Source organism: Streptomyces griseosporeus (assembly GCF_014656055.1).
GTDB classification, from domain to species: Bacteria; Actinomycetota; Actinomycetes; order Streptomycetales; family Streptomycetaceae; genus Streptomyces; species Streptomyces griseosporeus.
Window position 1 is genome coordinate 285430 of sequence record NZ_BNBR01000001.1, and the last position, 223994, is coordinate 509423.

General features: G+C 72.6%; 220 protein-coding genes and 5 pseudogenes (2 of these 225 only partly in view). 107 read left to right on the forward strand and 118 right to left on the reverse strand.

All coding sequences use genetic code 11. The features are described from left to right. Both IE308_RS01190 and IE308_RS01195 read left to right on the forward strand, forming a co-directional pair. Positions 1 to 241, forward strand: the end of a protein-coding gene (locus IE308_RS01190) for an SAM-dependent methyltransferase (RefSeq protein ID WP_190216193.1). Its footprint begins 503 nt before the window's first position; the window shows 241 of its 744 coding nt (coding positions 504-744); its start codon lies off the left edge, out of view; its stop codon occupies positions 239 to 241. Between the two features lie 190 nt (positions 242 to 431). Further along, positions 432 to 848 carry an ATP-binding protein gene (locus tag IE308_RS01195; protein WP_110635512.1) on the forward strand — a complete coding sequence of 139 codons (417 nt, stop codon included), beginning with the start codon at positions 432 to 434 and terminating at the stop codon, positions 846 to 848. A gap of 91 nt (positions 849 to 939) precedes the next feature. Here the strand turns inward: IE308_RS01195 and IE308_RS01200 are convergent, their stop codons facing one another. Both IE308_RS01200 and IE308_RS01205 read right to left on the reverse strand, forming a co-directional pair. Beyond that, positions 940 to 1320, reverse strand: a complete 381-nt coding sequence (locus IE308_RS01200; protein ID WP_190216194.1) for a hypothetical protein — start codon at positions 1318 to 1320, stop codon at positions 940 to 942. A 204-nt stretch (positions 1321 to 1524) separates the two neighbouring features. Continuing rightward, positions 1525 to 2433 carry an EamA family transporter gene (locus IE308_RS01205; protein WP_190216195.1) on the reverse strand — a complete coding sequence of 303 codons (909 nt, stop codon included), beginning with the start codon at positions 2431 to 2433 and terminating at the stop codon, positions 1525 to 1527. Between the two features lie 19 nt (positions 2434 to 2452). Here IE308_RS01205 and IE308_RS01210 point away from each other — a divergent pair, with 19 nt between their 5' ends. From IE308_RS01210 to IE308_RS01220, 3 genes are all read left to right on the forward strand, one after another. Then, entirely contained in the window at positions 2453 to 3019 is a 567-nt protein-coding gene (locus IE308_RS01210) for a MarR family winged helix-turn-helix transcriptional regulator (protein WP_229908645.1), read from the forward strand. 128 nt (positions 3020 to 3147) lie between these two features. Beyond that, a complete protein-coding gene (locus IE308_RS01215) occupies positions 3148 to 3891 on the forward strand; it encodes an SDR family oxidoreductase (RefSeq protein ID WP_190217311.1) in 744 nt (247 codons plus the stop codon). A gap of 183 nt (positions 3892 to 4074) precedes the next feature. Then, on the forward strand, positions 4075 to 5517 hold the full coding sequence (locus IE308_RS01220; protein WP_190216197.1) for a purine-cytosine permease family protein: 1443 nt from the start codon (positions 4075 to 4077) through the stop codon (positions 5515 to 5517). A 29-nt stretch (positions 5518 to 5546) separates the two neighbouring features. Here IE308_RS01220 and IE308_RS01225 read toward each other — a convergent pair whose 3' ends face one another. Then, the gene (locus IE308_RS01225; RefSeq protein WP_190216198.1) at positions 5547 to 7112 is read right to left on the reverse strand and encodes a PucR family transcriptional regulator; all 1566 of its coding nucleotides are present in this window, start codon (positions 7110 to 7112) and stop codon (positions 5547 to 5549) included. A gap of 209 nt (positions 7113 to 7321) precedes the next feature. Between IE308_RS01225 and IE308_RS01230 the strand changes: the two genes are divergently transcribed. The 4 genes from IE308_RS01230 to IE308_RS01245 all read left to right on the forward strand — a co-directional run bounded on the left by IE308_RS01230 (position 7322) and on the right by IE308_RS01245 (position 11325). Further along, positions 7322 to 7945 carry a DUF1989 domain-containing protein gene (locus IE308_RS01230; protein ID WP_190216199.1) on the forward strand — a complete coding sequence of 208 codons (624 nt, stop codon included), beginning with the start codon at positions 7322 to 7324 and terminating at the stop codon, positions 7943 to 7945. Next, a complete protein-coding gene (locus IE308_RS01235) occupies positions 7942 to 9069 on the forward strand; it encodes an oxidoreductase (RefSeq protein WP_190216200.1) in 1128 nt (375 codons plus the stop codon). The genes IE308_RS01230 and IE308_RS01235 overlap by 4 nt, the downstream gene beginning before the upstream one ends. Before the next feature lie 64 nt (positions 9070 to 9133). Further along, positions 9134 to 9985 (forward strand): polysaccharide deacetylase family protein, encoded by an 852-nt coding sequence (locus tag IE308_RS01240; RefSeq protein ID WP_190216201.1) that lies wholly within the window; start codon positions 9134 to 9136, stop codon positions 9983 to 9985. Between the two features lie 26 nt (positions 9986 to 10011). Further along, entirely contained in the window at positions 10012 to 11325 is a 1314-nt protein-coding gene (locus IE308_RS01245; RefSeq protein WP_190216202.1) for an amidase, read from the forward strand. A gap of 30 nt (positions 11326 to 11355) precedes the next feature. On the opposite strand, the gene IE308_RS01250 is transcribed toward IE308_RS01245, so the two are convergent. After that, positions 11356 to 12144, reverse strand: a complete 789-nt coding sequence (locus IE308_RS01250) for an MBL fold metallo-hydrolase (RefSeq protein ID WP_190216203.1) — start codon at positions 12142 to 12144, stop codon at positions 11356 to 11358. A gap of 84 nt (positions 12145 to 12228) precedes the next feature. Here IE308_RS01250 and IE308_RS01255 point away from each other — a divergent pair, with 84 nt between their 5' ends. After that, a complete protein-coding gene (locus IE308_RS01255) occupies positions 12229 to 12846 on the forward strand; it encodes an ABATE domain-containing protein (protein WP_373314404.1) in 618 nt (205 codons plus the stop codon). 78 nt (positions 12847 to 12924) lie between these two features. On the opposite strand, the gene IE308_RS01260 is transcribed toward IE308_RS01255, so the two are convergent. Further along, on the reverse strand, positions 12925 to 14448 hold the full coding sequence (locus tag IE308_RS01260; RefSeq protein ID WP_190216205.1) for a glycosyl hydrolase family 18 protein: 1524 nt from the start codon (positions 14446 to 14448) through the stop codon (positions 12925 to 12927). A gap of 383 nt (positions 14449 to 14831) precedes the next feature. Here IE308_RS01260 and IE308_RS01265 point away from each other — a divergent pair, with 383 nt between their 5' ends. Both IE308_RS01265 and IE308_RS01270 read left to right on the forward strand, forming a co-directional pair. Next, entirely contained in the window at positions 14832 to 15548 is a 717-nt protein-coding gene (locus IE308_RS01265) for a lytic polysaccharide monooxygenase (protein ID WP_190216206.1), read from the forward strand. Between the two features lie 55 nt (positions 15549 to 15603). Beyond that, positions 15604 to 16155 carry a GNAT family N-acetyltransferase gene (locus IE308_RS01270; RefSeq protein WP_190217312.1) on the forward strand — a complete coding sequence of 184 codons (552 nt, stop codon included), beginning with the start codon at positions 15604 to 15606 and terminating at the stop codon, positions 16153 to 16155. A 32-nt stretch (positions 16156 to 16187) separates the two neighbouring features. Here IE308_RS01270 and IE308_RS01275 read toward each other — a convergent pair whose 3' ends face one another. The 3 genes from IE308_RS01275 to IE308_RS01285 all read right to left on the reverse strand — a co-directional run bounded on the left by IE308_RS01275 (position 16188) and on the right by IE308_RS01285 (position 18717). Continuing rightward, a complete protein-coding gene (locus IE308_RS01275; protein WP_190216207.1) occupies positions 16188 to 16823 on the reverse strand; it encodes a TetR/AcrR family transcriptional regulator in 636 nt (211 codons plus the stop codon). 84 nt (positions 16824 to 16907) lie between these two features. Beyond that, positions 16908 to 17807 carry an SDR family oxidoreductase gene (locus tag IE308_RS01280; protein ID WP_190216208.1) on the reverse strand — a complete coding sequence of 300 codons (900 nt, stop codon included), beginning with the start codon at positions 17805 to 17807 and terminating at the stop codon, positions 16908 to 16910. A 154-nt stretch (positions 17808 to 17961) separates the two neighbouring features. Then, positions 17962 to 18717 carry an SDR family oxidoreductase gene (locus tag IE308_RS01285; protein WP_190216209.1) on the reverse strand — a complete coding sequence of 252 codons (756 nt, stop codon included), beginning with the start codon at positions 18715 to 18717 and terminating at the stop codon, positions 17962 to 17964. Positions 18718 to 18912: 195 nt separating this feature from the next. On the opposite strand from IE308_RS01285, the gene IE308_RS01290 reads away from it, so the two are divergent. From IE308_RS01290 to IE308_RS01310, 5 genes are all read left to right on the forward strand, one after another. Further along, complete coding sequence (locus IE308_RS01290; RefSeq protein WP_190216210.1) at positions 18913 to 26262, forward strand: non-ribosomal peptide synthetase; 7350 nt, start codon at positions 18913 to 18915, stop codon at positions 26260 to 26262. A gap of 1 nt (position 26263) precedes the next feature. Continuing rightward, entirely contained in the window at positions 26264 to 27484 is a 1221-nt protein-coding gene (locus IE308_RS01295) for an FAD-dependent monooxygenase (protein WP_190216211.1), read from the forward strand. After that, positions 27481 to 27894 (forward strand): nuclear transport factor 2 family protein, encoded by a 414-nt coding sequence (locus tag IE308_RS01300; protein WP_190216212.1) that lies wholly within the window; start codon positions 27481 to 27483, stop codon positions 27892 to 27894. The genes IE308_RS01295 and IE308_RS01300 overlap by 4 nt, the downstream gene beginning before the upstream one ends. Continuing rightward, positions 27891 to 28640, forward strand: coding sequence for a methyltransferase domain-containing protein (locus tag IE308_RS01305; protein ID WP_190216213.1), 750 nt, complete (start codon positions 27891 to 27893; stop codon positions 28638 to 28640). The genes IE308_RS01300 and IE308_RS01305 overlap by 4 nt, the downstream gene beginning before the upstream one ends. A gap of 86 nt (positions 28641 to 28726) precedes the next feature. Further along, positions 28727 to 29989: a cytochrome P450 gene (locus tag IE308_RS01310; protein ID WP_190216214.1), complete on the forward strand. Its 1263-nt coding sequence runs from the start codon at positions 28727 to 28729 to the stop codon at positions 29987 to 29989. A gap of 135 nt (positions 29990 to 30124) precedes the next feature. On the opposite strand, the gene IE308_RS01315 is transcribed toward IE308_RS01310, so the two are convergent. Continuing rightward, on the reverse strand, positions 30125 to 30322 hold the full coding sequence (locus IE308_RS01315) for a hypothetical protein (protein ID WP_110637451.1): 198 nt from the start codon (positions 30320 to 30322) through the stop codon (positions 30125 to 30127). A 131-nt stretch (positions 30323 to 30453) separates the two neighbouring features. After that, a pseudogene (locus tag IE308_RS01320) lies at positions 30454 to 31406 on the reverse strand (aldehyde dehydrogenase family protein). Positions 31407 to 31603: 197 nt separating this feature from the next. Here IE308_RS01320 and IE308_RS01325 point away from each other — a divergent pair. The 6 genes and pseudogenes from IE308_RS01325 to IE308_RS01350 all read left to right on the forward strand — a co-directional run bounded on the left by IE308_RS01325 (position 31604) and on the right by IE308_RS01350 (position 36950). Continuing rightward, positions 31604 to 32677, forward strand: coding sequence for an alpha/beta fold hydrolase (locus tag IE308_RS01325; RefSeq protein ID WP_190216215.1), 1074 nt, complete (start codon positions 31604 to 31606; stop codon positions 32675 to 32677). Positions 32678 to 32814: 137 nt separating this feature from the next. Continuing rightward, positions 32815 to 33672, forward strand: a complete 858-nt coding sequence (locus IE308_RS01330) for an alpha/beta fold hydrolase (protein WP_190216216.1) — start codon at positions 32815 to 32817, stop codon at positions 33670 to 33672. Between the two features lie 123 nt (positions 33673 to 33795). Next, a complete protein-coding gene (locus tag IE308_RS01335) occupies positions 33796 to 34665 on the forward strand; it encodes a helix-turn-helix domain-containing protein (RefSeq protein ID WP_190216217.1) in 870 nt (289 codons plus the stop codon). A gap of 13 nt (positions 34666 to 34678) precedes the next feature. Next, positions 34679 to 35035 (forward strand): annotated as a pseudogene (locus tag IE308_RS01340) (TetR family transcriptional regulator); the annotation flags it as partial. 348 nt (positions 35036 to 35383) lie between these two features. Further along, positions 35384 to 36313 (forward strand): alpha/beta hydrolase, encoded by a 930-nt coding sequence (locus IE308_RS01345; RefSeq protein ID WP_190216218.1) that lies wholly within the window; start codon positions 35384 to 35386, stop codon positions 36311 to 36313. Positions 36314 to 36482: 169 nt separating this feature from the next. Beyond that, positions 36483 to 36950 carry an SsgA family sporulation/cell division regulator gene (locus tag IE308_RS01350; protein WP_190216219.1) on the forward strand — a complete coding sequence of 156 codons (468 nt, stop codon included), beginning with the start codon at positions 36483 to 36485 and terminating at the stop codon, positions 36948 to 36950. A gap of 1 nt (position 36951) precedes the next feature. On the opposite strand, the gene IE308_RS01355 is transcribed toward IE308_RS01350, so the two are convergent. Next, positions 36952 to 38565 (reverse strand): DUF6351 family protein, encoded by a 1614-nt coding sequence (locus tag IE308_RS01355; RefSeq protein ID WP_190216220.1) that lies wholly within the window; start codon positions 38563 to 38565, stop codon positions 36952 to 36954. Positions 38566 to 38981: 416 nt separating this feature from the next. On the opposite strand from IE308_RS01355, the gene abc-f reads away from it, so the two are divergent. The 3 genes from abc-f to IE308_RS01370 all read left to right on the forward strand — a co-directional run bounded on the left by abc-f (position 38982) and on the right by IE308_RS01370 (position 43041). After that, positions 38982 to 40616, forward strand: a complete 1635-nt coding sequence (gene abc-f, locus IE308_RS01360; protein WP_190216221.1) for a ribosomal protection-like ABC-F family protein — start codon at positions 38982 to 38984, stop codon at positions 40614 to 40616. Positions 40617 to 40694: 78 nt separating this feature from the next. Then, the gene (locus tag IE308_RS01365) at positions 40695 to 42377 is read left to right on the forward strand and encodes an ABC-F family ATP-binding cassette domain-containing protein (RefSeq protein WP_190216222.1); all 1683 of its coding nucleotides are present in this window, start codon (positions 40695 to 40697) and stop codon (positions 42375 to 42377) included. A gap of 106 nt (positions 42378 to 42483) precedes the next feature. Further along, positions 42484 to 43041: a CGNR zinc finger domain-containing protein gene (locus IE308_RS01370; RefSeq protein WP_190216223.1), complete on the forward strand. Its 558-nt coding sequence runs from the start codon at positions 42484 to 42486 to the stop codon at positions 43039 to 43041. A 90-nt stretch (positions 43042 to 43131) separates the two neighbouring features. Here IE308_RS01370 and IE308_RS01375 read toward each other — a convergent pair whose 3' ends face one another. The 3 genes from IE308_RS01375 to IE308_RS01385 all read right to left on the reverse strand — a co-directional run bounded on the left by IE308_RS01375 (position 43132) and on the right by IE308_RS01385 (position 44596). Further along, positions 43132 to 43734 (reverse strand): GPP34 family phosphoprotein, encoded by a 603-nt coding sequence (locus tag IE308_RS01375; protein ID WP_190216224.1) that lies wholly within the window; start codon positions 43732 to 43734, stop codon positions 43132 to 43134. Positions 43735 to 43798: 64 nt separating this feature from the next. Next, on the reverse strand, positions 43799 to 43978 hold the full coding sequence (locus IE308_RS01380) for a hypothetical protein (protein ID WP_190216225.1): 180 nt from the start codon (positions 43976 to 43978) through the stop codon (positions 43799 to 43801). A 189-nt stretch (positions 43979 to 44167) separates the two neighbouring features. Continuing rightward, the gene (locus IE308_RS01385) at positions 44168 to 44596 is read right to left on the reverse strand and encodes an Ohr family peroxiredoxin (protein WP_110635423.1); all 429 of its coding nucleotides are present in this window, start codon (positions 44594 to 44596) and stop codon (positions 44168 to 44170) included. 318 nt (positions 44597 to 44914) lie between these two features. Between IE308_RS01385 and IE308_RS01390 the strand changes: the two genes are divergently transcribed. Then, positions 44915 to 45721, forward strand: coding sequence for an alpha/beta hydrolase (locus IE308_RS01390; RefSeq protein ID WP_190216226.1), 807 nt, complete (start codon positions 44915 to 44917; stop codon positions 45719 to 45721). Between the two features lie 54 nt (positions 45722 to 45775). Here the strand turns inward: IE308_RS01390 and IE308_RS01395 are convergent, their stop codons facing one another. Both IE308_RS01395 and IE308_RS01400 read right to left on the reverse strand, forming a co-directional pair. Further along, entirely contained in the window at positions 45776 to 48547 is a 2772-nt protein-coding gene (locus tag IE308_RS01395; protein ID WP_190216227.1) for a helix-turn-helix transcriptional regulator, read from the reverse strand. 156 nt (positions 48548 to 48703) lie between these two features. Beyond that, entirely contained in the window at positions 48704 to 49207 is a 504-nt protein-coding gene (locus IE308_RS01400) for an allene oxide cyclase barrel-like domain-containing protein (RefSeq protein WP_190216228.1), read from the reverse strand. 103 nt (positions 49208 to 49310) lie between these two features. Here IE308_RS01400 and IE308_RS01405 point away from each other — a divergent pair, with 103 nt between their 5' ends. From IE308_RS01405 to IE308_RS01430, 6 genes are all read left to right on the forward strand, one after another. Then, positions 49311 to 50213, forward strand: a complete 903-nt coding sequence (locus IE308_RS01405) for a LysR substrate-binding domain-containing protein (RefSeq protein ID WP_229908646.1) — start codon at positions 49311 to 49313, stop codon at positions 50211 to 50213. A gap of 276 nt (positions 50214 to 50489) precedes the next feature. After that, entirely contained in the window at positions 50490 to 51059 is a 570-nt protein-coding gene (locus IE308_RS01410; protein WP_190216229.1) for an EF-hand domain-containing protein, read from the forward strand. A 177-nt stretch (positions 51060 to 51236) separates the two neighbouring features. Beyond that, positions 51237 to 51692 carry an SUKH-3 domain-containing protein gene (locus IE308_RS01415; protein ID WP_190216230.1) on the forward strand — a complete coding sequence of 152 codons (456 nt, stop codon included), beginning with the start codon at positions 51237 to 51239 and terminating at the stop codon, positions 51690 to 51692. Between the two features lie 568 nt (positions 51693 to 52260). After that, on the forward strand, positions 52261 to 53283 hold the full coding sequence (locus IE308_RS36700; protein WP_229908648.1) for a HEAT repeat domain-containing protein: 1023 nt from the start codon (positions 52261 to 52263) through the stop codon (positions 53281 to 53283). A 102-nt stretch (positions 53284 to 53385) separates the two neighbouring features. Then, on the forward strand, positions 53386 to 53748 hold the full coding sequence (locus tag IE308_RS01425; RefSeq protein ID WP_190216231.1) for a hypothetical protein: 363 nt from the start codon (positions 53386 to 53388) through the stop codon (positions 53746 to 53748). A gap of 206 nt (positions 53749 to 53954) precedes the next feature. After that, complete coding sequence (locus IE308_RS01430) at positions 53955 to 54545, forward strand: hypothetical protein (protein ID WP_190216232.1); 591 nt, start codon at positions 53955 to 53957, stop codon at positions 54543 to 54545. On the opposite strand, the gene IE308_RS01435 is transcribed toward IE308_RS01430, so the two are convergent. The 4 genes from IE308_RS01435 to IE308_RS01450 form a co-directional block, all read right to left on the reverse strand. Beyond that, positions 54472 to 55911, reverse strand: a complete 1440-nt coding sequence (locus IE308_RS01435; RefSeq protein WP_190216233.1) for an FG-GAP-like repeat-containing protein — start codon at positions 55909 to 55911, stop codon at positions 54472 to 54474. The genes IE308_RS01430 and IE308_RS01435 overlap by 74 nt on opposite strands. Positions 55912 to 56024: 113 nt before the next feature. Next, positions 56025 to 56609, reverse strand: a complete 585-nt coding sequence (locus tag IE308_RS01440) for a DinB family protein (protein ID WP_190217315.1) — start codon at positions 56607 to 56609, stop codon at positions 56025 to 56027. 210 nt (positions 56610 to 56819) lie between these two features. After that, positions 56820 to 57866, reverse strand: a complete 1047-nt coding sequence (locus IE308_RS01445; protein WP_190216234.1) for a M4 family metallopeptidase — start codon at positions 57864 to 57866, stop codon at positions 56820 to 56822. A 135-nt stretch (positions 57867 to 58001) separates the two neighbouring features. Further along, positions 58002 to 58922 carry a LysR family transcriptional regulator gene (locus IE308_RS01450; protein WP_190216235.1) on the reverse strand — a complete coding sequence of 307 codons (921 nt, stop codon included), beginning with the start codon at positions 58920 to 58922 and terminating at the stop codon, positions 58002 to 58004. A 247-nt stretch (positions 58923 to 59169) separates the two neighbouring features. On the opposite strand from IE308_RS01450, the gene IE308_RS01455 reads away from it, so the two are divergent. Then, the gene (locus tag IE308_RS01455; protein WP_190216236.1) at positions 59170 to 59664 is read left to right on the forward strand and encodes a cupin domain-containing protein; all 495 of its coding nucleotides are present in this window, start codon (positions 59170 to 59172) and stop codon (positions 59662 to 59664) included. Between the two features lie 60 nt (positions 59665 to 59724). Here the strand turns inward: IE308_RS01455 and IE308_RS01460 are convergent, their stop codons facing one another. The 4 genes from IE308_RS01460 to IE308_RS01475 all read right to left on the reverse strand — a co-directional run bounded on the left by IE308_RS01460 (position 59725) and on the right by IE308_RS01475 (position 62842). Next, the gene (locus tag IE308_RS01460; protein ID WP_190216237.1) at positions 59725 to 60741 is read right to left on the reverse strand and encodes an NADPH:quinone oxidoreductase family protein; all 1017 of its coding nucleotides are present in this window, start codon (positions 60739 to 60741) and stop codon (positions 59725 to 59727) included. 35 nt (positions 60742 to 60776) lie between these two features. Then, a complete protein-coding gene (locus IE308_RS01465) occupies positions 60777 to 61163 on the reverse strand; it encodes a MerR family transcriptional regulator (protein ID WP_190216238.1) in 387 nt (128 codons plus the stop codon). Between the two features lie 74 nt (positions 61164 to 61237). Beyond that, positions 61238 to 61807: a dienelactone hydrolase family protein gene (locus IE308_RS01470; RefSeq protein ID WP_190216239.1), complete on the reverse strand. Its 570-nt coding sequence runs from the start codon at positions 61805 to 61807 to the stop codon at positions 61238 to 61240. Positions 61808 to 61975: 168 nt separating this feature from the next. Beyond that, positions 61976 to 62842: an AraC family transcriptional regulator gene (locus IE308_RS01475; RefSeq protein ID WP_190216240.1), complete on the reverse strand. Its 867-nt coding sequence runs from the start codon at positions 62840 to 62842 to the stop codon at positions 61976 to 61978. Between the two features lie 130 nt (positions 62843 to 62972). On the opposite strand from IE308_RS01475, the gene IE308_RS01480 reads away from it, so the two are divergent. After that, complete coding sequence (locus IE308_RS01480; protein ID WP_190216241.1) at positions 62973 to 63770, forward strand: phytanoyl-CoA dioxygenase family protein; 798 nt, start codon at positions 62973 to 62975, stop codon at positions 63768 to 63770. Between the two features lie 49 nt (positions 63771 to 63819). Here IE308_RS01480 and IE308_RS01485 read toward each other — a convergent pair whose 3' ends face one another. Both IE308_RS01485 and IE308_RS01490 read right to left on the reverse strand, forming a co-directional pair. Beyond that, positions 63820 to 64233 (reverse strand): Ntn hydrolase family protein, encoded by a 414-nt coding sequence (locus IE308_RS01485; RefSeq protein WP_190216242.1) that lies wholly within the window; start codon positions 64231 to 64233, stop codon positions 63820 to 63822. 208 nt (positions 64234 to 64441) lie between these two features. Further along, on the reverse strand, positions 64442 to 65722 hold the full coding sequence (locus IE308_RS01490; RefSeq protein WP_190216243.1) for a L,D-transpeptidase: 1281 nt from the start codon (positions 65720 to 65722) through the stop codon (positions 64442 to 64444). 182 nt (positions 65723 to 65904) lie between these two features. On the opposite strand from IE308_RS01490, the gene IE308_RS01495 reads away from it, so the two are divergent. Further along, positions 65905 to 66210: a hypothetical protein gene (locus IE308_RS01495; RefSeq protein ID WP_110635366.1), complete on the forward strand. Its 306-nt coding sequence runs from the start codon at positions 65905 to 65907 to the stop codon at positions 66208 to 66210. Between the two features lie 128 nt (positions 66211 to 66338). Here the strand turns inward: IE308_RS01495 and IE308_RS01500 are convergent, their stop codons facing one another. Further along, entirely contained in the window at positions 66339 to 66812 is a 474-nt protein-coding gene (locus IE308_RS01500; protein WP_229908650.1) for a ubiquitin family protein, read from the reverse strand. Positions 66813 to 66895: 83 nt separating this feature from the next. Between IE308_RS01500 and IE308_RS36705 the strand changes: the two genes are divergently transcribed. Continuing rightward, complete coding sequence (locus tag IE308_RS36705) at positions 66896 to 67297, forward strand: hypothetical protein (protein ID WP_110635360.1); 402 nt, start codon at positions 66896 to 66898, stop codon at positions 67295 to 67297. Positions 67298 to 67526: 229 nt separating this feature from the next. Continuing rightward, positions 67527 to 68267 (forward strand): class I SAM-dependent methyltransferase, encoded by a 741-nt coding sequence (locus IE308_RS01505; RefSeq protein ID WP_190216245.1) that lies wholly within the window; start codon positions 67527 to 67529, stop codon positions 68265 to 68267. 68 nt (positions 68268 to 68335) lie between these two features. Here the strand turns inward: IE308_RS01505 and IE308_RS01510 are convergent, their stop codons facing one another. Continuing rightward, positions 68336 to 68815, reverse strand: coding sequence for an HIT family protein (locus IE308_RS01510; protein ID WP_190216246.1), 480 nt, complete (start codon positions 68813 to 68815; stop codon positions 68336 to 68338). 191 nt (positions 68816 to 69006) lie between these two features. Between IE308_RS01510 and IE308_RS01515 the strand changes: the two genes are divergently transcribed. Continuing rightward, the gene (locus tag IE308_RS01515) at positions 69007 to 69183 is read left to right on the forward strand and encodes a hypothetical protein (protein WP_190216247.1); all 177 of its coding nucleotides are present in this window, start codon (positions 69007 to 69009) and stop codon (positions 69181 to 69183) included. A 51-nt stretch (positions 69184 to 69234) separates the two neighbouring features. Here the strand turns inward: IE308_RS01515 and IE308_RS01520 are convergent, their stop codons facing one another. Further along, positions 69235 to 69960: a hypothetical protein gene (locus tag IE308_RS01520; protein WP_190216248.1), complete on the reverse strand. Its 726-nt coding sequence runs from the start codon at positions 69958 to 69960 to the stop codon at positions 69235 to 69237. A gap of 305 nt (positions 69961 to 70265) precedes the next feature. Here IE308_RS01520 and IE308_RS01525 point away from each other — a divergent pair, with 305 nt between their 5' ends. From IE308_RS01525 to IE308_RS01535, 3 genes are all read left to right on the forward strand, one after another. After that, on the forward strand, positions 70266 to 71474 hold the full coding sequence (locus IE308_RS01525) for a phospholipase D-like domain-containing protein (protein WP_190216249.1): 1209 nt from the start codon (positions 70266 to 70268) through the stop codon (positions 71472 to 71474). A gap of 49 nt (positions 71475 to 71523) precedes the next feature. Then, the gene (locus tag IE308_RS01530; RefSeq protein WP_190216250.1) at positions 71524 to 72189 is read left to right on the forward strand and encodes an MSMEG_1061 family FMN-dependent PPOX-type flavoprotein; all 666 of its coding nucleotides are present in this window, start codon (positions 71524 to 71526) and stop codon (positions 72187 to 72189) included. 218 nt (positions 72190 to 72407) lie between these two features. Further along, positions 72408 to 72971: a dihydrofolate reductase family protein gene (locus tag IE308_RS01535; RefSeq protein ID WP_190216251.1), complete on the forward strand. Its 564-nt coding sequence runs from the start codon at positions 72408 to 72410 to the stop codon at positions 72969 to 72971. Here the strand turns inward: IE308_RS01535 and IE308_RS37155 are convergent. The 6 genes and pseudogenes from IE308_RS37155 to IE308_RS01560 all read right to left on the reverse strand — a co-directional run bounded on the left by IE308_RS37155 (position 72968) and on the right by IE308_RS01560 (position 77144). Next, positions 72968 to 73285: a WhiB family transcriptional regulator gene (locus tag IE308_RS37155; protein ID WP_190216252.1), complete on the reverse strand. Its 318-nt coding sequence runs from the start codon at positions 73283 to 73285 to the stop codon at positions 72968 to 72970. The genes IE308_RS01535 and IE308_RS37155 overlap by 4 nt on opposite strands. Positions 73286 to 73434: 149 nt before the next feature. Beyond that, positions 73435 to 74565, reverse strand: a complete 1131-nt coding sequence (locus tag IE308_RS01545) for a serine hydrolase domain-containing protein (protein ID WP_229908651.1) — start codon at positions 74563 to 74565, stop codon at positions 73435 to 73437. A gap of 132 nt (positions 74566 to 74697) precedes the next feature. After that, positions 74698 to 74790: pseudogene (locus IE308_RS36715) on the reverse strand (DUF4440 domain-containing protein); the annotation flags it as partial. 170 nt (positions 74791 to 74960) lie between these two features. After that, complete coding sequence (locus IE308_RS01550; RefSeq protein WP_110635337.1) at positions 74961 to 75449, reverse strand: universal stress protein; 489 nt, start codon at positions 75447 to 75449, stop codon at positions 74961 to 74963. A gap of 148 nt (positions 75450 to 75597) precedes the next feature. Continuing rightward, positions 75598 to 76500 (reverse strand): PaaX family transcriptional regulator C-terminal domain-containing protein, encoded by a 903-nt coding sequence (locus IE308_RS01555; RefSeq protein WP_190216253.1) that lies wholly within the window; start codon positions 76498 to 76500, stop codon positions 75598 to 75600. Beyond that, on the reverse strand, positions 76497 to 77144 hold the full coding sequence (locus IE308_RS01560; RefSeq protein WP_190216254.1) for a GNAT family N-acetyltransferase: 648 nt from the start codon (positions 77142 to 77144) through the stop codon (positions 76497 to 76499). Before IE308_RS01560 ends, IE308_RS01555 begins: the two co-directional genes overlap by 4 nt. A 112-nt stretch (positions 77145 to 77256) precedes the next feature. Between IE308_RS01560 and IE308_RS01565 the strand changes: the two are divergent. Next, positions 77257 to 78168: pseudogene (locus IE308_RS01565) on the forward strand (alpha/beta hydrolase family protein); the annotation flags it as partial. Positions 78169 to 78324: 156 nt separating this feature from the next. Here the strand turns inward: IE308_RS01565 and IE308_RS36720 are convergent. The 3 genes from IE308_RS36720 to IE308_RS01575 form a co-directional block, all read right to left on the reverse strand. Further along, a complete protein-coding gene (locus IE308_RS36720; RefSeq protein WP_110635330.1) occupies positions 78325 to 78702 on the reverse strand; it encodes a fic family toxin-antitoxin system, toxin component in 378 nt (125 codons plus the stop codon). Between the two features lie 365 nt (positions 78703 to 79067). Further along, complete coding sequence (gene dps / locus IE308_RS01570; RefSeq protein WP_190216255.1) at positions 79068 to 79631, reverse strand: DNA starvation/stationary phase protection protein Dps; 564 nt, start codon at positions 79629 to 79631, stop codon at positions 79068 to 79070. 268 nt (positions 79632 to 79899) lie between these two features. Beyond that, positions 79900 to 80193 carry a hypothetical protein gene (locus IE308_RS01575; RefSeq protein WP_190216256.1) on the reverse strand — a complete coding sequence of 98 codons (294 nt, stop codon included), beginning with the start codon at positions 80191 to 80193 and terminating at the stop codon, positions 79900 to 79902. A gap of 191 nt (positions 80194 to 80384) precedes the next feature. On the opposite strand from IE308_RS01575, the gene IE308_RS01580 reads away from it, so the two are divergent. Next, positions 80385 to 80909 (forward strand): hypothetical protein, encoded by a 525-nt coding sequence (locus IE308_RS01580; protein WP_190216257.1) that lies wholly within the window; start codon positions 80385 to 80387, stop codon positions 80907 to 80909. A 45-nt stretch (positions 80910 to 80954) separates the two neighbouring features. Here IE308_RS01580 and IE308_RS01585 read toward each other — a convergent pair whose 3' ends face one another. Together IE308_RS01585 and IE308_RS01590 are read right to left on the reverse strand one after the other, a co-directional pair. Continuing rightward, positions 80955 to 81593 carry a response regulator gene (locus IE308_RS01585; RefSeq protein ID WP_110635321.1) on the reverse strand — a complete coding sequence of 213 codons (639 nt, stop codon included), beginning with the start codon at positions 81591 to 81593 and terminating at the stop codon, positions 80955 to 80957. Then, entirely contained in the window at positions 81590 to 82810 is a 1221-nt protein-coding gene (locus tag IE308_RS01590; protein WP_190216258.1) for a sensor histidine kinase, read from the reverse strand. Before IE308_RS01590 ends, IE308_RS01585 begins: the two co-directional genes overlap by 4 nt. A gap of 172 nt (positions 82811 to 82982) precedes the next feature. On the opposite strand from IE308_RS01590, the gene IE308_RS01595 reads away from it, so the two are divergent. Then, a complete protein-coding gene (locus IE308_RS01595) occupies positions 82983 to 84071 on the forward strand; it encodes an ABC transporter permease (RefSeq protein WP_190216259.1) in 1089 nt (362 codons plus the stop codon). Beyond that, the gene (locus tag IE308_RS01600) at positions 84068 to 84781 is read left to right on the forward strand and encodes an ABC transporter ATP-binding protein (protein ID WP_190216260.1); all 714 of its coding nucleotides are present in this window, start codon (positions 84068 to 84070) and stop codon (positions 84779 to 84781) included. The genes IE308_RS01595 and IE308_RS01600 overlap by 4 nt, the downstream gene beginning before the upstream one ends. Here IE308_RS01600 and IE308_RS01605 read toward each other — a convergent pair. Beyond that, positions 84763 to 85365 (reverse strand): dihydrofolate reductase family protein, encoded by a 603-nt coding sequence (locus IE308_RS01605; RefSeq protein WP_190216261.1) that lies wholly within the window; start codon positions 85363 to 85365, stop codon positions 84763 to 84765. The genes IE308_RS01600 and IE308_RS01605 overlap by 19 nt on opposite strands. After that, positions 85362 to 86261: a metalloregulator ArsR/SmtB family transcription factor gene (locus IE308_RS01610; protein WP_190216262.1), complete on the reverse strand. Its 900-nt coding sequence runs from the start codon at positions 86259 to 86261 to the stop codon at positions 85362 to 85364. The genes IE308_RS01605 and IE308_RS01610 overlap by 4 nt, the downstream gene beginning before the upstream one ends. A gap of 184 nt (positions 86262 to 86445) precedes the next feature. Here IE308_RS01610 and IE308_RS01615 point away from each other — a divergent pair, with 184 nt between their 5' ends. Beyond that, on the forward strand, positions 86446 to 86793 hold the full coding sequence (locus IE308_RS01615; RefSeq protein WP_190216263.1) for a VOC family protein: 348 nt from the start codon (positions 86446 to 86448) through the stop codon (positions 86791 to 86793). Between the two features lie 63 nt (positions 86794 to 86856). Here the strand turns inward: IE308_RS01615 and IE308_RS01620 are convergent, their stop codons facing one another. Beyond that, positions 86857 to 87264 (reverse strand): hypothetical protein, encoded by a 408-nt coding sequence (locus IE308_RS01620; RefSeq protein WP_229908652.1) that lies wholly within the window; start codon positions 87262 to 87264, stop codon positions 86857 to 86859. A 53-nt stretch (positions 87265 to 87317) separates the two neighbouring features. On the opposite strand from IE308_RS01620, the gene IE308_RS01625 reads away from it, so the two are divergent. Then, positions 87318 to 88256 (forward strand): RNA polymerase subunit sigma-70, encoded by a 939-nt coding sequence (locus IE308_RS01625; protein WP_229908653.1) that lies wholly within the window; start codon positions 87318 to 87320, stop codon positions 88254 to 88256. 57 nt (positions 88257 to 88313) lie between these two features. Further along, on the forward strand, positions 88314 to 88877 hold the full coding sequence (locus tag IE308_RS01630) for a dihydrofolate reductase family protein (RefSeq protein ID WP_190216265.1): 564 nt from the start codon (positions 88314 to 88316) through the stop codon (positions 88875 to 88877). 108 nt (positions 88878 to 88985) lie between these two features. On the opposite strand, the gene IE308_RS01635 is transcribed toward IE308_RS01630, so the two are convergent. The 3 genes from IE308_RS01635 to IE308_RS01645 all read right to left on the reverse strand — a co-directional run bounded on the left by IE308_RS01635 (position 88986) and on the right by IE308_RS01645 (position 92160). Next, positions 88986 to 89207: a helix-turn-helix domain-containing protein gene (locus IE308_RS01635; protein WP_190216266.1), complete on the reverse strand. Its 222-nt coding sequence runs from the start codon at positions 89205 to 89207 to the stop codon at positions 88986 to 88988. Further along, positions 89207 to 89698: a DUF2975 domain-containing protein gene (locus IE308_RS01640; protein ID WP_190216267.1), complete on the reverse strand. Its 492-nt coding sequence runs from the start codon at positions 89696 to 89698 to the stop codon at positions 89207 to 89209. The genes IE308_RS01635 and IE308_RS01640 overlap by 1 nt, the downstream gene beginning before the upstream one ends. Before the next feature lie 80 nt (positions 89699 to 89778). After that, complete coding sequence (locus tag IE308_RS01645) at positions 89779 to 92160, reverse strand: Orn/Lys/Arg family decarboxylase (RefSeq protein ID WP_190216268.1); 2382 nt, start codon at positions 92158 to 92160, stop codon at positions 89779 to 89781. Between the two features lie 225 nt (positions 92161 to 92385). On the opposite strand from IE308_RS01645, the gene IE308_RS01650 reads away from it, so the two are divergent. The 4 genes from IE308_RS01650 (at position 92386) to IE308_RS01665 (ending at position 95064) form a co-directional block, all read left to right on the forward strand. Next, a complete protein-coding gene (locus IE308_RS01650; protein WP_190216269.1) occupies positions 92386 to 93207 on the forward strand; it encodes a bestrophin-like domain in 822 nt (273 codons plus the stop codon). Positions 93208 to 93334: 127 nt separating this feature from the next. Then, positions 93335 to 93940 carry a dihydrofolate reductase family protein gene (locus IE308_RS01655; protein WP_190216270.1) on the forward strand — a complete coding sequence of 202 codons (606 nt, stop codon included), beginning with the start codon at positions 93335 to 93337 and terminating at the stop codon, positions 93938 to 93940. Positions 93941 to 94038: 98 nt separating this feature from the next. Continuing rightward, positions 94039 to 94479, forward strand: a complete 441-nt coding sequence (locus tag IE308_RS01660; RefSeq protein ID WP_190216271.1) for a VOC family protein — start codon at positions 94039 to 94041, stop codon at positions 94477 to 94479. 93 nt (positions 94480 to 94572) lie between these two features. Beyond that, the gene (locus IE308_RS01665) at positions 94573 to 95064 is read left to right on the forward strand and encodes a GNAT family N-acetyltransferase (protein WP_190216272.1); all 492 of its coding nucleotides are present in this window, start codon (positions 94573 to 94575) and stop codon (positions 95062 to 95064) included. Between the two features lie 24 nt (positions 95065 to 95088). Here the strand turns inward: IE308_RS01665 and IE308_RS01670 are convergent, their stop codons facing one another. The 3 genes from IE308_RS01670 to IE308_RS01680 all read right to left on the reverse strand — a co-directional run bounded on the left by IE308_RS01670 (position 95089) and on the right by IE308_RS01680 (position 96654). Then, the gene (locus tag IE308_RS01670; protein ID WP_190216273.1) at positions 95089 to 95493 is read right to left on the reverse strand and encodes a hypothetical protein; all 405 of its coding nucleotides are present in this window, start codon (positions 95491 to 95493) and stop codon (positions 95089 to 95091) included. Between the two features lie 157 nt (positions 95494 to 95650). Next, entirely contained in the window at positions 95651 to 96196 is a 546-nt protein-coding gene (locus IE308_RS01675) for an AAA family ATPase (RefSeq protein ID WP_190216274.1), read from the reverse strand. A 65-nt stretch (positions 96197 to 96261) separates the two neighbouring features. After that, positions 96262 to 96654 carry an Imm7 family immunity protein gene (locus IE308_RS01680; protein ID WP_190216275.1) on the reverse strand — a complete coding sequence of 131 codons (393 nt, stop codon included), beginning with the start codon at positions 96652 to 96654 and terminating at the stop codon, positions 96262 to 96264. A 208-nt stretch (positions 96655 to 96862) separates the two neighbouring features. Here IE308_RS01680 and IE308_RS01685 point away from each other — a divergent pair, with 208 nt between their 5' ends. After that, on the forward strand, positions 96863 to 97090 hold the full coding sequence (locus tag IE308_RS01685) for a hypothetical protein (RefSeq protein WP_190216276.1): 228 nt from the start codon (positions 96863 to 96865) through the stop codon (positions 97088 to 97090). Between the two features lie 48 nt (positions 97091 to 97138). Here the strand turns inward: IE308_RS01685 and IE308_RS01690 are convergent, their stop codons facing one another. The 9 genes from IE308_RS01690 to IE308_RS01730 form a co-directional block, all read right to left on the reverse strand. Then, positions 97139 to 97939, reverse strand: a complete 801-nt coding sequence (locus IE308_RS01690; RefSeq protein ID WP_190216277.1) for a GNAT family N-acetyltransferase — start codon at positions 97937 to 97939, stop codon at positions 97139 to 97141. 104 nt (positions 97940 to 98043) lie between these two features. Then, positions 98044 to 98460 (reverse strand): lasso peptide biosynthesis B2 protein, encoded by a 417-nt coding sequence (locus IE308_RS01695; protein ID WP_110635249.1) that lies wholly within the window; start codon positions 98458 to 98460, stop codon positions 98044 to 98046. A gap of 148 nt (positions 98461 to 98608) precedes the next feature. Further along, complete coding sequence (locus tag IE308_RS01700; RefSeq protein WP_190216278.1) at positions 98609 to 98866, reverse strand: lasso peptide biosynthesis PqqD family chaperone; 258 nt, start codon at positions 98864 to 98866, stop codon at positions 98609 to 98611. Further along, complete coding sequence (locus IE308_RS01705; RefSeq protein WP_190216279.1) at positions 98863 to 100734, reverse strand: asparagine synthase-related protein; 1872 nt, start codon at positions 100732 to 100734, stop codon at positions 98863 to 98865. The genes IE308_RS01700 and IE308_RS01705 overlap by 4 nt, the downstream gene beginning before the upstream one ends. 136 nt (positions 100735 to 100870) lie before the next feature. Further along, positions 100871 to 100978, reverse strand: a complete 108-nt coding sequence (locus tag IE308_RS01710) for a keywimysin-related RiPP (protein WP_110635242.1) — start codon at positions 100976 to 100978, stop codon at positions 100871 to 100873. 500 nt (positions 100979 to 101478) lie between these two features. Continuing rightward, positions 101479 to 102630, reverse strand: a complete 1152-nt coding sequence (locus IE308_RS01715) for a DUF6215 domain-containing protein (protein ID WP_190216280.1) — start codon at positions 102628 to 102630, stop codon at positions 101479 to 101481. A 104-nt stretch (positions 102631 to 102734) separates the two neighbouring features. Further along, positions 102735 to 103319 (reverse strand): NPCBM/NEW2 domain-containing protein, encoded by a 585-nt coding sequence (locus IE308_RS01720; protein WP_190216281.1) that lies wholly within the window; start codon positions 103317 to 103319, stop codon positions 102735 to 102737. Further along, entirely contained in the window at positions 103316 to 103954 is a 639-nt protein-coding gene (locus IE308_RS01725) for a hypothetical protein (protein ID WP_190216282.1), read from the reverse strand. The genes IE308_RS01720 and IE308_RS01725 overlap by 4 nt, the downstream gene beginning before the upstream one ends. A 132-nt stretch (positions 103955 to 104086) precedes the next feature. Then, a complete protein-coding gene (locus IE308_RS01730; RefSeq protein WP_190216283.1) occupies positions 104087 to 105265 on the reverse strand; it encodes a DUF3103 family protein in 1179 nt (392 codons plus the stop codon). A gap of 216 nt (positions 105266 to 105481) precedes the next feature. On the opposite strand from IE308_RS01730, the gene IE308_RS01735 reads away from it, so the two are divergent. The 3 genes from IE308_RS01735 to IE308_RS01745 all read left to right on the forward strand — a co-directional run bounded on the left by IE308_RS01735 (position 105482) and on the right by IE308_RS01745 (position 109341). Then, a complete protein-coding gene (locus IE308_RS01735; protein ID WP_110635227.1) occupies positions 105482 to 105841 on the forward strand; it encodes a gas vesicle structural protein GvpA in 360 nt (119 codons plus the stop codon). A 194-nt stretch (positions 105842 to 106035) separates the two neighbouring features. After that, a complete protein-coding gene (locus tag IE308_RS01740) occupies positions 106036 to 107724 on the forward strand; it encodes a RecQ family ATP-dependent DNA helicase (RefSeq protein WP_190216284.1) in 1689 nt (562 codons plus the stop codon). A 174-nt stretch (positions 107725 to 107898) separates the two neighbouring features. Continuing rightward, positions 107899 to 109341: a serine/threonine-protein kinase gene (locus IE308_RS01745; protein ID WP_229908654.1), complete on the forward strand. Its 1443-nt coding sequence runs from the start codon at positions 107899 to 107901 to the stop codon at positions 109339 to 109341. A gap of 5 nt (positions 109342 to 109346) precedes the next feature. On the opposite strand, the gene IE308_RS01750 is transcribed toward IE308_RS01745, so the two are convergent. Beyond that, positions 109347 to 110141 (reverse strand): SDR family NAD(P)-dependent oxidoreductase, encoded by a 795-nt coding sequence (locus tag IE308_RS01750; RefSeq protein ID WP_190216285.1) that lies wholly within the window; start codon positions 110139 to 110141, stop codon positions 109347 to 109349. Positions 110142 to 110336: 195 nt separating this feature from the next. Between IE308_RS01750 and IE308_RS01755 the strand changes: the two genes are divergently transcribed. Continuing rightward, complete coding sequence (locus IE308_RS01755; RefSeq protein ID WP_190216286.1) at positions 110337 to 111077, forward strand: flavodoxin family protein; 741 nt, start codon at positions 110337 to 110339, stop codon at positions 111075 to 111077. Between the two features lie 88 nt (positions 111078 to 111165). Then, the gene (locus IE308_RS01760; RefSeq protein ID WP_190216287.1) at positions 111166 to 112248 is read left to right on the forward strand and encodes a hypothetical protein; all 1083 of its coding nucleotides are present in this window, start codon (positions 111166 to 111168) and stop codon (positions 112246 to 112248) included. A gap of 32 nt (positions 112249 to 112280) precedes the next feature. Here IE308_RS01760 and IE308_RS01765 read toward each other — a convergent pair whose 3' ends face one another. Continuing rightward, complete coding sequence (locus IE308_RS01765) at positions 112281 to 112922, reverse strand: MBL fold metallo-hydrolase (RefSeq protein ID WP_190216288.1); 642 nt, start codon at positions 112920 to 112922, stop codon at positions 112281 to 112283. Positions 112923 to 113014: 92 nt separating this feature from the next. Here IE308_RS01765 and IE308_RS01770 point away from each other — a divergent pair, with 92 nt between their 5' ends. Then, positions 113015 to 113440 (forward strand): MarR family winged helix-turn-helix transcriptional regulator, encoded by a 426-nt coding sequence (locus IE308_RS01770; RefSeq protein WP_190216289.1) that lies wholly within the window; start codon positions 113015 to 113017, stop codon positions 113438 to 113440. Here the strand turns inward: IE308_RS01770 and IE308_RS01775 are convergent. The 7 genes and pseudogenes from IE308_RS01775 to IE308_RS01805 all read right to left on the reverse strand — a co-directional run bounded on the left by IE308_RS01775 (position 113427) and on the right by IE308_RS01805 (position 119372). Beyond that, positions 113427 to 114122 carry an acetoacetate decarboxylase family protein gene (locus IE308_RS01775; protein WP_229908748.1) on the reverse strand — a complete coding sequence of 232 codons (696 nt, stop codon included), beginning with the start codon at positions 114120 to 114122 and terminating at the stop codon, positions 113427 to 113429. The two genes, IE308_RS01770 and IE308_RS01775, sit on opposite strands and share 14 nt — an antisense overlap. Before the next feature lie 136 nt (positions 114123 to 114258). Further along, the gene (locus IE308_RS01780) at positions 114259 to 115425 is read right to left on the reverse strand and encodes an oxygenase MpaB family protein (protein WP_190216291.1); all 1167 of its coding nucleotides are present in this window, start codon (positions 115423 to 115425) and stop codon (positions 114259 to 114261) included. A gap of 67 nt (positions 115426 to 115492) precedes the next feature. Next, a complete protein-coding gene (locus IE308_RS01785; RefSeq protein ID WP_190216292.1) occupies positions 115493 to 116545 on the reverse strand; it encodes a polyprenyl synthetase family protein in 1053 nt (350 codons plus the stop codon). Continuing rightward, on the reverse strand, positions 116538 to 116855 hold the full coding sequence (locus tag IE308_RS01790) for a polyprenyl synthetase (protein ID WP_229908655.1): 318 nt from the start codon (positions 116853 to 116855) through the stop codon (positions 116538 to 116540). The genes IE308_RS01785 and IE308_RS01790 overlap by 8 nt, the downstream gene beginning before the upstream one ends. A gap of 189 nt (positions 116856 to 117044) precedes the next feature. Further along, on the reverse strand, positions 117045 to 117752 hold the full coding sequence (locus IE308_RS01795) for a B3/B4 domain-containing protein (RefSeq protein ID WP_190216293.1): 708 nt from the start codon (positions 117750 to 117752) through the stop codon (positions 117045 to 117047). Positions 117753 to 117807: 55 nt separating this feature from the next. Further along, a complete protein-coding gene (locus IE308_RS01800) occupies positions 117808 to 118455 on the reverse strand; it encodes an FMN-binding negative transcriptional regulator (RefSeq protein WP_190216294.1) in 648 nt (215 codons plus the stop codon). 82 nt (positions 118456 to 118537) lie between these two features. Next, positions 118538 to 119372, reverse strand: a pseudogene (locus IE308_RS01805) (EamA family transporter). 118 nt (positions 119373 to 119490) lie between these two features. Between IE308_RS01805 and IE308_RS01810 the strand changes: the two are divergent. Continuing rightward, complete coding sequence (locus IE308_RS01810; protein ID WP_190216295.1) at positions 119491 to 120075, forward strand: helix-turn-helix domain-containing protein; 585 nt, start codon at positions 119491 to 119493, stop codon at positions 120073 to 120075. Positions 120076 to 120204: 129 nt separating this feature from the next. On the opposite strand, the gene IE308_RS01815 is transcribed toward IE308_RS01810, so the two are convergent. The 4 genes from IE308_RS01815 to IE308_RS01830 all read right to left on the reverse strand — a co-directional run bounded on the left by IE308_RS01815 (position 120205) and on the right by IE308_RS01830 (position 122477). Further along, complete coding sequence (locus IE308_RS01815; RefSeq protein WP_229908657.1) at positions 120205 to 120720, reverse strand: hypothetical protein; 516 nt, start codon at positions 120718 to 120720, stop codon at positions 120205 to 120207. 183 nt (positions 120721 to 120903) lie between these two features. Continuing rightward, positions 120904 to 121170 (reverse strand): hypothetical protein, encoded by a 267-nt coding sequence (locus IE308_RS01820; protein ID WP_190216296.1) that lies wholly within the window; start codon positions 121168 to 121170, stop codon positions 120904 to 120906. Between the two features lie 111 nt (positions 121171 to 121281). After that, the gene (locus tag IE308_RS01825; RefSeq protein ID WP_190216297.1) at positions 121282 to 121674 is read right to left on the reverse strand and encodes a hypothetical protein; all 393 of its coding nucleotides are present in this window, start codon (positions 121672 to 121674) and stop codon (positions 121282 to 121284) included. 35 nt (positions 121675 to 121709) lie between these two features. Further along, positions 121710 to 122477 carry a class I SAM-dependent methyltransferase gene (locus tag IE308_RS01830; RefSeq protein ID WP_190217321.1) on the reverse strand — a complete coding sequence of 256 codons (768 nt, stop codon included), beginning with the start codon at positions 122475 to 122477 and terminating at the stop codon, positions 121710 to 121712. A gap of 675 nt (positions 122478 to 123152) precedes the next feature. Here IE308_RS01830 and IE308_RS01835 point away from each other — a divergent pair. Beyond that, positions 123153 to 123578 carry a DUF6003 family protein gene (locus tag IE308_RS01835; protein ID WP_110635164.1) on the forward strand — a complete coding sequence of 142 codons (426 nt, stop codon included), beginning with the start codon at positions 123153 to 123155 and terminating at the stop codon, positions 123576 to 123578. A gap of 132 nt (positions 123579 to 123710) precedes the next feature. Further along, the gene (locus IE308_RS01840) at positions 123711 to 123965 is read left to right on the forward strand and encodes a hypothetical protein (RefSeq protein ID WP_110635161.1); all 255 of its coding nucleotides are present in this window, start codon (positions 123711 to 123713) and stop codon (positions 123963 to 123965) included. Positions 123966 to 124115: 150 nt separating this feature from the next. Here the strand turns inward: IE308_RS01840 and IE308_RS01845 are convergent, their stop codons facing one another. The 6 genes from IE308_RS01845 to IE308_RS01870 form a co-directional block, all read right to left on the reverse strand. Further along, entirely contained in the window at positions 124116 to 125087 is a 972-nt protein-coding gene (locus tag IE308_RS01845) for an L-threonylcarbamoyladenylate synthase (RefSeq protein WP_190216298.1), read from the reverse strand. Positions 125088 to 125169: 82 nt separating this feature from the next. Further along, a complete protein-coding gene (locus tag IE308_RS01850; RefSeq protein ID WP_190216299.1) occupies positions 125170 to 126969 on the reverse strand; it encodes a hypothetical protein in 1800 nt (599 codons plus the stop codon). Continuing rightward, positions 126966 to 130748, reverse strand: coding sequence for a vWA domain-containing protein (locus IE308_RS01855; RefSeq protein ID WP_506005315.1), 3783 nt, complete (start codon positions 130746 to 130748; stop codon positions 126966 to 126968). Before IE308_RS01855 ends, IE308_RS01850 begins: the two co-directional genes overlap by 4 nt. A 5-nt stretch (positions 130749 to 130753) precedes the next feature. After that, positions 130754 to 131923: an ATP-binding protein gene (locus tag IE308_RS01860; RefSeq protein ID WP_190217323.1), complete on the reverse strand. Its 1170-nt coding sequence runs from the start codon at positions 131921 to 131923 to the stop codon at positions 130754 to 130756. 233 nt (positions 131924 to 132156) lie between these two features. After that, a complete protein-coding gene (locus tag IE308_RS01865; RefSeq protein WP_190216300.1) occupies positions 132157 to 137199 on the reverse strand; it encodes a hypothetical protein in 5043 nt (1680 codons plus the stop codon). Further along, complete coding sequence (locus IE308_RS01870; RefSeq protein WP_110635144.1) at positions 137196 to 138050, reverse strand: DUF4132 domain-containing protein; 855 nt, start codon at positions 138048 to 138050, stop codon at positions 137196 to 137198. The genes IE308_RS01865 and IE308_RS01870 overlap by 4 nt, the downstream gene beginning before the upstream one ends. A gap of 133 nt (positions 138051 to 138183) precedes the next feature. On the opposite strand from IE308_RS01870, the gene IE308_RS01875 reads away from it, so the two are divergent. Further along, positions 138184 to 138801 carry a hypothetical protein gene (locus tag IE308_RS01875; protein ID WP_190216301.1) on the forward strand — a complete coding sequence of 206 codons (618 nt, stop codon included), beginning with the start codon at positions 138184 to 138186 and terminating at the stop codon, positions 138799 to 138801. A 72-nt stretch (positions 138802 to 138873) separates the two neighbouring features. Continuing rightward, the gene (locus tag IE308_RS01880; RefSeq protein ID WP_190216302.1) at positions 138874 to 139089 is read left to right on the forward strand and encodes a hypothetical protein; all 216 of its coding nucleotides are present in this window, start codon (positions 138874 to 138876) and stop codon (positions 139087 to 139089) included. Here IE308_RS01880 and IE308_RS01885 read toward each other — a convergent pair. Next, complete coding sequence (locus IE308_RS01885; RefSeq protein ID WP_308440070.1) at positions 139046 to 139555, reverse strand: NUDIX domain-containing protein; 510 nt, start codon at positions 139553 to 139555, stop codon at positions 139046 to 139048. The genes IE308_RS01880 and IE308_RS01885 overlap by 44 nt on opposite strands. Before the next feature lie 95 nt (positions 139556 to 139650). Here IE308_RS01885 and IE308_RS01890 point away from each other — a divergent pair, with 95 nt between their 5' ends. Together IE308_RS01890 and gap are read left to right on the forward strand one after the other, a co-directional pair. After that, entirely contained in the window at positions 139651 to 140607 is a 957-nt protein-coding gene (locus IE308_RS01890) for a GlxA family transcriptional regulator (protein WP_190216303.1), read from the forward strand. Positions 140608 to 140718: 111 nt separating this feature from the next. Continuing rightward, on the forward strand, positions 140719 to 141732 hold the full coding sequence (gene gap, locus IE308_RS01895) for a type I glyceraldehyde-3-phosphate dehydrogenase (RefSeq protein WP_190216304.1): 1014 nt from the start codon (positions 140719 to 140721) through the stop codon (positions 141730 to 141732). 54 nt (positions 141733 to 141786) lie between these two features. On the opposite strand, the gene IE308_RS01900 is transcribed toward gap, so the two are convergent. Both IE308_RS01900 and IE308_RS01905 read right to left on the reverse strand, forming a co-directional pair. Beyond that, the gene (locus IE308_RS01900) at positions 141787 to 143328 is read right to left on the reverse strand and encodes a serine hydrolase (protein ID WP_190216305.1); all 1542 of its coding nucleotides are present in this window, start codon (positions 143326 to 143328) and stop codon (positions 141787 to 141789) included. Between the two features lie 65 nt (positions 143329 to 143393). After that, on the reverse strand, positions 143394 to 143918 hold the full coding sequence (locus tag IE308_RS01905) for a hypothetical protein (RefSeq protein WP_229908658.1): 525 nt from the start codon (positions 143916 to 143918) through the stop codon (positions 143394 to 143396). Positions 143919 to 144291: 373 nt separating this feature from the next. Between IE308_RS01905 and IE308_RS01910 the strand changes: the two genes are divergently transcribed. Further along, positions 144292 to 144606 carry an alpha-amylase inhibitor gene (locus IE308_RS01910; RefSeq protein ID WP_190216306.1) on the forward strand — a complete coding sequence of 105 codons (315 nt, stop codon included), beginning with the start codon at positions 144292 to 144294 and terminating at the stop codon, positions 144604 to 144606. 13 nt (positions 144607 to 144619) lie between these two features. Here IE308_RS01910 and IE308_RS01915 read toward each other — a convergent pair whose 3' ends face one another. The 7 genes from IE308_RS01915 to IE308_RS01945 form a co-directional block, all read right to left on the reverse strand. Beyond that, positions 144620 to 144976 (reverse strand): hypothetical protein, encoded by a 357-nt coding sequence (locus IE308_RS01915; protein ID WP_190216307.1) that lies wholly within the window; start codon positions 144974 to 144976, stop codon positions 144620 to 144622. Positions 144977 to 145089: 113 nt separating this feature from the next. Continuing rightward, positions 145090 to 145620, reverse strand: a complete 531-nt coding sequence (locus IE308_RS01920; protein ID WP_190216308.1) for a hypothetical protein — start codon at positions 145618 to 145620, stop codon at positions 145090 to 145092. A gap of 3 nt (positions 145621 to 145623) precedes the next feature. Beyond that, on the reverse strand, positions 145624 to 145893 hold the full coding sequence (locus IE308_RS01925; protein WP_110635116.1) for a hypothetical protein: 270 nt from the start codon (positions 145891 to 145893) through the stop codon (positions 145624 to 145626). Between the two features lie 169 nt (positions 145894 to 146062). Continuing rightward, entirely contained in the window at positions 146063 to 148699 is a 2637-nt protein-coding gene (rph, locus tag IE308_RS01930; protein WP_190216309.1) for a rifamycin-inactivating phosphotransferase, read from the reverse strand. 330 nt (positions 148700 to 149029) lie between these two features. Then, complete coding sequence (metX, locus tag IE308_RS01935; protein WP_190216310.1) at positions 149030 to 150175, reverse strand: homoserine O-acetyltransferase MetX; 1146 nt, start codon at positions 150173 to 150175, stop codon at positions 149030 to 149032. Beyond that, positions 150176 to 151537 (reverse strand): bifunctional o-acetylhomoserine/o-acetylserine sulfhydrylase, encoded by a 1362-nt coding sequence (locus tag IE308_RS01940; protein WP_190216311.1) that lies wholly within the window; start codon positions 151535 to 151537, stop codon positions 150176 to 150178. 175 nt (positions 151538 to 151712) lie between these two features. Beyond that, a complete protein-coding gene (locus tag IE308_RS01945; protein ID WP_190216312.1) occupies positions 151713 to 152156 on the reverse strand; it encodes a DUF7144 family membrane protein in 444 nt (147 codons plus the stop codon). 246 nt (positions 152157 to 152402) lie between these two features. Here IE308_RS01945 and IE308_RS01950 point away from each other — a divergent pair, with 246 nt between their 5' ends. The 3 genes from IE308_RS01950 (at position 152403) to IE308_RS01960 (ending at position 154301) form a co-directional block, all read left to right on the forward strand. Further along, entirely contained in the window at positions 152403 to 152909 is a 507-nt protein-coding gene (locus IE308_RS01950) for an FxLYD domain-containing protein (protein ID WP_229908659.1), read from the forward strand. A gap of 53 nt (positions 152910 to 152962) precedes the next feature. Then, positions 152963 to 153481 (forward strand): potassium channel family protein, encoded by a 519-nt coding sequence (locus IE308_RS01955; protein WP_373314479.1) that lies wholly within the window; start codon positions 152963 to 152965, stop codon positions 153479 to 153481. Positions 153482 to 153560: 79 nt separating this feature from the next. After that, complete coding sequence (locus tag IE308_RS01960) at positions 153561 to 154301, forward strand: VOC family protein (RefSeq protein ID WP_190216313.1); 741 nt, start codon at positions 153561 to 153563, stop codon at positions 154299 to 154301. A gap of 28 nt (positions 154302 to 154329) precedes the next feature. Here the strand turns inward: IE308_RS01960 and IE308_RS01965 are convergent, their stop codons facing one another. Together IE308_RS01965 and IE308_RS01970 are read right to left on the reverse strand one after the other, a co-directional pair. Then, positions 154330 to 155142: an SDR family NAD(P)-dependent oxidoreductase gene (locus IE308_RS01965; protein ID WP_190216314.1), complete on the reverse strand. Its 813-nt coding sequence runs from the start codon at positions 155140 to 155142 to the stop codon at positions 154330 to 154332. 65 nt (positions 155143 to 155207) lie between these two features. Then, the gene (locus IE308_RS01970) at positions 155208 to 155585 is read right to left on the reverse strand and encodes an ArsR/SmtB family transcription factor (protein WP_190216315.1); all 378 of its coding nucleotides are present in this window, start codon (positions 155583 to 155585) and stop codon (positions 155208 to 155210) included. A 112-nt stretch (positions 155586 to 155697) separates the two neighbouring features. Here IE308_RS01970 and IE308_RS01975 point away from each other — a divergent pair, with 112 nt between their 5' ends. Next, the gene (locus IE308_RS01975; protein WP_190216316.1) at positions 155698 to 156963 is read left to right on the forward strand and encodes an MFS transporter; all 1266 of its coding nucleotides are present in this window, start codon (positions 155698 to 155700) and stop codon (positions 156961 to 156963) included. A gap of 35 nt (positions 156964 to 156998) precedes the next feature. On the opposite strand, the gene IE308_RS01980 is transcribed toward IE308_RS01975, so the two are convergent. After that, positions 156999 to 157508, reverse strand: a complete 510-nt coding sequence (locus IE308_RS01980) for a flavodoxin domain-containing protein (RefSeq protein ID WP_190216317.1) — start codon at positions 157506 to 157508, stop codon at positions 156999 to 157001. Positions 157509 to 157551: 43 nt separating this feature from the next. Beyond that, a complete protein-coding gene (locus IE308_RS01985; protein WP_190216318.1) occupies positions 157552 to 158286 on the reverse strand; it encodes a CBS domain-containing protein in 735 nt (244 codons plus the stop codon). Between the two features lie 423 nt (positions 158287 to 158709). Here IE308_RS01985 and IE308_RS01990 point away from each other — a divergent pair, with 423 nt between their 5' ends. The 5 genes from IE308_RS01990 to IE308_RS02010 all read left to right on the forward strand — a co-directional run bounded on the left by IE308_RS01990 (position 158710) and on the right by IE308_RS02010 (position 163091). Continuing rightward, positions 158710 to 159177 (forward strand): Crp/Fnr family transcriptional regulator, encoded by a 468-nt coding sequence (locus IE308_RS01990; protein ID WP_190216319.1) that lies wholly within the window; start codon positions 158710 to 158712, stop codon positions 159175 to 159177. A 97-nt stretch (positions 159178 to 159274) separates the two neighbouring features. Beyond that, entirely contained in the window at positions 159275 to 160183 is a 909-nt protein-coding gene (locus IE308_RS01995) for a pyridoxamine 5'-phosphate oxidase family protein (RefSeq protein WP_190216320.1), read from the forward strand. Between the two features lie 29 nt (positions 160184 to 160212). Further along, complete coding sequence (locus IE308_RS02000) at positions 160213 to 161091, forward strand: potassium channel family protein (protein WP_190216321.1); 879 nt, start codon at positions 160213 to 160215, stop codon at positions 161089 to 161091. A gap of 204 nt (positions 161092 to 161295) precedes the next feature. Beyond that, entirely contained in the window at positions 161296 to 162099 is an 804-nt protein-coding gene (ppk2, locus tag IE308_RS02005; protein ID WP_190216322.1) for a polyphosphate kinase 2, read from the forward strand. Further along, positions 162096 to 163091 carry a hypothetical protein gene (locus tag IE308_RS02010; RefSeq protein WP_229908660.1) on the forward strand — a complete coding sequence of 332 codons (996 nt, stop codon included), beginning with the start codon at positions 162096 to 162098 and terminating at the stop codon, positions 163089 to 163091. The genes ppk2 and IE308_RS02010 overlap by 4 nt, the downstream gene beginning before the upstream one ends. A gap of 180 nt (positions 163092 to 163271) precedes the next feature. Here the strand turns inward: IE308_RS02010 and IE308_RS02015 are convergent, their stop codons facing one another. Further along, positions 163272 to 164486, reverse strand: a complete 1215-nt coding sequence (locus IE308_RS02015) for a beta-ketoacyl-[acyl-carrier-protein] synthase family protein (protein WP_268256450.1) — start codon at positions 164484 to 164486, stop codon at positions 163272 to 163274. Positions 164487 to 164767: 281 nt separating this feature from the next. Between IE308_RS02015 and IE308_RS02020 the strand changes: the two genes are divergently transcribed. The 3 genes from IE308_RS02020 to IE308_RS02030 all read left to right on the forward strand — a co-directional run bounded on the left by IE308_RS02020 (position 164768) and on the right by IE308_RS02030 (position 167376). Then, positions 164768 to 165472 carry a VanZ family protein gene (locus IE308_RS02020; RefSeq protein ID WP_190216324.1) on the forward strand — a complete coding sequence of 235 codons (705 nt, stop codon included), beginning with the start codon at positions 164768 to 164770 and terminating at the stop codon, positions 165470 to 165472. Positions 165473 to 165551: 79 nt separating this feature from the next. Continuing rightward, positions 165552 to 166292, forward strand: a complete 741-nt coding sequence (locus tag IE308_RS02025; protein ID WP_229908661.1) for a response regulator transcription factor — start codon at positions 165552 to 165554, stop codon at positions 166290 to 166292. Continuing rightward, on the forward strand, positions 166285 to 167376 hold the full coding sequence (locus IE308_RS02030; protein ID WP_190216325.1) for a sensor histidine kinase: 1092 nt from the start codon (positions 166285 to 166287) through the stop codon (positions 167374 to 167376). The genes IE308_RS02025 and IE308_RS02030 overlap by 8 nt, the downstream gene beginning before the upstream one ends. 21 nt (positions 167377 to 167397) lie before the next feature. Here the strand turns inward: IE308_RS02030 and IE308_RS02035 are convergent, their stop codons facing one another. Then, a complete protein-coding gene (locus tag IE308_RS02035) occupies positions 167398 to 167946 on the reverse strand; it encodes an SMI1/KNR4 family protein (protein WP_190216326.1) in 549 nt (182 codons plus the stop codon). A 96-nt stretch (positions 167947 to 168042) separates the two neighbouring features. Here IE308_RS02035 and IE308_RS02040 point away from each other — a divergent pair, with 96 nt between their 5' ends. Continuing rightward, a complete protein-coding gene (locus IE308_RS02040) occupies positions 168043 to 168372 on the forward strand; it encodes a DUF6233 domain-containing protein (RefSeq protein WP_110635051.1) in 330 nt (109 codons plus the stop codon). 220 nt (positions 168373 to 168592) lie between these two features. On the opposite strand, the gene IE308_RS02045 is transcribed toward IE308_RS02040, so the two are convergent. Both IE308_RS02045 and IE308_RS37160 read right to left on the reverse strand, forming a co-directional pair. After that, a complete protein-coding gene (locus IE308_RS02045; protein ID WP_110635048.1) occupies positions 168593 to 169456 on the reverse strand; it encodes a LacI family DNA-binding transcriptional regulator in 864 nt (287 codons plus the stop codon). Then, complete coding sequence (locus tag IE308_RS37160; protein WP_190216327.1) at positions 169453 to 171942, reverse strand: glycoside hydrolase family 2 protein; 2490 nt, start codon at positions 171940 to 171942, stop codon at positions 169453 to 169455. The genes IE308_RS02045 and IE308_RS37160 overlap by 4 nt, the downstream gene beginning before the upstream one ends. A 168-nt stretch (positions 171943 to 172110) precedes the next feature. On the opposite strand from IE308_RS37160, the gene IE308_RS02055 reads away from it, so the two are divergent. Then, positions 172111 to 174294, forward strand: a complete 2184-nt coding sequence (locus IE308_RS02055) for an alpha-galactosidase (RefSeq protein WP_229908662.1) — start codon at positions 172111 to 172113, stop codon at positions 174292 to 174294. An 86-nt stretch (positions 174295 to 174380) separates the two neighbouring features. Here the strand turns inward: IE308_RS02055 and IE308_RS02060 are convergent, their stop codons facing one another. Genes IE308_RS02060 through IE308_RS02080 form a run of 5 tightly spaced genes read right to left on the reverse strand, consistent with a single transcriptional unit; the run spans position 174381 to position 179845 of the window. Continuing rightward, positions 174381 to 175283, reverse strand: a complete 903-nt coding sequence (locus IE308_RS02060) for an ABC transporter ATP-binding protein (RefSeq protein ID WP_190216328.1) — start codon at positions 175281 to 175283, stop codon at positions 174381 to 174383. Next, positions 175280 to 176200, reverse strand: coding sequence for an ABC transporter ATP-binding protein (locus tag IE308_RS02065; RefSeq protein WP_190216329.1), 921 nt, complete (start codon positions 176198 to 176200; stop codon positions 175280 to 175282). The genes IE308_RS02060 and IE308_RS02065 overlap by 4 nt, the downstream gene beginning before the upstream one ends. Then, entirely contained in the window at positions 176197 to 177201 is a 1005-nt protein-coding gene (locus tag IE308_RS02070) for an ABC transporter permease (protein WP_229908663.1), read from the reverse strand. The genes IE308_RS02065 and IE308_RS02070 overlap by 4 nt, the downstream gene beginning before the upstream one ends. A gap of 15 nt (positions 177202 to 177216) precedes the next feature. Then, a complete protein-coding gene (locus IE308_RS02075) occupies positions 177217 to 178206 on the reverse strand; it encodes an ABC transporter permease (RefSeq protein WP_190216330.1) in 990 nt (329 codons plus the stop codon). Between the two features lie 7 nt (positions 178207 to 178213). After that, positions 178214 to 179845 (reverse strand): ABC transporter substrate-binding protein, encoded by a 1632-nt coding sequence (locus IE308_RS02080; protein ID WP_229908664.1) that lies wholly within the window; start codon positions 179843 to 179845, stop codon positions 178214 to 178216. 345 nt (positions 179846 to 180190) lie between these two features. Between IE308_RS02080 and IE308_RS02085 the strand changes: the two genes are divergently transcribed. The 4 genes from IE308_RS02085 to IE308_RS02100 all read left to right on the forward strand — a co-directional run bounded on the left by IE308_RS02085 (position 180191) and on the right by IE308_RS02100 (position 185097). Continuing rightward, positions 180191 to 181483 carry an ROK family transcriptional regulator gene (locus tag IE308_RS02085; RefSeq protein WP_204359478.1) on the forward strand — a complete coding sequence of 431 codons (1293 nt, stop codon included), beginning with the start codon at positions 180191 to 180193 and terminating at the stop codon, positions 181481 to 181483. A gap of 161 nt (positions 181484 to 181644) precedes the next feature. Then, entirely contained in the window at positions 181645 to 182625 is a 981-nt protein-coding gene (locus IE308_RS02090) for an ROK family protein (RefSeq protein ID WP_190216332.1), read from the forward strand. Positions 182626 to 182668: 43 nt separating this feature from the next. Further along, a complete protein-coding gene (gene manA, locus IE308_RS02095) occupies positions 182669 to 183862 on the forward strand; it encodes a mannose-6-phosphate isomerase, class I (RefSeq protein ID WP_190216333.1) in 1194 nt (397 codons plus the stop codon). A 155-nt stretch (positions 183863 to 184017) separates the two neighbouring features. Further along, positions 184018 to 185097 (forward strand): fatty acid desaturase family protein, encoded by a 1080-nt coding sequence (locus IE308_RS02100; protein WP_190216334.1) that lies wholly within the window; start codon positions 184018 to 184020, stop codon positions 185095 to 185097. A 54-nt stretch (positions 185098 to 185151) separates the two neighbouring features. Here IE308_RS02100 and IE308_RS02105 read toward each other — a convergent pair whose 3' ends face one another. The 3 genes from IE308_RS02105 to IE308_RS02115 form a co-directional block, all read right to left on the reverse strand. Continuing rightward, positions 185152 to 186147, reverse strand: a complete 996-nt coding sequence (locus tag IE308_RS02105) for an MBL fold metallo-hydrolase (protein ID WP_190216335.1) — start codon at positions 186145 to 186147, stop codon at positions 185152 to 185154. Positions 186148 to 186346: 199 nt separating this feature from the next. Next, positions 186347 to 187741, reverse strand: coding sequence for a phosphatase PAP2 family protein (locus tag IE308_RS02110; protein WP_190217331.1), 1395 nt, complete (start codon positions 187739 to 187741; stop codon positions 186347 to 186349). Positions 187742 to 187878: 137 nt separating this feature from the next. Then, positions 187879 to 188778, reverse strand: coding sequence for an aminoglycoside phosphotransferase family protein (locus IE308_RS02115; protein WP_229908665.1), 900 nt, complete (start codon positions 188776 to 188778; stop codon positions 187879 to 187881). A gap of 170 nt (positions 188779 to 188948) precedes the next feature. On the opposite strand from IE308_RS02115, the gene IE308_RS02120 reads away from it, so the two are divergent. Then, positions 188949 to 190394, forward strand: coding sequence for an MFS transporter (locus tag IE308_RS02120; RefSeq protein ID WP_110635013.1), 1446 nt, complete (start codon positions 188949 to 188951; stop codon positions 190392 to 190394). 221 nt (positions 190395 to 190615) lie between these two features. On the opposite strand, the gene IE308_RS02125 is transcribed toward IE308_RS02120, so the two are convergent. Continuing rightward, entirely contained in the window at positions 190616 to 190831 is a 216-nt protein-coding gene (locus IE308_RS02125) for a hypothetical protein (protein WP_110637423.1), read from the reverse strand. 137 nt (positions 190832 to 190968) lie between these two features. On the opposite strand from IE308_RS02125, the gene IE308_RS02130 reads away from it, so the two are divergent. From IE308_RS02130 to grpE, 4 genes are all read left to right on the forward strand, one after another. Then, positions 190969 to 191619, forward strand: coding sequence for an HAD family hydrolase (locus IE308_RS02130; protein WP_190216337.1), 651 nt, complete (start codon positions 190969 to 190971; stop codon positions 191617 to 191619). Between the two features lie 51 nt (positions 191620 to 191670). Further along, positions 191671 to 192588: an NAD-dependent protein deacetylase gene (locus IE308_RS02135; protein ID WP_190216338.1), complete on the forward strand. Its 918-nt coding sequence runs from the start codon at positions 191671 to 191673 to the stop codon at positions 192586 to 192588. A 56-nt stretch (positions 192589 to 192644) separates the two neighbouring features. Then, positions 192645 to 192995 carry a J domain-containing protein gene (locus tag IE308_RS02140; protein ID WP_190216339.1) on the forward strand — a complete coding sequence of 117 codons (351 nt, stop codon included), beginning with the start codon at positions 192645 to 192647 and terminating at the stop codon, positions 192993 to 192995. An 82-nt stretch (positions 192996 to 193077) separates the two neighbouring features. Then, a complete protein-coding gene (gene grpE / locus IE308_RS02145; protein WP_190216340.1) occupies positions 193078 to 193620 on the forward strand; it encodes a nucleotide exchange factor GrpE in 543 nt (180 codons plus the stop codon). A 273-nt stretch (positions 193621 to 193893) separates the two neighbouring features. Here the strand turns inward: grpE and IE308_RS02150 are convergent, their stop codons facing one another. Beyond that, on the reverse strand, positions 193894 to 195306 hold the full coding sequence (locus IE308_RS02150; protein WP_190216341.1) for an MFS transporter: 1413 nt from the start codon (positions 195304 to 195306) through the stop codon (positions 193894 to 193896). Positions 195307 to 195397: 91 nt separating this feature from the next. Between IE308_RS02150 and IE308_RS02155 the strand changes: the two genes are divergently transcribed. Both IE308_RS02155 and IE308_RS02160 read left to right on the forward strand, forming a co-directional pair. Next, positions 195398 to 195958, forward strand: coding sequence for a TetR/AcrR family transcriptional regulator (locus IE308_RS02155; RefSeq protein WP_190216342.1), 561 nt, complete (start codon positions 195398 to 195400; stop codon positions 195956 to 195958). 81 nt (positions 195959 to 196039) lie between these two features. Continuing rightward, on the forward strand, positions 196040 to 196267 hold the full coding sequence (locus IE308_RS02160; protein WP_110634995.1) for a DUF5133 domain-containing protein: 228 nt from the start codon (positions 196040 to 196042) through the stop codon (positions 196265 to 196267). A gap of 255 nt (positions 196268 to 196522) precedes the next feature. On the opposite strand, the gene IE308_RS02165 is transcribed toward IE308_RS02160, so the two are convergent. Next, entirely contained in the window at positions 196523 to 197029 is a 507-nt protein-coding gene (locus tag IE308_RS02165) for an SPW repeat protein (RefSeq protein WP_110634992.1), read from the reverse strand. Between the two features lie 134 nt (positions 197030 to 197163). Then, positions 197164 to 197811, reverse strand: coding sequence for a hemerythrin domain-containing protein (locus IE308_RS02170; RefSeq protein ID WP_190216343.1), 648 nt, complete (start codon positions 197809 to 197811; stop codon positions 197164 to 197166). A 183-nt stretch (positions 197812 to 197994) separates the two neighbouring features. On the opposite strand from IE308_RS02170, the gene IE308_RS02175 reads away from it, so the two are divergent. From IE308_RS02175 to IE308_RS02185, 3 genes are all read left to right on the forward strand, one after another. Beyond that, complete coding sequence (locus IE308_RS02175) at positions 197995 to 198531, forward strand: hypothetical protein (RefSeq protein ID WP_229908666.1); 537 nt, start codon at positions 197995 to 197997, stop codon at positions 198529 to 198531. A 168-nt stretch (positions 198532 to 198699) separates the two neighbouring features. Beyond that, on the forward strand, positions 198700 to 200439 hold the full coding sequence (gene ctaD, locus IE308_RS02180; protein WP_110634986.1) for an aa3-type cytochrome oxidase subunit I: 1740 nt from the start codon (positions 198700 to 198702) through the stop codon (positions 200437 to 200439). Then, the gene (locus IE308_RS02185) at positions 200436 to 200795 is read left to right on the forward strand and encodes a hypothetical protein (protein WP_110634983.1); all 360 of its coding nucleotides are present in this window, start codon (positions 200436 to 200438) and stop codon (positions 200793 to 200795) included. Before ctaD ends, IE308_RS02185 begins: the two co-directional genes overlap by 4 nt. Before the next feature lie 188 nt (positions 200796 to 200983). On the opposite strand, the gene IE308_RS02190 is transcribed toward IE308_RS02185, so the two are convergent. The 3 genes from IE308_RS02190 to IE308_RS02200 form a co-directional block, all read right to left on the reverse strand. After that, positions 200984 to 202129, reverse strand: coding sequence for an FUSC family protein (locus IE308_RS02190; protein ID WP_190216344.1), 1146 nt, complete (start codon positions 202127 to 202129; stop codon positions 200984 to 200986). A gap of 72 nt (positions 202130 to 202201) precedes the next feature. Next, complete coding sequence (locus IE308_RS02195; RefSeq protein WP_190216345.1) at positions 202202 to 202963, reverse strand: ZIP family metal transporter; 762 nt, start codon at positions 202961 to 202963, stop codon at positions 202202 to 202204. Positions 202964 to 203015: 52 nt separating this feature from the next. Next, positions 203016 to 204545: a ricin-type beta-trefoil lectin domain protein gene (locus IE308_RS02200; RefSeq protein WP_190216346.1), complete on the reverse strand. Its 1530-nt coding sequence runs from the start codon at positions 204543 to 204545 to the stop codon at positions 203016 to 203018. 118 nt (positions 204546 to 204663) lie between these two features. On the opposite strand from IE308_RS02200, the gene IE308_RS02205 reads away from it, so the two are divergent. Next, on the forward strand, positions 204664 to 206085 hold the full coding sequence (locus IE308_RS02205) for a cellulase family glycosylhydrolase (protein ID WP_373314480.1): 1422 nt from the start codon (positions 204664 to 204666) through the stop codon (positions 206083 to 206085). Positions 206086 to 206279: 194 nt separating this feature from the next. After that, entirely contained in the window at positions 206280 to 206732 is a 453-nt protein-coding gene (locus tag IE308_RS02210; protein ID WP_110634973.1) for an iron chaperone, read from the forward strand. Between the two features lie 21 nt (positions 206733 to 206753). Here IE308_RS02210 and IE308_RS02215 read toward each other — a convergent pair whose 3' ends face one another. Next, positions 206754 to 209558, reverse strand: coding sequence for an ATP-binding protein (locus tag IE308_RS02215; RefSeq protein WP_229908668.1), 2805 nt, complete (start codon positions 209556 to 209558; stop codon positions 206754 to 206756). A 151-nt stretch (positions 209559 to 209709) separates the two neighbouring features. Here IE308_RS02215 and IE308_RS02220 point away from each other — a divergent pair, with 151 nt between their 5' ends. After that, on the forward strand, positions 209710 to 210213 hold the full coding sequence (locus IE308_RS02220) for a pyridoxamine 5'-phosphate oxidase family protein (protein ID WP_190216349.1): 504 nt from the start codon (positions 209710 to 209712) through the stop codon (positions 210211 to 210213). Between the two features lie 85 nt (positions 210214 to 210298). On the opposite strand, the gene IE308_RS02225 is transcribed toward IE308_RS02220, so the two are convergent. Further along, positions 210299 to 210862 (reverse strand): hemerythrin domain-containing protein, encoded by a 564-nt coding sequence (locus tag IE308_RS02225; RefSeq protein WP_190216350.1) that lies wholly within the window; start codon positions 210860 to 210862, stop codon positions 210299 to 210301. A 246-nt stretch (positions 210863 to 211108) separates the two neighbouring features. Here IE308_RS02225 and IE308_RS02230 point away from each other — a divergent pair, with 246 nt between their 5' ends. From IE308_RS02230 to IE308_RS02250, 5 genes are all read left to right on the forward strand, one after another. Further along, positions 211109 to 211891, forward strand: a complete 783-nt coding sequence (locus tag IE308_RS02230; RefSeq protein WP_190216351.1) for an MEDS domain-containing protein — start codon at positions 211109 to 211111, stop codon at positions 211889 to 211891. Then, on the forward strand, positions 211888 to 212850 hold the full coding sequence (locus tag IE308_RS02235) for an anti-sigma factor RsbA family regulatory protein (RefSeq protein WP_229908669.1): 963 nt from the start codon (positions 211888 to 211890) through the stop codon (positions 212848 to 212850). Before IE308_RS02230 ends, IE308_RS02235 begins: the two co-directional genes overlap by 4 nt. 101 nt (positions 212851 to 212951) lie before the next feature. Further along, positions 212952 to 213644 (forward strand): helix-turn-helix transcriptional regulator, encoded by a 693-nt coding sequence (locus IE308_RS02240; RefSeq protein ID WP_190216352.1) that lies wholly within the window; start codon positions 212952 to 212954, stop codon positions 213642 to 213644. Between the two features lie 32 nt (positions 213645 to 213676). Continuing rightward, the gene (locus IE308_RS02245; protein WP_190216353.1) at positions 213677 to 214186 is read left to right on the forward strand and encodes a DUF3291 domain-containing protein; all 510 of its coding nucleotides are present in this window, start codon (positions 213677 to 213679) and stop codon (positions 214184 to 214186) included. 425 nt (positions 214187 to 214611) lie between these two features. Then, positions 214612 to 215301: an esterase/lipase family protein gene (locus IE308_RS02250; RefSeq protein WP_229908670.1), complete on the forward strand. Its 690-nt coding sequence runs from the start codon at positions 214612 to 214614 to the stop codon at positions 215299 to 215301. Between the two features lie 59 nt (positions 215302 to 215360). On the opposite strand, the gene IE308_RS02255 is transcribed toward IE308_RS02250, so the two are convergent. The 3 genes from IE308_RS02255 to IE308_RS02265 form a co-directional block, all read right to left on the reverse strand. Further along, positions 215361 to 216635 carry a hypothetical protein gene (locus tag IE308_RS02255; RefSeq protein WP_110634953.1) on the reverse strand — a complete coding sequence of 425 codons (1275 nt, stop codon included), beginning with the start codon at positions 216633 to 216635 and terminating at the stop codon, positions 215361 to 215363. Positions 216636 to 216773: 138 nt separating this feature from the next. Next, complete coding sequence (locus IE308_RS02260; RefSeq protein WP_190216355.1) at positions 216774 to 217499, reverse strand: class I SAM-dependent methyltransferase; 726 nt, start codon at positions 217497 to 217499, stop codon at positions 216774 to 216776. After that, complete coding sequence (locus IE308_RS02265) at positions 217496 to 218482, reverse strand: urea transporter (protein WP_229908671.1); 987 nt, start codon at positions 218480 to 218482, stop codon at positions 217496 to 217498. Before IE308_RS02265 ends, IE308_RS02260 begins: the two co-directional genes overlap by 4 nt. A gap of 152 nt (positions 218483 to 218634) precedes the next feature. On the opposite strand from IE308_RS02265, the gene IE308_RS02270 reads away from it, so the two are divergent. Then, complete coding sequence (locus IE308_RS02270) at positions 218635 to 220113, forward strand: glutamate-cysteine ligase family protein (protein ID WP_110634948.1); 1479 nt, start codon at positions 218635 to 218637, stop codon at positions 220111 to 220113. 61 nt (positions 220114 to 220174) lie between these two features. On the opposite strand, the gene IE308_RS02275 is transcribed toward IE308_RS02270, so the two are convergent. Genes IE308_RS02275 through pgm form a run of 3 tightly spaced genes read right to left on the reverse strand, consistent with a single transcriptional unit; the run spans position 220175 to position 223326 of the window. After that, on the reverse strand, positions 220175 to 220588 hold the full coding sequence (locus IE308_RS02275) for an SRPBCC family protein (protein ID WP_190216356.1): 414 nt from the start codon (positions 220586 to 220588) through the stop codon (positions 220175 to 220177). A gap of 56 nt (positions 220589 to 220644) precedes the next feature. Further along, entirely contained in the window at positions 220645 to 221631 is a 987-nt protein-coding gene (locus IE308_RS02280; protein WP_229908672.1) for a YihY/virulence factor BrkB family protein, read from the reverse strand. Between the two features lie 54 nt (positions 221632 to 221685). Next, positions 221686 to 223326 carry a phosphoglucomutase (alpha-D-glucose-1,6-bisphosphate-dependent) gene (gene pgm / locus IE308_RS02285; protein WP_110634940.1) on the reverse strand — a complete coding sequence of 547 codons (1641 nt, stop codon included), beginning with the start codon at positions 223324 to 223326 and terminating at the stop codon, positions 221686 to 221688. A gap of 152 nt (positions 223327 to 223478) precedes the next feature. Here pgm and IE308_RS02290 point away from each other — a divergent pair, with 152 nt between their 5' ends. Further along, positions 223479 to 223982 (forward strand): molybdenum cofactor biosysynthesis protein, encoded by a 504-nt coding sequence (locus tag IE308_RS02290; protein WP_190216357.1) that lies wholly within the window; start codon positions 223479 to 223481, stop codon positions 223980 to 223982. Then, on the forward strand, positions 223979 to 223994 hold the 5' portion of the coding sequence (locus tag IE308_RS02295; protein WP_190217422.1) for a hypothetical protein. Its footprint extends 311 nt past the window's final position; 16 of the gene's 327 nt are visible here — the first part of the coding sequence; the start codon lies at positions 223979 to 223981; its stop codon lies off the right edge, out of view. The genes IE308_RS02290 and IE308_RS02295 overlap by 4 nt, the downstream gene beginning before the upstream one ends.

Genomic DNA, 223994 nt, shown 5'->3' on the forward strand with positions numbered 1-223994 from the left:
GGTTGTCAACGACGGATGGACCCCGGTCCACGGCCACATCAGCACCCGTCACGAACTCGACGCCTACGAGTGGGCCTGGACGGGCTCACTGTCCGCCTGGGCCCTCGACCACCTCGGCGACCCGGGCAGCGCCGAGGCTCTGGAGGCGGCCGCCGCCCATCGCGACGGGTGGCTGCGCGGCTACCGCGACGCCTTCGGCTTCGTCACCCTGGTACTGCGCCAGACGCCCACGAACGGCTGACCTGCTGGCCGGCCGATCCCCACGACGCGGACTGTTGGCGAACCAGGCAGGGGGGTGATCCCCCAGGTGGGAACACCCTGCCCCCCTCCCCCGTGTCCGGCCGCTGCCGCCCGCTGGGGCGATTGCAACGTACCGGGCCCGTGTCGGGGTAACCGACTGGACACGTGAAGTCTGCGAGGGCAGGGAAGACATGGACGGACGTTCGCTGCGCGCGGTGGGCTGGGCCCGCTCGTTGCCGCTCGACAGCCAGATCAAAACGGCACGTGACTGGGCGCGAGCCCATCTGGACGAGGTGGGATGGACGAGTCACCACCCCGATACGGCCGACGACGTGCTGCTCGTCGTATCGGAACTGGTCACCAACGCGCACGTGCACGGGCACAGCTCCGCGCAGCTGGTGATGTCCTGGGACAGCCAGTGCCTGCACATCGCGGTGCACGACGCCTCGCCGGTGCTGCCGACGCCCCGGGAGCCCGAGGAACTGCGGCCTGGTGGGCGGGGCATCCTCCTCATGGAGGCGCTGGCCGATCGCTGGGAGGCGCGGCGCTGTCCGCACGGCAAGACCGTCATCGCCTGTTTCCAGCCACCGGCCGACCCGGAGCGCTGACGTTTCTCCGTGGACGGAGGGCGGATGCCACGGAGTGGTGAGCGGAGCGGAGTGGGCCGCTCCCGCGGTGGGTGCGGGAGCGGCCGGTGGGTCACCAGCAGTGGGAGCTGACGTTGCCCACCTCGTTGCCCTTGAGCAGGCCGCCCCAGATGTAGTTGCCGTCCGAGAGGTAGACCCACTTGTCGTGGCTGTAGCCGTTGGCGGTGACCATGCCGCCCTCGCGCCAGCACACGCCGATGAGGTTCTGGTTCGCCGCGACGGTGTAGGCGATGCGCCAGCCCGTCGACGGCCCGATCCGCACATTGCCCTGGACCCAGGTGGTGACGGTCTCGTACTCCGCGGCCACGTTCGTCCGGCCGGCGTGCGGGGCTTGCGCCGCCGAGGCCGGAGCCGCCATGCCGGCGGCGGCCATCACACCCACCGCAGCCGTGATCATGATCTTGGTCAGCCGGTGTGAACTCGTCCTGTGCATCGTCTGATTCCCCCTGACGGGTTGTGGCCGGGCCAGGCCCTGGGCCGGGCGGTGTCACTGGTGCGCTCAGCGTCGCCCGCAGCAGGGTGCCGAGCCAGCCTTTCGGGAATCCTCGAAAGGTCCCCGCGGCCGCCCCGCCGGGGGCTCGCACATCCCGTCCGGGCAGAGGCGGTGCAGCAGTCGCACGGCTCCCGTGCCGCCGGCTCAAGAGGGCGCTCGCGCGGGGCACTCGTCGACCACCTGATCGAGGGCCCGCCGGCCCCGGCGTGGACGCTTGGGCCGGCCGAGGACGACTCCGGTGAGGACGAGGACCAGTCCGCACGTCTGCTGCAGAGTCAGCAGCTCCCCGGCGACGGCTGTGCCCAGCAGCACGCCTGTGACGGGGTTGAGCAAGCCGATCAGTCCGACGGTACTGGCCGGCAGGTGCCGTAGGCCGGTGAACCAGGCGGTGAAGGCAAGCGCGGTGGCGACAAGGGCGACGTACGCGAAAGCGAGCAGCACGGGCATGGGGAGTTTCGGCGGCGGGCCCTCGACGGCCGCGGCGACCGGCAGCAGGAACAGCCCTCCGGCGGTGAGTTGCCAGGCGGTCGATGCGAGCAGGTCGGCACCGGTGCTCCACCGTTTGGCGAGGAGGTGGCCCAGGGACGACACCAGCACGGCGGCCAGTGAGGCGAGGACGCCGGGCACGCTGGTGCCCTGCACGCCCGTGAGGAGGGTGAGACAGACCCCGCCGAGCCCGACCACCGCGCCCGCGATGTGCGCGGGTGTGGGCCGCTCCGACAACAGCGGCCACGCGATGAACATCATGGTCAGCGGTGACACCGCCATGACGGTCGAGGCGACGCTCGTCGGGAGGAGTTGCGAGGCGGCGAAGACGAGGACGAAGAAGATGCTCACGTTGAGCAGGCCCAGCACTGCAGAGCGCCCCCACCACGATCCATGCGGACGCCGCCTGCTCAGGGCCAGGAGGACCAGCCCCGCCGGCAGCGCCCGAGCTGCGGCTCCGTAGAGCGGACGGTCGGCCGGCAGGAACTCGTGCGTGACGTAGTAGTTCGTCCCCCAGGCCACCGGCGCGATCGCGGTCACTGCCACCCAACGGAGATTACCTTCCATGGAAGGTAATATAGCTTCCATGGAAGAAAACGTCGTGGGCGGTGCAGGCCGGGGCGCACAGGATCACGTGGCGCGCATCCAGGCCGACTGGCGCCGTGAACGCCCTGCCCTCGATGTCCGGCCGCAAGGGGTGATCGGCCGGCTGCACCGCCTGGCCGACCGGCTGTCCGATGAGCTGCGTCTCGTCTACGGCCGCTACGGCCTCAGCGAGGGAGAGTTCGACGTGCTGTGCGCACTGCGCCGCGCCGGTGAGCCCTTCGAACGGGCGCCCGGCGAACTGGCGGCGCACACCATGGTCACCACCGGCGCGATGACGAAGAGGATCGACCGCCTGGAGCGCGCGGGCCTCGTCACCCGCCGCCGTTCCGCTGACGATCAGCGTGGCCGGATCGTCGCCCTCACCGGCCCCGGGCGCGAACTGATCGACCAGGCATTCACCGAGCACATGCACAACGAACGCCGCCTCGTCGACATGCTGACGCCTGCCGAGGCCGAGTCGCTGGAGACGGTGCTCACCGGGTGGCTCTCCCGTATCGAGCACCGCGCCGACGGACCGGTGACCCGCTCCGGGCCGCCCGAGACCTAGGCAGCCCGAGACATGAGCACCCTGCCCCCTTGATCGGGTCGGCCCCGACGGGTTCAGGCAACCTGTGAGCCCGCTCACGTCCTCGTGGATGCATGTCACAGGCGCGGAGGCTGTCTCGTCTCGGGGGCATGACGAACATGACGAAGACCTCCGTGCTGGTCACCGGCGGCAACAAGGGACTCGGGCTCGAAACGGCCAGGCGGCTCGGCGAGCTCGGCTGGACTGTCTTCCTCGGCTCGCGTGACGAGGGCCGGGGCCGCGCGGCCGCCGACAAGCTGGCCGCCGAGGGTGTGGATGTGGTGATGGTTCCCCTCGACGTGACCTCGGACGTGTCGGTCGCGGCCGCGGTCCGGCTGGTCCGTGCCCACACCGACCGGCTCGACGTGCTGGTCAACAACGCCGGGACCCCGGGGCACATCGTGCCGCCCGCGGACGCGACGGTCGAGGAGATCCACCCCGTCTTCGACACGAACGTGTACGGGCCCATCAGGGTCACGCACGCGTTCCTTCCGCTGCTTCAGGCGGCGGATCACCCGCGCGTGGTGATGGTGTCCAGTGGGGGTGGCTCCTTCAGTGTGGTGACCGACCCCGAGCAGCCCGTCTCGAAGATGCACGAGCTTGCCTACAGCACCTCCAAGGCGGCACTGAACATGATCACAGTCCGCTATGCGCAGGCGCTTCCGGGGATCAAGTTCAACGTCGCCACGCCCGGCGAGGTCGCGAACCGCAAGTTCGCCGCGACCGACATGAACAACCACACCGGCGCCCTCACGGTCACCGAAGGCACCGATTCGATCATTCGGCTGGCGACGCTGGGTCCGGACGGGCCGACCGGGACGTTCGTCGACCGTCTCGGTCCCGTCGGGTGGTAGCCACGGTTATGACGCCGGGCCGATGCGATCAGTGCGACGACCGACCATGAAGGCGCCGGGGGTGAGCACGGTAGAGGTTCCTCCACTTCTGCGCCGCCGTACGACAGTGAATTCTCCTCTGGGACGGTGAGGTGCTGAATGGTTCTCTGAGCTGGCCGGAGAAAAACCTGCCAGGAGGTTCCCATGAACACGGCCCCCCGACCGCTGTTGCCCGACGCTCAGAAAACCGAGCCTGCGCCGATACCGAGCAGCTTCGACGCCCACGGCGTGGAACCCATTCCCGAGAACGGCCGGGATTCCTCGCCGCGGGACCAGTGGTGGATCTGGGTGGGCGCCAATGTGGCGCCGATCAACTGGGTTCTCGGGGCGCTGGGAATTACGTTGGGCCTCAATCTGGTGGAGACGCTGATCGTCATTTCCCTGGGGAACATCGTGGGGTGCGGCGTCTTCGGCCTGTTCAACATGATGGGCCACCGGACCGGCGTCAACCAGATGGTGCTCGGCCGCGCCGCCTTCGGACGCAAGGGTGCCGTCGTCCCCGGGGTGATGCAGGGTCTGCTCACCATGGGATGGGTGGGCGTGAACACCTGGGTGGTCCTCGACCTCGCCGTCGCCCTGCTCGGCAAAATCGGCATTCACGGAGGCGAAGGATTGAAGTACGCGGTCGCCGGCGTGGTGATGGCCGCACAACTCGGCCTGGCCGTGTTCGGCTTCTACGCCATCCGCACGTTCGAGCGGTGGACCGTGCCGGCGACCGTACTCGTGATGGCGGTCATGACGGTTCTGTCCCTCACGCAGTCGGATCTGCACTGGACGGCCGGAACCGCGGAAGGCGGAACCGAGAAGGTCACGGCCGTCACCCAGCTGCTCACCGCGATCGGAATCGGGTGGGGAATCAGCTGGGTGCCCTACTCCGCGGACTACTCGCGATTCGTTCCGGCCCGTTTCTCCGGGCGGAGCGTCTTCTGGGCCACGGCGCTCGGTATGTACGTGCCGACCGTCTGGCTGGCCGCTCTGGGCGCCTGCCTCGCCACCACCGGGCAGGGCGGTGATCCGAGCGAACTCGTCATCAGCGCCTTCGGAGTGATGGCCCTGCCTGTCCTTCTGCTGATCATGCACGGGCCCGTCGCGACCAATATCCTCAACCTCTACTCGTGCGCGCTGGCCGCGCTGTCGGTGGGGGTCCGGGCGGCCCGTTGGAAGGTGACCCTCGTGGCGGGGGCGGTCGCCACCGTGGTCCTGCTGGTGTTCATGCAGTCACACAGCTTCGCCGAGTCCTTCGACCACTGGATGACATCGATCCTGGTCTGGATCAGCCCCTGGGCCGCCGTCATGCTGACGGAGTTCTTCGTCCTGCGCCGCAGCCGGCTCGATGTGGCGGAGTTGTTCGACGACCGTGCTCCGGCATGGCGCTGGCGCGCGCTCCTCGCCCTCGCGGCCGGTATCGCGGCGGCGTGGTCCTGGCAGTACGGACTGGTGCCGCTCATGCAGGGCCCTCTGGCCCGGAGCATGCACCACACCGACTTCTCCTGGCTGTCGGGCGCGGTGGTCGCCGGCGGGCTGCATTACCTCCTCACCCGCTCCGAGAACCGTGCCGCCCGCGACAGGTCCGCCCTTGCCGATTGACGACGGTAGAAGCCGTCAGCAAGGCCCTCTCAGGACCTCACCAACGCGTCGGCCTCAAGAGCCAGGAACAGATCGACCCTGCCTTCGAACTTCATGGGGTCGCGGCCGGTCAGTTCACCGATGCGGGTGAGTCGTTTGCGGAGGGTGTTCACGTGGATGTACAGGGCATCGGCCGTGGCCGCGAACTGCCCTTCATTGGCGAGGAAAGTGCGCAGAGTGAGTTCCAGCTGGGCTCCTCTCTGGGCATCGTGATCGCGTAGCGGCGTGAGGAGCGCATCCGCGAAGCGCTGCACGACTTGCCCGTCCAAGCGCCCCAGCAGCGCACTGTGGGACGGCAGTTCCGCGAAACGGGCCATACGGGCCGCGGAGCTGCCCCGCGCCAGCAGTTGGCACGCCTCTCGCGCTTCCATCAGCGGAACCTTCAGCTTGGTGCTGTCCCCGGCCGGTCCGCCGTAGCCCAACACCACTTTCTGCGCCGGGAGTTGCCTGTCCAGGAGGCCCAAGAGCCGGGTCATCGACGCCTCAAGCTCCCCTTCCGTCAGACGCCATGGAAAGAGGGCCACGGTGTCGCGGCCACCCGGCGCTACGACGGCGGGTACACCCTCGGACACGAAGAAGGCCATCACAGCGTTGGCCGGCACGGGTGAGACCGCCGCCTCTCCCTCCGCAAGGGCAAGGGCACACACGGCAAGCGGATCTCCGGCCTCGATGCCGAACGTCTTCAGCCTGGCTGCGAATTCCCGTGACGCTCCAGCCCCGGCGAAGATCATGTCGATCAGTTCGCCGGCGAAGCGCATTTCGGTGGCTTGCACGGCGTGCAACCGGGCGGTCTCCATGCCGAGGAAATGTGCGGCCTGTTCCAGCGCTCCGCGTTCCGCCTCGTCGAGCGCGGCGGCCGACCGGAGGCACACGAGCGCCGCGTCGGCCTCTCCGAAGACTCCCACGGGGAACAGCGCCGCCGAGTCGTTCGACAGCGTCACCTCGAGCGGAGGCGGACGGCGAGCGACTGCTCGTGCCACCACGACCAGGTCATCGTCGGTGAGGCCGGCTCCGGCGGAGCCCAGAAGGTGCCCCATGCGGTCCACCACCGCGAGCCGCAGATCGTGATCCCGGCGCAGTACCCGCAGCACACCGCCGGCTCCGGTGCCCGAGCTGATCGCGTCGGCCAGTGCGTTGCCGCGCCGGACGGAGGCCATGAGAGCGCTCTGCCGTTGTTCCGCCAGTGTCCGGGCGGCGGCCTGGGACAGCGCGGTGAACGGGACGTCGACCGACAGTTCCAGCAGGGGCATACCCGCCTTGCGGCACGCGTCGATCACGTCGGCCGGAGTCGCCGGCATCTCGCGCCGCAGCCCGAACACGATCCCGGACGCCCCGGCGTCCTGTACCCGATGAACGAAGGATTCGGCCGAGTGTCCGGCGATGTGCCACAAGCCGTTGGTCATCACCAGTTCGCCGCGCCGGAGGTAGGGCGAAGGGTCCGGAAGCTCGGTGTTGTGCGTCCAGGAGACTTCGCAGTCGAGCGCACCCTCGGGGCCCGGCACCAGCACCGTCAGCTCAAGATCGCGACGTTCGCAGAGAGTCCGCAGCGTCAGCACGGTGTCTACTCCACCACCTTCCAAGGGTGCAGCCGGGCATCATCTCCACCGACCGTACACCGCACCCCTGCTGGAGGGTTCCGCACCACGCACAAGCCATCGTGCCGGGCGCCCGCCTCCTGCCGGTTGTAGCTTCAGACACCGGCCGGGCCCCAACAGTGGCGGTTCCCACCTCGCCCTCGTCGCCCGGGCGCTGCTTTCTTGTCTCCATGACGCAAGCAACCCAGGTATGCGCAAGCATCGACATCCCCGCAGGCGAAGGCAGGGCCGTCCACGTCGATGCGGGGCAACGGGTAAAGATCATCGACGTCGAGGGCCGGCAGGTCGGCGACGTCTTCGCCTTCGCGCGCGGCGACATCCGCGAGTACCACTCGGCCTCACACACCCGGGCCCACGTCAACCGTCTGTTCCCCGCGGTCGGGGAACAGTTCGTCACCAGCCTGCGCCGCCCCATCCTCACCCTCGTCGAGGACTCGTCACCCGGGCGCCACGACATGCTCATCGCCGCATGTGACGCAGCCCGCTACGCGGCTCTCGCCGCACCCTCCGACCACGCCTCCTGCGCCCAGAACATGCATGACGCCCTGGCCGCGATAGGGCTGTCCGCCGACCTGGTGCCACAGCCGATCAACGTCTTCATGGACATCCCCGTGAGCAACGACGGTGCTCTCACCTGGGAGACGGCGACGTCCCGGCCAGGGGACAGCATCACCTTCCAGGCGGAGATGGACTGCGTCCTCGTGGTGTCCGCGTGCCCGCAGGACCTCGTGGACATCAACGCCGGCGCGCCTTCACCTCTCAGACTGCAGATAGAGAACGGAGCAACCGCATGAACGCCCTCGCCCCCCACCCTGCCCTGGAGCCCGTGACCCTGGCCGGCGCCAAGCTGGCGAACCGGCTCGCCGTCGCTCCGATGACCCGAGTCTCTGCCCGTGAGGACGGCACGCCCACCGAAGCGATGGCCCGCTACTACTCCGCCTTCGCCTCGGGCGGCTTCGGCCTGGTCATCACCGAGGGCACGTACACCGACGACCGGCACAGCCAGGGCTACTTCTTCCAGCCGGGGATCGTGACCGAGTCACATGTCCGGGCCTGGCGGGCTGTCGCCGAGTCGATCCAGGCAGGCGGCGCCCGTGCGGTCATGCAGCTGATGCACGCGGGCGCGCTCTCCCAGGGCAACCGGTTCCGCACGGACACGGTGGGACCGTCGGCGGTTCCGCCCAAGGGTCGGATGATGCCCGAGTACGGCGGGTCCGGCCGATGGCCCACGCCTCGCGCCATGACCGACGACGACATCGAGACAGCCGTACAGGGTTTCGTTTCCGCTGCCGTGAACGCGCGGGAAGCCGGGTTCGACGGTGTCGAGGTCCACGCGGCCAACGGATACCTGCTCGACCAGTTCCTGACGGACTACACGAACCTGCGCACCGACTCCTACGGGGGCCCGGTGGCCAACCGGATCAGGCTGACGGCACACGTCACCGAGCGCATCCGGGCCCGCATTCCCGACGAGGACTTCTGGATCGGTGTGCGGCTCTCCCAGACCAAGGTCAACGACTTCCACCACCGATGGGCCGGAGCCGCGGACGCCCGCGTCGTGTTCACGTCGCTGGCGAAGGCCGGCGCCAGTTACCTGCACATCGCGAGCGAGGGCCGGGACTGGATCGAGACCGCACGGCTCGACAGCGGCGACACGATCACCGCTCTGGCGAAGAAGGTCACCGGACTTCCCGTGATCGCCAACGGCGGTATGCACGACCTCGACCAGGCGGCCCGGCTCCTCGAAGGAGGTCACGCCGATCTCCTCTCCCTCGGACGAGGAGCCCTGGCCAACCCCGATCTCCCGAACCGGGTGGCCGGCGGACACGACCTGGACGCGTTCGACCATGCCATGCTCCAGCCGCGAGCCTCGCTGGACAATGCCGAACAGTGGCGGCGTCGGAACATGAGCGCCTGAGCAAGCCACCCACCCCACTTCACCGGCCGGCACCGCTGTGCCGGCCGGGCCGAGGAGCCGAAGCATGGACCATTCCTGGCGCGGCCGGGCCGCCGCCGTCGCAACGCTGACCTTCGACGTGGACGCGGAGGCACCGATCCTCGCGCACGGGGCGCACTACGCCACTCATGCGTCGACCATGTCCCACCAGTCCTACGGGCCGGACGTCGGCGTACCGAGAATTCTCGACCTGCTCGACGAGACCGGCGTTCCCGCGACGTTCTTCGTGCCGGGCTGGGTGGCGGAACAGCGCCCGGGGCTCGCCGCTTCCATCGTCGAACGCGGTCACGAGGTCGCGCACCACTCCTACAGTCATCGTCCGCCGACGGAGATGACCGCCGACGAGGAACGTGCGGACTTCGAGCGTGCCATGGAAGTGTTCGCCGCCCAGGACATCCCGATCGCCGGGCACCGCGCCGCCAACTGGTCGTCGACGTGGCTGACCTCGTCCCTGGTGGCGGAGTACGGCTTGCTCTACGACTCCTCCCTCATGGGCGACGACCGCCCCTACGCCCTGCGGACCGAGGCGGGCACGATCGTGGAGCTGCCCGTGCACTGGTCCCTCGACGACTGGGAGCAGTACGCCTTCCTGCCCGCACCGCACATCGGGTCCGTGATCGAGTCCCCGCGCAAGGTGCTGGAGATGTGGACGGACGAGCTGGACGCCATGAGGCACTACGGCTGCTTGTTCAACCTCACCAACCATCCGTTCCTGACCGGCCGTCCCTCACGGGCCGTGGCCCTGCGCAAGCTCATCGAGCACGCGCGGGAACGCGGCGACGTGCACTTCGCTCGCTGCTCGGACGTCGCACGCGCCGCGCGAGCCGATACATCGCTTCCCCTGCGGAGCCCGGTTCCGCCCAAGCCGGCCGATTGATCACCGAGCTCCAGCGAGGCCACACCATGAGTGAGATCGAAGCACTGGCCGCGGCACTGCGCGCCGGCGAGACGACCGCCGAAGCACTCGCCCGGCGCAGCCTTGCTCGCATCGCGGACCGGAACGGCGAACTCGGTGCCTTCGCCTTCGTCGACCACGAGGGGGCGGCAAGTGCCGCGCGCCGTGCGGACGATGAGCTGCGCAACGGCATCGACCGCGGACCGCTGCACGGCATTCCGGTGGCGGTGAAGGACCTCATCGATGTCAAGGGGCTGCCCGCAACGCGGGGTTCCGCTCACTTCGCCGGCCACCGGGCCGCCGACGATGCGACGTGCGTACGGCGTCTGCGGTCGGCCGGAGCGGTGATCATCGGCACCACCGTCACCCACGAATTCGGCTACGGCCCCACCGGCGACCGAGGTCGGCACGGTCCGGCCAGAAATCCCCGCGACCCGCGCCGCATGGCCGGTGGCTCCAGCGGCGGCAGCGCGGCGGCCGTCGCCTCGCACATGGTGCCGGTCGCGCTGGGCACGGACACGGGAGGCTCCGCGCGGATCCCCGCGGCGCTGTGCGGCATCGCCGGTTACAAACCGGCGTTCGGACGGCTGCCGAGCGAGGGGGTGTTCCCTCTCGCGCCCAGCCTTGATCACGTGGGTGTGCTAGGTGTCACCGCCAGGGATTGTCGTCTGGTCGTCGAGGCGTTGGCCCCTGAGCGTCCCGTGCCACGCGGTGCCCTAGCGGCCGTCGCGCGGATCGGCTGGCTCGAAGCGGCCGCCCATGCTCCAGTGACGCCGGCGGTGGCGGACGTGACACGGCGCGCGCTGTCGCACCACGACGTGGCGCAGGTGGCGTGCGACGCGCTGGATGCCGTGTGGGAGACGTTCAGCGCCATCCAGAACAGTGAGGCGTTCGCCACGCACGCCGACCGGGTCCGTGAGCACCCGGAACTCTTCGATGCCGAGGTCCTCGACCGGCTGCGGGAGGCATCCAAGACTCCTGGATGGCGCTATGTCCGGGCACTGCACGCACGTGAGACGGCCCGACGGTCCGTCAACGGCGTGTTCGATCGGTTCGACCTGCTGGCCTCGCCCACCGTCGGCATCACGGCGCCACAGCTCGGCCGGCGGGAGGTCACGGTCAGCGGTTCGTCCCGCTCCGTGCGCAGCGCGCTCCTGGCCCTCACGAGTCCGTGGAACGTTCTGGGTTTTCCCGCGCTCAGTGTTCCCGCCGGCTGCGTGGACGGCCTGCCCGTGGGCCTGCAACTCGTGTGCCCACCGGATCGCGAGGATCTGCTGTTCGCCGTGGCCGACGGCGTTGCGGCGTCGGTCGCCGAGACCTGACAGGAAGGGACGGGCCGCCGGAAGGTCGCCTCAGGCGCGTTGCAACCAGTCGCGGTCCAGGCGGTCGGCCAGACCGGCGGCGGTGAAGGCGGCCTCCAGTTCGTCGCGGCCTTCGGTGAAGTGGGCCCAGCTGTCGTGATGGACGGGTACGACGCGGCGGGCGTCGAGTATCCGGGTGGCTTCGGCGGCCTGGGCGCTGTCCAGGACGAGCGGGTTGTTGTCGAAGAGCATCGGGAAGCGGGGTGCGCCCGCGAACAGGACGGCTGTGTCCACCGGGGCGAAGCGTTCGGCGATCTCCTTTACGGCGTCGAGGGAGGCGTTGTCGCCGCTGACATAGACCGTGGGCAGACCCTCGCCGGTGAGGACGAAGCCGACGACCTGGCCGGTGTACGGCTCGACCGCCTCGCGCGGGCCGGGCCCGTGCACGGCGGGCACACCCATGACGGTGAGGGTGCCGCCCCCGGGGCGCTCCAGTTCGACCGTCTCCCAGTCGGCCAGGCCCTTCGCCTCTTTCCCGAGGCGTTGGGCGCCGCCGGGGGTGGTCAGGGTGAGGGGGATGTCGGCGAGCAGGGCCCGGCCGGAGGTGTCGAGGTTGTCGGCGTGCTCGTCGTGGGAGAGCAGGACGACGTCGACGCGGCCGAGGTCGGCGGGGGTGGCGGTGGAGGGGGCGGTCTTGGTCAGGGTCGGGCCGGCCGAGGGGTAGTCGCCGGGGCCGTCGAACGTCGGGTCGGTCAGGAAGCGCAGGCCGCCGTACTCGAACAGGGCGGTCGGACCGCCGAAGGTGCGGACCGGGAACGAGTCGCCGTTGAGCTGGGACATCACATCTCCGCTTCTCACGAAAAAATGCCGCGTTTAACGTGAGGCCAGGCTAGGCGGGCGTCACGGAAAAACGCAAGGGCTACCATGAGAGGCATGGATGATGTGCCGGCCACCGACGCAGCGCAGGCCGCTCTGCCTCCGGCTCCAGGTGCCGACCGGTACCGTTCCCTGGATTTCGCCGACACCGCCGCGACCCTGCCCGCCGGTCAGAGCTACGACCTGCTCGCCGCCCCGGAATCCGCCATGCGCTGGCTCGCCGCCCACGAGCTGACCGCCCCGGACGTGCGGTTGTACGAGGTGTGCGCCCGGCGGATGCGCACGCTGCGGGCGCATGTACGCGCCTTGTTCGCCGCCCGCGTCGACGGCACCACCCCGCCCGAGGAATCACTGCGCGCGGTGAACGAGGCACTCACGGCCGTACCCACCGCGCCCCTGCTCGCCTGGGACGGCGCCCAAGGACCGCGTCGCATTCACGCACACCCCACCGACCGCGCCGTCAACCACGCGCTGGCGACCCTCGCGGCCGACGCCGCCGACCTGCTCACCGGTCCCGACGCCGGCATCCTCGCCGCCTGCGGCTCCCCGCCCTGCGACCGGTTCCTGTTGCGCACGCACGGCCGGCGCCACTGGTGCTCCACCCGCTGCGGCGACCGCGCCCGCGCCGCCCGCGCCTACGCCCGGCGCAGCGGCACCCCGAGCTGACCCACCACACGTCTCGTGCCGGCCGCGGCCCCTCGTCGAAGGCTGCGGCCGGCACGGTCGCCCTGTGTTCCGGGAGGTTCAGCAGGCGCCGAGGTCCTGCCAGACGCCCCACTCGCCGGTGGTGCCGGGCTCCTCACCCGTCGTCCACCACTTGGCCTTCCAGGCGTGGCCCTTGTGCGAGACCCTCTGGCCGCCGGTGTACACCTTGTCCTTGACCCAGGGGGCGTCGGTGCACTGGTTGCCGGAGCCGCCGGTGACGGTCAGGGAGTACGTGGCCGAGTGGCTGCCCGAGGTGCCCGCCCCGGTCACGGTGACCGTGTAGGTGCCCGACGCCGCGGCCGAGGTGGTGGCCAGGGTGAGAGTCGAGCTACCCCCCGCGGTGACCGACGCCGGGCTGAGCGAGGCGGTGACGCCCGCCGGGGTTCCGCTGACGCTGAGCCGCACACTCTGGGCGTCACCCTTGGTCACGGCCGTCTTGACGGTGGCAGTGACGGACTGGCCGGCCGTGACGGTCGCGGAGGCCGGGGTGAGCGCGACGGAGAAGTCGTTGGACGGGGTGCTGGTGCCGTCGGTGAACGGCGCGAAGATGTGCGTGAAGTCCCACGTGTTCTGCTGGATGCCCGAGCAGTTGTCCGCGGCCGCGCCGCCCGGGCAGCCGCCGTTGTCCCGCTGCAGTGCCCAGAAAGACAGCGTGTTGATGCCCTTGGCGACCGCCCAGTCGTACACGGTCCGGGCGTTGGCCAGGGTGAAGGTCTCCGCCTTGCCGAAGTCGTCGACGCCCGGCATCTCGGTAACGCCGACCATGTTCCACAGCTGGGCCGCCGACTTGCCCGGGTACAGCTCGGCGAGCAGGTCGTACAGGCCCTGGGCGGCGGTCTGGGTGTCCTGCGCCATGTCGTGGGGCTGGTTGTCGTAGTAGTCGAACGTCATGAGGTTGACGACGTCGACCCGTGTGCCGTTGGCGACCGCGTTGCGCAGCAGCGCCTCGCCGTTGTCCGCGAGGCCGTGCGTGGTGGTCGGCAGGGTGTAGGAGATCTCGACCTTGCGCCCGTTGGCCGCCGCCCAGTCCTGGACCAGCTTGATGGCCTTGTTGCGGCGGTCGATGGCGGCGGTGTTGTCGAGCGAGTCGACCTCGATGTCCATGTCGAGCCGCGAGATGTCGTAGGTGGTGATGACCTTCTCGTACGCGGCGGCGATCTGCTGCACGTCCGTGCAGCTGTCGGCGATCTCGGTCCCGGTGGTGTCGGCCGTGTAGCCCCCGAACGAGGGGATGACGTCACCGCCGGCCGCCTGGATCGTCTTGATGTCGGCGCCGAAGGACGAGGCGGCGATCGGCATGCTCGTGTCGCCGTTCCAGTACGGCGTGCAGGAGCCCTTGGTGGCGGTCTGCAGGAACGCCATGGTCAGGTGCTTGGCGCCCGACTGGGCGGAGAGGGCGGCGGGGCTCTCGCCGGTCCATGCTTCGAAGTAGGGGGCGAAGACGTGGTGCGGCAGGGGCGTCGCGGCCTGGGCGGTGCCGGCACCCGTGAGGGCGAGGCCCACGGCGGCGGCCGCGGTGGCGGCTGCGGCGAGGGCAGCGTGGAAGGAACGCACTCGTCTCATGTCAGTCCAGGTGTGGGGAGGGAATGGCGGATGTCCGCGCTGGGACGGGGAGTTGCCGCCTACTGGGATAGCGGCCGCCGCGAGAGCGGGTCAATGGTCTGAACCAAGAATGGACTAGACCCCTTGGGAGTCGCCGGGCCCCCTTTGCCTGTACAGGGCACCCGTCGGCGGACTGGACCACGCTCGAACGTTCAACCAGGGCGCGTCACCAGGGCGTCACCGCCGGCTCGCCGCCGTTCTCGCTGGTGCGCCCGCCGCGGCATGGTGTTTCTGAAGGCATTTCCTGGACTTCCGAACAGTCAACCTTGACCGGGCCGAGCGTGGAGCTATGGTCTAGACCTTGTCGCGGTCAGATGCAGATGCAGACATGAAAGGGACCTGGCATGAACATGAAAAGACGTGCGGCCGTCACGATCGGTGCGCTGGTCGCTCCCGTGCTCGCCGTCAGCCTCCCGGCGAGCACGGCAAGCGCCCACGGCTGGGTGACGCTGCCCACGAGCCGGCAGCAGCAGTGCGCCGACGGCGTCGTCGACTGCGGCCAGATCAAGTACGAACCGCAGAGTGTCGAGGGCCCCAAGGGCCTGCGGAGTTGCAGCGGCGGTCATGCCGAGTACGCCGAGCTGGACGACGAGAGCAAGAGCTGGAAGGTCACCCCGGTCGGCACGACGGCGACCTTCACGTGGCACAACACGGCCCGGCACGCCACCGCGAACTGGCAGTACTTCATCGGTGGCCAGAAGATCGCCGAGTTCGACGGTCACAACCAGCAGCCGGCCGCGGACGTGAGCCAGCAGGTGAACTTCGGCGGCTTCACGGGCCGTCAGAAGGTGCTCGCCGTCTGGAACATCGCCGACACCGCGAACGCGTTCTACTCCTGCGTCGACGTCAACATCGGCGGAGGCAGCGGCGGCGGCACGGGAGGCGGCGACGGAGGCGGCGGCACCTGCACCACACCGACCTGGGACGCCACACGGGTCTACCACGGTGGTGACACCGTGTCGTACGGCGGGCACACCTGGCGCGCCAAGTGGTGGGTGACGGGCGACAAGCCGGGCACCACCGGCGAGTGGGGTGTCTGGGAAGACCTGGGAGCCTGCTAGCCGGCCGGGCGTGCGAGGATCTGGCGGTCGGATCAGCACACTTCGAAGGATGGCTATGTTCGCGATGTCCCTGGGCGACGGGGCCGAGCTGCGGCCTTTGGAGCCCTGGCACGCCGAGGAGTTCCTCGCGCACATGGACCGGGGCCGCGATTTCATCGGTGCCCACATGGAACTGCCCGACCTCGCCACGGACTTGGTCTCCGCCCGCGCCTATCTCCAGCGCTACGCCGAGAAGGCGGCCTCCGACACCGGCCGGCTGTACGGCATCTGGCTCGACGGCACCCTCGTCGGTGGCGTCTCCTTCCCGCAATTCGACGCCGCCGCCGGTATCTGCGAGGTCGGCTGCTGGCTGGAGCCCGCTGCCACAGGCCGGGGCCTGGTCGTACGTGCGGCACGGGTGGTCATCGACTGGGCGTTCCGTGAACGCGGCATCCACCGCGTGCAGTGGTTCGCGTCGCCGAAGAACACGCCCAGCATCAACGTGGCCAAGCGCCTCGGCATGACCCGCGAGGGCGTTCTGCGCGAGACCTACCTCTACCGTGGCGTCCGCCACGACGCGGAGGTCTGGTCGGTGCTGGCACCGGAATGGCAACCCCTGGCCGACTGAGCGGACGCCGGTCCCGGCCTGGCCGGGCCGCGTCAGCGGCTCGGCGGTGTCGGGCTCGGCGGGGTGATCCCGTCGATCAGGTTGGACACCAGCGCGGTCACGAACGCGTCCGTGACGGGCTCGTCCGGGATGAGCAGCCGGTGGTAGACGGCACCCCACAGCTGGTCGACGAGCACCTGGACGTCGACGTCGTCGCGGATCTCGCCCTGCTCCTGGGCGCGCCTGAGCCGCTCGCCGGCCAGGCGCCGCCGTTCGCCGGAGTACAGGGAGCGGAACGCCACGGCCAGGTCCTCGTCTGTCTGGGACTGGCCGATCAGTTCGGTCACCACCCGGCCGGCCGGGGTCGCGGTCATGACCCGCGCGAACGCGCGCAGCTGGCTCAGCAGATCGGCGCGGACGTCCCCGGTGTCCTCGAACGCCAGGGTCTCCTCTACGGCGTGGAAGTAGCCGTCCAGGGCCAGCGCGCCCTTGGACGGCCACCACTTGTACAGCGTCGTCTTGCTGACGCCGGACAGGCGGGCCACCCGTTCGAAGGTGAGGTCGGCGATCCCCTCCCCCAGGAGGATCTCCCCCACCACGCGGAAGACGTCCGCGCGGACCTCGTCGGCGGGCCGGCGGCCGCGCCCACGGGCCGCGCGCCCGGCCACGCCCTCGGCCTGCTTCGTCACGATGTCTCTCCTTCGCTCATGGGAACCGGATCAGTGTAGGAAGCCGCGCGGCGGGGCGGGGACGCCCGTGCGGCGGAGCCGGGCTCAGGACCGGGTCTCCTTGACCCGGAGGAGGTCGCCGAAGCCGAGGCGGGTGACGAAGTCCTCCTGGGCGCGGCGCAGCACCTCGTTGACCTCCTCGACCCCGGCCTGACTGAAGTCGACGACGGTACGGAAGGGCCGGGTACCGTGCGGGAGGGCCAGGACGCGGGCGATCTCCTCGGCGACGGCCCGCGGGTGGGCGTCGACGCCGGGTGGGAACAGCCCTTCCGTCGCCTGTTCGTTGCGGGCCACCAGCGGGTCCAGCTCGGCGTACGCGCGCGTGCGCTCGCCGTCGCCCGCGTGTCCGGCGTTGGGGAAGTGCTCGGTGCCCTGGGTGAAGGGGCCCGGCATCACGATGGTGGTCTCGATGCCGAACTGGCCGACCTCGTAGGCGGTGACCTGGGCCAGTGCGTCGGCGGCGAACTTCGACGCCACGTAGGGGCCCAGGAAGGGCGGGACCACGACGGAGGTGGTGCTGCCGACGTAGACGAGGGTGCCGGAGCGACGTGCCCGCATGTGCGGGAGGGCGGCCCGGTTGACGCGCTGGATGCCGATCGCGTTGATGTCGAGGAGGCGGTGGATGTCGTCCGGGGTGAACGCCTCGACGTATCCGACGTAGAGGTGTCCGGCGTTGTGGACGACCGTGTCGAGCCGTCCGGCCTCGTCGAGGACGGTGGCGACGGCCGCCTCGGCCGAGGAGTCGGACTGCACGTCGAGTTCGACGACGCGGATGTCCTGCCCCTCGCTGCGCCCGAGGTCCAGGAGTTCCCGCGCGCGGCCGGCGTTGCGGCCGTGGAGGTCGCGCATGCTGGCGTAGACGGTGTGGCCGGCGGCGGCGAGCGCGCGGGCCGTGAGGTTGCCGATGCCGGTGGCGGCGCCGGTGATGAGAACGACGGATGGCATGGTCTCTTCCAGTCGGGTGGCGGATGTCGGATCCCGGATCTCGGGTGCCGGACTCTGGGTGGCGGGCTTCGGATACGGGGTGTCGGATGCCGGGATCTGAACAGCCCCCGGCGCTGTCCGTCGCGCGGCGGCGGTGCCGCTACGCCGGTCCGCGTCAGGCGAGGCCGCCGTTGGAGTAGAGGACCTGGCCGTTGACCCAGCGGGCGGGGCCGGCGAGGAAGGCGACCGACTCGGCGATGTCGCGCGGCTCGCCCAGGCGCTCCAGCGGGGCGGCCTTCGCGAAGCGGCCGATCGTCTCCTCGTCCTTGCCCTCCAGGAAGAGCGGGGTGGCGACGGGGCCGGGGGCGACCGTGTTGACGGTGATGTCCCGGCCGCGCAGTTCCCGGGCGAGGATCAGGGTGATGCTCTCGACGGCCGCCTTGCTCGCCACGTAGGCGCCGTAGGTGGGGAGCTGGGTGCGGGTGACGGACGTGGAGACGTTGATGATCGCGCCGCCCCGGCGAACCCGGCGGGCGGCCTGCTGGGAGACGACGAAGGTGCCGCGGATGTTCGTGCGGTGCATGCGGTCCAGGTCGTCCAGGTTCAGCTCGGCGATCGGCGCGAGCACCATGATCCCGGCGGTGTTGACGACGACGTCGATGCCGCCGAAGGCCGTCTCGACGGCGTCGAACGCAGCCTGCATCTGCTGCTCGTCGGCGACGTCACCGCCGACCGCGAGGGCCCGGCCGCCGGACGCGGCGATCTTCTCCACGAGGGCTTCGGCCTTGCCCTTGTTTCCGGCGTAGTGCACGGCGACGGCGAAGCCGTCCGCGACGAGCCGCTCGACGACGGCCTCTCCGATACCGCCGGTGGCACCGGTGACGAGGGCGACGCGTGCGACACGGGGCGAGGTGCTGACAGAGGTGCTCATGGTCTTCCTCCACTGGATGTGAACGCTGAGTCCATATAAACACAATATGAACGTGGCGTCCACATAATCGCGGCGCGGAGTGTGAGCCCGGCCCACGGCCGCTGGGCGATGTCGGGGGCGGAGCCACTTCGGAGGGCCTTTAGTCCGTACTGAAACCGTCTTCGCCGAACCGTCGGCCCGGGGGAAAGGCATGGCATGGGGGACACCAAGCACGTGCAGGGCGAGCGGAGCCTGCTGCGGCTGGACGAGCGTTTCCCGCTCAGCGCCCACCAGCGGGACATCTGGACGGTGTGCCGCTCCGGCGAGGAGTCGGCGCAGTTCACCATCGCCGGTCACCAGCGGTTGCACGGGCCGGTGGACATCGACGTGCTGGCCGGGAGCCTGGACCGCGTGACCCGCCGGCACGACGCACTGCTCACCCGGTTCGGTGAGGCCGACGGCGTCCCCTACCAGTGGGTCGGCCACGAGCCGCTGCCCGTCGAGGTGCTCGACCTGTCCGGTGCGCCGGACCCGGCGGCGGCCTGTCGCCGGGCCGTGGACGCCGCGCTCACGGTGCCCCTGCGCCTGCGGACCGACCGGCTGTTCCACCCGATGCTGCTGCGGCAGGACGCGGAGACCGTCCACATCGTCCTGCGCGCCCACCACATCGTGGCGGACGGCTATGCGCTCGACCTGTTCCTGACTCGGGTGCTGGCCCACTACGAGAGCCATATCAGGGACGGTTCCCGTCCCGGCGCACCCGATGAACCCAGCACACTCGGTGCACCCAGCGCCCCCGGTGACCCCTGTCCGTCGTACCGTTCCTTCGTCGACGAGGACCTCGCCTACCGCGGCTCCCCCGAGCACCAGGCTGACCAGGACTTCTTCCGTGAGCGCCTGAACGGCGCGGTCCCGGCGCTCTTCGCCCGGCGCCCGGCACCCCCCGGCGGGGACCGGCGCGTGTCCGTCACCCTGGAGCCCGAGGAAGTGGCCGCGATCCGGGCCACCGGCACGTCCGTCTTCTCCTACGTCGCCGCGGCACTCGGCACGTACCTCGCCCGCCTGCACGGCACCGACTCGGCGATGCTCGGTGTCGCGTTCCTCAACCGGCGCGGCCCGCGGCACGCCGCCACCGTGGGGCACTTCGCCACCACGCTGCCGCTGTTAGTCCCGGTCGGGCCGGCCGACACGCTCGAATCCATGGCCGGCCGGGTCGCCGCCGACGTCCGCGCGTACCGTCACCACGAACGGCTCGCACTGGGAGACATGCCCCGGCCCGCCGCATCCGGTGACGGGCGGCGGCAGCTCTTCGACACCACCGTCTCCTACCTGAACCTGCCCGAGCTGCCCGACGTCGCGGGCCTGGTCCAGGAGCGCACCGGTCACCAGCGCCGCCACGACCAGGACGCGCTGGCGATCCTGGTCGTCCACCACCGGAACACGGACCTGCTGCGCATCGAACTCGACTCCGCGCCGGACGTGTTCGACGACGGACTGCCCCCGGCGCGGGTGGCGGAGCATCTGCACACCCTGATCCGGCACGGCCTGGCCGTCCCCCGCCGGCCCGCGTCCCGCATCCCGCTCCTGGACTCCGCCGGGCGGGCGGACGCGCTCCTCGCCGCGCACGGGCCGGCCGTACCGCTTCCCGAAGGCGCAACGGTGCACGGCCTGTTCGCGGAGCAGGCCCGGCGCACGCCCGACCGCGTCGCGGTGTCAGGTGCCGGCAGCACCACGTACGCCGCGCTCGACACGCATGCGGGCCAGGTGGCGGACGCCCTGCGGCGCGCCGGGGTGGCGGCGGAGGACCGGGTCGCGGTGCTCGTCGAGCGGGGCCCCGCGCTGCCGGCGGCCCTGCTGGGCACGCTACGCACCGGGGCGGGCTACGTGCCCGTCGACGCCGAGTACCCGGCGGAGCGCATCGCGTACCTGCTGCGTGACAGCGGGGCCGCGGCGCTACTCGTCGAGGAGTCGACCGCTCCCCTGGTGCCGCCCGGAACTGCCGTGCCGGTGATCCGCGTCGACGGCCTCCACACGCCGAGCGGCACATCGGACGGTGAGGTGTCCTACGAAGCGGCCGACGACGTGGCCGATCACGTGGCCGACGACAACCTCGCGTACGTCATCTACACCTCCGGTTCGACGGGCGGCCCCAAGGGCGTCATGGTCGAGCACCGGTCCGTCGTCAACCGCCTCGCGTGGATGCAGCGCCGCTACCCGATCGGCCCGCACGACGTGATCCTGCAGAAGACGCCGGCCACGTTCGACGTGTCCGTGTGGGAGCTGTTCTGGTGGGCGGCGTCCGGCGCGGCGGTGGCCATGCTGCCGCCCAGGGCCCACCGCGACCCGCGGGAGATTCTGCGTGCGGTCGCCGAACACCGCGTCACCGTGGTGCACTTCGTGCCCGCCATGCTCGGCCCGTTCCTCGACATGCTGGAGGACGAGCCCGCGTCGCTGTCCGAGGCGGCGTCCCTGCGGTACGTGTTCTCCAGCGGTGAGGCGCTCACGCCGGGCCTGGTCCACCGGTTCAACAGCCTCTTCGCCGTCCTAGAGCGGCCCCCGCGGCTGGTGAACCTCTACGGTCCGACCGAGGCCACCGTCGACGTCTCCTGTTACGACTGCTCGGACCACCCCGCACAGGGCGGGGCGCCGGTTCCGATCGGCCATCCGGTGGACAACACCCAGCTGTACGTGCTCGGTCCGGGCGACGAGCCCCAACCGGTCGGTGTTCCGGGCGAGTTGTGCATCGGCGGGGTCCAGGTGGCCCGCGGCTACCTGGGTCGGCCGGAGCTGAGCCGTGAACGGTTCACCGCCGACCCGTTCACGCCCGGCGGCCGGCTGTACCGCACCGGCGACCTGGCCCGCCGGACGGCGGGCGGCCGGTTCGAGTTCCTCGGCAGGATCGACGACCAGGTCAAGATCCGTGGACACCGGGTCGAGCCGGGCGAGGTCCAGGCCGCGCTGACGGCCGTCGCGGGGGTGCGTGCCGCGGCGGTCGTGGCCCGGACGACGCCGGAGCGGGGCACCCATCTGGTGGCGTACTGGGCCGGCGAGCATGAGATCTCCCCGGCGCAGCTCCGTACGGAACTGGCCCGCAGCCTGCCGGACCACCTGATACCCGCCTTCTGGACCCGGGTCGAGGCGCTGCCGCTGACGCCGAACGGGAAGCTGGACCGGGCCGCGCTGCCGGCGCCGGAGCACGCGGCGGAGCCCTCCCGGCCGCCACGTGCGGGCGCCGAGTCCCTCCTGGTCGCCGTCTGGTCACAGGTCCTGGGCGCCCAGGTCGCGGTCCACGACGACTTCTACGCCCTGGGTGGGGACTCCTTGCTGGCCCTGCGGGTGCAGGCCGAGGCGGAACGGCGCGGGCTGCGGTTCGAGATCCGCGACCTGATGCGGTACCCGACGGTGGCCGCGCTGGCGGAGCACACCCGGCCGGCCGGCGAGCGGCCGGCGCTCGCGCCCTTCGCGCTGGTCGCGCACGCCGACCGGCACGTCCGGCACGGAGCGCAGGACGCCTTTCCGCTCAGCCGCCTGCAGTTGGGCATGGTCTACCACAGCCTTCGCTCCGCGTCCGCGGACGCGGAGGGCCCCGGCCCGCAGGACCTGGGCCCCTACCGGGACGTCTTCCACTACGGCCTGCGGATGCCCTGGGACGAGGAGCGGCTGCGCCGCGCCTACGACCGGCTGACGGCCCGGCACCCCGCGCTGCGCTCCGTCATCTCGCTGACCGGCTTCGGTGAGCCGCTCCAGATCGTGCTCCACCAGGCTCCCGGCGGACTCGAATGCCGCGACCTGCGGGCGGCGAGCGAGGCCGAGGCGGACGCCGAGCTGGCCCGGTACGTCGAGGAACGGCGCCACCACCGCTACGACTTCGAGGCCGGGCCACTGCACCAACTGCGCGCTCACGCCCGGGCCGACCGCGTCGACCTCGTCCTCGGCTTCCACCACGCCGTCCTGGACGGTGGCAGCGTGGCCGGCCTGATGGGCGAACTGCTGCAGGACTATCTGCACAGGCTGGGCGCGGACGTCGACGCCGCCGGTGCCGCGCCCCCGCCGTCACCGGCGCTCTACGTGGCCGCGGAGCTGGAGGCGCTGCGCTCGACGGACGCCCGCGCCTATTGGGAGGAACGGCTGCAAGGGGCCACACCCCTGCAACTGCCCCGGTTCGCCACCGCCGAGCCGCCCCGCGGCACCGGGCGCTTCACCCGGCTGACCCCCCTGCCGGACGGCCTGCACGACCGGCTGCGCGACTTCGGCCGCACCCACGGACTGCCCCTGAAATCGGCGCTGTTCGCGGCGTACACCCTGACGCTTCGGCTGCTGTCCGGTCAGGACGACGTGACGACGGGCCTGGTCGTGCACGGCCGCTCCGAGCTGCCCGGCGCCGACCGCACCGCCGGGCTGTTCCTCAACACCCTGCCGGTCCGGGTCGACGCCGCCCCGCGCAGCCTGGTGGACCACGTCCGGGACGTCTTCCGTCACGAGCAGGACAGCTACGCGCACCGCCATTACCCGCTCCACCGCATCGAGGAGGACTTCGGCGGCCCGCTGCTCGACACCGCGTTCAACTACGTGCACCTGCACGCCCTGGAAGCGCTGCGGCGGCTGCCCGGGCTGGACCTGCTGTCCGTGCGCACGTGGGAGGAGAGCGGGATGAGCCTGCTGGTCAGTGCCGTCGTCCACCCCGTCGACGGCAACCTGTGGCTCAGCCTGGACTGCGACGGGCGCGCCTTCACCACCGGCCAGGCCGAACTGTTCACGGACACCTGCCTGCGGGTCCTGGAGCGCCTCGTCACCCACCCCGACGAGCAGGCCGACCTGGCCTTCCTGACCCCGGAGCCGGACGCGCGGCCCGCCGAGGACGCGGGGGCGGCGTACACCGACCTGGCGCGGGTCGTCCACGCCCGTGCCGAGGAGACGCCCGACGCGATCGCCCTCGCCTTCGAGGACCAGCGCTGGACCTACCGCCGCCTGGACCGGACCTCGGACGTGATCGCCCGTCGGCTGCTGGCCGACGGCGCCTTTCCGGGCGCCCGGGTCGGGATCGCCATGGACCGCTGCCCTGAGTACGTCGCGGCTGTCCTCGGCGTGCTCCGCGCCGGATGTGCCGTCGCCCCGCTGGACCCCGGCTACCCGGCGGCCCGTATCTCCGCGATGATCGAGGCGGTCCGGCCGTTCACCGTCGTCACGCAGCGGCACCATGCCGGATTGCTGGGCGACGTACCGCAGCTCGCGGCCGAGTCCGTGCCCGCCCCCTCGGCCACCGACTCCTTCGAGCCGCCACCGATCCGCCCCGCCGACACCTGCTACGTCCTGTGCACCTCCGGTTCCACCGGCGTGCCCAAAGCCGTCGCCATGCCGCACCGGGCTCTGTCGAGCCTGGTCGACTGGCAGAACCGGATCCCCAGCGGCGCGGTGACCGGCCCCACGCTGCAGTTCTCCGCACTGGGCTTCGACGTCCACCTCCAGGAGATCTTCGCGACGCTGTGCGCCGGTGCCCCGCTGCAGCTCGTCAGCGAGGAACAGCGCCTGGACTTCCCCGCCCTGCTGCGCCTGCTCGACCGCGAGCGTGTCGAGCGCCTCTTCCTCCCCTACGTGGCCCTGCAGCAGCTCGCGGAGACCTCCGTCGCACTCGGCCTGGTGCCCCGTGCGCTCCGGGTGATCATCTCGGCGGGGGAACAACTGCGGGTCACCGACGAGATCCGCCGCCTGTGCGCGGCGCTCCCGACGCCCGGCGTCCTCCTGGAGAACCAGTACGGGCCCACCGAGACCCACATCGTCACCGGCTTCACCATGACCGGCGACCCGGCCCGCTATCCCGCGCTGCCGCCCATCGGGACCGCCGTAGACGGCAGCGAGGTCACCGTCCTGGACCGCGCGCTGCGCCCGCTGCCCGTCGGCGCCACGGGCGAGATCTACGCCATGGGTGCGTGCCTGGCCGACGGTTACGAGGGACAGCCGGACCTGACAGCGGAGCGCTTCGTCGAACTCCCCGCCCGGCCCGGCCACCCTGCCGGCCCGCGGGCCTACCGCACCGGCGACCTCGGCTACACCCTCCCCGGCGGCGACATCGTCTGCCTCGGCCGCACGGACACCCAGGTCAAGATCCGCGGTTTCCGCATCGAACCGGCCGAGGTCGAACTCCATCTCACCGCGACACCCTCCGCCCGCGCCGCGGGCGTCAGCGAGGCCGCGGTGGTGGCCCGGGGCGAGGGCCCGACCTCGTTCCTGGCCGCGTTCCTCGTCGCCGACCCGGGCAGCGTCGACCTGGACGCGACCCGGCGGGAGCTGCGCGCCCAACTGCCGGGCCACATGGTCCCCTCGCACCTGGAGTGCCTGCCCGTCCTCCCCCGCACCCCCAGCGGGAAGCGCGACGACGCCGCCCTGCGCCGCATCCCGCTCACCCGCCGTGCGCTCACCTCCGCCGCTCCGTCCGACGCGCTGGAACGGCGGCTGGCCGAGATCGCCGCGGAGACGCTCCAACTGCCCGCGGTGGGAGCCCACGACGACCTGTTCCAGCTGGGTGCGACCTCCCTGACCGTCATGCGCCTGGTCATCCGCATCGAACAGGCCCTGGGCACGGCCGTTCCGGTCTCGGCCCTGATCACGGCGCCCACGATCGCGGAACTGGCCGCGTACCTCAGGGCCGGCGAGGCCGGATCCGCCGCCGTACAAGGCCCCTTGATCGCCCTGCGGAACTCCGGAACGCGGCGCCCGGTGTTCCTCGCGCACCCCACCGGCGGCAACGTGCTGTGCTACCTGCCGCTGGCCCGGGCACTCCCGCCCGACCAGCCGCTCTACGGCTTCCAGGCGGCCGGACTCGCGCCGGGCACCGCGCCCTTGCGCACCGTCCCGGAGATCGCCCGCAGTTACGTCGCCGCGATGCGCGCTGTCCAGCCGCACGGTCCGTACACCCTCGGCGGCTGGTCCTTCGGCGGGCACATCGCCTTCGAGATGGCCGCCCAGCTGAGGGCCGCCGGCGAAGAGGTCGCGGAGGTGCTCCTCATCGACTCCGACGCCCTGGACCACAGCACCGGCCGCCCCGAGGTCGACGGGCTGTCCCTCATGACCTGGTTCTTCTGGGAACTGCTCTGGCTGGACCGCGGCGGCGACGTGCCGGCCGACGCGTTCCGCGCCCTGCGCGACGAGGACGACGCCTACGCGAGCGTCCGCGAACTCGCCGTACGCACCGGCATGCTCGCCGCCCACGACGCCGACACCTCCCTGCGCCGCGTCTTCGAGATGTTCCGCGCGAACTGGGACGCCCTCATCGACTGGCGGCCCGCCCCCACCGACCAGGACCTCGTCCTGATCCGCGCGCAAGGTTCGCTGCCCGACGTGCTCAAACCCGTGCACGACCGCGCCGGAAGCCTCTACCACGAACCGGCCAACGGCTGGCGGCGGCTGACCACGGGTCACGTCCGCGTCGTGGACGTGCCGGGGGACCACATGCAGATCGTGCAGGACCCGTACGTACGCCACGTCGCGGCGGTCCTCACCGAGGCGACCGGCGCCGACACCGCGGAACGCCGTCCGACGCCGTCGGCTCACATCACAGGGAGGTACTGACATGGCTGGTGGTGCCGTCGGGAAGAAGGCCCTCGTCATCGGCGCGGGCATCGGCGGTCTCGCCGCCGCCGTCGCGCTGCGCCGGATCGGCATGGACGTCGAGATCTACGAGCGGGCGCCGGCGCTCAAGCCCGCCGGTTTCGGTATCTCCGTGGGCGCCAACGCCATCCGCGCGCTGGCCACCCTCGGGCTCGACCTCGGCCTGGCACGGCGCGGCCAGGTGGTCGAGCAGATGAAGTTCATGACGCCCACCGGGCGCCCTCTGTTCGACCTCCCGCACGCCCGCGTCGACCGCGAGGCCGGCGCCCCCACCATCTGCCTGTACCGCGGGGACCTGCAGGAAGCGCTGTGGGAGGCCGCGGGCGACACCCCCCTCACCCTGGGCGCGACCGCGCTGGGCTACGAGACGTCGGACGACGGTGTGCGGGTCCGGTTCATCGACGGCAGCGAGGCGTACGGCGACGTGCTCGTCGGTGCCGACGGCATCCGTTCGGTGATCCGGGGCCAGGTCGCCGGAACCGGGCCGTCCGCCCCTCGCTACGGCGGCTTCCTGTGCTGGCTGGCCATCACCGAGTTCGCCCACCCCAAGTTCCCGACGGGTTTCAGCGGACACTACTGGGGCGCGGGCCGCCGCTTCGGCATCCATGACGTGGGGCACGGACGGTTCTACTGGTGGGGCAGCCTGAACGTGCCCGAGCGTGCCGCCCGCACCCATACCGTCGACAAGGCCGAGATCCTGCGCACCTACGCGGGCTGGGCCGACGAGGTCACCGCGGTGGTACGCGCCACACCCCAGTCCGCCATCATGGCCACGCCCTGCCAGGACCGGCCCTTCCTGGACCAGTGGGGCGACGGCCGCGTGACGCTGCTGGGCGACGCCGCCCACCCGATGCTGCCGAGCCTGGCCCAGGGCGGCAGCTCCTCCATCGAGGACGCTGTCGTACTGGCCGGGCAGCTGAACGCGGCCGACCGGATCGGCGGACTGACCGCCGCGCTGCGCTCGTACGAGGACGTCCAGCGCGACCGGACCCGCACGATGGTCGAGGTCTCGCGTTCCATGGCCCGCCTGGAGCAGCTGGAGCACCCCGCCGCGCGCCTGCTGCGCGACAGCGCCGCCCGCGTCATGCCCAGCGCCGTCCTCGCGGGACTGCTGCGCAGAACACTCATCTACCCCGGAGCGGACCAGCCGGTTGCCGTTCCCGAGCTCGGAGGTCACTCGTGAACAGCCCCGCGAACGGAACCAAGGCCACCGTCGAGCGCTACCTGCGCGCGATCGCGGACCGTGACGCCGCCACCGTCCTGGAACTCCTCGCCGACGACGTGGAGTTCCGCATCGCCGGCGACCACCCGGTGTCCGGGACGTGGAAGGGGCGCGACGCGGTGGTGGGCGGCTTCCTCCTGCCGCTGGGCGAGCTCTTCGACCCGGACGCCGGCTACACGATCGAGGTGCGCAGCATGATCGCCGACGGGGAGCAGGTCGCCGTCGAGTGCCTCTCCCGCTCCGTGACGAAGGACAAGGTTCCCTACGAGAACGCCATCGTGTCCGTCTACACGGTGGCGGACGGCCGGATCACGCGCATGCACGAGTACTTCGACACCGCGTACTTCACCAAGACGCTGGCCGCCCGATGACAGGCACCAGGTTGCTCGCCGCCCCGGAACCGGCACTGCACCCCCTGTCCGCCGGGTACCTCGACGACTTCTACCGGGACGGCAGCGGCGCCTGCGCGATCATGAGCGTGGCCCACTTCCCCGACGAGGTCCTGGCCTTCCTGCAGTTGGAGTGTCTGGCGGCGTTCCAGGCGGCGGTGGCCGAGCGGTGCGACGCGGTCGTCGAACTCGGCTGCTTCGACGGGCGGGCCCTGGAGGTGGCGAGGGCCGCCGGGATCCCGTACTGCGGCGTGGACGTCAACGGCACCGCGGTGGCCGCACTCCGCGAGCGCATCCGTGACGAAGGACTCGACGCCCAGGCCACCACCCTGGTCGGCGACGCGCAGGAGTCCGTGCGCTGGTCGGCGCAGGTCCCCGGCCGGCGCCCTCTGATCGTGCTTCCGTTCAACCTCCTGGGGAACCTCCCCGACCCCCGGCGCGCGCTGACGGGGCTGCGTGCGCTGGGCGGCACCATCCTCATCTCCGTCTTCAACGAGCAGCCCCGCACCACCGCCGTACGCAGGGCCTACTACGCCCGCTGCGTGACAGGTCTGGCGGAGCCGGCCCAGGGCCGTTACGGCGGCGCCGTCTTCCGGGGCGCGCGGGGCTTCTGCTCGGAGTCGTTCAGCGCCCCCGCCCTCCACCGCCTCCTGCGGGAGTGCGGCCTGGTGATCCGCTCGCAGACCGCCAACCGGCTGGGCCGCTCCCTCGCCGTACGCGGGGCCTGACCGCCGTCCGCGGGGCCTGAACCGCCGTACGCGGGGCCTGAACCGCTGTCCGCGCCGCAGCACGACCGACACCCGAAGGACACCCGATGACCACGAACCCGTCCGAGGCAGGCGTGCTCCACCCCGCCGACGCCGAGCTTTTCCGGCTGTTCTCTCCGGAGGGGCAGCGCGACCCGTTCCCGAGCTACGCCCGGCTGCGCGCCCTGGCACCCGTGCACGTGAGCGAGGCGCTCGGCGGCGCGTTCGTGACCGGGTACGACGCGGCGTGCGCGGTGCTGTCCGGTGAGAAGTTCGGCACGGTGGGCGCGGAGTGGTTCGACAAGAACCAACCTGGCTGGCGTGACAGTCCGCTGCTGGTCAGCGTCTTCTCCTCGCTGGCCGGGGCGAACTCCCCCGACCACACACGGCTGCGCAGGCTGGTCGCGCGGGCGTTCAACGTACGGCAGATCGAGCAGGTCAGGCCCTACACCGCCCAGCTGACCGAACAGGCCCTGGACGCCATGGCCGAGCGGGCCGCCAGCGGCGAAGCCCCGGACATCCCCTCCCAGTTGGCCCTGCCCGTGACGATGGGGACCATCGCCCGACTGGTGGGCGTGCCGCCGGAGGACCTGGGCCCCTTCGACACGTGGATCCGCAAGGCCGGCGTGGTCTTCGAGATGTCGGTGCCGCCTGAGGTGCTGGCCGAGGCCGACGCCGCGTACACCCACGTACTCGACTACTTCACCGCTCTGGTCGCCGAACGCCGGAAGTCGCCGGACGACGACCTGTTGTCGGCACTGATCGCGGTACGCGACGCGGACGGTGACCGGCTCGGTGCACAGGAACTGGTCGACCTGCTCGCCTTCGTCTTCGGGTCGGGATTCGAGACGACCGCCGGACTGATCGGCAACACGGTGGTCACGCTCGCCTCACACCCGGACCAGATGGCCGCGCTGCGAACGGTCCTTTCCACCGCACCGGACAAGCTGGGGCCGGTGATCGACGAACTGGGCCGCTTCGACGGTTCGGTGCAGGCCACCCGGCGGATGGCGCTGGAGGACGTGGAGGTCGGCGGTGTCACGATCCCCGCAGGCACCGCCACGATCGTCTTCCTGGGCGGCGCCAACCGCGATCCCGCCCGCTTCCCCGACCCGGACCGCCTCGACCTGCACCGCACGGACGCCCGCCCCCTGAACATGGGCCTCGGCGTCCACTACTGCCTGGGCGCGGCGCTGGCCCGCCTCGAAATGGAAGAGGTCCTGCGCCGCCTGTACGGCAGGCATCCCAGCCTGCGCCTGGCGGACACGCCGGTCCGGACGCCTGGGCTGCAGTTGTATCGGTATGAGTCGATTCCGGTTGTGTTGAACTGAGGGCATCGGCGCGGGGCGAGAGACGCGGGTGTCCGCGGTGCGGGATAGGTCCGCCCTACGGGGTGTGCCGGCAGCGCGTAACCGGCTGAACGCCGGCATGCCGCCGCCTGCGGCGGGGTGCGTGCCGTTGCCGGGCTAGAGGCCCAGGTCGAGGGCCAGACACGAGTAGTACTTCCAGGCGCCCTCGGGGTCGTAGGCGGCATGTGCCCCGCCGCTCGGCCCGGCCTCCGCCCCCTCGGTCATTTCCTCGAAGCGGATGCGCTCGGGGAGCCTGCCGAAGCGCGCGTGCCGGGCCGCCGCGGCGGCGGCGTCGCCGGTGTCTTCCGTGTTCATGGCCATGGTCCACTCCTCCGGTCGTGGATGGCGTTACCCCTGTCGGGGGGACTGCCTCAGCGTGCGCCGCACATGCGTCACCTGTCAAGCCGGTGACGGCAAATCGTCCATGGGGTTCATCGCTCGGGAGGTCAAACCGTGATGGTCTTGTACTCGGTGTAGGTGCCGATACCGACCGCGCCGTACTCGCCGGCCGATTCCGCTGGCCTTGAAGCCGCCGAACGGCCCGTAGAAGGCGACGGAGGCACCGTTGACGGTGACGGTGCCGGTACGGACGCGACGGGCCACGGCCAGGGGCGCGCTCCTCGTCGGCGGACCAGACACCGCCGGAAAGGCCGTACTCGGAGTCGTTGGCGATGCGCATCGCGTCGTCCTCGTCGTCGTAGGCGATGACCACCAGAACCGGGCCGAAGGTGTCCTCCTGCGCGATCCGCCTGGAGTTGTCGACGTCGGCGAAGACGGTGGGCGTCACGTAGTTGCCCTTCTCCAGGCCCTCGGGGATCTGCGGGCCGCCGGTGACCAGGCGGGCACCTTCCTCCAGCAGTTCGGCCAGGAAGCCCATGCTCGGCGAGTTCTCCGGCGACACCTTCAGGATCACGGAGTTCCCGGTCACCAGGGCCGGGATGATCTTGGAGGTGGCCGATGAGAAGGGCGAGTTCCACGGGATGACCGCGGCCACGACGTTGACCGGCTCTCGGCGCACCACGCCGCGGACCGGGGAGGCCGGATCGGAGGGAGCCAGGGTCTCTTCCCACCCGAACTCCTCCGCCACCTTCAGGTAGGCGTTTGCCTGGCGGGTCAGGCCGGGCCGCCCGGCACGCGCGAACCAGCCCGCCGAGCCGTTCTCCAGGGAGATGAGCTCCGCGATTCTCTCCGCGTTCTCCTCGCGCAGGGCGTTGAACCGGCGCAGCACAGCAATCCGCTCGGCCGGCGGCGTCAGCCGCCACATGCCCTCGTCGAAGGACTCCCGGGCGGCGGCGACCGCACGGTCGATGTCGTGCGGTTGCGCCTGGGCGGCGCGCGCGATCACCGACCGGTCGTGCGGCGAGACGATGTCGAGCAACTGCGGGTCGCGCCCGGACAACGGGCCGCCACCCGCGGCGCGTCACCCGTACGACGCCGTCAGCCGATCGCACCGTCATGTGACTGATGTGCCTGGATTCGCCACCGACGAGAGTGAGTGGAGGCAGCCCGGCCCGGACACGCGGTGACGCGTCACCTGTTTGACAGGTGACGCACTGCGTGCAAGGGTCACACGACACGCACAACGGAGGAGTTCAGATGATCAACAGGCGTACCTTCAGCAAGGCCGTGGGCATGGGCACCGGCGCGGCCGCCGTGGCACTGACCGGCCTGCAGGGCCAGGCGTCCGCCGCGTCCGCAAACACCGCCGCGCAGCCGTCAGGCGGGGCGGCTCCGACCGTCCCCGCCGTCACGCCCGGCACCCACACCGCCTTCCCCACGCTGAAGCGCGTCAAGGCGGGCGTCCTGGACGTCGGTTACGCCGAGCTCGGTCCACACCACGGCCCGGCCGTCATCTGCCTGCACGGCTGGCCCTACGACATCCACAGCTACGTCGACGTCGCCCCGCTCCTCGCCGACCTGGGCTACCGCGTGATCGTCCCGTACCTGCGCGGCCACGGCACCACGCGCTTCCTGTCCAGCCGTACGCCCCGCACCGCCGAGCAGTCCGCGATCGCCCTCGACATCATCGCCCTGATGGACGCGCTCAAGATCGACAAGGCGGTTCTGGCCGGCTTCGACTGGGGTTCGCGCACCGGCGACATCATCGCCGCCCTGTGGCCCGACCGCGTCAAGGCGCTGGTCTCCACCAGCGGTTACGTCATCACGAACCGCAAGGCGCAGCTGGCGCCCGCCGCTCCCGCCGTCGAGCACAACTGGTGGTACCAGTGGTACTTCGCCACCGAGCGCGGCAAGAAGGCGATGGAGGACCCCGACGAGCGTCTCGCCCTGTGCCGCTACGTGTGGACCCTCGTCTCCCCCAACTGGGACTTCGACGACGCCACGTACCAGCGCACCGCCCAGGCCTTCCTCAACCCGGACTACGCCGCCATCGTCCTGTTCAACTACCGCTGGCGCATCGGCCTCATCGACGGCGAACCCCGCTACGACCGTTACGAGCAGCAGCTCTCTGCCCAGCCCTCGATCGGCGTCCCCACCATCACCCTGGACCCGGCCCTGGACCCCTTCACGCCGCCCGGTGACGGCTCCTCCTACCGCAGCCACTTCACCGGCCCCTACGAGCACCGCACCATCGCGGACATCGGCCACAACCTGCCGCAGGAGGCGCCCACCGTCTTCGCCCAGGCGGTCGTCGACGCCGACCACCTCTGAGGGACCGCGCGGCACTTCATTACCTCGTCACCGCCTTGACAGGTGACGATCATTTCTGACACATTCGTCACCAGTCAGGGAGGTGACGCTTCCGGCGAAACCGGTCCTCACATTCGAAAAACCGAGAGGGGTCTGTCGTGGTGAGCATCAAGGGTGGGCGCAAGCGAGTGGTGACGGGTGCGGTCTCCACGCTCACGGCGGGACTCGCGCTCGGCGCGTTCGCCCTGAGCGGCACCGCTGACGGGGCGACCGACGCGGCGGCCGCCCCCGGCGAACCGCACGTCAAGCCGACCGTCGTCCTGGAACACGGCGCCTTCGCCGACGGCTCCAGCTGGAACGGCGTCATCGCCGACCTCCGCGCCGACGGCTACCCCGTCGTCGCCGCGGCCAACCCGTTGCGAGGCCCGGCCGCCGACGCCGCCGCCCTGCGCACGGTCCTCGACCACATCAAGGGCCCGAAGATCCTCGTCGGCCACTCCTACGGCGGCAGCGTCATCAGCGAGGCCGCCGCCGGTGACCCCGACGTCAAGGCGCTGGTCTACGTCGCCGCCTTCCTCCCGGCCCCCGGGGAGACCGCGCTGGAGCTCACCGGCAAGTTCCCGGGCTCCACGCTCCCCGACGCCCTGGACCCGGTCACCTACCGGCAGGCCGACGGCAGCACCGCCACCGACCTGTACATCCAGCAGGACAAGTTCCGCCACCAGTTCGCCGCCGACGTGCCCGCGGGGCAGGCCGCCCTCATGGCCGCCGAGCAGCGACCCATCGCCCAGGCCGCCCTGGAGGAGAAGGCCACCGTCGCCGCCTGGAAGACGAAGCCCAGCTGGGACATCGTCACCACCGAGGACCTCAACATCCCGGCGGCCGTCCAGCGTTTCATGGCCCAGCGCGCCCACGCCCACACCACCGAGGTGGCCGCCTCGCACTCCGTCGCCGTCTCCCACCCCCACCTCGTCGCGGACGTCATCGAGCGGGCCGCCCGCGCCACCGCGCGCTGACCTGCCGTACCAGCCGGACAGGTCCCGCCGTACAGCCCGACAGATCCCGCCGTCCGGTACCGCCACCGAGCGCGGTACCGGACGCAGTTCCACGCGGCACTGAGCCATATGAGGGTGAACGACATGACCTCCCACGCGCACCTCGGCGCCTTCCTCAAAGCACGCCGGGCGCAGCTGAGGCCTGAGGAGTGCGGCCTGCCCGAGGCGGGCTCCGGCCGCAGGGTCGCCGGGCTGCGCCGTGAGGAGGTCGCCCGGCTCGCCGCGATCAGCGTGGACTACTACACCCGTCTCGAACAGGGCCGCGTCCGCGCGTCCGCCCCCGTCCTGGCCACCCTCGCCCGAGCCCTGCGTCTCGACGAGGACCAGCAGAGTTACCTGTACGAGCTCGCCGGCCGGAGCGACGACCGCCCACGCCGCCGCCGGCCCGCCCAGCGTCTGCGCCCCGCCATGCGCCGTCTGCTCGGCCAGCTCACCCACACCCCGGCCCTGGTGCTCGGCAGGCACCTGGACATCCTGGCCTGGAACCAGGCCGCGGTCGCCCTCTACACGGACTTCTCAGCCGTCCCGCCCGACCGCCGCAACTATGTGCACCTGCTGTTCACCGATCCAGCCCTCCGCGGCATGCACCGGGACTGGGAACACGACGCCCGCGACGCCGTCGCCGCCCTGCGCATGGAAGCCGCGGCCGACCCGGACGATCCGCGCCTGGCCGGCCTCGTCGGGGAGCTGATCACCCGGGCCCCCGGCTTCGGCACGTGGTGGGCGGAGCACCGCGTCGTCACGGCCGCCTACGGCACCAAGCAGTACCGTCACCCCCTCGTCGGCGACCTCACCCTCGACTGCGACACCTGGGCCAGTCCGGACGGCTCGGGACAGCGCCTCATGGTCCTGACCGCCGAGCCGGGCAGCCCCTCCCACGACGCCCTGCGCATCCTCACCTCCTGGACCACGCGGCAGCCCGCTCTCAGCGGGGACAACGGCGGGCCGCCGTAGCCATCTGGCACTCAGCATCGAGAAGGCCATCGAGGACGCCCGGCTGAGGGAGGCACCCGTGGCCGTCGCCCTGCACCGCTACGTCGAGAACATCATCGCCGTCAACCGCACCTGGCCCGTGGACCTCGCCCGCATGCTGGCCGACGAGAGCGTGCGCGCACGCCGCGATGCGGCCGTCCGCGAGGTCGACGCCTTCCTCGAACGGGCCACCGACGAGGGGCTTCTGCGGCGCGGCCTCCCGGAAGGGTGGGCGAGTGCGCTCCTTCCGGACCTCATGCACCTGGTGTCCCGCCAGCGCCCCGAACTCACCCCGGGCCAGGCGGCGGACATCGTCGTCGACACGCTGCTGCACGGCCTCGGCGCGTCCTGACACGGACGAGGGCGACTCCTGACACGCGACGAGGGCGACTCCTGAGCGAGGACCTCGGAGAAGCCGTCGACCGCCCCGCTCGGCCGCCTGATGGGCGCCCAGGCCGGGGACGCAGGCCCGTCCGCCGCCGTAGGGCTGGCCTCTTGTCGAGTGGTGAGGCCGGGTCATGGTGGGCGTCATGCCGCGCCTCCTGAAGGGGGGAAGGTTCTTTCCCCGGCAGAAACCTGTCTCTCCCGCCCGCGCGGCGGATGACGGACGGTGGATGCGTGCCCGGCAGACAGCGGTCCCGAGGGGCCCGCCGCCCGGCACGGTCACGACACCCGTCAACCCTTCGGAGGAGTGCGCCCCATGGCCAGGACCACCGTCACCTTCGACAGCGCCGGCATCGACATCGCCGCCCACCTCTACGTCCCCGACACCCCGGCGTCGGGCCCGCGCCCGGCGCTGGTCGTCGGCCACCCCGGTACGGGCGTGAAGGAGCAGACGTCCGGCACGTACGCGCGGCTGATGGCCGAACGCGGCTTCGTCACCCTGGCCTTCGACGCCGCCCACCAGGGCGAGTCCGGTGGCCTGCCGCGCGGGCTGGAGGACCCCGCGCAGCGCGTGGAGGACTTCAAGGCTGCTGTGTCCTTCCTGACCACCCGTCAGGAGGTCGACGCGGAGCGCATCGGCCTGCTCGGCATCTGCGCTTCCGGCGGCTACTCGCTGGCCGCCACCGGCGGCGACCACCGGGTCAGGGCGGTGGCCACGGTGTGCACCGCCGACCCTTCCCGGCAGTTCCGCCTCGGCGCCGAGGGCGGCCAGGACCCCGCCGTCTTCCAGGCCCTGCTGGACGCCGCCGCCCGGGCCCGTACCGCCGCCGCCCGCGGCGAGGATCCCGGCGTGATGACGATGTTCCCGGAGACGGCGGAGGAGGCGCGCGCGCTCGGTGGTGAGCACGGCGCCGAGGGCTTCGAGTACTACTGCACCTCGCGGGGCGCGCATGACAGGTCCGCCAAGGTCCTCGCCTGGGAGAGCATCGACAAACTCGCCTTCTACGACGCCTTCTTCGCGGTGCCGTTGATCGGCCCCCGCCCGATGCTCCAGATCATCGGCGAGCGCGCCGTCACCGCCTGGATGGCGGTCGAGGCGCACCAGCGGGCGACCGGTCCCAAGGAGCTGTACCGGATCCCGGGCGCCAGCCACGTCGACCTGTACGACAAGAAGCAGTACATCGACCTCGCCGTCGAGAAGCTCACCGGCTTCTTCACCGCCAACCTGGGCACCACCGCGGCCTGACCGGCGCGCGGCGTTGACTTACGTCAGCCCCCGTCCGCGCCCCGCGCGGCTTCGCCGACTGCCGACCCCGGGGCCGCACCGCTCGACCGTCAAGTGACCGATGTGCCCCACCGACCCACGGCGGACAGTGGGTTGCGCAGATTCCGGACCACCGAGGGGAACCCCTGTCATGCACCCTGATCACTCACCGCTCCGGGCGCGCTCGGCACCCCACCACGTGCCGCCGCTCCTCCTCGAAGTCGACCAGATGCTCGACGAGTTCACGCGTCAGGCCGTTCAGGCGGAGTTCCGGTTCGACCCGGACCTGCCCGCGGTGATCAACGTGGAGTTCCTGGCGGAACGCGGCCCCACCGCGGTCTGGCGGATCGGCCGCGAGCTCCTGCAGCGCGGGCTGACGGCGATGAGCGGCTCGTGCGACGTACGGATGTGGCCGACCCTGCCCGGCGAGCGGCCCTCGTCCTGGCTGCTCCTCGAATCGCAGGAAGTGGAGGCGCTGTTCGAGCTGCCCACCACGGAGCTGGCGGAGTGGCTGGAAGCCACCTACCAGGTCGCCCCCGCCGAGACGGAGATGGACGGCCTGGACTGGGACGGCTTCCTGCGGGGGCTGCTGGGTGGGCCGGCGGTACCGGGCGAATGAGTCAGCGCCGGAACGGAAGGACGCAGCGGAAGCTGGAGGCCAGGGACGGGTCGCCGTGGCCCCGGTAGCGGGACACCTCGGGGTAGGCACACAGGTCGCGTTGGAGTTGCCGGCCTTCGGCGTTGACGAGCGTGGCGGGCAGGGTCCTCGGCGCCTTGCCGTGCTCGACCCAGGCGGTCAGCGCGGCCAGGCCGTCGGTCTTGCCGTCCTGTCCGTCGAGGCCGCAGTGGTCGGTGTTCGGGGCGAGGAAGGGCCGGTAGAAGTCGTCGACCTTCCGGGCACTGCCCGTCTCCCGCACGACACGCCGGCGGTAGTCCACGGTGCCCTGCGGCGGGATGTACTGGTCCGCCTGGCCCTGCCAGGTCAGGAGCTTGCCGCCGGACTCACGGAAGGCCGACAGGTCGGGATCGTCGGTGTCCATGATGTCGCCGTACTCGGCCACGGCCTGCCGGAACAGTTCGGTGAACTCGCCGTAGGTGAGGGTCGAGACGTCGAAGGACGGGTCCTTCTTCACCCAGCTCGCCGTCCAGTGGGCGGGCACCGGAAACGGCGCTCCCTTGAGGTTGCCGTCGGCGTCGGCCGCGGTGCCCGCGAGGCCCTTCAGGTCGGCCCCGACCGGGACGCCCGCCCACAGCTTCCTGCCGGAGGCGGTGCGCGGGCCGTCCCAGATCTTGTGGACGACGGCCGCGTCCGCGGCGGTGACGGTCAGCTCCTTGCCCTCGCACAGCACCTTCGTGCCGATCAGCCGGCGCGGGTCGAAGTCGCAGCGGGAAGCGTCGTTGACGAGGCCGTCCCGGGCGCCGTCCAGCGTGTCGCAGGCCTTGACGGCGGCAGTGGTGAAGGCGTCCAGCACGCAGCCGGACACATAGGTCTTCTCGTTGTGCATGACGACCTGCGGCCACAGGGTGGCCAGCACGTAGCGGTCCCAGTTGACGGCGGGCGCGTCGGCGAGGATGCCGTCGTAGTCGTCCGGGTAGCGCTGGGCCTCCATGTAGCCCTGGCGTCCGCCGGTGGAGCAACCGGTGAAGTAGGAGTACGCGGCTGCCTTGCCGTAGACCGCGTCGACGACCTGCTTGCCGACGACCGCCGCCTCGTGCTGGGAACGGGACGCGAAGTTCTCCAGCAGGGCGGTGTTGACCTGCCCCTGCTCGTTCAGGGCCCAGCCGACGTCGAGGACGTCGCCGACCCCGGCGTCGGTGGTGGTCGCCGCGTAACCGTTCTTCACCGCGGCGGCGAGGCCGGTGCCGTTGTCCCCGGCCGAGAAGGCGGCACCGCCGAGCGCCTGGAGGCGACCGTTCCAGCCGGTGACGGGCAGCCAGGTCCGGATCCTGGCGTGGTCTCCGTCGCCGGGGTGGGTGACGGTGACGGTCACCTCGCAGTAGGCGGGTACGCCGGTGACGGTGCCGCCCAGGATGCCGCTGCCGTGGACGGTGCCGCCTTCCTGGCGGACCGCGGTCACGGACTCGACGCGGGTGCCGGCCGGGACCTTCACCGGCGTCGCCACGCAGCCGACCGGGGTGGACGCGGAGGTCCGGGGTTCGGCGTACGCGGTCGGCAGGTACACAGCCGCGGCCAGCGGCACGCCGGCCGCGAGGACAGTGAGAAGTCGTCTCATGGGTTTCCCATTCGAGAGAAGAGGTGTGCGTGCGGCGATGGCGGCGCACACATGTGCACGGCACAAGAGCAGGAGGTGGGAAGTCTGAGCGAGACGCTATCACCGGTTAGACAGGTGACGAAAGGAGGTGTCGATGGAATTCCCGGAGGGAGCGCGCGGCTGGGGACCGACATCGCCTGGAACCACCTGGTGGCACGGCGCCTGTTACGCTGTGATCGACCTGGTTCATGTGATCGAGGAGTCGCAGACGTGGTGGGTGAAGACGACATCTCCGGGTGAGATCCGGATCTGACGGCCACCGGCCGGCGCACAAGGAGCGCTGCCGCCGACGTGGCCCGTCTCGCGTACCCCTTTTCCCCATGTCTGCCCAGGGCAGAGGTCTGTGTTCTGCCCTCCGTGCCTTCGAGGTCATCTCCATGTCCGACGCCGCCGTCGTCTGCTCCAGCCTCTCCTTCGCCTGGCCCGACGACACCCCCGTCTTCCGCGACCTGTCCTTCACCGTGGCCACCGGCCGCACCGGCCTGGTCGCCCCCAACGGCTCCGGCAAGAGCACCCTGCTCAAGCTGATCGCCGGTGAACTCAAGCCCGCCACCGGCTCGGTGACCGTCAGCGGCACTCTGGGCTACCTCCCCCAGAGCCTCCCGCTGACCGGCGATCTCACCGTCGGCGAGGTGCTCGGCGTCGCCGAGGTGATCCGCGCACTGGACGCCGTCGAGTCCGGCGACGTCAGCGAGGAGCACTTCACCACCATCGGCGACGACTGGGACATCGAGGAGCGCACCCGCGCCCAGCTCGACCGCCTCGGCCTCGCCGGCCTCGCCCTGGACCGCAGCCTGAGCACCCTCAGCGGCGGCCAGGTCGTCACCCTCGGCCTCGCCGCCCAGCTGCTCAAGCGCCCCGACGTCCTCCTGCTCGACGAACCGACCAACAACCTCGACGCCGAGGCCCGCCACAAGCTCTACGACGCACTCTCGGACTTCACCGGCTGCCTGCTGCTGGTCAGCCACGACCGCGCCCTGCTCGACCGCATGGACCGCATCGCCGAACTCGGCAGCGGTGAACTGCGCTTCTACGGCGGCAACTTCTCCGAGTACGAGGAGGCCGTCCGCGCCGAGCGGGAGGTCGCCGAGAAGAACGTCCGCAACGCCGAGCAGGAACTCAAGCGCGAGAAGCGGGAGATGCAGCAGGCCCGCGAACGCGCCGAGCGCCGCATGAGCAACGCCTCCAGGAATCTCAAGAACGCCGGCCTGCCCAAGATCTTCGCCGGCACGATGAAGCGCGGCGCCCAGGAGGCGGCCGGCAGGTCCGGCCAGATGCACGCCTCCCGCGTCAGCGAGGCCAAGGCCCGCCTCGACGAGGCCGGACGCGCGGTGCGCGACGAACAGCGCCTCACCCTGGAGCTGCCCGACACCCACGTGCCCGCAGGCCGCAACCTCTTCCTCGGCGAGGGCATGCAGGTCCACCACGACGGCCGTGCCGTCTTCGCCGACGGCGGCATCGACCTGACCGTCCGCGGCCCCGAGCGCATCGCGCTCACCGGGCCCAACGGCGCCGGCAAGACCACCCTGCTGAGGCTGATCACCGGAGACCTCACCCCCGACAGCGGGGAGATCAGGCGCAACGACGGCCGCATCGCCTACCTCTCCCAGCGCCTGGACCTCCTCGACGTGGACCGCACCGTGGCGGAGAACTTCGCCGCGTCCGCCCCCGAGCGGCCCGAGGCGGAGCGGATGAACCTGCTCGCCCGCTTCCTCTTCCGGGGCGCCCGCGCCCACCTGCCCGTCGGCGTCCTCTCCGGCGGCGAACGGCTGCGCGCCACCCTGGCCTGCGTGCTGTGCGCCGAGCCGGCCCCCCACCTGCTCCTGCTCGACGAACCGACCAACAACCTCGACCTGGTCAGCGCGGGCCAGTTGGAGAGCGCGCTCAACTCCTACCAGGGCGCTTTCCTGGTGGTCAGCCATGACGAGCGGTTCCTCGCCGAGATCGGCGTCAACCGCTGGCTGCGGCTGGCCGACGGGGTGCTGCAGGAGACAGGAGCCCCCGAGGTGTGACCCCCGGCGTGTGACGTGGCCCGCGTCCGAGGCTCCGCGCCCGGCGGGCCGACCACCGAACACGTTGGACGGTTCCCCATGCCCCAGCCCGCTCTGCTCGCCCACGACCTCGTCCGCACCCTGGACGGCCGTCGCGTCCTCGACGGCATCTCCCTCACCGCCGCCCCCGCCCGCCGCATCGGCCTGATCGGCGAGAACGGCGTCGGCAAGTCCACCCTGCTGCGAGTGCTCGCCGGCGTCGACGAACCCGACGCGGGCAGCGTCTCACGCCCCGCCGACCTGGGCTTCCTCCACCAGGAGATGCCCTACGACGCCGACGCCACCGTCGGCGCGGTGCTGGACGAGGCGCTGCGCGAGGCCCGCGAGGACCTCGCCGAACTGGAACGGCTCGGTGAGGAACTCGCCCGTGTCCCGCAGGACGACCCCCGCCACCGGGAACTCCTCGACGCCTATGGCAGGCGGCTGGAGCAGGCCCAGGACCGGGAGTCCTGGGACGCCGACCGGCGCGCGGCCCTGGTGCTGGACGGCCTGGGTCTCGGCACGGTCGGCCACGACCGCACGCTGGGCTCGCTGTCCGGCGGGCAGCGCGGCCGGCTGGCCCTGGCAGCGCTGCTCGTACGACGCCCCTCCGCGCTGCTGCTCGACGAGCCGACCAACCACCTCGACGACGGCGCCGCAGCCTTCCTCGAGGAGCAGGTCCGCGCCCTGCCCGGAACGGTCGTGGTCGCCAGCCACGACCGGGCCTTCCTGGACGCCGTCTGCACCGACCTCGTCGACCTCGACCCGGCGGTGGACGGCCCGGTCCGCTTCGGCGGCAACTACACGGCCTACCTGGGCGAAAAGCGTGCCGAGCGGGAGCGCTGGGAGCGGCGGTACGCCGAGGAGCAGCAGGAGCTGGCGGAGCTGCGGCAGGCGGTGGGCGTGACCGCGCACCGGGTCGCCCCCGACCGGGGTCGCACCGACAACGAGAAGATGGGCTACGGCCACCGGGCGGGCCGGGTGCAGAACCAGATCTCGCGCCGGGTGCGCAACGCCGCCCGGCGGCTGGAGGAGCTGGAGCGCTCCAGGGTGCCCGAGCCGCCGCGCCCGCTGCGCTTCACGGCCGGGGAGCTGGCCGCACGGGCCGAGGAGGGCGCGGAGCCGCTGGTGGCCCTGCGGAACGTTCGGGTGCCCGGCCGGCTGGCGCTGGACGCGCTGGAGATCTCGGCGACCGACCGGCTGCTGGTCACCGGCGGCAACGGAGCGGGCAAGTCGACGCTGCTCGCCGTACTCGCCGGGCGGCTGGCGGCCGAGGGCGAGGTGCGCAGGCGGCGCCGGCTGACGGTGGGGCTGCTCACCCAGGACACCGTGTTCGACCGGCCCGAACGCACGGTTCGCGACACCTACGAGCTGTCGCTGGGCCCGGCACGGGCCGAGCAGGTGCCGCTGGCCTCGCTCGGACTGCTGCACGAGGCGGACCTGGACAAACCCGTCGGGCGGCTGTCCGTCGGGCAGCGGCGGCGGCTGGCGCTGGCGCTGCTGGTGGCCCGCCCGCCCCAGCTGCTGCTGCTCGACGAGCCGACCAACCACCTCTCCCCGCGGCTGTGCGACGAACTGGAGGAGGCCCTGGGCACCGGTCCCGGCGCCATCGCCGTGGCCAGCCACGACCGCTGGCTGCGGCGGCGGTGGCAGGGCCGGGAGCTCCGTCTGGAGCAGGGAGTCCGGCTGGACGCGGGGAACGGACGACGGGAGAATGCGGGCACGGTCCGGTCGGGGGCCTGAGCCGGGGGGCCTCGGGGTGCCGTCCTCGGCGCGGCACCCTTCAGAGCGGTGACGGGTCCATGGCGGCTTCTTGCACTCCCCACCCGTCACCTGTCAAGATGGTTACGTGAACCTTGACCACGTATTCGTATGCGGACACCCGGTCCTCGACTTCGCGGCGACCCTGCGTGCCCGGCGCTCGACCCGGTTCGAGATGTTCGTGACGCCGGACCGGCTCAACGCCTGGTACGTGGAGTCCGGAGTCGTGGACACGATCACCCCCGCCGAGGAATCCGACGTCCGGGAGGCGGTCGCGGTACGCGAGGCCCTCTACCGCCTCGTCACCAACCGCCGCCTGGGTGAGGAGTTCGACCGCGAGGCACTCGCCGTGGTCAACGGCGCGGCGCGCAAGACGCCCGTGACGCCGCAGCTCACCCTGACCGGCCGGCACAACGAAGGCACCCCGGCGCAGGCCCTGGCGACCGTCGCGCGACAGGCCGTCGAACTGCTCAGCGGCCCGGACGTCCCGCTGCTGAAGGAGTGCGGCAACCCGGAGTGCACGCGGGTCTACATCGACCGCTCCCGGGGCATGCGGCGCCAGTGGTGCGGTATGGAGTCCTGCGGCAACAAGATCAAGGCCGCCGCCTACCGCGCCAGGAAGAAGACCGTGCCGGCGTCGGCGTGAAGAGTGGACTGACTCGTCCCGCCCGCCCGAGCAGGTGCAGGACGAGCCCGTCGTCGTGAAGCAGAAGCCCGCCGCAAGGCGCCCGTTCGGCTAGCCGCGCCACACGTTGTCGAAGGCCGCGCTCTCCACGTCCCTGCGCAGCCGCAGTGCCTCCAGGCGCGTCACGGCGTCGCCGACGGCGGCCAGGACCGTCGTGACCGCGTCGCCGGTGGGCGTCTCAGGGGTCTCGTCCGGGGCGTCCCCCACTACCGCGGCGTCGATCAGGGCGGTGAGGACGGGTTCGCCCGACGCGCTGCGTTCCTCGGCTCGGGTACGTTCCGGGGAGTCGGCGAGGACGCTCCGTCCCCTCCACGGCTGGAGGCCATGCCGCCGGGGGCGGGTGAAGAGCCCGGACCGCTGCAGGTCGTCGACGTACGCGGCGGCGAGATCCCGGCCGCGGCGCCATAGCCAGTCCTCGACCGTCTCGTGCGATCCGTGCCCGGCGAGAGTGGCGACCGCCTCGTCCAGGAGCCGGTCGCCCGTTGCGACAGGCAGGCCGGGCACCACCCGGTCGCCGTTCAGGGTCAGCGCCTCGATCTCCAGCAGGTCGATCACCTCGGCACCCGCCAGCGCGAGGGACAGGTTCCCCTGCTCCACGGGCCGGTCGGCCGGCCTGCCGAGGGCGACGAGGGCGAGGTCGCGTGCGGTGGTCATGTGTCCCTCCAGGTCTCCAGCAGGACATCGGCGACTTCAGTGTCACGCTGCCACGAGGGCACGCTCACAGGAAGTCCGAGGCGGCGGGGCCGTATCCCGACAGCACCGCGCTCATCGACCAGCTCCACACCTGCTGGGCGTCCGGCCGGGCAGGTGGCTGCGGGGCTTGCGGGGTACCGGCTCGCCGCTCGCGGGAGCGGGCAGGGGCACGGTCGTGGGCGCGACGATCGACGATGTCAGTCACGCCTTCAGGGAGTGATGTCGTGGACGCGGGGGCGGGACGGCGGCGTCCGGCCTTCCGGGTCGACAGGTGCGTCATGGAGGCCATGTCCTGCCCTCGCTCTTCGGTAGGCGGTGCGGGTGTGGCGGAAGGAAGGGGAGCGGGAGCGGGTCCCGTGCCGGGGGAAGTGGCACGGGACCCGCCGTCAGGTGGTCAGGCCGCGGCTGTGGCGTTGAGGACGACGGGCACGTTGTCGCGCGTGGCCTTGGAGTAGGGGCAGATCTGGTGGGCGGCCTGCGCCAGCTCCTCTGCGGTGGCCTGGTCGACGCCGCCCAGGACCGGGCTGAGGACCGCGGAGAGCGAGAACTCGCCGTCGTCCCCGTGGGTGAGGGTGATCTCGGCGGTGATGCTGGTACTGGTCAGCCGTATCTTGCGGGTTGTGGCGGCCCGGCGCAGGGCGCCGAGGAAGCACGCGGCCCAGCCGGCGGCCAGGAGCTGCTCGGGGTTGGTCGCGGTGCCGGCGCCGCCCAGCTCCTTGGGGAGGGCGAGGCCCGTCTCCAGAAGACCGTCGGAGGAGCGGACGTGACCGCCGTTGCGGCCCTCTCCGTCGACATCGACGACGGCGGTGTAGCTGACTGCCATGGCTGGGCTCCCCATCTGGTTCGACTCGATGCTCCGCCACCTCCTGTGAACACTGCTCGCGTCACTGGTTGAGGTGGTGACGCCATCATGGCAGCCTTGCGCGTCACCGGTCAAGCAGGTGATGTGGACGTCTGTGGGGTGCAGTCGTCGCGTCGAGCCCCTCCCCGGGGGGTGGCCCGGCCTGTGCACGCCGCGGATCACCGAGATTCAGTCATTCGACTGTCGTCCGGGGCCCCCGCCGCAACCATGCTGGGACAGCCGCCGGTGCGCTGGTGCGTGCGCCGGTGGAATTGGTCGTCGTGCTCGGAGGAGCCATCCGTGGAACGCACTCCCGTCGTCTTCATCCATGGCGCGTGGCTGCACGCGCTCTCCTGGGAGCCGTGGGTGGCACGCTTCGCCGGCAGGGGCTTCCTGGCCGTCGCGCCCGGGTGGCCGGGGGAGGCCGCGGCCGTCGCGGACGTGCGCGCGTCACCGGAACCGCTCAGCCGTATCGGTCTGGACGCGCTGACCGACCACTACGCCGAGTTCGTGCGGTCGTTCGACACCGCACCGGTGATCGTCGGACACTCGGTAGGCGGGCTGATCGCACAGCACCTCATCGCAGCCGATGTCGGCCGTGCCGCCGTCGCCATCGCCCCCGCGCCCGTCAACGACATCCCGCTGCCCGCGTCCCCCGGCCGGCTGCTGCGGCGCGACCGGTGCGACCCCGCCGACGAGTTGGTGCCCCTGTCACCGGAACAGTTCCACCGCGCCATCGCCAACACACTCGAAGCGGAGGAGTCCGGCCGGCTCTACGACCGCTACGTCGTACCGGCACCACGCCGACTGCTCGCCGACCTCGGCTGCGCTGATGCGCCCCGCAGCCCGCGCGCCGCGGCGGACGTCGGGAACGCGGGACGCGGACCGCTCCTGCTGATCTCCGGACAGGAGGACCGGCTCGTACCGGACGAGGCGACACGCGCCGTGTACAAGCAGTACGGCGACACCACGGCCGTCACCGATCTGAAGCAGTTCGCGGACCGCGCCCACTCCCTGGTCATCGACAGCGGATGGCGTTTCGTCGCCGACTACGTGCTGGGCTGGCTGGACGAGCACGGCATCCGAGCCCACCAGCCGGAGGAGTGACGCGCCGCAGTCCGGGCCGCGGTCAGGCGTCCGGACTGCCAGGCGTCCGGACTGTCAGGCGTCCGAACCGTCGGGCATCCTGCCCAGGGCGTCGCGCAGTGCGGCGCGGGAGGTGATGCCCAGCTTGGGGAACACCCGGTACAGGTGTGAGCTGACCGTACGCGGCGACAGGTGCATCCGCGCGCCGATCTCCTTGTTGGTCAGGCCGCCGGCGGCGAGGTCCGCTATCCGGCGCTCCTGCCAGGTCAGGGACGCCAGGTGCGCCGAAGAGGCGAGCGGGGATGCTCCCGCGGCCCGTAGTTCGGCCCGGGCTCGTTCGGCCCAGGTGGGGGCACCGAGGCGGTCGAAGGTGTCGGTGGCGAGGGTGAGGGTGTGTCGGGCGGCCTTGCGGCCTTGGGTGTGGCGCAGGCGGATGCCGTGGGCGAGGCGGATGCGGGCGAGTTCGTAGGGAAAGGCGTGCGCGCCGGGGTGGGTTTCGGCTTGCCGGTAGTGGTGGTCGGCTTCGGCGGGGTCGGCGGCTGTCATGGCGAGGGCGCCGTGGGTGAGGAGGGCGAGACGCGGTGAGATGCCGGGGAGTCCGGCTCGCCGGGCGGCGAGGGCGTGGGTGCGGGCTTGTTCGTGGCGGCCGGTGTGCAGGGCCGCTTCGACGAGATCGAGGAGGGTGCGGGAGGCCTGGTGGGCGTAGGGGGTGAAGGTGCCGGGGGGTGTGATGCCGATGGCGTGGAGGTAGGCGGCTTCGTAGTCGCCTTCGGTGAGGGCGGCGGTGGTGCCGATGGCGTCGGCGATCTGGGTGAGGAAGCCGACGCCACGGGGCCGGGCCCAGGCGTCGACGGCGGCCTGGAGTTCGCGGGCGCGGTCGCTGTGGCCGCGCATCGCGGCCAGCAGACCGAGGTACCCCCGGGCATGATGCGCGAACAGCATGTGACCGTGGGACGACGCCAGCTCCACGCACTGCTGCCCGCTTCGCTCCGCCTCGTCCCACTCCCCCACCGCCATCTGATCCAGCATCACCAGGTGCAGCATCGTCATGCTGGTCGCCAGGGCTCCCGTCCCGGACTCACGGTCCAGGGCGCGCTGCAGCAGGGGCCGGTACTGGCCGAGGACGTCCACGTGGTAGGCGGCGGCGCCCAGCCTCGTGATGTCCCACGGCTCGGGGTCGCGCAGAGCGGCGAAGGCCGCCTCCACCCGCTCGCGCACACCGGCGCCGCGGCGCACCACATCCCCCCACGCGTCCTCGTAGACGCGGGATGCGGCGGGCACCAGATCGCCCAGGGTGTCGAGGAGCGTGTGCGTCCGTTCCCACGACGTCTCGTCGCCGGCGTACTGGTTGATGGCCAGGAGCAGGTTGACCAGTCGGGTGAGCACCTCGTGGGAGTCGGGCGCGCCGCTGTCCCGCAGCTGCTCGATCGCCGCGCCGACATGGCGCTGCGTGGACCGGACGTCCCCGTCCTCGTACAGCGCCACGTAGGCCGACGCGACGACGGAGGCGGGAGAGTGGTCGCCGCCGAGCGCGGGAGCTGCGCCGACCAGTTGCTGCGCCTGGCCGAGCAGGCCGGCGTGACCGGCGACGAACGCCGCGTCCCCCAGCCGCCGGGACCGCTCCTCCGGCCGCTCGCTCAGCTCCGCCGCGCGGGTCAGCCAGGACACGGCGACCATGGCGCCGCCGCGCCGGGTCACGGACTCGGCCGCCGCCTCCAGTGCGGACGCGACCTCCTCGTCCGGGTCGACCGTGGCGGCTGCCAGATGTGTGGCACGCCGTTCCACGTCCTCGCGGTGCACCTGGGCGAGGGCCGCGTGCGCCGCGCGCCGCTCGTTGGGGGTCGCCAACTGGACGACGGTCGAGCGCACCAGGGGGTGCCGGAAGACGAAGTCGCCGCTGAGCGGATCGATGTCCAGCAGACCGCCGGCCGCTGCCTCGTCCGCGTTGAGCATGCGGTAGCGCGTGCCCCGCGGGTGCCGGGCCGCCGCGCCCGCTCCGACGCCGTCCAGGGCGCCGCGCAGCAGTTCCGTGCGTACGGCGTCGCCCAGCGCCCTGATGCGGTCGCCGTACACCTGCTGCAGGCGCTGGGGCAGCGGGATGCCCGGGTAGCCGGACAGGGCCTCCCGGCTGCCCACCGGGCGGCCGCTGCGCAGCACGTGGGGCGGCAGTTCCAGCAGGGCCAGCGCGTTGCCCTGGGCCTCGTCGAGCACCAGACGCCGGGTCTCGGGGTCCAGACCCGGATGACGCATGTCGAGGAGCTGTTCGGCCTCCTTCTCCGACAACGTGGTGACCGCGAGCTGGGGCAGCGCGGCGGTGTCGAAGCCGGAGACCACGTCGGAGCGCAGGCCGACGACGAGCTTGACCGAGCTGCCGGTGAGCCGCCGCCCGACGAATCCGCACACCTCGATGCTGGAGGTGTCGAGCCACTGGCCGTCGTCGAGCACCAGCAGGAGGGGCTGCTGCGACGCGGCGAGCGAGAGCAGGTCGAGCACGGCGATGCCGAGGGTCATGACCGAGGGAGGTGAGCCCTCGCTGCGGCCGAAGACGACGTCGAACACGCGCCGGTGGCTGTCGTCCAGCCGGTCGATGTGAGGCAGCAGCGGGTACAGGAACTGGTGCAGGCCGGCGAACGGAAGCTCCGACTCGGCCTCCACACCAACTGCCCGGACGACTCTGTGCCCCTCCCCCGCGGCGAGGGCGGCGACATGGTCCAGCAGAGCGCTCTTGCCCACGCCCGTGTCGCCGCGCAGCACGAGGGCCCGCCCCTCGGCAGCCGCCACGAGCCCGGCCAACACCCGTTGTTCGCGCTCACGGCCGACCATGGTCCCGGCGGCAATCGACTCCATGGCCCCCCACTCCCAGCCGTCATGTGCCGACCTGACGCAGAAGCCTAGATGGCCACGGGGGAATTCCGATACCGGGAATGCCGAAAACGTTCTTGGTTCGGGGCCCGGCGGGATACCGCCGACGGGGTGCCGGGGGGATGAGGAAGAAGCGAGCCGTCAGAGGCGGATCTCGGCGCGCATCCGCTCCTGCGGGGTGGCGATGTCCCAATAGCGGGCGGTGCCCCGCGCGTTGTCGTAGATACCGGTGCCGCCTGTGATCGCCATGTCGAGCGTGTCCGATCCGCTGGTCCACAAGGACTGCATCGTCAGCGAGCCGTGTTCCAGTTCCATGGTGAGTACGCACTGCGTGGTGCGCTTCTCGCCCTCGATGCGTACGACCTGACACGTGCCGCCGCCGTGCCCGACCCTGCGGCCGTCCTTGACGGCGGTGCCGGAGTAGACGTCCATGTCGCCGAGGCTGGGTCCCGCGGGGCCGAGGTCGACGGCCGTGTACTGGTCGTTGTCGACCTGGAGTTCGAGGACTTCGTATCGGTTCCGCTCGCCTGTGTCGGCGTCGGCGCTGTTCGTCGACGAGATGCCGAGCACGGCGGCGGCAAGTGCGACGGCGACGAACCTCGCGCCGCGGGACGCCGACTTCGCGCTGGGACGGCCGTAGAACATGGGGTCCTCCTCGTTGCTCTCCCTGTACGAACACCTAGACGCTATGACGGCTCGGTCATCTTGTCTAAGATCAATATCGCTATGGCGTTATGGTGCGGGAGGCATGATGGACCTGAACTCGCTCCGGCAGTTCCTGGTCGTGGCGCGGCTCGAACACCTGAGCCGCGCTGCCGACGAACTGCGCGTCGCACAGCCGTCCCTGAGCCGCACCATCGCCCGGCTGGAACGCGACCTGGGCGCTCCGCTCTTCGACCGGAGCGGTCGGCTACGGCTGAACGCCGCCGGCCACGTCTTCCGGGCCCACGTGGAACGCGCCCTCGGCGAACTCGAGGCCGGACGCCGTGCCGTCGCCGAGACCGTCAGCGAGGGCGCGGGGAGCGTCAGGCTCGCGTCGGAAACCTTCCTCACCCTGACCGGCCCCCTGGCGGCCTACAAACGGGCCCACCCCTCCGTGGAACTCGAACTGCACTGGTCCCCCGCCGAGGACATGGCCCGTCTCCTGCGTGCCCGCCAAGTCGACCTGTGCGTCGCCTCGCAGCCGATCCACGCCGAGGAAGTCGAGACGGTACGGCTCTTCGACGAGGAGGTCGGGGTGGGCGTGCCGCTCGACCACCCACTCGCGGGCCGCACGTCCCTGAGCGTCCACGAACTCGCCGGCCAGCCCTTCGTCAGCGCTCGCCCAGGACACTGGCTCCGCCGGCTGCTCGACCGGCTCTTCGCCGCCAACGGCCTCACCCCGCGGATCGTCTGCGAGAGCGACGAACACGGCGCCATCGCGGACTTGATCGTCGCGGGACTCGGCATCGGCCTGGTCCCCTCCTTCGCGCGCCGCAAGGGCGAGCACGTCCCCCTCGCCTGGATTCCCGTGGACAGCCCCGACTGCCGTCGCACGGTCACGGTGAGCTGGGAAACCGGCAGCCATCTCTCCACCGCCGCACGGCAGTTGCGCACCACGCTCACCGAGTGGGACTGGAGCGCGGAGGAAGGCGTCCGACGCCGCGCCTGAGGTGCCGCTCGGCGTACGTCGCTCAGGCCGCCACCGCTGGGAGCCCGACGCCTCCACCTGCTCGACCTCCTCACGGACGCGGTCCGGCCGAGGCCGGGAGGCGGTACGGCCGCGTAGGACGCGCAGGACGCGTATGTACTCCCGCCACAAATCCGCGCACGCCCCGGTCCCCCGGACGAAGGACGTTTCCTTTCGATCGACCCCCTCGTTGCCCGCATGACAGGTCCGTATCCGGAGCCCCCTTCCTTGGGCCCGCCTGTTCGTTGAGGAGTGGCAATGGCCGATCAGGACTTTCTGACAGCGAAGATCGAGCGGGGTTTCGACCAGCTCGACGTGAGCGGCAACGGGGTGCTGACCGAGAGCGACCACGTGGAGATGGGCCGCCGCGTGGCGTCCTCCCTCGGTCATACCGAGGGCTCCCCGGAGGCGGAACGGATCATCGACGCCTACCTGGGCATCTGGCGGGAGGTGCATCTACCGTTCGTCCCGGCCGGCAGCCAGGGGATCCCGAAGGACCAGTTCGTCGTCTCGACCCGAACGCTGGCCCAGAACCCCGAGGCGGCCAGGACCACCCTCGGCAGGCTGGCCGAGACCTATCTCCAGATCGCTGACATCGACCAGGACGGCAGGATCAGCCCCGGCGAGTTCCTCGCCTTCCAGCGCGGGCACTTCCCCGGGCTCACGGAGGAGAACGCGGCCGAGGCCTTCAGCCGCCTCGACAGCGACGGCGACGGCACGCTGTCGCCCGCCGAGTTCACCAGCGCGGTCGTCGAGTTCTGGACCAGCGCCGACCCCGACGCGAACGGCAACTGGTGGATGGGACGGCCTGTCTTCGCCCAGGACTGACGCTCAAGGCGTCTGCCCGCCTGCGGCCTCCTGATGAGCCCGAATGAACTTTGGGTCCGCGCGGCCAATCCACCTGTCTGATGATCAGTATGTGCGACAGACTGGAGCAACGGACAAGGTAGAGCGGGAGGACGCATAGAACACCTCACAGAAGCGATGACGGCTTACAGTCCGTCGGTGCTGGAGGCGCTGGTTGCTGCTGGGTGGGCAGCAGGCCGCAACATCGCCATCACTGACTGGACGCGGGAGCTGACGGGTGCCGGGTTCGAACTCAACGACGCGGCCGTAGCGATCTGGTCCGAGTTCGGCGGGCTGACGATCAGGAGTTCCTCGTCCCGCGTCCCTGCATCGAGCCTGCACCTTGACCCCGTGGACGCCTGCATCGACGTCGCCGAGGAAGCGGCCACGCTGAAGCGGCACTACGGAGAGAACTACAGCCCTCTGGGCATGTGGTCGAGCCAGTTCCTTGCGTACATCTCAGCCAGTGGTCGCGTCATCGCCGTGGGGCCGCACTGGGTCTGGCCGTTGGGCGCCACCTTCAGGCAGGCATTGGCCTACGTAGTGGACGGCGACGGCGGCGAGAATCATGAGGAGCGGGCAGACTGGCTCGACAACTGCCGGTACGTCGGGTGAGACGATGCGGGCAGATCAGCGAGGTCCGTCCGTTCTGCTGGGACACCCGGGCCATCACCGACGCCTGCGACCATGCCGACATCGAGACACTGAGGTCGACCGGTGCTGAAGGGTGAGCGGAGAAAGGTGTCGGATCGTGCGGGCGTCTACGGATCCACGCGTCCCAGCACCTCGGCGAGAGGAGTCCCGGTTCGTGTCGCTGTGATGCGACGTGCTCGCAACTGGGCCCGGGTTCTGGGGCGGAACTTGGGGTCCTTGCCGCAGCCGCAGGGTTCGCGGCCCTCGTAACGCAGTCCGGCGGCCAGCACGGCTGCCACGACCGTCCATGCCTTGGTGTCTCGGCGCCGCGGTGCCGCGAAGTCATGGCCGGCGCAGATCATTGGCTCGGAGCACCGGGGGCATCGGTGCCCGTCGGGCCCAGGGTGCCGCTTGAACGCGACGCGGCAAGGCACGCACGCGTAATGCAGCTTGTAGGGCTTCTCGGCGTAGTAACACACGAGGTGAACGTATCCGGCCCTGTCGTGGCTGGCGAAGAGGTTTCCCTAGCACGGCTCAGGGTGGGGAGAGGATGCCGGGTGAACTCAGTCAGAGGGACGGCAACATGGCGTATCAGGCAGTGACGCGGGCGTTCGTGGAAGGGGATCCGCTCGACCAGGCGGGAGGTCCCCTCGACGTCCGTGTGGTGGTGGCGGGTATCCGGGCGGAGGCCAAGGACGGGTACCTCTTTGAGGAGGTGCCCTGGGACCGCTTCCCGGAGGGCGGCAGCGTTCGGGAATCCATGGAGCGGCTGCTCTCGGGCGAGGCCGTCCGCACTTCCCTCGCCAGGCTCGTCGGCCTGTGCGCCAACGACATGAGGGCCGCAGTGGCCCTGGCGGTGCCCTTCCTGATCCGGATCGGTACCGACCCGGAGGCCGACCACCGTGCCGAAGCCATCGCGGTGACCGCGGAAGCGGCGCGCATGCAGCACCAGGGTGTGTGCACGCGTGCCGACATGCTCCGGTTCCGAGGCGACGACGAATGGTTCTTCGAGGTCACTGGCTACGTGCAGAACTGGTCCGTGCAGGCAGCCCGCGACGCGATCGCCGCGGACAGCGATCTCCTCCTGCCCCTGCTCGACGACCCCGACCCCGAGGTGCGCATCGCCGCCGCGTATGCGCTGGCGGCCGCCTCCACCCGGGAGGAGAACATCCTCCGTGGGTTCCATGCCCGCCTGCTCGCCGAGCACGAACCGGCCGTACGCGCGGGTCTGGTCCTGGCGATAGCGCAACTGGCCCTGGCGCACCAGGATGCGCGGACGGTGGTGTGGATGCGGTCCTGTTGGTCCGATGCGGCACGGCCGCCCGAGGTGCGGGTGAGCGCGGCGCTGGGGTGGATGTGTCTCACCGATCTGCCGGTCTCTGACGAACTTCGCGCCCTGCTCGACGAGTTCGCCACCGACGAGATGGCCCGGCTGATGGCGCCGCTGCCCTGGATGCGTGCGGCCGAGGACACCGGCAGCGACGGCCTGCGCCGCTGTCTGCGGATCATGCTGCACCCCGGAACCCCCGGTGCCCCTTGCCCCGCGGACCACTGGGACGATCCGTGGTCATGACCGTTGGGACAGGGAATCGAACAAGCCCGCACCCGGGCTTGTCGTACCGCGTCGGCAACCACTGCCTCTCTCGGAGTCCTCGTGCCGCAGACTACTCGACTGGTGACCACGATCGCCGCCCCTGTGGCGTTTTCCGAAGTCGAAGGCCTTCCGTGTCTGGAGGGGCGGGCCGCAGCGCGGAGGCTCGTACAGCGCGGGGACACCGAGCTGATCGTGCAGCGCCTCGACCCGTCGGCGAAGGATCCAGTCGTCCGGTTTCCGGCTCCCTGGCCACGCCGGTTCGGCGGGGACGCGGTGTCGCCCGCCGGCGATGTGGCCGTCTTCGCCGGCCCGCACGCGCTGCAGGCCGTCGACCGGTCGGGGAGTGTGTGCGGTGGGAACTGCGGCACCGCTGCTGGGCAGGCTGCGCGGGTCATGAAAGCGTCGCCGAGTATGCGGATGATCGTCGCCACCGCCGGTACCTGAACAGCGGCTCGGCCGCCTTCTCCGCGGACGGGGCACTCGTATGGGCTCACATTTGCGGCCCCCTGGCACACGAGGCACCCATCCCCGGCCGCTACACCGAGGAGTGGCTGGTTATCGACGCCGGCAGCGGCACGGTCCTCGCGCGTGCCCGCACCCACACGGCAGCCGCGGGATCCCACCATGTTCCGCACCCGGACCCCGGCCAGATGGGCCTGAGCATCGGCGAAGGCCAGGACGGGTCGCCGGCGCGGTGGGGCCGGTGGGACGGTCAGGCGCTGTCCCTCGACAGGTTCGGTGATGAGGACCGCGTGCTGCTGGCGGCCAGCCCCAGTGGACAGCGTCTGCTCACCGTCACCCACGACCAGGACACCCTTGCTCTGCACCGGAGTGCGGACGGCGCGGTTGAAGCCGAGCTGAGTGCAGTCTTGATCCCTCGGCATCCCGCTCTGGAGGCCGACGACTTCGAATCCTTCGTGGACGAGGAGTCAGCGGCGTTCTTCGACTACGAGGGCGGCTTCGTCGACGAGGGGACCGCCGTGATCGGGACGGTCGAGAGCGACGAGGACTACGGCACGGGCAGACACTGGCTCGTCGACACGGCCCCTCTGCGGCTGGCCGAGCAGCTCGTCTATCCCTTCGAGGTGTCCGGTCCGCCGAAGGCGCTCGGCGACGGCACGTGGTACACGCTGTGCGACGCCGAGAACGCCCTCCACCTTTGGACCCTCACAGGAGGGGCAGAGCGTCGCCCCCGAGCAGTTGCCAACCGGAACCCGAAAGTCCGAACTGCGTGCCGGTGAAGATCTTGCTGCCGGTACCGGTGGGCCGGGTCGTACCCCCAGGCAGGATCCAGGCGGCGCCGGCGTAGTTGTTCTCGCCATGCCCCGTGACGAGGAGGTCGACCCGTCCGTCGCGGTTGACGTCCCCTGCGGACAGGGTGGTGCCGAAGGCGTCGTCGACCTCGCTGGAGCCCGGCACCCCGCTGGTCTCCTGGCTGTACGAAGCCGAGTTGGCACCGGGGACTCCTGACCGGGTGCCGGGGATGAAGGTCACCATGCCGGCCCCCGCAACGGTGCCCAGCTTCTCCCCGGGGGAGCCGACGACGATGTCGCCGACGCCGTCCCGGTTGAAGTCCGCGACCACCACGGACCCACCGAACTTGTCGCCCGCTTCTCCCGCTCCCGGCACGCCCGGGCTGTCCTGCGACAGCGTGACGGGGGTGGCGTCGGTGGGCACGCCGTTGGCACTGCCGTACCAGATGAGGATGCGCCCGCCCCTCTCCCCGTCCACGCCACGCTGCGCAGGCTCGTCGGGGTCGCCCGCGACGATGTCGCCGTAGCCGTCGCCGTTGACGTCGCCGACCGTGGCGACCAGGGCGTCACCCCGGTCGAGGGACTCGCCGAAGCCGCCGGCATTCTCGGGGTTCACATGGACGAGGCCGCCCGTGTGTCCTCCCGCGCGTCCTGTGACGGCGACCGTGTCGGCGAGTCCGTCCCGGTCGACGTCTCCTGCCGTGACCGAGCTGAACCACCCGACGTATGCGGGGGCGGAGGGGGCGGGAAGAGAGGATCGGGTGAAGGTGCCGCGGAAGGTCCTGGTGTCGTTCCAAGCGCCCACCGTGACCGAGCTCGTCGCCGAGGATCCCTTGCCCACCGCGGCCACGTCCCGGCCGACGCGGTCGAACGACAGGCCCCCGGAGATCGGCAGCGTACGGCCGGAGGTCAGCCCCGACCTGCTGCCCCAGAGAATCGTCACCATGCCCTTGTCGGCGCCCTCCGCGAGGTCCTCGTACGGCGCGCCGACGACCAGGTCGGCGTAGCCGTCCCGGTCCAGGTCGGCCGAGGCGGTCGAGGCACCGAAGTAGTCGCCGCGCTCGGCGGCGCCGGGCACGCCGGGAGAGTTCTGGGTGATGACGGCGCGGGAGGCGGCGGAGAGCCCGGACGGGGACCCGTACAGGACAATGACCGCCCCCGCGTCCTCCTGCCCGGCCACATCGGCTCCCGGCACCCGCAGTACGACGTCCCGGTAGCCGTCCCCGTTGAAGTCCGCCGGTACGGTGTCGCCCGCCGCGTGCGCGACCGTCGCCGGCAGATTCCCGAGCAGTCCGGCCAGCAGCACGGCGGCGATCTGCCAACGTCTGCTCCTGGCAGCGCTGTTCATGGTCATGAGCCCCTCCCACCCCACACCTGACGAAGATCTGCGGATTCTACGGTGGAGGCCGGCGGGCCCAGCGAGGTGCACGGCGAGTTGTCTTCATGGGCCGTGACGTGCGGCAACCTCTAAGCCCTCAGGGGCGAGGCGGCCCTGGCGGCCTGCTCGATCTTCGCGCAGTACGCCGCACGGGCTTCCTCGTCGATCTGCTCCTCGTATTCGGGGCGCAACCCGGTCCGGCCGTCGAGGCCCTCCCGCAGGATGTCGGCGTGCCCGGCATGCCGGATGGTCTCGCCGAGGACGTGGACCAGGATGGCGAACAGGTTCGCGTTGGGAGAGGGCTGCGGCCACCACGGCACGTGGCCGGGGGCGTCAAGGGGAAGCTCGTTGATCGTCGCGTCCGAGTGTTCCCACGTGCGCCGGTAGAACCCGACAATCTGCTCGCGGGTCTCGTCCTCGCTCGCCCACAGATCGCTGCCGTCGTGGTCCTGCCACCGGGGCAACGGTTCAGGGGACGGGCGGTCGAAGACCTCGCCGAAGTACCTGGCCTCGACGGTGGCCACGTGTTTGACCAGCCCGAGGAGGTTGGTCCCGGTCGCCGTCAAAGGTCTACGGGCGTCGTATTCGGACAAGCCGTCGAGCTTCCAGAGCAGCGCCTCGCGGTCCCGCCGCAGTCTCCCGTGCAGGTTTTCCTTCGCGAAATCGTCGATGATCATGCGGAATGAGCTTGCCATGGGCTGCTCGTGCTCTCAAGGGAAAGCAGCAGATCAAGGCGGCCGACGCGGCCCCGGCCCCGGCAGCCGTCCCGCTGCGGGCTTGCGCCGGCTGCGCGCCCCGGAGGCGGCGGGTCTGCCGCCTGCGGGGCGTCGAACGTCAGGAGACGCCGGGGCGTCGCACGTCAGGAGACGCCGGGGCGTCGCACGTCAGGAGACACCCGGAATCTGCCGGGCCTGGAACGCGGCGCGGACCGCGTCCGCCGCGCTCTTGCCGTACATCTTCTGCGCCGTGGCGACCGTCGTGTTCGCGGCCGCCGCGAAGCTGGTGTCGGGGGCGAAGCCGAACTGGGCGTTCACGATAATCCGGTCGGCGACGCGCGGGCCGAGGGCGGTGCGGATGTCGAACAGGGCACGGGACCAGATCTCGCCGTCCGCGTGGACCTCGCCGACCCGGTCCGCGTACGTCTTGTCGGAGTCGATCCGGCGCAGACAGTGCGGGGCGTCGCTGTAGGTGACGGAGTCCCAGTCGGCGACGCAGGCGACGTCGGTCTTCACCGGCCAGCCGTAGCGTGCGGCGGCGTGCTGGCCGACGGCGACGGCGAGATAGTCACCGAAGGCCTCGCCGATGGAGCCGGCCTCCAGGGAGGTGCCGAAGCCGGGCACCTGGGCGTTGTGCACGGCGTGACCGTACTCGTGCACGACGACCTCGGCGTCCTCCGCGTCGTCCACACCGCCCTTGCCGAAGCGGATCTCCGCCTTCTTGTCGGTGAAGAAGGAGTTGTCGGCGCCCCACTGGTTGATACGGACCGGCTGGACCCGGTCGTTGGCGCCGGGCAGTTCGCTGCCGAAGCCGAGCCCCTGCAGGTACTCCTGTGCCTCGTTGACCCAGAAGTACGCCATGACCTGCTCGAACTGGTCGTCGTGCCGGTTGTACGAGGTGGCGTCGGCGAGCCGCGCTGAGGCGCCGGTGTCGGAGCGGACCGAGACCCACCGGCCGGAGAGGCCGCCGCTGCCGTCGAGGTTGCGCAGCGCGACAGTGGCGTAGGCGGTGGCCGGAACCGCGTCGGCGGAGTCCTTGGCGTCGGTGAGGGTCTGGTCGCCCGACGACTGGACGGGGTTGACCATGAAGACGCGGGCCTGCGGGCCGACGGCGACGGGGGTGGTTCCCGTGGCAGAGGCAGAGGCGCCCGTCGTCAGCACGGCCACGGTGGCGATGGCCCCGGCGAGCAGACCGCGGGGTGTGCGGTGAGCCATGTACGTCCTTCCGTTGCGGATGGCGTGAGTGCGGTGGTGCGGTGTGGGCGCGATCTTCGCGCACCGCCGGGCTTTTGAACAGGTGCATGACTGCAGCCCGCCTGATCCCTGTGCCCAGGCGGAGGCGTTGCCGTATCAGCGGGCCCTCACCGGATCCGGAACGGTCTGCGTCTGCTCGGTGGTGCCGTCGCCGAACGCCTGCAGCAGGTGTTGTACGGCCGGGGAGGGCGGACCGCTGGGGAAGGCGAGCGAGGTGGTGACGGTCAGACCGGTGAGCTTGCGGAAGACGACCCCGGGCGCCGGGGGAAGTCCCGACACCTCGTAGAAGACGGTCCATGAGGGTGGGCCGACGCCGATTTCCGCGAGGGTCGCCTGGAGGCTGGTGAAGGGGGGAGCGGGCGGCGGCTCGGCACCCGCCGCCCGCAGCGCGTGCGTGATCAGGGCGTGGAACGGCGGATTGTGCTCGTGCGGCGCGAGCCGCAGCGGCAGGGCGGCGAGCTGCTCCAGGCGCAGCTGCGGTTCGTCCGCCAGGGGGTGGACAGCGGGCAGTGCGGCGTTCAGCGGGTCGGTCCACACGGGGACCGTGTCCAGGCCCGCGGCCTGACCGGGAGGCAGGGCGCGTACGAGTACGGCGTCCAGGACGCCCGCGCGGACGGCCGCGAGCCGCTCCGCAGGCGGGAGCTTCGCGAGCCGTACCCGCATGCGCGGCGCGAGAGCAGCGAAGGCGGTCAGGGCGCGGTAGATCCGGTCCCCGGGGACCTGGACGGTGCCGAGCCGCAGGACGCCTTCCGTGCCGGCGCGGATGCCGGCGGCCACCTCGCGGGCACGGTCGGCCGCGGCGAGGACAGCGCGGGCCTCCGGCAGCAGGCGCTCCCCGGCGGCCGACAGGCGCACCCGCCGGGACGAGCGGTCGAACAGCACGACTCCGAGGGCCCGTTCGAGGACGCGGATCTGCTGACTGACCGCGGACTGCACGATGTTCAGCCGCTCGGCCGCCCTGCCGAAGCCCCGCTCCTCGGCCACCACCACGAAGTACCGCAACTGCCGTAGCTCCATCCGCTGTTCCCCTCCCCCGTCGCCTTCCGTGGCCCGAGCCACGGCGACACGGAGTCCTGTACCGGACCGCGAGCGCCCTTCCCCCGCATCCCGCTGCGCCCCGGACGCCGTTCATCACGATCGCTGATCGCTGCCAGCGACAACTGCTTCTGGTTCGCCCGGTGTTCCCGTGCTCGAATCATCAAGGCAGCGCAAACAGCGATAAGGCGATAGACAGCGAGAAGCCGGCGACGAGAACGGAGCACCGATGTCCACGCACAGCTCGGGAACGGCCCTGGTCGTACCCCCACACGACGCCGAGGTCGTCCCCCTGGCCGGTGCCGGCGCCTTCCGGCTCCTCGCCGACGGCACCGCCGCGGACGGCGGGTTCGGCGTGAACCGGCTCTCGCTGGAGACGGGTGCGGACGGGGCTCGGCCGCACTATCACGCGCGGTCCTCCGAAATGTTCTACGTACTGGGCGGCACGGCGTTCTTCCTCCTCGGCGGGCGGCTGGTGACGGTGGACGCGGGCGGTCTCGTGGTGGTCCCGCCGGGGCTGCCGCACGCCTTCGGCGCCGCCCCGGCCGCGACGGCGGATCTGCTGGTGGTGGCAGCGCCGGGGAGCGACCGGTTCGACTACTTCCGCCGGCTGGGGCGCATATCCCGCGGTGAGGAGACGTTCGCGGACCTGCTGCCGGAGCAGGAACGGTACGACGTCCACTTCGTGGACGACACGCTGTGGCGGTCGGTCCGGGCCCGCTGACGCTAGCGGGGTGCCTCGGTGCCTCCTCCGCGGCATTCCGCTCGGTGCGGCACCCGCGCCCTAACTCCAGGGATCCAGCGCGTGCTTGCCCCGGGTCCGGCCCGCTTCGAGTTGCCGCAGCACCTCCGGGCCCTCGGCCAGGGGATGCACGTGGGGGGTGCCGGGCGGGTAGACGCCCTGGGCGACGAGGGTGTCGATCTCGGTGAGCAACGACCGGTAGAGGGCCGGTGCCGCAGCCGCCAGCGCGCCGATGTGCAGGCCTTTGACCTGGATCGGATGGGTGAAGACGAGATCGTGCGTGGTCAGCGTGGCATCGCCGGAAGCGGCGCCGAACACGACGATGCGTCCGGTGAAGGGTGTGGTGACCGACAGGCTCGCCTTGAACGTGGCCTGTCCCACTGATTCCAGGACGAGGTCGACACCGCCTGTCAGGCGTGTGATCTCCTCCGCCAGATCGGGGCGCCGGCTGTCCAGGACGTCGTCGACGCCGAGGGCCTTGACGGTGTCGTGCTTCGCCGGTGACGCCGTGGCGATCACGCGTGCACCGTAGTGGCGGGCGAGGCGGACAGCGGCCTGCCCCACGCCTCCGGCCGCGGCATGGACGAGGACCACCTCACCCGCCTTGATCTCCCCCAACGGCTTCAGTGCCGCCAAGGCGGTGGCCCAGTTCAGCACCAGGCCGAGCGCTTGGGCGTCGCTCCAGCCGGAGGGCACGGGAAGCACACCCGGGGCGGGCATCGTCATGTACTGCGCGAACGCGCCGGGGCCTGTCCCGACCACGTGGGTACCGAGCGGGAGCGGGCTCTCGATGTCCGGGTCTACGGCCACGATCTCGCCGGCGGCCTCGAAGCCCGCCACGTAGGGTGCCTGCGGGCCTCCGCCGTAGGTTCCGTGTGTCTGCATGACGTCGGCGAAGTTGACACCGGCGGCGCCCACGCGGATCAGGTACTCGCCGGGCCCCGGGGCGGGTCGGCGCTGATCGGTCGTCAGGACCAGGTCCCCGGGTCCCCGGTGCGAGCGCTGGACCAGTGCCCGTACCGTCTGCTCATGGCTGTGCCGCTGCTCGTTGATCTCCATGCAGCGAACGTAGGAACCTGACACTTGTGTGAAGGTCAAGTGGCGGCACTTGGCGGTCGGAGAGCCGTACGGCGGGCCTCTCGGAGGTAGGCGTCGAGCGCCGCCTGCTGATCGCTCAGTGCCGCGATGCGAGCGGCCAGGCGATCGCGGTAGTTCCGCACCTCATGCAGGACCTCCTCGCGCACCGCTTGGGCGCCGGCGTCGGTTCCGTCGGTGAGACCCGGCAGGACCTCCCTGATCAACCGCACGGGCAGGCCGGACTCCAGCAGCGAACGGATGAGGAGCACCCGATCGATCGTGGACTGGCAGTAGTCGCGGAACCCGTTGCTGAAACGGCCGGGGACGATGAGGCCTTCCTCCTCGTAGTGCCGCAACGATCGCGCACTCACGCCGCTGACTTTGGAAGCTTCGCCGATCCTCATACCACCGGCCAACGCCCACGAGCGCCGCACTCTTCCGGGAGGTGCGTTCCTGGGTGAGCGCGGCTGGGATCGGATCACACCGACGAAAGGAAGGTGTGCACACGTTCCCTCAGCAGTGCGGACGCCTCCGCGTCAAAGGCGTCCAGCGAGGCGTCCGTGAACAGGTGCTGGTCGCCGGGGTAGACGAACAGCTCCGCGGCCGATGCCGACTTGACCAGCTCGCGTGCCGCCGGCAGGTCCTCGTCGAAGAACTCGTCGCCCTCCTTGCCGTGGATCTGCACCGGCACACCGTCGGGCCAGGAGTCCCCGAACTCCGTGACGGGGATGCAGGAGTGCATCAGGATCGCCCCACGTGCGCCGGGTCGCGTCTGCGCGAGCTTCTGGGCGACCGTCACTCCGAACGAGAAGCCGGCGTACACCAGGTCCGGGCGGAGGCCCTCGGCCGCCGCCGCACCACGCTCCCTGAGGGTGCCGAACCCTGCTTCCCGGGCGAACCCCATGCCCTCCTCCAGGCTCGCGAAGGTACGGCCCTCGAACAGATCCGGCGTGTGGACGGTGTGGCCGGCCTCTCGGAGGTCGTCGGCGAACGCCCGCACCCCGTCGGTCAAGCCCTGAACGTGGTGGAAGAGCAGAACCTCAGCCATGTCCCAAGTGTCCTTCGCCTGTTGATGACCGTTCTCGACCGTTTCGAGAGCGCACCCGGACGCTAGCCCCTCATCCGGCTGCTGACAACGAGCGATCAGTCCCGAACGCCGGGCGGCCGGCCGGGATGCCGGGCTACACCGGGCTACCGGACTGCCGGACTACCGACGTCAATGGGTCTCCCGTTCCACCGGTAGCCACAGCTCGGCGTCCGCCTCGCTGCCGTCCGCCGACATCCGAGTGCGCAGGAGTTCCGGTCCGGGGCGGCTCCGGTACGGGTTCGAGGGGAACCACTCGGTGAACACGTCCCGCCACAGCGTCTGGATCGCCTCCGGCACCGGCCCCGAGGCGGTGAAGACCGCCCATGTCCCGGCCGGCACGGGCAGCGTGGCCATGCCCTCCGGCGCGCACGCCGAGGTGACGACGCCGTAGTAGTAGTCGAGGGAGGTGCCCTCCGCGCGGCCGGGGTCGAGGTCGTCGCAGACCGAGAGGATGCCGTGCGGCTCCTGGTCGGACAGCCGCTCCAGCGGTTCCTTCGCCCGGGTGCCGGTGCCGCGGACGAAGTCGATGATCGCCTGGTTCGGCCCCGAGTGCACGAGGGGGACCCGGGCCTTGGCGCCGACGACGTTGAAGTCGGGCTTGTCGACCACCCGGTAGCGCATGCTGCTGCTTCCGTCGACGACGAGACGGAAGGTCATCCGGGGCTGGGAGCTGAGCGTCGCGCCGGTGCGCCGTGCCTCGCCGGGGCCGACGCCGTGCACCGCGCGGAACGCCCGCGCGAAGGCCTCGCCCGAGCCGTATCCGTACCGGACCGCGATCTCCAGCAGGGTCCGTTCACCGGCCAGTACCTCCGCGCCCGCGACGGTCAGCCGCCGGCGCCTGATGTACTCCGACAACGGCATCCCGGCGAGCGCCGAGAACATCCTCCGCAGGTGGTACTCCGAGGTGGCCGCGATGCGCGCCAGCTCGCCCACGTCGATGGAGTCGTCGAGCCGCCGCTCGATGTGCTCCATTGCCTGATTGAGCCGCTCCAGCACCACACGCCTCCGCCCGTGTCCAGGGTCCCGGCCGTCGATTCAATCAGGCGCCGGCCTGACCGCCGTACCCGAGAAAAGCGGTGCGGGAAGTGTCGGGTGGCCGGGGCGGGTGGCGTCGCACGATTCGGGCATGGACGACACGATCTTGGTATCCCGGTTTCTCCGTGACGGCTTCGTCAAGCTGGCGGGCGCCGTCGCGCCCCGCGTGGCCGCGAGCTGCGCGCGACTGCTGTGGCGGGAGACGGGTTGCGACCCGGACGACCCGCGGACGTGGACGCGGCCCGTGCACTGGGTCGGCGGGATGGCGCAGGGGCCGTTCGCCGCCGCGCCCAACTCCCCTGAACTGCACCGGGCTTACGATCTCCTCGTGGGCGCCGGGCGCTGGGAGCCGCGCTACTCGCTCGGGACCTTCCCGCTGCGCTTCCCGCACGAGGAGGAACCCGACGACGCGGGCTGGCACATCGAGGGCAGCTATACGGTGGAGGGCGAGACCTGGCCCTTCACCAATCTGCGCTCCCGTGGCCGGGCCCTGCTGATGCTCTTCCTCTTCAGCGAGGTCGGGGAAGAGGACGCCCCGACGCGGATCCGGGTCGGATCCCACCTCGATGTGCCCAAGGTGCTGGAGCCGTACGGGGAGGCGGGCGCGAGCGGCCTGGCCATCGCGCCGGACCTCGAAGCGGCATCCGCGCACCGGCCGGTCGCCCTCGCCACCGGTTCTCCGGGTGACGTGTTCCTGTGCCATCCGTTCCTCGTCCACGCGGCACAGCCACATCACGGGGTACGGCCGCGCTTCATGGCCCAGCCGCCGCTGCTGCCGACCGCGCCGTACGAGCTGGAGCGGGCGGACGGGTCGTACTCACCCGTGGAGATCGCGATCCGCCGCGGTCTGGGACACGCCACGCCCGGTCCGGACGGTCACGGGGCCTGACCCGCTGCGAAGACCGGCGAGAAGCGAGCCCGGTTCCGCTGTCGGCAGGTCACAAGGCCCCGGCTCGCCTCAGCTCGGCGAGGTGGTCGTCCAGTGCGATGACCTCGTCGCGGGTGAGGGACCGGGGTGTCCACTGCCGGGCGGCCCCGTGGACGAGGAAGTCCTCGGGCAGCCCGGTCCCGTAGTGCTCCACGTAGTCGGCCGCGTCCAGCCGCCAGAAGAAGCGGCCATCGCTCATGAGGGCGGTGCCTCCGGGGCGGGAGAACCTGTTTCCCAGGACGTCTTCCGAGAAGCCCACCAGCGCGATGATCGGCGTACCGGCACGGAGATAGCCCGCGATCTTCTTCCGGTCGCCCTCAGCGATCGCGCCCACGTGCCGCCGGAGTGCGTCCGCGTCGCGGGCGAAGGCGGACTGGCTCGCGATCCTGCCGAATATCCCGAGGGGAGCCACGTCGTTCGCCATGCGAGCCGATCCAGACGGTAGGCGCTTCACCGCGTCGGGGAAACGCTGCTCCCCACCGCGGACGTGAGCGGCATCGGTGCTTGTCCGGCCGCATCCTACGGTGGCCGGCGGCCGCCACCGCGGGCAGGGCCGGCGAAGGCCGCAGCCCGCTGGGGGCGGACCGTCAGGTGTCAGCCGGTCGCGCCGTTGGGGGACGGATCGTCAGGCGTCAGCCGGTCGCGCCGCCCGCGGTCCATTCGCTCCACGGCATGTTCCAGTCGCTGAGGCCGTTGTCCGGCGCCAGCGCCGTCTTGTCCTGGGAGTTCTTGACGATCACGACGTCACCGGTCATCGAGTGGTCGAAGAACCACGCGGCGGGCTGCCGGCTCTCTCCGCCGCCCCTGACGTCCTTCAGGCCCACGCACCCGTGGCTGGTGTTGACCTTGCCGAAGACCGAGTCGGCGCCCCAGTAGTTGCCGTGGATGAACGTGCCCGAGTCGGTCAGGCGCATGGCGTGCGGGACGGCCTGGATGTCGTACGAGGGCTTGCCGTCCTTCTCGGTGAGGCCGACGCTCGCTCCGTTCATGCGGATGTGCCCGTACTTCTCGGAGACGACCATCTGACCGTTGTACGTCGGGTGTTCGGCGCTGCCGGACGAGATCGGTATGGTCCTGATCTTCTTGCCGTCGCGGACGACGGTCATCTTCTTCGTCTTGGCGTCGACGGTGCTGACCTGGCTCCGGCCGATGGTGAAGGTGGCCGTTCGCTGCACGCCGTCCACGTTCAGGCTGACGGTGACGGTGGAGCCGGCCTTCCAGTAGGTCTCCGGGCGGAAGTCCAGGCGTCGGTCGTTCAACCAGTGGCCGACGACCTGCTGCCCGCTGCTGGAGCTGACATGGATCTTCGACTCCACGGCGGCCTTGTCGGTGATCGCCGAGCCGAAGTCGAACCTGACGGGCATGCCCACGCCGACGGTCGAGCCGTCCAGCGGAGACAGGTGCCCGATGAGGTCGTTGACCGGGGAGACCGTGGTGATCGTGGCGTTCTCGGCGGCGGGGCGGCCGTGCGCGTCCTCGGCCTCCGCGGCGATCTGGTACCTGGTGGCGCGGTCCAGCGGGCCGTCCGGCGTCCAGGACGTTCGGTCCGCGGACAGGGTTCCCGCGATCTCGGCGCCCGTCGCGACCGCCGTCATGGTGACCCGGGTAAGCCGTCCGTCACTGACGGTGACCTTGACGGATCCGTTCGTCTCGACCCGATGGACGCCGTCGCCGGGCTTGATCCGTATTCGGGCTTCGGAAGGGGCCTCGCCGGTCGGCCGAGCCGACGGGGTGGGCGTTCCCCAGGACGAGGTCCTGTCGCGGTTGCCGCCGGTGTCGGCGTGGCTGGTACCGGCGAGGGCCGTTACCGTGAGTACGCCGCCGAGTACGCCGGCCGCGGCCGCCTGCCTGGTACGTCGTCTACGCGCCGTGATCAAACGCTTCTCCTTGCCCTCTGGCCGTGGTCGCGGCATCCGTGGAACCTGGCTGCCTGAAAGACTTCGACCATCTTTTGTATCACTTATGGGCATACGTAAGTTCTAAATGTCCTGATTGTGGCGAAGCCCACCCGTCCCGGAACAAGCACGCGCCCGCGGCTGACGGGATAGGGTCCGGTGATCGACTTCACGGCACGGGCGAACGGGTGGAGGTCTCCGTGGCGGCGTCGCTGACGTGCAGGAAGGTCCTCTCGGTGGACGCGGGATCGGTGTACGCCTGGGAAACCGCCGAAGGAGTTTCCGGCCACCTCCTGATCGACGCGGAGGAAGCGGTGGCCCGCCCGTGCACGCCTGAGGGGAGGCCTTTGGGCGGCATGTTCCTCGACCGGAGGATCGGAAACCTGCGGAACCCTGACCCGGACCCGGCGCGGCGCCGCGCTTTCTTGATCGCGGCCTCGGTGATCTTCCAGGAAAGGGAGCGCCAGGGGCTGCTGCCCGACACGGTGACCCGCATGTACTGGTAGCCGCCGTCGCCGCGCTCGCCGGTTCGCGGCATCCCGTCCCTACGGGGGCGGGACTCAGGGAAGGCGGGCGTCTTTCGGTATGCGAGGGGGTCGGCCGGCGCGGGGCGAGTGGTGGTGCCCCTCGGCCGTCATGCGATCGGGTCCACATTCCACGTCCGCGGCAGATCGCTGTCGCAGAAGACGCAGACGAAGTAGTCCTCGCGCACGATGTTGAGCTCCCGGCAGCCAGGGCAGCGCCGGAACACCACTTCATGGGTGAAGCCGGCCGGCCGTCCGAGCCCCGCGTCGTCGAGCGCGCGGGCGACTGCCGGCCAGGACGTGACGTCCGGGCAGTACCCGGTGGACTGGTTGCTGACATCGCTCACGACCCACCGGCCCGCCTCACGTACGAACCGGATCTCGCCAGCACTCAGCACCCTGGCTCCGCCGGCACAGGCCACGTGCTCGCTTCGCCGCGGCGCCAGCCGAAGGACACCGTCCGTGCCGACCACGAAGGTGAACGGCTCGGCCAGTTCCGCCGCCGATCTCGCGGCGACCCAGTCACCGAACTCGGCCGCCGAGCCGATCCGGCAACCACGACTGCCAGGCCGTACCGCGACCATGAGCTCAGCCGGTCCGACATACCGGTAACTCCGCCCCCGCGCACTCACGTGAGCCAACCACACGCGGCCGCTCTGTCGGAACCGTGCACCACGCCGCCGCGTCTGTCACGGGCATGGGCGAGAGAACCGCGGAACGGGCCACGGGTATGAACCCTAAGACTGAAGGCGGCGCCGGATGCCTACTCGCCGGCCTCGGTGCGACAGCCGCGCCGCTTGTCTGGGCACCGCGCGCCGCGGTCAATATCGACGGAGGATTCGAGGGCCATGCCCGCGATCTGAGCGTACTGTTCATCGATCTGCCGCTCATCGTGCTCGGCGGCGCACTGGTTCCGCTCTTCACTTGGGCGTTGGCCACCAGATGGGTACACCGCCCCTGGGTCGCGGCACTCGTAGCCTTGGCCACGCTCGCGCTCGCGGTGTGGGGGCTCACCGAGTGGTGGACCCCCCGCCGGCAGCCAGACCCCGGTTACGGACCTGGGATCTGACCACGGCGTCCGCACATCGCAGCGCGACAAGCAGCCCCAGCATCACAACATCCCCGCGCCGTCGATTGCAGGGCAAATGTTGCCTGACGCGGCACTAGAGCACTGCCGATACACGGGCACGGGGCGCACCCTGCGGATCACGGGCTGGGCCGGGGCCCGATCACGGCGGGGGGCGGCCAGGCCCTAATCGGGTTGACCGTCCCCGCCAGGCACTGCTGGAGTTCGGCGCATGGACAGCATCCCCTCCAACCGGCGGTTCTGGAACCGGATCAGCAGCGCCTACCAGCACGAGCACGACCCGCAGATCGGCGCCGCACCCCGGCTGTGGGGCATGTACTCCATCCCGGACGCGCAGCTGGATGCCCTGGGCGACGTCACCGGCAAGCGCGTCCTCGAACTCGGCTGCGGTGCCGGCCAGTGGTCCAGGACGCTCGCCGCCGAGGGCGCCGTCGTGGTCGGGCTCGACCTGTCCGAAGCCCAACTCGCCGCGGCGGCGGGAGCGATGGGGCCGGCCCGCTACCCGCTGGTGCAGGGCGCGGCCGAGCAACTCCCTTTCGCCGACGGCAGTTTCGACCTGGTGTTCTGCGACTTCGGCGGGCTCAGCTGGGCGCCCCCGCACCTGGCCGTCCCGCAGGCCGCACGCGTGCTGCGCCCAGGCGGACGCCTGGTGTTCAACGTCGCCAGCCCGTGGTTCGAAGCCTGCTACGACGAAGCCGCCGGCCGGGTGACCACGACGCTGCAGAAGGACTACTTCGGGCTGCACACCATCGCCGAAGACGAGGGCGCGACCAGCTATCAGCTCACCTACGGCGACTGGGTCAGGGTCCTGCGCGGCGCGGGTCTCGTCATCGACGACCTCATCGAGCCCCGGCCCGACCGCGGAACGCCCAACGGCTACAACGAAACCGACCCACCCGACTGGGCACACCGCTGGCCGGCGGAACTGCTCTGGGTGACCCACAAACCGTAAGGAGCCAGGCCCTCCCGCGAGGTCGGGCTGTTCCGCCGCAGTCGTCGGGCCTCTTCCCTCGCCCGCGGTCACACCACCGAGCGCAGGCGGTCCAGTTCCTCCCCGATCGCTCGGCGGAGCGGGTCGTGCTGCGGCCCGAGTGCGTACTGCTTGTCGGTCCACTTGTCGTGGGGATAGAGCCACACCGGCATGCGCACCAAGTCGGCGGGCTCCCAATCGAACCGGGGCCATACGTGCGCATGCAGGAACCCGTCTGAGTTGCCCAGGATCTCCAGATTGACCCGGCGGAAAGCCGCGTCGGTGCGACGGCATGCTTCCTCGACCGCTTCTCCGAGGTGGTCCATGTCGGCCAGGTAGGCCAGCCGCTTCTCCCTGGGCAGGTCCGACAGTCTTTCCACCTTGGGATCGTCCACCAGGAGCACCGAGTAACCCGGAAGGAACTGCACATCGCCGATCGCGGCGAACCCCGCGCTCAAGCGCCGCAGAACTGTGGGGTTCTCGCCTCGAAGGGCACTCCCGATCCGATCCGTCCGCCAGTCAGCAGTCATGCGGTCAGAGGGTAGCTGGCGGCATCGCCCCCGGTCACAGGGGGGTCAGTGGGTCTCACCGCCGACCGTCGGGCGTCGACCCGCCGACCGGGGCAGCGCTCGCCGCTGCCCCGGTGTGAGGTGGCCGAAGGGGGGAATTGGGAGTGCAGCGCAGTGACACAGAGGCTTCGCCCGATGAGGAGATCCCGAGCATGCTGGCCATCGTTTCCGCCGCCTTGTTCTTCATAGCCTTTCTGATCAACGCAGCGGATATCTCGACCAACGACACCTTCACCTCGACCAATGTCATGCTCCTCGGACTGACCGTTCTGGCCCTTCACCTCGCAGGGATCGGAAGTGGCTGGACCGTCCGCGGTCGCAGGCGCTGACACATTTCAGGAATCCGCGGAGCAGGCAGGTCGCGTCCGGGTCGCTCGCCGTCAGGGAGCGGACGGGCGCGGCTTGGTGCCGTCGATCACCTGGCCGGCGGGCGGGGGTGTGGCGCTGACCGGCTTCTCGTAGTCGGAGAAAAGAACCGTCCCGGGATTCTGGCCCCCGGACTGGACGAGCTTGAGAATGTAGGGCTTTCCTTCGGTGGCGACGAACATGGTGATGGTTTCGCCGCCCTTCTTCTTCTGCAGGGCCATCGCCTTCCGGCCGTTGACCGTGGTCACTTCACCCTTGGTCATGCCCTTGCGCTCGGACTTGTCACTGTCCATGTCGGCGAGGAAACCCTGTTTGTCGCACAGCCCCGTGGTGTGCGCGTCACCGACCGGCACCTTGACCCACCGGCCGCTCAGCGCCTGCGCCTGCTTCTCCTGACTGCCCGAGTTCTGCGAGGCGCCGGCCCAGAAGCCCTTGTCGCCCTTGACATAGGTGGCCTGGCCGGCGTGGATGACCTCGGCGGATCCCTGATCCGCCGTCATCCTGCCCTTGCAGTTCTTCTGGGTGTCGACGTGGAAGTCGACCGTGAGGGGCTGTCCGTTCACGGAGACCTCGCCGGCCATGCGCAAGGACGTGGCGTCCCTGGTGGCGGTCACCGCCTTCGCTGCCACCTGGTCCGCGCTCTGCCCCTGGAACGGCCGGTCCGACGAATCCTGTTCCGAACACCCCGCGATACCGACGGCAACGCCGGCGCAGACCAGGGATGCGGTTAACGCGCGCATAGCTGTCATGGAAATACCTCCCGGAACGTTCCGCACTCATCGGCAGGCGGCCCTCTCTCCGCCTCTCGGCGGCGGCCGTGGTTGTCAGGGTTGCCCGGCCTTTTGGGAATAATCGCTTCCTCTTTCTTGGATGCCGTCGGCTGTGCCGGCTCTGAGCCGGATCCAGCGGATCACGACATGCACCGGCAACCGCCGGGCATGCTGGTCTTCGGGCGTCGCCACCCCCCATCGGTCAACCCCCACCGGTCAACCCCATCGGCCGGCCCCCATCGATCCGTACAGCATCATGGAAAGCGAGATACGACGTGATCCTCGACGGCACACCGGCCGCCTCCGCGCGCGAGAGAACGGCTGACGCGGCGGCGCGCAAACAGCGGCTGCGCCGTCGCCTGGAGCGGCTGATAGGGGTGGCCGCGACCGAAGGGAACGAGCTCGTCCCGCTGCGGAACGGCGACGAGATCTTCCCGGCGATGCTCAGCGCCATCCGTTCCGCGCAGTACACGATCGACATGATGACGTTCGTGTACTGGCGTGGGCAGATCGCCCGGGACTTCGCCTTCGCACTCGCCGACCGCGCCCGAGCCGGCGTACGCGTCCGGTTGCTCCTGGACGGTTTCGGCGCCAAGGAGATCGAACGGCAACTGCTCGACCTCATGGACGAGGCAGGTGTGGAAGTGGCCTGGTTCCGCAAGCCGGTCTGGCTGTCGCCGTTCAAGCAGAACCACCGCTGCCATCGCAAGGCGCTCATCGTCGACGAGCAGACCGCGTTCACCGGCGGTGTCGGGATCGCGGAGGAATGGTGCGGCGACGCCCGCAACCCCGGGGAATGGCGTGACACTCACGTCCAGGTGCGGGGACCCGCCGTGGACGGCATCGCGGCCGCCTTCGCGCAGAACTGGGCGGAGTGCCACGACGAACTCTTCGACGACCGCGACCGCTTCACGGAACACCCGCAGGCCGGCTCGTCGATCGTGCAGGTGGTGCGCGGCTCCGCCAGCATCGGCTGGCAGGACATGCAGACCCTCATCCGCGTCATGCTCACCTCCGCCGAGGAACGCTTCCGCCTGGCCACCGCCTACTTCGCACCCGACACCTATTTCATCGACCTGCTGTGCCGGACAGCCCGGCGAGGGGTACGCGTGGAGATCCTGCTCCCCGGCCCCCACACCGACCAACGCGCCTGCCAGCTCGCCGGCCAGCACCACTACACGCGCCTGCTGGAGGCGGGGGTGCGCATCAGCCAGTACGAGCCGACCATGATGCACGCCAAGATCATCACCGTGGACTCGGTGGCCTCGCTGATCGGATCCACCAACTTCAACCGCCGGTCCATGGATCACGACGAAGAGGTCATGCTCGCCGTCCTGGACGAGACGTTCACCGCCGCGCTGGACCGCGACTACGACGCGGACCTGCGGCGCAGCGTGGAGATCGATCTCGCCCGATGGCGACGGCGGACAGCGTTCCAGCGGGCCAAGGAAGCCGCCGTCACGCCGATCCGGCGCTTCCTCTGATCGCGCGCTCACCCACGCGAGAACAGACGCGTCTTCTAGGGTCATCCATATGATGATCGACACTGGAGCCGGCGACCGGCTCTTCGAGTCCCTCCGCGCGGACGCCCTCACCGGCCTTGACCAACTGCGCGAGCTCTACCCGCAGCCGAACGCGAACGCGTTCCGCAAGGAGATCGATCACCTGACCGAGGAGACGCGGGCGCTCGTCGGCTGTTCCTCGCTGGTGTTCATCGGCAGTGCGGACGCCGAGGGCCGGGCGGACGTGACGCCGCGTGGCGGCCCGCCCGGCTTCGTCTCGGTGCTGGACGAGCGCACCTTGGCGATCCCCGACGCGACCGGCAACAAGCGGCTCGACACCCTGCAGAACGTGTTGCAGACCGGACGCGTCGGCCTGCTCTTCCTCATTCCCGGCCGTCCGACCACACTGCGCGTCAACGGCCGCGCCTGCGTCTCGGCACGCCCGGAGCTTCTCGCGCAGCTCACCCCGGTCGGCAAACCGCCGGTCACGGCGCTGGTGGTGCATGTCGAGCAGGCCTATCCGCACTGTCCGAAGTCGCTGATGCGGGGCAACGCCTGGCAACCAGAGCAGTGGGTGCCCGCTGACGCCCAGCCGACCAGCGCGGAGGTGACACTGGCTCAGCTGAACCTGCCGGACCTGACCGTCGAGCAGATCGAGGAGGCCGAGCGAGAGTCGCTGCGCCTGCGTTACGAGTGACTGCGACTCGGAGTTACGCCGCCCTCGCGGTGGCCTAGCTGGCCGACCTGGAGCCCGTCTGGGGTCGACAGCAGTGCAGGTGCCCGGCAGACGTCCCAGTCAGGCGACACTATGGGGTGACTGCGAGGGTATGGGTGACCCTCCGCTGCCCGGGGCGGCGATGAGTTCCGTGGCGTTCCGGGGTCTTACTCAGGACCCGTTTCCGAGGAGGGCTTCTGATGCGTAGCGTGACCTATTCGATGAGCATGTCACTCGACGGCTACATCGTCGGACCGGACGGCGGTTTCAACTGGACCGCGCCCGACCCGGACGTCTTCCGCTTCTGGATCGACGAGATCCGGCAGGTCGGCGTCCACCTGATGGGCCGCAGGCTGTACGAGACGATGCTCTACTGGGAGAGCGCCGAAGAGGAGGCCTCGTTCGACGAGGCCGAACGCGAGTGGGCGGCGCTCTGGCGGCCGCTGCCCAAGGTCGTGTTCTCCGGCACGCTGTCGTCGGTGCAGGGGCAGGCCCGCCTGGCCTCGGGCAGCGTGTTGCAGGAGATCGAACGGTTGCGTGCCGAGCCGGGAGAGGGCGAAATCGCGATCGGCGGCGCGACCCTCGCCGCCGAGGCTGCCGACTCAGGGCTGATCGACGAGTACCGCATCATGGTCTACCCGGTGCTGGTCGGGGGCGGCATCCCGTTCTTTCCCCGGCATGAGCGCCATGTCGATCTCGAACTCGTCGAGACCCGCACCTTCAACTCGAAGATCGTCCACCTCCGTTATCGCGTGGTGCGCTAGGGGGTGTCCAGTTCCGCCCTGCGCACCGCGCGGCGCTGGGCGGCTGTGGTGGCGCCCCAGATGCCCGCGTCCTCGCCGTGCTCGACGGCCCAGTTCCGGCAGTCCAGCAGCACGGGGCAGCGGCGGCATACGGCGAGCGCGGTCCGGGCCTCGGCGCCGGGCGAGAGCGAGTCGGAGAGTGGGAAGAAGATCTCGGGATCCTCGCCGAGGCATGCGGCTTCGTCCCGCCAGTCGTGTGCGGCCGCACGCCCGGTGGCATGCCCTGGCCCGCGCCCGGTCGTGGGCCCTGTCGTGTGCCGGTGATGGTCGGCCATCAGACACCCCTGCCGTTCCTGTGGGCTTTCGCGCCCACGCCGACGTCGTGGCGCACATCGGCGCCACGCACCCGGCAGAGGTACGGGCAGCCTACCGGCCGGTACGGGCATTCGTCACCTTATGCGACGAATTGGATGCCGGGCCCGGCCTAGACACACACCCGCCAGAACTCACGCATCAGCGGGTTCGGCGTCGGGCCGCTCATGGCCACCTGGGTCATCAGGATCGTGACCGTGTTCGTCGCCGGGATCACGTGGGCCGTCGTCCCGGTGCCGCCGACCCAGCCGTAGCGGCCGGGGACGTTCCAGGGGTCGATCGGGTCCACGTCGACCTGGCCGCCGTATCCCCAGCCCTGGCCCTCCAGGAAGAGCGTCGCGTTCTCGCGTTGCGCCGCGGTGAGGTGGTTGCTGGTCATGCGGCTCACCGAGGTCGGGGACAGCACGTCACCGCCCCCGGACAGCAGCATGCGGGCGAAGGCCAGCCAGTCGTCGGCGGTCGAGACCAGTCCGCCTCCGCCCGAGGCGAAGCGCGGAACGGCGCTGAAGTCTCCGTCCGGGCTGTCCGTGAGCCGCAGTTCGCCGGTCTCCGAAGGGGCGTAGGCCCAGGTGAAGCGGTCGCGCTTCGCCGCCGGGACCTCGAACGCGGTGTCCCTCATCCCCAGCGGCTCGAAGATCCGCTCCGCCAGGAACTCCGGCAGGGTCAGACCGGTCACCCGGGCGGCGAGCAGCCCCTGCAGGGCGGACGCCGTGCCGTACAGCCACGCCTCGCCGGGCTGGTGGAGCATCGGCACCTCGGCGAGCCGGGCCAGCCATGCGTCCGGTTCGGGCCAGCTCCGGAAGGGGCGGCTGTGATCCTGCACCTGCCACAGCGCCTTCGCGGCCGGCAGGGAGAAGTCCGACGGCAGGCCCCAGCCGGGGCGGGAGGCGAGCAGGTCCTCCACCGTGACCAGACGGGCCGCCGGGACCGTGTCGTCGACGGGGCTCGACGGTGTGCGGACCACACGCGGCTTCGCCAGTTCCGGCAGCCATTCGGCGATCGGGGCGTCCAGCGCGACGCGGCCCTCCTCGACCAGCGTCAGCAGCCCCGCCGCCATGATCGGCTTGGTGATCGAAGCGATCCTGAAGACGGACTCCCGGGTCAGCGGGACGCTGCCGTCGGCGTCGGCCGATCCCACGGCGACCGCCTCGACGTCGTCGCCGCGGGCGACCAGGGCGACGGCGCCGGGGGCGGTTCCGTCGTCTACGCGCCGCCGCAGTGTCTCGTACAGCATGCTGCTCATCCGTCGGCCTTCCGATGGGCGGGGAAGCTACACCGGGTACGACCGTGTCCGGCACCGAAAGTCATCGGGCGGCACTGCACGAGGGCGTCCGCGGCACTCCGGTCGCACCGGGCCGCAACGCACACACGGGGCTCACGCCACCGCCGTGCCGAAGGGGTTGTCGATCACATGCCGCCACAGGCCGTCCGTTCCGCGCCGCCGCGCCACGTCGGTGGCGGTTCCCCGGGTCTCCCGCCCGCACCCGGTGCTCCCTCACCCCGGCCGGACGCGCGCTGCGCCCGCTGCTGATCGAGCTGTACCGCACGGGCGAGCGGCTGGCCGGTCTGTCCGGACGGACAGCGCACCGCGCTCCGGCTGACCGCCCGCCCGCCGCTCCGGCGGGACGCCGTGACGGGTCAGGGACGCGGCGGCGGGGGCGGCATGGTGGACAGGTCAGGTGACGGCTCCGGCCAGACCAGCAGCACCGGGCAGGGTGCGTGATCGACGACGAAACGGCTGGCGGGGCCGAGGCTGCGCGGGCCGAGATGCGAGCGGTCGCCGTCGCGGGCCAGGATCAGCAGGTCGCAGCCCTCGGCCTCCGCGACGACCTCCCGCTCGACCCGCCCGCCGCGCTCGCGACGGGTACACGGGCGTCCCAGGCGGTCGGCCGCGGACCGGAGCAGCTCCTGCGCGGACGTAGCGGCGAAGTGCTCGATGCGGGTGCCGGGGTCGCGCTCGGGATGGCCCCGGCCGAGCAGCCCGGCGAACGCGCCATGGGCCACTCCGGACACCTCGGCCGGGGTGACGTGCAGCAGGACGACATCGGCGTCGGCCGGGGCATGGGCGCGGGCGGCGTCCACGCAGGCGGGCCAGGTGCCCTCGACGATCCAGACGACCACGGACATGGGCCACCCTCCTCCGATGACGGCCGACGAGCCCCCACAGTGCCAGTAAGTGAGGTACCCAGGCACGCGCGTGCGGCGCACACGCGAGCCGGGTGAGCTCTTCCAGCGATACGCGCTACGTCCTACGTCGCGCGATACGCGCTATGTCCTACGTCGTCTGTCCGGCGTCGTCCGCGGGGCGCAGCGCGTCGGCGTACAGCGTGAACAACCGCAGCGGGGACGGCTCGCCGGGGAGGGGGGCGTCGCGGAGGTGTTCCCAGCAGGCGGCCGCCAGGCGGCGGGCACGGCTTCCGGGCCAGGGCTGGGGCAGCAGTTCCGGGGGCAGCAGGGGGTCGGGGGTCATCGCCTCGGTGAAACGGGCGGCGATCCGCACGGCCATGCTGAGGCGTTCGGCGGCTTCTGGCTGCGGCTCGTCGGCGAGCCGGGCCAGGCAGGCCTCCGCCGTGGCGGCGAGGCGTTCGTGTCCGGCGGCGATGTCGGTCAGGGGCCACAGTGCGGCGGCCAGCTCACGGGGGTCCGTGGTGGTGCCGATCCGCAGACTGGTGGTGGTCAGGAAGGTGAGGCTGTCCAGGACGCCCAGGTGGTCCGCCCGCGCTTCGACGAGGTCGGTGACGCGGTTGGCGGTGACGTACAGACCGCTCTGGACGGGTGCCGCGCCCAGGTGGAGCAGCGTTTCGCGCAGGGCGTCCCGCGCGGTGCGCCGCGATTCGGGGACGGCGAAGGCGTACAGGTGCCAGGTGCCGTCCCAGGGGGCGAGCCCGGCGTCCTGCCGGTAGGCGTGGCGCACGTAGGCGGCGTCGGGCGCCAGGGAGCCGGTGGTGTCGGCGACGGCGCGCAGGGTGGCTTTGCGGCCGCGGCCCTCTTGGACGTAGCGCCCCTCGGCGACCAGCCGTCTGACGCACAGTCGGACCTGCTGGTCGCTCATGCCGAGCAGGCCGGCGACGGTGTAGAGCCGACCGGCGTCGACGGTGCCGTCCTCGCGGACCAGGGCATGCACGACGAGTCGGGTGGGGATGTCGGGGCCGGGCTGGGCGGTGGTGGCGTCTTTCATTCGTCAGCGTCCTTCCGCGGGTGCGTGCGGTCCGTCTCGCGAACGGGGCGGTGCATGGTGGTGACCGCGCCGAAGCCCAGCAGGCCGCGCAGGTATGGCGTCCGCTCGGTGTGGTGGGCGGTGAAGCCGTGCCGTTCGTACAGGGCCCTCGCACGCGGGTTGACGTCGATGACGTCGAGCCGTACGCGGTGGCAGCCGTGCTCGGCGGCGACGGCCGCGACCTCCCGCAGGAGGAGGCTGCCGATGCCGGTGCCGCGCTGGGCCGCGTCGACGGCGATGCCGTCCATCACGAGTTCGCCTTCGGCCGGGCTGCGTTCGAACAGGGCGAGGACCGCCAGTCTGGGCACGCCGCGGAGAAGACCGTAGGCCGACAGGACGTCCCCGGCGGTGCCGCCGGTCAGTCCGCGACCGCCGAGACGGTAACCGGCCACTCCGACGACCCGGCCGTCGCGCAGTGCGGTGACGCCCCGGTCGTGGTGCAGATGGGAGGCGAGGAACGCGCGCCCTGTCTCGGGCGGGCCGAGCGCCGGAGCGAGCTTGCGGCCGAACGCCTCCCAGTACAGCGCCGCCACGTCGTCCTCGCTGCCCACCGGTACGCCCCTGCGCAGGCGCACCGGCCCTCCCCCGCCGTGTGCCGTCGTCATCGCCCAACCGCTCCTGTCCACGCCGTCGTACCACCGTTTCGATCGAGTGTAGTACGTTCGGATCGAGAACGACCGTTTCGATTTTGATAGATAACTGGGAGGGGCGGATCGGATGGTGCGGTCGCAGGGTGCGTCAAGGCGGCGCAGGTGGCGCCGGCTCGTGTGGGTGGTGGTGTCCGTGCTGCTGGCCGGTGCCGGGCTCGGTGGCCTGGTGGTGTGGCAGAACAGCTACGCGCTGCGCGAGGAGCAGGTGTCGTTACGGCACGACGGCGCGGTGCTCAAGGGCGTGCTGGCCCGGCCCGAGCGGGGCGACGGGCCCTTCGGGCTGGTGGTGTTCGTGCACGGCGACGGGCCGGTCGACGCGACGCACGACACGTTCTACCGGCCGCTGTGGGAGTCGTTCGCCCGGGCCGGATACGCCTCGCTGTCGTTCAGCAAGCGGGGCGTGGGGGGTTCACAGGGCGACTGGCTGGAGCAGAGCATGGCCGACCGGGCGCAGGAGACCCTGGCCGCCATCGCCTGGGCCCGGCAGCGGCCGGACATCGACGGGCGGCGCATCGGGCTGTGGGGGGCGAGTCAGGCCGGGTGGGTCCTGCCCAAGGTGGCCGCGGCGGACCGGCGGCTGCAGTTCGTCATCGCCGTCTCCCCCGCCGTCAACTGGCTGCGGCAGGGCCGGTACAACCTCCTCGCCGAGCTACGGCGGGACCACGCGTCCGAGCGGGAGACGCGCGCGGCGCTGCGCAGGCGGGAGGTCACGCTGCGCCTGCTGGAGCGGGGCGCGTCCTTCGACGAGTACCGGGCCGAGGTCGGCGACGCGGACGGTATGACGCCGCAGCGGTGGCGGTTCATCGCCCGGAACCACCGCGCGGACGCGACGGCCGATCTGCGGGCCATGCGGGGCACGCCGGTCCTGCTGGTGCTGGCCGGCCATGACGTCAACGTGGACGTCGCCGAGACGGAGGCCGTCTACCGCGATGTCCTGCCGCGTGCGTCGCTGCGGGTGGCGCACTATCCCGGCGCCACCCACTCGCTTGTCGAGCACGGCCTGGAACGTTCACGGTGGCGTCTGACGCTGACGGCGGTCTTCGCGCCCCGGAAGGTGTACATCGCCGGGTTCCTGGCGGACCAGGCCCGGTATGTGCGGCAGGTGAACAACGGGTCCGGCACGCCCGCCCGGCCGTCAGCTCGCGGTGGGCCAGGTCCGGAGCAGGGCCGCGATCCTCGCCGCGGTGCAGTTCGGGTCCAGGAGGAGGTCCTTGAGGGCGACGGCGTGCTCGCGGGTCGGCTTGACGGTGACTCCGGCGGCCTCCAGGTACATCACACCGGTGGCCGCGGCGACGGCCATGTTGGAGCGTTCCAGCCAGCGGCACCGGCCCAGTGTGTGGACCAGCGCCGCGGCCTTGGCCCAGGGGCCGTCGTAGACGGGCTGCTCCAGCAGTTCGGCCCGGTGGCGGGCGACGGCCGAGACGGGTACGCCGTAGTCGTCCGGGGCGGGGTCGTTCGCGCCGGCCGCCTCGGCGACCTGGAGGATCCAGGGAACGTCGATGTTCAGGTCCATCAGGCCGCGTGCGCTCCCCCGCGGGCGCGCTGCCCTTCCTCCGCCTCGTCGAAGACGGCCTGGTGCTCGGCCAGGAAGCGGGTCACCGCCTGCACGGCCCGCGCGCGCAGGCCGCTCGCGTCGTCCTCGACCAGCCGCGCCAGGTACTCCCCGACGCTCAGGCCCAGGTCGGAGGCCCGCTTCTTCGCGAGTTCCGCGACTTCGAGGTCCACGCGCGCGCCCAGCTGTGTCTTCGCCATACCGGGATGGTAACAGCTGTTACCAAGCGGCGGGTGGTCGCCTGCACTCCCGAAGGGTCGGGAAGCGGTGCCGGATGCCGGCCATCGGCGTCCGGCAGCCGCTGTCCCCTCGCCGGTCACCGGCCTTCAGTCCAGTTCGCCGCCGCGCGACGCGGCCTGCTCCTCCGTGTGCGTGCCTTCGGTCGCCAGGGCGCCACCGGCGGTCTCCAGATGCGCGCGCACGAACCACTGGAACTGCTCCAGGTCGCGCAGCTGCTCGATGAGCAGGTCCTCGGTGGCGGGGTCGACGTCACCGGCTTCCTTGATCGCCGTACGGAGGTCCTCGATGACGCCCGTGTAGACGAGGTCGAGGGCTCCGAGGTGCGCGAGCGCGTCGGCGCGGCCGACGGAGTAGTCGTCCCAGGAGCGCTCCGAGACGAGGGCGCCGGGGGTTCCCTGGGCGACGCCGCCGAGTGCGGCGATGCGCTCGGCCACGTCGTCGGCCATGTCGCGCACCCGGTCGACCTGCGGGTCGATCATCTCGTGGACCGCGATGAAGTGGGGGCCGACGACGTTCCAGTGGACGTGCTTGAGGGTGAGGTGGAGGTCGTTCAGGGCGTGCAGGCGCAAGCGGAGGAGACCGATGAGCCGTCCGGCAGCCTCCCGGTCGATCCCCGGAACGGTGTACTTGGGCGTCAGATCGTTGGCCACGCCATGCTCCTTCGTCGTGCGGTGGATGTGCGGGACCGGGCACCGCGGCCGCGGGCCGGCCCGTGATCTTCTTGCTTCGTTGTCCCTCTTCCCCCTTGTTCGCGATTGATGGCTTCTTCGGATGCGGCAAACACCTCACACGATCCGAGGTGGGCCCTGGGCTTCGCGCCGGTCACAGCCCGTGCGCGGCCGATCCGGAGATCACCCCCACGGGCGAACGCCGCTGGGACGCGGGAAGGAGAAGGGGGCAGTGCTTTGCGCCTGCGCATCACGCGCTGGCGTGGCGCCGCCAACCCGTCCTGCGTGGGGCGGCATGGTGCACGGGCTCCGCCGGAGCGGCCGTCTGCCCGCGCCGCAGCCAGAGACATGTCGTGGACAGCAGTGCGGTGAAGAGCACGAGGAACATCACCGACACCCACATCTGCCGGCTGCCGGGAGCCTCCCGCCCCGCCCACACGGCCACCGCCGCCCATGCGCCGGCAGCCGCGGCGTAGAAGACGCGGATACGGCGCAACTGTCGTACGGCCCGTACGGATTCAGCGTGATCCAGTCCTGATGCCATGCCCGCCCGTGTACCCAGCAGATGCCTCCGCAGCCTCCGCATGCCCGCCGAATCCGCGGTCAGTGGTCGACGGGGCATCCCCGGCCTCGTGCCCCCACGACGCCGTCAGCTTTTTCCTGCCCGTCCCTCCTTGAGGTGACGGGACACGTGGTGCCCGCCGCGTGGGGCGGCAAGTGCAGCACAGTGGGCCGGTGGCACCTCGCTCGCTGTCCTTCCGGCTGTCCCTCCCGCTGCTGCTCCTGGCGTTGAGCGTCCCGGGCTGTACGACCGTGACCACCGCCTCCCCACCGGCCGACGACCGCCCCCAGGCCGTACGCGGCCCGCTCGTGCCCGAGCAGCCGACGCCCCCCTTGCCTGCCGGTCAGCCCGTGACGCCTCCTTCCGCGCGCACGGCGCTGGTGCGCACCGAGCCGGACGGGACCCGGCGCCCCGCACAGCGCCACGAGCGGCGAGCCCAGGCACCGGCCGATCGGACGACGTCCCCGGGGAAGCGGCCCGAGCGGCACTCCCCGCGAGTGCGGCCCGCGCCGCAGCAGCAGGGGACGCCGCGCACCCGCCCCCGCCCACCCGTGCGGCCTTCCACCGGGCAGAAGCCCCCGGTCCGCCCGCGGCCCGAGACGCGGCCGGGTCGCGAAGAGATGCGTGAGCTGTGCCGCCGGGCGGACGGCGTGGCGTCCTCCGGCGTCGTGTCCCTGTGCCGCGAGACCTGGGGATAGCGGCCCCCGACGCGACGCCCGGACCCCGGGGCGCCGCCCGGCGGGTCAGCGGCGGATGAGGCCCAGGCCGGTGGCGGCGGCGACCGCGGCGGTGCGGGAGTCGACGTCGAGCTTGGCGTAGATGCGGGCCAGGTGGGACTTGACCGTGCCCTCGGTCACGTGGAGCCGGTCGCCGATCGCCTGGTTGGACAGGCCCTCGGCGACCAGCGCGAGGACTTCTGTCTCCCGCCGGGTCAGGGCCGTGCCCGGGGTGCGCAGCCGGTTCATCAGCCGGTCGGCGACGCTGGGGGCCAGCGTGGTGCGTCCGGCGGCCGCGGTGCGCACGGCGGCGGCGAGGTCCTCCGGCGGGGCGTCCTTGAGGAGGTAGCCCGTGGCGCCCGCCTCGATGGCGGGCAGCGTGTCGGCGTCGGAGTCGTAGGTCGTGACGATCAGGACCCGTGGCGCCCCGGGCCTGGCGGTGATCCGGGCGGTGGCCGCCGCGCCGCCCATGCCCCGGCCGAACTGCAGGTCCATCAGGACGACGTCGATGTCTCCCTCGGCGGCACGGGCGACGGCCTCCTCGGCGGTGGCCGCTTCGGCCATGACGACGAGCCCGGGTTCGGTCTCCAGTACGGCGCGCAGGCCCGCCCGGACGACGGGGTGGTCGTCGGCCAGGAGCAGGCGGATGGGGGTGGCGTCGGTCATGAGTGGGCCTCGGGCTGGGTCAGGTCCGGCGGGGTGAGGGGCAGACGGGCGGCCAGGGCGGTGCCGTGGCCGGGTGCGGAGGTGAGGGTGAGGGTGCCGCCGAGGGCCTGGGCGCGGGCGCGCATGGCGGCCAGTCCGAACCCGCCGGCCTGCGGGTCGGGGGCGGGAAGCCGGGCGGGGTCAAAGCCGCGTCCGTCGTCGGTGATGTCGAGGGCGACCTCGTCACCGAGGTACCTGAGGGTGACGTCGGCGGTGGTGGCCTCGGCGTGGCGGACGGTGTTGGCCAGGGCGGACTGGGCGATCCGCAGCAGTGCGACCTCGTGCGCGGTGGCGAGCGGGGCGGGGTCGCCGGTGCGGTGGAAGCGTGCGGTGAGCCGGTGCCGGGCGGACGTGGTGGCGCACAGCCGGTCCAGGGCGCCGGCCAGGGTGGTGCCGTCGAGCGTGGGCGGGGTGAGGGCGGCCACGAAGCGGCGGGCCTCGGCGAGGTTGTCGACGGCGGCCTGCCGGGCCTGTTCGACGTGGCGGGCCGCCGTCTGCGGTGCCTGGGGCAGTGCCCGTTCTGCGGCACGCAGCAGCAGCTGGATGCTGGACAGGCCCTGGGCGAGGGTGTCGTGGATCTCGCGTGCCAGGCGGTCGCGCTCGGCGAGCACGCCGGCCGTGTGCTGGGCGGCGGCCAGGTCGGCGCGGGTGGCGGTGAGCTCCTCGATCAGTCTGCGGCGCTGTTCGCTCTCCCGGTACAGGGCCTCGTACCCCCACACCACGGCAACTGCGACGGCGGCGCCCAGCGCCGGTCCGATCGCCATGGCGGGGCTGAAGGAGTGCTGGTGGGCGGCGAATCCGACGACGGCCGCGGCGGCGGTGGCGGCCACGGCGGCCGGCCCGGCGCGGCGGGGCAGCAGGTGCAGCTGGAGGAAGTACAGCGGAAAGGCCACCCACACGGCGTCGGGCGACAGCGCCAGCAGAACGAGCCAGCACCCGCCTACGGCGGCCAGCCACAGCGCGGCGGCCCGCCGTGAACGGCGTACGCGCGGCAGGGTGGGCCCGGCCGCGTACACCACGCCGCACACGGCCGACACAGCGACGATCAGGGCGGCATGGGGCCGGTCGTCGGCCACCGCCCGGCCGGCGGCCAGGGCGAGCAGGCCGATGACCAGCAGGTGCAGGCACCAGGTCAGGGCGCGGGTGGCCGGGGTCGGGGCGGGGGCGGTGGTGTTCACAGTGCGTCCCAGGTTACGGAGGCGGGCGCCGTGAGGCCTCTGTCGAAAGTTGGAACCCGCATGCGGTCTTTCGGCACGCCAAGTGCGGTCCTGCGCCAGACGCGCGCGACGGGGCGCGGCGGCGACGGTGGAGGCGTACCGCTTCCCCCGCTGGAAAGGACTGGCCGGAGCCGTGTTCGTCGCCTGGAGAGATCTCAGGTTCGCCAAGGGGCGCTTCGCCCTGATGGGGACCGTCATCACGCTGATCACCCTGTTGGTCGGGCTGCTGTCCGGGCTGACGGCAGGACTGGGGCAGCAGAACATCTCCGCGATCACGTCCCTGCGCGCCGACAAGATCGCCTTCCAGGCGCCCGGCGGCGCGCAGGGCCTGTCGTACGCCAACTCCACCGTCACGGAACACCAGTGGCGGCGGTGGTCCATGGCACGCGGCGTCGCGAGCGCCGAGCCGCTGGGGATCACCACCACCAAGGCCGGCGCGGGAGACACGAGCACCGGGGTGACCGTGTTCGGCATCGAGCCGGGATCCCGCCTCACTGCTCACAGCGACATGATCAGCAGCGGTGCCGTCGTGGTGTCCGTCTCGGCTGCCGACGACCTCGGCGTGCGGGCGGGCGGCTTCCTGACGCTGGCCGGCCGGCGGGTCGAGGTGGCCGCCGTCCAGGGTGACGCCCACTTCAGCCACACACCGGTGATCTGGGCCGGTCTGGACGACTGGCAGAAGATCGCGCCGCCCGACGGCAGCGGCGGGGGCCGCAGGGCCACGGTCATCGCCCTGCGCACCACGCCCGAGGCCGATACGGCGGCCATCGACCGGCAGCTCGGCACGGAAACCGTCTCCGTCGAGGACTCGCTGGCCGCGATCGGCTCCTACACCTCCGAGAACGGCTCCCTGCAGCTGATGCGCGGCTTCCTGTTCGTCATCTCCGCGCTCGTCATCGGGGCCTTCTTCACCGTCTGGACGATTCAGCGGAGCGGCGATGTCGCGGTGCTCAAGGCGCTCGGCGCCTCCACCGCGGGCCTCCTGAAGGACGCCCTCGGCCAGGCCGTCGTCCTGCTCGTCGGCGGCATCGGGGGCGGCACGGCCATCACCGTCGCCGTCGGCGCACTCGTCTCCGGCAGCACCGTGCCCTTCCTCCTCACCCCCCTCACCGTCCTGGTCCCGGCCGCCGTGATGACCCTCCTCGGCGTCCTCGGGGCCGCGCTGTCCGTCCGCCGCATCACCTCCGTCGACCCGCTGACCGCCCTGGGGAGCGTCCGATGAGCCTGGACCTGACCGGCATCACCCTCACCTACCCCGACGGCGACACCCGCCTGACCGCCCTCGACGCAGTCAGCCTTCACGTCCCCAAGGGCAGCGTGACCGCCGTACTCGGCCCCTCCGGCTCCGGCAAGTCCAGCCTCCTGGCGGTCGCCGCCACCCTGATCACCCCCGACGCCGGCACCGTCACCATCGACGGCCGGTCCACCGCCGGACTGACCCGCGGCGAACTGGCCGAGCTGCGCCGCCGGAAGATCGGCATCGTCTTCCAGCAGCCCAACCTGCTGCCGTCCCTCACCGCCGCCGAACAATTGCAGGTCATGGCACGGATCGACGGCCGCGCCTCCCGCACCGCCCGCACCTGGGCCATGGAGCTCCTGGACGCGGTCGGCCTGGCCGACCAGGCGGCGAGGCGGCCGCATCAGCTCTCGGGCGGCCAGCGCCAGCGCGTCAACATCGCCCGGGCACTGATGAACGACCCGACGGTCCTGCTGGTCGACGAGCCCACCAGCGCCCTCGACCACGAACGGGGCGCCGCCGTCATCGAGTTGCTCACCCGCCTCACCCACCAGCGGGCGACGGCCACGGTTCTGGTCACCCACGATCGGACCCACCTCGCCTCGGCGGACCAGATCGCGGAGGTGTACGACGGGCGCCTCCGGTTGACGGGGCAGGGGATTCTCGATGAGGAGGCTCAGCGGACTCGCTCGTAGACGAGGGCCAGCGTGCCGTGCTCGCCTGCGGTCTGGCTGACGAGGGCCCACCGGGATGCCGACAGGCCGTCGTCGAAGAGGCGCGGGCCGCCGCCGAGGAAGACCGGGAAGACCGTGAGGGCGAGCCGGTCGACCTTGTCCGCCGCGAGCAGGGCCTTGATGACGCTCGCGCTGGACAGGACGAGGATGTCGCCGCCGTCGCCGGCCTTGAGGTCGTCGACCACCTCGGCGGCCGGCTTGCTGACGATCCTCGTCCTCTCCCACGGCGCGTCGGCGAGGGTGGAGGACAGCACGACCTTCTCGGTGTCGACGAGCCACTTCGCGAAGCCCTCGTCACGCGGGTCGGCGCCCTCGGCCCCGATGACGGTGGGCCAGAAGCCCAGGAAGCCCTCGGCGTTGATCCGGCCGAGCAGAGCCGTCGACGCCTGCTGCCACAGGCTTGTCAGATGGTCGCGGGCGACGTCGGTCACGGCGTACGGCATCACCCACCGCATGTCCAGGGGGTTGTCCGGTGCGGCGTAGTGGCCGTCGAGGGAGAGGGCGATGTTGGTGACGACTCGGCGGCCGTCGGTCTGCTGGGTCACGGCGTGCTCCTGGTGGTGTCGGTGTGGTCGGTGTCGGTGTCGGTATCGCTTTGGGCGGTGTCGGTGTCGTCGGTGCTGTGCGTGCCGTCGGCGAGGACCGCCGCGAGCCTGTCGAGGCTCTGGCCGAAACCGATCTCGATACCGGCGATGAAGTCCGCGGATTCCACGGTGCTGTCGGTGATGAGCCAGTGGACATCGAGGTCCGTTCCCGTCTCCGTGGGACGCAGGCTCATGTCGACGTGGGCGGTGAAGGCGGGGCGGCCGTCGGGAAGCAGCGGGGAGAGGCGGTATGCGAGGTGCTCGCCGGGGCGAACCTCCTCGACGGCCCCTTCCGCGCGCCCGACGACGATCTCGGAGTCGTCCGCGTCTTCGGCATCGCGGTACTCCTGGACGATCCGTCCGCCCCGTCGGGGCTCGAAGACCAGCTCGGAGACACGGAGGCCGTCAGGTGTCCACCAGTCGGCGAGCGGACCGGCTTCGGTCAGATGGCGCCAGACCGTTTCCGGGCGCCCGGTCAGCGCCCGGTGGAATCGGAACGAGCGGCCGTCGGCCCACCCCGCTGCCGTCGCCGCGAGCCGCTCCGCGTTCATGGTGAGCCCGTAGCGGTCGTACGTCGTGCCCGGGCCGCCCACCTGCTCCGCGGCGTCGGCGAGCCGGCCGAGTGCGGCCGCCAGCTCTCGCAGCGGGCCGGGCCGCAGTGCGTAGACGCGGCGCCGGCCGGTGCGCTGGGACGTCACCACGCCGGCGCGTTCGAGGGTCTGCAGGTGCTTGGTCGTCTGCGGCTGGCGTGCCGCGGCGAGCTGGGCGAGGACCCCGACCGAGCGAGGCTGCTCGGCCAGCAGGCCGACGAGCTTCCAGCGGGCCGGGTCGGCCAGGGCGGCGAGGAGTGCGTCCATGCGGAAAGTATTCTCCCTGACGAATATTCGCGTCAAGGAATATGACGTACCTCTGTCTGTCGGAGGTAGGTGCGAACGCTGCCGTGTCGTAGTAATCCTGGGGAGACGGAGGCACCTTCCTACTGAGGCACCTTCTACCGAGCACCTTCCTTCCCAGGCACCTTCGTACTTCTTGGAGCAGCCGATGGCCGTTCGCCGTGTCGTGCCCAACATCCGGTCCGAGGCCGCGCAGGAGAGCCGGGAGTTCTATGGCCTGCTGGGCTTCGAGGAGGTCATGAACCTCGGCTGGATCATGACGCTCGCGTCCCCGTCCAGCCCGGCCTCGCAGGTCAGCGTGATGACCGGCGACAAGACCGCACCGGTCGTCCCCGACATGAGTGTCGAGGTGGACGACGTGGACTCGGCCTATGCGGCCATGCGTGCGAGCGGCGCGGAGATCGTTCACCCCTTGCAGGACGAGGAGTGGGGCGTACGGCGGTTCTTCGTCCGCGACCCCAGCGGACGGGTGGTCAACGTACTGAGCCACCGCTGACGGCCGCCCGACGCGCGGGATTCACCAAGTCGGGGTGGGTGGGCATCGAGGGCGCCATCGGCCTCAGCCGGATGTCCACGCCGAGAGGTCCGCGACACCTCGCCGAACAGCCTCTTCCGGCATCCGGGCGAGCTTGCCGCAGGCCGCCGCGATGTCCTGCCGGTGCCCCGGTTCCACGACCGCGTCGCGGACCCCCGTCTGCAACCAGTCGGCCTGGTTGTCGTCGGCTTCGGAAATCGCCAGGGCGATGAGCCGTACGGCGGCCACCGTACCCACCCGGGTCAAGGCCTCTGCCGTCTGCCGGGTCACTGCCGTGTCCTCGGCGTCCAGGAGCAGCCCCAGCAGCGCTTCCGCAGCCTCAGGAACCTCCGCGAAGCGAGCGAGGTCCTGTCCGGCACGCACGCGGTGCGTCCACGAAGAGGACGTCGCCTCAGCCAAGGCCGCTTCCCACCCACTCCTCATCTCCTGCATGCCAAGACGGTCTCATGTCCCGGGTCGTGAGCCCCGTGCAGCATGATGGGCGGGTGGACTTCGAGTCGTACCGGGGTGAGTTGACGGCGTTCTGCTACCGCATGCTGGGTTCGGTGCACGAGGCCGAGGATCTGGTGCAGGAGACGCTGCTGCGTGCCTGGAAGGCCCGTGACCGGTACGACCCGGCGCGCGCGTCGGTACGGACGTGGCTGTACAGGATCGCGACCAATGTGTGCCTGACCGCGCTGGAGGGACGTGGGCGGCGTCCGCTGCCGTCCGGGCTGGGGGCACCGAGCGACAGTCCCGAGGCGCCGTTGACGCCGGCGCTCGACGTGCCCTGGCTGGAGCCGTTCCCGGACGCGCGGTTCGATGTGGATGCCCGGGCCGACCTGCGGCTCGCGTGGGTGGCGGCGGTGCAGGTCCTGCCGGCGCGGCAGCGGGCGGTGCTGGTGCTGCGCGAGGTGCTGGCGTTCTCCGCCGCCGAGGTCGCCGCGCAGCTGGGGACCACGGTCGCGGCGGTCAACAGCGCGTTGCAGCGCGCCCGTGCTGCCCTGGCCGACGTGCGCGATGCCGGTGCGGTCGTCGAGCCGAACGATCCGGAGGTGCGGGCGGTCGTCCAGCGGTACGTGCGGGCGTTCGAGGCGGCGGACGTGCCCGCGCTGGTGCGGCTGCTGGCAGACGACGCGGTGCTGGAGATGCCTCCGGTGCCGCTGTGGTACCGGGGCAGCGGGGACTACGGCCGGTTCCTGGAGCGGGTGTTCCGGATGCGTGGCGCGGGCTGGGGCATGCGGGAGGTCACCGCCAACGGGCAGCCCGCGCTCGCCGCGTACGCGCCGGCGCCCGGCGGCGGGTACCGGCGGCACAGTCTGCAGCTCTTCACCGTCGCCGCCGGCCGCATCACGCGCAACGTGGTGTTCGCCGATCCGCGCGTCCTCGACGCCTTCGAGCTGCCGGGCGAGATTCCCGCGGGCGGTTTCCGCCGGGAGCGATGAGTCAGGGCGGTGCGGCCGGTAGGTACCGGTGAGCACCGAACCGAAGGGAATCCCATCGTGAGCGTCATCGTCATCGAGTTCGTCACCCTGGACGGGATCGTGTCCGACCCGGACGGGTCCGCCGGTACGCCGCTGGGCGGCTGGGCGTTCCAGTACGGCCCGGAGGCGGTCGCCGGAGACAAGTTCCGGCTCGGCCGCACGCTGGACGAGGGGGTACTGCTGCTCGGGCGTGCCACCTGGCAGCTGTTCTCCCGGCTCTGGCCGGGCCGCGACGACCCGTTCGCCACGCGGATGAACGCCGTCCCGAAGCTGGTCGCCTCCCACACCCTGACCCCCACCGACCTGTCGGCGTGGTCCAACTCCCAGCTGCTCGACGGTGATCTGGTCGACACCGTCAAGCGCGAGCGTCGGGACGTGGTCGTCACCGGCAGCCTGAGCGTCGTTGACCGGCTGAGGGCGGCGGACCTGGTCGACGAATACCGGCTGCTGACCTTCCCCACGGTCCTCGGCACCGGCCGACGACTCTTCCCGGCCGACGGCCCCCGAGCGGAGCTGGAGTGCGTGGGCGCGGAGCGGGTGGGCGCCGCGGTCCTCACCCGGCACCGGAGGGCGACCCGGTGACCGCCCTCCAAGGCGACGGGGCCCGTCCCGCCGCGGTACCTCGCAGACCTGGGGTTGACAGGGTGCCCATCGCCCGCTCGCCCGGTCAGGACAGGCGGGAAGGGTGCCTCATTCGACCGGGGCTACCTCGGGCTCCCAGCGCAGCAGGTCGCCCGGCTGGCATTCGAGCACTTCGCAGAGCGCGGCGAGCGTCGAGAAGCGTACGGCCTTGGCGCGGCCGTTCTTGAGGACGGCCAGGTTGGCGGGCGTGATCCCCACGCGGTCCGCGAGTTCGCCCACTGACATCTTGCGTCGCGCCAGCATCACGTCGATGTCGACGGCGATCGGCATCAGATCACCTGGTCCAGCTCGGCCTGCATCCGCGAGGCTTCGACGTCACGTGCGACGGCCTGGGCGAGCAGCATCCGCAGTACGAGCACGATGAGCGCGACGCCCAGAATGGCCAGGCCGATCCCGGCCATGATGACGGTGACGCCGGGGTCGTCCCGCTGGCCCGGTGCGTTGACGGCCGTGACCGTGAACCACAGCAGGGCGGCCGCCACGATGGCGCCGATCACGCCGTCCACGTAGCGGAAGGCGGCGTGGGAGAACACGGTTCCGCGCCGCACCATCGTCACCAGCCGCCCCACACAGACCAGGGCGACCTGGACCGCCACCATGCCGAGGACAGTGATCACCCGGAACGCGGTCAGCGGCAGCGTCCCGTCCTCCGGGTCGCTCCCGCTGACCAGCGTCCAGACCATCAGGCCCTGCACGAACAGGGTGCCGACGAGCACCACCCCGAGGACGGCGCGCAGCGCACGCACGGTCAGCTTTCCCATGACCAGCCCTTCCATCGAATCCCAACAGGAATCTATCGAGATTCGATAGGAGGATCAATCGTCGGCACGCCGTCCGAAGGTTAGGGCGTTTCGTCGCTGTCGCTGTCCTCCTGTTGTGGGAGTACGCACTCGATGAGGTAGTCGCCGGTGGTCGGGTCGAGGGTGACGCCGTGGGTCTCGCTGTGGAAGCCGGGGAAGGCGCGGTCGAAGGCTTCCAGTGCGGTCAGGTAGCGCAGGAGCGGGCCGTCGGCGGTGCCGATGGCCTCGCCGGGCATCAGGACGGGGATGCCGGGCGGGGTGACGGTGACCATCGCGGCGGCGACCCGGCCGGCCGCCTCGGCCAGGGTCACGCGTTCCGTCCCGCCGCGGATCAGGCGCTGGTAGCAGTGCTGCGGGGGTGCGACGGGCTCGGGGAGTTCGCGGAAGGCGGTGTCGAGGGCGTCGATCAGGTCGGCCTCGGTGAGGTGTTCGTGCATGTCCTGGCACAACTGCTTGAGGGTGAGGCCGGTGTAGCGGTGCGGGTGTGCGTGCACGAGGCCGGGCAGGACCTGGTCGAGCGGGGTGTCGTCGTCGTAGAGGGCCTTGAAGTCCATCAGGGCGTCCATGAGGGTGCCCCACTTGCCCTTGGTGATGCCCATGGAGAAGAGGATCAGGGTGCTGTAGCTGTCGGTCTTCTCCACGACGATGCCGCGGCCGGCGAGGTAGGCGGTCAGGACGCGCGCCGGGATGCCCCACGGTGCGGTCTCTCCGGCGGCCGTGACGCCGGGGCAGGTGAGGGTCACCTTGACCGGGTCCAGCATGCAGTAGCCCTCGGTCAGTCCCTCGAAGCCGTGCCAGCCGGCGCCGGGCTCCAGGTGCCAGCAGCGCGGCTCCTCCGCGAGCAGGGAGGGCGGCGCGTCGAGGAAGTCGATACGCTCTCCGGTGGCGGGATCGGTGACCGTGTCGGGCTGCCACACGCCGAAGAACCAGCCGGGCCGGTCACCGGCGCCGGCGATGCGGCGGCCGGTGCGTACGACGGCCCTGCGGAAGCGGATGGCTTCGGTGATGGCCTCGTCGAGCAGCGCCCGGCCCTGGGGGCCGTCCATCATGGCGGTGGCGATGTCCAGCGAGGCGATCGCCGGGTACAGCGGCGAGGTGGTGCCGTGCATCATGAACGCCTCGTTGAACCGCTCGTGCGCGACGGGAGCGCGTGGTGAGGGCTTGATGTGCACCATCGCGGTCTGGGACAGCGCGGCCAGCAGTTTGTGGGTGGACTGGGTGGCGAACACCGTCGGCCTCGCCGGGTCGTCGAACGTGTCGGGTCCGACGGCCATGCCGTACCGGCCCTGGTAGAGGGGATGGAAGCGGGCGTAGGCGAACCATGCCTCGTCGAAGTGCAGGCGCGGCGTGCTGGGCGCCAGCGTCCGTGCCACCTGGACCGTGTCGTAGCACAGGCCGTCGTACGTCGAGTTGGTGACAACCGCGTACTGCGCCTCGGGCGTGAGGGCACCGGCCGCCAGCGGGTGGCCGGCGATCCGCGCCCGCACCGCGTCTCCGTCGGTGCGGGCGGGCGGCAGCGGGCCGGCAAGGCCGTACCCGTTGCGCGTCGGGACCAGGTAGACGGGGCGAGCGCCGGAGATCACCAGGCCGTGCAGCACGGACTTGTGGCAGTTGCGGTCCACCAGGGCGATCTCGTCGCGCATCACGCTGAAGTGGCCGACCATGCGGTCCGCGGTGGAGTCGCCGTGGAGCACGAAGTACGTGCGCTCGGCGCCGAAGACGCGGGCGGCGTTGCGTTCGGCCTCACCGATGGGGCCGTTGTGCTCGAACAGCGAGCCCAGTTCCCCGACGGAGATCGACAGGTCCGTGCGGAACAGGCGCTCACCGTAGTAGTCGAAGAACGCCCGTCCCGCCGCCGACTTCAGGAACGCGACGCCACCGGCGTGCGCGGGGGTGTGCCACGAGTACTGGTGGGCGTCGTCGAAGCGGCGCAGTGCCTTGAAGAACGGCGGCAGTACGCCGTCCTGGTACTGGCGCGCGGCGCCCGCCACCCGTCCGGCGATGAAGGCGGCGGTGTCCTCCAGCGGCCAGACGTACCCGCACACCACCTCGGCCACCCACAGCGGCAGTTGCTCGAAGTCACCGTCCGTGTCCGAGCCCGTCCCGCCGGTCTCCGTGTCCTGCGGCATCAGCAGGAACACGGGCAGGTCGGTGAAACGCCGCCCGATCGCCGACAGGACCTCGGCCCCGCCGCCTTCCGCGCCGGCGGGGCCCGGCCGCGGGTTCAGGTCCCAGGCCACCAGGGCCCCGGCGAGCCCCGCCTCGGTGCGCAGCACGGCCTGCGCGTCGCGCGCGTCGGCCGCCCACCGCACATGGAGGCCGCGCTCCTCCAACTCCTTCGCGATTCTCCTCAGTTGCTCCGCGACAGCCCCGCCGCCCGCGTTCGTCTCCCGCGCCGCCATCAGAATCGTTCCGGTGCTCATGACCTGCCTCCCCACTCCCGGTCACGGATGTGTGCCGAGCGGCTAACTGGCCGAGGCAGGCGGTGACACCGGCTGCCGGACGGGATTCACCCGATGGGGTAGAGCTCGGGGGTCCTCCCCCACCCGCGACGGGAGGTGAATCCGGGACGGACACGGGTGGCCCGGTGTTGACCGCCGCGTGCGCCCGCCCTCGGGGTGCGTGGACGGTCCCTAGACTCCCCGCACATGTCGCTCTGGCTGCTCAACCACTTCAGCACGTTCACCCTGGCCCTGGTCACCGTCGGCGGGACGGTCGTCCTGGCCGTCGTCGGCAGCGTGCTGCTGCGTCGCCGGTACCCGTCCCTGGCCGGGGGCGAGCACAACGACATGGTGGGGGTGACCCTGGGGATGTTCGGCGCGATCTACGGGATCATCCTCGCGTTCGTCATCGTCACCCTGTGGACGCAGCTGGACAGCACGCAGACCGTCGTCGCGTCCGAGGCCACCGACGTCGCGCTGATCTCCCGGGACGCCGCCGCGTTCCCGCCGCCCGTCCGCGCCCGCGTCGACGACGCGCTCGGCGGCTACCTCCACGCGGTCGTGGAAGTCCAGTGGCCCCGCATGCGCGCGGGACAGCCCAGCTACGGGGCCACCGCCGACAGACTGCAGGGCGTCTTCGACACGCTCCAGGCGTACGAGCCGAAGACCGCGCGCGAGGAGGTCTTCTACGAGCAGGCCGTCGAACGTCTCAACGACGTCACCGGGCAGCGCCGGGCCCGCCTGACCATGGCCGAGCAGGAGCTTCCCCCGCTGCTGCAGATCCTCGCCTTCGGCGGCGCGCTCGTCCTCATCCCGCTCACCTTCCTGTACGGCATGCGCCGCCTGCGCATCCAGCTTCTCTTCGTCGCGTCCGTGGCCGCGCTCGTCGGCTTCAGCCTGCTGCTGGTGTTCGTCCTGGACCGGCCCTTCGCCGGCGACCTCAGCGTGAGTCCGGCTCCCTACCAGCAGGGGGCGCTCGCGCGGTACTGGCACGGTGACCTGCCCGCGGCGGCTGCCGGCGATAGGTGACTCCGTCGGCGCGGAGGCCGGCAGTGGGCCGTGGCTCGCGGCTCGCGGCTCGCGGCTCGCGGCTCGTGGGTCGACCGATGAGTTCGGGCCGCCGGTCCCGTCTACCTCTCGACGAAAGGAGCGCACCATGCGCAAGATCATCGTTTGCACGTTCCTGACCCTGGACGGCGTCATGCAGGCCCCGGGCGGCCCGGACGAGGACACCGGGAGCGGCTTCGAGCACGGGGGCTGGCAGAAGCCGGTGTCCGACGACGAGGTCGGCGCGGCCATCGCCGGCTGGTACGACGTCTCCGACGCGATGCTGCTCGGCCGCAAGACGTACGAGATCTTCGCGTCGTACTGGCCGACCGCCGATCCGGCCAACCCGTTCACCGAGCGGATGAACAGCATGCAGAAGTACGTGGCGTCACGGACCCTGACGTCCCTGGAGTGGCAGAACTCCACGCTGCTGGAAGGCGATGTCACCGAGGCCGTACGCGCGCTGAAGGAGTCCGAGGGCGGCAACATCAACGTCGTGGGCAGCGGTGACCTGGCCCAGACCCTGATGCGCGACGGCCTCGTCGACGAGTATCGCCTGACCATCCACCCGGTGATCATCGGCTCCGGCAAGCGGCTCTTCGCCGACGGGGCGATCCCCACGGCCCTGGAGCCGGTCAGCGTCACGGCGACGAAGGGCGGCACCGTCGTCGGCGTCTACCGGCCGAGCGGCAAGCCCGGCTACGACAGCTACTAGAACGCCACGCACGCCTGCGAATGTCGAGAACGGGCCGCCGGCACCGTCCCCGGTATGCCGGTGGCCTCAGAGGCCGTGCAACAGAGAGGGAGAACTTCATGGCGCTTCAGCGGATGGACAACGTCGGCATCGTCGTCGAGGACCTGGAGGCCGCCGTCGCCTTCTTCACCGAACTGGGCATGGAGGTCGAAGGCAAGGCGCAGATCGAGGGCCTCTTCGCGGACCAGGCGGTCGGGCTCGACGGAGTGCGCAGCGACATCGCGATGATGCGGACCCCGGACGGCCACGGCAAGCTGGAGCTGGCGCAGTACCACTCCCCCGCGGCGCTCGGCGGCGGAGCGGACAACCCGCCGCCGAACACGCTGGGCCTGCACCGGGTCATGTTCGCCGTCGACGACATCGACGACACCATCGCCCGTCTGCGCCGCCATGGGGCCGAACTCATCGGCGAGGTGGCGCAGTACGAGGACTTCTACCGCCTGTGCTACCTCCGGGGCCCCTCGGGCATCCTCCTCGCCCTAGCCGAACAGATCAGCTGACGCTCTACCCTGGTCTCGCCCACCGTTGTGGCCGGCCGCCTCACCACCTTGAGGCCGGGTGGAGAGGACGTTCCCGGCGGGTAGGGTCGGGCAATGCCCGAGTTGGAGCCACTGCACGCCGATCACGCCCCCGCGGTCCTCGCGTTCGAGCTGGCGAACCGCGCCTACTTCGCGGCCTCGGTCCCCGACCGTGGCGACGACTTCTTCGACCGGTTCTCCGAGCGGTTCAACGCCTTGCTGGCCGAGCAGGAGGCCGGCATCTGTGCCTTCCATGTGCTCCTCGGTGAGGACGGCGCGGTGCTGGGCAGGTTCAACCTGGTCGACATCGAAGACGGCGCTGCGGACGTCGGTTACCGGGTCGCACAACACGTCTCCGGTCGCGGCGTGGCGACCGCGAACGTCCGTGAGCTGTGCCGGCTGGCGGCGGTCCGGCACGGGCTGCACACACTGCGCGCGGCCGTTGCCCTGCAGAATGCCGCGTCCCGGAAGGTCCTGCTCAAGTCCGGATTCGTCCCCGTCGGCCCGGCCGACCCGGCCCACCTCAGCGGCAAGCCGGGCACCTGGTATCAGAGGCAACTTGCCTGAAGGACACGCCCCCTGCCCGTCCCCTCAGGCCGCGTCGAGGGCATCGGTGATCTTGCGGATCATGTCGGTGACGGCGGGGCTCGGGGTGTCCTTGGTGGGCCGGGTGGCGGTTTCCAGGGCGATCAGGACGGTGCTGCGGAAGTCGGCGGCCCGGTCCTCGTCCTGCTTCTTCAGCAGCGTCATCGTCGAGGTCAGGGCCGGCAGGACCTCGTCGGCCATGGCGGCCGTGGTCTTTCCCTTCAGGACCACCTTGGACTTCTCGGCGAGGACGTGCCCGATCGGGCCGGTCGCGGAGGCCAGTGCGATGCTGCCCTGGGTGGCGATCCGGTGCGGGGAGTCGGCGGCGCCGGCGGCGGCGAGCAGGGAGACGGCGCCGTAGGCGGCGGTGCGCAGGGTCTGCTTGTCCTGGTCGGTGAGGGTGAGGGACATGGTCGGTGCTCCTTGGGTCCGTTGCGTTCGGTGCCTTCGTTGTGGACCGGAGCTTGCGCCCGCCGGGTTTCACCGCGGCCTCATCTCGGTTTCAGAGGCCCGCCTGACCGCGTCCTCCGGGCCGGGGGCCGCGCGGGCATCGGCGGCCGGTGCCTGGTCAGCGGTCCACTGCGGGCAGGTGGGCCAGGCCGGTGTCGAGCATGATGTGGTCGATCGTCTCGTGCAGGGCGCTGTCGGCGCCGATGACGGTCTCCACCCCACCGGGGAGCAGATCGCGCGGGCGGTACCAGTCGCGCAGTTGCCTCGCGTCGACGTCGTCGGCGATCGGCTTGGTCGCGTGCCGGGCGAGGGTTTCGTCGAACGGCACGTCCAGGTAGTAGCCGTGGGTCGGGCCGCGGTGGTCGGCGCGCAGCCGGGCGAGCATGTCGCCGTAGCGGTCGGCGTACAGGATGCCTTCGACCACGACGTGGAAGCCGGCGTCCAGCGCGTAGCGGGCGGTCAGCTCGATCAGGCCGATGTTCGCCGCGCCGGGCCGGTCGCGCTCGCGCAGCACGATGCGGCGGAGGTTGTCCTGGGCGACGAGGGCGATGCCGCGGCCGAACCTCTCGCGGAGGCCTGCCGCGACGGACGACTTCCCCGAGGCACTGTTGCCGCGCAGCACGATCAACCGGGTTTCCTTGGTGCCCACCTTCACGGCGGTCACGTTAGCGGCTGCCGGTGACAGCGACTGGAGCGGAGCGGGCAGTGGTACCGACCGCCCGTGATGTCTCACCCCAGGAAGGGATCTTCCACCGTCGGGATGTACGGGGACAGCAGCGGCTCTGTGTGCTGGGTGACTCTGCCTCGAGCGAGCCTGAGGACACGCACGTCGTTCCCGTGACCCGGTTCCTCGTCATCGTGAACATGGAGGAGCCCGTAGGAGCCGGGCGCGACCGCGGCCACATGCTCGAACAGCTGGATGACGTCCGGCAACCGGTGATTGGAGAAGCCGCCGAGGTGGACGAACGGTTCGCCGTTCATCCACCTGAGGTCGAGCAGGTACGGGCTGTCCATCCGCGCGATGTGCAGGCGGAGTTCGTCGACGATCTGCTGCAGCCGGGGCTCATCGTCGTCATCGGCCGCGGTCTCCCTGACGGTGATCCACCCGTGGTACTCGAACATCCGGCGATCGTACTCAGGGCAGCAGCACCGTCCCCACCGTCAGGACCGCGGCATGATCTGCACGCCGGCACGTCACCGGCCCTGTGCCTCCCGCTCACTCCCCCCGTGGGGCTGCAGGCAGGTCCTGGGGCGCGCTGTCGGGCTCGAGCATCCGTGCGCCGGGCACGCTCTCTCCTGCGGACGGCCGGGTCGGCACACGGTCGGATGTATGGCGGATACACAGGTGTGGGAGTGCGTGGGCCGCGGTGACGGCGCTCGGTGTCCGTACGGGGCGGTGCTGACGATCGACGCGGGGGTCGTGGAGTACCGATGCGACGACTGCCGCCACTACTGGGAGCTGGACGAGACCGAGCCGGAGCGGCGGGCGACAGCCGAGGACGGACTGACCCTGCCGGTGGGCGACCCGCGAGAGGCCGGTCCCGGAGCAGCCGCGTAGGGCAGGGGGCCACGTGCATTCAAGAACTGTCCGAGGCCTTCCGTCCCGTCAGTCCCTCAGCCCGTAGAACCCGATCCGCGAGTTCGGCCGGAAGCCGATGCGGGGGTACACGGGAGCCCCGGCGACCGTCGCGTGCAGGGTGGCCCGGGTCAGCCCCGTGGCCTGTGCGCCTTCGTGCAGCGCCTTGCGGGTGACGGCCTCGCCGTAACCCCTGCGCTGCCACTGCGGGTCCGTGGCGACGAGTGCGACGAACAGGCGGCCGTCCGCCGGGATCGCTCCGGCGCACGCCACGGGCTCGCCGTCCCGCAGGGCCAGGTAGGCGTGGACCTCCTCCTTCCACAGAGCGGATCCGACCAGTCCATCGCGGCCTGCCTCCAGCGGGAAACCGTAGCCGCGCGAGTTGAGGTCGGCGTAGGCGCGCACCTGCTCGTCGGTGGTCACGCGCACGAACGTCAGGTCCGGGTGTACGGGGTCCGCGAGCGGGAGCAGGTCGCCGGCCATGCCCGTCCCGGGGAAGGCGTACTGCAGGCCCGCCTGCTCGGCCGCGGTCTCGAGCGTGGCGCGGGCGTCCTCGTCGAGCAGGTCCTCGAACACCCACAGGAAGCCCGGCTGCCGCTTGGAGCGCATGATCTCCGCCGCCTTGGCCAGACGCTCGCCGAGGAGCCGCGCGTCGGCGCCCACGTCGGTGAGGGTGAGGGCGTTCCAGAAGGCGAACCGGCAGTCGGCCCAGCGGACGGCGATGCCGGGCAGGTCCCGCACATCGGCGTCCGCGTCCCGGTCGAGCACCATGGACCGCCAGACCAGGGCCAGTTGCTCCATCGATTCGACCGACTCGGCGAGATCGCTCATCGTGACTCCATGACTTCGTGGCGTCCACACGACGCGCTGTCGTGACGGGTGGCTGGAGCCACGATCTTTCACGCCGGACCGGATCACCGAGACCATTTCCGGTCTCAGTCCACCGTGATGAACCTCTGGAAGTACTCCGCGGGTGCGCCCTCCCCGACCAGCACCCCTTCCGCCTCCACCCACGCGTGCGCGGCGAACGGCGGCTGGGTGCGCACCCCGACGCACCAGGTCGGCCACTGGCCGCGCAGCCGGCACAGCAGCACGGTGGCCAGTGACCGGGGCAGGCAGCCCTGCTGGCCGCCGGCGGCCAGGCTGACGGCGAGGACCGTCTCGCGGGCGCGGGCCGCCTCGGCGGCTGTCGCGGGCCTGGCTCCCCGACGCAGCCGGAGCAGCACCGCACGGATGCGGGTCGGCGGCTGGCGGGCGAGCAGATGGGCGCAGCCGACGGCCAGCCGGGTCACCAGCCGCGGGCCGAGGGGCACCGAGCGGGGGTCGTGCGGGACGACTTGCGAGGTGGACACTGCGGCAATCCCTCCGGTACGGAGAAAAGGTGCGGACAGAGAGGGCGGGGTTACGGACGTGACACGACGCGGCGACCGGCCGGCGTCCGCTGGCCCGGTCGGCCGGTCGGCCGCCGGTCAGCCGGTCGCCCGGTCAGCCGGTCGCCCCTTACGACGCCAGAAGCCTGGCGGCCCGCAGCTCCTCCAGGATGCGGGTGATGTCCTCCTCCACCTGCTCGCTGCTCACGGCGTACCGGCCGGTGAGTTCGGCCACCGTCTCCTCGCTGCTCGAACCGGCGAGCAGGGTCCGCACGATCAGCGCCGCGGTGGGATTGAGGGTGAAGTACTCGCCGCTGTTCTGGTCGAGCAGGGCCATGCCGTACTCGGTGTCGGCCGTCACCACGCCGGGGCGCAGGCGCATCGTCATGTCGGGGTACCTCCTGTGTCGGTTCGCGTCGGCCGCGGCGGGCCGTGGTGTCGTTCGCGTGCGCGCAGCCAGACCTCGCAGCCGACGGTCGGGTGCAGCAGCGCGCTCTCCAGGTCGGCGGCGAGCGGGCGGAGGCACCAGTCGCGCAGGGGCGCCACGTCGACGAGGCCCAGCTCGCGCAGCCGGGAGTCCTCCCAGAGGGCGAGGAGTGCGGAGCGGTGGCGGCGCAGGCCGGTCTCCTCCTCGAAGGCGGCGTGCGCCTTGGTGGTGCGGGTGCGGCCGGCCTCGGGGACGACACCCCGCATGGCCTCCTCGATCAGCGGTTTGTACCGCCAGGGCGTGATGCGGTCCTGGGGGCGTACGGCGAAGGCGGCCTCGACGAGGAGATCGTCGTAGTAGGGCGCGGCGAACGTGACGCCGAGCGGTTCGGACATCTGCTGGACGTGGCGGGCGAAGCGGGCCAGGGTCCGCAGCGTGGCGATCTCGCGGTGGCCGCCGTGGCCCGGGGCGAGCGGCCGTACGTCCTCGGCCTGTTCGTGGATGAGGTCCCGTACCGCCTCGACGGCCCGGGCGGTGGCCCACGGGGGCAGCCGGGGCGGGGTGCCCCAGGTGAACAGGGGGACGGACATGGGGGGTTGGGGGTACGTGAGGTCGCGGGCGACCTCGGCCAGCCAGGAGCCGTACGGGCGGCGGTCGAGGAGCTGGGCCAGGGCCGTGCGGCGGGACCAGCGGTGCCGGGAGGTGAAGCCGCGGGCCAGTCGCCAGGCCGTACGGGGGTGGCGGGGCAGCAGTCCGTGGACGTGTGCACTGGCGCCGCTGAACAGTTCGTCGCCGCCCATGCCGCTCAGGTGCAGCGGGGAGCCGCGTTCGGCGGCCCGCTCGACGATGTACATGCGCCGGTGGCGGTTGACCGCGTAGAGCGACGGGATGTCGAGGTCGTCGTCGAGCGCGTCGACGCGGTCGAAGGTCAGGGGCACGGCCGGGGCGGGTACGACGTGGTGCTCCACCCCGTCCAGCTCCGCCACCGTGCGGCGGGCGTAGGTGACGTCGTCGCCGAGGACGTCGTGGACGGCGGCGGTGTAGGCGACGGTCTTGGCCCCGGCGCGGGCGGCGGTGGCGACCACCGCGGTGGAGTCGACGCCGCCGAGGTCGGCGCTGATCAGTTCCCGTCCGGTGACGCGTACGGCGACCGCGTCGGCGAGCCGTTCGCGGACCAGCCGGGCCCCTTCCGCGAGCGGCAGTTCGGCGGAGGGCGGGCTCCAGCAGTGTTCTGTGCGCAGCCGCCCGTCGCGGTCGAGGAGGACGCGCCGGTCGCCGGGGACGACGTCGACGCCGTGCCAGACCGTCTGCGTGGTCAGCGGGTGCAGGATCCCGGGGCTCAGCAGGTGCACGGCCAGGCGTCCCTCGTCCAGGTCCGCGCCCGTCAGGTCGGCCAGGACGTCGGCGCGGTCGGACACGAGGTGGGCGCCGTGGGCGCCGGGGACCCGGGCGGTGAAGAGGCTGCGGACGCCGGTGACGGTGCCGTGGACCAGGGTCCTGCCGTCGAGGGCGGCGATCAGGTGGTGGCTCCCGGGCCAGGTCCGCGCGACGGCGTCGGCGGCGCGGGGTGATCCGGCGCGAGCGGCGCGGTCGGCCTGCTCCTGCGTCACGGCGTGCTGCCCGAGCACCGCCAGCCGGGCAGGTCCGTGTGCCGCGGTCCGCGCGGCGTGGTCGGGCCAGCGGCCGATCAGCCAGGGCCGGCCGGAGGGGTGCGGGATCCGCCGGGTCCCCGGGGCACCGGCTCGCGCGGCGAGGTCCGCGACGGCGTCGGTGTCCGGGAAGACGACGAACCAGCTGGCCTCGGGCGGATGCGACGCCCCGGTCGCCATGGGCGGGTCCTTCCGGTCGGGGTGCGGTCGGTGGTGTGCACCATGGGCGTGGGCGGTACCGGCGGTACCGCCCACGCTCCCACCCCGCCCAGTGATTACATGTACATGACAATCACGGGGCGGGGCGGAGAAGAGGTCAGAGCAGGCTGTGGCCGCCCAGCAGGTCGGGGCTGCCGGTGCCGGCCAGGCCCGTGACCTTCTGGAAGTCGCCGACCTTCGTGAGCGTGGGACGCTCGTAAGCCATCGTCGTATCCCTTCGTCGATTGAACGCTTCTGAGAGGAACCCGCTGCAGCGGAAGGCGGGTCGCCCCGCCCGGTTCCCGCGCCGGCCCGCCGCTCCGAGTGGACGGGGCGCCGGCGCGGTTCACCAAGCTAGGAGCCGCCTCCCCGCCTCACAACGGGGTCCGTCGGCCATCCGGGCCGTAGCGGCGCATCGCCCCACCGGCCTCGTACGCCTCACCGCTCACACTTTTCCGACGACGAGTCATGCTTCCCGTGCGCGGGGGTACTCACCATGCCCTCCCCGCAGCCACACGACGTGTTTCGGCCCCGTCCACCGCGAGCCGGACCGGCGGACTTCCCGCGGAACACCGCCGTCAGCTCGTACGACGCGGCACCGGCAGGCCGCCTCGGCGACAAGGGTCGGCCAAACGGCGCCCGGCTGGCCGGGAGTTCCTCCTTGCCGGACCGGGCCGTCGCACGCGGGGGAAGACCCCGCCCGCCTGGACCTCGCGGCCCGCCGGGTCAGCGCGCGGGCCGGTCGGGGATCGCGGGGAGGACCTTCTCCGCGATCTTGAGGAGCGCGCTGTCGTCCGGCAGCAGGCCGGACTGGCTCCACACGGTGATGTCGTAGTAGCCGCCCCCGTCCCCCCTGTCGAGGGCCACGGTCAGCGTCCTGGCCAGGGGGCCCTGCTCGACCGGGCCGCCCGACGCGCTGCCGCCGAGATCGATGCTGATCTTCATGGTGTGGTCCGAGGAGAGCACCGCGGGTCTGCGGTCGAGGACCTTGAGCGTCCTGACGTCCTGCTCGCTGCCGTACTTCATCAGCTTCACGTACTGGGCGACCGAGAGGTGGTTGTACGTCGCCGTGACGTTCACCGTGTACGTGTCGAACGTGACCTCGGCTTCGGGCTGGGCCACTTTCCCGTCGGTCAGCGGGGCGGTGTTGTTGGTGGCGCTCGCCGCGGTCGCCTTCTCCGTCGGCGTGCCGAGGAGCTGGGCCAGAGCGGGGCTGTTGAGCAGCTTGCACAGTTCGTCCCCGGTCACCGCCCTCGGCGTGTCCCTGAACGCCTTCGGCAACTCCTCCTTGCCCGCCTCGGGGCACGAGACGGACCGCGGGGTGGTGTCCTCGGACGGCAACAGCCGCGGGCCCGCCCACAGGACGCCCGCGATCAGCGCGAACACGCCTATGGCCGCTGCCGCCTGGCCCCATGCGTTGGGTTCCTTCTCGGCGGCGGGCTTCTGGGTGGAGGCAGGCGCCGGAGCCTCCACCGGTACGTGCGTCTGGACAGGACCCTGCTGCTGTACGGCGGTCCCCTGCTGGACCGCGGGCTGCGGCTGGGCGGCGACCGCCGGGGCCGCGGCCTGCACCGGGACCGGGGCCTGCGCCGAGGTCGACGCCTGCGCCGGCGCCTGGATGGGGGCGGCGGCATCCGTCGCCAGAGCCCCCTGCGCGACGGCCGCCGCGCCCGCCCCGCGCCGAGCGCGCCACGCCCGGACCACGCCGTGCACACGGACCGCCGTGAACACGAGGAACACCGCGCCGATGGCGGCGGGCGTCCAGTCCTGATCGCGGACGGCGAGATACATGATGCGCACGCCGAAAACGGATCCGACCACGATCAGAAGCGGCTCACGCACCCAGAAGGGCAGGAGCCGGACGAGGAAACCGAGCATCCGGTGATCTCACCAGGTGCGGGGGCTCGTACGCCGTGGTGGAAGCCACAGTTCCGCCGCCAATATGATCAACAGCGATCGAGGAGTGCGACTGAGTCACACGGCTAGGGCTTTCCTCCGGTGATCTGCGCGTCGCCCCAGGAGCCGTAGTAGACGCTTGAGGCGTCCTGACCGGTGTAGGAGACGGTCAGTTTGAGTCGCAGGGCGTTGCGGATGTCCAGCCTGACCTCGCGTGACGCGCCGAGACGGATGGTCTCCCGGAATCTGCGCGTCCCGTCGACCGCCACCTCGAAGGTCAGGCTTCCGCCGGTGGGTGAGTCGTCGCGCAGTCCGGCCGTGGCGGTGAAGGTGGTCCAGTGGCGGCCGAGGTTGTATTCGGCGGAATTGACCGGGCCGGCGGCGTTGCAGGCCAGCGTGACGCTGCTGGCGAAGCCTGTCCCGTTGATCTCGGCCGTGCCGGTGTCGATGCCCTCGGTCGCCGTCAGCGGATCCAGTTCGTTGAGGTAGCGGCTCTGTGCGGACTCGCCGGTGGTCTCGGAGGTGCCGCCCGCGGTGACCGTCACGGTCGGGGCGGTCGCGGTGACCGTGCGCGTGGGGCCGGGCCCGGACGTTCCGCCTCCGCACGCGCCGCCCAGGGTGATCGCCGCTGCCGTCACGGCACACGCCGCCACGGCTCTCGCCCGGCTCACCGGTCGGGGCCTTCACGCGGGAGGTCCGGTGGATGGTCCGGGGGTGGCGGGTAACGCGGCGGATCGGTGTCCGGAGGCGTCGGGTAACGCGGCTGATCGCTGTCCGCGAGCGTCTCGTGCGGGGTCTGCTTCCGCGGCCCGAAGCCCGGATACGCCGGCGCTTCGCCCGTTCCCCATCGAGAAACCAGGGTGTAGATCACGAACATCTCGGTCACGAGGGCGAAGACGAACCCCAGCCACAGACCGACACCGGTGCCGACCTTCTCGTCCGTGAAGGAGCCCGCCAGCCGGTTGTACGCGTCGGCCAGTTCCGAGACGTCCGCGACCTTCACCACGTACAGGGCCAGAAGGACGGAGGAGGGCACCAACGCCAGTCTCACGAACCGCCTGTCGGCCGTCGTGACGGCGACGGCCAGCGACGCGATGGTGGCGACGGCCATCACGATGATCAGGGCCGGCCCCGCCGCCTGCAGGGCGTCGCCGAACGCGTTCTGGCTGTCGTCCCCGCTGGACAGCCAGGGAGGGAAGAGCATGACGAAGCTCAGGAGAGCCGAGACCGCTGCCGCGAGCAGTGGCCAGTCCCGTGCGACCTCCAGGCGGTGCCGGTGCCGCGGAAGACGAGCGGAGATCGTCATGCGTCCTCCCGGGAGGTGGACGACATCCCCGTGGCGCACCCGGTGCCGGACGCGCCACGGGCAGTCTGCCGGTCATTCCACCATGGCCTGTGCGAGGTGCCGTCGCACCTTGTGATCGCCTGGAGGTGTCGCTCAGAGCTCCGGCACGTAGTACGGCTGCACCGTCATCCACCCGTTGCCCCGGGCGCCGTGGCGCGTGCCGTTGTCACCGCGGGCCAGCGTGTACCAGGAGTCGACGTAGTCCGGGTCGTCGGTCCACCAGTCGGCCGGGATGGCGTCGAGGACCGCGTTCACCAGCGGGATGTAGGCGCCCTGGTCGGTGATGGTGAGCAACGCGGCGGCGATGGCCTGGGCGAGGTCGTGGTAGTTGGTGCTGCCGTCCTCCTCCATCATCACGGCGTCGGCCAGGTCGTACTTGTACGAGGACCAGTTGACCAGGATCTGGTTCGGGCGGTAGACGGTGCCGTCGTTGTCGAGGTACGGCATGTCGACGGGGTCGACGCGCACCTTGCCGTCCTGGCCGAAGCCGGTGACGAGGGTGTAGATCTCGGCGTCGCCCTTGATCCACGGTTCCTCGTCGTCGGACAGCTCGACCGCGGTGATCCGGGTGGTCCAGAAGCCGCCGGTGGCCGCGAGCGCCGGCGAGCGGTGGCCGGTGGAGGGCTCGGTGCCGGTCCGGGCGGCCGCGGCGGTCGGCTCGGCGGAATGGACGCCGTACCGTGCGAGTTCCCCGGTCAGGACGTCCAGCCCGGCGGCCAGTGCCGTGGAGCTGTCGATGTCGACGACGTACACCGGGTGCGCGGGCGCCTTGCGGGCGTCGAGGGTGTGGGCCCTGCCGTGGCTGTCGTAGGCGGTGACGGTGGTGGCGTCCTCGTCCTGGGTGGCCGCCGCAACCCAGGGCGTGGTCCCGGCGGTGAGCGCGCCGCGCATGGACGCGTCCCCGAGCCGCAGGCGCAGCAGCGGGCCGACCTCGGCGCCCAGGCCTTTCGCCGTGGCGATCCGCCGGTCGGCCGCGGTCAGGGTGGAGCGGAGGGCGCGGCTGCCGCCGGCTTGTGCGGCCAGAGCGGTGACGTCCACCTCCTCGGAGGCGAGCGCGGCCGTGCGGACGCGGGCGCGCCAGACGGAGTCGGTGAGGGAGCCGGCCATGGCCCGGGCGGCCTGGTCCTCGGCCGCGGTGACGGCGGACGTGGGGGCGGGGGCGGTGGTGGCCGCCGTGGCCGGCAGGGCGGTCAGGGTCTGGCCGGCGCACAGGGCGACCAGGGCTGCCGCGGCGGCGCCGAGGCCGCGCCGGCGGAGGTGACGGGGTCTCACGGGGATCGGTCCTCCTGGGGCGAGTGGTCGGTGTCGCACTGTCAGGTGGAGCACGAGGCACGCATCTATGCGGGTAGACAGACGCGTGCGGATCCAGAATGACGGTGACATGACACCCAGACAAGACCTGACGACACGGCGAGCGGACGATTGCCTTGGGCGTCTCCGGGCAGCCGGGTCAGCAGGGGCCCGGAGGCGAGCGGGAGGCTGATCTCGATGACTGTGGCGACGCAACAGGGTGGCGGAGGCTCCAGCGGCCTCTACGACGTGCTCGAACTGATCCTGGACCGAGGACTGGTGATCGACGCGTTCGTCCGCGTCTCACTGGTCGGCATCGAGATCCTCAAGATCGATATCCGGATCGTGGTCGCCAGTGTCGACACGTATCTGCGGTTCGCCGAGGCCTGCAACCGCCTGGACCTCGAAGCGGGCCCGCGCAAGCCCGCCGGGATCACCGAGCTGCCGGGCAAGCTGACGGAGTCCGGGGCGCGCGGCAAGACGAAGGGCGCCTTGTCCGGTGCCGCGCAGGCCGTCGCCGACGCCTTTCAGCAGGGGCGGGACGAGGGACGGAAGTAGGAGGCGCGCCGGGCCGCCTGGGTGCGCACCGGTCCGCCGGGGCTCGCGGCGCGGCGCAGGCGCTCAGGCCTCGCCCGCGTGCGTGTCCGGTCCGCCCGGGGGTACCCACAGCCCTGCCGAGCGGCACGTGGGAGCGCTGGTGCCGTGTCGATCCGGTGCCGTGCCGTCCGGCGGACGGGACGAGGGAGCGGCCGATGACCGGCGAGAGACCGCCGAAGCGGCGGACGAGGCGCCTGCGGGCGACGGCAGCCGAGGTCTTCGGCTGGGACGAACTGCGCCCCGCGCAGCTCACCGCCATGGAATGGGTGCTGGAGGGCCGCGACACCCTCGTCGTCATGCCGACCGGGTCCGGCAAGTCCGCCGTGTACCAGGTGCCGGCCCTGCTGCTGTCCGGCCCGGTGGTCGTCGTCTCCCCGCTGCTGGCTCTGCAACGGGACCAGATCGCGGGCCTGCCGGGCGGCGACGACGGGCCAGGCGCAGTCGCCGTGAACTCCGACCTCGGTGTGGCCGAGACGGAAGCCGCCTGGGACGCCGTACGCAGCGGTGCCGTTCGCTTCGTCTATCTCTCCCCCGAGCAGCTGGCCAAGGACGAGGTGGTGCGGCGGCTGGCCGAGGCGGAGCCCGCCCTGTTCGTCGTGGACGAGGCCCAGTGCGTGTCGTCCTGGGGCCATGACTTCCGGCCGGACTACCTGCGGCTGGCGCAGGCGGTACGGCGGCTGGGGCGGCCCCCCGTCCTCGCGCTCACCGCGACCGCCGCGCCGCCGGTCCGGCAGGACATCGTCGAACGGCTCGGCATGGACTCCCCGCGGCACCTCGTCACCGGCTTCGACCGGCCCAACATCCGGCTGGAGGCACACCGGCACCTCGACGACGCGGAACGGCGGCGCGCGGTCGTCGAGCAGGCCGCCGCCGGGCCCAAACCGGGGATCGTCTACGCCGCCACCCGCAAGGACTGCGAGTTCTACGCCGGTGAACTGGCCGCTCTCGGGCTCGCCGCCGAGCCGTACCACGCGGGCGTGCGCGCCGCCGAGCGCAAGCGGATCCACGAGGCGTTCCTGGCCGGGGAGACCGACGTTGTGGTGGCGACGTCGGCGTTCGGGATGGGCATCGACAAGGAGGACGTGCGGTACGTGCTGCACGCCTCCCTGCCGGGTTCGCTGGACGCCTACTACCAGGAGATCGGCCGGTGCGGCCGGGACGGGCGGCCCGCTCTCGCCCTCCTGCACTACCGGTCGGAGGACACGGGGATGCAGGTCTACTTCAGCGGTCGCCCCCCGAGCAGGGGCACCGTGGACACGGTGGTGCGGGCCGTGCACGACCACCGTGACGACCCGGTGCGCCTGGACGGGCTGCGGCGCGAGACCGGCCTGTCCCGCACACGCCTCACCACGGCCGTCAACCTCCTGGAGGAGGCCGGCGCGGTCGAGACGGACACCTCCGGCGCCGTCCGCCCCTCCCCCGGCACCTCCCCGGAGGCCGCGGTGGAACGAGCAGCGGACAGCGCCGAGGCGCACCGGCGCATGGACCGGTCGAGGGTGGACATGGCCCGGGCCTACGCGGAGACGACCGGCTGCCGGCGCCGCTTCCTGCTGGGCTACTTCGGCGAGGAGTACGCGGAACCGTGCGGCAACTGCGACATCTGCGACGCGGGGGCGGCCGAGGACGGCGATGCCCCGGCCGCCGGGCAGCGTCCCGCCCATCCGGACGCGGGCTCCTACCCGGTCGGGGCGGCCGTGCTGCACGACCAGTGGGGACGCGGCACGGTGCTCAGCGAGGACGCGGACCGCATCACCGTCCTCTTCGACGACGTGGGCTATCGCACGCTCTCCCTCGACGCGCTGGCCGACCGGAACGACCTGCTGACGGTGGCCGACGTGCCGTAGCCGGTACACCTGGCGCGGCCCTCTCCGTGCCGGGCCCGGGCCACGTCGCGGGTCAGTGCGGCGCCGGACGTCGCTCGGTGGAGTGCTGATTTCGCGCAGAGGACTCCATGCCGCACCGACGAGGGTGTGTAATCACGTGGGTCCGGACGGGCGGGGCGAAGAGGGGGACAACGGGTGGACGAGCTGCAGCCGACCGATCCACGGCAGGTCGGCCGGTACCGGATCACCGCGCGGCTGGGCGCGGGCGGCATGGGCCGTGTCTATCTGGGCCGCTCGCCCAGCGGGCGGCTCGTCGCGGTGAAGGTCGTACGGCCGGAACTGGCCGACGACCCCGACTTCCGCCGCAGATTCGCCCGGGAGGTGGCCGCGGCCCGGAAGGTCACCGGCTTCTTCACGGCAGCGCTGGTCGACGCCGACCCCGACGGCCCCTCTCCGTGGCTGGCCACCGCGTACGTTCCCGGCATGCCCCTGGACACAGCGGTCGCCGTGCACGGCCCGTGGCCGGTGGCGTCGGTCAGGACGCTGGGGGCCGGTCTGGCCGAGGCCCTGGAGGCGGTCCACGCGGCCGGTCTGGTCCACCGGGACCTCAAGCCCTCCAACGTCCTGATCGCCGCGGACGGCCCCCGGGTCGTCGATTTCGGCATCTCCGTGGCGGCCGAGGCCACCGCGCTCACCCGGACCGGGATCGTCGTGGGCACCCCGGGCTTCATGGCCCCCGAACAGCTGACGGGCAAGCCCGTCACACCCGCCACCGACGTGTTCGCCCTGGGCGCGGTGCTGACCTACGCGGCCACCGGCACCGGCCCGTTCGGCACCGGCTCGGCCCAGTCGCTCAACTTCCGGATCGTCTACGAGGAACCGGACCTGTCCGGCCTGCCGTCGCCCGGCCTGGAGATCGTCGCCCGCTGCCTGGCCAAGGACCCCGCCCACCGGCCGTCCGTGACCGCGCTCGTCGAAGAACTCGCCCTGCCGGCACCGGATGCCGACGCTCCCCCGCCCACGGGGTCCGACCTCGCCGATACGGCCTGGCTGCCCGGCCCGGTCGCGCTCGCGCTGCCCGCCACCGTCCCCGCCTCCCGCCGGCCCCTCCCGCCCCGGCCCGCGACCCCGGCGCCTGTAACACCTGAGCCCGGGCCCGCGTCCCCCGTTCCTCCCGCCCCGGCGCCGATCCCGCCGCGCCCACGGGCCGCGCCGGTCGTCACCCCGCCTCCCCAGGCACGCCGCCGCAGCGTCCTCCCGCTCTGGATCGCCATGGCGTCACTGGCACTCGGCGTGGTCCTTCCCTTCGTCGAAGGCGACATCATCGTCACCAGCCTGGACCATGGCGCCTGGCCGTTCGTCGTGGTCGTGCTTCTCAGTATGGCCACCTGTGTTGCGGCCCTGGTCGTGCGGCGGCGTGCCACCGCGAGTCGCGGTCCGCTCTGGGTGCGCATCGTGCACACCGTCACCACCACGCTCACCACCGGGTTGTTCGCGGCTCTGCTGTCCTCCCAGTACGCCCGCCAGGGCAAACTCGACCAACTCGATGTGGGGGCCTGCTTCTTCGGACTCGGGTGCCTGGCGCTGCTCTACAGCGTCTTCCGGTTCCCCGCGTCCAGGCGGAGACCCGCGCCCTGAGAGGCTCAGGGGAGGATGGCGTCGACGTAGCCGCCGTCCACGCGCAGCGCGCCGCCCGTCGTGGCGGACGCCTGGTCGGAGCTGAGGTAGACGACCATGTGGGCGATCTCCTCCGGTTCGATCAGCCGCTGCAGCAGGGACTGCGGACGGTGCTCGCGCATGAAGGCCCGCTGGGCCTCGTCCCAGGGCAGGGAGCGGTCGACGAGTTCGTAGACGAAGTCCTCCACTCCCCCGGTGTGGGTGGGCCCGGCGAGGACGGAGTTGACGGTGACGCCGGTGCCGGCGGCCTTCTTGGCGAAGCCCCGGCTCACCGCGAGGAGCGACGTCTTGGTCATGCCGTAGTGGATCATCTCGGCCGGGACGACCACCGCCGAGTCGCTGGCGATGTACTGGATGCGCCCCCAGCCGCGCTCCATCATCCCGGGCAGGAACATCCGGGTGAGCCGCACCGCGGCCAGGACGTTGACCTCGAAGTAGCGCCGCCACTCGGCGTCGCTGATCTCCAGGGCGTCTGCCGAGCCGAAGACACCCAGGTTGTTGACGAGGACGTCCACGTCCGGCAGGGACTGCGCGAGCCGGTCGGCGCCCTCGGCCGTGCTGACGTCGGCCGCCGCGGGGACGAGGTCGGCACCGGGCACTTCCCCGCGCAGGCGGTCGACGGCCTCCCGTACGCGCTCCTCGCTGCGGCCGTTGACGGCGACCCGCGCTCCCGCCCGGGCCAGCCCCGCCGCGATGGCCGCGCCGATGCCCTGCGTGGAGCCGGTGACCAGGGCCGTCCGGCCCGTCAGGTCGATCTGCATGCGCTGGACCTCTTCCCGCTACTCGGTGCCTTTCGGCTCACCGTTCCCACGGGCGGCGCGTTGTCACCGGTCCGGCGGCGAAGAGTCACACCGGCGGCGTCGTGCGCGGGCGCCATCGTCGCTTCCGTTCGGGGGCGCTGCGGTGGCGGCCGACGGGGCCTGCGGCCAGGCTGGAGGCGAACCTGGGAGGACCTTGTGACCGCTTCGCCGCCCGCCGCCCCCGACGCCCCGCCGGCCCGGTACGACGACCTGAGGGCCATGGTGATCAACTGCACCCTCAAGCGTTCCCCGGAGACCAGCAACACGCAGGGCCTGATCGACCGCAGCACCACCATCCTGGCCGCCCAGGGGGTGCGGGTGGACGTCGTACGGGCCGTCGACCACGACATCGCCACCGGGGTCTGGCCCGACATGCGCGAGCACGGCTGGGAGACGGACGCCTGGCCGGAGCTGTACCGGCGGGTCATGGCGGCGGACATCCTCGTCCTGGCCGGGCCGATCTGGCTGGGCGACAACAGCTCCGTCATGAAGCAGGTGATCGAGCGCCTCTACGCCTGCTCCAGCCTGCTCAACGACGCCGGGCAGTATGCCTACTACGGACGCGTCGGGGGCTGTCTGATCACCGGCAACGAGGACGGTGTCAAGCACTGCGCCATGAACGTGCTCTACAGCCTGCAGCACCTCGGGTACACGATCCCCCCGCAGGCGGACGCCGGGTGGATCGGCGAAGCGGGACCGGGCCCGTCCTACCTCGATCCCGGATCGGGCGGTCCGGAGAACGACTTCACCAACCGCAACACCACCTTCATGACGTGGAACCTGCTGCATCTGGCGCGGGCCCTGAAGGACCTCGGGGGGATCCCGGCCTACGGCAACCAGCGCACCGCCTGGGACGCCGGCTGCCGCCACGACTACGAGAACCCCGAACACCGGTAGACACCGGCGGCGTGGCGCGGACCAGGATCCCGACCCGGCACGCAAAACGGCTGGCGGGTCCGGGGCGGTGGTTGCGAGCATGCGGGGCATGAACACCGCCGAAGACGCCCTGATCGACGTAGTGCCGCTCGGTACGGCGCCCGTGCCGGAGCGGGGCCGGGTCGAGGCGCTCGCCGGCGGGGGGCTCGTCGTCCGCGCGCCCGGGCTGGTGGAGGTGCACGACCGCGAGGACTTCCTCGCCGGAGGGGCGGCGGGCGCGCGGGCCGCCCTGCGGACGCGGGAGCCGGAACGGGCGGTCCCCACGCCGGACGGCGGGTTCGTGGTGGCCGGGGTGTCGTCGGTGCGGGCGCTGGACGCCGACGGCGGCACGCGCTGGGAACTCGGCCACGACCGGTGGCACGGCGCCGACCGGGCCCATTCCGTTCCCGCCGTGAGCCCGGACGGACGCCTGGTGAGCGTCGTCGTACCGCGACTGGAGCCCGAGAAGGAGAAGGCGGCTCTGGTGTACGACCTGGAGCCGGGCCGCAACTACACCTGGGACGAGCTGCTTCTGCTGGACGCGGCGACCGGTGCGGTGCTCGGCCGGCGGCAGATCCGTTCGCTGGCGTCGGCCGCGGTCGCCTCCTGGGGGCCGGACGGTGACGCGGTGGTGGTGTCCTGCTGGACCGCCTGGCAGAGCTGGTCGACCTGGTGGGCCGAGCCGCGCGCGGACGGTCCGCACCTGGCCGGCGCGACGTGGATGCACGCGCTGGCGGGCTTCCTCCCTGGCGGCCGGATGCTGACGCAGCGGTACGCCGAGTACCTGTTCCCCGACGACGACCGCGACGAGCTGGCGGTGTACGACCTCCGCTCCGGCGAACAGGCGGCGCTGGTGGATCTGAGGGAACTGGCCGTCGACCCGGAGAACGACGAGTTCCTCTCCGCCGAGGTCCTGGACGGGCGGCATGTGCTGGTGCCGGGACGGGTGCACCCGGCCCCCGGGGTGGCGGAGCTACGGCACTGGCTGCTCGACGCGGGCACGCTGCGTCCGCTGGGGCGGCTGAACTATCCGGTCCCGGTGGGCGAGGACGTCACCGCGCTGCGGGACGGCACCTGGCTCACCCGGGACGGCAATCGACTGCACCGCTGGGCGCTGGGGCACTCCGGACCCGGCGGCGTCGACGCCCGCTGAGTCGGGTCGGGGGACGTCGCGGGCGGTCCGGCTCAGCCGATCTCGACGGACGTTCCCGCGGTCAGGTGGCGGTATGGGGCCCCGGTGCCGGGGCCGTTGTCGCCGAGGAGGCCGCCGACCATCGCGGTGCCGATGTCGTTCAGGGCGCCGTCGTGGATGGCGTAGGACCGCTGCGGGGCCACCGCGCGTACATAGTCAACGAGTTGGCCGGTCGTGGACCACGGCCCGTGCACCGGCAGCAGCAGGGTGTCGACCGCGGTGTCCGGGACGGTGAGGGCGTCTCCGGGGTGGAACAGGGCGGCGTCGACGAGGAAGCCGATGTTCCCGACGCGGGGGATGTCGGGGTGTATGACGGCGTGCCAGGTGCCGTAGACCCGCACGTCGAAGCCGGCCGCGGTGAAGGCATCTCCCTCGCCGACGGCGGTCACCCGCCCGCCTAGGCCGTCCAGCCGCCCGGCGACGGAGGTGTTGGTCCAGATCCGCAGGGCCGGGTCGCGCTCGGCGGCCGCGCGCAGCGTCTCCTCGGAAAAGTGGTCGGCGTGTTCGTGGGTGACGAGGACGGCGTCGGCGCCTTCCAGTGCCCGCGGGTCGGTCAGGCCGCCCGGGTCGACGACCAGACGGCGGCCGTCCTTCTCGACGCGTACGCAGGCATGGCCGAACTTGGTGAGACGCATGGCGGTTCCCCGGTCCTCTCGTGGCTCCACAGCCCGAAACTGTACATCTTGGTTGTACATCTAGATTACACAGTCCCGGTAGGATGGAGGCCATGGACGACGACGTGCTGGCCGAAGACCTGCGGCAGGTGATCGGGGAACTGGTCCGCGCCGTACGCGCCGTGGACACCATGCCCTCCGGAGAGGCCGCGACCCTCGGATACCTCGACCGCAGCGGCCCGCTGACCGCGGCCGACCTCGCCGCGCTGCGCCGCGTGACCCACCAGGCAGCCACCAAGTCCGCGAAGGAACTCCTCGCCGACGGCCTGGTGCGCGCCGAGCCCCACCCCACGGACGGCCGCAAGCAGCTGCTGCACATCACCGACAGCGGCCGCGCCCGCCTCCAGCGGGAGCGGGCACAGCGCGCCAACTGGCTCAACGCCGCCATCCACGAGGCCCTGAGCGCCGAAGAGCAGCGTCAACTCCGCCAGTGCGTAGGGTTGTTGGAGCGACTGACCGCCCACATCACGGGGCGGTGACCTCGCCCGAGGTCACGGCCGGGCCGATCCTGAAGCGGAAGTCGGCCAGGGAGACGGCCGCGACGGGGCGGTGGCCGGTCAGGTAGGCCAGCGGGCCCTCCGGGTGGACGCGGGTGCGGATGCGGCTGAGGGAGGGACGGCCCGTCAGGCGGAGCGGCACCCGGCAGGTGGTGCCGTCGGCTCGGGGCTGCAGGAGGTGTGCCCGGACGGGCAGCCGGAGGGGAAGGCGGAGCAGGTCCCGGCACAGCGCCACCGCGTCCGGTTCGCGCCGCCCGGCAGCCTCCACGGTCATGGTGGTCCGCACTCCCCGGCGCGGGGACGGGTCGGGAGGCAGGGGCCGGAAGTCGAAGGCGGCCGGTTCTTTGGGGATGGCCCACAGGTGCCGCCCGCCGGCCAGGGAGCGCTCGTCGTCCACCCACACCTGCACCGCCGTGGCCGCGAGCCCGGCTCCCTGCCGTACGACGACCGCCACGAGCAGTTCCCGGTAGGCGAGGTCCCCGCCGTCCCCGTAGTCCACCCAGAAGGTGATCAGCGGAGTCCGTCCGGCGAGCGACACCGCCCGGGCGCCCTCGGGCAGGGGCCAGGGCGGGAGGCCGTACCGGGGCACGAGCCACAACGCGGCCCGCATGTCGCCGCGCAGATGCCACGGCTCCGGAGGATGGGGAGGACGGGAAGGGGGCATCGTCACCGGCCTTCGGTCGAAGCGATCACCGCGTCGGGGGACGGGGGCGGGCGGTCTGCTCGTCAGTGTCGTACCGGCCCGCTTCCCTCGCCATGGCGGTCCACTCCCCCGCCGACGCGGCGGCCCGCGCACCCTGTCAGCGCGGAGCGACCGTCGGAGCGGGTGGCGCCCAGCGCTGCGTACGGGGCACGCCGCCCGCGACGCCGAAGTCCTTCTTCAGCTCCTCGGGGATGGCGTAGTGCATGACGCGGCCGCGCGTGAGGGAGGACAGCTCGAAGACCGTGGTGAGGTGGCCGAGGCGGTCCAGCGCCCAGGCGCCCAGCGGCGAGCGGTCCTCGATCGTCTCCAGGACCCCCAGCAGGCCCGGCACCACCTTGACCACGCTGTCCCAGGTGGTACGCGGGACCCGGAGCCAGTCGGCACAGGTGTCGCCGATGAGGTAGCGGATCAGGGCGGAGACGACCGGGTCGAAGAAGGTGCCGGGGACGACCTCCTCGTACAGGTCGATGAGCTGCCGCGTCAGGTGGACGCCCTCCTCGGACGGCCCCATGTGGCGGACCATGTACAGGTCGAGGAACTCCCGGGCCTCCTCCAGCGTCTTCGGTACGGCGTCCTGGTCGACACCGAGGATCGCGCCGACCACCCGCCAGGCGTAGAAGTAGGCCTCGGCACCCTCGACGCTCATGTGGATGCCCAGCCGGTGCAGGCTGTCCAGCACCAGCAGCGAGAAGAACATCTGCCCGCCGATCATGTCCTCCTGGCAGATCGGCGTCCCGAGCGTCCCGGTGTCCCAGCGGTCCTCGCGCTGAAGGTGATGCCGGATGGAGGCGTGCAGCAGGCGCACCTTCTGCGCGGCGGGGAGGAACCTGCCGCCGGCCTCGAACGCGTCCGGCCGCATGAGGTGGACGGTGAACTGCCCGGTCTCCGCCATGCGCTTCGACGGATAGTCCAGGCCGTGCGTGGCCGACAGCAGCCGCGCCACGTGCGGGACGACATAGCAGGCGGGCATGGAGGCGAAGGACAGGGCGGTGGAGATGTGCACGTTGTTGTCGAGGAAGAACAGCCGGGCCTTCTCCATCTCGCCCCAGTCCACCCAGGACGGCGGTACGCCGGTCGTGTGCAGGTACTCGCGGGCGACGTCGGGCAGGCCGTCCGGCAGGGGTGCGCCGGCCGTCGAGACGTAGCGCATCAGGGTGTTGAACTTGCCCACCTCGCCGCGCTCGAAGAGGGTGGCGACGACCGCGTCGGCGAGTTCGTCACCGGACTGGCGCAGGGCGTCCATGGAGGCTTCGGTGAAGGTCATGACGGCGGTCCTTCTCGGGTGGTTGGGGGGTGGCGCACCGTCGCGACACGGTCGGTGCGGTGCGTGGTCAGTGGTGGCGGTCCGTCGCCGAGTGCGCGAGGTCGGTCAGGGCCCGCCGCGCCGTATGCGGCAGGCTGAGCCGGTCGAGGTGGCCGACGGCGTCGCGGACCCGGGCGGTGATCATGTCCTCCACCTGCTGGGGGGCCTTGAGCGTGAGCATCAGCTCGCGTACCTCCCGCAGGTCCTCCTCGGTGACGTCCCGGCGGCCCAGTACGCCGGCCAGACGCTCGCGCTGTGCGGGCAGGGCCGCCCGCCAGGCCGCGGCCAGCAGCGCGGTCGGCCGCTGCCCGCGGATGTCGTCCAGGCTCGCCTTTCCGGTGCGGGCGGGTTCGCCGAACAGGCCCAGCAGGTCGTCCCGGAGCTGGAACGCCTCCCCCAGCGGCAGCCCGTACGCCGACAGGGCGGCGCGCAGCCCGGGTGGTGCGCCGGCGAGCAGGCCGCCGATGAGCAGGGGCTGTTCGACGGTGTACTTGGCGGTTTTGTAGCGCACCACCTTCAAGGACACCTCGGGGTCCGGGCGGGCGCCGGTGGCCAGGATCTCCAGGCACTCGCCCGCGATCAGTTCCCGGGCGAGGTCCGCCCACACCGGTCTGGCCCGGGTCAGGTAGGCCGCGGGCAGGCCGCTGGTCGCGAACAACTGCCCGGCCAGCGCCATGAGATGGTCGCCGACCAGCATGGCCAGAGCACGGGCGGCGGCACGCGGGCGCGGACGGTCCCTGACAGCCGTGTGCAGCGCGACGTGCGCGGTGGGCAGGTGGTGGCGCAGCGGGCTGTCGTCGATGAGGTCGTCGTGGACGACCGCGGCGGCGTGGACGAGTTCGAGCGAGGCGGCCGCGCGGAGCAGGGCGTCGCTGTCCGGCTGGCCGGCCGCACGCCACCCCCAGTAGCAGAACGCCGCGCGCAGCCGCTTGCCGTGGCCGGCCGCCACCCGTAACTGCCCGGCCACCGGAGCCAGCGCGCCGTCGATCGCGAGGAACCGCTCGGCTTCCGCGGCGAGGAAGCCGGCCAGGAGCGTGTCGACGCGGTCCTTGAAACCGGCCGGGTCCCAGCGGTCAGACATCGCCGCTGGAGGCCGCCTGCCGGGCCCGGGCGTGCTGGGCCAGTACCTCCAGGTGGGCGGGCCCGGCGGCACGGCGGTCCAGGACGAGGCGGCCGCGGGCCATCAGGTCCTGGTGCGCGTCGCGGGCGAGGTCGGGCCCGTCGGAGCGACGCAGCAGCCCCCGCAGTGTGCCCATGGCCGAGCCGATGGTGGTCACGGCCAGGTCCGCCAGGCCCGCGACGAGCAGGACCGCCTGCTCGTCGAGGCCTCGGTCGCCGTCTCGGCCGTCGCCTCGGTCGTCGACTCGGCCGTCGCGCGGAGCGTGCGTCATTCCGGTCGGTCCCCCCTGTTGTCGGTGGTCGGTCCCGGGCGGCGGATGCCGGATCCCCGAGGTGCCGATCACAGCATGACCAGAGGTGTTGCTCCGCTCGCCCCGATTACCGCATCGAGTGACCTGCGGGAACGCATGTCCGGACGGAGGTCGGCAGGGACTGAGCACGGCGTTCGGACGGCGTGGCGTTCAGACGGCGGCCTGGGGCTGTTCCGGGCTGAGGTAGTGGACGGCGGTCCGCTCCGCGTGCGGGGCCAGGAGTCCCTGGAGTTCGTCGGCGGCGAGCTTGAGGAGGTCGCCGTCGCGGCCGGCGTGCAGGGTCTCCAGGAGGAACGCGACGCGGGTGGAGTCGGCGGTGACGCGGGTGCGGTGGGCGTCGCGGTGGTTCCAGTGGCGGGTCAGGACGCCGGTGGCGTCGGCGTAGACGATCTCGCCGGGCTTGGGGTGCTCGACGGTGTCGGGTTCGCCGAGCGGGGTGAACGTCTCGGTGCCGGCGGCGTGGCGGATGTCGACGTCTCCGGCGACGTGGTCGAGGTCGAAGGCCCCGGCGGGCAGTCCGTGGCGGACGGAGACGGCGTTGTACGAGTCGACGGCCGGGTTGATACGGGGCAGCGTGCCCCTCTTCGCGAGGCGCCGGCCGAGCGCGTCGACGCTGGGGCGGATGCGGCGGGGGTTGGTGCCGAAGGAGCGGTAGGCGGTGTGCCAGGCCTCGATACGGGGGTCGGCCTCGTCGGCGGGCTGCCAGGTGCCGTCGGCGAGCTGCCGCTCCAGCTCCTCCAGCGCGCTGTCAGTGTCCGGCCAGGGTTCGTGGCCACGCAGGCCGGTGGCGGTGACGAGGGCGATGAGGGTGTCGGGGAAGGCGTCGGCTACGGCGGGGGCGATGCGGAAGGCGGTCATGGGTGCGGGGTCCGTTCGTGCGGGGTGGGTGGGCCCGTTCGTGGGGGTGGGCAGGTCAGGGCTGCCAGGGGCCGATGCGGTCGAGGCGGCGGAGCTGCTGGCGGGCGGTGGCGGTGTCGAGGCCCTGGTCGCGGGTGGTGAGGTGGCCGGCCACGGCGGTGCGGTGCTCGACGGGCTTGTGGTCGTCGTACTTGAACTTGGCGCGTACGTCGGTCACTTCGAGGCGCAGGCCGCGGATGCCGGACAGCATGCGCCCGTACGGCGGCCGGTCGGCGGCGACGGGGGCGTGGTCGCCGTCGGGCTGGAAGTGGGCGAGCTGGCGGCGCAGCAGCTCGGCCTTGGCCTCGGGGTCGTCGACGGCGTGGGCGCGGCAGGTGAACTGGACGGCCGCGTAGTAGCTGGTGGGCACGCCGTCGGTGGGCGGGATGCCGGGCTTGGCCCGCCAGGGGCCGGGGATGAAGGCGTAGTCGCCGATGACGGTGAAGGTGACGTTCGGGTCGGCCTCGACGAACGCCCAGACCGGGTTGGGGCGGGCCAGGTGGATCAGGAGGTCGCCGCCGTCGCCGGTGAAGTGGGTGGGGACCGTCGCCGGGGCGTGTCCGGGCGGGCCGTTGACGCTGAGGATGCCGAAGTCGTGGCCTTCGGCGATCCAGGCCTGCCATTCCGCGTCGTCGAGACTGGCGTCCCAGGGCTGGATGAACACGGGCTTCTCCTTGCGGCGGCGGGGCGGGGCTCGGTGGTGGGTGAGTAGGAGCGGTCTGCGCAGGCGAGTGTGGAGCGACGGCTCAGGTGAGGGCGAGGAGGCTGACCGCGACGGCGGCCGTGCCGAGGCCGACGAGCTGGCCGCGGTGGATGCGTTCGGCGAGGACACCGCGAGCCAGCAGGACGGTGCCTGCCGGGTAGAGGGCGGTGATGACGGCGACGACGGTGAGGTCGCCGCTGCGGGCGGCGAGCAGGAAGAGCAGGTTCGCCAGGGAGTCCAGGACTCCCGCGGTGGCCGACAGCGCGTAGGCGGGGCGCTCGGGGCCGAGCCTGCGGCGCAGGAGGCCGGCGGCGGCCAGGGTGACGGCGGAGGAGACGGCCCGGCCGACGATCAGCGGGGCGACGCCGCTGCCGGACGGCGCCTGGTGCAGGCAGACGAGCTGCAGGGCGATGGCGGCGCCCGCGCCGAAGGCCAACAGCAGCGCCGTGCGGGAGGGGCGGGCCGAGCCCGCGCCGTGTCCGGCGCTGACCAGGACGACGGCCAGCAGGGCGAGGGGCAGCCCGATGACGCCGGCGGCGGTCAGGTGTTCGCCCTGGACTAGGCCGACGGCGACCGGCAGCGCGGCGGAGACGAGTGCGGTCACCGGCGAGAGGACGTTCACCGGGCCGATCGCGAGGGTGCGGTACAGCAGGGCGAAGGCGGCGGCCGAGGCGACCCCGGACGCGGCGCCCCAGCCGAGGGCCGCCGTACTGAACGACGCGCCGAGCACCGGCCACAGCAGCAGCTCGACCGCGAGGCTGGCCGGGGCGGCCACCAGCACGGTCCGCAGCACATGGGCCTTGCGGGCGCCGAGGCCGCCGAGGAAGTCGGCGCACGTAGGCGAGTGAGCTGCCCAGGGCCAGCAGCAGAGCGATCACGGCACATCCCTTACCATTCCAGCAGAACGGCTCCACGGTACAACGAACCGACCGCCCGGTGTCAACGTAACGACCACCCGGTGCATCGGAACGACCTACCCCCAAGGACGGTGATGAGGTGGCCGAGACAGCCACGGCACTGCGGACGGTCGCCCACAACGTCCGGGCGGCCCGGATCCGCGCGGGCCTGTCACTGGAGGAACTCGGCCGGCGCGCCCAGGTCAGCAAGGGCGCCCTGGTCGCACTGGAGAAGGCGCAGGGCAACCCCAACCTGGCCACCCTGGTCCGGCTGGCCGACACCCTGGGCATCTCGGTGTCCGCGCTGATGCAGGGACCGCACGAGGGGCGGGTGCGGATCGCGGCAGCCGATGCCGTGGCCCCGCTGTGGACCGGCGAGCGGGGCAGCGAGGCGCGGCTCATGCTGACGACCTCCGGCCCGGCGCCGGTCGAGGTGTGGCGCTGGCGCCTGGAGCCGGACGAGGAGTATCCGAGCCATCCCCATCAGGCGGGCGTCGTGGAGACGGTCAGCGTCACGGCCGGCCGGATGGTCCTGGTCGTCGACGGTACGGAACACACGCTGGAAGCGGGCCAGACGGCCACGTTCGACGGCGACACGTCCCACACCTACCGCGGCGCGGGCACCGGGCCCTGCCACCTGATCATGACGGTCCACCTGCCCCCGGGGCCCGCGGCCGGGGGCTGAGCGGCCCGAGGCTGGGCCGGCCGGCCCCAGGCCGACGGCGCGCCTACGGCGCCGGCCGCACTGGAGAGCTGAGCGGACCAGGCCACCCGCCGACTCTGCCGGGAAGCGGCACCGGCGCCGGGCCGGTGCTCAGGGTTCCACCCCGCAGCGTCGCGCGATCGCTTCCAGGCGTTCCAGTTCCCGGCGTGCCGCTGTCAGGTGGGCGAGGTCGAGGGCCATGCCCGCGCGGGCGCAGACGTAGAGGATGTCCTCACGGGTGGCGGCGTCGAGGCCGGGGGCGGTCCGGAGGCGGCGGCCCGTGACGCGCAGGTAGAGGGCGACGCTGTCCAGGTCCTCCCGAAGCTGGAGCGGAAGGACCTGCCGTAGCTCGTCCTTGGCGTAGTCACGTGCCTGGCAGTCCGCCGCGCAGGGGTCGGGCTCCACGGGGGCGAAGGCAAGGCCGGCGTCACGGGCCTCGTCGTACATCTCTCCCAACAGGGTGCGCGCGTAGGCGGGATCGCCCTCGGCGGCTGCCGTGCGGGCCGACTCCAGCAGGGCCCCCAGTTGGGCGCGGACCTCGGGATCCTCGCCCGTACGGGCGTTCAGATAGCCGGACCACACGTCGAACGCCTTGCTCAACTCGGCATCCAGCATGATCTCGTACACGTCCGGCAACTCCGCCGCCCTTTCCGCCGCCCTGCCCCGTCCCACCCCGTCCTGACCTGTCCTGACGTGGACGGGAGCGGACAGGATAGGGCGGACGCCCGTCTGGTTTCCCGCGAATTACGTCCCCGGACGACGGCGGACAACACCGGCCGGCCCCTAGGGGCGGGCGGGGCGCGGACGGGGTCACAGCTCCAGGGCGAGTCCCCATACCAGCGCGGCCACGCCGAGGAAGGGCGCCAGCAGCATCACGAGGAAGGCCAGGGTGGAGAGTTGGCCCGGATCCTGTTGTCCGGCCTCCCGCCACTGCCCGTTACTCCACGCCACGGCCACGAACAGGGCGATCGCCGCCCAGTAGGGGCCGTCGTGCCGGAAGAGCAGGACCGCCCCCACCGCCAGACACAGGAACGAGAACCCCGCGATGTAGGCAGGCTTGATGCCGTAGAGCGTCAACTTCTCTCCCCCGATTTCCAGTTGGTCGACAAGTCAGTCGATGAGTCAGTCAATGAGTGGGTCCATGAGTCGGTCATGGAGACGACGGCCGCGCTGACGCGGCGCAGTCGGTCAGGGGCCGCCGTAGCCGCCCGTCTCGTCCTCGGGGTCCTCGGTCGCGTACAGGGAAGGCCCCAGGCGCCGCGCCAGTTCGTTCCCGAAGACTTGTGTCCGGGTCACGCTGCCGTCGGCTTCCCTCGCCAGTTCCGCGTAGAACGCCATGTCGATCCAGTCGCCGGGATGGTGGTGGAAGAGCTCGACCGTGGCCTGCGGATACTCCGCGCGCAGCCGGGCGAACGCCTCCTCGACCCCCTCCGCCCTCATCGCGCCCGGACCGCTGATCACCGCCGTCAGCCGGCCGGCCTCCCACTGCCACACCCGGAGGTGCACACTGCCCATCACGTCGAGACCCTGCCATGGGTCTTCGTCCCGGATCAGCTCCGGGTACTCGGCTTCACCGGCCATCCGCCCCCCCCTGTGCTCTGCCGTTGCCGACAGTGTCACCTCCGGTGGTGCGCCGTGTACACGGTCGCGGTCATGGGCGCCGTCACCCGTCCGGCGCCGAGGCGTTCCGTCATCCTCCGCGCCACCGCGGCCCGGAGGGCCTGGGCATCGGCACGGTCCTGCACAGCGGCGCTCACCGGTGTGCCGGTGAGGAACCCGACGGCGACGGACTCGGCCGACTCCGCCTCACCCTGCAACGTCACCTCCTCGACCTCGGCCAACACCAGTCCCGCGTCCGCGAGTTCGGCGGCGACCACGGACGGATCCGTGTAGCCGTGCGGCACTTCCCTCAGGAACTGGGGCGCGCCCTCGGGCATGCATTCGTCCAGGGCGCTCTGGACGGCGGCATCGAAGCCATGCGAGTCCAGCGGGCCCCAGCTGCTGAACAGGAACCGTCCGTGCGGCGCCAGGACTCTGCGCACCTCGGCGAAGGCCGCCCTCTTGTCGGGGAAGAACATCACCCCGAACTGGCACACGACCAGGTCGAAGCCGCCGTCCGGGAAGGGCAGCTCCTGGGCGTCCGCCTGCCGCCATCGCGCACGCGGCTCCCGCGCGGACCCCGTCGCCACCATCGCGTCGTTGAGGTCGGTCGCCACCACCGAGGCCTCGGGCACTGCCGCGAGCAGGGCCGAGGTCAGCACTCCCGTCCCCGCGGCGAGCTCCAGCACACTGCGAGGCCGCAGCGCCGCCGCCCTTGCGGCCAGGTCCGCGGCGAACGGGCGGAAGAGGACCGGCACGAGGTGGCGTTCGTACGCCTCGGGCATGGACCGGGTCCACCGCCGGTTCACATCGTCTGCGCTCACCTCACCGACACTAGCTCCGCGGAGGCGTCCTACGACGGAACGCCTTGGCCGACGCGACGGGCGCCTCACGCACCTCCCCCGAAGAACGTCGCGAGGTCGTGCTCCAACATGCACAACAGCGTCCCGAAGTCTGAGGCCCGCCCGGCGGCCGACGCCGAGTGCGCGGTCACCACAGGAGGTCTGTTTCTGACGGGCCCTGGGGACCGGCGAGCGGGATGCCGCCAGCTCATGGTGGCGGCACAACGACACCCGCCCCTCTACGCCGCTCTCGTCGCCGAGTGGCAGGCCGCCGGCCGGATGGTCCCCGGCGCTCCGGACGACCAATGGGCCGCCCTCCCCGTCCCTCACCGGAACGGACACCGCCCTCCCGTCGTTCCCGCGGCAGCACCTCCGGGCCAATGGGAACGGATCGTCGACCTCCCGACCGTACGGCAGGCCAGGCGGGCGTCAGCACCGACCGAGCGCCGTCCCGCCGCCCGCTCCCCGCGCAGCCACGTCCCGGTCGGCCCGTCGGCGACCGCGAGCCGCCCGCCCCCGTCCGAGGGGCGTTGATCATCGTCGTACGAACCCGGAGGTGTTCCGTCCGGCACGGGGTATCGGCACTACGTAGGCCGATGACCTGCTGAAGGAGCGAAGATGACCGACGATGCCTACCTGTTCCTGGTCGACGGGGCCGCCGAGGGGCCGGGTGTGCCGCCCGCCGAGCTCGGTGAGCCGGCCTGCATGGACACCTCCGCCGTCAGCGCCTGGCTCGCCGCCCACGACGTGACCGCGGTCTCGCCCCGGCTGCGTATCGTGCCGCCGGAGGAGACGGACCTGATCCCCTCCGGTGCCGAGCGGCTGCCCGTGCCCCTGAGCGAGGAGGAGCTGACCCGGCTGCGCCGCCGGCAGGCCCCCGCGGCGACGACCGCGATCGAGGACGAGCTGCTGGCGTACCGGGACTGCGCCGACGGCCGGGACGAGCTTCTCGCCCGTGCCCTGGCCGCCGGGGTGCCCGCCCACCGGGTCGCGGAACTGACGGGCGAGGACCTGCGCGTCGTACAGGCGGTCGCCCAACGGTGACCGCGGCGAAACGAACGCACCACACAATCCCCCAAGTCCCTTCATAGATGCCGCACTTCGGGGTACCCGGGCGATGAGCCGGCCCTCACCGACCAGGTCTCCCCTCCGGGAGATCCCACCGAAGGAGTGCAGATGACCACGCAGTACACCAACCAGCCCACCGGCCAGCAGAGCGCCTCGACCGGCAACGTGCTGAGCATCATCGCCATCGTGCTCGGCGTGGTCTCCTTGCTCTTCCTGCCGATCGTGTTCGGTCTGATCGGCCTGGTGCTGGCCATCGTCGCCAAGACGGTCCGGCACGAGCGGCTCTCCACCATCGCCATCGTGGTCAGCGCCGTCGGCCTGATAGGCGGCATGATCCTGGGCGCACTCGTCGTCAACACGTGAGTGGCCACCGTGTGAAGGGCGTTCGGGTACGGGTACCTGTGCGCCGCGCAGCCCTGGCCGCCTTCCACGAGAGGCGACCAGGGCCGCGTCGTGCACAGGGACCCGCGCGGCGCGGCGCAGCCGGGTGAGCGTCTGGCCTGCCGGGCGGCGTTACGACTGCCGCGGGCCGGCCGCCCGGCGGAGGCGGTTGGCGATGGCGAGGCCCAGGCCCTCCTCCGGCGGCAGGGACGCGATGATGAGGTCGCAGCCCCGCTGGTCGAGTTCGCGCAGGAAGCCGTACAGCTCGCGGGCGTACCCGGCCATCGAGGCGGGGACCGGCACCACGGCGTGCGCCTTGACCGGCGTGCCGACGAGGGTGGACGGGAGCAGGACGCCGACCTGGTGGCCCTGCTCCTGCGCGAGCTGTGCCTCCGCGGCGATCTGCTCCGGCTCGACGAGGACGACCCGGGCGGACGGCGCGTAGTGCGACGGGTGCTGGCCCGGTACCCGGACGTGGCTCGTGGCGGGGACGTCGAGGGGGCGGTCCAGCACCGCTTCGAGGTCCTCCCGGGTGACGCCGCCGGGGCGGAGGATGGCCGGGGTCTCGCCCGTGACGTCGACGATGGTCGACTCGACGCCGACGCCGCAGGGGCCGCCGTCGAGGACGAAGTCGACGGCCTCGCCCAGCTCGGCCCGGACATGGTCCGCGGTGGTGGGGCTGACCGAGCCAAAGCGGTTGGCGGACGGGGCGGTGACTCCACCGCCGAAAGCCTCCAGCAACGCGAGGGCGGCGGGGTGGTCGGGCACGCGCACGGCGACCGTCTCCAGCCCGCCGGTGGCTTCGAGGGGCACCCTCGGGCCGCGCCGCAGGACGAGCGTGAGGGGCCCGGGCCAGAAGTGCTCGGCCAGCAGGCGCGCCGTCGCGGGGACCTCCGCGACCCAGTCGGCCAGCTGGTCCGCGCCGCCGATGTGGACGATCAGCGGGTGGGTGGGCGGGCGTCCCTTGACCTGGAAGATGCGCGAGACGGCGGCGGGATTCTCGGCGTCCGCGCCGAGCCCGTAGACCGTTTCGGTCGGGAGGGCCACCAGGCCCCCGGCGCGCAGCACCTCGGCCGCCTTCTCGATGTCACTGGTTCTTGCCATCACTCGCGCAATCTTCTCATCTTCCCGCACGTTCCCTGAACGGCGTGTCCGGGTGCCGGACCCGGAGGCGTATCGGGGCGTCTCATGCGGGTACCGGGGCGGCTCCCCACGCCTGCGCGCACAGGGCGGACTCGACCGTGTCCGTGTAGACCGCGGCGGCGAGCCAGGCGCGGGCGAAGCGGTCCGTGTCGGCCGGGAGCAGCCGGCCGAAGGCGTCGCGGGTCCGGTCCGCGGCGGCGGCGTGCAGGTCGCCGAGGAGGTCGGCGGCCGTGGCGAGACCGGCGGCCCGGAGTCGTACGCCGTCGCCCTGGCCGCCCTGGGTGAACGACAGCACGCGGCGGCCCCCGGACACCGCCTGGTGCACCCGGCGGCGCAGCAGGTGCAGCGGGGCCTCGTCCCCCGCACCGGCGACGGCCGGGACGGCGGGCGCGGGCACCGGCTCCGTGGGCAGGTCCGCGCGCTGGAGCCGGTCCAGGCCCAGGTCCACCCGCGCCGCCGGGTCGGCGGGGTGCTCCGCCGCGAGCAGCAGAGCGCGCGGGCGGGGTGCGGGCACCAGGCGGGCCACGACGCGCAGGCGGCTGCCCGGAGCGCTCGCGAGCAGACGCAGGTTGTCGCGGCAGGGCAGCGCCGGGTCGTCGTGGGCGACCGCCAGGCGTACGGGTACGCCCCCGCAGTCGGCCAGCAAGCAGTCGCCCGCCGCCTCCCGGACCGTGCCCACCAGCGTCACCTCCAGGAACAGCAGGTCGTGCTCCCCGTTCAGGGCGCGCCGCACCTGCTCGGCTGCCGGTACGGCCCACAGCCGGTCCAGCGGCTCCTCGCGCCAGGTGGCGCCGGACGCCCGCACCGCCCGTACCCCCGCGCCCGCGCCGAGGCGGCCCGTCGGCGAGACGGTCGCACCGGAGACGGCCAGCCCTGCCCGGGCCAGTTCCCGGTGGGTCAGGGCCGTGTCACCCATGCGCACGGTCCGGTCGGCGGCGCCGACGGCCCGGGCCGGCCCGCCCGGCGCCACGTCCGACACCGTGTACAGGCGGCCGTCGGCGTCGGCGGTCCAGGTCACCGCGCCCGCGTAGCCGGTGGCCGTGAGGACGGGCTCGCTGAAGAGGCCGTACAGGCGCAGGGAGCCGTCGGGGCGGTACGGCTGGCGGGCGGTGCCGCGCAGGTCGGCCAGTTCGGGACCGGTCGCGTGCGGCAGCCGGTGCGTGACGCCGAGGACTCCGGCCAGTGCCGCGGCGAGGTCGGCGAGGCGGTACCCAGGGTCGGCGGAACGGGCTGCCCGTACCCCGGTCACCACCGAGACGGCCGCCGCGGAGGCGCGCGGGAGACCGGCGAGGCGCGCGGAGTGCGCGGCGCGCAGCAGCTCCGCCTGGAGGACGGCGCCGGCCCCGTCCGCTCCGGCTTCCAGGACGGCGGCGGCAGCGTCGTACACCGCCCTGGCCGCGGCGACCCGGCCGGCGGTGGGGGTCTCGTCCGTCTCGGGGGCCCTGGGCGTCTCGGCGGTGGTGGGCTCCGGTGTCTCTGCCCCGGGGGTAGGGGTCCCGGGCGGGGCGGGCCGCTGTCCCTGCGCCTCCTCCGCCGGGGGCTCGGGCGGGGCGTCGTCGGCGACCGGCGCGGCGGAGGCGGCGGCCGCGCGGTGCAGGCAGTCGGGGGCCAGCAGGCAGCCGCAGCGGATCGCGTCCGCGCTGGTCACCGCACCGCCGGGGGCGTCCAGGACGACGTCGGTGTCGTCGTCGACGGCGATCCGGACGCTGTCGCCCTCACGGACGGCCGGACGGGCCAGGAGCTTGGTGACCCCCGCGTCCAGCCGCTTGCGCAGCCGGGGTGAGAGCGCCGCGACGAGTTCGGCGGTGACGTGCGGGGCGACGGCCGGCAGGTCCGGGCTCATGCGATCTTCTCCCCTACCCAGCGGGCGAGTTCGAGTGGACTGAGGGCGGCGACGGGCATGCCCGCGGCGACGAGCTGGCCGGCGACGCCGGTCGAGTAGCGCGGCCGGCCGGTGTCGTCGAGACTCGCGCAGCCCAGGACGTGGCAGCCGGCCCCGACCAGGGCGCGCACCTCGGCGAGCAGGCCGCCGAGCGGGTAGCCCTCCTCGAAGTCGCTGACGACCACGACGAGCGTCCGGGACGGCACGGTGACCAGTTCCCGCGCGTGCCGCAGCCCGGCCGCGATGTGGGTGCCGCCGCCGACGCTGACCTCCAGCAGCAGGGACAACGGGTCGTCGACGTGCCCCGTGAGGTCGATGACCTCGGTGGAGAAGGCCAGGAAGTGGGTGGAGAGCGTCGGCACCCCGGCGAGCACCGAGGCGGTCAGCGCCGCCCACACCGTGGACGCCTCCATCGAGCCCGACACGTCCGTCACCAGGATCAGCCGCCAGTCGGCGGCGCGGCGGGCCCGCGCGCGGAAGACGGGCCGCTCGGGGATCACCTGCACGGTGCCGTCCGGCGTGCGGCGCGCGGTCGCGAGGTTCGCGCGCAGCGTGCGCGGCAGGTCCAGGCCGCCGCCGGGGCGCCGACTGGGCCGCGGCAGCGCGGTGCCGTGCAGGGCGGGGCGCAGCCGGGTCGCGAGCTGCCGGGTCAGCGCGTCGACCAGCCGCCGTACGAGCGGGCGCAGCGCGGCCAGCTTCGCCTCGGGCAGCCCGCCCGCGTGCCGCAGCACGGTCCGCAGCAGGTCGACCGAGGGCCGCGCGCTGTCCGCGTCCAGCTCGGTGAGGACGTCCGTACGGCCGGAGGCGGCGGCAGCGGCCAGCACCTCCTCCCGGATGCCGGGCCCGAACAGCGCGGCCAGTTCCTCGGACCACTCCCGCACCCCCGGGTACGGCGCCTCGCGGCCGCCGCCGGAGCCCGGGCCCCGCAGGTCCCCTCTGCTGCCTTCGCCGCGTCCGCTGCCGTACAGCTCGTCCAGGGCGGTCGCCAACGGGGCCGCGTCGGGCGGCAGCCGGTCCGTGTGGCGTCCCAGGAGGAGGCGCCAGCGGTCGGCGGGGGCGAGGTAGGGGGTGTGGGGGGTGTGGGGGGCGGGTTCGGCGGTCGGGGCGCCGATGGGCTCAAGTGGGGTGTCTGCTGCTGGTACGGCCGTCGCGGCTTGCACTGTGCCGTCGGCAGGTGGTGTGCCCGGCGCGGGAACAGTCGTCGCCGGAGGGGCCGGCACAGCCTGCGCGGTGCCGTCGGCTCGATCGGTGCGGTCGCCGGGGGTGGGCAGGAGGCCCAGGCGCTGGAGGGTCTCGCGGGCCTCGAAGTCCGCTCGGGTCCAGGCGGCGAGCGCGGCCGGAGCGATGCCGTCGGGGTCGGTGATCCGTGCCGTGCCGAGGCGTTCCTCGACGGCTGCGAGGAGCCGGTCCCGGGCGGCGGGGCTCAGCGTGTCGAAGCCGCCGCGCAAGGCCGGGAGCCGGTCGAGGAACTCCCGGTCCGGCAGCCCGGACACCCGGTCGAGGAGCGGTTCCAGGGCGGGCGGCGCGGCCTCCAGCAGCGGGCCCGCGGCGGTCAGCAGGCCGGTGAGCCGGGCGGTGAGCGCGGCGCGCGCGCCGGGGTCGGTGGCCCCGTCCACCCAGGAGGCGACGCGGTCGCCGAACGCCCGCGCGTCCTCCTGCCCGAGCAGGACGCGTACGGCGCCGGCCGCGCCGCGCATCAGGGGCGAGCCGTCGGCTGCCAGGCGGGCCAGGGCGTCGGCGAGGCGGATGCCGCCCGACGGGTCGGCGCGGTGCGCGAGTTCGAGCAGGGCCTGCGCGTCGGCGGGGTCCTCGGACCCGGTCAGCCCGTCCACCTGCCGTACGGCCGCCGCGGTGAGCAGGTCCGTCACGGCGGCCGTGCGTGCCGTACGGTCCGCGTTTGGGGCGAGGCCGGGGATGTGCCCGGCGCTCAGCCGGTCGAGGAGGGCCAGGCCGGTGAGGAGTTCGGGCAGGGTGCCGGCCTGGGGCAGGATCTCGGCGACCTCCTCGAGGCGCTCGTCCGCGAGCCGTTCCAGGCCGCATTCGGCGGCTTGCCCGAGGCCCGTGAGAGCCTGGGCGGCGGTCGGCCCGCCCTCGTCGTGTTGGGCGCGCCGCTGTTCGCGCAGCACGCCTTCGGCGGCCTGGGCGAGGGTGACCCCGCGCACGCCGGCGGTGGTGAGCATGGCCGCCGTGGCCGGTGTCCAGCGCACCTCCCAGCGTGAGGTGATCGCGTCGGCGCCGCCCGCGCCGACGACGTCCCGGGGTTCGCCGTAGGGCACCCCGCACACGGTCATCCGGCGCAGCAGCAGTTCACGGCGCCGGTCGAGGTCGGACCGCAGGGGGTCCAGCCGCAGGTCCCGGGTGCCGCCGCGGCTGTCGGCGTCGTGCGGTCCGGGCAGGCCGAGCGAGGACACCTCGGCCTCGACGGCGGGCGCCAGGCCGCTGCGGGGCGCGCCGGGTGCGGGGCGGCCCTGGCGCGTGCCGACGAGGACCCGCTCCATCGCCCGGGCCACCGCCCGTCCCCGGCCGTAGGGCTCGCCCTGGGCGAGGACCGTCTGTACGGCTTCGACGAGTTCGCCGCGGCCCGCCGCGGGCAGGCCGCGCAGCCGGGCGAGGTCCGAGGCGAGGCGGCTGACCTCGCGGGCGTCGGCGGGTCCGGAGGGGTGGCCGAGGTCCCGCAGCTCGGCGCAGACGCGCACGGCCGCCCGGGTCAGCGCCTCCTCCAGCCGCGCCGGGTCGCCGGCCGCGTGCAGGACCATGTCCTGCCACTGGGGGTCCCGGATGCCCGCCGGGTAGCCGGACCGCTCGTCGAGCAGGGCGTAGGTGTACGGGATCAGCGAGGTCGTCCAGCCGGCCTTCGCCACGTCGCCGGAAGCGGCACCGGCGGCACCGTCCGCGGCGGCAGCGGTCGGTGCGGGCTCCCCCGCCTGCTCCCGCTCCTCCTCCGTGTCGGGGTGCGGCAGGAGTGCCGGGGCGTGGAAGGCGCCGACCACCGCCGCGGCCCGCTGTCCCCGTGCGCTCGCCTCGGCCAGCCGGGCCCGCATCCACCGCTCCCGCCGGAGGTCGAGTTCGGGTACGCGGCCGGCGGCGACCGCGTCCGCGCGCAGTGCCCACCCGGTGAGCAGCGCGGCCCGGCGCAGGGCCTCGGGCGGGGAGCCGGGGGCGGTCGCCTCGACGAGCCGGTCCCACAGGTCGTCGCCGGGACGGCCGGTCAGCCGGGTACGCAGGGCCGTGGTGAGGGTCGGGCCGCCGGGCCGGGCGTCCTCGGCCCGGCGGCCCTCCCGCCACGCGGGGTCGGCGAGCGGCAGGTCGCAGGCGACCACCGGTACGCCGTGCCGTCTCGCCCAGCGCACGGCGGCGAGTTCGGGCGAGAAGTCGGCGAACGGGTAGAACGCGGGGCCCTCGCCGCCCCGGCCGTCCGCGGGCGCGGCGGCGAGGGCCACCGGCGCCCGGGTCTCCTCGTGCGCCAGCCAGGGCAGCCACTCCTGCATCTCGGCGGGCAGCTCGACGAGGAGCACGTCCGGCCGTGCCTCGTCCAGCAGCGCGGGCACGGCGGCGGCCAGCGAGGGCGCGTGGTGGCGTACGCCGATGAGGTACGGCGCGGACGGCCCCGTGAGCGCGGCGAGCGCCTCGTCGGGTGTGCGTGGGCCGACGGCCGAACCGCTCCGGATGTCAGCGGGGTCCGGCGTACGGCCTGGCGTGGCGGGCGGCGCGGGCTCGGCCGCCCCGGGCAGGTGGGTCACGGCGGTCAGCCCTCCAGGACCGTACGCAGGTCCCACAGGGTGCGCCAGGTGGCGGAGCCCTGTTCGGCGCGGCGCCGCACGGGGCCGTCCCAGTAGCCGCGCAGCCGGGCGGCGTCGGCGGGGTCGTCCTTGCGGACCACGCCGAGCAGGTGCCCGGGCAGCAGGCCGAGCACGTCCCGGTCGCCGGGGAAGTAGGCCGCGGCGAGCGCGAGCGCCCCGGCCACGGAGACGGCCTCCGCGGTGCTCATCACCGTGGACGGCCGCTCCACCTCCCAGCCCTCCGCGGACCGCCCTTCGCGCAGGTCCCGGAAGGCGGTGACCAGGGCCTCCAGTACGGCGTCGTCGACCTGGAACGCCGCCCCGGCCCGCTCCACCGACGCCCGGGCCTGGCTGCGCACCAGCGCGGTCTCCGCCTCCAGGTCCCCGATGGGGCCGACGGTCTCGAAGTTGAACCGGCGCTTGAGGGCGGCGGACATCTCGGAGACGCCCTTGTCGCGGAGGTTGGCGGTGGCGATGAGGTTGAAGCCGGGCGCCGCGTGCGCCAGGGCGTCCTCGGTGCCGGCCAGTTCGGGTACGGCGATCCGCCGCTCGGAGAGCAGCGACACCAGCGCGTCCTGCACTTCGGGCAGGCAGCGGGTGACCTCCTCGACGCGGGCGATCGCGCCCCGGGACATCGCGGTCAGGACGGGCGAGGGCACGAGCGCCTGCCGGCTGGGGCCCTGTGCGAGCAGCAGCGCGTAGTTCCAGCCGTACTTGAGCTGGTCCTCCGTGGTGCCGGCGGTGCCCTGCACGACGAGGGAGCTGGTGCCGCAGACGGCTGCGGAGAGCAGCTCGGACAGCATCGACTTGGCGGTGCCGGGTTCGCCGACGAGGAGCAGGCCGCGTTCCCCGGCGAGGGTGACCACGCACCGCTCGACCAGCGCGCGGTCACCGACGAACTTGCTCTCGATCACCATGCGGTGCGGCACCCCGTCGGGTGCCCGCGTCCCGTCGTGCAGCTTCAGCGCACGGCCGTCGCTGCCCATGACGAAGGTGACGACCGCCCGCGGGGTGAGCCGCCAGGCGGGCGGCCGGGGCCCGTCGTCGTACGCGGCGAGGAAGGCCAGCTCGACGGCGTGGCGGTCCTCGGGCGGGACGATCTGGCGGGCGGGGGCGGGCGACAGCGAGGTGGTCATCGGTGCGGGTTCTTCCGGGCGGGGGCGGGCGGTGGTCTTCGGGGGCGGAGGCGCGGCCGGTGTGCGCGCGGCGGGGGCGTTCGTCATGGGCAGCGCCCCACGCGCTTGGCGAGGATGTCGGTCATCGGCGGCGCCCTTCTCGCATGGCGCGGATCTCGGTCATCGGCGGCGCCCCTCCCAGGTTGCGCGCGAATCGGTCGTCGCCTGCGGCTTGCGCGTGACGTGGACGTCGGTCATCGGCGGCGCCCCCTGCGGGTGGCGCGGGTGGTCAGTTCCTCGTAGGCCGGGGCGTCCCCGGTGCGGACGCGGTCCCAGGCGCGTGCGAACACCTCGGGTACCGGCATCGAGGGCACGGCGCGGACATGGTCGCGGAGCGGGTAGAGGTCCTGCTTCCACACCTCCGCCGGCAGCGCCGGGGCCTTGAGGTCGAGCCAGCCGCACGGCAGGAACAGGGTGCGTCCGGCGCGTGACCGTTTCGCCTCGACGACCAGGTCGGTCGCGGCCAGCTCGGCGCGGGCCTTCTTGATTCGGGCGGGCTTCCAGCCCGTCCAGCGGGCGCAGTTGCGGTCGGTCGGGTCGGGCAGGGCGAGCAGCTGGAGGTAGAGCGCCGCCGCGTCATCGCTCAGCCCGTGGGCCCGCGCGACCTCGGTGACCAGGCCGGGCACGCTCAGCTGCGGGTCCTGGGCGGGGCCGGTGGGTTCCCCGGCGTCCGTGCCGGCGGCGAGGGCGCGGGCGAAGTCGTCGCGCAGCAGGGTCCGCAGGGCGCGCAGGCCCTGGCCCCGGGCGGGGCCGACCAGTCCGTCCAGCAGGTCGAACACGGGGTCCTCGGGGTCCGTGAGGGCGGCCGGGCGGACCAGCACGGCCTCCAGGTCCTGGTGCCAGGGACGCAGCACCAGTGCCTCGCCCAGATGGGTCAGGCCGTGCGCGTCGGCGCCGCCGGCGGCGGGCAGCCCGTACGCCTTGCGCAGGTCGACGGAGGTCGAGGAGCCCTTGTCGTTCCAGGTCAGGTCGAGGTCCAGGAGCAGGCCGGGATCGGCGACGCGGCGGCGCAGCGCCGCCAGGCTCTCGGGCAGGCGGGCGCGCAGCGGATGGCCGTACGGCAGGAAGTAGGCGAGCCGGGCGAGGGCGATGACGGCGGCGTTCAGGTCGCGCCGTCCGGGCAGTGCCTCGGGGTCCTCGGGGACCAGGTCGCCGTCCTTGTCGGCGCGTTGGACCGTGGTGCGGCTGATCCAGGGGGTGCGGTCCGGGTTGAGGACCTCTTCGGCGCTGCTCAGGTCCAGCCCGGTCGCGGCCAGCTCCGCGGCGAGGTCCTCGGGCAGCCGTACGGTTCCGGCGAGCCGTTCGCGCCACATGCTTCCGGCCGAGGCCGTGTCCGGTCCGGCCGTCCACAGGTCCGCGGGGGTGTCGGGCAGCAGGGCTCCGACGAGCGCGGCGGCCGCGCCGTCGCCGAGCGAGCCGAGCAGTGTGTCGCCCAGTTCCTTCTGACGCGGCTTCAGACCGGTCGTGGCGGCGGCCTCGTCGGTGAGCTGTGCCGGTTTCGCGGCGACCAGCAGCGCCGCCTGCACCGGCCCGAGGCCGTCGAGGGTCGCGGCCGTCAGGGCGTCGGGCGCCGCCGGGTGCCAGGGCGCCGGGCCCTTGTCCCGGATCAGCGCGGTCACCGCGGTCAGCGTCTCGGCCGGGAAGGTCACCGGGTGGGCGGTCTCCCGCTCCAGCACGAAGTGCGCGATCGCGCCGAACGCGCCGGTCGGGTCGTGGTCGAGGGCCAGCCAGCGCACACGTCCCTGGTGGTGGTCGATGTTCTGGCAGCCGAGGACGACGACGGTGCGACCCTCGCGGCGCAGCACCTGGCCCGCCCGCTCCAGCTTCTCGTACGGCTCGCTCAGCACGACCTCCCGCAGCGCGCCCCCGGGTGCGGCCAGGGGGCCCTCCGCGACGGCGTCGAGCATCAGGAGCAGGGCCTGCCGGTGGGTCTCCGTCAGGGCCGGGGAGGCGGCGCGGTAGGCGAGCGGGCGCAGCACGTCCAGCACGCAGGGCCAGAGCGGGCCGATGCCCGGGACGGTGAACTCGTCGCTGCGCCACCCGTCGGCGTGTCCGGTGGTCCGGGACGCCTCGCGCAGCGGCTTGCCGTCGGCCGGCCTCCCCGACAGGACGTGGTTGACCGCGCGGATCTGGCGCAGGGTGGACCACTGCCCCTGCCCGCCCCACCCGTGCAGAGGGGCAAGGCCTGCCACGGCCTCACGCAGTGTCAGGTCGTCGCCATGCTCGGGCCGGCAGTCGGCGAACATGCCCTCGGTGCGCTTGCGTTCGGTCTTGGGCCGTTCCGCCGGGGGCTTGAGGAAGCCGGCGATCGAGTCGGCCAGGTGCAGCACCGAGCGCACCAGCGAGGTGACGCCGGTGAGCAGGTGCGGTTCGGTCAGCGTGGGCAGGCAGTCGGACACGGCCCGGCGCAGCACCTCGTCGGCGGTCGGGACGGCCGGCTTGCCGGTGGTGGCCGGGGCGGTGGTGCCGTCCGTCGTCCGGCCCGCCGCCGCGACCAGCGCCTGCCGTTCCTTCAGCGCCTCGGTCCCGGCGCGCAGCAGTGCCTCCGCCTGTGCGTCGGTGAGCGCCCGCAGCAGCGCGGACGCGGCCTCGTCGCGCGGGCGCAGCGCGTGCCAGAAGTCGGCCGGCGGAACGAGCCGTGTGCCGGCCGCGAACTCGCCACCGCGCTCCAGCGGTGTCACATGGCCCAGTTCCCGCGCGCCCGTGCCGTCGTCCTGCGCGCACAGGGCGATCTGCCGGTAGCGGGCGACCGCGACGGGTTCGGCACCGCCGGGCAGCCGCAGCGCGCCGAGCGGGACGCCCGGCCGCCGGCCGCGCACCTCCGTGACGGTGACGGTCCGGCCGTCCGGCGTGCCGGCGGTGGTGCGGGCCTCGTCGCCCTCGCCCTCGGTGCGCACCCAGCGGCCGAGGACCGTGCCGTCCGTGCCGAACGGGCTGTCCTCCAGGCCGGGTTGCAGGGGCAGGACGGCGCAGTGTTCCTGGAGCAGGGTGGCGTCCTCGCGGATGCCGGACCTGAGGAAGGCAGGCAGCGAGGCACGGCCGTGCGTGCCGGTGGCGGGGTCGTACTCCAGCCACACCTGCTGCCGGCCCTGGCGGCCCTGCCGCCAGTACGAGGTGCCGTCCCCGAGGACGGGGCGGCCGGGCGGCAGGTCGGTGTCGCCCGCGTGCAGGGCGCGGCCGCCGGTGGCGCGGCCGCCGCCGGGCAGCGGGATCGAGGACGTGCCCGCGTCACCGCCCTGGTACCAGCGGGGGACCTTCTCGCCGCCGACCGGGAACACCTCGGAGGGGCGGGCCGACCAGTAGCCCCGCAGCTTGCCGTCGTGCCACCACATCACCAGCAGTTCGCCGTCCGTGTAGCGGAACGACGGGCGCTGCCAGCGGTCCAGCTCCGGCGGCAGCCGCAGGTCGTGTTCGAGGAGAATGCCCTGCGGTCCGACGACGATCGCCTTGTGGCGGCGGGCAAGGATCAGGGCGGGCCATGCCTCGTGGACGGCGAGCGTGTCGTCGCGGTCGCGGCGGGTCTCGTCGTCCAGGCGCCGCAGTGCCTCGTCGAGGGCGGGCCAGCCCAGCTCGTCGAAGATGCCGGCGCGCAGGGTGCGGCCGAGCAGCGGCGCGACGTCCAGCGCGGCGACCCGTTCGACGGCCTGCGGGTTGATCCGGGCGGCGACGGCGCCGAAGGCGCGCATCCTGTGCAGGGCTTCGCGTGCGGCGGGCAGGCCGGCCGCGCGGGTGAGGTCGTCGGCGGCGTCGTCCAGCCATTCGCGCAGGATGTCGGCGAGGACGGGGTGCCCGGCGAGTTCCTCCAGCAGCCGGGGACCGGGCCGGTGGCCGTGCAGCGTGCCCACCGCCTGGTAGAGCAGGCGGCGGCAGCGCGGGTCGGCCGCGACGGCCGTCAGGTCGCGGCGTCCCGGCCGGGAGTCCTGCAGCCACTGGTTGACGGCGAGGTGGACGTCCGTGTCGGCCGCGGGCAGGGCCAGGGGTACGCCGTCCGCCGCGCACAGGTCCAGCAGGTCGAGGTCGGCGCTTGCCTGCCAGCGGCCGCTGAACAGGTCCACCGGGCGGCCCTGGGCGCGCAGGTGGCCGGTCATGCGCTCGACGAGGGCGAGGGTGGCGGGCGACCGGTCGCCGACCGTCGCGCCGTGCTTGCGGTGCAGCGCCCAGCGGCTCAGCCAGTCCGCCGCGTCGACACCGTCGGCCGGGGCCTCCCCGGTCAGCAGGCGGTCGGCGCCGGTGTCGGCGAGCAGCGCGAGCCAGAACTCGTCGTCGTCCCTGGAGCGGCCGAGGCCGGCGGGCATGATCTCCAGCAGCCGGGCCCGTACGGCGGGCTGCTCCTCGGCCAGGGCGACGAGGGTCGCCCGGTAGGTGTTCCAGAAGGAGGCGGGGGCCCGGACCGCCGCCGGGGAGGCGATGAGGTCCGCGACGAGGGCGCACTCCTCGGTGACCCGGTTCAGTCCCGCCGCCTTGATCAGGGCGCGGGCGTCCTGCGGCAGCGAGGCGTACGGCGGCATGCCCGCCGCGCAGCGCTCCACGATCAGCTGCCGGTACTGCGACCAGGCCTCGGCGGGGGTGAGCCGCGCCGACAGGTCCTTCACGTGTTCCTTGAGCGCCTTGACCGTCAGGGCGCCGGCGAAGGCGAACTCCAGGAAGACGGCCCGCTGCCGCTCCTCGTCCACGGTGAGGGCGTGGACCCGCTCGGCCTCGCGTGCCTTGCCGAAGAAGGCGGCGGCGTAGGTGGTGTTGTCGTGCTGGAGGAAGACGCGGGCGGCCTGCTCGTAGAAGGTGGGCAGGAAGTGCGGCACGGCGCGGCCGAGCCGGGCGCCGAGTTCCTCGAAGCCCTCCTTCGCGGTGCCGGGGCGGGACTTGGCCTGCCGGGCGAGCCGCTCGACGTCCTTGACCAGGGCCAGCGCGTGGTGCCCGTTCGCGGGGTCGTTGACCAGGGCCCACGCGGGGAAGCCGAGGGTCTCCCGGCGGACCTGGCCGACCTCGTGGACCTCCGGTGCGCGCACCAGTCCGAGGAAGTCGAGGGCGAGGTCCTCGGCCTCGCCGAGGGTGCCCGGCACCAGCCGTACGACCTGGCGGTCGTCCAGCGCGGGATGCGTGTACGCGCGGACGGTGAGGACGTCGGCGTCCTCCCGGTCGGTCGTGCCCGGGGGCAGGACGGCACCGGCGTCGAGCAGTGCGGCGACCGTGGCCGCGTCACGGGCGGCGACGGTGCCGCCGGTCAGGTGGGTGGTCATGCCGCACGCTCCTCGTCCTCTACGTCCCGTCCCGCGTACAGGGCCGCGGCCATGCGCAGGCCCTCCGACCAGGCGACCGGGCCGACCTGACCGAGCTTCAGCGCCCGGCCGGCCGCGTCGGTGAAGACCAGGGGGCCGGTCTCCGTCTCCTCGTAGCCGTCGTAGTCGCCGATCCACACCCGGGCCTCGACCGTGCGGCCGTCCTCCAGCACGGAGCACACCGCGTGGCCGCCGCGCACCCGGTAGCCGAGCTGGGCGGCCCGGCCGTGCAGGAACCGCAGTTCCTTGAACGCGCCGCCCGCGTAGTCCTCGACGGCGGTGGCGTCGGCGTCTACGGCCGCGGGCCGGTGCCACACCTCGCGGAAGAGCTGCTGGGCGCGCTGCTCGACGCCCAGCTCGACGGCGAACTCCCGCAGTTCCTCCAGGTCTTCGAGGAGGACGGGGTGCGGCAGCCGGACGAGGGCGGGGGCGATCCGGACGGTGTCGCCGTCGAGGTCGACCAGGCCGAGGCCGCGCTCGGTGTCGGCGTCCCGCAGGAACCCGGCCACCTCGCCGTCCTCCCCCGTGACCACGAGATCGCGCAGCGCGGCCTGCCAGGCGGGGTCCGGCCAGACCCGGGCCAGTACGGCGAAGGGCACCGGGAGGGAGCGCACCATCCAGCGCTCCACGTCGGCCAGGCACTGCCGTTCGTGCCGCTCCAGCCACTCGACGAGCTGGCGCAGGCCGACCACCGCCGGATCGTCGGCGATCTTCGGCGGTACGGACTTCAGCCGCCGTCCGGCCGCGTTGCGGCACACCACCTTGCCGTCGTCGAGGGCGACTTCGTAGTCGCCGGCCGACACCCACCCCATGCGTGCCTCCCCGCACCCGTAGTGATCAAGTGACGGGAACTGTAGAGCAGACCTCTGACAACGCCGTCGCCGGTGGCCGACGGCTGTGGACGGACGGGTACGGCGGGCCGGTGACGCCGGGTAGCGTGCGGGTGTGGGAGACAGCTACGACGCGGCCGGCATCCAGGTCGTCGACTTCGACGAGCACGTGCGCACACACCCGGAGATGTACTTCTGGGCGCGGCGCGGCGGCCGCGATCCGGCCACCCGCATCCTGGCCGACGTGCTGAGTCACGCCCTGCATCCGGCCGCCCGTCTCGCGCCCGCGCACACCGCGCGGGTCGAGGCCGGGATCGAGGGCGATCTGACGTTCTGGGTGGCCGACGATCTGGTCGAGGACGCGTGGGACGGGGACCGGCCCCCTTCCGGCTATTACGGCTCGCTGCTCAGCCCCGACCGGTGGACCTGTGCCGCGGCGGCGGCGCTGAGCACGCGCACGGTGGTCGAGGTGTGGCGGGACGGACGCGGCTTACGGCAGGAGCTGTCCGGCCTGCGCCCGGTCGAGGACCCGCGGGAGATCGACGCGCCGGCGGGGAGGGGAACCCGGGTCCTCTTCGAGCTGGACGCGACCTGGGCGGGCCCCGCCCTGTCCACCGACCTCGCCTCACTGGACCTGCACGCCCCGCACTGCGACGCCCCCCTCGGCCCGGGCCACGTCACGCTCCGCGACCTGCGCGCTCCGCACGGCCCGGCCGCCGTCCGCCTTGAGTGATCCCTGCGCGGCGGGCACACGACCGGCCCATGACACCGTGCGCGCCGCCCCTGCCTGGCGCACGGTGGGTCCATGGCTTCCCCTCAGCCCATCGTGGTCTATCCGCCCGGCGAGGACGGCGGGCGCCGCGTCCGCGTCGACGGCCGCTTCGTCGGGATGGCGTACGGCCCCCTGGACATCGTCGAGTTCCTGCGGCTCGCCGGCCTGGACGACGTGGACGACGACTGGGTGCTGGCGTCGGCACTCATCGAGTGGCGGGGTGGTGGGGCGGAGGTGTGGGAGCACTGAGCCGCGCGAGGTAGGCGTCGATGTCCGACAGCCGGCCGGGCAGCGGCGATGTCAGATCCCACCAGCAGGCCGCTTCGATCTCGTGGTCGGTGTCGAACGGGCGCCGTCGCAGGGTCCGGCCGGCGAACAGGGCCCCGTACTCGGGGCGCTGTTCGGGGCCGAGCAGGAATCCGGCGCGGCCGACGCAGCGCAGGGCGCCGTCGGGCACCTGTCCGCTCTCCTCGGCGAGTTCCCGGAGGGCGGCCTGGCGAGGGGTCTCCCCCGGCTCCACGAAGCCGCCGGGAAGTTCCCACTGGCTGCGGTACCGGTCGTGGACCATGACGACCTCGCCGCCGTGCCACAGGGCGGTCAGCGCCAGCGGCAGGCGGACCCCGGTGGGGAGGTCGTCCTCGGTGCACCGCGTGAAGGAGACCAGCCGGTTGCCGTGCCGGTCGACGGCGAGAGGCGCGGGTGACGGAGGGCGCATGCGGGAGTCTGCCCGGGGTCGCTGCCGGTGAAGCACCTCCCTGCCGGTGAAGCGCCTCGCTGCCCCCTTCGCCGGCGCCCACGTAACCTTCTGCCGTGCCCGCCTCCCGTCTGCATCGCGTCGCCGTCCTCGTGCTGGAGGGCGCGAAGCCGCTCGATGTCGGCATCCCCGCCCAGGTCTTCACGACCCGCGCGAGCATGCCGTACGAAGTGCGGGTGTGCGGGGCGGCGCCCGGCCTGGTCACCGGCGGGGACGGGCTGTCGTACTCCGTCGCCCATGGTCTGGACGCGCTGGCGTGGGCCGACATCGTCTTCGTGCCCGGCTACCGGTTCCCGGACCGCGAGGATCCGCCGCCGGCCGTGGTCGACGCGCTGATCGCCGCCCATGCGCGGGGCACGCGGCTCGCCGCCATCTCGACGGGTGCCTTCGCTCTCGCCGCCACGGGTCTGCTCGACGGCAGGCGCGCCACGACGCACTGGCACTACACGCGGGCGCTCGCGGCACGGTATCCGCGGGTCCGGGTCGACGAGAACGTGCTCTTCGTCGACGAGGGCAGCGTGCTCACCTCGGCCGGCGCCGCCTCCGGCATCGACCTGTGCCTGCACGTCCTGCGCGGCGACCTCGGCGTGGCCGCCTCCAATCACGCCGCCCGCCGACTGGTCGCGGCCCCCTACCGCAGCGGCGGGCAGGCCCAGTACGTGCCGCGCAGTGTGCCGGAGCCGGTCGGCGAGCGTTTCGGCGCCACCCGGGAGTGGGCGCTGCGCCGGCTCGGCGAGCCCCTGACGCTCGACGTGCTGGCGCGGCAGGCCGGGGTGTCGCCGCGGACGTTCTCGCGGCGCTTCGTCGAGGAGACCGGCTACACGCCGATGCAGTGGGTGATGCGTGCCCGGATCGACCTGGCCCGGGAACTGCTGGAGCGGTCCCAGCGCAGCGTCGAGCAGATCGCCGCCGATGTCGGACTCGGCACGGGCGCCAATCTGCGCCTGCACTTCCAGCGGATCCTCGGCACCACGCCGAGCGAGTACCGGCGCACGTTCACCCGGGGCGAGTAGATCCTCCCGTCCCCAGGCCGTGGCGGGATCCTTTTGAACCATGGCGATCCCGCCACTGTCAGCGGCCCCGGGCGTCGGCGAGCCTGGTGGTGAAGGGAAGGGAGATCACTCATGACTCGCATCGCCATCAACGGATTCGGCCGCATCGGACGCAATGTGCTGCGCGCGCTGCTGGAGCGCGACAGCGCCCTGGAGATCGTCGCCGTGAACGACCTGACGGAGCCGGCCGCGCTCGCCCGGCTGCTCGCTTTCGACAGCACGGCGGGCCGGCTCGGGCGTCCGGTCTCCGTCGACGGGGACACCCTCGTCGTCGACGGCCGCCGTATCCGGGTGCTGGCCGAGCGGGAACCGGCGCAGCTGCCGTGGGCCGACCTCGGCGTGGACATCGTGCTGGAGTCCACCGGCCGGTTCACCTCGGCCAAGGCCGCGCGCGCCCACCTCGACGCGGGCGCGAAGAAGGTGCTGGTCAGCGCGCCGTCGGACGGCGCAGACGTCACGCTCGCGTTCGGGGTCAACACCGACGCCTACGACGCGGACCTGCACACCGTCGTCTCGAACGCCTCCTGCACCACCAACGCCCTCGCGCCGCTGGCCTCCGTCCTCGACGAACTCGCCGGTATCGGGCACGGGTTCATGACGACGGTGCACGCCTACACGCAGGAGCAGAACCTGCAGGACGGCCCGCACCGCGACGCCCGGCGCGCCCGGGCCGCGGGCGTGAACATCGTGCCGACGACGACGGGCGCCGCCAAGGCGATCGGCCTGGTGCTGCCGAACCTCGACGGGAAGCTGTCGGGCGACTCCATCCGCGTGCCGGTGCCGGTGGGTTCGATCGTCGAGCTCAACACGACCGTCGCCCGTGACGTGACGCGCGAGGACGTGCTGGCGGCGTACCGCGCGGCGGCCGAGGGGCCGCTCGCCGGCGTCCTGGAGTACTCGGAGGACCCGCTCGTCTCCTCCGACATCACGGGCAACCCGGCGTCGGCGATCTTCGACTCGGCCCTCACCCGTGTCGACGGCCGTCACGTGAAGGTGGTCGCGTGGTACGACAACGAGTGGGGCTTCTCGAACCGTGTCATCGACACGCTCGAACTCCTCGCCGCGCCGGCGGCCACCCGGGCGTGAGGCGCACAGGGCGGCGCGGGCCCCTGCCCGGGGTCACCGCCGCCCGGACGTCTCCTAGCCGCGTGTGAACGTCCCGAGTCCTTCCTTGTCGAGGTACTCGACCTTGAAGGACTTTCCGTCCGGGGCGAAGGTGACCCCCGTCCGGCCGACCGCGTTCTCGCCGGCGGTCTGGAAGCTGAACGTGTCGCCGGAGTAGTGCGTGAGCCGGTACGACTGCGGCTTCGGCCCCAGGCGCAGCGTCAGCGTGCCGTCCGCGCCGGCGACGACCTCGGCGCGCCCGTAGTAGTCGCTGTGGTACGTCCCGGCGTAGGTGCCGGGGTCCTTGGCGGCCGGCGCGTCCGACGGCGGGTGGGCGTAGTCGGTCTTCGACCGGTCCGCGTCCGCCTCCTGCTGGTACAGCGCGTCCACGAGGGGGATCCAGTCGCGGCTGACCTTCCCGTGCTGGGCGATGTCGAAGAAGTCGAGGGCGACGGCGTCGGCGACCCCCACCGGTGAGGTGTTGGTCAGGACGACGATGCCCAGCTTCTCCCCCGGCAGCATGGTGACGTTGGTGTGCGCGCCCAGCGCGAACGCTCCGGTGTGGGAGAGGCGGAGCCGGCCCTCGTCGTCGTAGGAGACGTTCCAGCCGAGGCCGTAGAAGCCGGTCCGGCCGGCCGGGGCGTGCGGCGGGTTCGCGACGGACTGCGGCCAGTGGGTGCGCTGCAGGGCGTCGGCGTCGATGATCTGCTTGCCGTCGAGCTTGCCGTTCGCGAGCTGGAGCCGCAGCCATACGGCCATGTCGCGGGCGCTGGAGCTGACGCCGCCGGCCGGGGACTGGGCGTCCGGGTCCCGGACGTACTGCGCCTTCCAGGTGCCGTCGGCGGTCCGGACGTGCCCCCAGGCCCGGTTGGCGGCCTTCGCGTAGTCCTCGAAGCGTGAGCTGGTGGAGTCCATGCCGGCCGGCTTGTAGAGGGTGTCGGCGGCGAGTTTCTCCCAGGGCACGCCCTTCTCGTCGGCGACGGCCTGAGCGGCGGCCGTCAGGCCGAAGTTGGTGTACGCGTAGCTCGCGCGGAACGGGGTGAGGGGTTCGTAGCGCAGGTGGGAGAGGATGTACGCCCGGTCGTAGCCGAGGTCTTCGAGGAGGTCCCCGGCGTGGTCCGGCAGGCCGCTGCGGTGCGCGAAGAGGTCGGCGGCCGTGACGTGGGAGGTGACCCACGGGTCCTTGAGGCGGAAGTCCGGGACATGCGGGGCCACGGGTTTGTCCCAGCCGTCGGTGCCGACGGCGCCGGAGACGACCGTGGAGGCGATCGGCTTGGAGACGGACGCGAGCTGGAAGACCGTGTCGGCGTCGACGGCGGCCTTCTCGCCGGCCTTGCGGACGCCGTAGCCCTTCAGGTGGATCACCTTGCCGTCGTGGACGACGGCGACGGCGACGCCCGGTGTCCCGGTGCGTTTCATGGCGGCGCGAACCACTCCGTCGAGCTGGTCGACGGCCCGCTGCACCTCGGCGTCGTCGAGCTGGGGCGGCGGCTGCGGCGGGGGCGGCGACGGTCCCGGCGCCGTGGCGCCCAGCAGCGCCGTCAACCCGGCCACAGCGAACCGTCCCAGAATGCTCACCTTTCCATTGAAGGCCCGGTGGCGTGATCTGTCGCGCGGGGCGGACGGACCGCGGACGGGGCCCCTCAGCTGTGCGGCTCTTCGCTTCGGCCGAGCGCCCTGACGGCGTCGCGCAGGCGGCGCAGGTCGTCGGCGGGCCGGCCGAGGCCGTTGAGTTCGAGCCGGGCCGCCTCGGTGCGGGCGTCGGGGTGCACGGTGAAGGCCATGTTCAGCGCCTGGTGCACCATCCACTGGTCGTAGGCCAGCAGACGGCCGGCGTACGCCCTGACGTCGGCGAGGTCGGAGTCGGTGATCGGCAGTTCGCCCAGGCGGGCACGGAGGCGGTGGAACCCGGACAGGGCGCGTGCGCAGTCGCGGGCGGTCTGCCCGCTCGCGCCGTCGCAGGCGCCGCACGCCGCGACCGCCGTGTCCGCGGACCGCAGCGCGGCCACGCCCTCGTCCAGCACGGCCAGCAGCACCCCCAGCTGGACCGAGCGGGGGATCCCGGCCTGGGGCGGGTGCCCGGGGCGGCGGAGGCTGGCAGCGGCACGGCGGCAGCGGGCGGTCGTCGCCGCGCGGCCGGACCGGACGAGCGCGCTCCACTCGGTCATGGCTCTCCTCCCCTCTCAGTGTGCGCCTCGACCGGCGCCCCGACAGGATGCGGTCCGATGCCGGACGCCTGGACCCGGCAGGGTGCCGGGAGGCTCCGGGTGGGTGGAAGGCGATCACCTGCACCGAGACGGTCACGTCACTTCGTGAACACGGAAACCCTTGAAGCGTCAACCGTGCATTTCCGGCCGACAAGCAGCTTCCTTGCAGATCAACGGGTTAGGGGGCTGCAAGAAGCCGACTGGCCGAAAGCAGTGAGGGCCGCACCGCACGAGCCGCCGCCTACCGCAGACTGTCACCTGTTGAACACAGAGCGGGCACCGGCTCGGCACATGACTTCAACTATTTGACTGTTTCTCAGGAAGGTGAACTGCCATGCGTACACGGGTACTTCGGCACGCGGCCCTGGTGGGTGCGGGCGCCGCGCTCGCCCTGTCCCCCCTCGCGGCCGGACCGGCCTCCGCCGACACGACCGCTTCCGAGCCCGCGCCCTCCTGTGTGAGCCTCTACCAGAGCTGGCGGTACGCACAGGCCGACAACGGCTGCGCCGAGACGGTGACCGTGAAGGTCGTCTACGAGGACGACACCGAAGGCCTGTGCTACGCCGTCGCACCGGGCCAGATCACCACCGTCGGCGACGGGTACATCGGCCAGCACGGCCACGCCCGCTACCTCGCCCGCTGCCTTTAACCCCCAGCCGCCGTCACGCGGCGCTGCTCCTCGGCGTACGGCGGGCGCAGCCCGCGTCGTGGTCGGCGCCGAGCGAGGTCCACCAGCGCTCGCAGCAGGCGGCCTCCAGCTCCGCGCGGACGGCGAGCTCGGCGGCCCGGTCCTGCCGGGCCAGGCGCCGCCCCTCCCTTTCCCGCAGTACGGCGGTGCGGCGCCGCTCGTCGGCGAGCAGGGCCTCGCGGCCGATGCCCACGACACCGACGAGGCCGGCGAGGGCCATGGCCACGCTGCTCCACGGTGCCGCGGTGTCCCAGGTGGCGACCACGCAGTACGCCAGCCACAGGGTGACGGCGGCGTAGAGACCGGTGACTATGCGGCTGCCTGTGCTCATGGGACCCTCCGGTGTCGTACGACGTGGACGTACCCCCGGATGCCCCCGATCGGCTCCGTCAAGCGACCCTCGGCGCGACGCCGGTCCCCCGCGTGGCCGCCCCTGGGGCGGGGTCAGGTCCGCCGGGCCGCCGTGTCGGCGGAGAGCGCGCGCCGCATGGTCAGCAGCCGGCGGTGATTCCTGTTGCCGTAGAAGAAGCACCAGCCCAGGAAGACGACGCTGAGCACGGTGAGACCGACCGTCTGCCGCGGCCCGGCCGTCAGGGCCGTCGCCGCGACGACGGCACCGAAGAGAACCGTGAGCCCGACCTGGGCGAGGACGCGGTGGCGTGTGCGGTGCAGGCGCTGCTCGACCAGGCCGCGCATGGCCTCTCGCTCCTCGGGATCCGTGGGCACGTCGCCCTTGCGGAGCTTGCGGTCCAACGCCACCATCCGGTCCGTCGAACCTCCGGAGGCGCGCTTCTCCTTGCGCCGGGCCGCGGCGACGACGGCGATGCCGCCGGCCGACATCACCGCCGTACGCACGACGACCGAGAGGAAGGAACGCCCCGGGAAGACCACCATGATGAGGACGCTCGCGGCGAGGACGGACAGGAGCATCTGCGCCCACAGGTGCTTCGCCAGATAGGTGTTGATGCGTTCCACGCGTCACCTCCCCCGCAGCCGCGTCCGGCGGCGGACCGCGCGGTACCGCATGCCCAGGGCGATCGCCAGCACGATCAGCCCTTCCACGCTGTACGCCCAGCGCGCCGCCCCGCTCAACGCGCCGACGGCACTCAGGACGGTCCACAGCGCCGCGATGACGCACAGCGCGGTCCAGGCGATGTCGGCGATACGGGCGGACAGTTGGTCGTACTGCACGGTGCCGGGTTCGAGGTCCCCCAGCCCGGAAGCCTCCGCTCTCTCCGGTCGCGGCACGATGCCCTCCTCTTGGTCATGGGATCGGGCTGCCCGAGTACCCCCGGGTTCCGAGGATCAAGCCGTCAACTGACCTAAAGAGAACGGAGGTTGAGGATCCGGTTATCTCCGTGCCGGTGCGATGCGACCGACGGCCCGCCGGAACCGGGCCGACGGGCCGTCAGGTCGCTCACCCCAGGATCTCGACGTACCCGTCGCTTCCATGGACCCGGATCCGCTGCCCGTCCTGGATCAGCCGGGTCGCGTGGTGCACGCCCACGACGGCCGGCAGGCCGTACTCCCGGGCGATGACCGCCCCATGGGTCATCAGGCCGCCCACCTCCGTCACCAGTCCCGCGATGCCGACGAACAGCGGCGACCAGCTGGGGTCCGTGTACGTCGTGACCAGGATGTCGCCCGCGTCCAGCTCGGCGTCCGCGATGTCGTGGACGACGCGGGCCCTGCCCTCCACCGTTCCGCCGGAGACGGGCAGTCCGGCGAGGGCGCCCGGCGGCACGTCGTCGCGCCGGTACGCGCCGCTCAGGGCCTCGCCCTCCGAGGTGAGCACCCGGGGCGGGGTGAGCGCCTGGTACGCCCGGAAGGCCTCCTTGCGCCGCCGGACGATCCCCTCGTCCGCCCGCTGCGTGCGCACGACGTCGTGCAGCTCCTGGAAGGTGAGGTGGAAGACGTCTTCCCGCTCGGCGATCACGCCGCCCCGCACGAGGCGTTCGGCCTCTTCCAGGAGAGCCTGCTTGTAGATGAAGTAGCGGCTGATGATGTCGTACTTGGGGTACTCCCGGTAGCCGATGAAGGTCCGTACCCGGTCGATCATGCGCTTGGTCTCGTCGGCCTTCTCCGCCCCGTCCGGCAGGGCCCGCAAGCGCGCCAGCACGTCCTGTTCCTTCTCGTACGCCTCCTGCCGGCCCTGTTCGAAGCGCTGCCGGGCGGCGCCCGGTGCGAAGTTGCGGACGTTGTCGAGGAGGGCGGGCACGAGAGCGGTGGGGTGTTCGCGCCAGCGCGGCCGGGTGATGTCGATCTCGCCGACGCAGCGCATGCCGTACCGGTCGAGGTAGCCCTCGATGGCGTCGCGCGCCTCCGCCCCGCCCGGGAGGTCCGCCAGCTTCTCCAGGAAGGTGTCGTCCTCCCCGACGCCCTGGAGGAACGCCACCACCTCCGGATGGGGTCGGACGACGTCGGCGACGTCGAGCAGCGCCAGCCCCATCTCCGACGTGATGTTGTCGGGGGCGGACAGGGTGAGGGTGTCCGCCGCGTTCTTCTCCCCCAGCCATTCCTGGAGGTTGTCGTTGAGCCACCAGGTGGCCTCCATCCCCGCCATGATCACCTGAATGCTCAGGGGATCGCTGAGGACCCGCTTGTGCTCGACGAAGGCCTCCAGCAGGAAGTCGAACAGCTCCGGCCCGGACTTCCCGCGGATGTCGCGGCGCAGGGCGGCGAGGGACGCCTGGCTGCGCTCGATCAGCTCCTTGACGATGGCCGGGTCGGTCTCGACCGGGCCGGGGGCGCCCCCGGCCCCCTTCCCGGCCGCCGGCGGACGCCCGCCCGGGGCCTCCCCCGGCGCGTCGGGCGGCTCTGGGAGGAAGCCCTCGCGGTCGAGTACGGTCTCCAGCGCGTCCCTGGTCAGCGGATCGGACCGGCCCACCATCTCCAGCAGGGCGGTACGGCCCGCCGGCGAGGTCAGGCGCGCGGTGACGTCGACGAACAGCCTTCCGCCGGCCTCCAGCATCGGCGCCATGGCCGTCAGCTGCCACATGGTCAGGCCCAAGGGCCGCATCGCGTCGGTCATCATCTGCTGGTGACCGACGGACACGTAGACGTGGTTGTCCTCGTCGTCGGTCGCGGGGACGGGGAACAGCGTCGTGATGGGCCGGCTCTGGACGATCCGGAAGCCGGCCCCCGGCCCATCGGCCAGGCACCATTCGATGTCCTGCGGGCAGCCGAAGTGCGCCTCGATCCGCCGCCCGAGCCGTACCAGCTCCAGCACCTGGGCGTCCGTCAGCGCCGGCTGCTCCTGTCGCCGGGCCTCGACCGGCACGTCTCGCGTACCGCCGTCGGGCAGCGCCTGCACGGCGCGCTGTTTCGCGCCGATCGTCCTGTCGACGATCTCGTCGTCCCGCACGGTGAAGACGTCCGGGTTGACCAGCCCGGAGACCAGGGCCTCGCCGAGCCCGAACGCGGCCTCCACGGTGGCCGTCCTCCGGTGGCCCGAGACCGGATCGGCCGTGAACAGGACACCCGCCGCCTGCGGGAAGACCATCTGCTGCACGACCACGCCCATGCGCACGGCACGGTGGTCGATGCCGTTGCGCAGGCGGTAGGTCACGGCCCGCTCGGTGAACAACGAGGCCCAGCACCGGCTGAGATGCCGGAGGACCTCTTCCGTCCCGACGACGTTCAGGTACGTGTCCTGCTGGCCGGCGAAGGAGGCCGTCGGCAGGTCCTCCGCGGTCGCGCTCGACCGGATCGCGAAGGCGGTCCCCTCGCCGAACCGGTCGAGACCCCGCACGACCACCTCCGCCAGGTCGCCGGGTACGGCGATGCCTTCGACGGTCCGGCGGATCCGCGCGCTGAGCGTGCGGATCGCCTCCCGGTCGTCCGGACGCACGCGCGCCAGCTCGTCCAGCTGCTCCTCGACCGCCGGCTCCTGCTCCACGACCCGCCGGAACGCGTCCGTCGTCACGCAGAAGCCGTCCGGCACGCGGATGCCGTCGATCCGCGCCAGCGCGCCCAGGTGCGCGCCCTTGCCGCCGACGACCGCGCGCCGCGACGCGTCCACCTCGTGCAGATCCAGCACGTACGGCCCGGTCATCGCGACACCTCCGGGACCGCACTCGCCTTCCGGGCCCTTGCCTTCCACAACCGCCTCGCCCCCGTCGACCGCCTTCCCTCTGACAACTGCCTTCCCTCCGACGAGACGGACGGCGCGCTCGCGCGCCCCCCGCACGTCGACAACAGCACCGGCACGCGTGCCCTCATTTCCGCAGGTTGTGGCCTTGGCGGACGATTCTGCGCGGTGACCGGGGCCTTGCCGCAAGCCCCCCTGGCTGCTATACGTTGAGAAGGGCAGGGAGATATCGACGTCTCCTTGCCTTCGTCGTTTCGTGGCCCCGGCGCGTGAGGCACCGCCGTCAGCCGACGCTCACCCCAGCAACTCCCGCACGAGCGCGGCCACCTGCTCCGTCTCGATGAGGAAGCCGTCGTGCCCGTACGGCGACTCCACCACCCGCAGCCGGTCGGCGCCCGGGATGAGTGCGGCCAGCTCCGCCTGCTGGGCCGGCGGGTAGAGGCGGTCGGAGTCCACTGCTGCGACCAGGGTCGGGGCCGTCACCCGGCGCAGGGCGGAGCGTACGCCGCCGCGGGCGCGGCCCACGTCGTGGGCGTTCATCGCCTCGGTCAGGACGACGTAGCTCGCCGCGTCGAAGCGCCGTACCAGCTTGGCCGCGTGGTGGTCGAGATAGGACTCCACCTGGTAGCGGCCGCCGCGCCACGGATCCTCGGTCTGCTGCGGCAGACGGCCGAAGCGCACCTGGAGTTCCGGCTCGCTGCGGTAGGTGACGTGGGCGAGGCGACGGGCCAGTCCCAGGCCGGCGTGCGGCCCGCGGCCGGTGTCGTGGTAGTCGCCGCCCTGCCAGTGCGGGTCGCCGCGGACGGCCCGCAGCTGGATGTGCGCCCAGGCGATCTGTTCGGCGCTCGCGGCCGCCGCCGTGGCGAGCAGGAGCAGGGCGCCCGTGCGCGCCGGGTGGGACACCGCCCACTCCACGGCCCGCATCCCGCCCATCGAGCCGCCGACGACCAGGGCCCACCGGTCGATGCCGAGCGCGTCCGCGAGTCCGGCCTCGGCGGCCACCTGGTCGCGCGGGGTCAGGAACGGGAAGGCGCCGCCCCAGGGCCGCCCCCCGTCGGGGTGCCGGGAGGCCGGTCCCGTGCTGCCCTGGCAGCCGCCGAGGACGTTGGGCGCGACCACGAACCAGCGGTCGGTGTCCAGCGCCCGGCCCGGCCCGACCAGGGCGTCCCACCAGCCCGGCGTCGGGTGCCCGGGCCCGGCGGGGCCGCAGACGTGGCTGTCCCCGGTGAGCGCGTGCAGGACGAGGACGGCGTTGGAGCGGTCCGGTGCGAGCTGCCCCCAGGTCTCGAACGCGAGGCGTACGCCGGGGAGTTCACCGCCCGCCTCCAGCGGCAGCGGCTTCTCGGCGTCGTACCACCGGCGCCGGCCGGGCGGGTCCCCCTCCCGCCAGGCGCCGGTGGCCGGCGGCAGGGGAACCTCGGCAGCGGCGACGGCCGGCACCTACGCGCCCTTGGCCGCGCGGAAGCCGGCCTCCAGGTCCGCCTTCAGGTCGGCGAGCGACTCGATGCCCACCGACAGACGGACCAGCCCGGGCGCGGTACCGGTCGCCGCCAGCTGCTCCTCGTCCAGCTGGCTGTGCGTGGTGGACGCCGGGTGGATGATCAGGCTGCGCACGTCACCGATGTTGGCGAGGTGGCTGAACAGCTCCACGCCGTCCACGAACCGCTTGCCCGCCTCGACACCGCCGCGCAGCTCGAAGGAGACGACGGCACCCGCGCCGCGCGGCAGGTACCTCTGCCCGGCCTCGTACCAGGGGCTGGACGGCAGGCCCGCGTAGTGGACGGCGGCGACCTCGTCGCGCTGCTCCAGCCATTCGGCGAGCGCCTGGGCGTTGGCCGTGTGCCGCTCGATGCGCAGGCTCAGCGTCTCCACCCCTTGCAGCAGCAGGAACGCGGAGTGCGGGGAGAGGGCCGGACCGAGGTCGCGCAGCAGCTGCACCCGCAGCTTGATCGCGTACGCGCCGGGGCCGAGCGCGGGCCAGTAGCGCAGGCCGTGGTAGCTGGGGTCCGGCTCGGTGAAGTCCGGGAACCGGTCGGCGTGCGCGCCGAAGTCGAACGTGCCGCCGTCGACGACCACGCCCGCGACGGCCGTGCCGTGCCCGCCGAGGAACTTGGTCGCGGAGTGCACGACGATGTCCGCGCCGTGCTCCAGCGGCCGCAGCAGGTACGGGGTCGGCACCGTGTTGTCCACGATGAGCGGCACGCCCGCCGCGTGCGCCACGTCGGCCACCGCCCGCACGTCGAGCACGTTGCCGCGCGGGTTGCCCAGCGACTCGGCGAACAGCGCCTTGGTGTTGGGCCGGACCGCCGCCCGCCAGGCCTCCGGGTCGTCCGGGTCGTCGACGAAGGACACCTCGATGCCGAGCCGGGGCAGGGTGTGGCGGAACAGGTTGTAGGTGCCGCCGTACAGCGAGGTGCTGGAGACGATGTGGTCGCCGGCGCCCGCCAGGGTGAGGATCGCCAACGTCTCCGCCGCCTGCCCCGACGCCAGCGCCACGGCCGCCACACCGCCCTCCAGCGCGGCGATCCGCTGCTCGAACACGTCCTGGGTGGGGTTGTGGATGCGGGTGTAGATGTTGCCGGGCTCGGCGAGCGAGAACAGGTCGGCGGCGTGCCGGGTGTCCCGGAACACGAACGAGGTGGTCTGGTAGATCGGCGTGGCGCGGGCACCGGTGGCGGGGTCGGGCGCGGCACCGGCATGGACCTGCCTGGTCTCGAACGACCAGGCCGAGGTGTCGGGTCCGGCCGGCGGCTCCTCGGGCGTGTGTCCGGCGGTGACGGAGTCGATGGGCTGGCTGCTCATGGTGCTCCTCGTGCGGGGAGAGCGGCGTGACGTGCGACGAGGAAAGCACGGCCGGACCTGCGGGAACACGGCGAATGCCCCGCGCGCAACGAGGAGTTCACGAACGACACACGCCCGTAAGGCGGGCGTCGCACGACGGCCCTTCTTCGCTTCGGGGACGCCCGCCCCGTGGCCCCTACCGGCGGGCCGGCTCGGGTTCGTAGGAGGCCAGGGCCCAGATCACGAACACGTCGAGAGCCATCATGATGACCGACCACACCGGCTGGTACGGCAGGAACATGAACTGGGCGATCAGGCTCAGCGACGCTAGCGCGATACCGACCGCGCGGGCCCAGGTGGCCCCGGAGAGGATGCCCACGCCGGCGCAGGCGGCGATGGCGCCGAGGATGACCAGGATCCAGCCCCAGCCGGTGAGGTTGATCTCGTAGACGTAGCTGCCGATCCGCTCGTACACGTCGTCCTCGGCGATCGCGGCGATGCCCTGGAGGACGGCCAGGATGCCGTTGAGGAGCAGCAGGACACCCGCGAACGTCGCTCCGCCGGTGACCCAAGGACTGCGTCCGGTGGAGGCGGGGCGGTGGTCGCCCGTGGTCGATCCCGAGTGGGGCTGTGCGGTCATGGTCGCGCTCCGTTCTCGTCCGGCCGGCGGCGCCGGTCGGCGTCCGCCTGCCTGTTCGACCATCCGTGCCGGGGCGCGGGGCGGCCATGAGGGGTACGCCGTCCGGGTGAGGCGGGGGCGCGGGCGGTCCGGCGCTGTTGGGGTGAATGTCCGGGTACCGGCTGTCGCTCCCGGCCGCCTGCGCATGCGGCCGGGGGGTGGCGCCAGTTCACTGGGGAGAGCCAACCGGATCGGGCAGGAGGCGGCATGAGTGGACGGATGACCCGGGGTACGGCGGCCGTGGTGCTGACGGCGGTGCTGGGCGCCGGGGTGGGCGGCTGCTCGGACGACGGGGGTGGCGTGTCCGGCGCGGCGAGCAAGGCCGCCTCGGTGGGCGCCGAAGTCACCGCCGCCGCCTCGTCGCTGGCGTCCCAGGGCGCCTCGGCGCTGGCCTCGGCCACCGCCGAGGTCCGGCGCAAGCTGGACTCGGTCAAGGGGGGCGTCGACGCCAGGGACGACGTGAAGCTCGGGAAGCCCGCCACGGACGGCGACGGACGGACGACGGTTTCCGTCACGGCACGCAACACCGCGGACGGCAAGAAGTCCTTCGCCGTGCAGGTCGACTTCCAGGACGGCGACGGGAAGCTGCTCGACACGGTGCTGGTGACCGTCCGCGACGTGGCCGCGGGCGCCTCCGGCGAGGCGACGGCGCGCAGCACGCACCGTCTCTCCGGGAGCGTGCAGGTGCGGGTCGCGACGGCGCTGCGGTACTGATCGGGGCGGCAGGGCTGCCTCGCGTGAACGGCTCGCCCCGCTCGCCGGGTCCGCTGCCCGGTTCCGGCCGGACCGGGCAGGTGGCCGCCGCCGTGCTCCTGGTGGCCGTGGCTGTCGCCGGCTACTTCCTGCTGCCGCTGCACCGGTTGGGCCCGGAGCGGCCGGTGCTGAGCTGGTCGCTGTTCTGTACGACGCTGGGGATGATCGGTGCCCTGATCCTGCGCCAGATCCGTGAAGTCCTGCTCGACCGGCCAGGGACCCGCCCGGGCATCCTCCTGCCGCTCCTGGTCTGCGTGTCGGTCCTCGTCTTCGCGGGCGCCTACTACGTCCTGGCCCGTCGGCCGGGCGAGATCACCGGCATCCGCACCCGCCTCGACGCCCTGTACTTCACGCTGGTGACGCTGGCGACCATCGGCTACGGCGACATCACACCGCAGGGGCAGTCGGCCCGCGGTGTGGCGGTCGTACAGATCCTGTACAACTTCGTGTTCCTCACCGCGGCGGCGACGGCCCTCAGCCGCCGGGTGCGCCGCGCGGTCGAGACCCGCCACGGGTCGCGGGAGGACTCCTGAACGGGTGCACCGGGCGGCCGGTCGGGCGGGCGGTTCGGCGCACTCGTGAGCCGTCGCCCTGCGCTCATAGGATCCCGGCATGGCACTGCGTCCCGTTCAGGTGAACCTCAAGGCCGTCGACCACCGGGCGGTCGGCCGGTTCTGGGCCGAAGCGCTCGGCTGGAGCGCCTACCGGCCCGGTGCGACCACCTACGTGGGGCCCGACGGTGGCTTCGTCTGGCCGGATCCGGTGGTCGTCGGGATCAACACCGTTCCCGTTCCGGAGCCCAAGCCGGATGCGAAGAACCGTGTGCATCTCGATCTCGCCACCACCTCCGCGGCCCATCAGGCGGAGCTGGTCGCGCGGCTGGAGGCGCTGGGGGCCGTGCGGGTCGACGTGGGGCAGGGGGACGTGCCGTGGACGGTGCTCGCCGATCCCGAGGGCAACGAGTTCTGTGTGCTGGAGCCACGGGACGTCTACCGGGACACCGGGCCGATCGCCGCGGTGGTGGTCGACTGCGCGGACCCGCGGGCCATGGCCCGGTTCTGGGGTGCGGCGATCGACTGGACCGTGCGCGAGGTGACCGACGCGTCCGCGGTGCTGCGGTCCGCCCGGGACGTCGGACCGTACCTGGAGTTCCTCCGCGTGCCCGGCGGGCAGGCCGGACCCGGCCGGGTCCACCTCGATCTGCTGCCGTACCCGGGTGACGACAAGGAGGCGGAGGTGGCCCGGCTGCGGGCGCTCGGTGCCGCCGACCTCGACCTCGGCCAGGGGGACGTGCCGTGGACGTGCCTGGTCGATCCGGAGGGGCACGATTTCTGTGTTCTCGCCCTGTCCTGACAGACCTTGAGGAGCGTGGACCCGGACGTCAGGCCTCGTCGCCGCGCGGCGTGACGCGGAAGGCGAAGGGAACGGTCCCCGGGTCCAGTGCCGTCGCTCCCCCGTCCACGGTCAGGACGGCACCGTTGACGAAGGACGCGGCCGGCGACAGCAGCCAGGCGATGGCCTCGGCGACCTCCTCCGGGTCGCCGGGGCGGCGGGCCGGCAGGAGGCGGGTGGCCTCCTCGTACGCTTCCTCCAGGGAGCCGGAGCCGCTCTCCTCGGCGAACCGGGTCATGCGGCGGTCGGCCATCTCCGTGCGTACCCAGCTGGGGCACACGGTGTTGGCCCGCAGGCCCTGCGGGCCGTAGTCCACGGACAGCGAACGGCACAGCTGCAGCAGCGCCGCCTTGGACGTGGCGTAGGCGGCGTTGCCGACGCCGTTGCGCAGGGCCGAGACCGAGGCCACGGCGACGACCGAGCCCTTGGCGCGGAGCAGGTGCGGCAGGGCCTCCCGCATCAGCAGGAACGGGCCCGTGAGGTTGGTCCGCAGGACCAGGTCCCAGTCCTCGTCCGACAGTTCACCGACGCCCCCGCTGCGGCCCACGCCCGCGTTGACGACCAGGCCGTCGAGCCGGCCGAAGCGCTCGACGGCGGTGTCCACCAGGTGCCGTACCGCGTCCGGGTCGGTCGTGTCGGCCGGGCAGGCCAGCGCGCCGGTCTCCTCGGCGACGCGCCGCAACGGCTCCGGCCGGCGGCCGGAGACGACGACCTCGTGCCCGGCCGCCCGGAGCAGGCGCGCCGTCGCCGCGCCGATCCCGGTGCCGCCTCCCGTCACCACCACAACACGCTGATCCACCATGTGAGTTGGGCCTCCCGTCGGGCTCGGATCACAGAGACGTGATCCTATGCGGCGGCGGTGCGGGGTCAGCGCTGCGGGGTCCAGGCCGCCACCAGGTCCAGCAGACCGGGGAAGCGGGCGTTCAGGTCGTCGATGCGGACGTGGCTGCGGCGTTCGAGCCCGTACTGGCGCTGGCGCGTGACCCCCGCTTCCCGCAGCGCCTTGAAGTGGTGTGTGAGCGACGACTTGGGCCGGTCCAGCCCGAACCAGCCGCAGGTGTGGTCGAAGTCCTCCGACTCCAGGAGGAGTTTGCGGACGATGGTCAGCCGCAGGGGGTCGCTGAGGGCGCCGAGGACGGTCTCCAGGCGCAGTTCGTCGACGCTCGGCTCCGGCAGCGGTTCGGGCAGGCCGGGCGGCTCGGGGATCACCTTGATGGACGGTGAGGCCGTCGTCGTCGCGGGCATCGCTCACTCCTCGTCATGCCGACTAGTACGAGTTTCATCGTACAGCCTGCTAAGTTCGACTCGACTCGTACTGCTGCCGGGGAACCGGCACCGAGGATCGGGAGGAACAGTCATGTCCGAAACCGGGACCGTGCCCGCCCAGGCCGCCGACGGGCGGCGACGACGTCCGGACAGCGCGGGGGCCGGCGGGCGGGCGGTCGCCCCGCTGTGGTGGGTGTGGCTGGCGGCGTGGCCGGTTACGGCCGTGTTCGTGCTCTCCAACGCGGCGACCCCGCTGTACGTGCTGTGGCAGCGCGACATCGGCTTCTCCAAGGGCACCCTGACCGTGGTGTTCGCCTGCTACATCGTCGGCCTCGTCGGCTCGCTGCTGGTCTCCGGCGTGGTGTCCGACCGGGTCGGCCGCAAGTCCGTCCTGCTGCCCGCGCTGACGCTCGCGCTCACCGCCTGCCTGATCTTCGCGACCGCCACCAGCGTGGCCGCGCTGATCGTGGCGCGGCTGCTCACCGGGGTCGCGGTGGGTGCCGTCGTCTCGGCCGGGATGGCCGCGGTGACCGATGTCGCCGGACCCGGACGCAAGCGCGTCGCCGCACTGCTCGCGTCCTGCGCGATGGTCTTCGGCGCCGGGCTCGGCCCGCTCCTCGCGGGGGTGCTCTCCGAGACGGCGCCCGCGCCGACCGTGACCGTCTTCGTCGTCGAGGCCGTGCTCCTCGGCACGGCGCTGCTGTGCGTCCTGCGGATGCCGGTACGTCGTCCCGAGGCCCGCGGCACCGGCGCATGGGTACGGGTGCCCGGCGTCCCGCGCGGCCACGGCCGTCGACTCGCCCTCGGCATCGCGGTGTTCGCGCCCGGCATCACCGCCACGTCCTTCGTGCTCTCGCTCGGCCCCTCACTCCTGTCGGGGATCCTCGGCACCGGCAACCGGGTCGTCGCCGGCACCATGGCCTTCGCGATGTTCCTCGCCGCGACGGGCGTGCAGTTCGCCGTCCAGCGGCTGCGCCGCCGCACCGTCCTCGTGGCCGGTGCCGTGAGCACCACGCTGAGCATGGTCGTGCTGGTCGTGTCCGTGCACACCTCGGCCGTGGCGGCCCTCGTCCTCGCCGCGCTGCTGGCCGGTGCCGGCCAGGGAATGGGCCAGCTGGGCGGTCTGTCACTGCTCAACTCCGGCATTCCGCCGCAGCGCCTCGCCGAGGCCAACGCGGCGCTGAACGTGGGCGGTTACCTCCCGGCCGGCCTCCTGCCCGTCTCCGCCGGCTACCTCAGCGACGCCGTGGGCCTGACCGACGGCACGACGACGTTCGCCGCCGTCCTCGCGGGCCTTGCCGTCGGCGGAGGCCTGCTCGTCCTCGTCACACGACGACGGGTGACGGACCCGGTCTGACGGGACGCCCTCGCTGTCTTCCCGTCCTCCCCCTGTCACACCTCCGATCGCACCCGGGTCAGCTCCCCCGCGACCCCGGCGGCCCAGCCCTCGATCCGGTGGAAGTCGCGGAAGTCACCGCCCTTTCCGTTCTTCAGGAGCATCCGGGCCACCCACCCCCGCGCGCCCTCCTCCAGACGGCCGCCGAAGGTGACGTGCTCGCGGGCGTCGAGCCGGTCCATGATGCGCCGGACGCCGGGCACGGGCGGGACGTCCCGCTCGCCGGCCGAGGGGTCGAGTGGGCCGCTGCTGAACAGCCACACGGGCCGTCCGGCCAGAGCCCGTCGGTTTCGGCGGGCGAAGCGCCGGGCGTCCTTGTGCCAGCGTCCGGCGTACAGCGCACCGCCGATCACCACGGCGTCGTACGGGGACACGTCCTTCACCGTCCCGGCGGGCCGGGTCTCGACGGTCAGTCCCTCCTTGCTCAGCACCGCGGCGACGGCGTCGGCGATCTCCGCGGTCGATCCGTTGGTCGACCCGTGGACGACCAGCACGGTCGCGTTCATGGCGGCCTCCTTCGGTTGGGTGGGCGCGGTCGGCGGGGCTCGGTCACAGCCGGCGCGGCCAGCCGTCGGCGACGCCGCGCACAGCGGGCTCGGCGGGCCGGATGCGGCGGCTGTCGTCCAGGCGGTGGGTGAGCCGGTCGACGACCGCGACCACTCCGTCGATCTGCTGGGTCATGGACAGGACGATCTCCCGTTCGCTGCGGCGTTCGACCTCCCCGAAGAGGGTGACGACGCCCTCCGTCACGGAGACGCCGATGCCGCGCGGAGCCAGTGACAGGGCGCCTACCAGCACGTCGCCGACGACCCTGCGGCGGATCTCGTCGTCGGGCCGCAGGAACACGGCCAGCAGGTCGCGCCGGGTGACGATGCCGGTGAGGCGGTTCTCGGCGTCGAGGACGGGCAGCCGTTCGACGCGGTGCCGGACCATGGAGCGGGCGGCCTCGGCGATGGTGGCGTCGGCGGGGACGGTCACGGGCGGTGCGCTCATCAGCTGACCTGCCGTACGGGCCCGGGCCTTGGCGGCGCGCCTGCGCCCGTCCCGGGTCAGGGCGGCGAGCCGCAACCGCCTCGGAGGCTCGTCCTGGCGGGGGCCGTCGGCCTGCCGGGCGAGCAGGTCCGTCTCCGAGACGACGCCGATGACCCTGCGGTCCTCGTCGACCACCGGGAGTCCGCTGACGCCGTGCTCGGCGAGCAGCCGCGCCACCTCTTTGAAGGGGGTGCCGTACGTGGCACTGACGACCTCGGTCGTCATCACGGATGCGACCTTGTCGTGCTTCATGGCTGTCTTCTTCCTCAGCGCGTTTCGTCGGTCACCGCTCATCTCCTCCGGGATCGGTCGTCACTTCGAGCGTGCGCCGCGGGCGCCCACAGACCCAGGGGCTGACCGGGGACGACAGGGGGGCCGGTCGGCCCTGACCCGTGGGACCTGTCGGACCGGGCCGGTCCCACGGGCGCAGGCGGCGGACGCGGCCGGCGGGGTTACGACCGTCCAGCGGGCGTGGGAGGAAGGGCACGTGGGCGCGGCCGGCGGGGCGAGGCGGCTTTCCCAAGGCAGGCGGGGCCCGGCTCGGCGGTGGCGTCCGCCGAGCGGCCCGGGCCTGGGGCCGAGTGGACGGTGGCCGCGGCGCGGGTCCGCGGGCACGCTGGAGATACCGGGTCCTCGCTGGAGGTACCGGGTCCTCTCTCACCCTGGAGGCACGTCATGAACGCTCCGGCCTCGACGAGCATGCTGCGGGCGCTGGCGCCCGAGCACCGGACCATGCTGCTGGGGACGGCGCGCGAGGTGTCGTTCCCCCAGGGTTCCAGGCTGTTCGAGGAGGGTGGCCGGGCCGACCGCTTCTGGGTCGTCCGCAGCGGCGTCGTCGATCTCGACCTGCACGTGCCCGGCCGCCGGGCGGCCGTCATCGAGTCGCTCGGCCACGACGACCTGCTCGGCTGGTCCTGGCTGTACGGCCCGCACGTCTGGCGCCTGGGCGCGGGGGCCGCCACGCCGGTGCGGGCCCACGAGTTCGACGCGGCGGCCGTGCGCGACCTGTTCCGCCGTGACCCCGCCTTCGGCCTGGCCGTCTCCCAGTGGGTCGGCGAGGTCGTAGCCGACCGCCTGCACGCCGCCCGGAGCCGGCTGCTGGAGTTGTACGGCCCCACGGCGGCGTCGGCCTGGACCGAGTGACCAAGGCCTCGGCGCCCAGGACAGCCGTCCGTGCCGTGCGGTGGCCGGTCCGCCATGGCACGTTGGAGGCACCATCCCCGCGAGAGAGGGCAGCGCCATGCGAGCTCGGCTCGGCGACCGCCTCGTCATCGAGAGCCCGGCGACCGGTGCCCCCGTGCGCGACGGCGAGATCGTCGGCCTGCACCACGCGGACGGGACACCGCCGTACGACGTCCGCTGGTCGGACACGGACGACGTGACGCTCGTCCATCCGGGACCCGACGCCCGTATCCGGCACACCGCCGGGCCGGGCGGTGAACCCGCCGGGGGCGGGGCGGACGAGGCACCGGCGCCCCACGCGGGCGGCCCGCCGGGTGGGGTCAACCCCGGCGACATCGGCCGGCGCGTCGCGCTGGAGCGGCGACGGCAGGGGCTCACCCGCGAGGAGACCGCCCGGCGCGCCCGCATGTCGCCCGAGTATCTGGCGTACCTGGAGCAGCAGCCCGCGGACCCGAGTCCCGCGACGCTCGTGTCCCTGGCGGACGCCCTGCACACCACCGTGAGCGCCCTGCGGGGGGCGGGCCTCGACCTGCCGCCCGGGCAGGGCCGGGCGCTGCTGCACCCCCGGCTCGACGACCTGGGCCCCGAGGAGTGCCGGGCCCTGCTCTCCACGCACGGGGTGGGGCGTGTCGCGGTGTCGGCGCCGGACGGCCGCCCGGTGATCGTCCCGGTCAACTACGACGTCGTCGACGACGCCATCGTCTTCCGCACCCGGCCCGACGCGCTGCCGGCCGCGGCCGTCGGGGCCGAGACCGCCTTCGAGGTCGACCACGTGGACGAGGCGCTGAGCCAGGGCTGGAGCGTGCTCGCCCTGGGGCCGGCGAGCGCCGTCACGGACCCGGAGGCCGTGCGGCGGCTCACCCGGACGGCGCACAGCACCCCCTGGGCGGGCGGCGAGCGCGAGATGTGGGTGTCGATCCGCCCCACGACGCTGACCGGCCGCCGCATCACCTCCGCCGACCGGTAGGCCCGAGCGCCGGGAGGCCGGGAGATGCCATGAAGTGGTCGGTGTCGCTGCTGGGTGCCGGGCTCGTCCTGGTCGTCCTGCGGGACCTGTTCCACACGTTGTGGCATCCGACCCGGCACGGCGGTCTGAGCCGCCTCGTCATGACGGCCCTGTGGCGGCTGTCCCGGCGGGTGCGGCCGCGCCGGCGTGTGGCGGGGCTCGTGGGACCGCTCGCCATGGTCACCGTGGTCGTCATGTGGGCCGCGACGGTCGTCCTGGGCTGGGCGATCATCTACTGGCCCCACATGCCGGGCGCCTTCCGCTTCGCCCCGGGTTCGGAGGCGGCCCGGGCGCCGTCCGCGCTCGACTCCGTCTACCTGTCCCTGGTCACCGTGGCCACGCTCGGGCTGGGCGACATCGCCCCCGCCGAGGGGTGGCTGCGCGTGGTCTCACCGCTGGAGGCCCTGGTCGGCTTCGCGCTGCTCACGGCCGCCGTCTCCTGGGTGCTGGAGATCTACCCGGCGTTGTCCCGCCGGCGCGCGCTGGCCGTGCGGCTGGCGCTGCTGCGCGAGGCGGACCCGACGCCCCGGCAGCTCGACAACACGGCGGGCGCGCTGCTGCTGGACGGGCTGGCCGGCGAAGTGGTGCGGGTGCGGGTGGACTTCACGCAGTACGCGGAGGCCTACTACTTCCACGACGGGGAGGACCGGGCGTCGTTCGCGGCGATGGCCGGGTTCGCCGGTGCCCTCGCCGAGCGCGGGCAGCGGGCAGGGCGCCCGGAGGTCCGGCTGGCCGGTGAGCTGTTGGCCGCCGCGCTGCGGGACCTCGCCGCCGTACTCGACCAGCGTTTCCTGCACACGGGCGGCGCGCCGGCGGAGGTCTTCGCCGCGTACGCCGCCGACCACGACGGTGGCCCTGCCCGACGGTGACCGGCGGTCGCGAGCAACGGCCCCCACCGCGGGGTCGCGAGCCGCCGGCCCGGTGATCGCCTCGACCGCTGTGATCGCTCGGGCCGGTGTGCCTACACTGCCCACGTCCGGCGTGCCGCGAGGCGGGCGCACCGGCGCGTACGGCCCCGGACGGGCCGGCGGTCGGCCCCCTCGCGTCCCGGGGTGACCAGGAAGGCGGTCCGTATGAGCGGCAAGCGGGCGGCGAAGGTGCCGCGCTCGGTCTACGAGAAGGAACTGCTGCGGCTCCAGACGGAGTTGGTGAAGGTCCAGGAGTGGGTGAGGGCCGAGGGCGCCCGGCTGGTGGTGGTCTTCGAGGGCCGGGACGCGGCCGGCAAGGGCGGCACGATCAAGCGGGTCGCCGAGCACCTCAACCCCCGGGTGGCCCGTATCGCGGCGCTGCCGAAGCCGACCGAGCGCGAGCGCACCCAGTGGTATTTCCAGCGGTACGCGGAGCAGCTGCCGGGCGCGGGAGAGATCGTGCTGTTCGACCGCTCCTGGTACAACCGGGCCGGCGTGGAGCGGGTGATGGGCTTCTGCACCGACGAGGAGTACCAGCGCTTCCTGCGTCAGTGCCCCGTCTTCGAGCGGATGCTCGTGGAGGACGGGATCCTGCTGCGCAAGTACTGGTTCTCGGTGAGCGACAAGGAGCAGCAGAAGCGGTTCCGGCGCCGCATGGAGGACCCGCTGCGCCGCTGGAAGCTCTCGCCGATGGACCTGGAGTCGATCACGCACTGGGAGGCGTACTCCCGGGCCAAGGACACGATGATGGCGCACACCGACATCCCCGACGCGCCGTGGTACGTGGTGGAGAGCGACGACAAGCGGCGCGCCCGGCTGAACATGATCGCGCATCTGCTCGACTCCCTGCCCTACCACGACGTTCCGCCCCCGGCCCTGGAGCTGCCGCCGCGCCCGCCGTCCACGGGATACGAACGCCCTCCGCGCGAAGAGCGGAACTACGTCCCGGACCACGCGGCGGATCTGTGACGGCTGCCCTCCCGCACCCGGCACACGGGGTGCGGCACAGCGACGTCACGGGGGACGACGGCACGTGGGCGGGGCTGTGCCTGGACGTCCGGGACGGTGGCCGGCGGCCGGGGCTGTGCGTGTTCCGTGCCGGGCAGCGGCTGCTGCTGTCCCAGCTGTCGCGGCCCGTGCTGCTCGCCGTCGTCGACGAAGACCTGCAGGGCGTGGACTTCTGGCGCACCGACGGGTACCGCTCGCTCGTTCCGCCGCTGCGCGCGGACACGGCGCGTGCGCTGGCGGGCAGTCCGCGGCGGTGGGCGCACCGCTTCGCGCGGCACCTCGCCGGAGCGGCGGAGGGCCCGCTGCACGAGGGCCGCTGGCTGCTGTCGTACGACAGTCCGCTCGCCCGTTGGCGCCACCCCGGCGACTCGCACGCGCGGCACTGGCGCTCGATGCTCGTCGAGGGTCATCCCGACGGGTACGTCGACTGGTTCCTGCACGCGCACGCATGGGAGATCCTGCCGCTGCGGCCGGTGCCGGACGCCGACGACGGCCGGGTCAAGGCGTACCGCAAGCAGGCCCGTGACGGGACGCTGCCGCCTGTGCTGTTGTGGTGGGTGAGCGGCCTGGACTGCCATCTCGTCCTGGACGGACACGCGCGCCTCGCCGCGGCGATCGCCGAGTCCGTCGAGCCTGCGGTGCTGCAGCTGCGGCGCGCGCTGCCGCGCGACGAGCTGGCCGCGGGCGTCGAGGAGGCCGCGGAGTCCTACGAGCGTGAACTGGCCCGCTTCGCCGGGCTCCGCGCCGTGCACGGTTCCGCCGTCCCGGACGGCGCCGCCGTCGCCGGACCCCGGCTCGCCCGCCGCCTGCACCACCTGCACACCGCGCAACGGCCGACGTGGTCCTGGCCGCTGCCCGGCGGGGAGGAGCGGTGGCGGCGGATCGCACGGGAGACGACCGACGGCACGGCCTGGCCCGCCGCCTCGTACGGAGACCCGCCCGCCGCGTCGTGAGCGGGGCGGGTGCGGCCTTGTCGTGAGCGGGGCGGTGCGGCGTTCTCGTGAGCCGGGCGGGCGCGGCCTTCTCGTGAGCGGGCCGGTGCGGCCATCTCGTGAGCGGGCGGGCCGGTGCGGCCTGGCGTCAAAAAGATGGGCGCGCCCGGTCGTGGACAACGGGCCGGGCGCGCCCGCTCCTCACCGGGTGAAGACGAGACTGACGTTGTGTCCGCCGAACCCGAACGAGTTGGACAGCGCCGCGGACCACTGGCCCGTGCGGGGCTCACCGCGCACCACGTCCACCTCCACGCGCGGGTCCAGCTCGTCGAGGTTGCGCGTGGCCGGCACGGTGCCGTCCCTGAGCGCGAGCAGGGCGGTGAGGGCGCCGACGGTTCCGGAGGCGCCCAGCATGTGCCCGGTCATCGACTTCGTCGCCGTCACCGCGACGCCGTTGCCGAGCACCCGCCCGATGGCCTCGGCCTCCGCCACGTCACCGGACTCCGTCGACGTGGCGTGGGCGTGCACGACCCCGATGTCCGACGGGTCCAGACCGGCGTCGCGCAGCGCCAGTTCCATGGCGAAGACCTGGCCGTCCGCGTCGGAGGCGGTGATGTGGTCCGCGCTGGAACTCACGGCGCTGCCGGCCAGCGTGCCGTAGGCGCGGGCGCCGCGGGCCTCGGCGAACCCGGCGCGTTCGAGCACCATGATCCCGGCGCCCTCGCCCATGACGAACCCGGACCGGCGGACGTCGAACGGGCGGGACACGGACTCCGGGTCCGTGGACTGCGTCGACAGGGCCGTCATCTGGGCGAAGGCGGCGAGGGTGAAGGGGTGCAGGCACGCCTCCACGCCACCCGCGACGACCACGTCCACCCGTCCGCTGCGGATCAGGTCCTGGCCGAGGGCGAGGGCCTCCGCCCCGGACGCGCAGGCGCTCACCGGAGTCCGGGCGCCGCCCTTCGCGCCGAGGTCCATGCTCACCCAGGCCGCGGGCCCGTTGGGCATCAGCATGGGGATGGCGAACGGCGACATCCGGCGCAGCCCGGTGCGTTCGAGGATGTCGTCCTGGCCCAGCGTGCTGAGGATGCCGCCGGTGCCGGTACCGATGACTACGGCGAGCCGTTCCGGCTCGACCTGGGGGGCGCCCGCGTCCTGCCAGGCCTCGCGCGCACTGAGCAGGGCGATCTGCTCACCGCGGTCGAGCTTCCTCGCCTCGGCCCGCGGCATCTGGGCGGCGGGGTCCACCGTGAGGGGGGCCGCGACGTGCACGGGCAGGTCCGCGGCCCAGTCCTCCTCCAGCAGCCGCACCCCTGACTTGCCGTCCAGCAGCCCCGCCCACGTGGACGGCGCGTCCGCTCCCAGTGGCGTCATCGCCCCGACGCCCGTCACCAGCACACGACCGTTACGGGTCACATGAGCCTCCTTGGATTGTGCGGATGCCACAGAGCACCTGCTGTGCGTCCTCATGATGTTCCCAGTGCGGAGGCGGGTGTCAGGTCAGGAGCCGACCGATTCCCGGACGAGACCTTGTGACGTCCCCACAAGCCGCGGTACGCACGCGCTCCCCCTTCGGGGGGACCGTCGCTCCCTCAGCTCACGCGGAGACTCGCCCAGTTGAGGTCCCCCGGCGTGTATCGGCGGCGTATCGAAAAGCGGATACGCCCTGGCAACCGGCCGCCGTCTCCAATGGGGGCATGAACCTCGACGCATCCCTGTCGGCGCCGGGCCGCCGCGCGCGCCGGATCGCGGGCCTCGGCCTGCTGGTCCTCGGTGTGGCGGGCGGCGTGTACGTCGTACGGCGACCGCTGATGATGTCCGCTCCCCGGTGCATGGCCGGGCAGTGGCACGGCTGTTTCGACACCTTCAACGGCGTGGTGCTCATGACGTTGGTCGCGCTGCCGTTGTCCGCCCTGGTGGTGTGCGCGCTGGCGTACCGCCGGCGGGCCGCCGGTGTCGCCTCGGCGTGGCGGCTGTCGCTGGCCGAGGTGGGCATGGTCCACGGCACGGTGCCGTTCGTGTGGCTGATCCTGATGCCGGGCGCCGAGCCGGGCGTCGCGCCCGCCCGGGTGAGCCTGGTGCCGCTGCGGGACCTGGTCACCATGGGGACGCTCGGCATCACCGGCAACCTGCTCGTCTTCGCCTCGCTCGGTGCCTTCGCCCCGGTGCGGTTCACCGCGCTGGCGTCCCTGCCGCGCATCCTGGCGCTCGGCGCGGGCTGCTCGGTCCTGGTGGAGACCGCGCAGTACGTCCTGCGGCTGGACCGGGTGTCCTCCGTGGACGACGTCCTGGTCAACACCGCCGGTGCCGTGCTGGCCGGGCTGGCGTCACGTCGCTGGTGGCGGACCACCGCGCGGGCGGAGGCGGGCCGGGAGCGTCCCGAGCCGGCACCGGTGGGTTGAGCCGCGCCGCCGGGTCGCGGTGCCGCGGGGGCGCTCTCCGCATACGTCGGCGATATGTCCCGCTGCTTAGGCTTCTGCCATGCGTGTACTGATCGTGGAGGACGAGCCGTATCTGGCCGAGGCCGTCCGTGACGGTCTCCGGCTGGAGGCGATCGCCGCCGACATCGCCGGCGACGGCGATACCGCTCTGGAGCTGCTGAGCGTCCACTCCTACGACCTCGCGGTCCTCGACCGTGACATCCCCGGCCCGTCCGGCGACGAGGTCGCGCGGCGCATCGTCGCCTCCGGCAGCGGCATCCCGATCCTCATGCTCACCGCCGCCGACCGGATCGACGACAAGGCGTCCGGCTTCGAGCTGGGCGCCGACGACTACCTCACCAAGCCGTTCGAGCTGCGGGAACTCGTGCTGCGGCTGCGGGCGCTGGACCGCCGGCGCGCGTACGCCCGGCCTCCGGTGCGGGAGATCGCCGGGCTGCGGGTCGATCCCTTCCGCCGGGAGGTCTTCCGCGACGGGCGGTATGTGGCGCTCACCCGCAAGCAGTTCGCGGTGCTGGAGGTCCTCGTCGCCGCCGAGGGCGGGGTCGTCAGCGCCGAGGAGCTGCTGGAGCGGGCCTGGGACGAGAACACCGACCCGCTCACCAACGCCGTACGGATCACCGTCTCCGCGCTGCGCAAACGGCTGGGCGAGCCGTGGGTCATCGCCACGGTGCCGGGCGTCGGCTACCGCATCGACACCGGCTCCGGCTCCGGCCCCGGCCCCGGCACGTCCAAGACCGCAGCCGCCACCCCAGCCACCGACGCCGGCTCCCCGCATGCGTAGAGCGCCAGGCCTCAGCGTCCGGCTGAAGCTCACCCTCAGCTACGCCGGTTTCCTCGCCGTGGCCGGCGCTCTGCTGCTGGCCGTGGTGTGGGCGTACCTGCTGCGTTACGTCCCCGACAACTCCCAGGGCCTGCTCGGCATCTCGCCCAACCGCTACCTGCTCGTGCACACCTTCGCCCCGGCCGCGGCCGCCGCGATGGGCTTCCTGCTCGTGTTCGGACTGGTCGGCGGCTGGATCCTCGCGGGCCGGATGCTCGCGCCGCTGACGCGGATCACGGCGGCGGCACGGACGGCCGGAACCGGGTCGCTGTCGCACCGGATCCGCATGGAGGGCCGCCGGGACGAGTTCCGGGAGCTCGCCGACACGTTCGACACCATGCTGGAGCAGTTGGAGGCGCACGTCGCGGAGCAGCAGCGCTTCGCCGCGAACGCCTCGCACGAGCTGCGCACCCCGCTGGCGATCTCGCGGACGCTGCTCGACGTGGCCCGCAAGGACCCCACGCGGGACCGGGCGGAGCTGATCGAGCGCCTGGACGCGGTCAACACGCGGGCGATCGAGCTGACGGACGCCCTGCTGCTGCTCAGCCGCGGCGACCGCGGGCACTTCGCCCGCGAGAGCGTCGACCTCTCCCTCCTCGCGGAGGAGGCCGCCGAGACGCTGCTCCCGCTCGCCGAGCAGCGCCGGATCACGCTCGACGTCACCGGCGGGGCGGCCCGCACCAGCGGTTCGCCGGAACTGCTGCTGCGGATGGTGACGAACCTCGTCCAGAACGCCGTCGTCCACAATCTCCCCGCCGACGGCACGGTGGTCGTCCACACCGAGGAGCGGGACGGCGTGAGCCTGCTGCTCGTGGAGAACACAGGCCCTCCGCTACCGCCCGCCCTGGTGCCGACCCTGACGGAACCCTTCCAGCGCGGTACGGCACGCGTACGCAGCGACGAGCACGCCGGTGTCGGCCTCGGCCTGGCCATCGTGCACAGCGTGGTCCGCGCCCACGACGGCACCCTCGTCCTGACCCCGCGCCCGGCCGGCGGCCTCACGGTCACCGTCCGCCTTCCCCGCGCCCAGCCCAGCCGGGCTTGATCCGTCCAGGGCGTGCCGCCCTCACGGGCTCGTCAGCCAGTCGGTGTACCAGGACCGGAAGCCGGGGCTCACCGGCAGGAAGCCGCCCCAGTCCGGGTCGATCTGCCAGATCTCTCCGGCCCGGGGGCCGTTCAGGACGAGCCGGAAGAACATGCCGCAGCCCAGCTCGGCCAGCATCAGCGTGCCCCGCGTCAGCTCGGCGGGTGCCGCGATCCGGCCGGGCAGGGGCTGGGTGAGCGGGAACGGCTCGGCGAGGCGGCCCGGCAGGCGGTCCTCCTCCCACTCGTCGTCCGCGGCCCACTCCCCGTCGGCGTCCGGGCGAGGGGCGGTCAACGGCATCAGCCCGTGACCGGGCCCGGCCGGGCCGTCGCCGACCTCCGCGACGAACGACCGGTACTCCGCCGGCAGTGCGATGCCGTGGGTTTCCTCGAACGCCCGGACCTCCGACGCCGGCAGCGGCGGCGCCAGCGCGTACCCGTGCGTCCGCGCGCCGAAGCGCTGCCGGTCCGGGTCCCGGGCGGCCAGTTCCCGGATCCGTACGCGGATGCCGTCCGCATCCCAGTTCGCCATCCGGCGACCGTAACAAGGCCATGCGAGCACACTCACCGGAAGGGCCACACGGACGTCAGCTGCAGCCGGAGCTCCCCACGCCCTAGAATCGAACACGTGACCGATCTGCCGCCCGACCTGCCGCGCCTCCGCACCCTGGAGACCTGGCTGGTCCTCACCCTGGAGCGGGTCCGGCGGCAGATCGAGGACGCCGAGCGGCGCGAGCGGGAGCGGCAGCGGGGCATCGCGGCCCGGCCGCCGGAGCCGGAGTGGCGCCTTGAAGGTGGCCGCCACCAGGGCCCCCTCTTCGTGCACGTCGGCAGCTGCTGGGACGGCCGCAAGCGCAGCCGCGGCATCACCCGCGAGCAGGCCCGGCGGGCCCTCGCCGAGGGCGTCCGGGCCTGCCCACAGTGCAATCCGGACGCGGAGCTGCGCTTCCTGGAGTGATCGGGGCCCTCGCGCGGGAGGTGAGGAGGGGGAACGCGCCGCGCGAGAGCCGGCTCGGGGTGGAGCCCGCGCGGAGGCCGGGACCCACGCCTCAGGGAGGCGGACCCGCGGTATGCCTCACCGCGAGCCCAGGGGCACGCTGCCTGACCCCATGAGGTATGGGTATCCGCCGGCCGAGAAGCGATTCCCGGCAATGCGGCGGGATCGCGCGGCGGGTCCGTCAGGCGGGCGCGGGCCCGGTCGTCCCGCGGGGTACGAAGTGGGCCGTAGGGGACCACCGCTCGCCGGCGGGGCGGCCGTCGATGTGGTCGAGGGCGGCTTCCGCGACCAGGACGCCGAAGCGGTGGACGTCGACGGTCATGGTCGTCAGCGGGGGTGAGGCCAGACGGCAGAGGGTGGAGTCGTCCCAGGCGATGAGGGAGAGGTCGGCGGGGACGTCCACCCCCAAGTCCTTGGCCGCGGCCAGCCCGGCGACGGCCATCACGTCGTTGTCGTAGAGGATCGCCGTGGGCCGGGGCGTGCGCTTGAGGAGTTCGGCGGTGAGCCGGGCCCCGGACTCGGCCGTGTAGTCGCCCTCCACGACCACCGCCTCGATGCCCGCCTCCCGGCACGCCTCCTCCTGGGCGGCGGTGCGGGCCCGCGTGTGCAGCAGGGACGGCGGTCCCGTGACGCGGGCGACGACCCGGTGGCCGAGGTCCGCGAGCCGGGACACGGCGTCGCGGACGGGCCCCGCGTCGTCGGTGCGCACGGCCGGCAGCCCGGGGTCGTCCCGCCAGGTGCCGACGAGGACCGCCGGCAGGCCCAGCTCGCGCAGGACGCCCGGCCTGCGGTCCCCCTCGACGAGGTTGACCACGGCCACCGCGTCGACCAGGCCGCCCGCAGCCCACCGGTGGTAGGCGGCGATCTCCTCCTCGTACGTGGGCACCACATGGAGCAGCACCGACATGTCGCGGGTCACCAGGCGTTCCTCCATCCCGGTGATGAACTCCATGAAGAACGGTTCCACGCCGAGCAGTCGGGTCGAGCGCGCCAGGACGAGGCCCAGGGCGCCCGGCTGGGAGCGGTCGCGGTGGGCAGGGGTCATCCGATCTCCGGTGAGGCGTGGCAGAGGCTGTTCACGGACCGCAGCACGGGCGGGGCGGTCAGGTCTGCGGGGTCGAGGGTGTGGCCGGTGCGGACGTGGAAGGAGTGGGTCTCACCGGGCAGCAGGGTGACGAGCATGTCGTCGACGACCGCGTCGGGGGCGAGGCGGTCGGCCAGGACGGCGATGTCGCGGGCGAAGGAGCCGGCCCGGACGTCGACGCGGTAGCCGCCGGGCACCGCGTGCGCCTCGGCGCTGAGTGCGTCGGGCCGGTAGGCGAGGTCCCGGTCCTCGCAGAAGGTGTGGATCGCGCGTACGCCCTCCGACGACGCCACGAGTACCTCCTGCCTGACCTCGTCCGGTGCGAGCAGTGCGTCGTCCGCTTCCACGAGCCCGACCGAGCGGGGTGCCACCCGGAGGTCGACTTTAGCACCGGCCAGGACGACGCCCTGGAGGGTGCGGCGCTCCAGGACCAGCCGCCCGGTCCAGGTCTCGTCGGTGTCGTTGACGGCGACGACGGCGAGCCGTCCGTCGCGGGGCTGGAAGGTCAGCAGCCGGGGGGCGTAGGCCCGGCGGAGCGCGTACCAGAGGGGCTTGGGGCGCTCGTCGCTGTCCACGGCGGCCCAGGAGGTGACCGGCCAGCAGTCGTTGAGCTGCCACACCAGGGTGCCGGCGGTGCGGGGCCACCAGGAGCGGAAGTGCTCGACGGCGAAGGCGACGGCGCGGGCCTGGTTGAGCTGGGTGGCCCAGTGCCAGTCGGTGAAGGTGCGCGGGGCGGGCAGGTGGGGGGCGAGGCCGCGGTCGAGTTTGCCGTTGCCGTCCTCGGCCTTCTGGTGCAGCAGGAACGCGGGCGAGGTCGGGGCGAGCGGTTCGTCGTGGATCCAGCGGGTGAGGGTGGCCCAGGTGGGCGGGCCCTGGAAGCCGAACTCGGAGCAGAAGCGCGGGATGTGGTCCCGGTAGTGGGTGTAGTCGACCCGGTTCCACACCTCCCACTCGTGGCGGGTGCCGTGGTCCTGGTCGTTGGGGTGGATGCCGCCGACCGGGGCGCCGGGTGTGTACGGGCTGCCGTCGGCGTAGGGCGTGGCGGGGTCGAGTTCGGCGACGATCCGGGGCAGCAGGTCGGTGTAGTAGCCGAGGCCCCAGGTGCGGCCGGCGAGTTGCTCGGGCCAGCCCCAGTCGGCGTACCCCCACAGGTTCTCGTTGCCGCCGTTCCACAGGGCGAGGCTCGGGTGTCCGGCGAGGCGGGCGACGTTCTCGCGGGCCTCGGCCTCGACCTCGCCGCGCAGGGGCTCCTCCTCGGGGTAGGCGGCGCAGGCGAAGGGGAAGTCCTGCCAGACGAGCATGCCGCGCTCGTCGCACACGTCGTAGAAGTCGTCGGTCTCGTAGATGCCGCCGCCCCACACGCGCAGCATGTTCATGTGGGCGGCGAGCGCCTGGTCGACGCGGCGTTCGAGGCGTTCGCGGGTGATGCGGGTCAGGAAGTGGTCGTCGGGGATCCAGTTGGCTCCCTTGGCGAAGACGCGGGTGCCGTTGACGACGAAGGTGAAGGGGGTGCCGGTGGCGTCGGGGGTGGTGTCGACGGTGATGTTCCGGAAGCCGACGCGGCGGTCGGCGGTGTCCAGGACGCCGGTGCCGGCCGGCCCCGCCTCGGTGGCGAGGGCGACGTGGAGGTCGTACAGGGGCTGGTCGCCGTATCCGGCGGGCCACCACAGCCGCGCGTCGGGCACGGTGACGCGCAGGACGGCGGTGGTGGTGCCGGCGGTGAGCACGGCGCGCGCCCGGTGACCGGCGATCTCGGCGGTGAGGACGAGGTCCGGGCCGTCGGCTGCGGCGCGTTCGACGTCCGCGTGCACCTCCACGACGCCGGTGCCGTCGGGCTCCACCCGTACCTGGGGCCGGACGCGGTCGAAGCGCGCGGTGTGCCAGCGCTCCAGCCGGACGGGCTTCCAGATTCCGGCGGTCTGCAGGTCGGGACCCCAGTCCCAGCCGAAGCTGCACGCCATCTTGCGCACCATGTTGAAGGGGTGCGGGTAGACGTGCTCGCGGCGGCCGAGCGACGCCTCCGTCTCCTCGGCGTACTCCAGCGCGGAGGCGAGGTCCACGGTCAGTTCGTTGGCGCCGTCGACGAGATGGGGGCGTACGTCGAAGCGGTACCCGCGGTGCATGTTGGCCGTGGTGCCGATCGTCCGGCCGTTCAGGGTGACGGTCGCGACGGTGTCGAGGCCCTCGAAGACCAGGTCCACCCGCTCCCCCGCCCGTGCGGCGGCCGCGTCGAAGGCGAGGCGGTACTGCCAGGCCGTGCGGTGCGTCCAGACCAGTTCCTCCTCGGCCCGGTCGAGGTAGGGGTCCGGTATCAGGCCCGCGGCCATCAGGTCGAGATGCACACTGCCGGGCACCGTGGCCGGCAGGGTGCGCCCGCGGACGGCGTCCGGCACGGGGCCGTGCTTCGCGTGCAGGAGCCAGCCCTCGTGCAGGGTCGTTCGCGCCATGTTCACTCCCGTCGGATCAGAAGCCTGCGGCCGGGACATCCGTCTTCGCCGGACCCTGGTGTCTTCCGGACGAGGCCATTAGGCTCGCGAGCATTGTTACGTCGCTGAATTAAGTAAGTCAACGACGTACGGACATCCCACTCCGAGGAACGTCGAGGAAGCGTGACCGTGTCAGCTGATTCCCTCACTCCCGTCCCCGACCTGGTCCATCTGCGCGCCGCCGGCACCGCCTTGGTGCTGGACCTGTCGGGCGACACCCTCCCGCGCGTCCTGCACTGGGGAGCCGATCCGGGAGACCTGTCCGGCGCCCGGCTGCACGCGCTGCGGCTGGCCTCCCTGCCCCAGCCGGTCGGTTTCTCCGTCGACGGCCCCGTCGAGGTCTCCGTGCTGCCCGAGCAGTCGGCGGGCTGGCTCGGCACGCCGGGGCTGGTGGGCCACCGCGGCGGCGCGCACTTCTCGTCCGCCTTCCGTGTCACCCGCGGCGAACTCACCGTCGACGGGCGGGACGGCGGCGACCGCCCCGGCACCCTCGTCGTGCACGCCCGCGACGAGGCGGCGGCCCTCGGCCTGACCCTGACCGTCCAGCTGACGGCCGAAGGCCTGGTGCGTCAGCGGGCCACCCTCACCAACCTCGCGGACACCCCGTTCGCCGTGGACGCGGTCCACCTCACCCTGCCGGTGCCGCCCGTCGCCGTGGAACTCCTCGACTTCACCGGGCGCCACCTGCGCGAACGCAGCCCGCAGCGCACCGCGTTCACCCAGGGCCTGCGGATGCGGGAGAACCGCACGGGCCGCACCGGCTTCGACGCCGCGTTCCTGCTGGCGGCCGGCACACAGGGCTTCGGCAACCGCGGCGGTGAGGTGTGGGCCGTGCACACCGCCTGGTCCGGCAACCACCGCACCTTCGCCGAGCGCACCTTCCACTCGGTCGCGCTGCTCGGCTCGGGCGAACTGCTGCTGTCCGGCGAGGTGCTGCTCGGGCCGGACGAGAGCTACTCCACGCCCTGGCAGTACGGCGCGTACGGCCGCGGCCTGGACGAGGTGTCCGCCCGCTTCCACCGCCGGCTGCGGGCCCGCCCGCAGCACCCGTCCTCGCCGCGGCCCGTGGTGGTCAACACCTGGGAGGCGGTCTACTTCGACCAGGACCTGGAGCGGCTCAAGCGGCTCGCGGACGCGGCGGCAGCGGTGGGCGCGGAGCGCTTCGTGCTGGACGACGGCTGGTTCGGCGCGCGGCGCGACGACCGGCGGGCGCTCGGCGACTGGTACGTCTCCGACGAGGTCTGGCCCGAAGGGCTCGGCCCGCTGACCGGTCATGTCACCGCGCTCGGCATGGAGTTCGGGATCTGGGTCGAACCCGAGATGATCAACGAGGACTCCGACCTGGCCCGCGCCCACCCCGACTGGATCATGGCCACCGGCGGCCGGCTGCCCGGCGCCGCCCGCCACCAGCAGGTCCTGGACCTGGCCCGGCCCGAGGCGTACGCGTACATCCTGGAGCGGCTGGACGACCTGCTGACCACGTACCCCGTCTCGTACCTGAAGTGGGACCACAACCGCGACCTCGTCGAGGCCGGGCACCAGCCCACCGGGCGGGCCGGTGTGCACGACCAGACCCTCGCCGTCTACCGGCTGCTGGACGAACTGCGCTCCCGGCACCCTGGGGTGGAGATCGAGTCCTGCTCCTCGGGCGGCGGCCGGGTCGACCTCGGCATCCTGGAGCGCACGGACCGGGTGTGGGTGTCGGACTGCATCGACGCCCTGGAGCGGCAGCAGATCCAGCGGTGGACCAACGCCCTGATCCCGCTGGAGCTGATGGGCACGCACGTCGGCTCGCCGGTGTCCCACACCACCGGCCGCAGCCATCCGCTCGACTTCCGGGCCGGTACCGCCCTGTTCGGCCACTTCGGCATCGAATGGGACCTGACCTCCGCCCCACCGGAGGAGCTGGAGCGGCTGGCGCGGTGGGTCGCCCTGTACAAGGAGCTGCGGCCGCTGCTGCACTCGGGGACAGCGGTGCACGGAGACCACCCGGATCCCGCCTACGAGGTGCACGGCGTGGTCGCCGAGGACGCGTCCGAGGCGATCTACGCGCTGGTCGCCCACGGCACGTCGGAGCTGTACCCCACCGGTCCGGTACGGCTGCCCGGCCTCGACCGGGACACGGTCTACCGGGTGTGTCCGCAGGCCCCCGGGGACGTGCCCGACGGCAACGCCCACCACTGGGGGCTGCGCCTGCCCTGGTGGACGCCGGAGGGCGTCGAACTCCCCGGCGCGGTCCTCGCGGACGCCGGGCTGCAGGCGCCCGTGCTGTATCCGGAGCGGCTGGTGCTGGTGCGGGCGACGCGCGTGTAGCGACCGCCAAGGGGGAAGCGCGAGAAGGCCGGGGCTCGCCGACGTGAGGTCGGCGGGCCCCGGCCCTTCGGTGTTCTGCTGCTGTCTCAGGCAGCGGTGACGGCGGCCTGGGCGTCGGCGTCGATGTCCACCCACCGCCCGGCGTCGTGGTCGTAGGTGAGGTGGTCGCGGTCGGAGGACGCCTCGGGTCCGGGGTCCGCCGAGCGCAGCCGGCCGCGCAGTTCGGGGTCGGGGGCGGCCGCGGCCAGGGTTTTGGTGTACGGGTGCCGGGGGTCCAGGATGACGTCGTCGGCCGGTCCGCGCTCGACGATCCGCCCGCGGTTCATCACCACGATGCTGTCGGAGAAGTGCCGTGCGGTGGCCAGGTCGTGGGTGATGTAGAGCACCGCCAGATCGTCCTCCCGCTGGAGCCGGGCGAGGAGGTTGAGGACGCCGAGGCGGCTGGAGACGTCCAGCATGGAGACCGGTTCGTCGGCGACGATCACCTGGGCACCGGGCGCGAGGGCGCGGGCGATGGCGACGCGCTGGCGCTGGCCGCCGGAGAGTTCGTGCGGGCGCCGGTCCATCAGGCCGGCGGGGAGGTTCACCCGCTCCAGGAGCTGCGCGGCCCGGTCGCGGACCTGCTCGCGCCCCTTCGCCCGGCCGTGCAGCACGAGGGGGCGGGCCAGATGGTGCTCGATGCTGTGGAAGGGGTTGAGCGAGGCGAACGGGTCCTGGAAGACCATCTGGACATGGTCCCGGTAGTGGCGGTCCTCGATCCGCGCCCCGTCCGGGCCGACGGCGGCGATCGTGCCGGACGTGGGCTTCTCCAGGCGGGCGATCATGCGGGCGACGGTGGACTTGCCCGACCCGGACGCCCCCACCAGGGCGACCGTGCGGCCGGGCACGAGGGTGAAGCCGACCCGGTGGACCGCGCGCAGGCGGGTGCGGCGCAGCCCGGACCTGAGCGTGAACTCCTTGACGAGATCGCGTACTTCGAGCGTGGTCATCGGGCACCCCCGTCGGTGGGAACCTGCGTGCGGCTGGCCGCCCCGTCCCGCAGGAACGCGCCCCGCTCTCCCGTGAGGCTCGGGAAGGAGTCCAGGAGGCGGCGCGTGTAGGGGTGGCGGGGCTGCCGGTAGAGCGTCTCGGCGGTGTCGTACTCGACGATCTCCCCGCGCAGCATCACCGCGATGCGGTCGCTGAGTTCGAGCAGCAGGGGCAGGTCGTGGGTGATGAAGACGACGGCGAAGCCGAGTTCGTCGCGCAGCCGGAGGATCTCGCGCAGGATGCCGCGCTGGACCAGGACGTCGAGGGCCGTGGTCGGCTCGTCCATGATCATGACCTGGGGGTCGAGCAGCAGCGCCATGGCGATCATCACGCGCTGCCGCATGCCGCCGGAGAGTTCGTGCGGGTAGGAGGCCATCCGGCGGGGCTCGACGCCGACGAGTTCCAGCACCTCGGCGCAGCGGGCCCCGCGCTCCTGCTTCGACATGCCGGGGCGGTGCGTGGTGAGCACGTCCTCCAGCTGGGCCCGGACGGTGGTGACCGGGTTGAGGGCGTTCATCGCGCCCTGGAACACCATGGACAGCTTCGACCAGCGGAACCTGCGCAGCCGGCCGGGCGGCAGCGCGAGCAGGTCGAGGTCCTCGCCGTCGCGGTCGTGGAAGGTGACCGAGCCGGAGGTGACCTCGGCGGGCCAGTCGTGCAGTCGGTTGACGGCGTAGGCGAGGGTGCTCTTGCCGCAGCCGGACTCGCCGGCCAGGCCGAGGATCTCACCCCGGTGCAGGGTCAGGGACACGTCCTTGACGGCGTGCACGGGTGTGGCCCCCTGGTAGACGACGTTGAGGTCGCGCACCGTCAGCACCGCGTCCCGCGTGACGTCCGCGGCCGCCCCGGCAGCTTGCGGCGACAGGTTGTGGCTCATACGGCGGTGCTCCTGACGGCGTCCTTGCGGCTGCTGCCGGACAGCGCGCGGGCGGCGCGCCCGCGGCCGGGGCGGCGCAGCCGCGGGTTGATGATCTCGTCGAGGCTGAGGTTGATCAGGGCGAGCCCGCAGCCGAAGGCGGCGATGATCAGGCCGGGCGGGACGAACCACCACCAGGCCTCCCGCTGCAGCGCGAAGCCGTTCTGCGCGAAGTAGAGCATCGTGCCGAGGGTGGAGGAGTTGGAGGCCCCCAGGCCGAGGAAGGACAGGCCGGCCTCGCTGAGGATGGCGGCGATCACCGAGAAGACGAACTGCGAGGCCAGCACGGGCAGCAGGTTGGGCAGGATCTCGACGCAGATCACCCGCCAGGGCTTCTCGCCGGCGACCCGGGCCGCCGCCACGTAGTCGCGGTTGCGCAGGGAGAGCGTCTGGGCGCGCAGCACGCGCGCCGCGGCGGCCCAGCCGGTGAGGGCCAGGACCAGGGCGATGGTCCAGGATCCGCGCTGGTCGGCGGGGACGAACCCGGAGATGACGATCACCAGCGGAAGGCCGGGGATGACCAGCATGACGTTGGAGAACAGCGAGAACGCCTCGTCCACGATGCCGCCCGCGTAGCCGCCGATCACGCCGAACAGGGCGGACAGCGCGGTGGCCATGACGCCGACGAGGAGGCCGATCTGCAGCGATCCCCGGGTGGCGTGGGTGAGCTGGTCGAGGACGTCCTGGCCGGTCTGGGTGGTGCCGAGCCAGTGGTCACCGCTCGGTCCGGTCAGGCCGATGTTGCGGATGGTGGCCGGGTCGCCGGCGAACACCGGTCCGAGCAGGCCGAACAGGGCGATGACGACCACCAGGCCGAGGCCGACGGCCAGCTTCGGCGTCCAGGCCGGCAGCACGGCGCGCCAGCCGGTGCGCCGGCCGGCGGCGGGCGGGGGCAGGGCGCCGGGCTCGGTGCCCGGCGGCAGGTCCTCCAGCCCGCTGGAGGGGGGAATGACACTCGTCACGGACGATCCTTCCGCTCAGTTGTTCGCTCGGGTGCGGGGGTCGATCAGCCCGTAGAGCAGATCCACGAGCAGGTTCGCGCCGAGGACCGCGACGGTGATGACCAGGAAGATGCCCTGCATCAGCGCGTAGTCGTTGTTCTCGACGGCCTGCAGCAGCCGGCTGCCGATGCCCGGGTAGGAGAAGACCTGTTCGGTCATGACGGAGCCGGACACCACGAAGCCGAGGGAGGTGGCGAAGCCCGCGACCGAGGGGAGCGCCGCGTTGCGGGCGGCGTAGCGGATCATGATGCGGCTGGGGCGCAGGCCCTTGGCGCGGGCGGTGAGGATGTAGTCCTCGGCCGCGGTGGACACCATCATGTTGCGCATGCCGAGCAGCCATCCGCCCACCGAGGAGATCACGATGGTGAGCGCGGGCAGGATGCCGTGCTGGACGGCGGAGGAGATGAACGGCCGGTTCCAGCCCATGGACAGGGACACGTCGTAGCCGCCGAGCAGCGGGAACCAGTGCAGGGTGGAGGAGAGCAGCGCGGCGAGGATCAGGGCCAGCCAGAAGTACGGCACGGCCGCCAGCACGGTGGTGCCGGGGATGAGGGAGTCCAGCCAGGAGCCGCGCTTCCAGCCCACCCAGGTGCCGAGGGCGAGGCCGAGGACGAACGAGATCAACGTCGCCATGCCGATCAGGGCGATGGTCCAGGGCAGGGACTGCCCGATCACGTCCGACACCTTGGCCGGGTAGGAGCTGACCGAGACGCCGAAGTCGCCGTGCAGCATGTTGCCCAGGTAGGAGACGTACTGCTGGGCGAGCGAGTCGCCGCTGTCCGCGCCGAGGAGGAGCTCGTAGGAGCGGCGTACCGACGGGTCGACGGTGCCGCCGCGCTGCTGGAGCTTCGCCATCAGGATGTCCACCGGGTTGCCCGGCATCAGTCGCGGGATGAAGAAGTTCAGGGTGACGGCCGCCCACAGGGCGACGAGATAGAAACCGAGCTTGCGGGCGTAGTACCTCATGCGTGCCTCACTTGGCGGGCTTGAGGTGAAGGAACACCTGCGAGTTGTCGGGCCGGCCCCAGACCGCCGGGAAGGCGTAGAGGTCGTCCTCGGTGGGCCAGCCGGTGAACTTGCGGGCGTTGAACTCGCTCGTGGTGCCGCCGGTGAGGATCGGGATGTAGGGCATCGACTTCTCGATCTCGGTCTGGATGGTGTCGTAGTACGGCTGCCGGGCCGCGGTGTTCTGCGGGTCGATGGCCTTCAGCGCGTCGAGGGCGGCGTCCACGCGGGCGTTCCTGAACCGGGCGAAGTTGGGGTTGGCGGTCTGGCCGACCGGCGCGGTGGTGCGGGAGGAGAAGAAGTAGCTGTACGGGTAGTAGGGGTCGGGGGCCGGTCCCTGGGACACGGCGTCGATGAGCAGCTGGTACTGGCCGCGTCCGCGGGCGTCGGACCACTCGTTCCACGACACCTGCTGCACGGTGAGCTTGATGCCCGCCTTCTTCAGCTGTTCGGCGAGGGTGCTGACGGCGGTGATGTAGTCGGTCCAGCCGGAGACCACCTTGACCGTGAGGGCGAGCTTCGTGCCGTTCCTGGCGTAGACGCCGTCGGAGCCCTTGGTGTAGCCGGCCGCCCGGAGCAGGCCGTCGGCCTTGGCGAGCTGGGGCTGCATCGGCGCGAGGCGGTCGGTGAGCCTGGCCGACACCAGCGCCTTGTCCCGTTCGGGCAGGGCGAAGCCGGGTGAGATCTCGCTGGAGGTGTTCTCGAAGGCCAGCGCGTTGAGCTGGGTGCGGTCCATGGCGTAGTAGATCGCCCGGCGCACCGCGGGATCGGTCTGCGGGCCGGTGCAGCCGAGGGCGGCGTCGGAGCAGGTGAACAGGGCGGTCTGGTTCATCGGGACGGTGATGGCCTGGTAGCCGGGGTAGTTCTTGGAGACGTTCTCGATGTCGGGGACGGGGCCGGTCTGCCAGTCGATCTGGCCGGCCTTGAGGGCGTCGGCGCCGGACTGGTTGCCGGAGAGCGCGACGAAGCGGATCTTCTTCAGCGCGGGGGCGCCCCCGTAGTACCCGGGGTTGGCCTCCAGGGTGAACGCCTGCGGCTTGAAGTCGGCCAGCTTGAAGGGCCCGGTGCCGACCGGGTTCTTCATGACGTCCTCGGACGGCTTGGCGATCTGGGACCAGATGTGCTTGGGGACGATCCAGGACCGGCCGAGGATCTGCGGTCCGTCGCTGAACGACGGCTTGTCGAAGGTGATCTTCACGTGGGTGGCGTCGACGGCCTTGGCGGTGCCGGAGTACCCCGTGCTGTTCATGGCGGGGTTCTTGCGGATCATGTCGAGGGTGAAGACGACGTCGTCCGCGGTGAACTTCTGCCCGTCGCTCCACTTGGCGTCCGGCCGCAGGGTGACGGAGAGTTCGGTGCCCTGCTTGTTCCAGGAGAACGCCGTGCCCAGGCGCGGCTCGGGCTTGTCCTTGCGCGCGACGTTGTAGAAGAACAGCGGCTCGAAGATGGTGCCCGGGCCGTCGATCACGGTCGGCGAGTACGGGTTGAAGTTGATCTGGTAGTCGCCGCTCTGGCCCGTGTAGGCGATCAGCGTGTCGGAGCCACCGCCGCCGGCGCCGTCACCGGCACCGCATCCCGTGAGAAGGAGGCCGAGGGCCACGGCCCCCGCGAGGCTGACACGACGCGACTCACTGCGAATCCTGGACATATGAGGCCACTCTCTCGGGGCGGTCCTTGCCGGACGGCCGGCCTGGGCTCCCTGACGCCCCGAAGGGACGGGAACCACGCTTGTGTGGCGAGATTGTTAAGGTGGCGAAGAAAGAAAGTCAACACATCGGCGTGAACTTCGGCCGCTTTCCCGGGCCGTGGACACGGTGCGGCGCCCGGACTCGGGTTGCTATGTTCGTCCTGCAAATAAACTGGGTGAGAGGCCGGATCCACCGGCCGCGGCACAGCGCCTGCCTGGGCGCCGGGGAGGATGTCGATGGGCGGGCCGGCGAGGGACATGCCGCATGCGACCAGCAGGGCGGCGGTGCTGGACGTCATCAGGGCGGCCGGCACCATCAGCCGGGTCCGGCTGATCGAGGCGACCGGCTTCACGGGCGCCACCATCTCGACCGTGGTCCGGCGCCTGATCGACGACGGTCTGGTCACGGAGGTCGGCCGCTCCGAGTCCACCGGCGGCAAGCCCCGCACGCTGCTGGCGCTGAACGAGAGCGCCCGGTACGCGGTCGGCGTGCACCTCGACCACTCGGGCATCACCTACGCCCTCACCGACCTCGGCGGTTCGGTCGTGGCCCGGATGTCCCGGGCGGGGGCGGGCACCGACAACCCGCCCGTGGTGGTGGCCCGCATGGCCGACGAGGTCGACAAGCTCATCCAGGGCGTCGGCATCAGCCGGGACCTGGTCCTCGGTCTGGGCCTGGTCTCCCCCGGCCCGCTCACCCCGGCGAGCGGCATGCGCCTGACACCCCCCACGATGCGTCACTGGGAGGACTTCCCCCTCGACCAGGCACTCGCGGAGGCGACCGGCCTCCCCGTCGTCCTGGAGAACGACGCCACCGCGGCCGCGCTCGGCGAGCACTGGTCCGGCGTGGTGCGCGGCACGCCGAGCTTCGCCGCCGTCTACATGGGGACCGGCATCGGCGCCGGCCTCATGATCGACGGCGTGGTCTACCGCGGCCGGAGCGGCAACGCTGGCGAGATCGGCCACATGTGCCTGGACGCGGACGGCCCCGACTGCTGGTGCGGCGCCCGCGGGTGCACGGAGGCGCTGGCGGGGCCGGCGGCCGTGGTGACCCAGGCGCGGGCCGACGCGCGCGTCTCCCGGGCGGCCGGACTCACCCAGGGGCCGGGCGGCCAACGCCCCTCCGTCGCCTCGGACTTCGCGGCCGTGGCCCGGGCCGCCCGGCTCGGGGACCGCGGAGCGCGGGAGCTGCTGGAGAAGTCGGCGCGCTGGCTCGCCCTCGCCACCCGCGCGCTCGCCAACATCATGGACCTGGACACCCTGGTGCTCACCGGACCCGCCCTGGCGGTCGCCGGCTCGGTCTACCTGCCCGTCGTGCAGGAGGAGCTGGACCGGACCTTCTTCGCGCGCGCCGCGCACCCGGTGACGGCCCGGCTGTCGGACTCGGCCGCCACGGCGCCCGCCATCGGCGCGGCGACGATGGTGCTGCGGGCCGAACTGGTGCCGCTGCGCCAGGGGAGCCTTCCGCTCGCGAGCACGCTCCGGGATCCGGAGCCGAGGGCCGCGGCCGGCGGGGCCGCCACCGGCCGAGCGGTCCGCGCGAACCGCTGAGTCACCGGCGAGATCTGCTCGCCATTCGGCCGGCGGCCGGACCCGCAGAAAGTTCGACCGCCGAAGTTACCGCTGGACAACGTTGTCTCCACGGGGCACAGTAAGGGCCGCAGGTGAGGCACCCACGCCCCTGCGCCGATCCGAGAGGGGACACAGAACCCATGTACGGGGCACTCGACATCGGAGGAACCAAGATCGCCGGGGCGGTGGTGGACGCGGAGGGCCGGATCCTCGTCCGGGCCGAACGGCCGACGCCGGCCCGCGGATCCGCGGACGCCGTGCTGGCCGCGGTCACCTCGGTCCTGGACGACCTGTCCGCGCACGAGGCGTGGCACTCGGTGTCCTGCCTGGGAGTGGGAAGCGCCGGCCCCGTCGACACCGTCGCCGGCACGGTCAGCCCGGTCAACATCCCCGCCTGGCGTGACTTTCCGCTGGTCGCCGCGGTCGCGTCCCACCCGGGCCTGCCCGCCGCGGTCCAACCCGTCCTGACGGGCGACGCCGTCGCCATGACGGCGGCGGAACACTGGAAGGGCGCCGCGCGGGGTGCCGCGAACGCGCTGTGCATGGTGGTCTCCACGGGCGTCGGGGGCGGCCTCGTCCTCGACGGGCGGCTGCACCCGGGGATCACCGGCAACGCCGGGCACATCGGCCACATCAGCGTGGATCTCGACGGCGAGCCGTGCCCCTGCGGCTCCCGGGGCTGCGTGGAACTGCTGGCCAGCGGCACCGCCATCGCCCGGCGGGCCCTCGCAGCGGGCTGGCGGCCGCCGTCCGGCGCCGCACCGACCGCCGCGTCCGTCGCGGCGTCCGCGCGCGGTGGCGACGGGATCGCCCTGGCCGTCTTCGACCGGGCGGCGCAGGCGCTGGCCGCGGGCATCGCCGCGACCGCCTCGCTGGTGGAACTCGACGTGGTGGTGATCGGCGGCGGTGTGGCCCAGGCCGGCGACCTGCTCTTCACGCCGCTGCGCCGCCATCTGACGACCTACGCGGCCCTGAGTTTCACGCGCGGCCTGAAGGTCGGACCGTCCGCACTCGCCGGGGACGCCGGCCTCATCGGCGCCGCGGCAGCCGCCGCCTCGGCGCGCACGGACGCCCCGGGCGCGGGCAGGCCGCTCGGCGCGCTGCACCCCACGACCGCCTGACCTCGCACCCACCACCGCTACCGGACACGAAGGACCGCCCTGGATGGATCGGCTGATCAACACCGTGCAGCACTACGCCTGGGGGTCGGTCGACGCCCTTCCCGCGCTCCTCGGCACGCCCCCCACGGGGCGGCCCCAGGCCGAACTGTGGATGGGCGCCCACCCGTCGGCTCCCTCCCGCCTCGACCGGGGCCACGGCAGCGCGGGAACCCCCTCGCTGCTCGACGTCATCGAGGCCGACCCGGTCGCCCAGCTCGGCGAGGCGACGCTCCGGCGCCACGGCGTGCGGCTGCCGTTCCTCCTCAAGCTCCTCGCCGCGGCCGAACCGCTCTCCCTCCAGGTGCATCCGGACCGCACCCAGGCCGCGGCGGGATACGCCAGGGAGGAGGCCGCGGGCATCCCCCTGACCGCACCGCACCGCTGCTACAAGGACGACCAGCACAAGCCCGAGCTGATCGTCGCCCTCACCGCCTTCCGGGGACTGTGCGGTTTCCGCGACCCGCGGGAGAGCGCGAACCTCCTGGAGGAGCCGGGCGTCGCGGCGCTCGACGCGCACATCGCCGCGCTGCGGAAGGCGCCCGAGGAGGAGGCGCTGCACGACTGCGTCGCCGCGTTCCTCGACGCACCCCCGCACACGCTGGAGGCCGTCGCCCGCTCCCTGGCCCGGCTCGCCTCCGGGCCCGGACCCCGCGCCGGGACCTGGTCGGCGTACGCCGGCATCGCCCGCCGCCACCCGGGCGACCCCGGTCTCCTCGTCGCCCTGCTGCTCCACCTCGTCACGCTGAGCCCGGGCGAGGGCCTCTACCTGGGCCCCGGAGTTCCCCACGCCTACCTGGAGGGGCTCGGTGTGGAGATCATGGCGAGCTCCGACAACGTGCTGCGCTGCGGCCTCACCGCCAAGCACATCGACGTACCCGAACTGCTGCGCGTCGTCCGGTTCTCGTCCACCGCCCCGCACGTGCTCGGGCCGGAAGCCGGCCCCGGCGGCGAAGAGGTCTACGACACCCCCGCCGACGACTTCCGCCTGTCGCGGTGGGTGCTCCCGCCCGGCGGTCCCGAGCGACGGTTCGACGCCGCCGCTCCCCAGATCCTGCTGTGCACGCGGGGCTCGGCCCTCGTCCGTACGGCGAGCGGAGAACTCCCGCTTCCCCAGGGAGCGTCGGCGTACCTCCCGGCCGGGGAGGCGGGTGCGGTGCACGGCACCGGGACCGTCTTCCGCGCCACGGTGAACCTCTGACCGCACGCCGTCCGGCGGCCGGAGCGCGTCGGCGCGGCGCAGGTCGGCGGCCCGGCGGGGGTGGCAGCACCCGGGGCCACCTGGGGAAGACCCCCCGTCGGGGACGGTGACTGGCTGGCTGTTTCCGCCGCTCGGACCTGCGGAGACTCGTCGGCATGACGATTTCCCCGCAGGCACCGGTCGCCGTCCCGGCACCCGACGCCCGAGCCCGTACGTCCGACTCCCGCGCCGGCAGTGACTTCGCCCGGCTGTCCCGCCGTATCGCCGAGGCGGGACTGATGAGGCGCCGCCCCGGCTACTACACGGCACGGCTCGCGCTGGTGATCGCGCTGACGGCGGCCGGCTGGGGCGCGTTCGGCGCGCTCGGCGACAGCTGGTGGCAGTTGGCCGTGGCCGCCTTCCTCGCGCTGATGTCCGGGCAGATCGCCCTGGTGTCGCACGACCTGGCGCACCGCCAGGTGTTCCGGAGGGCCCGGCCGAGCGAGGTGTGGGGCCGGCTGTTCGGCAATCTCGGGATCGGGATGAGCTACGGCTGGTGGATGAACAAGCACACCCGCCACCACGCCAATCCCAACCACGAGGATCTCGACCCGGACGTCGCCCCGGACATCCTGGTGTGGTCCACCGAACAGGCCCGCCACAGCCGGGGCGTCGCCCGGTTCATCGGTGGCCACCAGGCGTGGCTGTTCTTCCCGCTGCTGACGCTGGAGGGCTTCAACCTGCATGTGGCGAGCCTGCGGGCGCTGCGCTCGCCGTCCATGAAGCACCGCGCGCTGGAGGCCGCGCTGCTCCTGTTCCACCTCGCGGCCTACGTGTCCGCGCTGTTCCTGGTGCTCCCGCCCGGCAAGGCGGTGGCCTTCCTCTTCGTGCACCAGTGCCTCTTCGGTGTCTACCTCGGCTGCACGTTCGCGCCGAACCACAAGGGCATGCCCACCTTCCGCGGCGACGAGCGGCCCGACTTCCTGCGCCGCCAGGTGCTCACGTCGCGCAACGTGCGGGGCGGGAGGGTCACCGACGTGCTGCTCGGCGGGCTCAACTACCAGATCGAGCACCATCTGTTCCCCAGCATGCCGACCCCGCATCTGCGGCGGGCCCGGACCGTCGTGCGGGCCTACTGCGCGGAGATCGGCGTGCCGTACCACGAGACCGGACTGCTGCGGTCGTACCGCGAGGCCCTCACCCATCTGCACCGGGTGGGTGAGCCGATCCGGCGCCGGCGCGGGGCAGCGGCCTGAAGCACGGGGGCTCCGCCGGGCCGCCGCCCGCTCCTTCCTCGGGGGGCTTCCGCCCTACCGTGCCGGGTCCGCGCAGGCGGTGGGCAGGTGGGCGGGGTTCTCGGCGGCCAGCTCACGTGCGACCGCCTTGACGTTCTCCTGCCCGATGGTGGGCAGGTCGGCGACCGGCGGGTAGCCGGGGTAGGCGCGGTCCACGGCGGTGACGAGCGACTTCTGCTCGGCCGGGGAGAGTCCGGTGCCCGCGGGGGAGGCCGGGGCCACGGCGGGCCGGACGAGGGCGCGGACGTGCCGGAGGTAGCCGCGCTGGTCGTCGATGAGCGTCCGGGCCGGGCCGGAAGCACCGTGGCCCGGGTACATCGTCCGGGCGTCGGGGAAGCGCCGGCCGAGCCGGTCGAGGATCTGGAGCCAGCCGCAGGTGTTGCCCTCGATCAGGGCGGGGGTGACCTTGCCGGTCGCCAGGTCGCCGGAGAAGAGGTCGCCGGTGTCGGGGCGGTAGTAGACGGTCGCGGTGTCGGACTCGCCCTCGGTGAATCCGGCGGTCTCCAGGCGGAGGCCGCCGATCCGCACCGGTGTGCCGTCCTCGAAGGTCCGGTCCGCGTAGGTGAGCCGGGCGGGGAAGCGGGGGTTGGCGGAGCGGGCCAGCGGATAGAAGCCGCGCTTGTCCTCCCGCATGGCCCGGTCGGTCGCCTTGGAGGCGTGGACGGGGGCGTCGGGGAAGGCCTCGTGTAAGGCGGCGGCTCCGCCGACGTGGTCGGGGTGGGAGTGGGTGAGCAGGATGGCGACGACGGGTTCGCCGGTCTTCTTGATCTCGGCTATCGCCTTGCGGGCGTCATCGGGGGTGCGCAGGGTGTCGACGAGGACCAGGCCGTCCGGCGCCTTGATCCAGTAGGTGTTGACGGAGCCCGGGTTCGGCGAGGCGTACCGCCCCGGCGGTGTCGGCCGGGCGCTCGGCTCGTCGGAGCCCTTGGCGGTCGAACAGCCCGCCACCGAGGCGGTCGCGCACAGGGTGGTGGAGGCCGCGGCCAGCAGGCGCCGCAGTCGTTGGTTCATCTGGATCCTTCGTGACGTCGGGTGGGCAGGGCGGGCGAGCCGCACCGGTCGGTGCCGCGTCGCCGCACGTGCTGGAGAACGCGTGAAGGTCCTCCCCCGACGTACGTCCGGTCATGTCGTCGTCGGCGCATGGATCGGCGAGGGGTCCTGCCGGAGAGGGCCTTCGGTGCGCGCACGCCCCGCAGCCCGTGGTCACGCCTCAGGCGGGCTCGGGTTCCGGTGCGGGTTCGGCCTCCGGCCGCGCTCCCGTCCGCTGGGCGGGCACGCGGACCGGTGCCCAGCGTCGGGTGGTGCGGACATAGCCGTACACCACGGAGGACATCGCCAGCAGCAGCAGTGGTCCGGCCACGAGCTGGTGGCGGGCCATCTCCATGGGGAGCCAGCGGTACGCCGCCAGCAGCGCGACGAAGACGACGGTGCCGTAGGTGATCAGCAGCGTGGCGGAGCGGTCCCAGCCGCGGTCGAACGCGCGCAGTGCCGCCTCGATGGTGAGCGCGAAGACCACGCCGGCGACGAGGTCGACGCCGTAGTGGTAGCCGAAGCCGAGGGTCGCGCAGAGGGTGGCGGCGAGCCAGAACGCCCCGCCGTAGCGCAGGAGCCGGGGTGCCCTGCGGGTGTGGATGAAGATCGCGACGGCCCACGCGGTGTGCAGGCTGGGCATGCAGTTGCGCGGGGTGAGCGCGTCGTAGGTCACCGGGTGGGGGGTGGCGAGCGGCGGCGGGGTGTCCGGCCACAGGTTGGCCACCGCCCACTGCACGCCGCCGGTGCCGGAGGCGCCGGGGCCGTAGGCGAAGACCGGGCCGACGACCGGGAAGATCATATAGACGGCCGGTCCGAGGAGGCCGATCACCAGGAAGGTGCGGACCAGGTGGTGGCGTGGGAAGCGGCGCTCGGCGGCCACGTTGCGCAGCTGGTAGAGCGCGACGACGATCGCGGCGACGGCGAGCTGGGCGTAGACGACGTGGATGAGGTGGGGGCCGATCGGGTCGGTGGCCCGGAGCAGACGGCCGACCAGCCAGGAGGGGTTGCCCAGCGCGTGGTCGGCCATGGCCAGGTACGGGTCGAGGACGGCGGGGCGGGCCTTCGCGGTGATGACCAGCCAGGCGTCGCCGGTCTTGCGGCCGGCCACGAGCAGCAGGCCCAGACCGACGCCCTTGAGCAGCAGGGCGCGGTCCTCGCCGGTGCGGCGGGTGAGGGCGAGGACCGCGCAGCCGAGCATCACCCACAGCGCGCCGTTGCCGAAGGAGTGGCCGTCGGCCGCTTCGACGCCGGCGGCCTGGCGCACGAGGACGAAGACGAGGTCGAGGGCGATGGCGGTGCCGGCCGCGAGGAATCTCTGCCGCCAGGCGAGCACGACCATCGTCAGCGCGAGGCCGCCGTAGAGGGGGCCGGGCTTGGGGGCGAAGACCATGCCCTTCAGCTGGGTGGTGACCGGACCGGGTTCGCCGTAGCGGCGGGCGGTGATCTCCATCGCGACGAGGAGCGCGAGTGCGGCGACGCCTGCGGCGGCCCACACCGCCGTGCGCGGCCGACCCGCCGTGGTCGACGCACCTGTGTTCTGTGTCTGCGTATTCACCCGCACCGCTCTGGACATCGACCGTTCAGCCGGTTTGTTCATATTGGCTCACCCTGGGAGCGATGAGGATAATCACCGCGAGATCGAACATGCTATCGGAGCTGGGTCGGGCCGCTCCGGCCGCGGGCCGGTTCGTTCGGTCGCCGGCGGCGGGGTCAGCCGATGAGGGCCTGGGTGATCTGGCGGGTGGTCTGGGCGGCCACCCGGGCGTCGGTCGCGGCGTGGGCGGTGTAGGCGCTGAGGCCGGTGGTCAGCGCCCAGCCGCGGCCGCGCAGCCAGGTGGCGTCGTCGACGCCGAGGGCCGCCCGGAACTCCGCGCGGGTCGGGGGCGACAGCAGGGTGAAGGCGATCATCAGGTCGCAGGCCGGGGCGCCGAGGCCGAGCCCGCCGAAGTCGATGACGGCGCTGAGCCGGCCGTCGACGGTCAGCAGGTTGCCGGTGTGGAAGTCGCCGTGGAACCAGACCGGCGGGCCGTCCCAGGCGGGTGCGTCCAGCGCCGCCTCCCACAGCGCGGTCAGCGCCGCGGCATCGAACACGCCGTCGAGCCGCGCGATGGCGGCCCGGGTGGCCCGGTCCCGCGCGGCCAGCGGCGGCAGTGTCAGGTCGCCGCGGGCGGTCGGCTCGCGGAGATCGCCCGGATCGCACCGCCGCAGGGCGGTGAGGAACGCGGCGAGGTCGGTGGCCGCCCGGCGGGAGTCGGCCAGCGCCTCCACGGTGGCCACCTCGCCGTCGAGCCAGCGGGACACCGCCCAGGTCCACGGGTAGCCGAAGGCGGGCCTGCCGACGCCCACCGGGACCGGGACGGCGAGCGGGAGGTGCGGGGCGAGCCGGGGCAGCCACTCCGCCTCCTTCCCGGCCTGGCCCATCGCCCAGGCGTGGCGGGGCAGCCGGACGGACAGCTCCTCCCCCAGCCGGTAGATCACATGGTCCGAGCCCGCCGGGTCGAGCAGGCGCAGGGGCAGCCGCGCCCACTGCGGGAACTGGGTGTCCACCAGACGTCTGACCAGTGCGGCGTCAATCGCGGGCCGGATCTCCGTGACGTCACCGGTCGTCAAAAGCAGCTCCTGTCGTCGGCCCGCTCCGGACAGCGGACGGTCAGGGCCCATCCCAGTGCGCCGCGCGGCCTCCTGTCGACGGCATTTCCCGCCGACTCCGGTGCGGGCGGCGCCGGTCGGCGACGAAAAGGTGTGGCCCGGGCTGCCGCCCGCTGGCTACGGTCCCCGCCATGGCGATCAGGGAGGCTCCGGGACACACGCCGCGCATACGGGGACGGGCCCTGGCCCTGCTGCTCGTGCTGTGCGGGACGATCTTCCTGGAGGGCAGCGACGTCGCCATGCTGGCCGTCGCCGTGCCCGCCATCCGCGCCGACCTCGGCCTGAGCACCGGCGCGGCGGCGTGGGTGATGAGCGGCTACGTGCTCGGTTACGCCGGTTTCACGCTGCTCGGCGGCCGGGCGGCCGATCTGCTGGGCAGACGGCGGATGTTCCTCACCTGGCTCGGCGTCTTCCTCGTCTTCTCGATGCTGGGCGGCTTCGCGGCGAACGGCTGGATGCTGGTCGCGGCCCGGTTCGTCACGGGGGTGGCGGCGGCGTTCATGACCCCCGCCGCCATGTCGATCATCACGACGTCGTACGCGGAGGGGCCGGAGCGCGACAAGGCGCTGCTGGTCTTCGCCGGTGTCGGCGCCGGCGGCTTCTCGACGGGCCTCGTCCTCGGCGGGCTGCTGACGGAGATCGGCTGGCGGTGGGTGTTCTTCGCCCCGGTGTTCCTGGCCGGTGCCCTCCTGCTCGCGGCGCTCGGGCTGGTGCCCGCCGAGCCCCGTCCGGAGCGCGCGGAGCACGGCTACGACCTGCTGGGCGCGGCCGTCGCCGCCGCCGCGATGCTGCTGTTCGCCTACGGCATCGTCCGGCTCGAACACGGCGCCGAAGGCCTCGGCCCGACGCTCGGCGCGCTCGGCGCCGGCCCCGCGCTGCTGGCGGTGTTCGTCCTCATCGAACGCCGCGCCACCGCCCCGCTCGTCCGGCTGGGCATCTTCCGCAAGTCTGCGATGGTCCGGGCCGATCTCGCCGCGCTGCTCTTCCTGGGCGCGTTCTTCGGCTTCCAGTTCATCGTCACGCTCTATCTCCAGGAGGTGCGCGGCTGGTCCTCCCTGCGGGCCGCGCTGGCGCTGATCGCCATGGGCTGCGACGCCGTACTGGCTCCGGTCCTCACCCCGCGCCTGGTACGGCGGTACGGCAACGGCCGGGTGATCGTCGGCGGCTTCCTGCTGGCGATCGTGGCGTACGGGCTCTTCCTGCCCGTCGGGCCGGACTGGTCGTACGCGGCGATGTTCCCGAGCCTGATCACCGCGGGCACCGCCTTCGCCCTCGCCTACGGCCCGCTGACCATCGCGGCGACCGACAGCGTGGCCGAGGAGGAGCAGGGCCTGGCAGGCGGGCTGCTGTACACGTTCACACAGTTCGGCTCGGCGGTCGGCATCTCCGCGGTGACGGCGGTGTACGGCATCGCGTCGGCCGGCACCGACGGATCGCCGGCCGCGGTGCTCGACGCGTACCGCACGGCGCTCGCCGTCCCGGTGGTGATGGTGCTGCTGGGAGCGGCGGTGTCGGCGGCCGGCCTGCGCGGCGGGAGCCGGCGGCCCCGGTCCCCTCGGCCTTCGTGGAGAAGCTGAGGGCCGTGCAGGAGGTCCAGTGGATGAACGTCTGCCTGGGGACGCACGAGTGCGACCTGTGCCCTGAGGGCGCCGCTCCGGAGGGGAACGGCTAGGTGCGGATCCCGGGCGAGCCGGGCGTCGCGTGCGCGGCGCCGTTCCTCGTCACGCACCACGTCACCGCCCACGGCTACCGCCCGCCGCCCCTGGAGCAGGGCGGGGTCGTGCCTTGCGGCCGGTGGTCAGACGACGGTCTCCCCGTCGTGGAGGCCGCCCGAGCAGCGCATGGTGAACTGATGGTCGCCCGTGCCCGTGTCCTGGATGATGATCACTCCTCCGCCCGCGATGCACTGGCTCGCGGTGACGTCCGAAGGGGCCGCCGCCGCGGCCGCACCGGGGGCGAGGAGGGTGCCGGCCGCGGCCAGGGCGGCGAACAGGGCGTACGACAGCTTGTGCATGACGCTGTGCTCCTCAGGTCGGGTCCGCTCCCTCTCAGCGTCGCGAGCACCGGCAGCGGCCGCCACCCGAGCGCGTCGGACAGCCGCCGACAGGCAGGGCGGGAAGGCGCCGGCGGGGCGCCTGGCATGATCACCCGGTGATCAGTGAACCTGCGCGGACGCGCCGCGCGAGACACGTCCTGTTCGATGTCGACGGCACCCTGATCGACGCGGTGGACAACCAGCGTCGCGTCTGGGCGACGTGGGCGCAGCGGTACGGCCTGGACGCGGACGAGGTCTACCAGGTGGCGCTGCGGACCCGGCCGACGGAGACGTTCGCTCAGGTCGCCCCGGACCACGACCCGGACGCCTGCCTGGCCGCGCTGCACGAGCTGGAGGACGACGACGTCCGCCGCGGCGTCTATACGGCCTTCGACGGCGCGTCGGAGCTGCTGGGCGGCCTGCCTCCGGGGAGCTGGGCGCTGGTGACCTCGAACTACGAGCACCGGGTGCGCGGGCGCTTCCGGCGGACCGGCCTGCCGGTGCCGGAGCTGATCGTGGACGCGGCCGCGGTGGAGGAGGGCAAGCCCTCGCCCGTCCCCTATCTGCGGGCCGCGGCGCGGCTCGGTGCCGAGCCCGAGGACTGCCTGGTCGTCGAGGACGCCCCGTCGGGGGTGCGGGCGGGGCTGCGGGCCGGGATGACGGTGTGGGGCGTGAACAGCGCCGTCGCGGTGGAGGGCGTACACCGCCATTTCGCCAGTCTCCGCGAGGCCGTTCCGCACATCCTGGCCTTCGCGTCCCACCGTTGAGCCGATCATCCGCCGGGGTCGTGGCGCGACCCGGTCACCTACCCTGGCGGCATGCGCATGCGCCCCACCCTGAGGTGGACCCCTGACGAGGACCTTCCGCCGGGCACCACGGACCTGGAGCCGGTCGTCGGCGCGCTGAGCGCCGGTGGTGTGCTGGTGCTCAGCGGGGCGGGCATCTCCACGGAGTCGGGCATCCCCGACTACCGGGGCGAGGGCGGGAGTCTGAGCCGGCACACCCCGATGACGTACCAGGAGTTCACCGGCAGCGCCCAGGCCCGGCGCCGGTACTGGGCGCGCAGCCACCTCGGCTGGCGCACCTTCGGCCGGGCTCGGCCCAACGCCGGGCACGCGGCCGTCGCCGCGTTCCAGCGGCTCGGTCTGGTCTCCGCGGTGATCACCCAGAACGTCGACGGCCTGCACCAGGCCGCCGGCGCCGAGCGGGTCGTGGATCTGCACGGCCGGCTGGACCGGGTCGTCTGCCTGGCGTGCGGTGCCCTCAGCCCGCGCGGCGACCTCGCCCGGCGGCTGGAGGAGGCCAACCCGGGCTTCGCGCCGGTGGCCGCGGGCATCAACCCCGACGGCGACGCCGATCTGACCGACGCCCAGGTCGGGGACTTCCGCGTGGTGCCCTGCTCCCGCTGCGGCGGGATCCTCAAACCGGACGTGGTGTTCTTCGGCGAGGCCGTTCCGCCCGAGCGCGTCGAGCGCTGCCGCGCGCTGGTCCGCGACGCCGCTTGCCTGCTGGTGCTCGGCTCCTCCCTCACGGTGATGTCCGGGCTCCGGTTCGTCCGCCAGGCCGCCGAGGCCGACAAGCCCGTCCTGATCGTCAACCGCGACCCGACGCGAGGCGACCGGCACGCCGTCACCCGGGTCGCCCTCCCGCTGGGCGCGGCCCTCACCACCGTCGCCGAACGCCTGGGCGTCACCGTCCCTGTCTTGACAACGGACGGCTCGGGTTTTATCTCGTGACTGTAGCCAAGACGGGTCCGTAACCGCAGCTCACGGCGTGCGAGGAGGTGGCCGGCATGCAGGCGCGGGATCAGGGGGCGGATCTGTACGCGGTGCTGGGGGTGGACCCCTCCGCGACGGTCGGGGAGATCACCTCCGCCTTCCGCGCCCGCGTGCGCGCCCTGCGCCCCGACACCCGCGTCGACGCGGTCACCGCCGCGCGGTTCGGTGAGGTGAAGGCGGCGTACGAGACCCTGCGCGATCCGCTGCGCCGCGCTGCCTACGACCGACGCCACCCCCGGATGCAGGGCTCTCCCCCGCCCGCACCCCGCGCGCGTCCGACGCGGCTCTTCCTCCTGGCGGTCGACGCCGCCCGCCCCGAGCCGCCGCTGCGCGCGGGTCCCGTGCGCTGGGAACCCGGCCGGTGAGGACGCGCACGAGCCGAGGGAGGAAGAGGAGCGACGTGGACGCCGTGATGGTGGGCGACGACCAGCCGGAGGCCGGCCGGCGATGACCAGGACCGAACCGCACAGCACCGAACTGGACCGGGTGAGGCGCCTGGTGGACGAGCGGACCGCCGACCTGCAGCGGGTGAAGGCCGAGTACGACAACTACCGCAAGCGGGTACGGCGGGACCGGCTCGCCGTACGGGAGATCGCGGTGGCCAACGTGCTGCGGGCGCTGCTGCCCGTCGTGGACGCCGTCGACCGGGCGTGCGCGCACGAGCCGCTGACTCCGGGGCTGAAGGACATCGCGGACAGCCTGCGGGAGCAGCTCGGCGCGCTGGGTGTCACGTCGTTCGGCGAGGTGGGCGATCCCTTCGACCCGGCCTGCCACGACGCCCTGGCCCACCATGCGCGCGCCGACGCCGAGGGCCTGGTCTGCTCGGCGGTACTGCGTACCGGCTACCGCGTCGGCGCCCATCTGCTGCGCCCGGCCGAGGTGGAGGTGACCGGCCCGGCGGAACCGCACGGCGACCGGTCCGGCGGGGCCCGGCCGGTGACCGGCCCTGGGCTTCTCCCGGCGAGCGGCCCTGCGGGCCCCGGGCGGTGACCGGCCCGACCAACCCTGGCCTGTGACCGGCCCGACCAACCCCGGCCGGTGACCGGCCCCTGTCTCCTCCCGTGACCGGCCCGACCAACCCGGCCGGTAACCAGCCCCTGTCTCCTCCCGTGACCGGCTCGGCGGGTCTCCCCTCCCCAGCCCCCGGACAGGCGAGGCGCGATCCGGCCCAGCCCCCCCTCCCAGGCGCTCCGCCCCGGTGAGGCCGCCGGGCCGGAGCGCCCGGGCGGTGGCCGTCCCCCCGGGACGCCCGGTCGCCACCCCTCAATGCTCCGGCGCCGGTTGCGGCGCCGCGGCGGCCGGCACCGGGTGGCCCGCTGCGGCCCGGCCGGCCGCCCGCGCGGACGGCAGGAGCTGCACAAGCCCCCCGAGCGTCGCCGCGACGGCGATCAGGTAGACCAGGCTGTGCCGGAACGCCTCGGCCACACCCTGGTCGACCGCCCCGTAGAACACGACGCCGACGATGCCGACGCCCAGCGCACCGCCCACCTGCTGAGCGGTCGTCAGCACCCCCGCCGCCGCGCCCGCGTGCCGGGGCGACACGCCCGCCAGCACCGTGCCCATGAGCGGCGCGAGGGCGAGGCCCATGCCGGCCCCGTCCGCCAGCAGCGCGGGCACCAGCCAGCCGAGCGGCGCCTCGCGCGTCACCGCCAGGAGGAGCCCGGTCAGGGCGAGGGCGCGGACCAGCGCGCCGAGGGCGACGACCTGGCGGCCGTGGCGTGCGGCCAGTCGGGGCGCGGCCCGGGAGGCGGCGAGGTAGCCCACGCCGATCGGGGTGAAGAGCAGACCCGCTCCCAAGGGGTCCAGGCCGCGGGCCTGCTGCGTGTAGAGCGCGAGGACGAGGAAGTACGCGGCCATGCCCATGGTGAACACCAGGTTCGCCGACAGGCCGACGGTGAAGGCCCGTTCGCGGAACAGGGCGGTGTCGACCACGGGTGCCTCGTGCCGCCGTACCGCGTACCCGGCGAGCAGCAGGACGGACGCGGCGAACGACACCCAGGTCCACCACGGCCAACCCTGCTCGCGCCCCTCGATCAGCGGGACCAGCGTCGCCAGCAGCGCGGCGGTGAGCAGCACGGTTCCGGCCGGATCGAGGCGCGTCACCGCACCGCCGCGGCCCTCGGGCAGCACCCGCCGGGCCCGTGCCACGACCAGCAAGCCGATCGGCACGTTGATCAGGAAGCAGAGCCGCCATCCGCCGCCCAGGAGGTCGGCCCGGATCAGCGCGCCGCCGATCAGCTGGCCGAACACCGCGGCCAGGCCCATGGTCAGGGCGTAGGCCCCGACCGCCCGGGCCTGCGCGGGCCCGGTGTAGGCAGTACGGATGATCGCCAGGACCTGCGGCGAGAGCAGCGCCGCCGCCAGGCCCTGGGCGACGCGGGCGGTGACGAGGGCGCCGGCGTCGGGGGCGAGGCCGCAGGCGAGCGAGGCGGCCGTGAACAGGGCGAGGCCCACGACGAACATCCGGCGCCGGCCGTACAGGTCGCCCAGGCGGCCGCCGAGGATCAGGCCGGCGCCGTAGGCGAGTCCGTATCCGGCGACCACCCATTCGACGGCGGTGGGTCCGGCGCGGAGGTCCTGCTGGAGGGAGGGGATCGCCACGTTGACGATGAAGAAGTCGAGGATGGTGACGAAGACACCGGTCAGGACGGTGGGTAAGACGCTCGCGCGTGCCATGGCCGCTCCCGAAGGGTAGAACGATCGGTACACACCAGAGATTAGATAGACCGATTGATCTACTTGTCAACCGCGTGCGAGACTTCCGTCCATGAGCAGCACGCGACCCGGCCCCCGCGAACGACTCCTCGACGCCGCCCGCGACCTGACGTACCGTCAGGGCGTGCACGTCGGCGTGGACGCGATCCTGAAACAGGCCGATGTGGCGCGCCGGTCCCTGTACCAGCACTTCGGCGGCAAGGACGGGCTGATCGCCGAGGTGCTGCGCACCAGCGCGCAGGAGGACCGCTACCGCACGGTGATGGACGCCGCGGGTGAGGACCCCCGCGCCCGTGTCCTCGCCGTCTTCGACGAGCTGGAACGCATCACCACCGCCCCCGGTTTCCGCGGGTGCCGCTACACCAGCGCCGACCTCGCCCTGACCGACCCCCAGCACCCCGCGCACACCGAAGTCCGCCGTTACAAGGACGGCGTGCACGCCCTGTTCACCGACGAGTTGACCCGGCTCGGCCACCCCTCCCCCGAGGCCGCCGCCGACCAGCTCCTCGTCCTCGTCGACGGCGTCCTCGCCCACGCCGTCACCCGCCCCGACGCCCACCCCGCGCGCGCCGCCCGCCGACTCGCCGTGCACGTCCTCGACGCCCGCGACTGACCGGGTGCATGCGGGTGGATTCCCGGGGCACACGCGTCCGTGTCCGACTCATCCGCCCCACCGTGACCAGGGAGGCCGACCGTGCTGATGGCGCACCCCGCAGTGCTGAAGAACCTGATCGAGCAGTACGAAACGCTCCGCGTCCTGCACGCCGAGCAGGGCAGCGCGGAGGTACGTCAGCGGATGGACGACCTCGCCTACACCCTGTGCGTGTCGACCGGAACCCGTGACATCGACGCCGCCCTCATCGCCGCCCGGCACCAGCTGCCCGGCGCCCGCCCCGAGGACGACTCCCTGCTCACCACCTGACCGACGCCGACGCGGCCCCGCCGATCTCCACCCGGACCGGCCGCGAAGACCTCAAGGCCCCGCCGGCCACGTCCACCTGCCGCAGGAGGCGCGATCAGTCGGCGGGGCTGATCAATGCCGTCGGCGCCGCCCAGGTGACGACGCCGACGGGTGGTGCTGTGGCGTTGTGGGCTTGTGGTGTCCGGGCCAACGCCCTGTCGGTACGCGGCCCATGCGCTGTTGGGTGCCCCGCCCATGCGCTGTCGGTGCCCGGGGCTAGCGCCCCGTCATGCCGCCGTCGGTCATGCCGCGGCCGGTCATGCCCCGGTCGCCCATGCCGCGGTCGGTCATGCCATGCCCGGACCGGTTCCGCCGGGAGTCACCCGCGGCGGCGCTGGCGGCCATGCCCAGCAGCAGGCAGACGGCCCCGACGATCACGTTGTTCACGACGGTCCTCGTCGTGCTGACGTCACCGGCGATCACCCAGGGCGCGACGATGGTCCACGCTCCCAGGGCGCAGGCCGCCCAGGCCATGCTGTGCGTGCGTTCGTAGGCCCGGCCGAAGCCGCCGCTCATCAGCAGCGCGAAGGCGATGCCGACGATGAGGTTGTTCACCGCGATTCCGGACAGACCGCTGAAGCCCACGATCCAGGGGGAAGCGGCCAGGTAGACGCCGGTGAGCAGGGCGAGCGACTCCACTGCCTGCGCCCTCGGCGTGCTGGTGGCGCGCTCCGCCATCTCGTGGCGCTCGCGCATGGCAACAATGTCGGGATGGGTCTCCATCGACGACCGGGGAGAAGTTGTCACGGCCGTCACCTCCGCGTTCAAGGTCGGTATATGGCGATCCGCCGGGTACCCCCTCGCACCCGGCGGAACCTGCCATTCCCCTCCCCGTCCCGGGCCGTGGCCCGCCGGGTTCAGCCCTTGCCGCCCTCGGCCTTGTGGATCTCGCGGGCCAGCTCGTCCTTGTTCATCGTCGACCTGCCCTCGACGCCCAGCTCACGCGCCTTGTCGTAGAGCTCGGCCCGGGTCTCGCCGGCGTCGTCGTCCGGCGTGTCCGACGTGTCCGGCGTCTGCTTCCGCTTCCCCCCGTCCGTGCCCGTGCCGCCGCCCGCGGCCTTCAGCGGCTGGCCGGCCAGCCGCTGGGAGCGCAGCCGGGCGAACTCCAGGCCCAGCTCCTCCAGCCGGGCGGCGTCCAGTGCCTCCCGCAGGGCGGGGAGGAGTTCCTTCTCCTCCTCCTCGACGTGGTGCTGCACGGCGTCGATCCACTGCTGCAGGGCCTGGTCGAACTCCTCGCTCTCCCAGTCCATCTCCAGCAGGTGCTTGCCCATGTGCTCGGCCTCGTGGTGCTCCTCGGTGGCGTGCTTCGCCTCCGCCTCCTCGCCGGCCTCGCGGGCCAGGGCGGGGTAGACCCCCTGCTCCTCGGCCTCGCTGTGCGCCTCCAGCATGGCGACGGCCAGCGGCAGCGCCAGCGGCCGGGCGCTCTTGTCCGAGGTCATCATCTCGAACAGGCGCTGCAGCTCGCGGTGGTCGGTGGTGAGCAGCGTGATGACGTCGTCAGCCATGGTGGACCTTTCACTCTCCTTGATCGGTTCCCCCGGTGCGGTCGTCCCACCGTGTGCCCCGGACGGCCCGTGTGAAGCACGAGAAGGCAAGCCGTTGCCCCGTACGGCGCACCGGCCGGTGCGTCCGGCCGGGATGGGTACCCGGCGCCGTGCAGAGCCCGGGAACCACGGAGGTGGCAGCAGATGAACGTCCGATCACGCACCCGCACGGCGGCCCTGCACCCCTTCACGAGCTCCCGGCCGGACCTGCTCGCCATCTACCTGAACGACCATCTGACGGGTGCGACGGCGGGCCTGGAGCGGGCCCGTCATCTGCAGCGGACCGCCGAGGGCTCGGAGCTGGGTACGGCCCTCGGCCCCGTCGTGGCCGAGATCGCCGAGGACCGGGAGAGCCTGCTGGAGATCATGCGGGACCTCGGGGTCCCCGTCCGGCGCTACCGGGCCGGAGTCGGCTGGGCGGCCGAGAAGGCCGGCCGGCTCAAGGGCAACGGCCGACTCCTGCGCCGCTCTCCGCTGAGCAGCGTGCTGGAGCTGGAGGCCCTGCGGCTCGGCGTCGAGGGCAAGGCGGCCGGCTGGCAGACGCTGCGGCGGCTCGCCGCCGGCGACCCCCGGCTGGACGCCCGGCGGCTGGACGATCTCCTGGAGCGCGCCCGGCGCCAGCGGGACGTCATCGAGGAGTGGCGCATCCGCCGCGCCGGCCAGGTGCTGCGGCAGGAATAGGGCCCCGCGGACGCCGAAACCCCGGGACGGGGTCCATTCGGGTGTCTTCGTCATGCGTTTGGCGGTGTGTCGCGCCCGGCGGGCTCCGCCCGGGACCGCGTGCGGCCAGGATGAGCGCACTGGCATGGGGGCGCGTGCCCTTCACTCTTTCCGAGAGAGAAACAACTCGTGAGCATCGTCAACGAGCCTCAGGGTTCCACGACCGAAGAGCAGTATTACCAGGACGAACTCCCCGTCCGGCGCAAGCGGCCCGGCAATGTGGTCGTGAAGTGGCTGACGACCACGGACCACAAGACGATCGGCACGCTCTATCTGTCGACGTCGTTCGCGTTCTTCCTGATCGGCGGCGTGATGGCGCTGCTCATCCGTGCCGAGCTCGCCCGGCCGGGTCTGCAGATCGTCTCCAACGAGCAGTACAACCAGGCGTTCACGATGCACGGCACGGTGATGCTGCTGATGTTCGCGACGCCGCTGTTCGCCGGTTTCGCGAACTGGATCATGCCGCTGCAGATCGGCGCCCCGGACGTCGCCTTCCCCCGGCTGAACATGTTCGCCTACTGGCTGTACCTGTTCGGCTCGCTCATCGCGGTCGGCGGCTTCCTCACGCCCCAGGGCGCGGCCGACTTCGGCTGGTTCGCGTACACCCCGCTGTCGGACGTCATCCGCTCCCCCGGTCTCGGCTCCGACCTGTGGATCATGGGTCTGGCCTTCTCCGGTTTCGGCACCATCCTGGGCTCGGTCAACTTCATCACGACGATCATCTGCATGCGCGCCCCCGGCATGACCATGTTCCGCATGCCGATCTTCACCTGGAACGTGCTGCTGACCGGTGTCCTGGTCCTGCTCGCCTTCCCGGTCCTCGCCGCCGCGCTGTTCGCGCTGGAGGTGGACCGCAAGTTCGGCGCCCACATCTACTCCCCCGCCAACGGGGGCGCCCTGCTGTGGCAGCACCTCTTCTGGTTCTTCGGCCATCCGGAGGTGTACATCATCGCGCTGCCGTTCTTCGGCATCATCACCGAGGTCATCCCGGTGTTCGCCCGTAAGCCGATCTTCGGCTACATGGGTCTGGTCGCCGCCACGATCGCGATCGCGGGTCTGTCCGTGACCGTGTGGGCGCACCACATGTACGTCACCGGCGGTGTGCTGCTGCCGTTCTTCTCCTTCATGACCTTCCTGATCGCCGTCCCGACCGGTGTGAAGTTCTTCAACTGGATCGGCACGATGTGGAAGGGCGCGCTGAGTTTCGAGACCCCGATGCTGTGGGCGACGGGCTTCCTGGTGACGTTCCTCTTCGGCGGTCTGACCGGCGTCATCCTGGCGTCGCCGCCGCTGGACTTCCACGTCTCGGACTCGTACTTCGTGGTGGCGCACTTCCATTACGTCGTGTTCGGCACGGTCGTCTTCGCGATGTTCGCGGGATTCCACTTCTGGTGGCCGAAGTGGACGGGCAAGATGCTCGACGAGCGCCTCGGCAAGATCACCTTCTGGACGCTGTTCGTCGGCTTCCACGGCACCTTCCTGGTGCAGCACTGGCTGGGCGCGGAGGGCATGCCGCGCCGGTACGCCGACTATCTCGCGCAGGACGGATTCACCGCCCTGAACACGGTCTCCACGATCGCCTCGTTCGTGCTCGGCGCGTCGATGATCCCGTTCCTCTACAACGTGTGGAAGACGGCCAGGTACGGCAAGCCGGTCGGCGTCGACGACCCGTGGGGCTACGGCCGCTCCCTGGAGTGGGCCACCTCCTGCCCGCCGCCCCGGCACAACTTCCTCACCCTGCCGCGCATCCGCAGCGAGTCCCCGGCGTTCGACCTGCACCACCCCGACATCACCGAACTCGACCAGAAGCAGCTCACCGGCAAGCGCGACGCCATCGACGCCGCCGGACACGAGGGCGAGCGCCGGTGAGCAGGGCGCCGGGTTCCCGCGGCGGGCGACCGGCGGCGGCGCTCGCGAACGACGTCGAGGGCTACCTGCGCGCCCAGACCGACCTGGAGCAGGCGCGGCGCGCGGCGGAGGCCTTCTGCGCCCGCCTGCCGTGGCTGACCACCGCGCAGGCGGACGAGGTGGCCCGGCACTTCGCGGACGAGCACGTCCAGCTCACCCGCGAGATGCTGACCCGGACGGTACGGCGGGCCGCCGAGCTGCGCGGCGAGTACCAGGCCCGCTACGACGAGCTGCGGCACCGCCTGCTCGTCCGGCACACGGTGGCCGCGTGCGCCCTGCTCGGCTGCTGCTCGCTCGCCCTTCTGCTCGCCCGCTGACCTAGGCCGTGTCTTTCGGATCACCCCGGGGCCGCGGGGCTTGGCACGCACATCTGCCGCGTTGTCGTCGGTTGCCGATGCTCCGCATCGACGCCCTGCTCCGCCTTGCAGCTGCACGCACCAAGCCCCGCTCACCGGCACCACCAAGGCGCCGCGCCCCGGAGTCGGGCCGATCCGAAAGACATGGCCTACTCGTCGTACGGGGGCTCGGACCACAGCGCGTCGGTGAGCCGGCGGGCGTCCATGAGCAGGGAGCCGTACAGCGCGACCCACTCCGGTTCGCCCGCCGGTTTGCCGGCCAGCAGGCGGCGCAGCCGGTCGTGGCTCGCGCGGACCTCCTCGACGCGCCGGCGCAGACGGTCACGGGCCTCGGTGTCGTCCTCGTCGAGGACCGTGCGGCCGAAGGCGTCGACCGCCTCGGCGACCTCGGACAAGAAGCGCTGGTACGGCACCAGGGCGTCGCTGTCGGGGCGCGGCGCGGCCGGTTCCTCCGCGGCGGCCTCGGCCAGGGTGCGCGTGAGGTCGGTGAGGTAGGCCGCCAGCTCCTCCAGGACCGAGAGGGTACGGCGGTAGGGCGCCCGCATCCGCCGTACCCGGGCGCGCCGCCGGCGGGCGGGGTTCAGCCGCTCGCTCTCCCTGCTGTGCCGCAGCGCGGCGCGCGCCTCGTCCAGCAGGCGGAACAGCCGGCGGGCCCGGCGGTCCCAGTCCTGGGCCCGGTCGTGGTCCCAGGCCTCGTCCAGCCCCTCCGCGACGGCGCGGAGCGTGTCGGCCGCCTCCTGAACGGTCTGGGCGACGGCCCGGTGGGTGTCGCGCAGGTGGACCGGCGGCAGGACGAGCATGTTCACGGCCACGCCGACCGCCGCTCCGAGCAGTGACTCCAGGACTCGGGCCACGGCGGAGTCCAGGCTCGGTCCCGGCGAGGTGAGCGTGAACAGGGCGGTGGTGGCGGCGTACATGCCCTGGTCGCCCAGCCTGGGCCAGCTGCCCAGGAGCAGCACCACGGGCAGGACGACGACCATGGCCAGCCAGGGGTCGCCCAGCGCCATGCCGCCGGCGGTGGCCAGCACCGTGCCCAGGGTGATGGCGACCGCCTGCTGAAGGGCTTGGGCGAGGGACTCGTAGACCGTGGAGCGGACGAGGAGGACGGCCACCCAGGGCGCGATGAAGGAGAGCGGCGCGTTCAGCCAGTGGCTCGCGATCAGCCAGGCCACCAGGGCCGCCAGGGCGGCTTTCAGCGACTGCACCACCAGGTCCCGCTCGCGGCCGGGGCCCTGCCAGGCGCGCTGTGCCGCCCGGCCGAGGGCCGTGACCTCGTCCCGGGACGTCTCCCTCATCTGCCTCGTCGTCATCACGCTGGGCCCAGTGCCACACAACCGGGCCTCCTATGCGTGTCCCGGGCGGGCCGGTCAGGCGTGGGACAGCGCGAAGGACAGCAGGAAGCCGGCGACGGTGACCAGTCCGGTCGCGAGGTGGGCCTCCTCGAAGGCCTCCGGGATCATCGTGTCGGCGATCATGGTGAGGATCGCGCCGGCGGCCACGGCGGTCACGGCGGCGACCACCGCGGGCGAGAAGTTCCCGACGACGGTGTAGCCGAGGACCGCGGACAGGGTGCTGGCGGCGGCGATCGCTCCCCAGACGCCGAAGACGTATCCCCGGCCGCGCCCGGCCCGGCGCATGCCCGCGGAACTGGACAGTCCTTCCGGGATGTTGCTGAGGAAGACCGCCGCGACCGTGACGAAGCTGACGGTGCCGCCGTCGAGCAGGCCGACGCCGATCACCGCCGACTCGGGGACGCCGTCGAGCAGCGCTCCCAGCGCCAGTGCCATGCCCGAGCCGCCCTGTTCCTGCTCGGACGGCTGGCGGTGCGTCTCGGCGTGGCCGGAGCGCTTGCGGTGGCGTGCGCCGCGGCGCGCCAGCCACAGGTTGCCGAGCGTGTAGGCCGCGGCCCCGGCCAGTGTTCCCAGGGCGGCGGGGCCGAGGCCGCCCTGTTCGTAGGCCTCGCCGACCAGTTCGAAGGAGACCGCGGACAGCAGCACGCCGGCCCCGAAGGCCATCACCAGGGCGATGACCTTCTGCGGGACGCGTACCCCGTATCCCCACGCCGCTCCGAGGAGCAGCGCCGAGCCGGCCAGCAGGCCCCAACCGCCCGCTTGCAGCACCAGTGACATGGAGCCTCGTGTACCCCGGCGCGCCGCATTGATCACACGGCGCGCCGGCCGGTCACGACAGGAAGCGCTGGCCGGCCGAGCCGTCGCAGGTCCGCAACCGCAGCGGTTCGCGCGGGGCGGCGTGGGCGAGGCAGAGCGCGGGGGCGGCCGCCGGGCGGATCGTGGCGCCGTCCCGGAGGAACGCCTGGTTGGCCGCGCCGGAGCAGTTCCAGACGATCAGCGCGGTGCCGTCCCGGTACTGGGCGCCGGGGACGTCCAGGCAGCGGTCCTGGGTGAGCTGGGTGTGGAAGGTCTGCCGGGACGTGTCGTACCACCACTGCTGGTTGCGGGTGCCGGCGCAGTCCCAGCCGAGGACGGCGGTGCCGTCGGCGCTGGCGGAGCCGCTGACGTCCATGCAGCCGCCGGTCGCCTGGTTGCGCACGGGCCGGTAGACGTCGTCCCAGGCGTACGGGAAGAGCGTCGGCCGGCCCGCGGAGGCGACGTCCGCGCAGGAGGCCTCGCGCAGGCCGGAGGCGTAGAACTGGGTGAGGCAGGACGCGAAGGCGGCGTGGCCGCGGACGTTGGGGTGGAAGGACTGGCGGACGGAGTTCTCGTCCGGCAGGCCGGGCTTGGACAGGTCGATGTACAGGCCGCGGGCCCAGGTGTCCTCCATGCAGACCTCGTGGCCGTGGAAGAGGCGGGAGTTGTCCAGGTACAAGGCTCCGGTGTCGGCGGCGGCCCGGCGGATGCCGCGTTCGAAGGCGGGTACGGCGGTGTCGCGGCCCCAGACGGTGTCGGAGTCGTAGCCGAGTCCGCCGCAGGCGAGCTTGCCGGGGAAGGCGGGGTTGTCGCGGAAGTCCGGGCCGATGGGGCTCGGGTAGCTCATCACGACGAGTTTGTAGTCGCCGTCGGTGTAACCGGCCTCGCGCATCACGGACTTCAGGTCGCGGACGGTCTGCTCGACCTTCGGGACCAGGCCGTCGACGCGGGCCTGCCAGCCGGGGGCGTACTTCGGTGCGCACGGGCCCTGCAGGAGCAGGTAGCGCTCGACGCAGTCGGTCATGACGGGGCCGAACTGGAGGTCGTCGTTGGCGCCGACGACGAGCAGCACCATCTTGATCCGGGTGGTGCGGGCCTTCACGGCGAGGCTGTCGCTCTGGAGCAGCTCGTCGGCGTACTGGGGTGTGCCGCCGATGCGGATGTTGGCGGTGGAGGCGCCGGAGCAGGCCACGTTGTAGGTGAGGTCGGCGGCGATGCCGGTGCGGTGGATCGCGGCGTCGGGTGAGCGGTGGCACCAGTTCGAGGGGCCGTTGGTGGGCGGTTCGTACGTGCCGACGCCCTCGCCGGAGATCTCGCTGTCGCCGAGGGAGATCAGCGCGGTCTTCCGCTCGGCGAGCGGGCGTTCGGCGGGGTCGCCGTAGAGCGCGGTGGCCTCCCTGGCCCGGACCGCCTCCAGCGCGGGCGGCAGCGGGGCGGAGGCCGCCGCCCGTGTCTCGGCGCCGGTCGCGGCGGACGCGGTGGCGGGTACGGCCGCGGCCGTCGCGGCGAGAACGGCGGCGGCCGCGCCGGCGAGCCGGCGCAGTCGGTACCGGGAGCGTCTCATGACACCTCCTGGACGTGTGGTTACCCCCGGTATGTACTGGCCGGTAGCCGCGAGGGGAATACCTCCGGCGAGAAAAAGTGAGGGAATGTCACATTCCGCCTCCTGGAGGGTGCTCGTGCTGCGAACCGCCCTGACGGCCGCGCTGACGGCCGCTGCCCTGCTCGTCCCGGTCCCGACGGCCGGATCGGCGCCGCCCGCCGTCCCGGCCGCCTCCGCCCCGACCGTCTCCGTGCCGCCCGCTTCCGTGCCGCCCGACGCCGGGGCGATACCCCGTCTCACCGACCGGCAGGGGCGTGAGCTGACGCTGCGCGGCTGGAACGTCGAGGACAAGACGCACCGCGGCGAGGCGGCCCTGTCGGCCGTCACCGAACGGCACTTCCGCGACCTGCGCGCGCACGGCTTCGGCTTCGCGCGCCTGCTGGTGTTCTGGGACGACCTGGAGCCCGAGCCGGGCCGGTACAGCGCCGGGTACCTGAGGAAGATCGACCGCGTGCTGGACTGGGCCGCCCGCTACGACGTGCGGGTGCTGATCGACGCCCACCAGGACGTCTTCGGACCGGCGTTCGGGCACCGCGGGGTGCCGGCCTGGGCGACCCGGACCGACGGGCTGCCGTTCACCCCGCACCCGGACGACTGGTTCGCCGAGTACTTCGAGCCCGCCGTCCAGCGCGCGTTCACGCATCTCTACGAGGACGCGGACCTGCGGCGCGCCCAGGCCGAGGCGTGGCGGGTGCTCGCCCGGCATGTCGCCGGCCACCCGGCCGTGTTCGGCTACGACCTGATCAACGAGCCGATGGGCGAGCCGCACGAGGGCGAGGACCTGCCGGCGGCCGCCCGCCGCATCGAGCGCGAGCAGCTCACGCCGATGTACAACCGCCTCGCGGACGCGATCCGTTCGGCCGACCGCGACGCGTGGCTGTTCGTCGAGCCCACCCCCGTGGTGGGCGAGGGCGTGCCGACCGGACTCGGGCGCGTGGACGACCCCAAGGTGGTCTACGCCCCGCACTTCTACAACACGGCCATGGAGGCGGGCGCGGACTACGACCCCGGTGCGGGCTGGATCGAGGCGTACGAGCAGGCGGTGGTCGAGTACCCGCGGCGGTACGGCGTGCCGGTGGTGGTCGGCGAGTGGGGTCCGCCGGACAGCTCCCTGCCGGGCATGGGCCGCTTCTACCGCGACGCGATGGCGTCCCTGAGCCGGTACACCTCGGGCTGGGCCGGCTATGTGTGGTGCTACGGCGGCGGATACTGCGCCGTGGACGGCTCGGGTGCCTTCCGCCCGCACAAGGAGCTGACCGCCGAGCCGTACGCGCCGAGCGTGGCCGGCACGGTGCGGTCGGCGTCGTACGACCCGGAGGCCGGCGTGTACCGGCTCGTCTACCGGGCGGCGCGGTACGGCCCGCGGGTGACCGAGCTGTCGCTGCCGCCCGGGCGGTGGCGGGTGGCGGCGGACGCGGTGGTGCTGCGGACGGCGCCGGGCCGGGCGTGGATCGTCGCCGCCCCGGGCCGGGACGGGACGGTCGCCGTGCGGCGGGGCTGATCCCGTCGAGGAGGCGGGAGTCCAAGGCCGCGGCGGCGTCGCCGGTCGGGGCTCGTCCCGCGGGTCGTTCTCCGTGGAGGTTTCCGTGGTGACCACGGAGGCGCTCCGTGGCTCCGGACGCGATGCTGTGACCACGGCGATCGGGCCCGGTACGGGATCCCGGTCGCGACCTACGACGGACAGGAGTGCCCACCATGGCCGGCACGCGCAAGAGCACGTACGAGGGGTTCACGGCCGAGGAGCGGGCCGCGATGAAGGACCACGCGGCGGAGCAGAAGAAGGCGGCGCGGCGGGGGTCGGCCGCCGAGAAGGCGGCGGAGGCGGAGCGGGACGTGCTGGCGAAGATCGCCGAGCTGGAGGGCTCCGACCGGGTCCTGGCCGAGCGGGTCCACGCCCTCGTCACGGCCGCGGCCCCGGTGCTCGCGCCGAAGCTCTGGTACGGCATGCCCGCGTACGCGCTGGACGGCAAGGTCGTCTGCTTCTTCCAGAGCGCGGCGAAGTTCAAGGCGCGGTACGCGACGCTGGGCTTCAACGACGCGGCCCGGCTGGACGAGGGCGCGATGTGGCCCACAGCGTTCGCGCTGACCGAGGTGACGCCCGAGGTGGAGGCGCGGATCACGGAGCTGGTGAAGCGGGCGGTGGGCTAGGGCGTGTCGAGGTGAGGCCGGTCAGGCCGTCGGGCGCGGCGCGAGGCCGAGGGCTGTGAGGGCCGTGTGACCGGTGGCGGTGTGCTCACCGCCGGCGAGGAGCAGGGTGCGCGCCGCCTGGTAGGGGCAGCCGGCCTTCTCGAACGCCGCCGCGGTGGCCAGTTGTCCCGGCAGGTCGCCGTCGAGCAGCGCCTGCGCGCGGTCGACCTGGGCGGTGGCGACCGGGTTCCCGGCGACCACGGTCCGGGCGGCGGCGATCCGGGCCGGGGCCTCCGGGTGTCCGGCGAGGACGGCCGCCTCCGCCCGCAGGGCCACGTACCAGTGCAGCCAGACCCAGGACACCCACTTCCACACCTGCTCGGGCTCCGGCGCGACCCGCTCCAGGGCCGCGTCCGGGTCGCCGTGGTGGAGGAGGACCATGGCGTCGAAGACCGCGCCGTAGCCGCGACGGTGCTCGGGCTCGTTGCCCGCCTCGTCGACGACCGCGCGCCAGGCCGCCCGGGCGTCGTGGTCGCCGCGCAGGCCGTGGATCATGGCGACCGACGCGGCGGCGGGGCCGAGGTGGTACGAGCGCGGACGGCCGCCCCGTTCCCACGCGTCGAGGAAGTGCGCACCGGCGGCGAGCACGTCGTCGCCCCGGCCCCCGAGCGCGTCCACGACCAATAGCCAGGACCTGGTGTGGTGCCCCACCTCGGCCAGCAGCGGATGGCCGGCGAGCCGGGCGCCCCACTGCCGGGCCTCCGGCAGCCGGCCGACGCCGACGGCGCTCGCGGCGGCCATGCCCAGGGCGTCCAGCAGCTCGCGCGCGGCGGCCGGGCCGGACGGCAGCGGGCTCAGGACGTCGAGCCGGCGGCGGGCGGCGGATGCCGCGCCGGAGGGGTCGCCCGCCCAGGTGCGGGCGCCACAGAGCGCGTCGAGCGCCGCCGACTCGGCAACGGGGTCGTGTGCGCGGCGTGCGAGGCCGACGGCCCGTTCGGCGCGGCGGACGGTCTCCTCGGTGGTGTTGTCCACCGCTCCCTGGACCGCGCCGTACGCGTCCGCGATCACCGCCGCCTCGGCCAGCGCGACGGCCGCCTCGGCGCCCGGGTCGCCGGTGGCGGGCAGCGTCCGCGCCGCCGCGAGCAGGTCGGTCACCTCCTGCCGGCCTGGTATCCGCGCGAAGGTGCTGGAGAAGCGGTATGCGTTGGTGGCGGCCTCCGCCAGGTCGCGTGCCGCGCCGGCGTCGTCCCCGGCCCGGGCGGCGGCCTCGGCGGCCGCGCGATGCAGGCGGAACATGTCGTCGCCGCACATACGGCACCCGGCCACGGCGGCGGCCTGCCGCAGCGACTCGGCGGCCAGGGCCGGGGCGTCCGTCAGGGCGGCCGCCTGCTCGTACCGCTGCTGGCTCTCGCCGAGCAAGGTGCGGGAGAAGGCCAGGTCGGCGAGGGACACGGCGAGGCGGTGGGCGTCCGCGCGGCGTTCGGGACGGCCGGCGGTCCAGGTGAGGGCCGCGCGCAGATCGTCCGCCACGGCGTCGAACCGGGCCCGCCAGTGCGCGCCGGAGGTCTCGCGGAGAGCCGAAGCCGCCGTCAGGCACCACGTGACGTGCCGGGACCGTACGTCGGTCAGTTCGCCGGCGTCGGCGAGCCGTTCCGCGCCGTACTGACGGATGGTCTCCAGCGCGTGGTACCGCGTCCCGCCGGCCGGGGACGGGGTCACGGCGAGCAGGCTCTGCTCGGCGAGTCTGCCGAGCCCGTCGACGACGGCTGCCGGGTCCAGGGGCGGGAAGCCGGCGACGCCGACCGCCGCCTCGGCGGTGAACGGCGCGACGAACACCGACACCCTGCGCAGCAGGGCCCGGTCGTGCGGTGGCAGCAGGTCATGGCTCCAGTCGAGCACCGCCCGCACCGAGCGGTGCCGGTCGTCGGCGCGGGTTCCGCCGGTCAGGATCCGCAGCGGGTCGGCGAGACCGGCGGCGAGGCCGTCCAGACCGAGCGTGGCCCAGCGCGCGGCGGCCAGTTCGATGGCGAGGGCCACGCCGCCGAGGCGTTCGCAGACGGCGACGACGCCCTCGCCGTCGGCCGGACCGGGCGGCAGGCCGACGGCCGCGGCCCGCTCCATGAACAGGGCGACCGCCTCGGAGTCGTCGCCGCCGTCCCGGGACAGCGGCGGCAGGGGGAAGACGCGTTCGAAGGGGACCATGAGGCGGGCCCGGCTCGTCACGAGGACGCGCAGCCGCGGGCAAGCCGCCAGCAGCCGCTCCAGGAACGGCGCGACGCCGTCGCGGACGTGCTCGCAGTTGTCCAGCACGAGCAGCGCCCGCCGGTCCGCGAGCGCGGCGGACACGGCGTCGTCGAGGTCGCGCCCGGGCTGCTCGCCCACCCCGACGGCGGCGGCGACCGCGGCCCCGACCCGGCCCGGTTCGGTGACCGGCACGAGGTCGGCGAACCACACCCCGTCGGCGAAGTCGTCCGCCGTGTCCGCCGCGACGGCCAGCGCCAGGCGGGTCTTGCCGACACCGCCCGGGCCGGTCAGCGTCACCAGCCGGTTCGCCTTCACCGCCTCGGCCAGGTCCCCGCGCTCGCGCACCCGTCCGACGAACGACGTCAGCGGCGCCGGCAGCGCGGGCGCCGAGCGTGCCCGGCCGGTCCCGCTGTCGGCCTCGGCCGCGTGCCGGGCGAGCGCCCGCCGGTCGGGCAGCGCGAGCTTGCGCAGCAGGGAGGAGACGTGCGACTCGACGGTGCGTACGGAGATGAACAGCCGGGCGGCGATCTCCGCGTTGCTCAGGTGCTCCCCCAGCAGGGCGAGAACGTCGGCTTCCCGGGCGGAGATCACTGGAGTGGACACGCGATCATTATCGGTCGTGGCGGTGTCCGTCGTGGGCCTCGCGTCGGTTTCCGTGGCGGACTCCGTGGCGGTTTCCGTGGCCGGCACGGAGGCGGTGGGCGACCGGTCCGGGAGAGGCTGCGGCCAGGACCCACGACCGAGAGGAACGACCATGACGACGACGCCTCCCACCGCGCACAAGGACACCCCTGCGGCTCCGGCGGGTCCGGAACCCCGTTCCCGTGCCCGGCGTCGGCGCGACACCGAGGGGCGCCTCGCCCACGACGTCGACGTGTGGGTGGCGAGCGCCTCGGCGGACGGCGTGCCGTACCTGGTGCCGCTGTCGTTCGACTGGGACGGCGAGGCGCTGCTGGTGGCGACGCCCGCGGACAGCCCCACCGGCCGGAACCTGGCCGGCACCCGGGTGGCGCGCCTGGCGCTGGGCCATACCCGCGACGTGTCGGTGATCGACGGCGAGGTGGCCGACGTGCTGGAGATGGACGCGCTGCCGAGGGAGCGGGGCGACCGGTTCGCCGTACGCACCGGGTTCGACCCGCGCACCCTGGCGACGCCGTACCGCTGGTTCCGCATCGTCCCCCGGCATGTCCAGGCCTGGCGTGAGGAGAACGAACTGTCCGGCCGCCGGCTGATGCGCGAGGGGCGCTGGCTGGTGTGACGGGCGGCCGACGCGTCGCGCCGGCCGCGTGACCGCCCGGGGCCGGCACGCCGTGCCGCGGCGGCGTGCCGTGACGCCGGCTGCCTCAGCCCTGCTTTCCGCGGCCGGTGAGCATGTCGCGCAGGCGGTCGACCAGGCCGGCACCGGGTGCGAGGAGTTTGTTGGCGGGCGGGGTGTCCGGCGCGGACGGGTGCGGCCGGGTGGGCGCGTGCTGCTTGGCCGTGCGGACCTTGTCGCCCAGCTCCCGCAAGGCGTCGGCGGAGCAGACGTCGGCCAGCATCGGGAAGACCCGGTTCTCCTCGTCGCTGACGTGGCCCGCGACGGCGTTCTTCAGCCGCAGGATCAGCGTGTCGAAGCGACCGTCGCCGGGCCGGCAGTCCTCCAGCTCCTTGAGCATGCGCTCGACTTCGCCGTGCTCGGTGATCTCCTGGTCGGCGAGGTCGTCTCCCCCGTCGACGTACCGGCGTACCGTCGGGTACAGGTACTGCTCCTCGGCCACCGAGTGCCGGACCAGTTCCATGGTGAGCCGGTCCGCCAGTTCGCGTCGCCGTTCGTCCGCCCCGGGCAGCGCTTCGATCTGCGCGAAGAGTTCCTCCACCTCCCGGTGGTCCGCCGTCAGTTCCTCGATGACGTTTCCGCCGTGTCCCATGGTTCTCCACTCGTCGTCTTCGAAAGGAAGGCCGGCTGTGTGCGGCACCCCACCCGGCACCGATACCTTCCACGCGGGCGGCGGCGACCTCACGCGACTCAGGCACTTCACCCCGGTGGCCGACGGAACCCGGCCGGTCGCCCCGAGGGCGCCGCGTCGAAGAGCCGGACGTTGCCTGGCACCCCGTGCCGGGTTCGCGGACATGCATGTCAGTAAGGTGGGCATGCGCAGGAACGGGAGGGACCGGTGAGAGCGGCACACACTCTGGCGACACTCGACGAGATCGGCTCTGGCGACCACGTATGCCAGTTGCTGGGGCCCGCCGACGACGTCATGGACCGAAGCAGGGCCTTCGTCGCGGACGGGGCACTCTTCGGGGACAAGGTCGTGATCGTCGGATCGGCGGTCACCGCCGGCAGCGAGTTCGCCCCGATGGTGCTCGACCCGTCCCGGACGGGCGGCTCCCTCCTCGCCGCGGTGCGCCGCGAGGCGGCGAGCGCCGGGCGGGAGGGCTTCCGTTCCCTGCGGGTGCTCCACCATGTGACACCCGGCACCGGCGCCGGAGAGCCGGAGCGGTTGTTGCGCAGTGAGCTCGATCTGGAGGAGTTCGCCGCCGACAGCGGGGCTCTGGTGGTGTGCGCGTACAGCGGTGCCGACTGGGACGCATCTACACTGGAACAGGTCAGGTGTGTGCATCCCCACCACCTGGGCAGCCGTCCGGCGTCACCGGCGTTTCAGGTGTACCGGACGGGAAAGGACGGCTGGACCGTGGACGGGGTCATCGACAGCGACGGTGCCGCGGCGTTCGGGGCCATCCTGCGTACGCTGCTTGCGCAGACGGCGACCGTGCGTCTGCTCTGCCGTGACCTGGAGTTCTTCGACGCGGCGGGAATGAGCGCGCTGGCCGACGCGGCCCGGCTGCTCCCGGACCGCAAGGTCGTCCTGGAAGGGACCAACGACACCGTACGGCTGGCCTGGGAGCTGTCCGGCTTCGCCGCGCCCGCGGTTCCGGTGGTGATGGCGCCGTGAGCTCGCCGTCCCGCCCCGCTGTCCCCTCACCCGAGCCCCGGACCGGGTACCGGCACGAGCTGTACCCGTACTCGGGTCCGGACGAGTTCCTGGAGGGCACCCTGGGGTTCATCCAGGACGCCCTCGACGGTGACGAAGCCGTGGTCGTGGCTGTCCCCCACCGCAAGGCCGCCCTGTTGCGCGCCGAGCTGCCCGAGCACAAGGCCGTCCGCTATGTCGACACCACCGGCGTGGCGCGCCACCCCGGCCGGCTCATCGGAGCCTGGCAGGAGTGGATCAGGGAGCACACGTCCCAGGGGCGTCCGGTGCGTGGCATCGGCGAGTCGCCCTGGGAGGAGGCCCGCAGCCGCCCCGAGGTGGAGCAACTGCGGTATCACGAATGGCTCCTCAACAAGGCGTTCGCCGACGGTCCGGCCTGGTGGCTGCTGTGCCCCTACGACACCGCCGGCGAGTCGGCCGCGGTGCGTGAGATGGCCCGCTGCCACCCGGAGATCCGTACCGCCGACGGCACCAGCCCGTCGCAGGACTACGACCCGCAGGCTCCGTTCGCCTTCGCTCCGCTGACCCACCCCTGCGATCCGTACGACGAGTTCGTCTACACCCAGGGTGACCTGTCCGCGCTGCGCGAGAAGATCGCGGCCTGCGCCCAGCAGCACGGCCTGAACGGTCGCCGGCTGCGCGAGCTGCATCTGGCCGCCACCGAAGTGGCCAGCAACAGCATCCGGCACGGCGGAGGCCGGGGCGTGCTGCGCACGTGGAGCGAGGATCACCGGATGGTGTGCGAGTTCCGCGACGCCGGCTACATCGACGACCCCCTGCTGGGACGGTCCAGGCCCGACCACAGCCAGGTCGGCGGCCGGGGCCTGTGGCTCGTGCACCAGCTGTGCGACATCGTCGAGATCCGCTCCACTCCGGAAGCGGGCACCACGGTCCGTCTCCACACCCATCTGCCGGGGTGATGCCGCGCGTCGGCACCGGAGCGGCTGCGATCGGGCCGACGGCCGGTGCCGGATGATCCGCGCCTTCTATCTCCAATCCGCGTTGTTCCTAGAATGGCCCGATGGAGGACATCGACGCGATCGCGGCACTGCAGGACCCGGTGCGGCGCCGCCTGTACGAGTACGTGGCGGCGCAGGGCCGCGAGGTCGGCCGTAACGAGGCGGCCGACGCGGCCGGGGTCACCCGTACCCTCGCCGCCCACCACCTGGACAAGCTGGCCGAGGCCGGACTGCTGGAGAGCGGCAGCCGCCGTCTGACCGGGCGGTCCGGGCCCGGGGCGGGCCGACCCGCCAAGGTGTACACGCGGGCGCGGGAGGAGCGGACGGTGTCACTGCCGGCCCGCGACTACCGCACCGCCGCCGAACTGCTCGCCGAGGCCGCCGAGGAGGCCGGACTCGACACCGGCCTGACGGCCGCCGCACGCCGCCGGGGCGCGGCCCTGCGCGACTCGACGGCGCCCTGCGGGGACCTCGACGAGGCCATGAGGCTGCTCGCCACGCGCGGATACGAGCCGTACGCGGCGGGCGCGTCTGACGACACCGAGGAGGCGCCCGGAGCGACGGAGCGTGTCGTACGGCTGCGCAACTGCCCCTTCCACGCGGTCGCCGAACGCTTCCCGCCGCTCGTCTGCGGCATGAACCTCGCGCTGCTGGAGGGACTTCTCGGCACGGACGGTCCCGTCCGCGCCCGTATGGACGCCCGGCCGGGAGAGTGCTGCGTGGTCCTCGAAGCTTCTAAAAACAACGAGCATTGACATAGAAACCGGGGGCGTGCTGGGATGTGGTCATGACCGCACCCCAACACGCCTTCCACTTCGCCCAGTTCAACGTCGCCAAGCTGCTCCACCCCCTCGACGACCCGCACACGGCGTCGTTCGTCGAGCTGCTCGACCCGGTCAACGCGAGCGCCGACGCCGCGCCCGGATTCGTGTGGCGGCTCGCGGAGGAGGGCGCGAGTGACGCCACCGGCATGCGTCCGGCGGGCGAGGACGTCATCGTCACGCTGTCGGTGTGGGAGTCCCGGCAGGCACTGTGGGACTTCACCTACCGCAGCGGACACCTGGACGCGATGCGGCGGCGCCGCGAATGGTTCGAGCGGCACGTCGAGGCGCACCTGGTCCTCTGGTGGGTTCCCGCCGGCCATCTCCCGACCCTCGACGAGGCGATGGAGCGGCTGGCCGACCTGCGCGCGAACGGCCCGTCACCGCGGGCGTTCACCTTCGCCTCCGCCTACACCGCGGAGGAGGCCGCGCGGCACCTCACCTCCGGGGCGGCCGGGGACACGACGGCGGCATAGGGCAGGACAAGGGAACGGGGCTGGACGAGGGCACAGGGCAGGGCGGCGGGACGGGGGAAGGCCGGCCGCCTTCCGCACAACGACGCATGAGGGGCCGCGGGACGGGCGCTCGGGCCGGCACCACGGGGGTGTGACGGACCGGGCGCCTTCGCGCGCCCGCCCGGGCGGGCCGTACGCGCACACAGGGCCAAGGGCCGCACCTCTTTCTCGTGCACGCCTCTTGACCTCCGATACCTACCGGTCAGTACTCTCGCGCCACCCTCACTGACACGGCTGCCCCCGTCCCCCAGCGGTCCGGCAGACCGCACCTCGGCATGCCCCGCAGGCCCGCAGGCCCAGCTCCCGTGACCCGGGAAGCCCCAGCGCTGCCCCCGTCAGAACGCGCCGACGAGCGCCGTCCCCGACCCCACCCCCGGAGTCCCCACGTGAAGAAGACCCTTGCCGCCGCGGCCGCCGCGGCGGCCGGTGCCCTGCTCGCCGTACAGGTGTCCCTCCCCGCCCAGGCCGCGAGCGGCTCCACCTTCAACTCGACCAGCAACCCTGTGCTGTTCGTGCACGGCTACACCGGTGACGCGAGCAACTGGAACACCATGGCGGACCGCTTCCGAGCCGATGGCTGGCCCGCCTCCTACCTCGACCAGTGGTCCTATGACTGGCGTCAGTCGAACGTCACGACGGCCCAGCAGCTCTCCGCCGAGATCGACCGTCTCCTCACGGCCACCGGCGCCGCCAAGGTCGACATCGTCAGCCACTCCATGGGAGGGCTCTCCTCCCGCTACTACCTGAAGAACCTCGACGGAACCGCCCGGGTCGACGCCTGGGTGTCGCTGGGCGGCCCGAACCACGGCACGGACAGCGCGAACTCCTGCCTGGACACGTCGTGTACCGAGATGCGGATCGGCTCCGAATTCCTCGCCGCTCTCAACTCCGGTGACGAGACGCCGGGTTCGGCCCGTTACGCCACCTGGTGGTCGCCCTGCGACACCGTCATCAACCCGGACAGCTCCGTCGCGCTGTCCGGCGCGACCAACACCCGGACCGCCTGCCTGAGCCACACGGGCCTGCTGACGGACGCGACCGTGTACGCCCAGACGCGCGACATGATCAACCGCTGATCCCTCTCATCGTGCCCCGGCAGACAAGAGGCCGTCCGCCGGGGCGCGATGGCAGGTGGTTACGAGCCGTCCGCGTGGACGGCGTACACGTACCGCTTGCCGGCGTACTCGCTGAGGTTCCAGATCACGTTCTCGCTGTACGCCCAGCCGGACGCGGCGCTGCTGTGGAAGCTGAGGTCCTCGCAGCCGACGGCCAGGTCGCACACGTAACTCGCGGTCGAGGCGCCGGAGGTGAACGTGCGCAGCGCTCCCGCCGAGGAGCCGTTGCTCGTGGCGAGGTAGTGCTTGCTGCTCTGGGAGACCACGCCCTGGATCTTCTGCTGTCCGACCGTCACGGCCTCGGAGGCGGTCGGCGAGGAGATCTGCCGGTTGGTGTAGTCGAGGTTCCAGCGGACCACCTTGGGCGTGGTGGTGGGGGCGCCGGTGCCGTTGTAGGTGCCGTCGGTGTAGTCGACGGTGCCGGAGACCGAGTACTCGCTGACGACGAGGGAGTCGGGGCTGCTGGCGCGGTCGAGGCCGATGGCGCTGTAGCGCAGGTACTTGCCGGCGTTGTCGTAGGCGGCGCTCTGCGGCAGGACGTACTGGTAGGAGTACCCGTAGTACTGGCCGTCGGTGTGCAGACCGCACACGTCCTTCTCGGCGGTGGCGACCTGGAAGATGGTGTTGAGGTCGAAGACCCGCAGACCCTTGTAGGTGTCGACCACGTACAGCAGGTTGCCGTACCACATGATGCCGCCGGCGTGACGGCGCACGGGGTTGAAGGAGTACTCGCCGGAGGCGGTCTTGACCGGCTCGACCAGCAGGACGTGCCGGTAGGTCGGCGCGGAGGCGTTGGTCATGTCGACGAAGGACAGGCGCACGCCCTTGTCGATCGGGTACTCGTCGACGCCGTCGCCGTCCGGGTCGGTCTCGAAGTACCACGAGACGAGGACGGCCTTGCGGCCGCCGCTCGACGGGTACAGGCCGCTGCCGTAGGCGTCGGCGCTGGTGGTGACGCCCTGCGGGATCCAGTAGTCGACGGTCTGGTCGCCGCTCTCCCAGGTGAAGCCGGCGGCGAAGGCGTCGACGGTGCTGGGGGCGCTGGTGAGGCGGGTGGCGCTGCGGTTGGTGTCCGCGAGGACGGCGCTCGCGTCCACCTTGGTCAGCTTGGTCGCCAGGCCGGCGTTGAGGTCGGCGAACTGCCCGTAGCTGTTGCCGGTTCTGCTGGTGAGGGCGAACTGACTTGCGTCGATCGTGGCCGCCTCGGCGCTCGTCGCGGTCAGCAGGCTGCCTGCGGCCGCGACGAACGGCGCGGCGCCCAGGCCCTTGAGAATCGCTCTCCGTGTCATGTTCATGGGCCGGAAAGGTACGTGTATTCGATCACGGAACACAACCTGCCCTCGCGCCGGGGTCCCGGTAAGCGCTCTCCACTCTTCCGACGGACCGTCAGGAGAGGGGGTGGTTCTGTCGACGAGAGCCGGAGTCCGGTAGCGCTACGGGCGGCGCGCCAGGAAAACGAACTCCTTGCCCGGCCGGTCGGGTGCGTCGCGGACGTCCTCCAGGACGTATCCCTCGGCGGCCAGGTCCGTCTCGATCTCGTGCCGTTCGCGGAAGCGCAGCGTCGAGTCGGAGGTCAGCGTCCGTCCGTCCGCCGTGAAGACGTACGTCCAGCGGAACGACACCAGAGGCCCGTCGACCTCCGTGACGTCGACCCAGCTCTCGACCGCGCCGGCGCCGGGGACCTCCGTCACGGCGTACGAGGAGGCGCGGTTCCACTGCTCCCAGGCGCGCCTGGCGGGGTCCCGGGTCTCGAACACCAGGCGCCCGCCGGGCCGCAGTGCCGCGTGGGCGGCGCGCAGGGTCCGCCGCCAGGCCCGCGGATCGGTGATGTGCTGGGCGACGTTCGCCGTCATCGTCGCGAGGTCCGCCCGGAGCGGCGGCAGCGCGGTCGCGTCCCCGTGGATCCAGCGGACGCGCTCCCCGCCGGGCTTGGCCCGGGCGACGTCGAGGGAGGCGGCGGCCGGGTCGACCCCGACGACGTCGATCCCGCGTTCCGCCAGCAGCAGGGCGAACACGCCGGTCCCGCAGCCGATGTCCAGCACGCGCCGCGCCGCGGACTCCTCGGCCAGGCGCACATAGGGGTCGAGGTCGCCTCGGTCGGGGTCGAGGGCGTCGTAGAGGGCCGCGAGCCGCGGGTGGGCGAAGCACTCGTCCGTCATGGGGCCGACGGTAGGCGCAGCCGCCTCCGCACGGCCAACGGGTTTCCGCGGCGCCGCCCCCGGGAGGCGGTGAGGCGCGGGAAGGACCGGGCGGCGAGCAGGAAGGCGAGCGTCGTCAGCACGAAGGGCCAGGTGAAGGCGTGGCCGCCGGCCAGGGCGGCGACGGCCGGGGTCACGGCCGTCGCGGTGGCCGCGCCGAGCAGCGCGTACGGCAGGGTGGCCGGCGTCGCCGGCAGGAGGGCGCCGCACAGGGCGAGGGCGGTGAGCACCGCGTTGCAGCCGAGGGTGCCGTCGGCGACGCGCGCCGTGGGGGCGCCCAGTGCCCAGGCGGTCAGGACGCCGGTCGCGCTGCCGGCGCACGCCACCCAGCCCGCCGTGCGGTTCGCCAGGAAGAGGGCGGCGAGCAGCAGCGCCCCGGCGTACCAGCGGTCGAGGAAGAGGATCTGGGCGATGGTGTGGAAGAAGGCCTGAGCGATGACGTCCGGGGGCAGCGCGGCGGGGGTGGCGGCGAGGGCCGGGGTGCCGCCGGGGGGCGGGCGGAGGCGTTCGAAGGCGGGGGCGGCCGTCGTCAGTGCGGTCGCGGCCAGACAGAACGGCGCGGTCAGCGCGGGCAGTTGCCACACGGACAGCAGGCGGCTCAGGGCCGCTGTGGCGATCGTGACGACGACGCAGCCCGCGGCGGCGAGCAGCGCCGTGGCCGGCCGGGCCGGGCCGAGGAGCGCCGCGCAGCCGAGCGCGAACAGGGCGGGGTTGAGGCCGTCGAGCCCGGACCCGGCCCGTTCGCGGGTGGTGCCCAGCAGGCGGGCGATGGCGGTGCCGAGGGCGGCGCCGCCGAGCGCGTAGGCGCCGTAGCGCCAGTCGACGGTGCACAGCGCCACGCAGAACAGGGCGCCCGTGCGGCCGTCGGTCCGGAACAGCACCTGGGACAGCCCGCGCAGGGCCTGCCGTCCGAAGCCCCGGAGGCCTCCCGGAGTCCAGCTCACGTTCCCCCCAAGGAACACACTTTCACATTGTGGAATTTAGTTTCCATTAATGATACCGGGTGTTGAGGGCGCCGTCCCGCCTTGGTGCGAGCGCTCGCGCGGTGGGACGCTGGGGGGATAGGTGGCCGAGCAGGGAAACCTGGGAGGGGCCGATGGGACGGGACGTTCCCGCGCTGGTCTTCACCCGAGAGGACCGCCGCCGGTACCGGAGCAAGATGCAGCAGTGCCTGGACGCTCTCGCCCAGATGCTGCGCGAGGAGCGGTTCGAGTCCGAACGGCCCCAGGTCGGCCTGGAGATCGAGCTGAACCTGGTCGACGACCGCGCCGAACCGGCGATGTGCAACGTCGACGTGCTGGAGGCGATCGCGGATCCGGCCTGGTCGACCGAGCTGGGACGGTTCAACCTGGAGATCAACGTGCCGCCCCGGCGGCTGACGGCCGGCGGGCCCGACGCCTGGGAGCAGGAGATCCGGGCGGCGCTCAACCACGCGGAGCAGCGCGCCGCGTCGGTGGGCGCCCACCTGATCATGGTCGGGGTCCTGCCCACGCTGCGGCAGGAGAACGTGGGCGCGGCCGCGCTATCCGAGAATCCGCGCTACCACCTGCTCAACGACCAGATCTTCGCCGCCCGCGGCGAGGACCTGCACATCGAGATCGACGGCCCCGACCGGCTGCGCACCTACGCGGACACCATCACCCCCGAGGCCGCGTGCACCAGCACGCAGTTCCACCTCCAGGTCTCTCCGGCGGAGTTCGCCGACTACTGGAACGCGGCCCAGGCGATCGCCGGCGTCCAGGTGGCGCTGGCGGCCAACTCGCCGTTCCTGTTCGGCAAGGAGCTGTGGCACGAGACGCGGATCCCGCTGTTCGAGCAGGCGACCGACACTCGCCCGGAGGAGATCAAGGTGCAGGGGGTGCGTCCCCGGGTCTGGTTCGGGGAGCGCTGGATCACCAGCGTCTTCGACCTGTTCGAGGAGAACCTGCGTTACTTCCCGGCGCTGCTGCCGATCTGCGACGAGCAGGACCCCGCCGAGACGCTGGACCGCGGGGACATCCCCGAACTGGGCGAGCTGACCCTGCACAACGGCACCATCTACCGCTGGAACCGTCCCGTGTACGCCGTCACCCACGACACCCCGCACCTGCGGGTGGAGAACCGGGTGCTGCCGGCGGGCCCCACCGTCGCCGACACCCTCGCCAACGGCGCCTTCTACTACGGCCTCACCCGCGCCCTGGTCGAGGAGGAACGCCCGGTGTGGTCACGGATGTCGTTCTCCGCGGCCGAGGACAACCTGCACAGCGCGGCACGCCACGGGATGGACGCCCCGCTGTACTGGCCGGGCATGGGCGAGGTGCCGGTCCCCGAGCTGGTGCTGCGGCGGCTGCTGCCGCTGGCCCACCGGGGCCTGGAGCTGTCCGGCATGGACGACGCCTGGCGCGAGCCGCTGCTCGGCGTCATCGAGCAGCGGTGCGTCACCGCGCGCAACGGCGCCGTCTGGCAGAAGGAGGTGTTCCACCGTCTGCTCGCCGCCGGCCACGGGGGACGGCACGAGGCGCTGCGCCGCATGACGGCGCTGTACACGGACTACATGCACCTCAACGCGCCGGTGCACACCTGGCCCGTCGACTGACCCCGCCCGCGCCGGCCGTGCCGGGCAGGGCGGACGGGGCGTTCGCGCCGGGCGGGGCCGCTCAGCCGCCCGCGTTGTCCACGCGCAGCCTGACCTGCTCCTCCAGCCGGCGCAGGCTGCTCTCCAGTGCCTCGGCGACGGCCTGCTCGCCGGGGTCGTGGTCGTCGTCGAAGAACGACAGGTGCACGGTCACCTCGCTGGCCCCGCTGTCCAGGCCGGCCACCTGCAGCCAGCCCGCGTAGCCGCCCTGCTCGCGGGTGCCCCACTCCAGGCGCATCTGCTCGCGCCGCGCCCGCAGCAGCGCGGAGGTGTCCTCGTCGGTGCGGTCCGCGTGCACGGTCACGGCCGGCGGATCCTCGGCGTGTACGTGCAGGGCATGCGGCAGCCAGGCGTCCAGTTGGTCCACCTGGGCGGCCTGGTCGAAGACGTGCTCGGGCTGGGCAGGCATCGTGCGCGAACGCTCGTACTCGGTCATCCCGCACCCTTCCTCGGAATCGGAGTCGCAGGTGTGTCACTGAAGCGGTCACCGGGTCACTGGCTCAGCCGCCGCTGGTCCTCCTCGTCCCACGCGCGCGTGTCGCGCGGCGGCAGATACGGCTCCTCGTGCGGGGACATGCCCCCGGCGATCGCCCGCTGGCGGGCCAGCTCGGCGTCGAACTCCAGGCCGAGCAGGATGGCGATGTTGCTGATCCACAGCCACACCAGGAAGACGATGACGCCGGCGAGGGTGCCGTAGGTCTTGTTGTACGAGGCGAAGTTGGCCACGTACAGCGCGAAGCCGGCCGAGGCGATCAGCCAGATCAGCAGCGCCAGCACACTGCCCGGGGTGATCCACTTGAAGCCGCGGTTCCTCACGTTGGGTGCGGCCCAGTACAGGATCCCGATCATGATGGTGACAAGGACCACCAGGACCGGCCACTTGGCGATCGCCCAGACCGTCAGGGCCGTGTCGCCGATGCCCAGCGCGTCGCCCGCCTGCCGGGCGAGAGCGCCGGTGAACACGACGATCAGCGCGCTGGCGACGGCCAGGACGAGCAGGACCACGGTGACGCCGACCCGGACGGGCAGCACCTTCCACACCGGACGGCCCTCGGGCATGTCGTAGACGGCGTTCGCGGAGCGGATGAACGCCGCGACGTATCCGGAGGCCGACCAGACGGCCAGGACGATGCCGACGACCGCCATGAGGGACCCGACCCCGCCGCGGCCCTGGAGCTGCTCGACCGCGTTGGTGATGATGTCCCGGGCCGAGCCGGGGGTGAGCTTCTTCAGGTTGTCGAGGACCTGGTCAGTCGCCGACTTGCCCGCGATGCCGAGCAGGGAGACCAGCACGAGCAGCGCGGGGAACAGCGACAGCACTCCGTAGTAGGTCAGCGCCGCCGCCCGGTCGGTGAGCTCGTCGTCCTTGAACTCCTTGATCGTGCCTTTGAACACCGCCCACCAGGACTGCTTCGACAGCTGGGTCGGCTCGTCCGGCGGGCGGTGACCGTCGGTGGGTTCCTCTTTATTTCCGGCCATACCACCCGGAGTAACCGCGACGGGCCGTGCCATGCCCGCCGCGGGGTACGGCTGTCAGCCGCCGAGGGCGGCCAGGACCACGCCCTTGGCCTCCTCCTGCACCCGGGCCAGGTGGTCCGGGCCGAGGAAGGACTCGGCGTAGATCTTGTACACGTCCTCGGTGCCGGACGGCCGGGCCGCGAACCAGGCGTTGGCGGTGCTCACCTTGATGCCGCCGATGGCGGCGCCGTTGCCGGGCGCCTCCGTGAGCACGCCGGTGACGGGCTCGCCGGCCAGGGTGTCGGCGGTGACCTGCGCGGGCGAGAGCTTGGCGAGCAGCGCCTTCTCCTCACGGGTGGCCGGGGCGTCGGTGCGTGCGTAGGCGGGGGCGCCGAAGCGGTCCGTCAGGGCCCGGTAGTGCTCGGAGGGGGTCTTGCCGGTGACGGCGGTGATCTCCGAGGCGAGCAGCGCGAGGATGATGCCGTCCTTGTCGGTGGTCCACACCGAGCCGTCGCGGCGCAGGAAGGAGGCGCCGGCGGACTCCTCGCCGCCGAAGCCGAGCGAGCCGTCGACCAGGCCGTCCACGAACCACTTGAAGCCGACGGGCACCTCGACGAGCCGGCGGCCGAGGTCGGCGGCGACGCGGTCGATCATGCCGGACGAGACCAGCGTCTTGCCGACCCCGGCGTCGGCGGGCCACTCGGTGCGGTGGGCGTACAGGTAGGCGATGGCGGTGGCCAGGTAGTGGTTGGGGTTCATCAGGCCGCCGTCGGGGGTGACGATGCCGTGCCGGTCGGCGTCGGCGTCGTTGCCGGTGGCGATGTCGAACCGGTCGCGCCGCTCGATGAGGGAGGCCATGGCGTGCGGCGACGAGCAGTCCATGCGGATCTTGCCGTCCCAGTCCAGCGTCATGAACCGCCAGGTGGGGTCGGTCAGCGGGTTGACCACGGTCAGGTCGAGCCGGTGCTGCTCGGCGATCCGGCCCCAGTACGCCACGGAGGCGCCGCCGAGCGGGTCGGCGCCGATGCGGACGCCCGCGGAGCGGATCGCGTCGAGGTCGAGGACGGCGGGCAGGTCGGCGACGTAGCTGCCGAGGAAGTCGTGGCGGCCCGTCGTGGAGGCCGCGAGCGCCCGGGCGTACGGGATGCGGCGGACGTCCTTCAGGCCTGCGGCGATGATCTCGTTGGCCCGGTTCTGGATCCAGGAGGTGGCGTCGGAGCCGGCGGGGCCGCCGCTGGGCGGGTTGTACTTGAAGCCGCCGTCGGCGGGCGGGTTGTGCGAGGGGGTGACGACGACGCCGTCGGCGAGGCCCGAGGTGCGGCCCCGGTTGTGGGTGAGGATCGCGTGCGAGACGGCCGGGGTCGGGGTGTAGCCGTCGGCCTGGTCGATGAGGACGGTGACGTCGTTGGCGGCGAACACCTCCAGCGCGGTGATCCGCGCCGGCTCGGACAGGGCGTGGGTGTCGGCTCCCAGGAACAGCGGCCCGTCGGTGCCCTGCGCCGTGCGGTACTCGCAGATGGCCTGGCTGGTCGCGGCGATGTGGTCGTCGTTGAAGGCGGTCGCCAGCGACGATCCGCGGTGGCCGGACGTCCCGAAGGCGACGCGCTGGTCCGGGTCGGCCGGGTCGGGGTGCAGCGTGTAGTACGCCGTCACCAGTCGGGCGACGTCGACCAGGTCCTCGGGTCCGGCCGGCTGCCCCGCTCGCTCGTGCTGCATGCGCCCACTCCTCCACACAGGTCACGCACTGAGGTCGTGCATCGGTTCGCGATCTCATCTTCCCTCCTCCGGGAGGGGATCCCTACCGCGCAGGCCGCTTCGGCACGTTCCCGCCGCCCTTCGGCCGGATGTCCGGCATTAGGGTGAACGGCATGACGGAGGTGCAGGTGGTGCAGCTGCTGGTGTCGCCTGCCCATCTGCTGGCGGGGCGGCCCTCGGACGGGCTGCCGTCGGTGCCGGACGAGCGGGTTTCCCGGGTGGCGGTGCGGCGCGGCCTGGGGCTGGTCGGCGACCGGTACTTCGGCCGGCCGGCGCACCGGGACGCGTCGGTCACCCTGATGGCCGCCGAACTCCTCCCGCTGGACATCGCCGCGTCCGTGGACCTGCGGCACACGCGGCGCAACGTGCTGCTGCGCGGGGTCGACGTGGACGGGCTGGTCGGGGCGACGGTCTCGCTGGACTGCGGGGAGGGGCCGGTGGAGTTCGCCGTGAACCGGCCTGCCCGGCCGTGCGCCTGGATGGACGTCACCGTCGGCCCGGGCGCGCAGCGGGCGCTGCGGGGCGGGGGCGGGGTGCGGTGCACGCCGCTGAGCGACGGGGTGCTGGTGGTCGGCCCGGCCGAGTTCCGGGTCGTCGCGGAGAGGGGCGGGGCGTGACCGAGCCGGTGT

Coding starts and splice junctions, on each gene's coding strand:
- IE308_RS01680 (WP_190216275.1), bottom strand. CDS start 96,654: ATGTTCGAGTACCACGGGTGGATCACCGTCAGGGAGACCGCGGCCGAT.
- IE308_RS01980 (WP_190216317.1), bottom strand. CDS start 157,508: ATGAACGCGACCGTGCTGGTCGTCCACGGGTCGACCAACGGATCGACC.
- IE308_RS01515 (WP_190216247.1), top strand. CDS start 69,007: ATGCTGGCCATCGTTTCCGCCGCCTTGTTCTTCATAGCCTTTCTGATC.
- IE308_RS02260 (WP_190216355.1), bottom strand. CDS start 217,499: ATGACGGACGAGTGCTTCGCCCACCCGCGGCTCGCGGCCCTCTACGAC.
- IE308_RS01405 (WP_229908646.1), top strand. CDS start 49,311: ATGATGGACCTGAACTCGCTCCGGCAGTTCCTGGTCGTGGCGCGGCTC.
- IE308_RS01305 (WP_190216213.1), top strand. CDS start 27,891: ATGACAGGCACCAGGTTGCTCGCCGCCCCGGAACCGGCACTGCACCCC.
- IE308_RS02200 (WP_190216346.1), bottom strand. CDS start 204,545: ATGAGACGCTCCCGGTACCGACTGCGCCGGCTCGCCGGCGCGGCCGCC.
- IE308_RS01915 (WP_190216307.1), bottom strand. CDS start 144,976: ATGAGCACAGGCAGCCGCATAGTCACCGGTCTCTACGCCGCCGTCACC.
- IE308_RS02100 (WP_190216334.1), top strand. CDS start 184,018: ATGACGATTTCCCCGCAGGCACCGGTCGCCGTCCCGGCACCCGACGCC.
- IE308_RS01735 (WP_110635227.1), top strand. CDS start 105,482: ATGACTGTGGCGACGCAACAGGGTGGCGGAGGCTCCAGCGGCCTCTAC.
- IE308_RS02155 (WP_190216342.1), top strand. CDS start 195,398: ATGAGCAGCACGCGACCCGGCCCCCGCGAACGACTCCTCGACGCCGCC.
- IE308_RS02270 (WP_110634948.1), top strand. CDS start 218,635: ATGGGACGGGACGTTCCCGCGCTGGTCTTCACCCGAGAGGACCGCCGC.
- IE308_RS01375 (WP_190216224.1), bottom strand. CDS start 43,734: ATGACCACCGCACGCGACCTCGCCCTCGTCGCCCTCGGCAGGCCGGCC.
- IE308_RS02140 (WP_190216339.1), top strand. CDS start 192,645: ATGCAGGCGCGGGATCAGGGGGCGGATCTGTACGCGGTGCTGGGGGTG.
- IE308_RS02090 (WP_190216332.1), top strand. CDS start 181,645: ATGTACGGGGCACTCGACATCGGAGGAACCAAGATCGCCGGGGCGGTG.
- IE308_RS02225 (WP_190216350.1), bottom strand. CDS start 210,862: ATGGGACACGGCGGAAACGTCATCGAGGAACTGACGGCGGACCACCGG.
- IE308_RS02025 (WP_229908661.1), top strand. CDS start 165,552: ATGCGTGTACTGATCGTGGAGGACGAGCCGTATCTGGCCGAGGCCGTC.
- IE308_RS01290 (WP_190216210.1), top strand. CDS start 18,913: ATGGGGGACACCAAGCACGTGCAGGGCGAGCGGAGCCTGCTGCGGCTG.
- IE308_RS01365 (WP_190216222.1), top strand. CDS start 40,695: ATGCCCCAGCCCGCTCTGCTCGCCCACGACCTCGTCCGCACCCTGGAC.
- IE308_RS01260 (WP_190216205.1), bottom strand. CDS start 14,448: ATGAGACGAGTGCGTTCCTTCCACGCTGCCCTCGCCGCAGCCGCCACC.
- IE308_RS02065 (WP_190216329.1), bottom strand. CDS start 176,200: ATGAGCCACAACCTGTCGCCGCAAGCTGCCGGGGCGGCCGCGGACGTC.
- IE308_RS01975 (WP_190216316.1), top strand. CDS start 155,698: ATGTCCGAAACCGGGACCGTGCCCGCCCAGGCCGCCGACGGGCGGCGA.
- IE308_RS02245 (WP_190216353.1), top strand. CDS start 213,677: ATGACCGCACCCCAACACGCCTTCCACTTCGCCCAGTTCAACGTCGCC.
- IE308_RS01255 (WP_373314404.1), top strand. CDS start 12,229: ATGAGAGGCATGGATGATGTGCCGGCCACCGACGCAGCGCAGGCCGCT.
- IE308_RS01690 (WP_190216277.1), bottom strand. CDS start 97,939: ATGAGCGATCTCGCCGAGTCGGTCGAATCGATGGAGCAACTGGCCCTG.
- IE308_RS01770 (WP_190216289.1), top strand. CDS start 113,015: ATGGACGACGACGTGCTGGCCGAAGACCTGCGGCAGGTGATCGGGGAA.
- IE308_RS01780 (WP_190216291.1), bottom strand. CDS start 115,425: ATGACCTTCACCGAAGCCTCCATGGACGCCCTGCGCCAGTCCGGTGAC.
- IE308_RS01660 (WP_190216271.1), top strand. CDS start 94,039: ATGGCGCTTCAGCGGATGGACAACGTCGGCATCGTCGTCGAGGACCTG.
- rph (WP_190216309.1), bottom strand. CDS start 148,699: ATGACCGGGCCGTACGTGCTGGATCTGCACGAGGTGGACGCGTCGCGG.
- IE308_RS02165 (WP_110634992.1), bottom strand. CDS start 197,029: ATGGAGACCCATCCCGACATTGTTGCCATGCGCGAGCGCCACGAGATG.
- IE308_RS02255 (WP_110634953.1), bottom strand. CDS start 216,635: ATGAACATGACACGGAGAGCGATTCTCAAGGGCCTGGGCGCCGCGCCG.
- IE308_RS02075 (WP_190216330.1), bottom strand. CDS start 178,206: ATGAGGTACTACGCCCGCAAGCTCGGTTTCTATCTCGTCGCCCTGTGG.
- IE308_RS01210 (WP_229908645.1), top strand. CDS start 2,453: ATGGAAGAAAACGTCGTGGGCGGTGCAGGCCGGGGCGCACAGGATCAC.
- IE308_RS01830 (WP_190217321.1), bottom strand. CDS start 122,477: ATGCCCGAGGCGTACGAACGCCACCTCGTGCCGGTCCTCTTCCGCCCG.
- IE308_RS01620 (WP_229908652.1), bottom strand. CDS start 87,264: ATGCAGGAGATGAGGAGTGGGTGGGAAGCGGCCTTGGCTGAGGCGACG.
- IE308_RS01615 (WP_190216263.1), top strand. CDS start 86,446: ATGGCCGTTCGCCGTGTCGTGCCCAACATCCGGTCCGAGGCCGCGCAG.
- IE308_RS02175 (WP_229908666.1), top strand. CDS start 197,995: ATGAACGTCCGATCACGCACCCGCACGGCGGCCCTGCACCCCTTCACG.
- pgm (WP_110634940.1), bottom strand. CDS start 223,326: ATGCAGCACGAGCGAGCGGGGCAGCCGGCCGGACCCGAGGACCTGGTC.
- IE308_RS01445 (WP_190216234.1), bottom strand. CDS start 57,866: ATGGCTCACCGCACACCCCGCGGTCTGCTCGCCGGGGCCATCGCCACC.
- IE308_RS01575 (WP_190216256.1), bottom strand. CDS start 80,193: ATGGCATCAGGACTGGATCACGCTGAATCCGTACGGGCCGTACGACAG.
- IE308_RS02240 (WP_190216352.1), top strand. CDS start 212,952: ATGGAGGACATCGACGCGATCGCGGCACTGCAGGACCCGGTGCGGCGC.
- IE308_RS02290 (WP_190216357.1), top strand. CDS start 223,479: ATGACGGAGGTGCAGGTGGTGCAGCTGCTGGTGTCGCCTGCCCATCTG.
- IE308_RS01240 (WP_190216201.1), top strand. CDS start 9,134: ATGGACCATTCCTGGCGCGGCCGGGCCGCCGCCGTCGCAACGCTGACC.
- IE308_RS01315 (WP_110637451.1), bottom strand. CDS start 30,322: ATGAACACGGAAGACACCGGCGACGCCGCCGCCGCGGCGGCCCGGCAC.
- IE308_RS01280 (WP_190216208.1), bottom strand. CDS start 17,807: ATGCCATCCGTCGTTCTCATCACCGGCGCCGCCACCGGCATCGGCAAC.
- IE308_RS01535 (WP_190216251.1), top strand. CDS start 72,408: ATGCGTAGCGTGACCTATTCGATGAGCATGTCACTCGACGGCTACATC.
- IE308_RS01395 (WP_190216227.1), bottom strand. CDS start 48,547: ATGGAGTCGATTGCCGCCGGGACCATGGTCGGCCGTGAGCGCGAACAA.
- IE308_RS02210 (WP_110634973.1), top strand. CDS start 206,280: ATGGCCGGCACGCGCAAGAGCACGTACGAGGGGTTCACGGCCGAGGAG.
- grpE (WP_190216340.1), top strand. CDS start 193,078: ATGACCAGGACCGAACCGCACAGCACCGAACTGGACCGGGTGAGGCGC.
- IE308_RS01455 (WP_190216236.1), top strand. CDS start 59,170: ATGTCCACGCACAGCTCGGGAACGGCCCTGGTCGTACCCCCACACGAC.
- IE308_RS02170 (WP_190216343.1), bottom strand. CDS start 197,811: ATGGCTGACGACGTCATCACGCTGCTCACCACCGACCACCGCGAGCTG.
- IE308_RS02030 (WP_190216325.1), top strand. CDS start 166,285: ATGCGTAGAGCGCCAGGCCTCAGCGTCCGGCTGAAGCTCACCCTCAGC.
- IE308_RS01265 (WP_190216206.1), top strand. CDS start 14,832: ATGAACATGAAAAGACGTGCGGCCGTCACGATCGGTGCGCTGGTCGCT.
- IE308_RS01355 (WP_190216220.1), bottom strand. CDS start 38,565: ATGAGACGACTTCTCACTGTCCTCGCGGCCGGCGTGCCGCTGGCCGCG.
- IE308_RS01485 (WP_190216242.1), bottom strand. CDS start 64,233: ATGGCGAACGACGTGGCTCCCCTCGGGATATTCGGCAGGATCGCGAGC.
- IE308_RS01345 (WP_190216218.1), top strand. CDS start 35,384: ATGGCCAGGACCACCGTCACCTTCGACAGCGCCGGCATCGACATCGCC.
- IE308_RS01965 (WP_190216314.1), bottom strand. CDS start 155,142: ATGGTGGATCAGCGTGTTGTGGTGGTGACGGGAGGCGGCACCGGGATC.
- IE308_RS01870 (WP_110635144.1), bottom strand. CDS start 138,050: ATGGGGTGGGTGTCGGCCGGCGACTACGAAGTCGCCCTCGACGACGGC.
- IE308_RS01760 (WP_190216287.1), top strand. CDS start 111,166: ATGAACACCGCCGAAGACGCCCTGATCGACGTAGTGCCGCTCGGTACG.
- IE308_RS01585 (WP_110635321.1), bottom strand. CDS start 81,593: ATGACCGACGCCACCCCCATCCGCCTGCTCCTGGCCGACGACCACCCC.
- IE308_RS02220 (WP_190216349.1), top strand. CDS start 209,710: ATGACGACGACGCCTCCCACCGCGCACAAGGACACCCCTGCGGCTCCG.
- IE308_RS01435 (WP_190216233.1), bottom strand. CDS start 55,911: ATGACCATGAACAGCGCTGCCAGGAGCAGACGTTGGCAGATCGCCGCC.
- IE308_RS01465 (WP_190216238.1), bottom strand. CDS start 61,163: ATGAGGATCGGCGAAGCTTCCAAAGTCAGCGGCGTGAGTGCGCGATCG.
- IE308_RS02125 (WP_110637423.1), bottom strand. CDS start 190,831: ATGCACAAGCTGTCGTACGCCCTGTTCGCCGCCCTGGCCGCGGCCGGC.
- IE308_RS01220 (WP_190216197.1), top strand. CDS start 4,075: ATGAACACGGCCCCCCGACCGCTGTTGCCCGACGCTCAGAAAACCGAG.
- IE308_RS01600 (WP_190216260.1), top strand. CDS start 84,068: ATGAGCCTGGACCTGACCGGCATCACCCTCACCTACCCCGACGGCGAC.
- IE308_RS01750 (WP_190216285.1), bottom strand. CDS start 110,141: ATGCAGATCGACCTGACGGGCCGGACGGCCCTGGTCACCGGCTCCACG.
- IE308_RS01560 (WP_190216254.1), bottom strand. CDS start 77,144: ATGACGACGGCACACGGCGGGGGAGGGCCGGTGCGCCTGCGCAGGGGC.
- IE308_RS01635 (WP_190216266.1), bottom strand. CDS start 89,207: ATGCCGATCGCCGTCGACATCGACGTGATGCTGGCGCGACGCAAGATG.
- IE308_RS01835 (WP_110635164.1), top strand. CDS start 123,153: ATGACCGACGATGCCTACCTGTTCCTGGTCGACGGGGCCGCCGAGGGG.
- IE308_RS02045 (WP_110635048.1), bottom strand. CDS start 169,456: ATGACCCCTGCCCACCGCGACCGCTCCCAGCCGGGCGCCCTGGGCCTC.
- IE308_RS02190 (WP_190216344.1), bottom strand. CDS start 202,129: ATGAGGGAGACGTCCCGGGACGAGGTCACGGCCCTCGGCCGGGCGGCA.
- IE308_RS01715 (WP_190216280.1), bottom strand. CDS start 102,630: ATGCTCGGTTTCCTCGTCCGGCTCCTGCCCTTCTGGGTGCGTGAGCCG.
- IE308_RS01285 (WP_190216209.1), bottom strand. CDS start 18,717: ATGAGCACCTCTGTCAGCACCTCGCCCCGTGTCGCACGCGTCGCCCTC.
- IE308_RS01235 (WP_190216200.1), top strand. CDS start 7,942: ATGAACGCCCTCGCCCCCCACCCTGCCCTGGAGCCCGTGACCCTGGCC.
- IE308_RS01245 (WP_190216202.1), top strand. CDS start 10,012: ATGAGTGAGATCGAAGCACTGGCCGCGGCACTGCGCGCCGGCGAGACG.
- ppk2 (WP_190216322.1), top strand. CDS start 161,296: ATGAGCGGCAAGCGGGCGGCGAAGGTGCCGCGCTCGGTCTACGAGAAG.
- IE308_RS01310 (WP_190216214.1), top strand. CDS start 28,727: ATGACCACGAACCCGTCCGAGGCAGGCGTGCTCCACCCCGCCGACGCC.
- IE308_RS02110 (WP_190217331.1), bottom strand. CDS start 187,741: ATGTCCAGAGCGGTGCGGGTGAATACGCAGACACAGAACACAGGTGCG.
- IE308_RS01470 (WP_190216239.1), bottom strand. CDS start 61,807: ATGGCTGAGGTTCTGCTCTTCCACCACGTTCAGGGCTTGACCGACGGG.
- IE308_RS02120 (WP_110635013.1), top strand. CDS start 188,949: ATGGCGATCAGGGAGGCTCCGGGACACACGCCGCGCATACGGGGACGG.
- IE308_RS01790 (WP_229908655.1), bottom strand. CDS start 116,855: ATGACGCACGCTCCGCGCGACGGCCGAGTCGACGACCGAGGCGACGGC.
- IE308_RS02275 (WP_190216356.1), bottom strand. CDS start 220,588: ATGACCGAGTACGAGCGTTCGCGCACGATGCCTGCCCAGCCCGAGCAC.
- IE308_RS01215 (WP_190217311.1), top strand. CDS start 3,148: ATGACGAACATGACGAAGACCTCCGTGCTGGTCACCGGCGGCAACAAG.
- IE308_RS01545 (WP_229908651.1), bottom strand. CDS start 74,565: ATGAGCAGCATGCTGTACGAGACACTGCGGCGGCGCGTAGACGACGGA.
- IE308_RS36700 (WP_229908648.1), top strand. CDS start 52,261: ATGCCGGGTGAACTCAGTCAGAGGGACGGCAACATGGCGTATCAGGCA.
- IE308_RS01460 (WP_190216237.1), bottom strand. CDS start 60,741: ATGGAGATCAACGAGCAGCGGCACAGCCATGAGCAGACGGTACGGGCA.
- IE308_RS01785 (WP_190216292.1), bottom strand. CDS start 116,545: ATGTCTGACCGCTGGGACCCGGCCGGTTTCAAGGACCGCGTCGACACG.
- IE308_RS01860 (WP_190217323.1), bottom strand. CDS start 131,923: ATGACCACCTCGCTGTCGCCCGCCCCCGCCCGCCAGATCGTCCCGCCC.
- IE308_RS01520 (WP_190216248.1), bottom strand. CDS start 69,960: ATGCGCGCGTTAACCGCATCCCTGGTCTGCGCCGGCGTTGCCGTCGGT.
- IE308_RS01230 (WP_190216199.1), top strand. CDS start 7,322: ATGACGCAAGCAACCCAGGTATGCGCAAGCATCGACATCCCCGCAGGC.
- IE308_RS01400 (WP_190216228.1), bottom strand. CDS start 49,207: ATGTTCTACGGCCGTCCCAGCGCGAAGTCGGCGTCCCGCGGCGCGAGG.
- IE308_RS01510 (WP_190216246.1), bottom strand. CDS start 68,815: ATGACTGCTGACTGGCGGACGGATCGGATCGGGAGTGCCCTTCGAGGC.
- IE308_RS01195 (WP_110635512.1), top strand. CDS start 432: ATGGACGGACGTTCGCTGCGCGCGGTGGGCTGGGCCCGCTCGTTGCCG.
- IE308_RS01850 (WP_190216299.1), bottom strand. CDS start 126,969: ATGAGCCCGGACCTGCCGGCCGTCGCCCCGCACGTCACCGCCGAACTC.
- IE308_RS01990 (WP_190216319.1), top strand. CDS start 158,710: ATGAACGCTCCGGCCTCGACGAGCATGCTGCGGGCGCTGGCGCCCGAG.
- IE308_RS37155 (WP_190216252.1), bottom strand. CDS start 73,285: ATGGCCGACCATCACCGGCACACGACAGGGCCCACGACCGGGCGCGGG.
- IE308_RS01645 (WP_190216268.1), bottom strand. CDS start 92,160: ATGAGCACCGGAACGATTCTGATGGCGGCGCGGGAGACGAACGCGGGC.
- IE308_RS01910 (WP_190216306.1), top strand. CDS start 144,292: ATGCGTACACGGGTACTTCGGCACGCGGCCCTGGTGGGTGCGGGCGCC.
- IE308_RS02150 (WP_190216341.1), bottom strand. CDS start 195,306: ATGGCACGCGCGAGCGTCTTACCCACCGTCCTGACCGGTGTCTTCGTC.
- IE308_RS01670 (WP_190216273.1), bottom strand. CDS start 95,493: ATGTCCCTCACCCTCACCGACCAGGACAAGCAGACCCTGCGCACCGCC.
- IE308_RS02195 (WP_190216345.1), bottom strand. CDS start 202,963: ATGTCACTGGTGCTGCAAGCGGGCGGTTGGGGCCTGCTGGCCGGCTCG.
- IE308_RS02085 (WP_204359478.1), top strand. CDS start 180,191: ATGCCGCATGCGACCAGCAGGGCGGCGGTGCTGGACGTCATCAGGGCG.
- IE308_RS01845 (WP_190216298.1), bottom strand. CDS start 125,087: ATGGCAAGAACCAGTGACATCGAGAAGGCGGCCGAGGTGCTGCGCGCC.
- IE308_RS01865 (WP_190216300.1), bottom strand. CDS start 137,199: ATGACCACCCACCTGACCGGCGGCACCGTCGCCGCCCGTGACGCGGCC.
- IE308_RS01530 (WP_190216250.1), top strand. CDS start 71,524: ATGATGATCGACACTGGAGCCGGCGACCGGCTCTTCGAGTCCCTCCGC.
- IE308_RS01555 (WP_190216253.1), bottom strand. CDS start 76,500: ATGAAAGACGCCACCACCGCCCAGCCCGGCCCCGACATCCCCACCCGA.
- IE308_RS01705 (WP_190216279.1), bottom strand. CDS start 100,734: ATGGCGACCGGGGCGTCGCATCCGCCCGAGGCCAGCTGGTTCGTCGTC.
- IE308_RS01385 (WP_110635423.1), bottom strand. CDS start 44,596: ATGGCAGTCAGCTACACCGCCGTCGTCGATGTCGACGGAGAGGGCCGC.
- IE308_RS01450 (WP_190216235.1), bottom strand. CDS start 58,922: ATGGAGCTACGGCAGTTGCGGTACTTCGTGGTGGTGGCCGAGGAGCGG.
- IE308_RS01655 (WP_190216270.1), top strand. CDS start 93,335: ATGCGCAAGATCATCGTTTGCACGTTCCTGACCCTGGACGGCGTCATG.
- IE308_RS01650 (WP_190216269.1), top strand. CDS start 92,386: ATGTCGCTCTGGCTGCTCAACCACTTCAGCACGTTCACCCTGGCCCTG.
- IE308_RS01685 (WP_190216276.1), top strand. CDS start 96,863: ATGGCGGATACACAGGTGTGGGAGTGCGTGGGCCGCGGTGACGGCGCT.
- IE308_RS01950 (WP_229908659.1), top strand. CDS start 152,403: ATGAGTGGACGGATGACCCGGGGTACGGCGGCCGTGGTGCTGACGGCG.
- IE308_RS01970 (WP_190216315.1), bottom strand. CDS start 155,585: ATGCCCGCGACGACGACGGCCTCACCGTCCATCAAGGTGATCCCCGAG.
- IE308_RS01765 (WP_190216288.1), bottom strand. CDS start 112,922: ATGCGTCTCACCAAGTTCGGCCATGCCTGCGTACGCGTCGAGAAGGAC.
- IE308_RS01490 (WP_190216243.1), bottom strand. CDS start 65,722: ATGCCGCGACCACGGCCAGAGGGCAAGGAGAAGCGTTTGATCACGGCG.
- IE308_RS01700 (WP_190216278.1), bottom strand. CDS start 98,866: ATGACGATGCGCCTGCGCCCCGGCGTGGTGACGGCCGACACCGAGTAC.
- IE308_RS01945 (WP_190216312.1), bottom strand. CDS start 152,156: ATGACCGCACAGCCCCACTCGGGATCGACCACGGGCGACCACCGCCCC.
- IE308_RS01505 (WP_190216245.1), top strand. CDS start 67,527: ATGGACAGCATCCCCTCCAACCGGCGGTTCTGGAACCGGATCAGCAGC.
- IE308_RS02280 (WP_229908672.1), bottom strand. CDS start 221,631: ATGGCCGGAAATAAAGAGGAACCCACCGACGGTCACCGCCCGCCGGAC.
- IE308_RS01795 (WP_190216293.1), bottom strand. CDS start 117,752: ATGACCGCCTTCCGCATCGCCCCCGCCGTAGCCGACGCCTTCCCCGAC.
- IE308_RS01710 (WP_110635242.1), bottom strand. CDS start 100,978: ATGGCTTACGAGCGTCCCACGCTCACGAAGGTCGGCGACTTCCAGAAG.
- IE308_RS01200 (WP_190216194.1), bottom strand. CDS start 1,320: ATGCACAGGACGAGTTCACACCGGCTGACCAAGATCATGATCACGGCT.
- abc-f (WP_190216221.1), top strand. CDS start 38,982: ATGTCCGACGCCGCCGTCGTCTGCTCCAGCCTCTCCTTCGCCTGGCCC.
- IE308_RS02105 (WP_190216335.1), bottom strand. CDS start 186,147: ATGAACCAACGACTGCGGCGCCTGCTGGCCGCGGCCTCCACCACCCTG.
- IE308_RS01325 (WP_190216215.1), top strand. CDS start 31,604: ATGATCAACAGGCGTACCTTCAGCAAGGCCGTGGGCATGGGCACCGGC.
- IE308_RS01350 (WP_190216219.1), top strand. CDS start 36,483: ATGCACCCTGATCACTCACCGCTCCGGGCGCGCTCGGCACCCCACCAC.
- IE308_RS01825 (WP_190216297.1), bottom strand. CDS start 121,674: ATGGCCGGTGAAGCCGAGTACCCGGAGCTGATCCGGGACGAAGACCCA.
- manA (WP_190216333.1), top strand. CDS start 182,669: ATGGATCGGCTGATCAACACCGTGCAGCACTACGCCTGGGGGTCGGTC.
- IE308_RS01335 (WP_190216217.1), top strand. CDS start 33,796: ATGACCTCCCACGCGCACCTCGGCGCCTTCCTCAAAGCACGCCGGGCG.
- IE308_RS01665 (WP_190216272.1), top strand. CDS start 94,573: ATGCCCGAGTTGGAGCCACTGCACGCCGATCACGCCCCCGCGGTCCTC.
- IE308_RS01775 (WP_229908748.1), bottom strand. CDS start 114,122: ATGCCCCCTTCCCGTCCTCCCCATCCTCCGGAGCCGTGGCATCTGCGC.
- IE308_RS01880 (WP_190216302.1), top strand. CDS start 138,874: ATGGCTTCCCCTCAGCCCATCGTGGTCTATCCGCCCGGCGAGGACGGC.
- IE308_RS01205 (WP_190216195.1), bottom strand. CDS start 2,433: ATGGAAGGTAATCTCCGTTGGGTGGCAGTGACCGCGATCGCGCCGGTG.
- IE308_RS01480 (WP_190216241.1), top strand. CDS start 62,973: ATGGACGACACGATCTTGGTATCCCGGTTTCTCCGTGACGGCTTCGTC.
- IE308_RS02060 (WP_190216328.1), bottom strand. CDS start 175,283: ATGACCACGCTCGAAGTACGCGATCTCGTCAAGGAGTTCACGCTCAGG.
- IE308_RS01550 (WP_110635337.1), bottom strand. CDS start 75,449: ATGTCCGTGGTCGTCTGGATCGTCGAGGGCACCTGGCCCGCCTGCGTG.
- IE308_RS02000 (WP_190216321.1), top strand. CDS start 160,213: ATGAAGTGGTCGGTGTCGCTGCTGGGTGCCGGGCTCGTCCTGGTCGTC.
- IE308_RS01640 (WP_190216267.1), bottom strand. CDS start 89,698: ATGGGAAAGCTGACCGTGCGTGCGCTGCGCGCCGTCCTCGGGGTGGTG.
- IE308_RS01840 (WP_110635161.1), top strand. CDS start 123,711: ATGACCACGCAGTACACCAACCAGCCCACCGGCCAGCAGAGCGCCTCG.
- IE308_RS01905 (WP_229908658.1), bottom strand. CDS start 143,918: ATGACCGAGTGGAGCGCGCTCGTCCGGTCCGGCCGCGCGGCGACGACC.
- IE308_RS01985 (WP_190216318.1), bottom strand. CDS start 158,286: ATGAAGCACGACAAGGTCGCATCCGTGATGACGACCGAGGTCGTCAGT.
- IE308_RS01885 (WP_308440070.1), bottom strand. CDS start 139,555: ATGCGCCCTCCGTCACCCGCGCCTCTCGCCGTCGACCGGCACGGCAAC.
- IE308_RS02020 (WP_190216324.1), top strand. CDS start 164,768: ATGAACCTCGACGCATCCCTGTCGGCGCCGGGCCGCCGCGCGCGCCGG.
- IE308_RS36720 (WP_110635330.1), bottom strand. CDS start 78,702: ATGGACCTGAACATCGACGTTCCCTGGATCCTCCAGGTCGCCGAGGCG.
- IE308_RS02035 (WP_190216326.1), bottom strand. CDS start 167,946: ATGGCGAACTGGGATGCGGACGGCATCCGCGTACGGATCCGGGAACTG.
- IE308_RS01960 (WP_190216313.1), top strand. CDS start 153,561: ATGGCACTGCGTCCCGTTCAGGTGAACCTCAAGGCCGTCGACCACCGG.
- IE308_RS01500 (WP_229908650.1), bottom strand. CDS start 66,812: ATGGTCGCGGTACGGCCTGGCAGTCGTGGTTGCCGGATCGGCTCGGCG.
- IE308_RS01725 (WP_190216282.1), bottom strand. CDS start 103,954: ATGACGATCTCCGCTCGTCTTCCGCGGCACCGGCACCGCCTGGAGGTC.
- IE308_RS01410 (WP_190216229.1), top strand. CDS start 50,490: ATGGCCGATCAGGACTTTCTGACAGCGAAGATCGAGCGGGGTTTCGAC.
- IE308_RS01430 (WP_190216232.1), top strand. CDS start 53,955: ATGGGCCTGAGCATCGGCGAAGGCCAGGACGGGTCGCCGGCGCGGTGG.
- gap (WP_190216304.1), top strand. CDS start 140,719: ATGACTCGCATCGCCATCAACGGATTCGGCCGCATCGGACGCAATGTG.
- IE308_RS01610 (WP_190216262.1), bottom strand. CDS start 86,261: ATGGACGCACTCCTCGCCGCCCTGGCCGACCCGGCCCGCTGGAAGCTC.
- IE308_RS01295 (WP_190216211.1), top strand. CDS start 26,264: ATGGCTGGTGGTGCCGTCGGGAAGAAGGCCCTCGTCATCGGCGCGGGC.
- IE308_RS02135 (WP_190216338.1), top strand. CDS start 191,671: ATGCGCATGCGCCCCACCCTGAGGTGGACCCCTGACGAGGACCTTCCG.
- IE308_RS01940 (WP_190216311.1), bottom strand. CDS start 151,537: ATGAGCAGCCAGCCCATCGACTCCGTCACCGCCGGACACACGCCCGAG.
- IE308_RS37160 (WP_190216327.1), bottom strand. CDS start 171,942: ATGGCGCGAACGACCCTGCACGAGGGCTGGCTCCTGCACGCGAAGCAC.
- IE308_RS01250 (WP_190216203.1), bottom strand. CDS start 12,144: ATGTCCCAGCTCAACGGCGACTCGTTCCCGGTCCGCACCTTCGGCGGT.
- IE308_RS01740 (WP_190216284.1), top strand. CDS start 106,036: ATGACCGGCGAGAGACCGCCGAAGCGGCGGACGAGGCGCCTGCGGGCG.
- IE308_RS01270 (WP_190217312.1), top strand. CDS start 15,604: ATGTTCGCGATGTCCCTGGGCGACGGGGCCGAGCTGCGGCCTTTGGAG.
- IE308_RS01995 (WP_190216320.1), top strand. CDS start 159,275: ATGCGAGCTCGGCTCGGCGACCGCCTCGTCATCGAGAGCCCGGCGACC.